Raw genomic sequence first — 230,686 nt, 5'->3', positions numbered from 1 at the left:
TCAAACTGGTCCGAAGGATAACACCATAATTGACGGCTTTAAAACGGTGGACAAAAAAGTAGAGAGCTACAAAGAACTGGATTGGGGACCCTCTGTCGCAAGCATCTATGATAAGCGTTCAGTGAAAAAGTTGAGTCTCCCGGCAGTGGATGCAGGACAAATTAAGCGGAATGCCGCTGAATTTACAGGAAAACCAGAAAGTCAGATTCGTGTGAACGAAAACGGTAAAGGAACAGAATGGGCGTCTTATACGGCTACGCTGTTTAATAAGCAGAAGCCTGTGGCCACGATGGATTTTACCAAAAAGGGTGGCAAGCTCATCTCTTATCATGACATGAGAGAAATAGGTCCTAAAAAAGCAACTCGTAATGAAGCGATTCGTTATGCAAGTCAGTATCTTGAACAAAAGGGCTACAAAGGCATGAAGCCCGTCTCATATGATGAAAGAGGGAATTTAGCCAACATTACATTCGCGACCCAACAAGGGGATGTGATTATCTATCCAGAAAAAATCTCAGTCAGATCAGGCCTGGATAACGGACACGTGATTGGTTTTCAAGCCAGTGATTATGTCTATGAGCACAGTCACCTTCGGCGTATTCCCCAGGCAAAACTGGATTTGAAAGCAGCACGTGCGAAGTTGAATCCTGAGTTCCGCGAAACTTACCACCGCAAAGCGCTAATTGAAAATGAACTGTCGCATGAAGTTCTGTGCTATGAATTTGGCGGTAAAATCAACGGTTCCATTTATCGAATTTACATTAACGCAAACACGGGCATGGAAGAAACGATTGAACAGGTAAAAGATTCCGATGAACCACAAGCTACGGCAAGTAATGCCTAGTTAATTACACTTAAATGAATCTTTAGTCACTCTTAACCTCCTTAAATAAGGAGGTTTTTTGTGCTTTAGTCATGGTTCTAGCAAATATAATGCTTAATATAGGCACAAAGTCGTGGTATTATATACCTTGATTATAGGTTCTAATGGACAAGGATGGTGAATCATTTGTTTCCGAAAATTAATGATGTGTTATACATACAAGTTGCTGGTAACGACCAGAAGGAGGAATCCTTTGAATTTAAGTCACGTATTGCGGAAGAAGATTCACAGAATTTTCTAATTGAAATTCCCATATCACAAACAAACGGGCACTTGAAAAAATTGTTTCTGGGGGAAGAACTGTCTATATTTTTTATGAGCGAAGGTGGGATTAAAAATTACTTTAATACCCATGTTACAGGTTTTAAAGAAGACACTATCCGGATGGTTCGCATTCACAAGCCTGCTCCGGACAGCATCAGCAAAATTCAGCGTCGAAACTTTCTCAGGGTAAAGGCCAACTTGGAAATTGCGGTTAAGCATGGTGCAGACGAATCCAGATTTGTAGCACAGACACATGATGTGGGAGGTGGAGGCGTGTCTTTTCAGACTCAGGGTTCACATCCTCTTGAAGAAGGAGAATCATTGTCTTGCTGGATTTTGGTTCCATATAAAAATGGAACTCAGGAGCATGTTCCCTTCCAGTCTGAAATTGTGCGCATTCAGCAGATGGAAAACGGCCGCAAACTCATTATGCTGAAATATGAGAAAATCGCTGATCAAGAGCGCCAGAAACTGATTAAATATTGTTTTGAAAGACAGTTGGAATTCCGGGAAAAATCGTAGTCATCCGAAGATTTTCTTTTTAAGTAAACATGTCGCTTATTTTGCATCGCCTATAAATGTGTGGTATAATTTTCACGTCGCAGGCAATGCCTGCTTTTTTCTTGAGGTTAGGTTAGGAGGAATTCCCTGTTGGCAAGGCAACATGCATCTTTAATTAACAAAATAAATGTAGCCATTGATGGACCTGCTGGCGCAGGGAAAAGTACAGTGGCCCGCCTGGTAGCGAAAGCACTTTCCTATGTATATGTAGATACCGGAGCCATGTACCGAGCAGCAACTTGGTACATGATGTGCAAAGAAATTCCTGCAGAAAATGTACAAAAAGTGCTTCAACATGTACCTGAGCTGGTGATTGAATTAGTACCGGACCCCACAGGTCAAAAGGTTTATTGTAACGGGGAAGATGTTACTACTGTAATTCGTTCGATGGAAGTGACTAGCAATGTGTCACAGTATTCGAGTATTGCTGGTTTACGTACACGTTTGACCGAAAATCAGCGTGAAATGGCTGCGCGTAAGGGTGTCGTTATGGACGGGCGCGATATTGGAACAACCGTGCTTCCCGATGCGGAAGTCAAGGTGTTCATGACCGCAAGTGTTCAGGAACGTGCCTCTCGTCGTTTTAAAGAACTGAGCGGAACTGATGATATCACTCTGGAACAGCTTGAACGTGACATTGCGGCACGTGACAAGTTTGATGAGGAGAGGGAGGTATCCCCGCTTCGTTGCAGTGAGGACGCCATCGTGCTTGATACGACCCATATGGGCATTCAGGATGTCGTGGATACGATCGTATCTTATTGCTTAACGGAGAAGGATGGAGAGATCAGCCAATGATATATACTGTATGCGCCAGTATTTTGCGTCTCATTTACCGTGTTCTGTTTAGGCTTGAGGCGGTAGGCAGGGAAAATGTTCCTGCTGAGGGCGGAGTGCTGTTGTGTTCTAATCATATTAGTAATCTTGACCCTCCTACAGTTGGCATTTTGCTGAAGCGAAAGGTTCACTTTATGGCTAAAGCAGAACTGTTTAATGTTCCTGTACTGGGTCCGCTGATTGACAAACTGGGAGCTTTTCCAGTCAAACGTGGTGGCGTGAGTAAGGAATCTATTAAACTGGCATTGAACATTTTGCGTGACGGTAAGGTTATGGGGATTTTCCCCGAAGGCTCCAGAGGAGCTGGGGGAATTGGGAAAAAGGGTGCTGCCAGTTTTGCACTGCGTAGTGGAGCGGCTGCCGTTCCGGTCGCCATTGTTGGTGATTACAAGCTTTTCCGTAAAACGAAAGTGATATACGGTAAACCTGTTAATTTGGACGCTTACCAAAAGGGTGCCGATGTCGAAGGAGATCCTCTCGAACTGGCAACAGAAGCAATTATGTCACGCATTCGCACGATGAAGGAAACGGGTAAGCCTACGAATGATTGAAAGGCTTGCATGAATTGTGTCTAAGCTAGGAAAACTAGAACAAAAATGTATTTTGTTTTGAACTCTGCCAAGCGCAGGTTTAAATAAATGGTTTTTTTGAATTGAGGAGGGTATTGACATGTCGGAAGAAATTAAAAATCAAGAAGCTGCTGAAGCGGCAAATCAAGACGAGCTCGATCAAATCGTCTCCCTGAAAAAAGGTGACACCGTTAAGGGTACAATTGTGAAATTGGAAGATAACCAAGCGGTAGTAAGCATTGGATATAAATACGATGGAGTTATTCCAATTCGCGAATTGTCTTCTGGTCTGGACAATGCAGAAGAAGCAGTACAAGTAGGCCAAGAGGTTGAAGCTAGAATTATCAGCATCGACGATGGCAAAGAAAAACTCGTTCTGTCCAAACGTGCAATCGACAGTGAAAACGCTTGGGAAAAGTTGGAGAAGCTGTTCGAAAGCAAAGAAGTATTTGAAGTGGTTGTGAACGATGTTGTTAAAGGCGGTATCGTAGTAGACGTGGGTGTGCGCGGATTCATCCCTGCATCCATGGTGGAACGCCATTTTGTTGAAGATTTCAGTGATTACAAAGGCCGCACATTGCGTGTTGTTGTAAAAGAGCTGGATCGTGAAAACAACAAAGTGATCCTTTCTCAAAAAGACGTTCTGGAAGCTGAATTCGAAGCTAACAAACTTAAAGTAATGGCTGAGCTGAAAGAAGGACAAGAAATCGTTGGTACAGTTCAACGTCTCACTCAGTTTGGTGCTTTCGTAGATGTTGGCGGAGTTGACGGTCTGGTTCACGTATCTGAAATTGCTTGGACTCATGTTGATAAGCCTTCCGATGCTGTTTCCGAAGGAGATCAAGTGAAAGTGAAAGTCTTGAAGGTAGATCCTGAAAAAGGAAAAATCAGCCTGAGTATGAAAGCTGCACAGCCTGGTCCTTGGGAATCTGCTGCTGGACAATTCAACAACAATGATATCGTAACTGGTGTTGTTAAACGTCTGGTTAACTTCGGTGCATTCGTTGAAATCGCTCCAGGGGTGGAAGGTTTGGTTCATATTTCCCAAATCTCCCACAAACACATTGGAACTCCACAAGAAGTTCTGGAAGAAGGACAAGAAGTTAAAGTTAAAATTCTTGAAATGAATCCTTCTGAAAAACGTGTTAGCCTGAGCATTAAAGAAACTGAGGAAGCTCCTGAAGCTGCTCCAAAAGCAGAAAGAGCACCACGTGCATCTCGCGCGCCTCGTGAGGAACTGAATAATCCTAACGTTTCCCTCAACAATTCCGGACTGAGCATTACGCTTGGCGAACGTTTTGGCGATAAGCTGAACAAGTTTAAATGAGTTTAAACCAATATATTTTATAATAAGCACATAACGTACACCATCGGCGGACCCAGAGGGTTCGCCGATTGTTGTTACGTGACCATATCGCCAATAAGTATGTTTTTTGCTATGATGATAGCGGAAGAATTGACAGGAGGAGTGAATTTATGGCAAGACCCGTTGTGGCTATCGTTGGTCGTCCGAATGTGGGTAAGTCCACCATTTTTAATCGGATAATCGGGGATCGTTTGTCCATCGTGGAAGATAAACCGGGAATCACTCGTGACCGTATTTACGGTATATCGGAGTGGAATGGTAAATCCTTCAGTATTATTGACACCGGCGGCATTGAGATTGATGGTGAGGATGTTATTTTAAAGTCTATCCGTATGCAGGCCGAACTCGCAATAGAAGAAGCAGATGTTATTGTATTCATGAGCGACGCAAAAGCAGGAATAACGCAAGCGGATGAAGAGGTAGCTCAGATGCTATATCGTTCGGGTAAACCGATCATCGTAGCAGTAAACAAAGTGGACAACCTCAGTCGCGCTGACCTGATCTATGAGTTTTATTCTTATGGATTTGGTGATCCAATTGCTGTTTCTGGTAGTCACGGCACAGGGATTGGTGATCTGTTAGACGCAATTACGTCCAATTTACCTGAGCTAGAAGAAGATCATTATGATGAGGATGTTATACGTGTCGCTTTGATCGGACGTCCGAATGTAGGTAAATCTTCCCTCGTTAATGCCATTTTAGGAGAAGAACGGGTTATCGTCAGTGACATTGCAGGCACAACGCGTGATGCCATTGATACACCTTTTGAAAAAGACGGTCAAAAATATGTACTGATTGATACGGCCGGTATGCGAAAACGTGGTAAAGTATACGAAACGACTGAAAAATATAGTGTAATGCGTGCGATGCGTGCCATTGAGCGTGCGGATGTTGTATTGGTCGTTATTAATGGCGAGGAAGGCATCATTGAGCAGGATAAACACATTGCTGGCTATGCTTATGAAGCGGGTAAAGCATCGCTGTTTGTCGTTAATAAATGGGATGTCGTAGATAAAGACGACAAAACGATGCACCAGTTTGAGACGAAAATCCGTGACCACTTTCTGTTCATGACCTATGCTCCGATTGTGTTCTTATCTGCAAAAACAAAGCAGCGTCTGCAAAAGCTGCTTCCAGTTGTACAGCATGTGGCACAGCAGCATGTTATGCGTATTCAGACACATCTGCTGAACGATGTAATTTCCGATGCGGTTGCCATCAATCCACCACCAACAGACAAGGGTCGTCGTCTGCGTATTAACTATGTGACTCAGGTTGCTGTTAAACCGCCTACGATGGTTGTTTTCGTAAATGATCCAGAAATAATGCACTTCTCTTATGAGCGTTATCTGGAGAACAAAATACGCGCCGCCTTTAACTTTGAAGGAACTCCAATTCGTATATTTACACGGCGCAAGTCTGACGAAAGTTAGGAGCGAATAGGTTGATTTTACAGATCGTTGCCATCGTACTCAGTTACTTGCTTGGCTCTGTCAGCTTTAGTTTGCTGTATGGAAAATTAAAAGGAATCGACATTCGCCAGCATGGAAGCGGCAATGCCGGCGCGACGAATACGCTGCGTGTGCTTGGGAAAGGCCCGGCTATTCTGGTACTGCTGCTTGACGTATTTAAAGGAGTTATTGCAGTGCTGCTAGGGCACTGGTTGGGTGGAGAGTCATCCTGGTTACCGGGTTTGTGTGGTATTGCGGCGATTGCAGGCCATAACTGGCCGGTGTATTTTCACTTTCGCGGGGGCAAAGGGATTGCGACTGCCATTGGCGTATTGGCATCGCTTGCCTTTCTGCCGGCATTATACGCCGGAATTATTGCAATACTTGCCATCGTAATGACGCGTTATGTATCTCTGGGATCATTAATTTTTGTCATATTGACCCCTTGGATATTACTCGTACTTGGTTATGCTTGGCCGTTATTTTGGACGGCTCTAATCATTTGCCTGTTCGCTGTATGGAGACACCGTACTAACATAGTCAAGTTGGCACGGGGAAATGAGAATAAGCTTGGCTCCAAAGGAGGAGATCGTCTTGTCTGAGAAAATAGCTGTGCTGGTCGCAGGGAGTTGGGGAACAGCCCTTGCTTCCGTACTTGCGTCCAATAACAACGATGTCTCCGTCTGGACGAGAAGCGAACAGCAAGCTGCTGAGATCAATGAGAAGCATACGAATGAGCATTATTTACCGGGCTCGACTTTGTCTGATCGCATTTCAGCTACAACAGATATGCAGGCAGCGGTATCTGGAGCTAAAGCGGTCATCATCGTGTCTCCTTCGTCTGCCGCTCGGCAGGTTGCACGTAGTCTGAAGGCTCATTTCACTAAAGATATGTTGGTAGTACATGCCATTAAAGGCTTTGAAACAGAGACACTCAAGCGTATGTCCACGGTGATCTCGGAAGAACTGGAAATCGCGGAGGATGATATTGCCGTACTGTCAGGACCGAGCCATGCGGAGGAAGTGGTGAAGAAATGTCCTACAACGGTTGTTGTAGCTTCCTCCAATGAGAAGGCTGCACAGGCTGCTCAGGGGCTGTTCATGAACTCCTATTTCCGCGTCTATACAAACCGTGATTTGCTTGGTGTAGAACTGTCCGGTGCTTTAAAAAACATTATCGCACTAGGTGCGGGAATGTCGGATGGACTTGGCTTTGGCGATAATGCCAAAGCGGCTTTGTTGACCCGTGGATTAGCTGAGATTACCCGTGCCGGTGTTGAGATGGGTGCAAATCCATTAACCTTTGCCGGACTCGCTGGCATAGGCGATTTAGTGGTCACTGCAACGAGTCGTCACAGCCGCAACTGGCGTGCAGGGTCATTATTGGGACAGGGCCAACAGCTTGATGCCGTACTTGAATCTATGGGTATGGTCGTAGAGGGGATTCGTACGACAAAAGCAGCATACGCTATCTCGCAAAAACTGGGTGTTCAAATGCCTATTACAGAGGTGCTGCATGGAGTGCTATTTGAAGGACGCGACGTTCGCAAGGCCGTTGAGGCATTAATGGGTCGCGATCCCAAAACCGAGATGGAAGTCATGTCGCTTGAAACGTGGGAGCAATGGCATTCATAAGGGCACAAAGGATCTTATAAAGTATAAAGGTTATCTCATGAGTAGATTTTTCTACGATGAGATAGCCTTTTTTGGTTAGGCGTTTGGCATGTCTTTCGTATGCTTAATCACCTTTTGTCTTCACCACTCATAGACTAAGTTGAGCAATGGCGAGGAGGGGAGATTGTGAGTAAAAACTTTCCGAAAGAAGCATTGAAGGCCATTAACAAAAAAGGCGGCAAAAACATATCTGAAAATGCTGTGAAAAAGCTGGCAGGTACGGTAAAGCCGGACACGCTTCAAAGTGAGACGCAGTTGCGTCAGCTGATCAAACAGGTGTCTGCGATGGCTAACATTCCGGTGTCGGAGGATACAGTTAGGGATATTGTCGGAGCTGTCAAAAAAAGCGGAATGAATCCTTCCAACATGGAAGCGTTAATGAAAATGATGATGAAAAAGTAAAACACTAGCCGCACGATGCTTGGTTCTATCCACCGTGAACCGGGAAGGTTTGCGGTTTTTTTATATTTTGAGGTAGGGAAATGCTGTTTTAGCACACAAAATGTCGAACTGCCATGTCGAACATGTTATAATGATGCCCATCAGGAAACGGGAGAAAAAACAGCAAAGGAGGAAACCATATTGAAGGAGGTAATATCATCTGTGTTAGTGGACAGGCTTCCTCACGATCTGGCTGTGGCGCTGGGTAGCTTGACAGAGAGCTGGTCAGCGGTGCCGGTGCCGTGGATGCTGGGGGGGAGCTGTGCACTACTTGTGCAAGAAGTTGAACTGGATCGCTTGCCTCGGGACATTGATATTTATGCAGATATTCATGCAGCGAAGCAGTTACATGCGCACTCGCCAGGTGTGGGTATAGACCAGCAGCAAGTTGACCGTAGCGGATCTTACGTTTCATTGCTAAGCCACTATGAGCTAGAGGGATTTCCAGTTGAATTGGTAGGAGGATTCGAGGTTTTATGTAATGGAGCTTTATACCGTTTGGAGGTCGAGCGTCTACTCTGGTCGGCTGGGATACAGCTTGATCTGGAAAATACGTCATTACGTTTGATGCCTCTTAGTCACGAGTTGCTGTTCAATCTGTTGCGAAATCGACCTGACCGTTATCAAGCGATTGCAGATGTCATGAAGCGAGACCCGCAACGGCACATCGGGATATTAACGCAGCTATTGGTCAGTAATATTTGGAATAAGGAGCAGCTGGATAAGCTCGGAGAGCTTCTCCCTTGGCCAGAGCTACATTCCTTAATCCGAATGAGCAACGAAATATAAGTTGCGGGCGCATGATGAGGAAAGGGGAATGGAGGATCGTTCATGAATGTGCAGATTACGTTCAAGCCGTCAGGCAAACGTGTACAAGTCGGTCAGGGCACGTCATTGCTCCAGGCTGCCCGTAAAGCAGGTGTGTATATTCCCACTCGTTGTGATGGTAAAGCAGCCTGTCTGATGTGTAAGGTGCGGATAGCACCCGAACGGGCTGAACTGGCAGGTTGCCCTAATGGGGCTGAACAGCGTAAGCTGGGACCTTTACTGGATGAAGGAATACGCTTATCCTGTCAGGCCCGTGCTCAAGGAGATATGGAAGTAACCATACCGGAGGATAGACTCAAGGCAGCTATCAGGCGGCAATTGGAGCGTCAGGCGCTGGATGATGAGCTGTGGTAATGCCTGTTATATCAGTAGAGCAAAAAACAAAGGATATTTCTCGACGGTTAGAAACGGTCAGAGAAGTATCCTTTTTTATTTAAGTCTAGCAACAAAGTCATGGAGGATTCTTGCTGTGCATATATTAGATGAGTGGACCCAAACGTAGAAATATTGTTCCTGCAATGATCGCTGTGACGTAATCTATTTTTTAAAAACTAAACATATTTTACGGAGGGGATACATATGATGGTATCAGTCCAAATGCATGTACGAGTTTACGCCGTTTCGCCGATTCCATCAGTCTCCTGAATCTCGGCGGCGGACGACTTCCGGGCATTTTAAAGGCTGTTCTGCCGCATCTGGGATCAAGCAGTTGGTTGAACACGAAGCGGATGCTCTTTAAGCATTTTTCCTTCGGAGACTTTTGAGGAGGGGATTTCATTGGAGAAAGTGGACATTTTTAAAGACATTGCCGAACGCACCGGAGGAGACATCTATCTTGGGGTCGTCGGCGCAGTCCGAACAGGAAAATCAACGTTTATCAAGCGGTTTATGGAAACGATTGTCCTGCCCAACATTACGAGTGAGGCGGACCGTGCCCGTGCCGTAGATGAGTTGCCGCAAAGTGCGGCAGGGAAGACGATCATGACGACGGAACCTAAATTCGTACCGAATAATGCCGTCCAGATCAAAGTAACGGAAGGGCTGGACGTGAATGTGCGTCTGGTTGACTGTGTGGGATACGCCGTAGAAGGCGCAAAAGGCTACGAGGATGAAAATGGCCCAAGGATGATCTCTACACCATGGTTTGAAGAGCCCATTCCTTTTCAGGAAGCAGCAGAAATTGGTACACGTAAAGTTATTCAAGAGCACTCGACACTCGGTGTGGTAGTCACCACAGACGGGACCATTGCTGAAATCCCGCGTAGCTCTTATGTAGAGTCGGAGGAACGCGTCATTGAAGAGTTGAAGGAAGTTGGCAAGCCATTTGTGCTGGTTATCAACTCCACGCATCCACGCAGTGATGAAACACTCCAGCTCCGCAGTGAACTGGCTGCCAAGTACGATATTCCAGTCATGACACTCAGCGCGGCGACCATGACGGAAGATGATGTTACGGGTGTACTTCGTGAAGTATTGTATGAATTCCCAGTGCATGAGGTGAATGTGAATCTGCCGAGCTGGGTTATGGTATTAAACGAAAATCACTGGCTGCGTAGCAACTATGAAAATTCCGTTCGTGATACGGTTAAAGATATTCGGCGTCTGCGTGATGTAGATCGAGTGGTCGGCCAGTTTATGGAATATGAGTTCATCGACAGAGCCGGCTTAAGTGGAATGAATATGGGGCAGGGCGTAGCTGAAATTGATTTGTATGCGCCTGATGAGCTGTATGACCAGATTTTGGTTGAAGTCGTCGGGGTAGAGATTCGCGGCAAGGATCATCTGCTGCAAATGATGCAGGATTTTGCCCACGCTAAACGGGAATATGACCGCTTTGCCGAGGCACTGGAAATGGTCAAGACAACGGGATATGGTATTGCTGCACCGTCACTGGCTGAGATGGCGCTGGACGAACCACAGTTGATTCGACAGGGTACAAGATTTGGTGTGAGACTTAAAGCAACAGCTCCTTCCATTCACATGATCCGTGTCGATGTAGAATCGGAATTTGCCCCGATTATCGGAACAGAGAAGCAAAGTGAGGAGCTTGTACGTTACCTGATGCAGGATTTTGAGAATGATCCAATCAAAATTTGGGAGTCAGACATATTCGGACGTTCGTTGCATTCGATTGTACGTGAAGGTATTCAGGGCAAGATCGCCATGATGCCGGACAATGCACGCTACAAGCTTCAGGAAACGCTGGGTCGCATTATTAACGAAGGCTCTGGTGGTCTTATTGCTATCATTCTTTAAGGCTAAGCTATACCAAATATGTGTAAAAGTAATACCGTAGAGGGCTGGCTGCTCTTTACGGTATTTTTTTGTGAATTTGTTGTTTTTTGATATGTGAGGACGTGAATTTTTTTATATTTAATAAAACCTATTTACATACTTGGTTTAACGCGATATATTAAGTATCAAATTTGAATCATTTTGTGGATTGAACAAGGGGGAAACAAATCATGTATATCCAAAAAGGGCTCCAAAAAAACAAGAAGCTAGGGCTAGGAGCCATTATGCTGCTGGTGCTGATTATACTGGTCACAGCATGTGGGGCGCCGAAAACAGAGAGCGGTGCTCAGGGGACAAGCCCTGCAGGAGCGAATACAGGAAATGGAAAAGCGGATAGTTTAAATCTAAAGGGTAAACGGGTTGCTTTGATCATGGAGTTTAACACGGGTACGTTTTCGCAGCAGTATGTTCAAGGCGTGGAAGATGAAGTTAAGAAATTTGGCGGTACGCTGACCAAGTTTGTTGCTAATAACGATAAGGCTAAAATGGCTTCTTTGCTAGATAGTGCCATTAACCAGCAGTTTGATGTCATTTTGACTGATCATGGTGACGCGTTGCTGGAGCCAGGTCTTAAAAAAGCAATCTCCCGCAATATTCCAGTTATCGTGTTCGATGCGGCGGTCAATGTTCCGGGCGCGGTAGTGCTCTCGCAGGATGACCAAAGCATGGCGGAGTTGACGTTGGAGCAAATGAAGAAGGACATCGGTGGCAAAGGAAACATTGTGAAAGTATGGGTTGCAGGGTTTGCGCCAATGGAACGTCGTCAAGTCGCTTATGATGCATTTTTGAAATCCAATCCAGATATTAAAGAAATTGCGACTTTTGGTTCGGCTCAGAATCCTGCTTTGGATACGCAAGCCAAAATGGAAGCTGTGTTAAAGCAATATCCTAAGGGCCAAATTACAGCAGTATGGGCGGCTTGGGATGAATTTGCCAAAGGTGCAGCTCGTGCAATACAACAAGCTGGGCGTACGGAAATCAAAGTTTACGGGATTGATATGAGCGATGAAGATTTGCAAATGATTCAAGACCCGAAAAACCCATGGGTGGCTTCAGCAGCCGTAGATCCAACAGATATTGGACGGGTACAAGTGCGCTATGCCTACCAGAAGCTGCATGGGGATAACCCGGAGGAGAAGGTTGTACTGAAGGCAGTATATGTGCAGCGCGAAGAGTTGCCAGATAAGCAAATTTCCACATCCGAATTGTCTCAATATGTGAAAGGATGGGGCAAAAGCGAGCAGGGCTACAAGGATTGGATGAAGGAATATGAAACGTCAAAATAAAATTGCTGCATAACGCAAATACAAAGGCGCGCTTCGGCGCGCTTTTATCATAAGCGGGAGTGAGGGGGCACCATGAGTTCACAAGTATATACATTGGAGATGAAAAAAATCAGCAAACAGTTTGCTGGTGTAGCTGCGCTGCGAGCTGTGGATTTTACGGTGCAGGGTGGCGAAATTCACGCTCTGTTAGGTGCCAACGGGGCAGGGAAAAGCACATTAATGAAAATCTTGTCTGGTGCGTATCGTTTCGATCAGGGAGCAATCGTAGTGAATGGTAAGGAACTGATTATTCGTTCACCGTGGGAAGCCAAAAGAGCCGGAATTCATTGTGTGTATCAAGAAGTTGATTCGGCGCTTGTACCTCAGTTAACCGTCGCTGAAAACATTGTAATGGACGATTTGTCTGCACCTGAGGGTCAATGGTGGGCTGCACCCGCATCCATGCGCAGGCGAGCACGTGAAGCGTTAGCACGTCTGGAAGTTAATATAAATGTCCGGCGATACGTGTCTGAATTGACGTTGGCAGAAAAGCAGCTTGTACTCATTGCACGGATTTTGACGCAGCAAGCGAATACTATCATTTTTGATGAGCCAACGGCTCCGCTGAGCGAGGAAGAAACACGGCGTTTGTTCCGCACCATTCATACCCTCAAGGATGAGGGAGTAGCATGCATCCTCATCACGCACCGGTTGCCAGAGGTCATTGAGCACAGTGACCGCATTACGGTGATGCGTGACGGTGAAAAAGTGTTTACGGGGTCTGTCTCTGATTTAAGTGCAGGTGACATTGTTACGCATATGCTTGGGAAAACATTTGATGAGGAATTTCCCAAAACAGAGGTACCCATTGGTGAAACGGTATTGGAAGCAAGAGGGCTCTGTAAGGGATTGCGGGTTCACGGTGTTGATTTACAGGTCAGACGTGGTGAAATTCTGTCGATTGTGGGTTTGGTCGGTGCGGGCAAGACGGAGCTGTCACGGCTGCTTACAGGAGCAGACAAGCCGGACGAAGGGGAGTTGACCTTCAAGGGGAACTTCATTCGTTTGCGAGAGCCTGCGGACGCGGTAGCACAAGGAATTGTGTCCATTCCCGAGGAGCGGCGCAAGCAGGGGGTGCTGATTGAGGAGAGTGTGGAACGAAACCTCAGTCTTCCACTCTTGGGCAAGCTCAGTGTCCTTGGTTTCATCAGTCGGCTGAAAGAACGTAATAACGGTAATGAGGTTGTCGCCTCTCTTGGTATTAAGACGCCTTCGCTACGCCAGCATGTTAAGTATTTGAGCGGTGGGAATCAACAAAAGGTTGCGATAGGGAAGTGGCTTCATTCGGGGGCGGATATATTTGTTTTTGATGAGCCAACGAAGGGTGTAGATATAGGGGCCAAAAGCGATATTTTCCGTATTATCGGAGAACTGGCTGCACAAGGAAAAGCGATCATTTATCTTACCTGTGAATTTGCGGAAGGTATTGGCATTGGTAATCGGATCGCAGTGATGTATGACGGCAAAATAATAAGGGAATTTGCGCGAGGCGAAGTTGAACAGGAACAGCTTCTGTTGTACGCCAGCGGCGGTGAAGAGGTGCATTCATGAAGGAAAAATGGTTAAATGTCTCATTTCGTTACGGTGCTGTAGTTGTCATTATAGGTGTGTTGGCGTTTTTCTCAGCGACCTTACCTTATTTTTGGACGTATGATAATTTAATGGATATCCTTGGCTCAATTGCAATTGTTACTTTCGTGGCCATTGGTGTGACGTTGTCACTTATCGTAGATGGTTTTGATCTGTCGGTTGGTGCAACAGTATCTTTGACGACAGTTGTCTCAGCTTCGTTGATGGTCTGGTATGAACAGCCCGTTGCAGTGGTCATTATTGTGTCATTGATCGTAGGAGCTTTCGTGGGGCTGCTGAATTCACTATTGATTATTAAACTGCGTATCCCTGATTTGCTCGCAACTCTAGCCATTATGTACATTGTAAGCGGGATTCATCAGACGTACGCACAGGGCTATACCATCTACAATCATATGCAGTTTCCTGATGGCAGTAAGGCTCCAGGGGAGATATCTGCAGGATTTCTTGTACTAGGACAAGGTAAATGGTTGGGTATTCCGATATCGGTTATTCTACTGTTGCTAGCTGTGGCGGCGGTGCATGTTTTTTTGACCTACACGAAGCACGGGCGACAGATGTATGTAACTGGTGGAAATGAGGAGGCTGCTCGTCTGTCGGGCATACGGGTAAAAAAAGTTCGCACGCTGGCCTATGTGGCTTCAGGCGTATTTGCAGCCATTGCCGGTATTTTGTATGCCTCGCGTGTAGGTTCGGGCCAAATTGACGCTGGCTCTCCTTTGCTCATGGAGGCGGTAGCTGCAGTATTCGTTGGCTTTTCTGTGTTTGGTGCGGGTAAACCGAACGTCATTGGTACATTTATTGGTGCGGTGTTAATCGGCGTATTGGTTAATGGACTGACGATGATGAATGTGCAATATTTTGCCCATGACATTGTCAAAGGAGTAGTGCTGGTGCTTGCGCTGGCTGTTACTTTTTACGTGCTGAACCGTCGCCGTACTTGAAATTGTCTGTGGACTGTATTACTATAAACCTTGTTCCACGCAAGAAGGGTGCCATAAAACGCCAGTTTCGGCCTATATGGCGGTGGTTAGGTATATTATATGTATATTTAACGACGAAACGGAAACAGATGATAACATTATGGAAGGCAGTATGCCGCCCGGGTTATTTTATACAGGCGACTTCATTATTGGTGGTCACACCGATAACCTTAATGCTGGACTACACTTGAATTGGGAGGTGAATATATTGAATAAAACGGATTTGATCAATCAGGTTTCTGAGAGCACTGAATTGTCCAAAAAGGACGTAACGAAAGCAATCGATGCAGTATTTGAAGCGATCGCTGGAGCATTGCAAAACGGAGACAAGGTACAACTGGTAGGTTTCGGGAACTTTGAGGTTCGTGAACGTTCCGCACGTAAAGGACGTAACCCGCAAACAGGAGAAGAAATCGAAATCCCTGCGAGCAAAATTCCGGCATTCAAACCGGGTAAAGCGCTCAAAGACGGAATTAAATAAGATTTCTTACATATTCCCAATGCGCTGAAAAGACCGTGAATTTGATTCACGGCCTTTTCTTTTTGTCCTATTTACTTTGTAGTAGAGGTGCCATGGACTGAAGAAGAGGAAGTTGTCCTCCCGTTTCGCGAGGCATAAGCGATCAGCACTAGGGGTTCACCTGTCAGCTCTGCAAATTCATGTTCCAATCGTTGAAGCTGTTCGATCTGAGCAGGACTGAGATTAGCGGGACGATAGTTTTCCATCAGATCTGTTCCTTTCGTTGATAGATGAGACTGCACACATAGTATGGCACAGGACGCACTAATTGTTGCAGGCAGCGGGGGAAGCATGTAGTTGACAAAACAAGCTTAAATCTCCATCATAAAAAGTATAGCTTCGGCTCTCAGGGAGGAAAAGGACATGGAAGATAACGTGACGGGCAGCAGTGAGTACGTCGTAATTAAAGCAAAAAGCAATGGATGTCAGGTTTATGGTCTGACCAGAGGTCAGGATACACGCCTGCATCACTCGGAAAAATTGGACAAGGGTGAGGTACTGATCGTCCAATTTACGGATCATACTTCTGCCATCAAAATTCGCGGCAAGGCCGTTGTGATGACTAAGCACGGGGTTGTAGATACAGAGGAGTAAAATGCAGGCATAGCCTGCTTTTTTTTGTTGTACAATGAGAGTGAGGACCTTTACCGTAGCAAACCCACATTATCGGGTAGGGGTCAGGGGAGGCTCTGATGAAACCTTGGATTGTACTCGGTGGTTCCATTCTCATAACCACGGCAGCAGCAATATTGCTGCCGTCCTTACAGATGCTGGACTCGGGAACCGCAGCAGTTCGTGAAACACAGGCGACAATCTCGCCCCAGCAACGAGTGCTGCTGACGGATGACAATCTGGTAGATACACTGAATGAGCTTCCATTGACTACACCGATTGCAAGTGTAAGCTGGGAACATTCAGTTCTGACCTTGGATGTTAAGCTGTCCAAGGAAGAAACGACGCCACTGGAGATTTATCAAAACATGGCAGAGCTTGCCGCTTTTAGTTTTTACGGAACGACGAATGTACGGCAATTGCTGTTGCGGGTGGTGGCGCAGGACGAATGGTCAGGGCAACGCCATTTGCTGCTGGCATCCGATATACGCCGCAACGAGTGGACGAACGAGGCGCTAGAGCAGCTAAGAAATCGGGAAGGTGCTGAGCTGCCAGAAGATTTGAAATCTCGTTTCCGCATTACAGTAACACCCATGTGGCAAAACAGGTTTAGCGGTGTATATACAAACTAGATGTTTCTACCGCCGGACCTACAGTACTTTAGTCGCGAATCATTTTAAATTGTGATATAATATAAGGCATTGCAATTATTTGAGTATACCAGAAAGTCATGGCTCGGAGGCTTAGGATGAAACCGTATCGCGTACCCCAATTAGCAAAAAAATATGTGGAATACGACATGATTCAACAACATACGGAAATGCCGGCTTTTCCTGACAGCCGCACCCGTTTGCTGTTTGAGTTTTTGAACCGGAATGCGCAAGGGCTGCATGCCAGTGAGGATGAACTGTACGCTTTGGTTACATCACTTGTGCAGATGGGGCTGGATACGCATGATATGATTGATACTTTGTCCGGTATACGAAGCCCGGAAGAGATGCGTTCCAGACAGCTGAAGGTGTTAGCCGGTGACTACTTCAGCAGCCGTTTTTATCAGCTACTTGCACTGGCAGGTCGAATTGAGGCCATTTCAAAGCTGAGTGATGCTGTATGTGAAGTGAACGCAGGGAAAATGAGTTTGTACTGGGAGATGAAGAATTTTCGATTGGATAGCGCTCAGTATTTATCTCAAATGGTACGCTTCAAACAGGAGCTTTTTTTATCATTTACTTCACTCATTGCAGAACAGGATCAGGAAGTTTGGAAGCAGCTTCTTAACAAATTCTCTCTCTGTGATACGCTAATAGAGGAATGGGAGAAGCGGGCAGAACCGGACAAGTCCCGTTTCGGATATATGTTCTGGCATATTTACGGCAACGGAGACGAGCATGAGCAGGTGCAACTTTCAGAGGGCGGTGCTGAAACAGATGTTTGGCGTAAGCTTGTTCTGAAATATAAAGCCGAGGATGCGATACTGGACAAGCTTCGCACGGCTGTTACACACATCCAGCAGGTTCTGTCAGATGAACAAAATACGGGGATTGAGGAATTTGAATGCATGCTTGAGCCTTTCCTGAAGCTGCTACATAGTTCGCACCCGGTTGTGAGGGAAGGTTAGGTGAACGTCATGGGATCAAGCGACACCAAGCCGAAAGAGCAATTCGTTCATAGCGTGTTTGAAAGTATAGCCGGGAAATACGATTTGATGAACGATATACTGAGCTTTCGCAGACATAAGGCTTGGCGGAAATTTACAATGAAAAAAATGAACATGCATCGCGGTGATACAGCAATCGATCTTTGTTGTGGGACGTGTGACTGGACGCTTGCGATGGCGCGTGCAAGTGAAAGTGGTCACATCGTAGGACTGGATTTCAGCCAGAACATGCTAAATGTTGGCGAGCGTAAGATAACATCAGAATCCCGTGAAAAGCAAATCAGGCTTGTTCAAGGCAACGCGATGGATCTACCTTTTGAAGACAATACATTTGATTATGCGACGATTGGCTTCGGTCTACGCAACGTGCCGGATCTGCGCCGTGTGTTGCAGGAAATGCAACGAGTCGTCAAGCCTGGTGGGCAGGTCGTATGTCTGGAGTTGTCCAAGCCTACTTGGCAGCCGTTCAAGGGAATTTACTATGCATATTTTCAACACATCTTGCCCATGCTCGGCAAATTGTTCGCCAAACGTTATGAGCAGTACAAATGGCTCCCTGATTCGTTGGCGCTTTTTCCAGGAAGGGATGAACTGGCTAACATCTTTCGTGAAGTCGGATTGAAGGATGTTCAGGCTCATTCTCTCACCGGAGGCATCGCGGCATTGCATATTGGAATCAAGGAGAGTCAGCATGTTTAAGAAAATTGCTATTTTTTTGGAAATGATTAAAATTGAACATACCTTATTTGCGCTCCCATTTGCATTTATGGGGGCTGTCTTGGGGTCAGTTGTCGTGACAGGCAACCTTCCCTCATGGCCGCAGATCGGTTGGATCTTGCTGGCTATGGTTGGCGCGCGTAGCGCAGCCTTCGGCTTCAATCGTATGATTGACCGTGTGATCGACGGGAAAAATCCGCGTACAGCAGGACGCGCTATCCCGGCAGGGCTGCTCAAATCAAGCGAAGTGGTGATTTTCATTATCGTTAGCTTGTTGCTGTTATTCTGGGCATCTTTCAAGTTAAGTCCGCTGGCGTTCAAGCTGTTCCCGCTGGCCTTTTTTATGCTTGTTTTTTACTCCTACACCAAGCGTTTCACTTGGCTGTGCCATATTGTACTCGGTTTGACCATTGGTTTGGCGCCGCTAGGCGCATGGGTTGCAGTAACGGGACAAATAGATTTGACTGCTATCGTACTTTACCTCACGATTGCATTTTGGACCGCTGGATTTGATGTTATTTATGCTTGTCAAGATATTGATTTTGATCAGAGCGAAGGGGTTTATTCTATTCCTGCCCGTTTTGGTATAGCAGGTGCTCTGAACCTCGCTCGGGCGTTCCATGTCATTACGGCGATTGGATTTATTGTACTGTTCTTTATTGCAGATTTGAGCTGGTGGTATCTGGCGGGCATGATTATTTCATACATTATTTTATTTTATGAGCACTATATTGTATCTCCAAAAGATCTAAGTCGTTTACAGACGGCATTTTTTACGATGAACGGTGTACTTAGCATTGTCGTATTTGCTTTTACACTGATTGATTTGGTGGTGCGTTTATACTAATGGATAATCAGGTGAGCAACCATCAAGGCAAACGAATCGTTATTGGTATTACAGGTGCGAGCGGAAGCATTTATGGTGTACGACTGGTAGAGACACTGCTGGACTTGCAATATACAGTTCACCTGATTGTTTCCAATGCTGGCTGGCGGGTATTGAAAGAGGAGCTGGGCTGGAATGTGACTGACCGGGAAGGAGCTTTGAATGAACAATTCGGAGGCCGTCCCGGTTCTCTTGTATACCATCCGTTTACAGATATTGGAGCTTCGATTGCGAGTGGTTCTTATCTGGTCGATGCCATGATTATCATGCCATGCTCGATGGGGACGTTGTCAGCGGTAGCGCATGGTTCGTCTGATAATCTCATGGCACGTGCAGCAGATGTGATGATGAAGGAAGGGCGCCCGTTGATCCTTGTGCCTCGTGAGACGCCGCTGCATGCCATTCATTTGGAAAATATGCTTAAGCTTGTGAGACTCGGCGTCAAAATGATTCCGGCCATGCCAGCTTTTTATTTTCATCCGAAAACACTGGATGATATTGTACTGTTCCTCGTAGGCAAAGTATTAGACAGCTTGCGTATAGAACATCAACTGTTTACGAGATGGGGGGATTCCGATGCCAACACCGGACACCAAGACAATCACAATCGGAAAAATTAAATACACAAACGCTTGGCCTATTTTTCATTACTTTAATCCTTCAGAGCTTCTCCATTCAGCGGAGATGGTTTCCAAAGTACCGGCTGAATTGAATCGAGGCATGCTGAATGGAAGTTTGGATATGAGTGCGATGTCCTCCTTTGCGTATGCATCAGGTGCTGAGGAGATGCTGTTATTGCCGGATTTATCCGTCAGTGCAGACGGTCCGGTCCAATCCATTTTATTATTTTCACGCAAACCGCTAAATGAAATCATTAACGGTACCATTGCATTGACGAATACCTCAGCCACCTCGGTGAACTTATTGAAAATTTTGATGAAAAAGGCATGGGAGGGCCAGCCTACTTACTTTGACTGTGAACCAGATCTTGATTTGATGCTGGAACAGGCGGATGCAGGGCTGCTGATTGGAGATCATGCAATCAAGGCGTCCTGGCGAAGTGAGGGCCTGTATGTAACCGACCTCGGAGAAGAGTGGAAACGCTGGACGGGCTACAGTATGACTTTTGCTGTATGGGCAGTACGGCGTGCTGTTGCTGCTCAGAATCCGGCTGTGGTGGCTGAAATTGCGAGTGCGTTCCGTGTAAGCAAGCAACGTAGTCTATCTGATCTGACACCTGTTATTGCTGAAGCTTGCAAGGAAATTGGAGGTTCAGAAGATTATTGGGAGCGCTACTTTACGAATCTGTGTTATGATTTTGGAGAGAAGCAACAACAAGGTTTAGAGCTTTATTTTAAGTATGCATATGAACTGGGGCTGCTTGACCGACTAGTGAAGCCGCTTCTCTGGAGTGACAATACGCTGACACGGGTGAAAGAATGAAACGATTGGATTTGTTCGGTTTATTAAAAAAGGATATGAACTTCATAGAAGAAGAGCTGTACCGCAGCATTGACAGTAGGGAGCCGTTGATTAATGATACGTCGCTTCATCTGCTTAAAGCAGGGGGCAAGCGTTTGCGTCCCGTATTTGTATTGCTGGGAGGCAAGTTTGGAGAATACGATCTGGATAAGCTCAAGCGCATAGCGGTACCTCTGGAACTGATTCATTCAGCCTCTCTCGTTCACGACGATGTGATTGACGATGCGGAATTAAGACGCGGTCAACCCACTGTGAAGTCCAAATGGGACAATCGGGTGGCTATGTACACCGGAGACTACATATATGCACGCGCACTATCTATTGCCGCCGGACTGCCGAATCCCGATATCCACCGGGTGCTGTCTAAGGCGTTGGTACAGATGTCGATTGGTGAAATGGAACAAATACGTGATTTTTTTAATGTCGATCAGAGTGTGCGCAATTATTTGCTGCGCATACGGCGAAAAACGGCATTGTTGATCGCGGTTAGCTGCCAGTTGGGAGCTATGGCTGCAGGTGCACAGGAGAATGTCAATTCTCTGCTGTACAGCTATGGCTATAACGTAGGAATGGCTTTTCAGATTCAAGATGACTTGCTCGATCTATGTGGAACAGAAAAAAAGATTGGCAAACCGCCAGGCAGCGATATGAGACAGGGCAATATTACGCTTCCGGTTATTTATGCGCTTGAACAACCCGAGTTGCGGGACGATCTGCTGGCTGAAATCCGCCGAATTCAGGATGGAGACGGGCAAGGAGACGCACGCAAAGCGGTGGATATGATCAAAAAAAGTGAAGGAATCACTAAAGCTGAAATTCTCGCCGACCGATATATTAATAAAGCGCTAAATGCGCTGGACTTACTACCAGATGTCAAAACAAAAAAGACGCTGCGCGATATTGCTCATTTTGTAACACGCCGCTCCTACTAAAGTTTTATTTTAGGTTTGCTGTGACAAAATTCTTTAACCGTTTCCAATCTTTCTGTTACAATACAGATTAGTACTGTATAAATACATTAGATTGGATTGGGAGTGAGCCGATGGATCGTACGTTTTTGATGGTTAAACCAGATGGTGTACAACGCGGACTGATTGGACGTATTGTCAGTCGTTTGGAAGACAAAGGCTTCAAAATGGCGGCTGGCAAGCTTGTGCAGGTGTCTAGAGAACAGGCAGAACGGCATTATGCGGAGCATGTGGGCAAGCCTTTTTTTGAGGAGCTTGTAGGATTTATCACATCAGGTCCTGTTTTTGCCATGGTCTGGGAAGGGGATAACATTGTTACACTTTCCCGCTTGTTGATTGGTAAAACACAAGTAACCGAAGCTCTTCCGGGCACCATTCGTGGAGACTTTGCTGCACATACACCGTTTAACCTCATTCATGGTTCAGATTCACCGGAAAGTGCAGAGCGCGAGATTGCAAATTTTTTCACACCGGAAGAATTGGTTCGGTATGAAAAAACTGTAGCGACCTGGGTATAAGTTTAATTACGTATGAAGAAGGATGGTAGCATGACGGATATGGAACTGGGTCAGACGGACCCCGATTACACAGCGTTTATCCGCAAAATCAAGGACAGCACAGGTATTGATCTTGCACAATACAAAGAAGCACAGATGAAAAGGCGGTTAACGACGCTTCGCAACAAAAACGGGTTTCCCAGTTTTGTTTCTTTTTATGATGCCATGATGAAGGAAAAATCTTTATTCTATGAATTTCTGGATCGGATGACGATCAATGTTTCCGAGTTTTGGCGAAATCCTAATCGCTGGGAAGTGCTGCGGGATATCATCTTGCCACAGCTGCTTGCAGGGAAGCAGAAGCTTAAGCTGTGGAGTGCAGCCTGTTCGACTGGGGAAGAGCCTTATAGTTTGGCTATGATTCTCGACGGTAAAGGAATTTTAGGAAATTGCTCCATTACAGCTTCCGACATTGATGATGGTGCATTGGCTAAAGCCAAGGAGGGTAAATATTTGGAGCGCTCGCTCAAGGATGTGCCAGAGCAGGTAGCTAGCAAATATTTTAAACCGGATGGTGCGATGTACCGGATTGATGACCGTTTAAAACAGGCTGTGAAATTTCAAAAGCAAAACTTGCTTCTGGATCGATTTGAGGATGGGTATGATCTCATCATCTGTCGAAATGTTATGATTTATTTTACAGAAGAGGCCAAACATGTATTGTATCAAAAGTTTGCTGCCAGTCTTCGTCCCGGCGGTGTTTTATTTGTCGGCAGTACCGAGCAGATCTTTTCTCCAAACCAATATGGGCTGGAATCGACTGAAACCTTTTTTTATCGTAAAAAAGCATAAGCCTGCACATAGCATCCATAGTTTCGTAAAAACTTATTTCTATCCATAAGTAATGGCTGGCTTATCAACAGCGCACGTCCTTTTAGCCCTTCTGGCTGAGGGACGTGTTTTTGTTTATCTGATCACATGTGGCTTTTCTTGTCAAAGAAAGGTGCGTATACTATAATGAAGCACAGTTAAAGGTTTTAGCGATGCACAGTTTAACAGTTTAAAGGGGGAACGCGTCATGAGTTTACGTTATTTAACCGCGGGGGAAACGCATGGTCCCCAGCTAACTGCCATTGTAGAGGGCATGCCGAGTAATTTAAAGTTGGATTTTGAAGAATTGAATTTTCAGTTGCACCGTCGTCAGAAAGGATATGGACGGGGGCGGCGCATGCAAATTGAAAAAGATACGGCGAAGATTGCCGGCGGCGTACGTCACGGTTATACCACAGGAGCACCGATTGCGCTAGTTGTCGAAAATAACGATTGGAAGCACTGGCAGAATATTATGAATATTGAGCCTATCGAAGGCAGTGATGAAGAAAAACGTCGGGTTCATCGGCCACGTCCGGGTCATGCGGATTTGAATGGCGGTATGAAATACAACCTGAAGGATCTTCGTAACGTGTTGGAACGCTCCAGTGCACGTGAAACAGCAATTCGTGTGGCGTGCGGCGGTTTGGCTCGTCAATTGCTGGCTGAATTCGGAATCAAGGTGGCAGGTCAGGTCATCCGCATTGGTGAAATCGAAGCTCCTTATCGCGATTTGCCGATTGATGAACTGATTGCCGTCACCGAAGCTTCTTCGGTGAGAGTAACCGATCCGGAAACCGAAAAGAAAATGGAAGCATATATTGACCTGATCAAGCAAGAAGGCGACTCCGTCGGTGGGGTAGTGGAATGTATCGTGGAAGGTGTTCCGATTGGACTGGGAAGTCATGTACAGTATGATCGGAAGCTGGATGCACGTATCGCACAGGGAGTCATGTCGATCAATGCATTTAAAGGTGTGGAAATCGGCATCGGGTTTGAAGCAGGAGAACTGCGCGGTTCACAGGTGCATGATGAGATTCTGTATGATGAGGAACGTGGGTATCACCGTCGTACGAATCGTTTGGGTGGTTTTGAGGGTGGCATGACCAACGGAATGCCCGTGGTGGTTCGTGGCGTAATGAAGCCGATCCCTACACTCTACAAGCCGCTGCAAAGCGTCGATATTGATACGAAAGAAGCGTTCACTGCCCAAGTTGAGCGTTCGGATGCATGTGCGGTACCAGCGGCAAGCGTAGTCATGGAGCATGTGGTAGCTTGGGAGATAGCAAAAGCTTTGTTAGAGAAATTCGGTGGGGATTCGATCGAAGAAATCCGCGCAAATATTGCATCCTATGAACAGCAGTTGGAGCGGTACTAAGATGAGTACGCTGACGGTACAACTTGGCGAACGTTCGTATCCTATTCATATCGGACGTGGGTTGTTGCATCAAGCAGGAGAGTCGTTAAAGGAACGAGGAATTGCCCAAAAAAGCCCATTGTTGATTGTTTCAGACGAAAATGCAGCGGGATTCTACCTGGCAACATTGGAGAACAATCTTCAAGAGTCGGGATACAAAACGGTATCATTTGTCGTTAAGCCAGGAGAAACATCCAAGTCGCTTGCTGTTTTTGAGCAGGGGATAACAGCAGCCATTGAGGGCGGCCTGGATCGCAATTCAGCCGTTATCGCTCTTGGTGGTGGTGTGGTGGGCGATTTGGCTGGATTTGTGGCTGCTTCTTTTATGAGAGGCATCAAATTCGTACAGGTTCCAACAACAATCCTTGCTCATGACAGCAGTGTGGGTGGTAAGGTCGGTATTAATCATCCTTTGGCGAAAAATATGATAGGGGCCTTCCATCAACCAGAACTTGTACTTTATGACGTAGATACGTTGTCGACATTACCTTCGCGCGAGGTATCTGCAGGACTAGCTGAAATGATCAAACACGGCCTGATCTGGGATGCTGATTTTGCTCAGTGGTGCCATGAACATGCGACGGATTTGCTCGCACTGGATGCGGCGGCACTGGAGTACGGGCTGGAGAAGGGATGTTCCATTAAAGCCGAAGTCGTGTCGCGCGATGAACGAGAAAATGATTTACGCGCTATTCTAAATTTAGGTCATACGATTGGTCATGCGATTGAAGCCATTGCGGGATATGGTGAGTTTTTACACGGAGAAGCCATTTCTATTGGTATGGTCGGCTCCGCGCTTCTGGGTGTGAAGCTAGGGGCAGATTCATCTTTGGTAGACGAAACGAAGGAAATGCTGTCTTCGCTGCGCTTGCCAACTTCTCTTCCCTCACATCTCGATACAGATCGACTGCTTGAAGCGATGATGCATGACAAAAAGTTCAAAGAAGGCAGTATTACTTTCGTTGTCCCACGTAGTATTGGGCGTGTGGAGGTTGTGAAGGATATTTCCGTCTCTTACATCCGGGAAGTCATTGAACAGTTAAAAAAGGAGGCGTGAAGATGTACAATCGTGGAATTCGTGGCGCGACGACCGTCGCGAATAATGAAGCAAATGAAATTTTGGAAGCAACAAGCCAACTATTGGATGAAATTGTATCCTACAATGAAATTCAGCCAGAGGATATTAGTAATGTATGGATAACAGTGACCCATGACCTGGATGCTGCCTTTCCAGCCATGGCCATTCGTAAGCTTGACGGCTGGGATATGGTTCCGCTGATGTGTGCATTGGAAATTCCCGTGCCGGGCAGTTTACCCAAGTGCATCCGTTTAATGGTACAGGTGAACACCGACAAATCCCAGCGGGAAATCAAGCATGTATATTTAAACGGAGCGCAGGCATTAAGACCAGATCTGGCTTCCCAGGGGAAATAAGCGCCTGTTTTTGAAGTTGATGGTTGCCAAAGTAACATCCCATGAGATATAGTGTGTGTAGCAGAGTTGAGTAGAGTAGAGTTAGCCAGAGCAGAGTTGAGATGAGAAGAGTGTAGCCTTAGCCAATTCCATATGAGATTACAGAGACCGGCGGTAGCGGTAAGCTTTTGTCCATGAAGAGACCTTCTTCTAAGAGAAGTTTATTTGAGGTAACCTGCGCGGTTGTGCAAAAGGGATAAGTGTATGCTTTTGTCTATTTGCTGTAATCATTTTACATATGGAGCATTCTTATAATTTCAATAACTGACAGCCTCTACCTTACAGGTAGAGGCTTTTTTATTCTCTCCATGGGTTCTGCGCCAATTTGGAAAGGAAGTGATCTCATGTTAACGCCGCATGTGGAGCAAGTGATAGCAATGGCGAATGAATTTAACCTGATTCCTGTCTACAAAAAAGTGCTGGCTGATATGGAGACGCCGATTCGGATTTTCCGACGGTATGCTGAGCGGGACCGTGCCTTTCTGCTGGAGAGCGTGGAGGGAGGCGAACAGTGGGCGCGCCATTCCTTCATCGGAACAGACCCGTTTCTAATGGTCTCGGGAAAAAAGGGTCGATTGATTTTGGAGCAACATGGAAAACGTCAAATATTAAGCGATAAGCCACTTGAAGCGCTCAAAGCATTGCTTCGTAAATATCGTAGTCCGAAACTGAAAGACATGCCTCCATTTACAGGCGGCGCTATCGGATTTTTTGGATATGACCTGCTTCAGTACTATGAAAAGCTGCCAGAGCACGCGGTAGATGATTTGAATATGGACGATATTCGTTTCATGTTCTGTGATCAAGTTATTGTCTTTGATCATGTAAAACAACAAATTCTGCTGGTTGGCAATGTTCATGTTGGTGAAGGGTTCCGCGAGGAGGACATTCGTGCTGCTTATGCAGATGTGGAACGCAAGTTGGAGATTACGGCGCAGTATTTGCGCAAGCAATCCCCGCCGGAACGATTAGGAGCAACTTCCATTCCTGATGATGTGGAACTGGGTGAAATTCAATCCAATGTGACCAAGGAACAGTTTATATCAAACGTAGAGCAGGCCAAGGAGTATATCCGTTCTGGCGATATTTTTCAGGTTGTACTATCCCAGCGTTTTCACATCGATACAGAGGCCTCGCCATTACAAGTATACCGCGTACTGCGCACGATGAACCCGTCGCCATATATGTATTATTTGAAAATGGATGACGAGATCATCGTAGGCACTTCGCCGGAGGCACTCGTCAAGGTGGAAAACGGCCGCGTAGAGACCCGACCGATTGCAGGAACAAGACCACGTGGCGTAACGGAAACCGAAGATGCGGCACTTGCTGAGGAACTGTTAAAGGATGAAAAAGAACGTGCAGAGCATCTGATGCTGGTCGATTTAGGGAGAAATGACTTGGGGCGTGTATCCCAGTTTGGCTCTGTTAAATGTGATACGTTCATGGAGATTGAGCGCTATTCCCACGTCATGCACATTGTATCCAATGTGTCGGGTGAGCTGCGTGAGGACAAGGATTTCTTCGATGCTTTCCTGTCTTGTCTGCCGGCCGGCACTGTATCAGGGGCTCCAAAGCTGCGGGCCATGGAGATTATTGCTGAGCTGGAGCGGGAAGCACGTGGAACCTATGCGGGAGCGATTGGATATTTGGGCTTCTCAGGCAATATGGATGCTTGCATTACGATTCGCACGATTGTGTTTAAAAAGAACCGGGCCTATGTCCAGGCAGGCGCTGGGATTGTGTGGGACTCCGTACCGGAAAGCGAGTATCAGGAGACGGTGAACAAAGCAAAGGCACTGCTGAAAGCAATCCGCACGGCGGAAGCGATGTTCCCAGCAACGACACAGCCCTACAACAGCGTCATCAACCAAGACTATTTGTACACTCCGTAACACACAAAAATCTGATTCTGAGGAGGAGACGACAATGGAACGACATGACATGATGCAAGTAGGGTTAAGCCGGATCATTGAAGGACAGCATCTTTCGCGTACGGAGGCTCGTAGCGTGATGGAACAGATTATGAGTGGGAGTGCTACACAGGCGCAAATCGGCGGGCTGCTAACGGCTCTTCGCCTCAAAGGAGAGACGGTGGATGAAATCACCGGTTTTGCCGAAGCAATGCGCAGCTACGCCAGTCCAGTGCAAGCTGGAGAAGGCAACAGTCGTTTGCTGGATACATGCGGCACCGGAGGTTCGGGTATTCACAAGTTTAATATTTCTACCATTTCCGCTATTATCGCGGCTTCGGTTTCTGTACGGGTAGCCAAGCACGGCAACCGCTCTGCAAGTGGGCGTGCCGGGAGTGCTGATGTTCTGGAGGCACTCGGAGTCAACATTCATTTGACGAGTGATCAGGCGCGGTCATGTCTGGACCGCATTGGCATCTGCTTTTTATTCGCACAGCTGTATCATCCGTCTATGAAGCATGCCGCCGCGCCGCGCCGCGAGCTAGGTGTGCGGACGGTATTCAATATGCTTGGTCCATTGACAAATCCGGCTGGTGCGGATCGGCAACTGTTGGGCATTTATGACGCCGGCAAAACGGAAGTGATTGCCGAGGTATTGAACCAGCTCGGCTCCAAACGAGCCATGGTTGTCAGCAGTTTAGATGGACTAGATGAAATTAGTATTTCAGCTGTGACACGAGTATCCGAGCTCAAGGATGGCAAGGTTCACACATTTGAGCTTCACCCGTCGGATCTGGGCTTGCAGACGCATTCTCTCGATCAGGTGTTGGGCGGCGATGCACAGCTTAACGCAGATATCATACGGCGAATTTTGAACGGAGAGCATGGTGCTTACCGTGATGTTGTGTTAGCGAATGCAGGAGCGTGTATTTATGTCTCAGGTGCAGCAGCTACCCTGACAGACGGGGTAAAGCGAGCAGCAGAAGCCATTGACTCTGGACTGGCACTTTCCAAGCTGGATCAATTAATACAGGCAACGGGGGAATATCAATATGTATCTTGATAAAATTGTAGTGACAAAGCGACAAGAAGTGGAGCAGCTAAAGCAGCATTTTCAAATCAATAAAGCCGAACGCTTAATTGCGGATTTACCTGTGACGAGAGGATTCGAGCATGCGCTCGCCCGCGGACGCAACCGTCCGCTCGGACTGATTGCTGAAGTGAAAAAGGCCTCCCCGTCAAAAGGGTTGATTCGACCCAATTTCCAGCCAGTTGATATTGCACGTGCATATGAGGGAGCTGGAGCCGATTGCATTTCTGTACTGACGGATGTGACGTATTTTCAGGGGAGCCCTGAATATTTACAGCAAATTCGCGATCAGGTGAAAATTCCGCTGCTGCGGAAGGATTTTATTATTGATGAACGGCAAATCTATGAAGCTCGTCTATTGGGAGCGGATGCGGTACTGTTGATTGCGGCTATCCTGGAACCCCGCGTATTAGGGTCATTCTTACAAATCGCCAAGGAGCTCGGACTGGACGCACTGGTAGAGGTGCACGATAGTGAGGAACTTAAAGCAGTGCTGGATCTAGGAACAGCTACGTTAGTTGGTGTGAACAATCGTAATCTCCGGACATTTGAGACCCGTCTCCAGACGACAGAGGAGCTGATCTCACTGATCCCTAAAGGGGTTACATTCATCAGTGAAAGTGGCATTGCAGGACCGGACGATGTGAAGTATCTGCATTCGGTAGGTGCGCACGGCATTCTGGTAGGAGAGCATCTGATGCGTAAGGAAGATGTAGGACAGGCTGTAGCTGAATTGATGGACGGGGTTAAAGCATGAACAAAACGGGCGTAAAAATTTGTGGACTTCAAAGCGTTGAAGTGCTAAAATCTATGATAAACTTACCGGTCGATTATATAGGTTTTGTGTTTGCTGACAGCAAGCGCCGGATTGACGGCGAACATGCCAGGGAATTGCTTTGCGTATTGGATGAATGGGTCCCAGGCAGCAGACCGCGCAGTGTGGGCGTTTTTGTGAACCCTGATGATGCACTGTTAAATGATGTGATGGAGAAAGCACCATTGGATGTCATTCAGCTGCATGGACAGGAGAGTCCGCAACGTTGTCGGGAGCTTAAGGAACGTTTTGGCACACAGGTATTCAAGGCCTGGTCTGTGGATAGCCAAGGGCAGACCGTGAAGGGGAAGATCGAACACCGAGCGGACGAATTGGAAGCTTATGTCGGAGCGATTGATGCTTTACTGCTGGATACATACGATCCCCTGTATGGTGGCGGTTCTGGTAAAACGTTTGCATGGGATCGAATTCCTACTTATCAGGCTTGGGCTCATCAACATGGAATCCCTCTGTTTGTAGCCGGAGGGCTGACTGCCGATAACGCAGATAAGCTGATCAACGAGTATCATCCCGACGGACTGGATGTTTCCAGCGGTGTAGAGACGAACGGAGTCAAGGACATTGCAAAAATCACAGCATTCATAGAAAGGGTGAAGCAGGCATGACACAATTACCTGATAACAACGGACGTTTTGGAACATTTGGCGGACGTTTTGTACCGGAAACGTTGATGAACGCACTGATTGAATTAGAGGAATCCTACCGGAAATATGCGGATGATCCTGAATTTAAAGCAGAGTTGAACGGACTTCTAAAAGACTATTCGGGCCGGGAAACACCGCTTTATCATGCGGAGCGTCTGAGTCAACATCTAGGCGGAGCTAAAATTTACTTGAAGCGCGAAGATTTAAACCATACCGGTGCCCACAAAATCAATAATGCATTGGCCCAGGGGTTGCTGGCGAAGCGCATGGGTAAACAGAAAGTCATTGCCGAAACAGGTGCAGGACAGCATGGTGTAGCGACAGCTACTGTGGCTGCATTGCTTGGTTTGGAATGCAAGGTGTTTATGGGTGAAGAGGATACGGTGCGCCAGCAGTTGAACGTATTTCGGATGCAGCTTTTGGGGGCGGAAGTGATTCCGGTGACATCCGGTACGCGTACACTTAAGGATGCCGGGAATGAAGCTTTGCGTTATTGGGTGAGCCATGTCCATGATACGTTTTATATTTTGGGTTCGGCTGTCGGCCCGCATCCGTATCCGATGATGGTACGAGACTTCCAGCGTGTGATAGGCGATGAAACACGTCGTCAGATCCTGGAGAAGGAAGGCAGACTTCCGGATGTTATTGTGGCTGCGATCGGTGGCGGAAGCAATGCTATCGGCATGTTTTACCCTTTTATAGAGGATCAGGGTGTTGCTTTGGTTGGCGTGGAGGCTGCTGGAAAAGGCGTCGACACGGAATTCCATGCAGCTACCATGAGCAAGGGAACACAAGGGGTCTTCCAAGGCTCTATGAGTTATCTGCTGCAGGATGAGTATGGACAGGTCAAGCCTGCGCATTCCATCTCGGCTGGACTGGATTATCCAGGTGTTGGACCAGAGCATTCATACTTAAAAGATATTGAGCGGGCTAAATATGTTCCAATTACAGATCAGGAAGCACTGGATGCACTTCAGCTCCTTTGCCGTACCGAAGGAATCCTTCCTGCATTAGAGTCGGCACATGCTGTTGCACAGGTCGCCAAGCTGGCACCTACGTTGACCGCAGATGATATTATCGTTATTTGTTTGTCTGGGCGTGGGGATAAAGATGTGGACTCCATTATCAAGTATTTGGGAGGAAATCCGTCATGAATTTAATTGATCAGGCGTTTGAACGCCTTAAAAATGAAGGCAAAACGGCATTAATTCCTTTTCTGACGGTAGGCGACCCGGATGTGGATACTACGATAGAGATCATTCGCCAGTTAGAGTCGGCCGGAGCCGATATATTGGAACTAGGCGTACCTTATTCGGACCCGTTGGCAGACGGCCCTGTGATTCAGCGTGCGTCTGAACGTGCACTGAAACGGCAAATTACGATCCGCACCTGTATGGAGACCGCGTCTCTGGCTAGAGCAGCAGGTTCAAGCCTGCCTTTTATTCTGTTCACGTATTATAATCCTGTATTGCAGATGGGGATGGATGCTTTCTTTGCAGGCTTGCAGGAGCATGGGATCAGTGGTCTGATTATTCCGGATCTTCCGCTTGAAGAAGCAGAAGAGTTGGGAGGACGGGCAGCAAAGGTGGGTGTGCATCTGATCCCGCTGGTAGCCCCAACGTCTGAACAGCGGATTGAGCGCATTGTCCGGCAGGCCCGTGGGTTTGTATACTGTGTATCTTCGCTGGGTGTAACCGGAGAAAGAGCTTCTTTTTTTGAAGGGATAGAGGGCTTTATCGCGCAGGTCAAACGGCATACGAATGTTCCGGTGGCGATAGGCTTTGGTATTTCGAATCGTGAGCAAGTCGTCCGGTTTTCAGACATTTGCGATGGTGTTGTGGTTGGCAGTGCCATCGTGCGCCAGGTGGAGGAAGCCATTCCATTATTGGAGGATTCTGCACGCAGAGAAGAAGGGCTTTTGCAAATTCGTGATTTTGTGGCACAATTAAAGCAGTAACAGGTGTCAAAATAGAAATTTAAAATTAGTTCTGAAGGGATAGAGGAGGTAAGGGCATGCAACCTAAACCGCATATTGTACATTTGCCAGTATATCAGCCCGGTAAACCGATTGAGGATGTGAAGCGTGAGCTGGGACTCGATGAAGTCATCAAGCTTGCCTCAAACGAGAATCCGTATGGCAGCTCTCCTAAAGTGTTGCAGGCCATTCAGCAGGAGTTTGCTAACATCAGTGTATATCCTGACGGAAGTGCAGTTGCTCTGACACAGGCGCTAGCTAAACAAACGGGTTTAAAAGAAGAACAGTTTATCTATGGCTGTGGCTCTGACGAAATTATTGCGTTGATTACGCGTGCATTCCTTCTTCCAGGGGAAGAAAGCATCATGGCTGATCAGACATTTTCCGTATACAAAAGCAATGTGGAAATTGAGGGAGCAGTTGCAGTTGAGGTGCCGTTGCGTGAGGGTGTACATGATTTGGATGCCATGCTGTCGCATATCAATGACCGTACAAAAATTATTTGGATCTGTAATCCAAATAATCCAACGGGAACGATTGTACCCGAAGCCGAATTGATAGCATTTCTGAACCAAGTACCCAAGCATATCATGGTGGTGCTGGATGAAGCCTATGCTGAGTTTGTAATAGATCGTTCATATTCGGACGGCATTCGTTTGTTGTCAACTTACGAAAATTTGGTTGTACTGCGTACCTTCTCCAAAATCTATGGTCTGGCTTCGTTACGTATCGGATATGGTATGGGGGCCGAGTCAACCATTCGCTTGATCAATCAGGTTCGCGAGCCGTTTAATACTTCACGGGTAGCACAGGTTGCGGCCATTGCTGCCTTGGAAGATCAGGAATTTGTTCAGGAATGTCGGGATCGTAATGCAGAGGGTAGAGCTTATTTGCAAAATGAGTTGAAACGTCTGGGGCTGGAGTCTTTCCCGGCACATGGTAATTTTATTATGCTGGATGTACGCCGTCCATCCGGTGAGGTATTTCAGGAGTTGCTTCGTAAAGGTGTGATTATTCGCGCAGGTCATCATAAATATCCGACATATATTAGGGTATCCGTTGGATCACAGCCGCAAAATGAATTTTTTATTCGTGCGCTGGAACAGGTCCTGGGGGCGGAAGCGGCGAAAGTACGCCTATAATTTCCGCAGATGGGATTTGATATGAAATGAAGATTGCTATTTTCGGCGTGGGACTGATTGGCGGGTCCCTCGCACTTTGTTTTAAAGGGAAGCCAGATATTACTGTAGTAGGCCACGCTCATCTCCCTGAACTAGTGGAACCGATGTTAAGCCGTGGTGTCGTGGACACCGCGACTCTTTCGGTTGAAGAGGCGGCAGAGGATGCCGATTTTATTTTTTTATGCGTACCGGTTGGCTTACTGGAGCATTATCTTGAGCTGTTAAGCAAGCTACCGCTTAAAGCGGGCTGTATTATTACCGATGTAGGCAGCACGAAAGCGGCAATTGCCAAAAAGGCATCCGAAATTTCTTTGCGCAACGCTTACTTTATCGGGGGGCATCCGATGGCCGGTTCGGAGCGTTCCGGAGTCAAGGCGGCTTCCGCGTTGCTGTTTGAAAATGCATACTATGTGCTTTCACCGGCAGAGGGCGTGCCTGAGGAAGCATACAGCTCGCTGGAACGTTTATTGAAACATACCGGCGCTCATGTTGTGCGTGTCCAACCTGATATGCATGACGATATTGTCGGTGCGATTAGCCATCTTCCGCACATTATTGCAGCAGCGCTGGTGAATCAGGTACGAAAGCACAATGATGAGAATCCGTTGTACCGTACACTGGCTGCTGGTGGTTTTCGTGATATTACAAGGATAGCCTCTAGTGATCCGGTGGTATGGCGGGACATTTTGCTGAGCAATCGTGATGTCTTATTGGGCCTGCTGGAAGAATGGAACGGGCAGATTGAGCGATTTACCCACTTGCTGAGAACACAAGACGGAGAGGGAATTGCTGACGAATTTTTGGCAGCTGGGCATTTCCGTAGTGAACTGCCGGAGCGTCGCAAAGGAGTCATCGTCTCTACGTTTGATCTGTATATTGATGTACCGGATACCCCAGGGATTATCGGAAGAATTGCGATGGAGCTAGGAAATCACAGCATTAACTTGAGTAATATGCGAATCATTGAAAGCCGGGAGGATGTTCCTGGCATCATGCGGCTTTCCTTCCGTCAAGAGCAGGATTGGGAACGGGCCAAAGCCTTGCTGGATTCGATGGGCTATAAAGTGGTGGTATAAAGGGGAAAGAAAGTATGAGTATTTGTTAAGGAGGTACTCCGCTCCGCGATTCATTTGATCTTACGATCGCTGTTGCCTGCGGATTTTCTGAATATTTGAACAAAGGGGGAAATCCACAGGCAAAGGCGAACGCTGCGCTTCTCCAGATTCAAATGAACCTCTACGCTATGGACCGCCTTAAAAGCACCATACTTTCTGGTAGTTAAGTAGTAAGAAAAGATCTAAAGCGATCGAAGGTTTTCTTCGCTCGCTTTTTATGTTACTTGAAGAAGTAGTGGAGCTACGCGTTATTTTGTAATCACTATCTTTCTATACATACCGTTGAACATTATAGGTGCATCTTCTTTGATTCGCAGTTTTATTTTTTGGGTTTCGAGCAGTTCTTCGAAATTCAACCCTATATCGGTTCCTAACACTTTAATGAGGGGCCTTATTGTTTTTTTGAATAATGAGGGCTTTTTTCCTTTAGGAGAAAACTTATCGAAAATAATAATTTCCCCGTCTTTTTTCAAAACTCGCACCATCTCATCGAAGCATTTATTTGCGTCAGGTACTACCGAGAGAATTAGACTTCCTACTACTATATCAAATTGATCATCCATAAAATTCATTTGTTGAGCATCCATCTCCAAGAATTGTATGGGGGTATTGCTAAATTTCTTTCTTGCTTTGTTAAGCATCTCAGGAGAATAATCTATGGCAGTAATATTCAGCTCATAGTGATTTATTAATTCTAAATCTGCTCCAGTTCCTACACCTACAAAAAGTATTTTTTGCTCGCTATTAAATGACTTTTCTTGAAATATCATCTTTCTAGAATTAAGGAAGCTGCCTGAATTAAAAAACTTATCATAAATTGGAGACCAAATCTTATATATTGCCTTATTCCACTTATTATTCATTTCTTGCCCCCTGCCTATTGAAAAATTTATTATATAATAATGTGTTTTAATAGGATAAGCAACTAATTGGTAAATTATTGATATATTTTATCAACCGACATAAGGGAGATGGGTAAGGAAAAGAGGAGTATTGGAAAACAAAAAAAACCACCCGGGTAAGTCCCGAGTGGTAGCTACTTTCAATAAGTAGCTGAGTAGGATAGGAGTGGAGAGAAACCATACTGTACTTTTATTATATGTATACGTTTTCATTTTGTCAATGTTTTTTTAAAGCGTTTTCTTATTTGTGTAATTTCCTTATGAGTGCCTAAATCTAACCCTTTCATTGGGTTTGTCATTATATCTTAAATAAACTTAAAATCCATTGAAAAGCGGTTTAAATGAATTAGCTGCCAGCGTTTGGGAGCCTTTGATGGAAATCGTGGGGATTTTGGACTTTTTTACTGGCGGCCATTTTGTGGTACAATGGGTAAGTCCATTTTGGATATTGAATATGTTGGGGATAGCACCGTTAATGTTGGCACTACATAGGGTAAGAAAATACAAATGTTCCATGATGCTGTTTTATCCATTTGCGCAGAGGGCGCAACTTTTTTTGACCTGTTCGGTATATATAGACAGAATCGGACGGGAAAACAGCACATGTATGGGCGAGGAGGGTCTCACTCGGATGATGACAGATTCCCAGATGATTCAGGAAATCAAACAAGGTAATGTTGAGGTTTATTCAGAATTAATGAGGCGGCACCAACGTAAAATTTTAGCTTTTGTTTATCATATGCTGAAAAGTTCGAACCTGGAAATGATTGCTGAGGACTTATGCTCGGAGACGTTTTATAAAGCGTATCGGAGCCTGCATTCTTTTCGCGAGGTAGATGCATCGTTCTCTACTTGGCTATATACAATTGCACGCAATACGGTGCTTAGTGAGCTTCGCAAGCACCGTAGTGGTCAGGTTCCATTGGAAGAGAGCGGTTATGTACCAGTAGCTCCATCAGATGTGATTCCGGAGCAGGCTGTTCTTCGCGGTGAGAAGGTAGAGATGGTTCGTGAAGCGATCAACAGATTGCCTGAAAAGCAGCGATCTGCGCTGATTTTGCGTGAATATGAGCAATTAGATTATCAGGAGATTGCGACTATTTTAGGACAGACGGTCAGTGCGGTGAAGTCATTGCTTTTCCGGGCAAGAACCAGTGTGAAGACGCAGTTGGAGCCTTATTTTTTTGAGCCTCTCTATGAGGAAAACGAAGGGATGAGCAGCCAATGAAATCCAGGGACGCTGAGGATTTGTTCGCTACAGGCAAAAATGTATCGAAACAAGACTCGGAGCGCAGACGGGCCAAGAGCTCGTCTGCCGGGTGGGAGCATGGTTCGGAAGAGAATGATTGGAATTTGTCAAAAGAAAGTCGATCCGCTATTGGTGATATTTCCTTTGAAATAACAGATGATAAGCTAGAGGCAATGAATCGTAGAGTTATGGATCGTATTTATGAAGAATCACCGTGGCTTGTTCCGGGCGAGCATCGACGTGCGCGTGTAAACCCAGCAGCCCGTAAGTATATGTCTGTATGGATTGCCGGCTTCTTGGCCGTATTCTTGTGCAGCTTTTTGTTTTTAAACTGGAATGGAAGCTCCTCTCAGGAAAGTCCCCCCCAAGCGGCTCCTGTCATGGACACGGGTATTTTACCGACAGGTCTGCTGGAAACTACAAGTACATCTCCACAGTATCAATACCACATTAAAGATGTGAATAGTGGCATTATGGACCCGCTGGTTGCAAGCATTGTTCCTACTTACCCACAATACTGGATGTTGTTGTCTGTATTGGCACTTGCGCTTGCTTTATTTTCTTTGGGGTGGATCCATCGGACGAGAAGAGTTAGAAATTAGCTGCCAGATGGGCTCTAGATCAAATTCATTTTAATGCCTGAATAACACAACAGCGGAGGATCGGACACAAATGCTTATTGGCTTAATCAGACATGGATTGACGGATTGGAATGCGGTAGGTAGAATCCAGGGCCACAGTGATATTCCGTTGAATGAGGAAGGGCGTCGGCAGGCACGCTTGCTGGCAGAACGATTGAAGGAAGAGCCTTATCATTGGGACGGGCTTATTACAAGTAGTCTCTCCAGAGCGAAAGAGACGGGGGATATCATTGCCTCTGCTCTGCACTTGCCGTTGCTGGAACCTGATGATCGACTAAGAGAACGCGCTTATGGTCAGGTCGAGGGGATGACACAGGCCGAACGCGAAGAGAAGTGGGGAGTTGACTGGCATCTGCTGGATTTGGGACAGGAAAGCGATGCAGATCTTCAGCTTCGCGCGCTAGCTTTTATGGAGGCGATTTGGACAGAAAATCGGGACAAGAATCTGCTGGTCGTTTCCCACGGCGGTTTTTTGGCTAATTTGTATAAGGCTCTGTATCAGGAAAAATTCACGGAACGAATTGGCAATTTGTCATTAAGCGTACTCCAGCGTGAAGATGCGGACTGGAAACCGCTTTTGTATAATTGCACAAAGCATTTGCAAGAGAAAAAGTGACTACAGCTCAAATCGCTGGTGAAAGACCATGGCTTCTACTCATCGTAGAGTTGTGGTCTTTTTGTTTTTTAATTATACCTTTGCAAAAAAAGAGGTTTAGAGTCTGAAGATTCCGTCAAAGCTGTGGGTACAACAGGTAAGAATCATTTCCGGATGACAGTCCAGTGACGAGGCGATGGAACAATGAATCTGGCGGATATGCTGACATTTGCGGATATTGTACATTTGAACAGAATCGCAGTGTATTACGATTGTGACTGTAAACCTAATTCCAAGCATGAGTTGATCCAAGGGATTTTGACAAAGCTCGGCAGCAGTCGTTTTTTTGAGATGCAGGTCAAGGAGCTGAGGTTGTCAGAGGTAAGGTTTTTGAACGCGCTGTTGTTCGATGACCGACCTTACTTCAGTATGGAGGAATTGCTTGCGATTGCTAAACAATCTGTCGAGCAGGACGGGGATACTGGTGAGCGACCACGAGATATTGTGACCCGTCTGCGTTCTAGTGGCTGGTTGTTCAATGGTTCAACGCACAATACGAGATATTTGTATCAAATTCCGTCGGATTTGAAGGAGCGCTTTCGGCGTGTAATGGTACATGACTTTCAAAACAGAATGATTCGGGTAAGCGAGCCGTCGTCGTACCGGGATGAAGGACATCTACTGGCGGAGGATTTACGGCTTTTCCTTCAATACATGAGGCAGCATGAGGTTCCGCTTAATCCTGAGGGAGCTTGGTACCGTCGCAATCAGCAGCAGCTAATGGAGCATTTGCACATTGCGGAGCCGTTATTGGGTAAAGGGGGATGGCGTTTTGGCTATGGTTCCTCTTTTAAGTTTTACCCGGATCGAATGGCATTACTGTATGATTATGCCCGTCACTCCAAGTATATTGAAGAGAAGGGGGATCGGGTTGAGCTGACCGCGAAGGGGGAGGCACAACAGGAGCTTGCAATTGAGGATGAAATGATACAGCTATTCAGGTTTTGGTTAAGATTGTATAAAGGAGCCGTACCCAATCTGCTTTCACTAGTCTACTGGATTGGAGAATGTGCCAGGCCATGGACATCCTCAGAGTCGCTTTTTGAGCATATCGGTCCCCTGATCCGACCGTTTTACTATGACACCCCCCGTTCGGTCTTTGATCAGAGGATTATACGAATGATGCTTCACTTGGGGATGCTTCGACAAGGTGAGCATTCGACGGGATCCTCTATACAAATGACGGTTTGGGGGCGGAAGTTGGCGGGAGAGTGCCGCCTTGGGCGAAACGACTCGGGTATACGGCTCCATTGACAAGCAGTACACATGTTGATAGAATTTCACCCAAAATAGGAGAGGGTGAAGTTGATGCTCATTCACTACAACGGAAATATGCCACAGCTCCATTCATCTGTCTATGTGGCAGAAGGAGCAAAAATTGTTGGAAAAGTAACGATCGGCCAAGATTCCTCTGTATGGTTTAATGCCGTACTGCGCGGGGATATGGCGCCTATCATCATTGGTGAACGCTGCAATATTCAGGACGGTGTCGTGGGACATGTGAACACGGATCAACCTTTGTTGCTGGCGGATGATGTTTCGGTAGGACATGCTGCCATTATCCACGGTTGTACGATAGGCAAAGGCACATTAATTGGTATGGGGGCCATTGTACTCAACGGAGCGGAGCTTGGTGAATATGCTTTAATAGGAGCAGGGTCGGTCGTTACGGAAAATACCAAAATACCACCCTATACTCTTTCTATCGGTACACCTGCCAAAGTGGTGCGCGAATTGACAGATGCAGATTTGCAGCGGATGTCACGAACGACACTCAGCTATGTGGCGAAAGGAAAAGAATATAGGATCTCTTAAACTCATGTTGGAGGTGCATCCTATGGATAAAATGAAGGTTACTTATGAGGTAATGTTGGGCCTGTCTGCTGAAATGGTTTTGGACGAGGTATTACGTAAACACCGGAGTGAAAAACTTTACAAGGATATTGATGAGGCGTTAGCCTCCGGAGATGAAGTAGCTTTTCGTCATCTTACGGATGAGCTGAAAGCAATGAGTTAGAACGCTTCTGGAAAGCTTGAGTGGGTCATTTTAGACCAAGCGCCAGTTCAAGATTATATCATCGAACCTGATCGTAACGGCGGTCAGGTTTTTTTGATACGCCTGGATATGATATAGTCTTTGTAAGATCGTGCCTGTACAAGGTAACTGTCGTATGAACGGAGGATGAAGGACGTGTCGTTATCTTATTTGTGGAGCCGGTCGTTCTTGACGAGCCGGCCCTTTTTGTGGCTGCTATTCTGGTGTAATTTGGTTGGAACGGTATATGGGTACATATGGTATGGGGGACAGCTGGAATATACATTGAATTATCACCCGATATGGCAGATTGTATTTGTGCCTGATAGTCCGACTGCCAGCTTGTTTTTTACGATTTCTATATTGTTTTTGCTTTATCCTCCGCATTTCAAGAGCTTAAAGGTCGTTCGTCAGACTATAGAAGCGTTAGCTATCGTTACGAGTATAAAGTATGGCGTTTGGGCTTCGGTTATTATTTTGTGGGGAGTTGCGCAGGGGGGACACATGGTGTGGCAGGATTGGATGCTGATAGCATCTCACACAGCAATGGCGGTCGAAGCGTTACTGTTTGTACGTTTTTTTAGCTGTAAATGGATTGCTTTAGGTCTGGCTACACTGTGGACATTATTAAATGATACGATGGATTATACCTTTGGCATCTACCCTTATCTTCCCAGAACACTAACGGATGATGTACCGCAAGTACGTGCTTTTACCTACATGCTGACCCTTGTTAGTATTGTAACGGCATGGCTTGCCATGCTGGCGCGCAATCGAAAGGTATCGTCTTATCGTGATGTAGCTTGAGTGCGCGCGACATTTCTTTAGATGATATTTTAGCGTGATAGTGCTGAAACAGGAAGATACTGTTCAAGCGATCGCCCTAAAGCAAGTTCTAGTCCTGTTAACCTTGCCATACAGTAAGGTGAGGAGGGATGTCCCATGAATAGAGGTCAGGCGTTTCCAAAGGTGATACGTATTGTTTTGAGTGTAGTTTTATCGATGGTCCTGCTGCTGTCTGTCTGCGTCCCTCCAGGTATGGCAGAGACACAGGATCAGTCCAAACCTGTAGGTAAAACCAAGGAAATTGAAGAGCTGGATCATGCAGCTGCGACACTGTACCGTGACGTAATGGACGGGAATATTGAAAAAGCGCGCGCGGATGTAGCCGAGGTAAGCAGATGGTTCAGCACTGGGCAGGTGCAGGCGGCGCTATCTGTAGAGGCTATCCATGCTTTGTCTGGCAGCATCTTGGAGGTGCAGCAAGCTACACAGTCCGTTCAAGCATCACCGGATGAGTGGGTGAAGGCAGCGGCCAATTTACGGCTTGCGACAGATGCGCTTGCACACCCGCGCCAGCCTTTATGGCAGCAGTATTATAAAATTTTAAGAGAAGATGTTAGCAGTTTGAATAACCAGTTTGCTAAAGGGAACATGAAGGGATTCAAAGCAAGTACCGCAGTCCTCGAAGACCACTATGAAACAATCCGTACAGCAGCATTGATCCATGGCAGAACAACTGAGGTGGTGCGGACTGATTCCTGGATATCCTACATCAAAGGATTGGGCAATCAGCAAAATGCAGATGCTTCAACGATTAGAGGGGCATTGGACCAGGGTAATCCGACGTTTAATGCTTTGTTTGGACGTGAAAAAGACGCCACCGCATTGGCGCCATTTATCCCGCATGAGAGTGAGCGCCGGGCTGAAGTGGCCATCGGTATGATGGTTCTGCTGGCGCTGGCCTATGCAGGTTATCGTAAATATAGGGCTGGTTTTACTGGGTAACGATGAAAGTTTGAACATTCGCAATTTTGTTGTGAGCCATCCATTATTTGTTAGCCCATTGCCCGGATTACCGGGCTATTCCTCTTTAAACCCTTCCCCATGTACATCATGCACATCCTGAATGATGATAAACGCCCGTGGATCAACCGCTTTAACTATTTGGTGCAGTCGCCGTATTTCCTGACGGGACACGACACAATAGGCAACATGCTTGGCCTGTTTGGAAAATGCACCTACAGCCGGAATAATCGTAACTCCGCGATCCATGTCCCTGGTAATAATATCAGCAATATCCATCGTGTGATCGCTGATAATCATAAAAGCTCTGGCGGAATAAGCCCCCTCTTGTATAAAATCAATAATCTTGGATGCGATGAACACAGCGACTAATGTATATAGAATTTTCTCTTTGGGTATGTAAAGTAGTGAAGCGCCGATAATGACAATATCAATTACCAGCATAATCCTCCCCATGCTCCACCCAAACTTCCGATTTAAAATACGAGCGATAATATCCGAGCCACCGGTAGTGCCGCCAAAGCGGAACACAATGCCTAGCCCGGCCCCAAGCGTAACCCCCGCATATAATGAAGAAAGTATAAAATCGTGTTCAGTCTGAAACGTCCCCATCCATCCGAGATGAATCATTTTTTCAAATAACCACAAAAAGAATGTGAGTGACCCAATACCGACCCCCGTATATATAATCGACTTGCCCCCAAGCATTTTCCATCCAATTAAAAATAATGGAATGTTCAGAAACAAGGTGGAGAGAGAAGGTGAAATCGAAAAAGCATAATTAAGCAGCAGGGTAATCCCTGTAATACCGCCTTCCATCAATTTACTGGGTATAATAAAATAAAGAAGACCGAATGCATAGATGGCTGTGCCAAATACGATCGGCAAAATCAATTTAAGCTGTTCCATGGACTTGGATATTTTCATATAATCCCTCACAGTAGCAGTTTAAGGATGAGCGACGCCATGCAATTTTTCGTAAATCGCAGATCCCTATGTTTAGTATACCTTTTTGCGGCAGCTTTAAAAGACAGATGACTGCAAGTTGATATCGTTAGTCCACAATTAAAAAAAATTTGTTTTAAAATGTGCTTTACGATAACATATGAATAAACCTGCACATGGGGGGATTGCGTGTTTCATGGAAAAATCGTTAGATGAAATTCAACGTGAGGTAGACCAGTATATCTCTCAATTTAAGGAAGGGTATTTCAGTCCTTTGGCTATGTTGGCCCGGATGTCCGAGGAAGTCGGTGAACTGGCGAGGGAGGTTAATCACTCCTTTGGTGAGAAACCGAAAAAAACGGATGAAGCCGACAATTCCATTGAGCTGGAGTTGGGGGACATTTTGTTCATCACAGTTTGCTTTGCGAACTCACTCGGTATAAATTTGACCGAGGCACATGATAAGGTTATGCATAAATTTAACACGCGTGACGCGAATCGCTGGACCAAAAAGGACACCGATTAGGCGTTTTGTACATATGCTGTACCAAACCGGTTACCCGGAGGTGCAGTGTCATGAAGGCGGAGGAATACGTTCAGAAAGCTTATCAGTGCATTTTGCAGAACGATTTTGAGCAGGCGGTGGAATGGTTTGAAAAAGCGATTTCAGCCCAGCCTGATCATGCGGAACATTATTTCCGATGCTCGGTTACCTATGCTCGTAGTGGACGCTTGGAGCAGGCTTTGGCATATGCAGAGCATGCGGTTCGCCTCGCTCCACAGCAGGAAGAATATGTTCTCCATCTGCATGCGCAGGAAGCCAGGCAGTATACAGAAAAGGCCAGAAAAATGCTGGAGGTCGACAGACCTACGCCACAGATGCATCGGGATGCGATATTGCTGCTGGAACGGGCAATTTCCCTTGATCCGTTATGTGGTGACGCATTTTTGCTGCTCGCATTGATTTACGACGAATTGAATGAACATAAGCTGGCTGTGCAGGCTGCTCGTGAGGCTGCAGCGCTGTTTCCTCACAATGTGCAGCTTGCCAACCTCATGAAGAAGTTATGCCAGCAGATGAATCAACAAATCTAGCACAAATGGATGCAGAAGGAGTTGTAGGGATATGTCAGAACCAATAAAAGTGGCTGTCGTTGGAGCAGCAGGGCGCATGGGCCGTGAGGTTGTCAAATTGGTTCTTCAGGATGAGGAACTACAGCTTGTAGCCGCAGTGAACAGAACACACGCCGGCAGTGATGCCGGCCTTCTCGTCGGACTACCAGAAGCTGGTATCGCAATTACGGAGGATGTAGAGCAGGCTTTACTGGAGAGCCGAGCCGATGTCATGGTTGACTTTACGGGGCCGCGTTTTGCGTACGCACATACAGCGCTTGCTATTAAGTATGGAGTTCGTCCGGTTATCGGTACGACAGGGTTTACCCCCGAACAAATTGATGAACTGGACAAGCAGTGTCGTGAGCAACAAATTGGGGGTCTGATTGCGCCTAACTTTTCGATCGGAGTTATTTTGATGATGCGGTTTGCGGCTCAGGCAGCAAAATATTTCCCACATCTGGAAATTATCGAATATCATGGCGACCAAAAATTGGACGCGCCCTCAGGCACAGCCATTAAGACTGCTGAACTGATCGCCGAGCAGCGTCAGGAGCTACGTCAAGGCAATCCGGAAGAGGAAGAAATGCTAGAAGGTTCACGTGGTGGTTACTATCAAGGATTCCGTATTCACAGTGTCCGTCTTCCTGGTGTGTTCGCACAGCAAGAAGTTATATTTGGAGGGTTTGGACAATCTCTGAAAATTCGTCAGGACTCCTATGAACGAGCTGGATATATGCCGGGTGTTAAAATCGGTATTCAGAAGGTGATGGAGCAACCGGGGCTTGTATATGGTTTTGAGCATTATATCGATTAAGAATATACGAATGAATTGATGAATGGCATTATAGAATGAGGCAGGAGGAATTTCGAATGTTAAAGATTGCATTTATAGCGCATGACCGCAAAAAGGATGAAATGGTTAATTTTATAACGGCGTATGAGCATGTTTTTACAGATCACCAATTGTATTCAACAGGCACAACAGGTCAGCGCATAATGGAGCAAACCAAGCTTCAAATTCACCGCTTCATGTCCGGTCCGCTCGGTGGAGATCAGCAAATCGGGGCTATGGTTGCGCAAAATGATATGGACTTGATTATATTTTTGCGGGATCCTCTCATGGCACAGCCGCACGAGCCGGATATTAGCGCCTTGCTACGACTGTGTGATGTGCAGGGGATTCCTTTGGCAACCAACGTTGCAACTGCTGAAATACTGGTGAAAGCGCTGGATCGTGGCGACTTTGCTTGGCGCGAACTGGTACATAAATATAAACCGGGCCTTGACCAGCAGGGTGATGTGAAATGACGCTGGACATCCTGGTTTTCGGAGCCCATGCCGACGATGCGGAAATCGGAATGGGTGGCACCATTGCCAAGCATACAGCCGCAGGTCTAAAGGTAGGGGTGTGCGATTTAACGCGGGCTGAAATGTCATCCAATGGTGATGTGGATACTCGTATGGCTGAAGCTGAACAGGCCTCGAAAGTGCTCGGGCTTGCTGTGCGGACGAATTTGGGTCTGCCTGATCGTGGGTTATATGTAACACCTGAACATGTAGCAGCAGTTACAGCAGAAATCAGGCGCCATGCTCCAAAAGTGGTATTTGCTCCTTATTGGGAGGATCGGCATCCGGATCATGTCATGTGCAGCAAGTTAGTAGAAGAAGCTGTGTTTAACGCCAAGTTGAGACGTTTTATGCCAGAGAGTCCCGCGGTACAGGTCGAGCAATTATATTTTTATTTTATCAATGATATCGGCAGAACAGACCTGATCGTGGACATTACCGAGCATTATGATGCCAAGGAACAGTCGTTATTGAGTTATGCTTCGCAATTTCAGGCAGCACCTGGGAAGGACACGGTATCCACACCACTGAATCAGGGCTATGTGGAACGGGTAAAGGCTAGGGATTCGTTGCTGGGGCAACGCAAACTGATTTCATATGCAGAAGGGTTTGCGTCCAAAACGCCATATCTGGTTAAGCTATTCACATAAGGATTTATACCTACGCATGTTGTAGAATGCTGAAATATATGGGATACAAGTGATTATGGATGAACGGAAGGAGGCAGCTTAGCTTGAATGACAAACTGAAAATTGGGATTACCTGTTATCCGTCACTGGGTGGCTCGGGCGTTGTGGCTACTGAGCTGGGCAAGTTGCTGGCAGAAAAAGGGCATGAGGTCCATTTTATTGCTAATAGCATTCCGTTCAGATTAGGCGGGACGTTCCAGAAAAATATTTTTTATCATGAAGTCGAAGTTAACGATTATTATGTGTTCAGATATCCGCCATATGATTTGTCACTAGCGACAAAAATGGCCCAGGTGGCTCAAATGAAGAATTTGGATGTACTCCATGTTCATTATGCTGTTCCGCATGCGGTGTGCGCTTATTTGGCGAAGGAAATGGTGGGCGATCATTTGAAAGTGGTCACCACCCTGCACGGCACAGACATTACAGTGTTGGCACAGGATGAATCGTTAAAGGATCTGATTCGACTGGCTATTAACAAAAGCGATGCTGTGACAGCAGTTTCCAAGGATTTGATTCGGGAGACAATCGATGCGTTAGAAATAACACGACCTATAGATTTGACCTACAACTTTGTAGATAAACGAGTATATTATCCAAGAGATGCCGCTGCGCTTAGGAGAGATTTTGCTCAACCGCACGAAAAAATTATGATGCATATTTCCAATTTCCGTCCGGTTAAAAGGGTGGGAGATGTGCTGGATATCTTCGACAGAGTGCAGCAAAAGGTACCTGCGAAGCTGCTGTTTGTAGGAGAAGGACCGGATCTTCCAAAGATTCGTTGTAAAATCGAAAGTTTGGGCCTGCAGGACAAAGTCTTCTTTTTGGGTAAACAGGATCAAATCGCAGAAGTGATTTCTATGGCGGATGTGCTGCTGCTTCCTTCGGAGAAGGAAAGTTTTGGTCTAGTTGCACTGGAAGCAATGGCCTGTGGAGTGCCAACAATTGGTTCTCAGGCAGGAGGAGTACCTGAACTTGTCGTGCATGGAAGTACGGGGTATCTTGCTGAAATCGGTAATACCGAGGCGATGGCGGATTATGCAGTAGAACTACTGTCCGATGAAGCGATGGCGGAACGTTTCCGTGAAGCGTGCCTGACACGAGCACGTACCGTATTCTGCGATGAGCTGATTACCCGTCAATATGAAGAAATCTATTACCGTGTGTTGGGACGCGAGGTGCCGGATCTTAAACCGATCAGCGTTTAAGGAGGCGGACTCGCGTCCGTTTTTTATTGAATACTTGCAAAGGGGGAAACCCTGTGAATACAAATACTTGGCAATATGCTGATCCAGAAATGGCTCTTCGCGGCAGAGAGGTTATACATACACTAACCACAGCAGGCCACGAAGCTTATTGGGTCGGTGGCTGTGTGCGCGATGAGCTATTAGGACGAGCTATTCATGACATGGATCTGACTACTTCGGCTGAGCCTGAGGAGGTCTTAACGCTGTTCCCTCATGTGATTCCGACAGGAATCCAGCATGGGACGGTAACGGTCATGCAGGACGGTTATGCATTCGAGGTGACCACTTTTCGTACGGAAAGTGGATACACCGATCACCGCCGTCCAACAGAAGTATCCTTTGTGAAGGACATCCGTGAGGATCTGATGCGGCGGGACTTCACGATGAACGCGATAGCGATGGCTGAACACGGGGAGCGAGTAGATCCGTTTGGTGGAGAAGCTGATTTGCGAGCCGCTCTCGTTCGTTGTGTGGGACGAGCCGAGGAACGCTTTGAGGAGGACGGGCTGCGAATGCTGCGTTGCATCCGTTTTGCCTCTGTATTCCGGTTCCGAGTGGCTTACAATACCTGGAAAGGTATGATCCGCCGCAGAGAGGGACTTCGATACATAGCCATGGAACGGGTACGAGTCGAATTAGAAAAGATGCTGGCGGGGCCTGACCCGTTACGTGGGTTGGAGATGCTGGGTCGTAGCGGATTGCTCGACTGTACGAAGGTGCCAGTTTCCTGGAAACAATGTGATGCAGAGGCGCTCCAGGAGATCGTGCAGCTGCCAGCAGAGCTGCGATGGGGGTTGCTCCTTATGTCTTGTAGACTTAGCTCCGAGGCAGCAGACGAGCTATTAAGAGCTTGGACTTTCTCTAACGCTGTACGTCTGCGTTTGGTTCATTTGTTGGAATGGGAAACCGAGATTATCAGCCATGCTGCTGCCATAGCTGGGAACTCTGTTTCAAGTGATTCTGACCGTATCAACGATGAGGCGCTTCGTCGCAGCTGGATTCAATTGTTAATTAGGCTGGGAAAGGACACAGCATCAGACTGGTTAGAGCTTTACAAGACATTGCCTTCTTCGTTCCGCAGATTATCGCCATCGGTAGAAATGCATGTGCAGAAAATAGCTGAACTGGCAAACTCTTGGACACAGCAGGCAGTAGTCGTTCGGATCAAGGATTTAAATATTACTGGAAATGAGCTGGTTCAGGCAATGAATCGACCAGGTGGACCGTGGCTGGGACAGCTGATGGAACAGCTTTTACAAGCGGTCGCTTGCGGAGATATCCCGAATGAAACAGAAACATTGCTTCAGGAAGTGAAACGGGTGATGAGTAGTGAATAATCATGAGAGACTGTTAGGCATACTGGAGGAAGGTTCATCTGATTACGTATCTGGTGAGGAGATTAGCCGCCGCCTCTCCGTTAGTCGCACAGCAATATGGAAGCAAATCAACAAACTGCGTGAGCTGGGTTATAATATCGATGCCTCTTCGCGCCGGGGCTATCGGTTGATATCTCGGCCTGACCGACTGGAAGTCTCCAAATTGGCAGACCTATTAACTACCCAATCATTTGGCCAGCGTATCATAGTGCTGGATTCAACGGTATCCACTCAGCAGGATGCTATGCGTTTGGCAGAAGAGGGCGCACCAGAGGGAACGGTAGTGCTGGCAGAGGAACAGACAGCAGGCCGGGGACGTCAGGGACGGAAATGGTATTCCCCTCGCGGTAAAGGGATATGGATGAGCATTGTATTACGCCCCACACAGCCCTTGGCCTTTACCCCCCAGCTAACACTGCTTACAGGTGTGGCGGTATGTCGGGCTATTCGCCGACTGACGGGTGTGGAGGCAGGCATTAAATGGCCAAACGATCTGCTGATCCATGGTCGTAAGGTATCTGGTATTCTGCTGGAATCTGCAACAGAGGATCAACGGGTTCGCTATTGCATTGCAGGAATTGGTATCGACGTAAATTTGAATGTAGAAGATTACCCGGAAGAGCTATCCCATGTAGGGACATCTTTGAAAATAGAAGCAGGGCTTGAAATTGACCGTACTACACTGATTGCTGCAGTTCTGGAAGAAATGGAGCAGCTAAGCAAGCTATATGCCGAGCAGGGGTTCCAGCCTATAACTATGCTGTGGGAGGCGTTATCCGTGACGATGAATCGCAGCGTTCGGGCACATACGGGTCAAGGGATAGCGGTAGAAGGTACAGCGGTCGGCTTGGACCCTTCAGGGGCACTCATGATTGAAACGGATCTTGGAGAGCGAATTCAGGTCATTTCAGGGGATATACAATTGTAGAAGCGACCTTAGCTGTGAAAAACGATCATAATCATTCTGTTCCCTGTGTAAAACTTCACGTGAAAAAGTGGATGTTTTTTGTTATACTGTGCAGGAGGCGGCATCGGACGGTCCGAGCTGCACTCCAAGGGCACATGCTCTACTTTAGCTAGTTTGTAAGACCATCATAACTTCATTTGAAGGTTACGTTGGATTCTGCTCTGAGCCGAACAGGACCGAGACAGAAGGGACGATCTCAAAATGAGTGTCTTTTTTGGCTGTTCGGACCTTTTGATGACGCAGATGTACAAGCGTTCATAAAAGGTTATTTTTTGTGCCAAAAAAAGATGGAAGGGAGCCATTCGAAATGGCAGGAAAACAAGCGCTGAATATTGTGAAAATGAAAAAAATGAAGCGGGAGGGCATTCCGCTCAGTATGCTGACCGCCTATGATTATCCATCGGCTAAGATAGCCGAGGAAGCGGGAATTGACATCATTCTCGTCGGGGACTCACTGGGTAACGTAGTGCTTGGTTATGATTCGACCATCCCTGTGACCTTGGATGATATGGTGTACCATTCCCGGACAGTGGCAAGAGGCGCTGAGCATACATTTATCGTAGCGGACATGCCTTTTATGACATATCACAGCAGTATATCCGAAAGTCTTCAAGGCATCCGTCGTCTGATGCAGGAAGGACATGCGCATGCTGTTAAATTGGAGGGTGGAGCAGAAATCGCCGATGTTGTAAAAGCGACTGTTCAGGCAGGTGTACCTGTGCTGGGACATATCGGGCTTACTCCGCAATCCGTTAATCAGATTGGCGGCTATCGCATTCAAGGTAAGGACGAAGCGGATGCACGCCGATTGATGGCAGATGCCAAGGCGTTAGAACAGGCAGGTGCCTTTGGTATTGTCTTGGAATTGGTGACTGAGGAAGTGGCAACAGCGATTTCTAAAGAACTCTCCATTCCGACGATTGGAATCGGTGCAGGACGTGGATGTGACGGTCAGGTACTCGTTTATCACGATCTGATTCAATATGCTTCGCCTTATTTCAGCAAACGTTTTGTTAAAACCTATGCCGATGTAGGCGGTTTGATCCGCAGCAGCATTGAGCAGTATGTGAGCGATGTAAAAGGGCGGGCATTCCCGGCTCAAGAGCATGTGTTTAGCGCGGATGATCGCGTTGTGGAGTCCCTGGAGTCCTTGTACGGACAAGCAAAAGGACAAGCGCGGGAACAAGCTAAGGAAAAGGTGGAATCTCAGTCATGATCATCGTAAGAGAAGTAGCTCAGCTCCGCAAGGTTATTGCCGAACGTCGGCAGCTTGGAGCCAATGGAGAAAAAAAAGCACACGATTCTGCCTCATTACTGCAACATAAAGTTGGCTTTGTACCAACAATGGGATACCTGCATGAAGGGCACGCGAGCTTGATGCAAAAGGCGCGCAAAATGGCAGATACGGTGGTGCTTAGCATTTTCGTAAATCCAATTCAATTTGGACCTACCGAAGACCTGGACAGCTACCCTCGCGATGAAGCTCGTGATCTGGAGGTAGCTCGGCGCGAAGGCGTGGATATTGTATTTTTGCCAACTGTAGCAGAAATGTATCCGCAGCCAACCCAAACCAAAATTCACGTATCCGCTTTGACAGACCGCTTGTGTGGTGCCTCCCGTCCAGGCCATTTTGACGGTGTGACTACAGTGGTAGCCAAGCTGTTTAATATGGTAGGTCCTGATTTGGCCTTTTTTGGAATGAAGGATGCGCAGCAGGTTGCTGTGCTTCAACAAATGGTGACTGATCTCAATATGAATGTGACCCTCATACCTTGTCCTATCGTCAGAGAAGCCGATGGTTTGGCTCTTAGCTCCCGTAATGTATATCTAAGTGCGGAACAGCGTGAGCAGGCATTAGTGCTGTCTCAGTCCCTGCGCAAGGTGCAAGAAGTGAGTGAAGATATTGTACAGAACACCATTACGATGAAGCAGATACGTCAAATGGTGGAGTCCACCATTGCCACTTCTCCTTTGGCAGATATTGACTATATTGAAATATTAACTTTTCCTGGTCTGGAGCCCCTTCGCCCTGAGCAGCGTCTATGTGATGTGCAGGACGACATCATTGTTGCGCTGGCTGTAAAATTTGGGAATACCCGACTGATTGACAATATAAGAATACAGAAAGTGGAGGTACTTTCCCATGTTTAGAACCATGATGAAATCTAAAATTCACCGCGCGACGGTTACCGAAGCCAACCTGAACTATGTGGGGAGTATTACCATAGATGAAGATTTGATGGAGACATCGGATCTACTGGAGAATGAAAAGGTTCAAATTGTAAACAATAACAATGGAGCTCGATTGGAAACCTATGTGATTCCAGGACCGCGCGGAAGCGGCGTGATTTGTCTCAACGGTGCGGCAGCCCGTCTGGTGCAGCCTGGGGATACAGTCATCATTATTTCCTATGCTTCCATGTCAAATGAAGAGGCCAAAGCATACAAGCCAACAGTGGTATTTGTGGATGAACATAATAAACCAGCTCAAACGATGAACAAGGAAGTACACGCGACGATCATGTAATGAATGGGAGTGCGGATGAAACCCCTCATTTAAGCGAAAAATGTGATTGTAATAATCCATCTTTCGTAAGGGCGGGATGCACATGTTCCAGCATGTATTCGCAGAAATGAACAGCATGTTAGATGATATCGTGAAGCATTACCCATCAGCCCAGGGTCCCCGCAGAGAGGAGCTGCTGCAGAATTGGAGTCTGCTGCGGAGAATGAGTGATGGAATTATGGATGAGTGGCTGGCTTTTGAGGAAAAAATGGTTTGCTTGCGTGCGGCTGGCTTTTCCGCAGAGACCGACATGTCTGACGCTGAATTGCCCGAAAAGGAGCTGCCGGCTTTTAACCGGGGGCAGGGGTATTATCGATTACTTATGTACCCTGAGGCCATCCAGCAATTTAAGCAGGTGCTACAGCATTTTCCAAGCAGTTGGCAGAGTTGCATGTATATGGGGATGGCTTATTTTCAACTGGATGATTCAGCAGAGGCTGTAGGTCATTTTCAGAAGGTGCTGCACCTAACTGAACAGCCGGGGCTAAAAGCCGTCATTTTTAATGCGTTAGGCTGTTTGATGGCAAAGCAGGCTGACGTAAAAGAGGCGCAAAAATATTTTGCTCTCGCACATCAGTTCGATCCAACGCTGCCCGAGCCACTGCACAATATGCAAGCCTGTTTGTCTGGTGCCGAAAAGCTTCGATGCAACAGCTCCATGTTAACCTGGATGTAGCTGTCAGACACCGAATAAGACGATGCATGCCCACCTCCTTGGGTGCCGTGTGCATCGTCTTTTTTGGCTGTCTTAATTTCCAAACAGGCAATCTTCTGCTATGCTATTATACGGAGTTATTATTTTTGTATGTGTCAAAAGAAAGGATTAAGCTCGAATGAAATTTGCGGTATTGGATTTTGAAACGACAGGCACCCAGTCCGCGGATGATATCATTCAAGTCGGACTTGCAATTATAGATCATGATAACAGCATTTCCCGTGTTTACGGCTCTTATGTAAACCCTGGCAGATCTATTCCACCTTTTATCACCGGCTTGACCGGGATTACAGACGATGACGTCAAAGACGCGCCTTCACTCGAAGAAATGATGATGGAACTCGTGCCTATGCTGGACGATGTCGTGCTGGTCGGTCATAATGTGGCGTTTGATTTCAATTTTTTGCAAAGCGCTTTGGATCGGTGCGGATACTTACCCTTCAGCGGTAGAATTTTGGATACGATGGATTTTCTAAAAATCTTGTTCCCGTCGCTATCTTCTTACCAGCTGGGTTTTGTTTCCTCTGAGTTTGGGCTGGCACATGACCGCCCACATCAGGCAGACAGTGACGCGTTGGCTACAGCTGAGGTGTTTTTAAAGTGTCTGGGTGAGCTTCAGGCATTACCTTTGATAACGATACAGCGGCTTAGCGATTTGTTTGCAGAGGAAGACAGTGATCTTGGTTGGTTTCTTGATGGTATTCGGGAAGAGAAAGAGCTAGATCCTATTCAGGATTTGGAGAAACATCAATTTTTCCGTCAGCTTGCGCTTAAAGTGGAAGATTGGACCGAGCTGGCTACTCCGCGTAGAGAAGATGATCCGAATCCGCTGTCAGGTGTTTCCTTTGAAGAGTATATGGATGATGTGCGGGACAATTTGCGTTCATCCTTAAGCCAATATGAGGAGCGAGAGGCCCAGATCCAAATGATTGAGGGTGTAAACCAAGCCCTGAGTCAAGATAAGCATTTGTTGATTGAGGCGGGGACAGGAACGGGGAAGTCCCTAGGTTATTTGCTTCCGTCACTATATCATAGTGTAAAATATGGGCAGAGGGTAACAGTAAGCACGCATACCATTAATCTGCAGGAGCAATTGCGAGAGCGTGATATTCCGATGCTGACAAAAGTGATTCCGTTCCCGTTCCGGGCTGCCATTTTTAAGGGTCGGGGACATTATTTGTGTCTGCGCAAGTTTGAACATAAAATAAACAGAAGAGACTTCGCGACACCAAAGGAAGACTTAATTACAGCAGCTCAAATGATCGTCTGGCTGACGCTGACAGAAACCGGTGATGATGAGGAACTAAACCTGAGCAACCGTGGAGGGGATTTTTGGGAAACGGTGGCCAGTGATTCCGAGTCCTGTCTTGGTCGTTCTTGCCCATGGTTCCGTAAATGCTACTATCATCGTGCACGTCATGAAGCAGGAACAGCGGATGTAGTTATTACGAATCACTCCAAGTTGTTCACCGACGTCAAAGCTAGTCACCAACTGCTGCCAAGCTACGAACATCTGGTCATTGATGAAGCTCATCATTTAGAGGAAGTAGCTGGCAAGCACCTGGGCATGCATATGAAATATTTCACACTCGTGCACACGCTGACTCGATTGTTCAAGGACAGTAAAAATGGACAATTGCCTTCGCTACGTCAGCAGTTGGCAAAATCGGGGCATGAGAAGTCAACAGAGTGGGCCTCAACCATTGACCAGCTGTATCCACTCGTTTTAGAGGTTAAGGAAACTTGGGACCTGTTAAGCGATAAGCTGTTTGGCATGTTGCCGGAACGTACTGATGCAACGCCGGGAGAAACAGGGCAGTTTTCTTCACGTCTCAAACCATCGGCCAAGCCCGCAAAGTGGGATCAGGCGGCAGCATTGGAAAATCAGCTTTATGTAACGATGAGCGAAATTTTGCGCAAGGGCGACAAGCTGATGCTGGATGTCAAGGAAGAACATGACGATTATGCGGCAGATAGTCTCATTACAGATATCACGGGTCTGTTTAAGGATTTGGCGGGAATTAAGGAAAATTTACGTTTCTTTATACGACTCGATGATGAAACAACCGTATACTGGCTTGAAGCGAGTGGGCAATTCCGTAGTAAGTCATTGCAATTTTATGCGGTGCCCGTCGATGTGAGCCGTCAGTTGAAAGAAATGTTTTTTGACAAAAAAAGAAGTATTATTCTGACATCTGCTACTTTATCGGTAGATAAGTCGTTTCAGTACATGACCGAGCAACTCGGCTTGCAGGAGGCTGCGGATCAAGGACGATTAATGACTTCTCAGCTCCCATCCCCTTTTAATTACAGGGATCAGGTGTTGCTGGTCATTCCGCGGGATTTTCCGAGTGTGAAGGGCAGTGTAGGGGATGCACACTTTGTAGAGATGCTCGTTAGCTCTCTAGGGGCGACTGCTCAGGCAACGCGGGGGAGAATGCTTGTTCTGTTTACTTCCTATCGGATGCTCCGGCAAGTGTATGAGCCGCTCAAAGAAGCGCTGGCATCCAGTGATATCACCGTGTTAGGACAAGGTGTGGACAGTGGAAGCCGCAGCAAGCTAACCCGCCGGTTTCAGGAAGCCAAAGCTTCCGTACTGCTGGGTACCAGCAGCTTCTGGGAAGGCGTCGATATTCCAGGGAAGGCACTCACTTGCCTGGCCATCGTTCGCTTGCCGTTTCAACCGCCCAATCACCCGTTACTGGAGGCAAAAAGCGAGTTGCTCCAGCAGCAGAAGAAGAATCCATTCATGAAGCTGTCTGTACCACAGGCAGTGATCCGTTTCAAACAGGGATTTGGTCGGTTGGTACGTACAGCGAGCGACCACGGAGTCGTCATTGTCTACGATACACGTGTGATCGAATCCTATTACGGAAAGCACTTTTTGTACTCGTTGCCGGGACCAAAAATGGAGCATATGCCATCTGAGCAAATGGTGCCACGCATTGCGGAATGGCTCCAATCCGCCCCGGAGACAGAGGCACAACGGACGGACACCTAAAGTCCGTTACAATTAGGGGGAGCAAGTATGAAATCAGATAAAATTTCAGAGGCTGTCGTACGGAGATTACCCGTATATTTACGTTATCTGAATGCACTGCACAAACGGGAAGTGGCTACGGTCTCTTCTCAAGAGCTGGGGCAGAGGCTGGATTTGAATCCGGCCCAAATCCGTAAAGATCTGGCCTATTTTGGCGATTTTGGCCGGAAGGGTATCGGTTATGATGTTTCTTATCTAATTGAGAAAATACGCCATATCCTGAAAATCGACCAGCAAATTAATGTAGTGTTGGTCGGAGCGGGTAATCTGGGTCAAGCCCTTTCGAACTATAACGCTTATTTAAAAGACAATATGAAGATTGTGGCGGTGTTTGATTCGTTTCCAGATAAGGTTGGGACCAAAATCAATACCTTAGTCGTTCAGTCGATGGATGAACTGGAAGCAACTGTGAAGGAAAAAAATATTCGAATCGGGATTATTACTGTGCCTGATTTTGAGGCACAGCAGGTAGCTGACAGGCTCATTGAGAGTGGAATTGGAGCGATTTTGAACTTTGCCCCTATCATTCTCAAGGCACCAGCTAACATTCGGATACATGCCACAGACTTTACAACTGATTTGCTTAGCCTCGCGTATTATTTGGAGGATGGAAAGGAAGAAGCACAATATGACAGTGAATAAATGGGTAATTAAAAACGGGTCTTTTGCCGTAAATGGAGCCGAAGCGGGGGTAATCCATGGTTTTATGATTGTGGAGGATAGCCGCATTACTTACATTGGCGAGACTTTGCCTGCTGGTGAGGAAGAGACGGAAACAATCGACGGTAAGGGGCTATTGTTCTTACCTGGACTGGTGAATACTCATGGTCATGCGGCGATGTCTCTGCTGCGAGGGTATGGAGATGACCTGGCCCTTCAAGTGTGGCTGCAGGAAAAAATGTGGCCTATGGAGGCCAAGTTTACATCTACAGATGTGTACTGGGGAACATCTTTGTCAGTGTTAGAAATGCTGAAAGGTGGAACCACGACTTTCCTGGATATGTACGACCATATGGATGAGGTGGCTCGTGTAGCTGAAGAGTCTGGCATTCGTGCAAGTCTGATGCGTGGAGCAATTGGGCTATGCTCAGAAGAAGAACAGCGGATCAAGCTGGCTGAGGCCGTAACTTTTGCGCGCAACTGGCATGGTAAAGCAGACGGTCGTATCACAACCATGATGTCGCCGCATGCCCCGTACACATGTCCGCCTGCGTTTATCGAGAAATTCGTTCAAGCTGCACATGATCTCGATTTACCATTGCATACGCACATGTCCGAGACGATCGCCGAAGTTGAGCAAAACGTTCGTGATTACGGTTTGCGTCCAGTTGCACATTTAGATAAGCTTGGCTTTTTCTCTCGTCCTGCCTTGGTTGCCCACGGCGTTCACTTGAACGACGAAGAAATTGCCTTATTAGCAGAACGAGGTGTGGCGGTCTCCCATAATCCAGGCAGCAACTTGAAGCTGGCAAGCGGCGTAGCAAGAGTGCCTGAACTGCTGCGTGCAGGAGTGACCGTTTCTCTTGGAACAGATGGTCCTGCCAGCAATAATAACCTGGATATGTTCGAGGAAATGCGTCTGGCAGCACTGATTCACAAGGGAGTATCTGGCGACCCTACGGCAGTTCCTGCCAATGAAGCACTGCTTCTGGCAACAGAATATGGCGCAAAGTCGATTGGTTTAAAAGAGGTAGGAGCGCTGGCAGCAGGCAACAAGGCTGACTTTATCGCGTTAGATCTGAATCAGGCTCATTTCTTGCCGCGTACAGATCTTATTTCCCATGCCGTATACTCTGCAAGTGCCAAAGACGTGGCTCATGTATGGGTAGACGGCCGTCAGGTTGTGAAAAATGGCGAATGCCTGACGATGGACGAGGAACGTATCAAACATGAGGCACAAGCCGCCTTTGAAGGGCTGCTGTCGCGCTAATTCAGGTGTCACATCCCCTTAGAGAGGAAGCACAGGTTTGAAAAATAAGAAAAAATGGATAGCGGTCGCCATTTTGGCCGTAATACTGATCCTGGTCAGCATTTTCTGGTATTATTCCTACGTTACTCAAGACCAGGTGGCTGAGAAAAATGCCGCTATCATTAAGGCCAAGCAAGTGGGTGGTCTGGTTAGCACGACTCAGACATGGAAGTCTGTATGGGATCAGATATATTGGGTAGTTGAAGGAAAAAACGCACAGAATGAAGATATAATGGTGTGGGTTCCCTTTCAAAAAATGGAGGGGCAACCTAACATCCCTGCTACAGATCCAAAAGGTGTTCATACTGAGCTGTTGAAAAACGGAGTCGACGAACAAAAAATGACGGCGATTATCCAGCAGCAACTTCCTAATGTGAAAATTGTGAGGCTCCAACCGAGTGTGTTCAATGGCGAATATGTATGGCAACTGTTTTATGATGATGGAAGCCATCATAACTATACCTTCTATCGCTTCTCTGATGGGGGATCGACAGGGATAAAGTATACTTTGCCGAATTACTAGCGTGATGTTAAGAATGGAGAATGGTGGTTTGGAAGTGTTGAGGTAGGAGGGAACAGACACCGCGCTGCGCGAAGGTAACTTTTATACTCAGACTATATAGCTTGGAATGATTGAAATGAAGAAAAAGACGTAAATACGATGTGATTCGTATTTACGTCTTTTTCTTGCTGCGTTACAAAGCTGGGCTTTAAGCCAGCGAAGCATCCATACCTAGCTAACTTTTCTGCTAAGACATCGGCTTCCACCCATAACCAATGATTTTGCCTTCTCACAACTCCTCCACACATTGCCTTCGATATTAGATTCACGTTATGATATACTATATTTTATAAGTGATAGACAAATATGATAGATAAATAAGTTGCTGATCGCTTTAAGATCATGCAATTTGGTTGTTTGTTGACATTCGTCCCGTTTCTTCGTGGGTTTTACATTTTGAGAGGAGGATGTTGTTTGAAGTTACGTGCAGTTCCTATTGTTGTGGCGGCCGTTTTGGCAGCCTTGTTGTTATTTGGGGGATGGTTCATTTATCGTCAGGTTACAATGCAAAGTCCTCTGGAAAAACTGGTAACTCAATATCCAGGCGTGAAAAGCGCTCAAATAGATATTAAACAGGATCAGGTCGTCTTGAAACTTGATCTCAAACCGCAGGCGGATGTGGCCGGGTTGGTCGATGTGGTTAAGCAAAAAGGGCAGTCCATCATTGGCAGCCGCTCGATTAACCTGGATATCGCAGATCATTCCAATTCATCACTGAATCAATGGTGGTCTGAAGCTATGTTTCCTGTAGCCGAAGCGATGGAAAATAAAAAGTATACTCAAATTTCATCTACAGTTGAGCAGATGAAAAAGAAAAAGGCAGGGATCAAGGCTGATACCGATATGGATTCGAACAATGTCTATATCCGACTCAGTGAAGGCAATGCGACAAAGTTTATCGTTTTGCCACGTCAATCTCAGCAAATGGGGGTATGGCCTAATGCCTAGATGGATCAAGGAAATATTAATCGGTATTATACCGGTGACCATTATATTTCTCGTTTTTATAGGGGTAAATATTATCCCTCTGCTGGTTGCGGGCGTGATGCTCAGCGGCTTGTTAATGCTCATGCATGCGCGTGGCGGCTTGGCCGTAGGTGCCGGGCAAGAGCGTAAACGTAAAAAAAATGGTCCGGACAAGCTGACTTTTGAGGAAATTGGTGGTCAAGAAAGCGCAAAACAGGAATTGCGTGAAGCTTTGGACTTTTTGAATCGACATGATGAAATTTCCAAGTTTGGCATTCGTCCATTAAAAGGTGTTTTGCTCACAGGCCCTCCGGGAACAGGAAAAACGCTTATGGCGAAAGCAGCTGCACATTATACCAACTCTGTGTTTGTTGCAGCTTCAGGCAGTGAATTTGTTGAAATGTACGTGGGTGTCGGCGCAGGTCGTGTCCGTGAATTGTTTCGGGAGGCTCGCACTCGTGCAGCCAAGGAAAAGAAGGAAAATGCAATTATTTTTATTGACGAGATTGATGTTATTGGCGGTAAGCGTGAGGGTGGACAGCAACGAGAATATGATCAGACTCTGAATCAGTTGCTGACAGAAATGGATGGCATTTATTCGGCAGATACACCGCGGATATTGCTCATTGCGGCAACGAACCGTAAAGAAATGCTGGACAGCGCCTTAACGCGCCCAGGACGTTTTGACCGTCATATTCAAGTAGATTTGCCTGATAAGAAAGGCCGTCTTCATATCCTTAAAATTCATGCCAAAAACAAACCGATCCAGGAAGATGCTAATTTGGATAAAATCGCCGAGGAGTCCTACGGTTTTTCCGGTGCGCAGCTTGAGAGCGTCATGAATGAAGCAGCAATTTATGCCATGAGACAGGATCAGCAAATGATTGCGCAGCGTCATCTGTCTATGGCGATTGACAAGGTGATGATGGGTGAAAAAACAGACCGTGAATCGACACTGGAAGAGAAAAAGCGTGTAGCGATTCACGAATTGGGACATGCTATTATGGCTGAAATTGTACGCCCTGGTAGCGTGAGTCAAGTAGCACTGAGCCCGCGTGGGAAAGCGCTTGGTTATGTGCGTCACAATCCACAGCAGGAGCATTATTTATATACGAAGCAGTACCTTGAGGAGCAGATTATGATCTCGCTCGCAGGGGCTACGGCTGAAGAAATGTACTACGGGGGCCGGAGTACTGGTTCAAGTAATGATTTTGAGCAGGCACTGAACATCGTTCATACGATGATGACTTCCGGTTTGACTTCTCTTGGAATTATTAACATGGAAATGGTTACAAAAGAAGAACTTATGCGGGAAAATGGCGAGATTATGAATGACCTGCATAACCGGACTTTGGAGTTGTTGGAAAAGCACCGTCCTGTGTTCGACAATTCTCTTGATATCCTGATGAAGGAAGAAACTCTGTCTGGAGATCAATTTAGATGTCAATTTAGTGAAAATGCTTTATTACCAGCATAATTTTTTATGCTGGTTATTTTTTTTTACTTTTAGTCCGTGCTAAGATATTATTATCTATTGGGACATAAACATGTATTTTTCGACAAAGAAGGATACAATATATGAGAGTGACCAGGAAAGGGTGGAGTTAAGAACCATGCAATTTAAAAAAATCGGCGTCATTGGCGGCGGCACCATGGGACAGGGTATTTCTGAAATGCTCGCGTCCAAAGGAATCGATGTTCTGCTAGTAGAGCAGACACCAGAGAAACTAGACTACGCTTATAATATGATTGAAACAAGTCTAGATAAGCAACTCGAAAAATGGGCAATTACCCAAGCAGAGAAAAAATTAATTCTATCTCGTATTGAAAAAGTATCCCATCTAGCGGAGCTTGCTAGCTGTGACATGGTGATTGAAACCATTACAGAGAATCTGGACGAGAAGAAAGCTGTTTTCCAAGAGCTGGATCATGTGTGTCCAAGCAATATTATTCTTGCAAGTAATACATCCACGCTGAGCCTGACCGAGCTTGCTAGCTCGACCAAGTATCCAGAGCGTGTTATTGGTATGCACTTTATTTATCCAGTATCCCGTATTGATCTTGTGGAAATTATTCGTGGTTTGAAAACTTCAGACGAAACATTTGAAAACACTAAAATGTTCGTGGAAGAAATCGTGGAGAAAAAAGGAGTCATGATTTATGAATCTCCTGGCTTTGTAACTAGCCGGATTATCTGCCTCCTGATTAACGAAGCGGCTCATGTACTTCAAGAGGGTGTAGCTTCTGCGGAAGATATCGACGATGCTATGCGCATCGGCTACAACTTCCAAAACGGTCCTTTGGAAATGGCTGACCGCTTTGGTTTGGATTCCGTTCTGGCCGCTTTGGAGCGGATGTTCCGTGAATTTGGCGAACTGAAATACCGTCCGTCCATCGTCCTGAAGAAAATGGTGCGTGCAGGTAATCTGGGCGTGAAATCGGGCGAAGGTTTCTTCAAGTATGACAAGGATGGTGACCGGATATGAAAATTCTCGTAATCAACGCAGGGAGTTCTTCCCTGAAATACCAATTATATGATATGACGGACGAGTCCGTTTTGGCAAAAGGATTGGTAGAGCGTATTGGTATGGATTCCTCTATTCTGACGCATAAACCAACCAATAAGGAAGAATACACTGAAGTTAGCGAAATTTTGGAGCACACTACAGCCATCCGCAAAGTGCTGAATGCACTCACAGATGCAGAGCATGGTGTCATCTCCAGTACTAGCGAAATTCAGGCTGTGGGTCATCGTGTGGTTCATGGTGGCGAAATCTTCAAACAGTCAGCACTCGTAACACCTGAAGCGAAGAGTGAAATCCGCCGCTTGTTCGACCTGGCTCCGCTGCATAACCCGGCATCCATGATGGGGATTAAAGCGGCTGAGACGAATATGCCAGAAGTACCGCAGGTTGTGGTATTTGATACTTCATTCCATCAAACCATGCCTGAAAAAGCTTATATGTACGCCATCCCAAGAGTGTTGTACAATAAGTACAAGGTTCGTCGTTACGGTGCACACGGCACCTCCCATGACTTTGTAAGTAAGGAAGCTGCCAAATTTGTCGGCCGTCCTTTGGAAGACCTGAAGATTATCACTTGTCATATCGGTAATGGTGGTAGTGTAACAGCAGTTCAAGGCGGTTTATCCGTAGACACTTCGATGGGTATGACTCCACTAGAAGGACTTATGATGGGTACTCGTAGTGGTGATTTGGACCCAGCGATCGTGCCTTATGTCATGAACAAAGAAGAATTGACTGTCAATGAGGTCAATTCCATGCTGAATAAGCATAGTGGACTTCTAGCTATTTCTGGTATCAGCAGTGATATGCGTGAAATCACAGAAGGTATGGAAAAAGGCGAAGCTAATTCTACATTGGCATTTGAAATGTATGAATACCGTCTGCGTAAGTATATCGGTTCGTATGCTGCCGCAATGAACGGGGTAGACGTAATTGTATTTACGGCAGGCGTAGGCGAAAACTCCGTTGTTCTGCGTAAGAGAGTGTTGGAGCAACTGACATTCCTCGGCATCGAACTGGATGAATCGTTGAATGCTGTTCGTTCTGGCGAGATTCGCCGGATTACAACTGCAAACTCGAAGGTAGAAGTACTGATCATTCCAACGAACGAAGAACTGGTAATTGCCCGTGATACGTTCCGTCTGGTTCAGTAGTTCGGTCCCTAAATGTAAATTTTATACATGTGGAGCTATAGTTTAAGTTCTGCATGCACCAAACAGCGAGAGCAAACAGCCTGACCCAAGGGGAAGGGCTGTTTGATTTTCGGTTTAAAGGAGAGAAGACGGTCATGACAAATAAAAGTACGATTGCCCAAGTGGGTCGCCATGTAGGGGAAACGGTTACAATCGGCGCTTGGGTAAACAATAAGCGGTCTAGCGGTAAAATTCAGTTCCTGCAACTGCGTGATGGCAGCGGGTATATTCAAGGGGTTATCGTGAAAAGTGAAGTGTCGGAGGATATTTGGAATGACGCCAAATCCCTGACTCAAGAAAGCTCCCTCTATGTGACTGGAATCGTGCGTGAGGAGCCGCGCAGCCAATCAGGCTTTGAACTAACGGTTACAGGTATTGAAATCATTCATTTGACCGAAAACTACCCGATTACTCCCAAAGAGCACGGTGTAGACTTCCTGATGGACCATCGCCACTTGTGGCTGCGTTCCGCCAAGCAACGTGCAGTTCTGATTATCCGGGCCGAAATTATCCGGGCTGTACAGGAATTTTTCAACGGCAATGGTTTTACGAAAGTAGACCCGCCTATTTTGACTCCATCTTCTGCAGAAGGCACAACAGAGTTGTTCCATATCAAATATTTTGACGAAGATGCCTATTTGACACAAAGCGGACAGTTGTACATGGAAGCTGCGGCAATGGCGCTGGGTAAAGTGTATTCCTTTGGTCCAACCTTCCGTGCGGAAAAGTCCAAAACACGCCGTCACCTGATTGAGTTCTGGATGATCGAGCCTGAGATGGCTTTTGTGGGTCATGAAGAATCCTTGCACATTCAGGAACAATTTGTAAGCCATATCGTGCAGTCTGTTCTGAAAAATTGTGCGAAGGAGCTTGAAACCATCGGACGTGATGTTTCGAAGCTAGAGCAAATTCAAGGAGAATTCCCACGGATTACGTACGATGAGGCAATTGCCTTCCTTCAAGGTGAAGGATTCGATATCCCGTGGGGAGAAGACTTTGGTGCTCCTCATGAAACGGCTATTGCCGAAAGATATAACAAGCCTGTGTTCATTACGCACTGGCCGACTCACATTAAAGCATTCTATATGAAGCCTGATCCAGCTCGCCCAGAGGTTGTTCTGTGCGCTGATATGATCGCTCCTGAAGGGTATGGCGAAATTATCGGGGGTTCCCAACGGATTGATGATCCAGCATTGATGGAAGAACGTTTTAACGAGCATAACTTGCCACGTGAAGCTTACCAATGGTATATGGATCTGCGCACCTATGGTACCGTTCCGCATTCTGGCTTTGGATTGGGACTGGAGCGTACAGTGGCCTGGATTTGTGGACTCGATCATGTACGTGAAACAATTCCGTTCCCACGTATGCTGTATCGTTTGTATCCATAATCAATGACAGGATCATTCGACAAGACATCAGCGGCAGAATGGGCGGAGGGAGTAGCCTATGCTATGGAAACCGGAATGGTTCAAATTCCCTACGCCCTGCTCAAGCATTATCGGACGCTTCGGCTGACGGATGGTGAAATGCTGCTGCTGATGCAGTTACTTGCATTTAAACAAGCGGAACGTAATGAATTTCCGACATGGGAGCAATTGCAGGCTCGTATGGGGTGCACTGCAAATGAAATCGCACTTTATTTCAGTAAGCTCATGAAAGAAGGATTTTTGCGGATAGATTCCGTAGAAGACCACAGCTCGTCTGTGCAATTTGAACGTTATAACTTGACGGGGCTGTATCGCAAGCTGGCTGAATGTATGATCGCCGAGCGTTCAGAGCAGCACGATGAAGATGACATTTTGTTTGCCGGGAAGCCGGATTTACTGAATGGAATATCGGAATCCCCGCTTACAGAAGAACGAAATTTGTTCATGATTTTTGAGAAAGAATTCGGCCGACCATTATCACCGATGGAATACGAGACGATCAGCAGCTGGGTGGATCAAGATCGGTATCCCGAGGAGCTGATTTTGCTGGCTCTGAAGGAAGCGGTGTTTGCCGGGAAAGTACATTTCCGGTATATAGATCGCATTTTGTTAGAGTGGAGCCGAAACCGGGTCCGTAATGCTCAGGATGCGAAAGAATATGCCCAGCGATTCCGTAGTGGTGGTCGTAGTTAAAGTCATAGAACGAGCCTTTCTGGTAACCGATTTATGCATTATGACTTTCACAATGAAGTGTAAATAAGCTTTAATGATAGAGGACGCACCTTTCGAGTTGGAGGGTGTGTCCTTTTTAAATATTTTTTTTCGAAATATGCAGGGGGAGAAAATTCTCTGGCGTCTATAGTATTGGGAAGGGGAGAGCGTCATTGATATAGAGAGAATCATTGAACGAATCCGGTCTGGTGACCGGCAGGCGTTCCGTGAGATCGTAGAGCTGTACAGCAAGCATGTATTTCATGTGGCCTATTCGGTATTACATGACAGTAAGGAAGCGGAAGATGCCGCGCAGGAGGCGTTCGTTCAGGTGTACAAGTCTCTCCCCCAGTACCGGAACGAAGGTTTTAAAACGTGGCTGAGCCGAATTGCGCTCCATAAAGCGCTGGATATCAAACGCAAACAAGACAGGCGGCCCGCAGAGCTTATAGACGTGGCACAATCCCTTGTGCAGCTTCCTTCCCCGGATGAGGATGTACTGACCCGTCTCATCCGCGAAGAACAAACAGTAGAACTATCACAAAAAATCGCCCAGTTACCCGAGCAACATCGGGATATTATTCAAGCGTACTATATGCAGGGCAAAACCTACGATCAAATAGCACAAGAAACGCAGGTAGCTTTAAAAACGGTAGAGTCCAGACTCTATCGGGCACGACTATGGATTCGAAATCACTGGAAGGAGGAGGAATGGCGATGACTGAGCAACAGGATAGACCGTGGATGGAAGGGCAAACGAATGACTGGCATTCATACATTACAGGAACTTGTACGATAGAGGAATCTACTCGGCTGGAAAAGCTCTTATTAGAAGATGAACAAGCGCTAATGTTATATCTTGTTGCACTGGAGCAATTAGAGCCGGCACTGGAAGAATACTCTGCCTGGATGGATACGGAACGCTTCACAGATCAGGTAATGGCCGTTCTTCCCGATATAGAAGTGCCGGGTCAAGTTGGGTTCAAAAAACGCCGCTGGTTTGAAAAACCTGTGTTTCATTATGTTGTTGCGGCAAGCCTGACGTTGATCTTGCTATCTAGTGGAGCCTTTGACAAAATGATGCCGCATTCAGGCGGAAAGCAGATGCCTCCCAATGAACGCGTGTCTTACAGCGAAGAAGTCATGCAAGCTACGACAACCTGGCTCGATAAATTAAAACCCTGAATAAATGAAAGGGTAAGATGAACAAGTTTAAACCAGCCTTCAGCTGGACATTTATCAAGTTCTCATAAATAGAAAGGAAGTGTAGCAATGCCTTATACGGAACGAAGCAAGCTCTTGGCATTTCTATTGAACATCATTCCAGGTGTAGGACACTATTACTGGACCAGAAAAGCCAATGCGTTTGTATATACTATTTTGTTTTTCGGATTTCTGGCTGGAGGATTATTTTTTTCAGTAGTGTCAAGGGATGGAACGCCTTTTCTGGGAAGTATACTTGTTGCTGCTCTTTTGTGGGGACTTAGTATGCTGCATATTGTGATTAGCTTGTTACGTTATGATCCTCGTGCAGTTGCTGCTCCATATCCCCCTCATATAGGACCCAATCCATATGGCTTTTACTCGCAAAGAGGACCTTATGGAGAGACTGGTTTAACAGGAGAGGTACCAGAGGGGGCAACGGACACAGGCACAAATGTCCCGGGAGCGGGTATGGGATCTGGCCCAGACCATAACCATTATCAACAAGGATACTATGGTATGGCAGGATCACCTGCTTTTCAAAAAGGATCAGACAATGAACGATTTTTCACGATTTTGCTGTCATTTATTCCTGGATTGGGACACCTTCATTTGGGGCTGATGCAGCGTGGTTTGTCTTTTTTACTATCCTTCTTTGGCTTTGGAGCGATTCTCGTTTTTATTACCAGCATTACGAATGAATCCGGATTTTTGGCGTTTGCGGGCGTGTTGCCGATTATTTGGCTGTATTGTATGTTTGATGCGGTGCAGCATGTACACCGCAAACAAGCCGGAGACATTCTTCAGGATCGGACTTTGTTTGAGGAACTGGAGCATGGAAGAGTTGAGGGACGGCGTAGTAAAATGCTGGCCACCATTTTATCGGTATTTCCCGGTGCCGGGCATATGTATATTGGTTTGCAAAAACGTGGGCTCCAGCTCATGCTACTATTTTTAGGATTTATCTATATACTGGACGTGCTACACCTTTCACTCTTTTTGTTCCTCATTCCAGTGGTCTGGTTTTACAGCTTTTTTGATGCGTTGCAGCAGGTAAGCCGTTATGGACGGGAGCAGCTGGTCGACAAGCCTGTGATCGGTATGTTTGCTCAATATCACCGCTGGGTAGGCTTAGGACTGCTTCTGCTGGGTGCATACTATATCCTAATTAACGTACTTGTTCCAACACTGGATCGCCTGTTCCCGGATGAACGAATTTACAACATAGTTGACATGTATTTAAGAACCATTATTGTCTCGCTCCTATTAATTGGCGGCGGTGTTTGGATGATGATTGGCAATTCCAAATCTAAGCGAGCAAAGGAGAAACGATAAAATGGATACTGAATTTTCAAAGAGTGAGGCTTCCTTTAAGGGAGCCCATCACTCTCAAAACGACATGACTGGTGCAACAGGCATATTGGGCACTTTATCTCATAAGAATGGTACCTCTAAGAACTCCAACGCGCCAACAGGCGTATGGAAAGTCGGAAGACTGTCCATGGGACTGTTCTTGGTGCTGCTGGGCGGCGTAATGTTTGCCTCCAAGTTTTGGGGAGCAGGCATACTGGATCAGGCGCTAACCTGGTGGCCTGTCGTATTTGTTTTGCTGGGACTGGAAATTTTAATGTATACTGCCTGGAAAGGGACACGTGAGCGCATTCGATATGATGTGTTCAGCATGTTTATTACGGCGGTATTGGTTTTTTGTTGTATTGGATTTGCGCTGGTTAGTTCATTAGGGATCACTCCGCAAGTTAGAGAAATAATGAGTTCGGTACAGGAAACAAGGATTCTTCCAGATTGGCATGAAAAGCTGCCTGCCGGAGTGACCAAGGTGATTGTGCAGGGTGAAGACCCTTATGCAGTTAAAATTGACGCAACCACCTCACCGGAGGTGCATGTGTTCGGGAGTTATGTATATACAGGCAATGAGGAGGATTTCAAAGGAACGGAACTGTATCAGACAAAGCAAATTGGAGATACACTATATGTACTTCTCAGCCAGGTTCCCACACGTTTTATGCAAACACATCATCAGCTGGACGTTACCATTGCTGTGCCTGAGGGAATAGTGGTTACTGTGCGTGACAGTCAGGGAAATGTGATTGAAAAATAGAGAGTGCTTCCAGCTTCAGCTTTACATTTTGTATTATACGCGCGATACTTGTTAGGGAGCCTGGGTTTTCAGCTATGTCACTAGTTCAAAGATATAGTTGCTTATCAGGCGTAATTTGATGATATGCATTCGAAGAGCGGATGTAACCGGAAAAGAGGGAAAAAATGATTTCACTGAATCCTGACACACTTACAGAGCGTGAAAATTATAAGCTGTTGACCGGAAGTATTATCCCAAGGCCGGTAGCGTTTGTTACGACTTTGAGCAGCGAAGGGGTGCTGAATGGTGCTCCGTTCAGTTATTTTTCCATCGTTGCCGCCGAGCCGCCACTGCTGTCTGTATCCGTACAGCGTGTTGATGGAGTTTCCAAAGATACAGCACGTAATGCGATAGAGCATAAGGCTTTTGTCGTACATATTACAGATGAAGACAACGTCGGGGCGGTGAATGTGACGGCTTCCCGTCTGTCGCCGGAGGAGAGTGAGGTTGCACTGGCAGGTCTCACCCCGATCCAGAGTACAAAAATCGCCGTTCCGGGTGTAACTGAGGCGAAGATTCGCATGGAATGTATTTTGGAGAAAGTGATCCCGCTGGGAGGCAAGGAGAACACACCTGCCTGTGATCTATTAATTGGTCGCGTAGTGCAGTATCATTTGTCGGAGGAAGCGTACCAAAATACATATGTGATTGCCAAGGAGTTGCGTCCGGTGAGTCGATTGGCCGGGAATAACTATGCGAAGCTAGGAGAGCAATTCACGCTGGAGCGTCCCCAATAGGGGACGTTTTTTTACGATATTGAATTTAAGGATTTATTAGGGAAAAGGAAATATTCGATATGGTGTAGAATTATCTTTCAAAACCCTCTCTCCGAGCATGCATCAGTTGCTTTTCTAAATGTAATATCATATCTTCTAAAACTTTACTCACCTGATCACCTCAACTCATTTTTATCTTGCCAGTGGGCTAGAACCCTTTTGAAATAAAAAAGAGAACGTACCGTGCTTTCGCTAGGCTCCGTTCCCGAAATTTGATGACCACTTTTTATAGTTCACCGATATGCATCTTTAATATTTACATGTTATTCATTTCAAAGCTTTTAGCAGCAGGGAGCGATAGGTCGTTTCAAACAGAAACTCAAACGCCTCCAGATGCTTTTTAGCTTCAAACACATCACGCCCCCACGCATAAATACCGTGATTACGTAATAAAATCCCTGGAACCTGATCATTCAGCACGCCCGGCACCAGCTTGGCAATCGAGGCGATATCAGCATAATTGGGCAGCACGGGAATCTGAATGGCGGCATTTTCCTCCCAAATGTTAAAAGCTTTAATGAGCTCGATGCCTTGTACAGGTACAAAGCCCTGCTCGCCGTAATATTCAGAAATCAGGTTGTTAAACACGGTATGCACATGAAAAACCGCTCCACAGCCTGTCAATCGGTAAATTTCGCAATGGATGAGCGTTTCTGCACTTGGCTTGAGGTTTGTGGCTTCTGCTGCTTTTCCGTATTGATTTACAAACAGAAAATCCTCAGGAGTGCGCTTGGTTTTATCCTTGCCGCTAGCGGTGACTGCAAAATAAAATTGTTCAGGATGAAAATCACCAATTCGGATCGACAAATTGCCGCTTGTGCCTAGGAACCAGTTGCGCGAGGCGAATAGCTCCTTGACATCAGCAAGTTCTTCCAGAGCACGGCGTTTTTCCTCGAATGAAATGTCTGCCAGGTTAAAACTCATTACAGTACCCCCTGCTCCTGTTTTTGCTTTAAATCCTTGATAATATCGTCAAATGTCTCAAAGGGTACATGTGGTACACCAAGCTCTTGACACTTTAAAGTCAGATGCGAGCGGGAGTACACGAAGTCGGCAATTTTGGCTCCTTCAAAATCGGTCAGGCTGTCGCCAATCAAAATCCGTTCGTATTGCTCGGGAGGGTATTGACGAATGACGGTTGTTTTGCACATGCCGCAGTCATTTTTACACGGTTCCTCACATTGATGCGGCCACGTTATCTGGATGTGATCCCCCGAAAAATCCGCTCCATTGCAATAAATGTGTTTGTGTGGAATATTAAACGGTTTTAGCAATGGATCAATAAAAAAGTCAATGCCGCCGCTAGTAACGAAAAATTCAATCTGCTGCTCTCGGACAAAGTCCAAAAAGCGTGCAAAGCCCTCACGTATACCCGCTTGTCCAAGTACATAGGAGATAATTTCGTCCTTTTGCTCTGAAGGCATGAGGGCAAACATCGCCCCTACACCTTCACGAATGGACATATGTCCGTTCACAATTTGATGCATGATAGGTTCATAGCCCGCAGGCTGAAAATGCTTCATTATAGCGACAATATTGTCGCTGTTTGTAATGGTCCCGTCAAAATCGCAAAAAATGACGGGCTTCTTTGTAGTGCTCATCGTTCGCCTCCCCACGTGTCGAGCGCAGATTGCAGCTCAGGATGAGTACGGGCGTATTGTGCCAGCGGGACATTTTGCTGGACCGCTTCAATCGCTTGTACAAAGGCGCGGCCACCAGCTTCTGTCCCCAGTGGATGTCCGTGAATACCGCCCCCAGCGTTAACCACCACATCGGTACCAAAGTCGCGTACAATGAGCGGTACCAGCCCTGGGTGAATCCCTGCGGAAGGGACAGGCATGCTGGCCTTCAGCGGTGAATCAAGGGTGATCAGTTCGTCGCGGATCGCCATGTTCTCCTCACGTGGCATCGTCACGGAGCCGTAGGGAGAAGGGAAGAGAACAAGGTCAGCGCCAGCCAGACGCATAAGCTGACCGAGCAGGACGGACGCCGATATGCCGTAATGAGGCGATGGGTAAGCAGCACCCGCTAATGAAGGATGGGCTGCAATTGGCACTGAGATGGCGGGATCGCTGCTAAGTTCATGCAGCACATCATAACCGTAGGCCAGCACGTTAAACAGTAACGCGTTCGCGCCTGCGTCGATAGCCTTGAGGGCTTGCGCCTTGAGCTGCGAGGTTGGACCGGTTAAATTAGCGGCATACAGCAGCTTTTTACCAGTTTCACGCTCAGCCGCTTCAGCGGCCCGGATACAGGCTTCAACACGTTTTTCAATCGGCGTCAGCGCATTTTCAAATAAGATCTCGTCGTCCTTGATCAGATCGACGCCGCCGAGAGCCTGACGGGTAAACTGTTCACGCAGTTCGTCCAAGTTGAGCCCAATCACGGATTTGAAAATGCTCATAAGCAGAGGTCGATCATACACGCCAAGCTGATCGCGCAAGCCGCTGATACCAAATTTCGGTCCCGAAAAAGCAGAGAGGAAGGCTTCCGAGAAACCCAGCTTCGTCAGCTTAATTCGGCCGTCCATTGAAATTTTGCCGAAGACCGTAACCAGCAAAGCGGGGATATCTCGGCTGAAATTGACATCCGGGTAAGCGATGGTCAGGTCGGCGTACCGCTCACCAGGGCCTCCATCGTGAATATCTACAGATTGAACAGAACCAAGGTGTTTTTGCATCGCAGCCCGCTTGGCCTGAGGGAGCTCAGTCCAGCTGCCCACCGTCATGCCGATGGCAATTGATTGGGCCTTTTGGTTAAAATCAGCTCTGTCATCGTATACTCGGTAGGTCGCCAGGCAATAGCTCATTCAATTCCCTCCTTAAGTACAGCTCCCATCTCACGGGATCGTTCAGCACACCGCTGCACCGCCGCAATCACCGTTTCGTAGAAGTCACCTTTGTCCAGTGTTTCCAATGCAGCTACCGTGGAGCCGTTAGGAGACATGATTTTGTGGCGAAGAGCAGAAGGCTCCTCTCCAGTTTGCTGTACCATGCGTGCTGCTCCAAGCGCAGTTTGCACCGTTAATTCGTGTGCTTGTTCAGGAGTCAAGCCACCGCGGATTCCCCCGGCGATCATGGCTTCCATTAAGTAGTAGACATAGGCAGGGCCGCTTCCGGAAATGCCAGTCAATATATCCATTTTCTCTTCTTCTATAACCGTTACCGTACCTACAGATTCGAATATCGTAAGCACGTTTTTACGCTGACTTTCGCTGATCTCCTTAGAAAAGCTGATGCCTGTGGCACCGAGTCCAATCGAGCTGGACGTATTAGGCATCGTCCGCGCGATGGGCTGCTTGCGACCCAGCAATGTTTGCATAGTGCGAATAGACAATCCGGCGATGACTGAAATGATCAGCTGTTCATCTGACAGGAGGGGGCCGAGCTGTCCAAGGGCCTTGGCAGCGTCTTTAGGTTTCATGGCAAGCACGATCACTGGAGAATGACGCAGCAGTTCCGTTTTGGCGGCTTCTTCAGTTTGGAATAATACTCCGTATTGCTGCTGAAGTTCTTCAAGACGAGCCTGATTACTGCGGTTGATGACGGTAATCCCGTCACGTTTGACGACAGAACGATTCGTCATCCCACGAATAATAGCCTCTGCCATTGAGCCTGCTCCGAAAAACGTAATTTGTTCGTTAATTAACACCTTTGTTTGTGATTCACACATGGATTCATAACCTCCAAAATTACGGATTGATTTATGATATTATTCCCTGATTTGTCCAGTACCGTACACGCGGTATTTGGTTGAAGTCAAGGCAGGCAACCCCATTGGGCCACGGGCATGTAATTTTTGTGTGCTGATTCCGATCTCGGCACCAAATCCAAACTCAAAGCCATCCGTGAAGCGGGTGGATGCATTGTGGTACACAGCTGCCGCGTCCACTTCTTGCAGAAAACGCTCAGCATGAGCTGTATCCTCGGTGACGATACACTCTGAATGCATCGTACCATAACGGGCAATATGCTCCAGTACTTCGTCCAAATGGTTTACGACTTTGACATTCAAAATGTAATCATTGTACTCGGTGCCATAATCCTCTTCCGTAGCAGGAACAGCCCAAGGAACCAGTTCTTGTGTCCGCGCACAACCGCGCAGCTCAACCCCGGCATTACGGAAACGTTCTGCTAATTCTGTTAAATGTGCTTGTGCATAATCCGAGTGCACAAGCAATGTTTCCATCGAGTTGCATACAGACGGTCTTTGCACCTTGGCGTTGAGTGTAATGGCTTCGGCCATTTCTGCATTCGCTGTTGCGTCCAGGAATGTATGGCATACGCCAGCCCCTGTTTCGATGACAGGCACGGTAGCGTTCTGAACAACATTTTGAATGAGTGAACGCCCGCCGCGTGGAATAATCACATCCAGCAAGCCATTCAACGTAAGCATTTCGTTGACAGAGGCACGGTCTGAATCCTCAATAAGTTGAAGTGCTTCGCGCGGCACGGCTGTGGCGTCTAGCGCTTGCTGGAGCACTTCAATAATTTTGCGATTGGAGGAGAGAGCAGCCGAACCGCCGCGCAGCACAACCGGATTGCCTGTTTTCAAGCACAGACCCGCAGCATCCACAGTCACATTTGGACGTGCTTCATATATAATGCCAATGACACCTAGTGGAACACGTATTTTTTCAATTCGCAGACCGTTGGGACGTTCAATTTGCTCAAGCGTATCACCGACCGGATCAGGTAGCACAGCAATCTGGCGTAATCCTTCGGCGATAGCTCCGATTCGCTCCTCGGTCAGCTTGAGGCGGTCGAGCAGCGATTCCGACGTTCCCAGTTCCTTTCCACGTTTCAGGTCCATTTGATTCGCTGCAATCAGCTCCTCCGTATGGTTCACTAGAGCTTCAGCCATAGCAAGCAATGCTTCATTTTTTTGGGCTGTAGTCAGTCGGTTCATAATGATGGCACTTTTTTTCGCGAGACTTGCTTTGGTTCGTACTTCACTGAACTGGTTTTTTTCTGTTTTTGCTGTGTTTGTCGTTAAATCACTCATAATATGGCCTCCCTACATACATAATGTAATCCATTCGTCCCTGTGGATCACCTCAAGCCGGTGAATAGGGCCAATTTTGCCCACAACCTCGCCGCTGGGTAAACCTTGTACGATTCGAAGCTGTTCATCATCATAATTTACGATGCCGCGTCCTAATATCTTATTTTCCGGTCCCAGCACCTCAACGACATCTCCGGCATGAAAGCTGCCCTCGACACGGCGTACGCCGACCGGAAGCAGGCTATGCCCTCCGTGTACCAACGCCTCCTCGGCTCCTTGGTCTACATGCACCGAGCCAAGAGGGGTGGACATAAATCCAAGCCATTGTTTTTTCATCGGCAGTGAAGACAGGTGAGTATCAAAATAAGTGCCCGGTCCATGCCCTGCGACGGCTGCGTCCAAATCGCCATTCTCACTTACGCGACCCACATATACAGGCACACCTCCGCGTGTAGCTACTTTAGCAGCCTCGATTTTGGATCGCATGCCGCCAGTTCCTACTGCTGATCCGGAACCTCCGGCTAATGCATAAATCTCCTCTGTAATTTCCTCGATACGTTCAAAACGTACGGCATTCGGATGCTTGCGCGGGTCTGCCGTATATACGCCATCGGTATCCGTAATGATAATCAAATGCTGGGCCTTGACCAGATTAGCAACTAGCGCAGACAGCATATCGTTATCACCGAATTTCAATTCGTCAATCGATACGGTGTCATTTTCGTTAAAAATCGGGATAACCTGCTGGCGCAGCAATTCTTCTACGGTCATTCCGGCATTGTTCATCCGTTTGCGGCTCAAGAAGTCACTACGGGTCAGCAGAACCTGCGCGATCACGAGGTCAAAATTTTTAAAAGCCTGCTCATAGGCTTGCATGAGAAGAGCTTGGCCTACGGCAGCGGCCGCTTGCTTTTCATGCAGCAGTTTGGGCCGGAAAGGATACCCAATTTCCCGGAACCCGGCGGCTACAGCGCCTGAAGTAACCAGTAGCACTTCATGGCCTTTTGCACGAAGCAAGCTGATTTCCCTAGCAAAATAAGCGATGGCTTCCCGATTCAGACCACCTTCCACTCCAGTCAGGGAGCTGCTGCCGATTTTAATGACGATACGTGTTGACAAGATGTCCACTTCCTTAATTTTACTCTTTTTAATGCAAAAAAACTTCCATCCTTTGTATACAAAGGACGAAAGTTTGTGCTTCCGCGGTACCACCTTCATTGATGATTCATGATCATCCCACTTGAACCCTGTTAACGGCAGGAACCGCCTGATTGCGCAGGGCGCTCGGGGGTAGGAGTTGGGAGAGAGTCCAGGTAAATTCTTGCAGCCTATCGGAATTTACTCTCTGAACAGGACTGAGCCTCTCTTAATAGTCCCTTCAACGCGCTAAATGATATTGGATACAGAATACCACGAAAAGACCAGGTTTGGCAAAGAAGTTGTAGCTGGAAAATACGGCTTAACCAAACAGGTTTAGCTTGCCGATTCGATCAGCCGCCTCGGCGAGACGAGCTTCTGAGCTCAGAAGCCCTGCTCGTACATATCCTTCGCCGCCGCTACCGAACCCAACCCCTGGAGCGACAGCTACCTTGGCTTCACGCAGCAGCAGATCCGCAAAGGAAGCCGAAGTATAGCCCTGCGGCACAGGCAACCAGCTGAAGAAGGAGCCGCTTGGACGCGTCGCCTTCCAGCCTATTTGCCCAAGGGCATCATAAAAAGCGTTACGGCGTGATTCATAGCGAGCCACCAGCTCGGTTACGCATTCCTGTGAGGACGTCAGGGCTGTCGCCGCTGCTGCCTGAATGCCGCCAAACAGGCTGACATAAATATGGTCCTGTAGCAAATTAATCAGCGAAATGATTTTGGCATTACCGAGCGCGAAACCAACACGCCAGCCTGCCATATTGTATGTTTTGGACAAGGTATAGAACTCAATCCCCACATCCTTAGCCCCCTCGGCCTGAAGGAAGCTTACAGGCCGCTTGCCATCGAATCCAATAGCGCCATAGGCAAAATCACTGGCAACCACAATACCGTTACGTAGCGCAAATTCAACCGTTTCCTCGTATAAGGAAAGTGGAGCAGTCGCCGAAGTCGGATTATTCGGATAGTTAAGGAACATTAATTTGGCGCGGCGGCGATCTTCTTCGGCAATGGCTTCGTAATCGGGCAGGAAACGGTTCTCTTCCTTTAAGGGGAGGAAGGACATTTCCGCTTTAGCCAAGGCTACGCCAGACCAGTAATCGGGGTAACCGGGATCAGGGACGAGACACACATCGCCGGGATTGAGCAGAACTTGCGGTAGCTGAACCAAGCCTGTTTTTCCGCCAAACAGGATGGCGACCTCGCTTTCCGGGTCAAGCGTTACACCGTAATCCTCCTGATAGCGCTGGACAATGGCTTCTTTGAGAAAGCTGTAACCGCGAAAAGGTGAATACTTATGATATAGCGGGTTATCCGCCGATTCCTGCAAAGCTTTAACAATATGAGAAGGAGTGGGAGTATCCGGGTTTCCCTGGCCAAGATTAATGACATCATGCCCTGCTGCAATTTCACGGTTTACATTTTGTACAAGTGTGGCAAAAAATTGAGTGGGTAACTGTTTCATGATGTCAGCGGAGGGAATAGAAAAATGAGTCATCCATGCACACGACCTTTTGGAATAGTTTAAGAAACAATCTATCACGATTTTACCGAGTTGTATAGGGGGAATTAAGCTTGCATGGGTTGCGTAATCCAGACTAATCGGGCTATGATGGGAGAAAATACCGGACAATGGGGCACGGAAAGTTCCGACTTACAGAGAGGATGAAGGATTTTGACGTATCAGAAAGCTCAGCCATTCGGTGTGGCACTTATACAAGCTCATATAGAAATAGGAAATCCCACGGAAAACAACAGTCATATTCGATTTTTAATGGAACAAGCGGTAAAGGCCGAACAGAAGCCGGATCTGATTGTTCTGCCGGAAATGTGGAATACAGGTTATGCCTTGGATCGCATTCAAGAGCTGGCGGACGAGGAAGGAACGGAGACTCGGGCATGGATAGCGGCGTTTGCTGCCACACATCAAGTAAATGTAGTAGCAGGGTCGATTGCAGAGAAAAAAAGCGACGGTCATGTGTATAATACGATGCTCGTTTTTGACCGTACAGGCACAGAGGTGGCTTCGTACTCCAAAATCCATCTGTTCCGACTTATGGATGAAGAGAAATATTTACAGCCTGGCGAGGAAAAGGTGGTATTCACACTGGATGGTGGGATACAGGCCGGAGCATCAATCTGTTACGATATTCGTTTTCCTGAATTGGCTCGCAGTCTGGCTCTATCCGGAGCAAATTTGCTGATTGTACCCGCAGAATGGCCCCATCCACGGCTTCATCACTGGCGCACCCTGCTGACCGCACGAGCTATTGAAAACCAAATGTACGTCATTGCTTGTAACCGTGTAGGTCGTAGTGGAGATACCGATTTCTTCGGGCATTCGCTCATCATCGATCCATGGGGAGAAATCATGGCCGAGGGTGGAGAGCAGGAGGAAATTGTCACAGGATTCATTGAGTCTGCCTTGGTTCAGGACGTGCGTGGGCGTATTCCGGTGTTTGAAGATCGGCGCCCCCTACTGTATGACCGATAATCAGTGTAGAAAGGATTAATCCATGCTTAAGGAACGTATTGAATTTTTGTGTAAAAAGAAAAACCTGTCCCGTAAAGAATTGGTAGACGGATTAGTTACACCTGCACATTTTGCGAATATACTAGCTGACCGTTACCCGATGGCTGAGGATCTGGCTGAGCAAATTGCTGAGCGGCTAGGTGTACAACCTTCCTACCTATTGCGTGCATCGGCAGAAGATGAGGAGACGCTGGTTACAGCGGATAAGATTTTCACAGAGCTGTCCAAGCTGGCTAACACCACGACGGAAAGCTATGTGAATCAGCTGGAGGATCGCAATGATTCGCTTGTCGTGGAAATGACGACTTATTTGATGAAGGCTGTTTATTTTCAGCAGATCAATGACCCAACGGCCTATGAATATTTACATCAAACCTATTTGAATTTTTACTTGGAGAAGTTTGGTCGCTCGGATGAGGTGGAGCTGCCTGCACCGCTAAAAAAAGCAATTTTATTTTATAAGATTCAGTATTTCCGGTCTAAAAACCATTATTATGATGTACTAAATAGCGTTACGCAGCTCATCCGCCTAGTGGAAGAGGGAACGGAAAACTGGCTCAATGCGCAAAACATTATGATGGAGGCCTGCATTCAGGTCAAGCAATTTGATCAGGCAAAGCAGGTGTTCGAGCAGACGATGCGCAGGATATATGACGATCGGCTTTTTCACCGTTTGACAGGCCTGTATGTGGCTTACAGCGGTTATTGTTTTGCTATGGGGTCTGTGCAGGAAGCACTGTTAACGTTGTCTATGGCAGAAGCCAATTTGGTCTATTTGGAAAATGCAGCAGATATGCTCACGACGATCCTGAACAATCGGATTATTATGCTAACGTCGATTGGCGAGTTGGATAAGGCCTTGGAGGAAGTAGTGCGTTTTGAAGCACTGGTGAGTCGGGAGCGCGAGGAAATGCAGCAAATGATGCTGCCTGTTACGCTGATATATCGCTGCGAGATTGCGTTTGCCCGGAAAAACTGGGGGCTGCTCTCACAGCATCTGGATTTGCTGCGCAAAACTAATCTGACAACAGATCAGCAAATGGGGCTTGATTTTTATGAAAGCCAGCTTGCGCTTGCCCAGGGGAATCAAGATGCTTTTTGGATGCATGCTTTGCAATGTTTGCCTTATTTTGAAGCCCTCCAGCATCCTACGCGGCTTGAGCAGCTATATGAAACGCTGGCTGTAGTGTCCGAGGACAGTCGGCGTTATAAGGAATCATCAGCGTATTATCGCAAATTGGTCTATCTTTTGCGTAAAAAATAGTCTGAATGCACTCGTTTTTCACAAAACCATTGGACGATCATACGAAAGAATGCTCCGAATTGAGTAAAATTTTGTGCAAACCATGCCAAAATTCAAAAATAAACCGATAAAATGCAGATTAAAGCTGCTGTTTTTTCGGTTTATTTGTATGTGCCAAAACGTATTGTGATGCCGGATACCGTCTTCTATACTGAATTCATAAGGAACAACAATACAGTATACGAGGTGCAGCTACATGATGAACTTTTTCGGCAAGAAGAAAAAACAGCAGGATGCGATAGAACATGCAGATCAACTGATGAATAAGGGATTGTCTGGATTATATATGAAAGGTCTTATCCCCCAAGAGCAGCGGGAACAGATCAACCAGAGCTTAACCTCGGCAAGGCAAACTCAAACGGCGGCTAACAGTGGATTGACGATGGCAGGGACTGCGGTTGTTATTTCGGTAACAGATACCGGGAAGCTCGTGAATTTTGATCCGATTGTGGTGCTAGTACTAGATGTGACAGAAGTTAGCGGCAACCGATATCAAAAAACGCTGGAAACCCTCGTTTCCAAGCTGCAAATTCCGCGGCCTGGAGATACGGTGGGGCTGGGTAGCAACCCGGTAAATCCCTCAGAGCTGATTTATATGGGGCTCGTGACAGCGTAAATGAATAGAGTCGGTTCACCTTTCTTACGAGCATATTTTTTAAAATAGATGATTGAAAAAGGGGTTTTAGAAGATGAAAGGATTTCTGAGTCTGATCGGGTTACTTCTGGTGTTTGGCGTTGGGTTTTCACCTTTTCTGGCTGAATATTTATGGGATGATCCATTTTTAATTATGGAGGCGCCATGGTATCGGCCGTTAATTTACACAGGCTTTGCGCTTATATTTCTGCCTAGCATTTTAGGTCTATTTTTTGGAGGCGGTAAAATCAAGAAGGGTGTTTCTGGAGTGGGAATCATTACAAGTGTTCAACAAACAGGCACATATATAAACAACCAGCCGCAGGTAAAGCTCGGGTTGACCGTAACCAAGCAGGGAGAAGACAAATATGATACTGCTTTAACGACGATTATTCCATTGACCTCCATGGCTCAATTTCAGCCAGGCACAATCATTCCGTTGATCATATCAGAGAGAAACAAAATGAAGGTAGGTCTTGACCTGAAAGGTCAGGTGTCACAAATGGATTTGCAAGCGTTAATGAATGAGCAGATGGTCAAGCAGGGCGTATCGCCTGAGCTGATGGAAATTGCCAAAACCGGCGAGCAGGCCTATGCGAAGATACTGGATGTCAGACCCATGGGGGAAGCGAGGCCCAATAAAATCAAGCTTCAATTCACACTGACAGTAACGAAAAGCAATGGCGAGACATTTGATGTAACCACGCAAAAGGATGTTTTTTCTTCCCAACTATCCAAACTCCAGCAGGGAAGTATTGTAGAGGTTATATATTCGCCTCAAGATCCTTCGAAACTGGTTATTAAGACACAAGTGAGTGAAGATGACGTGCAGCAAGCATTTGGTTCTTCCCAATAAAAAATTGTCCCGCCTGTTTCAGATACAGCCTATAGGTGTATTATAATAGTATCCCGACACCAGGAGGTTGATAACGATGGATAACCAAAGTAGATCCGAACTGGCGAATAGGGATGGCCTGTCACGGCCGAGAGGCTTAAATAGACAGGTTGTCGGAAACAACTATGAAATGGGCTATGATCAGGATAAAAGTCCACCACATTTAGGGACACCTTGATCACAACAAAGCGAGGACAGGCACTTTGGGATCACACAGCACATTGGAACTGAGGTAGGACATTCTTGGGATACCAAGACTAGAGACCTTAAGGAAAGAAGTGATGCGGGATGGATAAAGTGGAGTTTCCGAGCAAGCGTAGAGTAATCAGGCGAAGCTGACATGGAATTCAAATGAAAACGAATTGTGGTTCGTTGAAGACAGATGGAAGCAACATCGCAACAGTGTAATCGAACCCGTGAACTAAATGAAGTGTTGAAAGTATAGGGGCGAAGCCCCAGGACCGTTTTCCTCTCTGGCTGGGCTGGGGAGGAAGACGGTCCTTTCCATATTTGCTCCTACTTTTGAGAAAGTTGCTTGACTGTTTCTCGGAAGGTATCAATAAAGGCTTCGGCAGCTTTAGACAAATAACGTCCGTTGCGGTAAGCAATCGCCAGAGTACGGCTGGGGGTAGGTTCGGCTAGTGGCAGCAGTGCTGGGACAAACTCGCTGCTGGCGGCACGGGCAATAAAACGGGGGACCAGTGTCACACCCATGCCTGTCGCGACGAGCGATTGGAGCGTCTCCATATTAGTGCTTTCAAACACCACATGGGGTTCAAAGCCTGCTTGATGACATAGATCCATCGTCAGCTTGCGAAAGCCTTGTCCTTTTTTCAGGACGACAAAAGGCTCGTCTTTAAGTTCTTCCATATGCACGGGTTGCGGCTGAGTACCGTTCTTACGCAGGGCTAGGGGGTGACCCGGAGGAACAGCGAGATCAATCCATTCTTCACCGATGGGTACATAAGAAAGTGTAGGCTCTACTAAGGGGAGAGAGAGCAGGCTGAGGTCTGTATCGCCACTGGCCGTTTTTTTCTCCAGATTCATGGATGAATCTTCGACTAACACGATTTCAATGTCTGGATGCGCCTTCTTAAATACAGGCAGAACATGTGGCAGCAGGTGGGAGCCCGTGATAGGCATACTGCCAACGACGACCTTCCCTTTTCTCAACTGAGAGATATCGTCCATTTCTTGTCGGAGCTGTTCCACCGCATCGACTATTTTTTTTGCCTTTTCCACAAAGCTTGCTCCAGCATGTGTTAATTCCACCGTGCTGGTGTTGCGTTGAAATAGCAGCACTCCGAGCTCTTTTTCCAGTTTGGACAATTGCTGGCTCAACGAGGGCTGAGCAATGTGCAGTTTTTCTGCTGCGCGTGAGAAGTTTTTTTCCGCTGCAATTTGCAAAGTGTACTGAAGCTGTCTGAATTCCATCGTACTTTACGCTCCTTGTCTTATAAGCATTTCCTATTACATCATAGACTGATTATACAATAATAAAATTAAATGGACAGTCCTAACAAATTTCATGTGTCACAAGTTTTATATACATGAAGCATTTTTTTTATAAATAGAGTCTGTTAATACAGATGACGAATTCATTTAACATTCTCCTGATAAAACGCAATTAATCTTAGTTTTGGTTATACAAAAAAGGTCTGGGAGGAAAATGAATGCTAAAATGCTGGGGGATACATACGAAAAAGTCAGTGGCTGCGCTTGTAGCGACTATGATGCTAACCGTAAGTGGCGGGACAGCAATGGCAGTTGAAAAGGATACGTCAATTAAAAATGTAATTATTCTGATTCCAGACGGTATGGCTAATGATGCCACTGCACTGGCTAGATGGTACAAGGGCTCATCCTTAACGTTAGACAGCATGGCAAGTGGGATGGTGCGTACGCATTCTGCGGATGCACCGATTGCCGATTCTGCTCCGGCGGGTACTGCTTTTGCCACAGGGCATAAATCACATACTGGTTATGTAGGTGTTCTTCCAGATGAAGCGACAATGCCTGGACAACAACCGATCGCAGCAGGTGAGGCCAAAAAGCCTGTAGCTTCCATTCTGGAGGCTTCCAAGCTGGCAGGAAAATCGACCGGAATTATTGCTACTTCAGAGATTATGCATGCGACACCAGCTGATTTTACCGCACATTATCCTGACCGCAAAAATTATGATGCACTCAGCATGCAGCAAGCCTACAACGGAGTTGACGTCGTATTAGGTGGAGGCGGCAAGTTTTTGGAACCAGTGGGACGTAAGGACGGCCAAGATGTAATTGCCCAAATTAAAGACCAGGGCTATGATTATGTCACAACACCAGAGGGTTTGAAAAATTCAACCTCCAGCAAGCTTTGGGGCAGTTTTTCACCTGAAGCTCTTGCGTATGACCTGGATCGAGATGCAGCGAAGGAGCCCAGTCTGGCAGAAATGACAACAAAAGCGATTGATGTGTTATCCAAAAATGACAAAGGCTTTTTCTTAATGGTAGAAGGCAGCAAAGTGGATTGGGCGGCACATGCTAATGACCCAACGGGGATTATTAGTGACGTGCTTTCATTTGACGAAGCAGTGAAAGTGGCTCTGGATTACGCCAAGCAAAACCAAAATACAGTCGTCGTAGCAGTGACAGACCACGGGAACGGTGGATTGACGATTGGTAGCAGTGATACAACGAGCAATTATGACAAAACGCCTTTGGCTTCATTTATAGATCCGCTGAAAAAAGCGAAGCTGACAGGTGAAGGCTTGGAAGCCAAACTGAATGCAGATCGCAGCAATATTAAAGAGGCGCTCTCCACGTATTTTGGCATCACCGATTTGACAGACGAAGAAGTAAAAACAATAAAAGACGCCAAAGAAGGCAGTATGAACTATGCCGTCGGACCAATCATTAGCAAACGTGCGAATATTGGCTGGACTACAGGTGGACACACAGGAGGCGATGTCGTGTTGTATACGTACGCGCCGAACGGAGACCGTCCATCTGGTGTAATCGACAATACTGATGTAAATAAGTATATGACACGTGTGCTTGGGCTGGATTTGGATACAGTCAGCAAGCAGCTGTTTGTTCCTGCAAAAGCTGCATTTGAAGCTAAAGGAGCCAAGTTTGCTGCGGACACGAAAGTCATCACGGTGACCAAAGGAAGTAACAAGCTGGAGCTACCAGTATACAAAAGTATTGCTACATTGAATGGTAAACATTACACGCTCAACGGTGTAATCGTATTTAACGGCGTTGATTATTTTGTACCCCAACAGGCGATTGATTTGATTCAGTAATAAAACAAAACCATCGATTAAAGCTGTTTCTTCTTTAAAGGAGGAGGCAGCTTTTTTGTGTGTAAAGATGAATACGTAGTTTTAAAGTTGAGAATGAAATTGATTTTCAGAAAATGGGATTTTCTGTGAAACTAGTCACGTTATCTTCTCTCTAATGTTGTTAGAATAATACGTGTACGACATAAGCCACTGATGATGTAAAGTCCGGATGGACGAGGGAAGAAGGGATGAGTCACGGACGAATTATTACTGCGTCTGGCTGATGGCAAGGAATGGACGCATACGGAAATGACGGAGCTGCTGACACGTCTGGATAGTGAGCCGACGCTACGAGCTCAACTGCGCCAACTGGCAGCTCGCACCAAATTGGAGCGTTATGGAAAAGGTGTTTTTTTACGAGGATTAATTGAATTCTCAAGTATATGTCGTCAGGATTGCATGTACTGTGGACTGCGCGCTTCGAATAAACAAGCAGACCGTTACCGGTTGAAGCCGGAAGAAATTCTGGCCTGTTGTGCGGAGGGGTACGAACTGGGCTATCGGACCTTTGTTTTGCAAAGTGGAGAAGACTACTGGTTTACGACTGCCCGGCTGACGAAACTAATTCGGGAAATTAAAAGCCGGTTTACGGATGTGGCGGTTACTTTGTCCATCGGTGAACGGGATGACGAAACTTATGAGCGACTATACGATGCGGGCGCGGACCGTTTTTTGCTTCGGCATGAGACAGCTTCTCCCAGTTTGTATGCCAAGCTCCATCCGACGATGACGATCGAAAGCAGGCGCAGCCGTCTGCGAGCGTTGCAGCGTATCGGATTTCAGATCGGGGCTGGATGTATGGTGGGATTGCCGGGACAAACGAACAGCGAATTGGCAGACGATTTGGTTTATTTGCACAGCCTGTCACCAGATATGATCGGGATTGGCCCTTTCTTACCGCACAGCAATACGCCACTCCGTGATGCCAGTCAGGGAAGCATGGAAAAGGCGCTTGATATCATTTCATTATCCCGATTGGTTGTTCCAGACGCGCTTATTCCGGCATCCACGGCCATGGGGACGATTCATCCCCAAGGAAGGGAAAAGGCGCTTCAGGCGGGAGCAAATGTGGTGATGCCTAATTTGTCCCCGCTGGCGGTGAGACCGAAGTATGCCATTTATGAGAATAAAATATGTTTGGGCGATGAGTCTGCCCAATGTCGGCATTGCTTGGAACTGCGGATCCGTGGAGCTGGATTTGAAGTCGATATGGGACGTGGAGATAGTTTGAGAGTACAACGTCAGCTTTTGAGACAAAAGACTTTATGAGGCCATAACGGAAACATTGCAGTAACCATAAATTAAGGAGATGGGTATACGTGAGTGGAGTACGAGAGAAAGTGTCGGCGGATTTTATTAATGAAGCGGAGATTATGGCAGCAGTGGAGCAGGGGAAACAAGATGCAACAAATCGACAGCGCATTTTGGAAATTTTAGAAAAGGGTAGAGCCTGCCGCGGACTGAATGCGAGTGAAGCGGCGGCTCTTTTGCATGTAGAAGATCCTGAATTATTGGAAGAGATGTTCAAAGCCTCGCGGGCAGTCAAAGAGCAAATTTACGGCAACCGGATTGTACTGTTTGCTCCTTTATATGTAAGCAACCACTGCGTTAATAACTGCGAATACTGTGGCTACAAGCATACCAATGACAGCTTTACACGTAGTCGTCTGACCCCGGAGGAATTGGTAGAGGAGGTTAGAGTGCTTCAAGAACTGGGACACAAGCGACTCGTACTGGAGGCGGGAGAAGACCCAGTCCATTGTCCTATCGACTATATTGTCGATTGTTTGCGCCAGATTTATGAGGTCAAGGTAGATAACGGCAGCATTCGGCGGATCAATGTAAATATTGCATCTACAACCGAGGAGGACTATCGGAAGCTGGCAGAGGTGGGTATTGGGACGTATATTTTATTTCAGGAAACATATCACCGGGAAAGCTACCGTAAATTCCACTTACAAGGACCAAAACGGGACTTTGATTGGCACACCACCGCAATGGACCGAGCCATGCGTGCGGGTATAGATGATGTGGGGATCGGTGTGTTATACGGCCTGTACGACTTCCGCTATGAAACTGTAGCGATGCTGAAACATGCCGAGCACTTGGAAGAAACCTTTGGCTGCGGACCTCATACAGTCTCGGTACCACGATTACGTCCGGCTGAAAATGTAGATCTGGAGCGATATCCGTACCTGGTCAACGATGAGGATTTTATGAAAATTGTATCCGTTCTTCGACTGGCTGTTCCTTATGCTGGTATGATCCTGTCCACACGCGAGGAGCCGGAATATAGAGACCGTGTCATTGGCCTAGGCGTGTCACAGATTAGTGCAGGTTCAGCTACAGGCGTAGGGGCCTATGCAAAACAGGACACGGAAGACAAGCCCCAATTTGAGGTGGGAGACCATCGCTCACCATCGGAAATTATTAAAAGTTTGTGCCGTGGTGGATATATGCCGAGTTACTGTACAGCTTGCTATCGTGAGGGACGAACCGGAGATCGCTTCATGGAACTTGCTAAATCCGGACAAATTCATAATGTGTGCCAGCCAAATTCGCTGCTGACCTTCCAAGAATATCTACTGGATTATGGGGACGAGGAGGCACGTGAACTGGGAGCTGCTGCGCTGCGAGAGAATCTGGAGCGTATACCACGTGAATCGACGCGCCGTTTGACACTTGACAGACTCGAACGATTGGAAGCTGGCGAGCGCGACTTGTATTTTTAGTAATATATATTATGGGTAGTATCAATCACGTCATGAAATTCCCATTTTTATATTAATAGGAATTGAAAATAAAAAGCAGTCGCGTTGGAATCAGCGCGGCTGCTTTTGTATGTCAAGAGAAAAAGTATTAATGACGAGATTTTAAGAATAACTTTCGGCTTCAGCCGCTTGCTTCCATGCCAGCATAGCGGATGGAAAGCATTCAATAGCACGGGGAAAGACACCCTGTACATAAGCGATGAAAACACCATAGTTCACAATCGGCACCCCGGCGGCTTTCGTTTCAGACATTCGGTGAAGCATTGTACGCCGATTGAGCATACAGGCACCGCAATGAATAACCAACGCATATTCACTCAAATCGTCAGGGAAACTGGAGCCAGATGCATGCTCAATAATGAGGCGTTTGCCTATCGTTTGACGGAGCCAACGCGGGATTTTTACTCGACCAATATCGTCAGATTGGCATTGGTGAGTGCAGGCTTCGGCAATGAGCACACGGTCTCCATCCTTGAGGCGATCAATGGCTCTTGCCCCTCGCACCAGTTCGTCCAGATCGCCTTTGTGACGGGCGAACAGAATGGAGAAAGAGGTAAGAGGCACATCCTTGGGCGTGTCGGCTGCGACTTTCATAAAGACCTGTGAATCGGTAATGACCAGGCGAGGCTTGCTCCCCAGTCGCTCCAGCGTCAAGCGTAGTTCATGCTCTTTGGTTACTACAGCGATAGCATCGCTCTCTAGCGTATCACGGATCGTTTGCTGCTGCGGCAGAATCAATCGACCCTTTGGCGCAGCTTTATCGATGGGAACCACCAGCACGACCAGATCGCCAGGTGACAACAGGTCACCTACGATGCGGAAGCGATCTTCGTTTTGGGGGAGTGTATTCGTGATGGCTTTTTTCAGTTCTGTGTCCCCCAGAAGCAAAGATGCACTGAAAGGAATCAGTGTGAGATTCAATTTGGTCTCCAGTGTTGCAGCCATCGGATCTGATTCAGCAAGGGTGTCTATTTTATTAAGTACCCCAATGACAGGAATCTTTTTGGTACGTAGCTTTTCAAGCAGTTCATGCTCGAATGGACCGACGCCAACAGTGGCGTCGATGACGAGCAGAGCCAAGTCTGTACTATTCACAATTTCTAGCGTCTTGTTGCGGCGCAGCTCCCCGATCTCACCCTCATCGTCCAGTCCGGCGGTATCCACCAGAACAATAGGACCCACAGGGAGTAGCTCCATCGGCTTGAAAACAGGGTCCGTAGTCGTTCCTCCTACAGGAGATACCACAGCGGCGGGCTGGCCGGTCAAGGTGTTCAGAATGCTGGATTTGCCTGCATTTCGGCGACCGAGCAGAACGATATGCGGGCGGTTACTTCTCGGGGTATCATTCATTCCCATGGTGAGTTCCTTCTTCCTGCCCTGGAATTCCAGGCTTTGTAACGGTATAGGGATGGCATAATTGGTCAATCCGCGCACGGGTCAGTTGACCACGATCCTCTGCAATATCCTCAGGTGAGCGACCTTGTGCAATGGCTGCTGATGCAATGGAAGCAGCTTCATCATAGCCAAGCTCTGCGACCAGCGCGGAAGCCATCACAGCTGAGTTGCGCAGATTATCAGAGCAGCGTTCCTCATGTACGATCAGACCGCGCACACACCGTTCCTCGAACAGTTGGACAGCATTGCTGAGAATATGCAGCGATTCCAGCAGCGACTCGGCAATCAACGGCAGGAACGCGTTCAGCTCCAGCTGTCCAGAGGCAGCAGCCATCGTTATAGCTGCATCATTGGCCATCACGCGCATTGCTGTCAATCCAGCCATTTCAGCCATTACCGGATTAACCTTGCCAGGCATAATAGAGGAACCAGCTTGAACCGGAGGTAATATATATTCGCCGATACCACCGAAAGGGCCAGAGGCCAGCAGACGAAAATCGCCAGATATTTTGAGCAAATTTACGGCAGCCGATTTGAGTAGACCCGATACCTCCACGAAGACATCCATATTTTGAATGGGGTCCATGGGGTGGTCGCTACGGCATAGCCCTAATCCAGTCTCATCCGCCAGCTTTTCGACCATTCGGTAGCTATAAGCCCGGGGCGCATTTATACCTGTGCCAATCGCTGTGCCTCCTATAGGGATTTCTCGCAGCCGCTCTTCGGCTTTATAGAGGCGCCAACGGTCACGCGCAATAGCTTTTGCGTTGGCACCAAAACCTTGCCCGGCCATCATGGGCAGGGCATCCATTAGCTGTGTGCGACCTAACTTGAGCAGGTCGGCATATTCTATTTCTTTTTGCTGGAAAGCAGCTTGTAACGAAGACATCGTGTCACATAAAGGACGCAGCAGGCGTATTGCTGCAATTCGTAGCGCCGTGGGGTAGACATCATTCGTAGATTGGCAGCAGTTGACATCATCCAGCGGATGCACAAGCTCATATTGTCCCGGCTGCCCCCCTAGATGTGCGATAGCCAAATTAGCAATGACCTCATTCACATTCATATGGGTACTGGTGCCTGCGCCGCCTTGCATGGCATCCACGGTAAACATATCTTGATGCCGTCCGGCGAGTAATTCGTCGCAAGCATTTACAATGGCAGATACCCGGCGGGCAGGTATCCGTTTCTGCTCACCATTGACTTGAGCGGCCGTTTTTTTCACCAATACAAGAGCCTGAATCAGGTTTCTGTTCACGGGTCTGCCGCTGACTGCAAAATTGTTCATCGCACGTGCGGTGTGAATTCCGTACAAGGCATCCACAGGAATGTCCATGTCTCCTAGTGCATCCTGTTCAGTACGCATAACTTTGACCAGCGGAGAAGACGGGTTCATGTCATAGACCTGTCGCAGGAATGCGTGTCATATGCAGCAGTTGACGTGCACTTGCAGCTCGTTTTTCCTCAACCCGGGCATGAACCAGATCTGGCTCGACCAGCTTGAGGGCTTGAGTTGGACATTTTCCAATACAGGCCGGTCCGCCGTCTACACCTTCGCACAAATCACATTTGCTGGCGATCATGCGCTCTTTGGGTTGCAAACGACCTGACACATTAGTGTACAGACCATCTTGTACGACAGGCTGACCGTCTCTATATTGAGGCACCATAGTAATCGCGCCATAAGGGCAGGCGATCATACAGGTTTTACAGCCAATGCAGCTTTCGCTGTTAATAAGAATGCAGCCGTCTGCATTCGTAATAGAGCCGTTCGGGCAAGCATTAGCACATGGAGCATCCTCACAGTGACGACACTGGACAGGTGCGGTGACTCCAAAGGATTTGATCACCTTGAGGCGAGGGTGAAAATGAAACTCGTCATCTGGTGAGATAAAAGGGTTCTCCGGTGAATGTGCGATAACACAGGCAATTTCACAGGTGCGACAGCCGATACATTGATCGGGATCAGCTAAAACAAAGCGATTCATACTAACTCGACTCCTCTCTAACTAACGACAAATTATAACTTCTAATGATTATATCTATGTGTTGAACGTACTAATGAACGGGATAATCGTTATGTCCTTTGACGGACATATTACTGCTGCTGTGGCTCTGCCTGCCGGGTCCACGCTTTTGAAAGGTCGTGTGCAGGAGATGGTGTGATACATGACCTAACGGCTCGCCTAGAAATTCATCGTACAGCTTGATAATAAAAGGATTCTCATGCGATTTGCGCACCTGAGATGCAGCATCATGTCCATAGATGGAAGATTTGCGTGCACGATAAGCCTCGACTTTTTGTTTTTCCAACATGAGCTTGGGTTGCCCTCCTCCGCTGATACATCCAGCTGGACAGCCCATCACCTCAATAAAATGATAATCACATTCGCCAGCCTGCACACGATCCAGGAGCTGATAGGCATGTTGGAGTCCAGCGACGACCGCTACCTTGAGCTGCAGCTCGCCCACCTGTACCTCGGCTACTCGAATGCCTTCCTCGCCACGGACAAAATCCAGCTGGAGCTTTGGCAGCTTTTCATTCGTCAGCAGCTCATAACCTGTACGGATGGCAGCTTCCATAACTCCTCCAGTTACACCAAAAATAGTGCCTGCTCCTGAATACTGTCCTAACGGGGCATCAAATTCTTCGTCAGGCAGGTTCATAAAATCAATGCCTTGCAGCTTGATCCAGTATGCAAGCTCACGTGTGGTCAGCACCTCATCTACGTCACGGTAACCATCGGATTCCATTTCGGGACGATCACACTCAAATTGTTTACAGGTACAGGGCATGATCGCGACGCTGTAAATGTTCGCTGGTTCGACCTCATCCAGTTGTGCACCATAGGTCTTGACCAGTGCGCCCAACATTTGCATTGGTGATTTGCAACTGGATAGATGGTCTAGCAGATCGGGATATTCGATCTCGGCAAAACGGACCCAAGCTGGACAGCAGGATGTAAACATCGGTAATGGCCCACCCTGGGTTACGCGGCGAATTAGCTCGGTGCCTTCCTCCATGATGGTTACGTCAGCTCCGAAATTCGTATCATATACTCGATCAAAGCCGAGGCGACGAAGGGCAGCGGCCATTTTGCCGGGCGTTAGTGTACCAAATGGCATACCAAATTCCTCCGCGAGAGATACGCGAATAGCTGGGGCGCACTGAACAATACGAAGCTGTCCTGGTTTCTTCATCATGTCAGCTACCTTGTTCAGGCTATAGCTATAATAGGCAGCAAATAGCGGCTCGCCGATGTCGGCAGGCATATCGCGTTCACGTATACGTTCCTGACGTTGGGCAGCAGCTGCCTGCGGAGATGAATTTGCCCAATCTGTGGCGTATACGCTGCAGATTTGCACACATTGACCGCAAATAACACAGCGGTCTGCGTTCACAGTTTGAGGTTCTCCAGGCAGTCCCTCTATGGCATCTACCGGACAAACACCCGCACAGCGTCGGCATCCAGTGCAGAGCGTGGGGTCAATATGAATGACAGGGTCTGTAGAATCAGACGTCCTCATACAAGGAGGCGAAGAGATCTTGTCTGTTGTTGACATGGTTTTCTACCTTTCTGCGGCTGATTTTGACCTTACAGGCGTGGGAAAAAGACTTCCCGCCGAGGCTCTGGAGGCGAGTCGGATATGCCTTTGGCCAGCCGTAGCACATGATTTGGACAGGCCTCCACACAAGCAGGCTGTCCGTTCTCTGTTTCCGCGCACAGATCGCATTTGCTTGCCGCAGTGCGGGGAAGCGCGGTTCGATTTGCACGGTTAGTCAGACCGGACTGCGTGACAACGTGTCCGGCTCGATAGACTGGAGACACCTCGATTGCCCCGAAGGGGCAGGCCAAGACACAGGAGGTGCAGCCGATGCATCGGTCCTCATCAATCATGACTACGCCATCCTCCTGGCGAATCGCCTGCACCGGGCAGGCATGTGCACAGGGGGCATTTTCACAATGCCGGCATTGCACTGGCACATACGTATCTCCGGCGCGCACCACATATACCTTGGGAACCACAGGCACACTGACGGTTCCGACCGAAGCGCCTATGCCGCCCGCCTGCCCATGCACGGCAAAGCACGCCAGTTCGCAGGCTTTGCAGCCAATACATTGCCCGCCGTCTGCAACGACGAATGAGGAGGCAACAGCACTGGTTCTATCGGCTGACCCCATTCTGTTTGTCGGACGGCTCAGCGTGTTGCGCGCGCCGCTCATCTCGTCACCTTGTCAGCTAAAACGGCTTCCTGAACATTCATTTGTCTACGAATCTGTTGGTATGATTCATGTACATCACGTTCAGCCTGCGCTTGGTCGGCAATCCGCTCCAACCGGATGGCACAGTATTTTAATTCCGGGGTTTTGGATACCGGGTCGAGAAAATCGGCGGTCAACTCGTTACATGCTCCGACCCACCAGTGATAGGTCATATAGGTCGCACCTTTCTGCACACGGTCACTGATTTGTGCCCGCGCCATAATGCGTCCCCGACGCGAGGAGATAGCCACAATTTCGCCATCCAGAATGTTCAGCTCTGCTCCGTCTTCCGGGCTAATCTGAATAAATCCAGGCTCATCAGACAACTGGCGCAATGCACGGCAGTTACCAGTCATAGTACGCACCGAGTAATGACCTACCTCACGGACTGTAGATAAGACAAGCGGGAATTGGGCATCCGGTTGTTCTTGTGGTGGTCGCCATTCGCAGGCGAATAATCGGCCTTTACCACTAGGTGTGGAAAATTGATTGCCTTTGTACAAATACGGTGTACCTGGATGATCCTCTGTAGGGCATGGCCATTGTACGCCGCCTTGTTCCTCCATTTTCCGGTAGCTGGCACCGGCGAATAAAGGACTGAGGCTTCGCATTTCATCCCAAATTTCCTCTGTGTTCGCATAGGACATAGGGTAGCCCATGGCGGTGGCAACCTCGCTAATAATAGCCCAGTCTGGCTTTACATCACCCTGAGGCTCGACGGCCTTGCGGATGCGCTGAAAGCCACGGTCTGCCGAAGAATACACCCCGTCATGCTCGCCCCAAGCGGTAGAAGGGAGGATGACATCCGCATGCAGCGCCGTCTTGTTCATGAAAATATCCTGCACCACGACAAACTCCAATTTTTCCAGCGCTTCACGCAGCTCGGCAGCGTTTGGATCACTTTGTACAGGATCTTCGCCGAAGATATAATAAGCTTTCAACTTGTTCTCTTTCAGAATGAGATGTGGTACTTCTGTAAGTGAATATCCTTTTTTGCGCGGTAGCTCAACACCCCATGCTTTTTCAAACTTTTTGCGAACTGCGGTGTCGATGACATCCTGGTAACCAGGATACACATTGGGTAATGCACCCATGTCGCAGGAGCCCTGAACATTGTTTTGTCCACGTACAGGGCCAATACCAACATTCGGTTTGCCCAGGTTACCAGTAAGCAGGGCAAGGGAAGCAAGACCTTTTACTACATCAACGGCCTGTGAAAATTGACATACGCCCATTCCGTATAGAATTGTAGCGGTAGGAGCCTTGGCATATTCCCTCATAGCCGCCCGAATGTCAGCAGCCTTGACACCCGTAATGCCTTCCGCATATTCAGGTGTATATTTTTTAATGTTTTCTACATATTCGGCAAAGCCTTCTGTGTTTGCTTCGACATATCGTTTGTCGTACAGTCCTTCATGTACTAGCACATGACCAAAGGCGTTCACCAAAGCCATATTCGAGCCGCCTTTTAGAGGTAGCCACATATCAGAGATGCGTCCAGTTTCAGTCATACGTGGATCACATACAATAATTTTGGCACCTCTTTGCTTGGCAGCTACAATACGTCTTGCGACGATTGGATGCGTTTCGGGTGCATTGTATCCAAATACGAAAAGGAGATCTGAATGTTCAATTTCAGGAATAGAGTTGGACATAGCTCCATCCCCAAGTGAGTAAGTCAAACCTGCTACGGAAGGGCCGTGGCATACACGGGCACAGTGATCAATATTATTGGTGCCAATGACTGCCCGCATGAACTTTTGCATGACATAATTGGCTTCATTCCCCGGACCGCGTGCGGAGCCCGTCCCCATGATAGAGTCAGGTCCATACTTTTCCTTAATTGCTGACAGCCGTTCGGCAGTATACTGAATGGCTTCATCCCATTCTACCTCCTCCATGACTCCATTTTTGCGAATCATGGGCTTGCGCAAGCGTGCAGTCAGAATCTGTGGATCATTCAAAAAATCCCACCCATAATGTCCCTTCAGACACAATGTTCCTTCATTTGTACGACCATTAGCCGGCTCTGCGCCAATTACCTGTCCTTTGTCCACTAGCAAATGAAGCTGACAACCGCTTCCGCAGTAAGGACATACTGTTAATACCTTGTCTGCCATGTGTGCAGCACCTCTTTTTATATGAAATAGATGAAACTCGTAACATGAAAAAAAGCCAATACAAAAATGCCGCTTAACGCTGCATTCTGTACTGGCTTATCTGCGAGCGAGGAGCTAATCTCCTTCCCGCTAATCCAACCGGGGTATGTGTTGTAATTCAAGAGTGATGATAATATGTCCGTCTCCATGGACGGAGGGGCAGACCTCCCAAGTGTAAGTGAAGGGACTGCCAAGTGTTTTTTCGGCTTCCCTCATAAACTCCTTTTCCAAATAAGGACGAAGGACGTTCCAGTAATCACTGACCTTTTCCACAGCACCTTCATGAACGAGAATTTCAGACAAATTAGACAAAGTACCCTGGATCTCTACTGTAACTCGGAGAGGTGAGTCAAGAGAGACCTTAACGTTGTCCGGTCCTTTTCCTCGGTAATGCTTGACAATACATACGGCCAGCTTCCTGATGCGCTCACGGTATTCCAATTCGGTATTCAACATCTGGACACTCCGCTTCGAATCAAAATAAAGGCGTACTTGCCGCGCATGCCAGACAGCCTCTGTAGCTAATTTTAGAACAGGAAGTAAATGTCCCGACCAAAATGGTCTGCCCAGCACGGCGTATCACACTTCTATGGTAGAACAGGTTGACTTCGAAAGATGTGAAATTCATTACACCAGACCAAAATTTTACATGAATTAGACTAGAGGGAGGCACCTACTTATAGGTCAAGACTATTACTTCTATAGATATCATATCTTAGACCAATCAGGCATGCCATGGTATATTGTTGACATCCAAGAGAGAGCCGTACAGCTTCTCTCCACTAGGTTCGAAAAACACAGGGGTGAATATTGATGAGTAAAAAGACCATGTTCGAGAAAATTTGGGATAACCATGTCATCTATCAGGAAGCCGGCAAGCCGAGTATTTTGTACATTGATCTTCATCTCGTGCATGAGGTAACTTCACCGCAGGCGTTTGAGGGCCTCCGTCTTAGTGGGCGCAAGGTGCGTCGTCCAGAGCTCACGTTTGCTACAATGGATCATAACGTACCGACCAAAGATCGTTACAATATTACGGACCCGATTTCCAAGCAGCAGATTGATACATTAACTCAAAATTGCCGCGATTTTGGTGTCACGCTATATGATCTGGATACGGTGGATCAAGGTGTCGTTCACGTTATGGGACCTGAACTGGGTCTGACTCATCCGGGGAAAACGATTGTTTGTGGCGATAGCCATACCTCCACTCACGGTGCGTTTGGAGCACTCGCTTTTGGTATCGGAACCAGCGAGGTAGAGCACGTATTGGCAACCCAATGTCTCCAGCAAGCAAAAGCAAAAACGATGGAGGTTCGTTTTGTAGGGCGTCGCAAACCTGGGGTGACAGCCAAGGACATGATTTTGGGTGTCATCGCCAAATACGGTACAGATTTCGCTACAGGCTATGTTATTGAGTACACGGGCGAGTCTATCCGTGAATTGAGCATGGAAGAACGCATGACAGTGTGTAACATGTCCATTGAAGGCGGAGCCAGAGCAGGTATGATTGCGCCGGACGAAACGACCTTCAACTACTTGCGTGGACGCGAGCATGTGCCACAAGGTGATGCTTTTGAGCAAGCAGTTGCTGAGTGGAAAGAGCTTGTCACCGATGAAGGCGCCGAGTTTGATGTCGTACTGGAGTTTGACGTGGATTCCTTAATTCCACAAGTAACGTGGGGCACCAGTCCGGGCATGGGTACAGATATTTCCTCAACCGTACCAATTCCAGCAGAATTGCCGACAGAAAACGAACGTAAAGCAGCTGAAAAAGCGCTTGAATATATGGATTTGAAGCCAGGCACACCAATCACGGATATTGCGATCGACTATGTGTTTATCGGATCTTGCACCAACGGACGGATTGAAGATTTGCGCGCTGCGGCCCAGGTAGCCAAGGGCTACAAGGTTTCTGACAAAGTCACAGCAATTGTCGTACCTGGTTCGGGTCGTGTGAAAATTCAGGCTGAACAAGAGGGACTGGACGTCATTTTTCAAGAAGCAGGATTTGAATGGCGCGAAGCGGGTTGCAGCATGTGTCTTGCGATGAATCCTGATGTACTTCAACCGGGGCAGCGTTGTGCTTCAACTTCTAATCGTAACTTTGAAGGTCGTCAGGGACGCGGAGGACGGACTCACCTTGTATCTCCGGCCATGGCAGCCGCTGCGGCGATTCATGGACACTTTGTCGATGTACGGGATTGGAAATTCAAGCAGGAAGAAGTTGTCCGCTAGGATACGGAGGAGGAATTTACGATGGAAGCTTTCACAACTTTAAAAGGTATTGTAGCACCTGTGGATCGGGTGAACGTGGATACGGATGCTATTATTCCTAAGCAATTTTTGAAACGAATCGAGCGTACAGGTTTTGGGCAGTTTTTGTTCTACGAGTGGCGGTTTGATGAGGTAGGCAACATTAATCCTGAATTTGAACCGAACAAGCCTCGTTATGCAGGGGCCTCTATACTGATTTCTCGCGCCAACTTTGGCTGCGGCTCCTCTCGTGAGCATGCGCCATGGGCCATCATGGACTATGGGTACCGTTGTGTAATCGCGCCTTCTTTTGCGGATATCTTCTATAATAACTGCTTTAAAAACAGTATTTTACCGATCAAGCTGTCTGAAGAACAAGTGGAGGAATTGTTCCAGCGCACGGCAAAGCATGATGGCTATCAATTGAACATAGACCTGAATGAAAAAACAATCACTGACGATTACGGTCTGCATATTGAATTCGATTTGGATGAGCATCGTCGTCAATTTCTGTTGCAAGGTTTGGATGATATTGGCTTGACACTCCAGCATGAGTCTGAAATTCTGGCTTATGAGCAGAAACGCGCGGCAAAACAAGGCGCATAATGCTAATTTCCAGCTCAATTTCAGTAGAAGGAATATAGTTGATTTATTTGATAAACAGACAGCCCGTACTGGCAACTCTTTTGCCTGCGGGCTTTTGTTATGTTTAGATAATAAATTGGTAAATAAGGGGTTGACGGTTCGACTCAACATGGTATTGTAAATGTAAAATGGTTGATGGATTGTATCTGTGAAGAAGCATAAAAAATACATAAATAAGTTAGGGGAATGAGGATGAAGAAATATGGTTGGGTGATACTAGCGGCTATTATGATTTGGTTATGGCCGTCCTCCCCTCATGTAAATGCGGCTGGAGCAGAATTGTTTTTAGATGGCAAAAGAGTGGAAGCGCCTGCAGATGCCAAGCCTGAAATGGTCAATGGTAAAATCATGGTACCGCTCAGGGTGGTTGGCGAGCAGCTTGGATATCAGTTTAAGTGGGAACCACAAGCCTATAAAATTTCAATTCAAAAAAATAATACCGATATGTCTATGTATGTAGGCCGTACATCGGCTGATGTGAATGGAAAAACAGTCAATTTGGATGCACCTCCAGTGTTGCGGGGCAGCTCGACCATGGTTCCATTGCGTTTTGTCGGGGAGCAAATGGGGTTAAAAGTAGATTGGAACAATCAAAATAAATCCGTAAACCTCAGTCAGAAGATGGCAACTCAACAAGCGGATAAGCAGTCTCAATCCCAACAATCGTCGCAAACGTCAACACAGAGCACAAAAAGTACAACTAAAACATCTGCAGCAACAGCGACGACAATAGCTCCAGTTGAAGCAGACAAGCATTCGGAAGCCGTTTCTTCACCATCCAAGGAGCAGAATGCAGAACAGACTACTGCAAATGCGTTGCTTGTACAAAACATTTCTTTTGATAATGAAACGTTAAAGATTTCTCTCAACAAAGACCTAACTCCTAAAGTATCGAAAATGACGGGACCTGACCGTATAGTAGTTGATTTACCGGAGGCTTCACTATCAACAGATCTTCTTCAGTCGTTCCCGGTTCGCAAGGATGGCACGCGGGCGTTGACGAATAGTGACAGTGAGGATGTACAGGAAATCAGATTTGCTCCTGCGGATGGAACAAAAGGGGGCGTTCGTATCGTCATTGCATTAAATCAGGTACGTGACTACGATCTTTCAACAAACGGCATAGGAGATATCACCCTTAAGCTACGTGAACGTAGTGTGAATCCGGAGATAGTAGCACCAACGAATGTCGAAGGACGGCGAATTGTCGTAATTGATCCAGGACATGGCGGCAAGGACCCTGGAGCAGGCAGTGTGACTGGACGACATGAGAAGGAATTTACATTGGCGGTAGCATTAAAGGTTCAGCAGCTTCTTCAAAATGATCCTGCTATTCAAATTGTATTAACTCGCAATGGAGATACGTATCCTACACTGGATGAACGGCCACAGCTCGCTAATAATCAACAGGCTAGCGTGTTTGTTTCCATTCATGGCAACAGCATGCCAGCTTCTAATAACGGAAAAGCCAATGGCTCTGAAACCTATTATGCACGTCAGGAAAGTCTGAGCCTGGCGACGATCATGCACAAGCACCTTGTAGCTGCAACCGGGTTCAAGGATAATGGCATTAAGGTGGCAAACCATGTGGTGACGAGAAAATCACAAATGCCCGCTGTATTGCTGGAATGTGGCTACCTTAGTAATCTGTCCAATGAAGCGGCCATGTTTACTGAAGAAACACAGCAGAAGATTGCCGAAGGTATTGTCGATAGCCTAAGGGAGTATCTTGGAACGGGTACAGGAATAACTGAAACACTCAACTAAGAGTACTTGGAATAAAAGCTACTTTTTCACCTTTTGATGAAAATTCATGGGGGTGAAAGTAGCTTTTTTTATTTTTTTGACTGTGACTTTTGACGGAAAGCGAATGGTCTATATTTTTAGTCAAAATTCGACAAAAATAGTTCTTTGGCACGTATATTTCTGTTATGATGGAATATATTCGCAACTTTTGGTGTGAGATAACGTCTATAAGGTTGTCTGATATTACATAAGCGCGTATATCAGGTCGCCGCACCGGAGCATGTGGCAAAAAAATTATGAATGGAAGGGTGACGAATGAAGAAATTTGGTTTTTTGTTGTTATTATTTGTCTTCATGTGGGCGGTTCCGGGTTATGGACATGCGGCTTCGAGTGGAACACAGATCTATCTCGACGATCAACAGTTAAGTGTCCCTAGTGGGGCTAAGGCACAAGTCATTGGCGGAAGTACGATGGTCCCGCTACGCGTAATTTCTGAAAATTTGGGATATGACGTGACGTGGAAGCAGCAGGCGCGAACCATAACGATTGAGAAGGACAGTACCTCGATCCGAATGATAATCGGAAGTAAGACGGCGACTGTCAATGGAAGCGATATTAGTCTGGATGCTTCGCCTCTGCTGCGTTCCGATTATGCCCTTGTACCGCTTCGCTTTATCGGCGAGCAAATGGGACTGGACGTAAAATGGGACAGCAGCTCCAAGTCCGTAAAATTATATACCCGCAGCAGCGGGTCTGGAAACGGGGAATTTACACCTCCCAAGTCCGGAAATAACAGTACAGGTACAGGTAGTGTAACTGCGCCAGCCAATAATGCGGATTCAGGTGTGACGTGGGTGCAGGGGGTTAGCTTCAGCCAAAACCGGTTAACCATCACAACAGCGAGTGCCGTCAAGCCGAAAGCGTTTACGATGACAGGTCCCGATCGGGTAGTGGTGGATTTGCCAGCGACAGCGTTTGCTGATAATTTTGGAGACCAGCAGAAGCTGGATAGCAATTTGAATGGTTCGCTGGACATTGAAAATGAAGCGGATGTGTCTGGGGTCCGTTATGCTTTATTTCAAAAGGAACCATCAACGGTGCGTGTGGTTATTGATTTGAAACATGCCATGAATTATACCGCATATAATGATGGATCGAATCATGTGATCGTCGATCTGGCTTCCAAGGATTCGGTGAATACGACGCCAGACGCAACGTTACCGGATGGGTCACAGCCAGATGATACGCAGACATCTCCAGTAAACAGCAATGGTAAAAAGATCGTTGTTATTGATGCTGGACATGGAGCAAAAGATTCCGGAGCAGTGGGTGCTTCGAGAAAAAATTATGAAAAGACCTTCAACTTAGCGATGGCTCTGAAAGTAGAAAGCATATTAAAGCAGAACCCGAATATTGAGGTTGTGTTGACACGTAGCGATGATACATTTTTAGAGCTTAAACAGCGTGTAAAAGTGGCTGAAAATCTCAAAGCTAACGTATTTGTATCCATTCATGCTAACAGCAGCGGTAGCTCAGCTTCCAATGGTACAGAGACATATTACCAGCGTAGTGCAAGCAAAGCGTTTGCTGACGTTATGCATAAGTACTTTGCTCCTGCGACAGGTCTGACAGACCGAGGCATTCGTTATGGAAATTTCCATGTGATTCGGGAAACGACTATGCCGGCTGTTTTGCTTGAAGTAGGATATCTGAGTAATCCAAAAGAGGAAGCAACACTGTTTGATGAAGATTTTCAAAACCGGGTAGCTCAAGGGATTGCAGATGGTATCACAGCGTATCTCGGCGTAAAATAAATCTTCAACAAACCGCTTGCCAACGTTAAGCAAGGAGGGGGACAGACGTATGAACAAGAAAATTGTAATTGCAGGTCTGCTGGCACTGTTTGCCATTGCAGGTGCAGGGTGTGCCTCTAAGCAAACATCGGCTCCTGCGACTCCATCTCAGGAAACACAAACTCCAGCTGCACAAAATAATACACCTGACCAGACGACCCCTGATCCATCAGCACAGTCTGCTGAAAATAATGGAGCGAGTCAAACACCTGCATCTCCATCGACGGAGCCTACCAAGACCAAAACGGACACGGAAAAGTCAGGAGATCAACAAACGCAGCAGATCACGGTGTACTACACAGATACACAAGAGAACGGCTTGAAAGAACAGAAAAAGGAAATTACTTACCCAAGCGAGCTGGAAAAATTCCAAAAAGCGTTTGAAGCTCTACAAAAAAGTGGTAATTCTGCTCTCATTCCGTTATGGTCCGAGAAAATTAGTGTGCATAAGATCAAATTAGATAACGGTGCGTTGACTTTTGATATTTCCCTGCCGGATGAGGCTCGATTAGGAGCTGGCGGCGAGGAGTTAGCTATTGATGCCTTGAAGCAAACGATGTTCCAATTCAAGGAAGTCAAAACGCTGGATTTGCTTGTAGATGGTCAATCTCTGGAGTCCTTGATGGGACATGTAGATTTAGAGCATCCAATGAGTCGCTAACCGATCAGACTGTATGAAAATTTCTTGGGAATTTACACACTTTTCACGTGCAATCTGTGACAGATAATGATAATATAGGAGTGTATTTCTCGCCTATGCAGGCAGTCATGCACAAATAGTATTCGTTTCTTTCCGGATGATTATTTAGAGTGACCGTCTTGATGCGGGCTATCCCGTATCAAGACGTTTTTTTTGCTAGGAGGTAGGATTTCCGTGAATGCAGCAACCGCACGTCATATATTGGACACCATCGGTACAATGTTTCCGGATGCCCATTGTGAGCTGAACCATAACAATGCTTTTGAATTAACGATTGCCGTGTTATTGTCTGCTCAATGCTCCGATCAGATGGTCAATAAAGTAACGGCAGACCTGTTCCAAAAGTACAAGTCACCTGAGGATTATCTGGCAGTTCCTCTTGAGGAACTGGAGCAGGATATTCGCAGAATCGGCTTGTACCGAAACAAGGCCAAGCATATTCATAACCTCTGCCGTATTTTAATAGACCAGTACGGGGGAGAGATCCCCTCGGAGCATGATCAACTGGTCAAGCTACCCGGTGTTGGCCGCAAGACGGCTAATGTCGTAGTATCTACTGCTTTTGATGTACCAGCTATTGCAGTAGATACGCATGTAGAGCGCGTTTCCAAACGGCTCGGCTTTGCAGGGTGGAATGATTCAGTGCTTGAGGTGGAAAAAAAGCTAATGAAAAGGGTGCCTAGGGATGAATGGTCTGTGACCCATCACCGGCTCATTTTTTTCGGACGCTACCATTGCAAAGCTCAAAACCCTCAATGTCAGGTATGTCCATTGCTTGATGTATGCAGGGAAGGCAAGAAACGTATGAAAACGTCTCTTATCAGAAAAGATAAGAAACGTAGAGCCTAAAGACCCGATAGACCTATTTAGGTAATAGGGTTTAACCATTTATGTGTAGAAAAGGATGAAGAGTAATGAAGTGCATTTCGGTATATACAGACAATTTTGAAGCGTTCTCTGATATTTTTGAGCAAATTGTAACAACAGAGTTTGCTGAAAATGAAGAACGCGAGCTAGAGGGAATCACAGTTAGTCATTCTGGTGATGTACCCGAGCATTACCTGGAGCGTATGTCACAAAAGCCAGAAGTGGTCGTAATGAAGGACAAATCTCGTGGAATTACGATTTTACAGCATGGTCAAGTATTTGAAATTTTGCTGCCAGTGCTTGAGACTGCGGCTAATTAAGTGCAATTAGCGGACGACATGTGTTTTGCATGTTCCGATATCGGCGGCTCGGCTGGTCTAACCAGCCCGAAGGCGCATATTTTGTACAGACCATCATCAAACGCTGGCTATGGACGATTTCTTTCAGCCAGTGCGGTTTTACATTTCAATATCAGGAAGCAGGCTCACCCGTTGTTTACATATCTTGCTTCATCGTTGCCCCTTTGAGGGCTTTGATGAAAATTCATGAGTGTCATCCTGAGTACTTACCAGGAGATTCGATCAAATGGAATCTCATCGGGAAAGTCATCAAACGATTTGAAACAACGAAAGATAGACCCTCTGAATGTTGTCATTTACAAGAACAGCGTTCCCAAAAGCCAGGTACAGGCAGGGAGCGCTTTTTTAGTTTTTTTTAATGTGATGATTCTCACAGTGGCTTAAGAATGCTACAATATAGCTATTTGGTGCAGATAAGAAACAAGGAGTGGAGCCGTAGCTTATGATGCAAACGATTACAGGAGATGCGGAAAAGTGGTTGAATACGATAGAACAGATACAGGATACCTTGTGTAAAGCAAGGGATGTAGCAGGAGCGAAGGCGGTAGGAGATTTGCTGGAAAAAGCGCATGCGCAAGAGCTGACCATTGCCTTTTGTGGACATTTTTCAGCAGGTAAATCGAGCTTGATTAACAGCCTGTGTGGTAAAACCGTGCTCCCATCTGGACCGGTGCCTACGAGCGCTAATGTAGTGTCTATCCGCAATGGACGTTCGAGAGCGCTTATTCATCCAGCCCAATCATTGGAAAACCCGGAGCCGGAAATCGTGGAAGCCTCCTTATCTGAGCTTGCTGAGTATTGTAAAAATGGTGGAGCCTATGAATCAATTGAAGTATGGGAGGATATTCCGATATTATCTGGCGGAGGAGTGCTGCTGGATACACCCGGTGTAGATTCCACAGACCACGGACACGCGATGGCGACACATTCAGCTTTACATTGGGCTGATATTGTTTTTTATGTGATGGACTACAATCATGTTCAATCTGAAAATAATTTGTCCTTTGCCAAAAGTTTGTCGGATTGGGGCAAGCCGTTATATTTGATCATCAATCAAATCGATAAACACCGAGAGCGGGAGCTATCATTTACACATTATCGTAATGAGGTAGAAAACAGCTTTCATGCCTGGCAGGTACATTACACAGACATCCTGTTTACTTCCTTGAAGGAGCAGAATCACCCGTGGAATCAGTGGGAGCAGCTGACGCGTTTGATTCCGAAATTGTTGGAGCGCAAAACAGAATTATTGGGATATAGTTTAGTGTCCTCCATGCGCCATTTGGTAGAGCAGCATGTAGAGACGGTGCAGACCGCTGAAGAAGAGGAACTGAACACACTGCTAAAAGAAGCGGGTGGAGAAGAAGCTATTTTGCGCCTGGACATAGAGCAGAAAACCTTGCAGCAAGAAGATGAACACTGGAGGATGCTGCCAGAGCAGGAGCATAAACGGCTGCGTCAAGAGCTGGATCATCTATTAGAACACGCACATCTCACGCCTGCGGAGCTACGTGAAGCAGCGGGCGAATATTTAGAGAGCCGCAAACCGGGCTTTAAAACAGGACTATGGTTTGCCGGAGGAAAGACTGAGCGAGAAAAGGAACGCCGTTTGGACCGGCTGGCAGGGATGCTGACTGATCAGGTAGAGGGACAGTTGTTGCCTCATGTGCGTGAGTTACTGAGGTCTTGGGGAGAGGCTCAAGGTCTGTGGACTGCTGCGATGGAGCAGGAGCTGGATGACATCCGCCCTGTGATGGATCGGCAACTGGTAGAGCAGACAGTAAAGGAAAATGCTTTGTCATCAGAGTATACGATGAACTATTGCAAGGACCTACGAGCTGCTGTGACCGCTGATTGCCGCCGTAAGGCCTTGGCGCTGGTAGACCGCCTGCTGGCCCAGCTTGCAGTGCGAGCCCAAGCCCGCCGCGAGGCTCTCGCAGATGCGCGCACTGCGTTGCTCGCGCAGGCGGACGCGGCGAGCCGCTATAGCACTCGCGTGCAAGCCTTGGCTTCGCACGCCGACCTGCTGCGAAGCCTGCTGCCGCAGGCTTCCGCGCCTGACGGGTTGCCCCGTGCGGACACGCCTGCTCCTGCGCCCGATACCGCCGCTGTTGCCCCGCCAGCTGCGGCAGCAACGGCTGCCGTGCGTTCAGATATCGCTGGCTCGCACGACGCGTCGGTACAGCCACGGGTAGATGCGGCCGCCGCAGCACAGCCTGCCGCGGGTGGCCGCCGTACGCGGCTGGATGCAGCGGCGACACGATTGAAGACCGCCGCTGCATTGGTAGGCCCGTACCCTGCCATGCAGGCGGCTGTTCGGGATTTGCATACACGCGCCGCTGCACTGGAGGGCGGGCGGTTCACACTGGCGCTATTCGGAGCGTTCAGCGCCGGCAAATCCAGCTTTGCCAATGCTTTGCTGGGCGAAGCGGTGTTGCCCGTATCCCCGCATCCGACGACAGCGGCGATTAACCGCATTATGGCGCCTACAAGTCATGAGCGTCATGCCACGGCTGACGTCCAGATGAAGTCAGCGGATGCGTTGCGAGAAGATCTTAAATACTCTTTTCGGTTATTAGGATTGGGCGAACCAGCATCTGTAGACTGGCAAGAAGCCGTAAATGCGTTATCACCGGAAGGCATTCATCCTGCGGGAAGGCCTCATTACAGCTTTTTAAAAGCCGCTGCAGCTGGATGGGAAGAAGCTGAAAGCTTGCTTGGGCAACAGCTTCAGGTAAATTTAGAGCAATATCGAGATTTTGTCGCATCCGAGCGCAAGTCATGCTTCGTGGAGCATATCGACCTTTATTATGATTGCGCTCTGACTCGTCAGGGCATCGTGCTGGTAGATACGCCAGGTGCCGATTCTGTAAATGCACGGCACACGGGCGTGACCTTCAACTATATGAAGCATGCAGACGCCCTTGTATTTGTGACTTACTATAACCATGCGTTTACACAAGGGGACCGGCAGTTCTTGAATCAATTGGGCCGAGTCAAAGAGACATTGGCGCTGGATCAGACATTTTTTATCGTCAATGCATCCGACCTGGCTTCTTCTGAAGAAGAACTATATTCTGTAACTCAGCATGTACAGGAACAGCTTCAAGCCAACGGAATCCGCAAACCGCGTATTTATCCGCTTTCCAGCATGCTGGCGTTGGAAGCAGCCGAGCAGGGAGAGGTTTCGCTGCGTTCAGCTTCACGATTTGATGCGTTTGAAAATGACTTTTCGGCATTTGCAGCCGAAGAGTTGGCAGGCTTGTCCATTGCATCTGCTATGCAGGAGCTGAGACGGCTGCGGAACCGGATAGAACAACATGCTGCCGATGCTCGCTATAGCGCTGAGGAGCGTGAGGTCCGATTAGAGCAATTAACCCGAATTCGTGGGGAGCTGGAGGATGTGCTCCTTGGTTCAACTGGCAGCCATGGTAAATCCGTGTTGTCGGACGAAACTGATGAACTGCTGTATCATGTACGTCAAAGGCTTGCCTACCGAACGGGTGAATTTATGGCTGAAGCGTTTCATCCATCTGTCCTGCGTGAAGGAGTAGGTGATCTTCGTTCGGCCTTTGCATCTTGTGGTCGTGAGCTGCTGCGATTGATCGAATTGGAGCTGTCTCAGGAATTGCTAGCAACCACACTCAGACTGGAAAAAACGGGGCAATCCTTGGTGCGCAAGGCTATACAAGAGTGCGTAGATCACATGAACCATCAGTTAACTGGGTTAGGCTGTACAGCTCCTGAATTCAGAGAATGGGCTGTTCCCGAGCTAATCGATATTTCCTTGCAGGATTCCATTCAGTGGAAGGATTACTGGAATAGCTTTAAAAATCCAAAGCTATTTTTTGAAGGAACGGGTCGCGCGAATTTACAAACCAGATTAGAGCCTATATTGCGCCAGCTAATCGGGGAAGCTGTGGATCATCAGCGAGAGCGAATGGCTTCTTTTTACATTGCAATGATGCAAGAAGAACAAACATGGCAGAAAGCACAGCTTCGTGAGCAAATGTTGGAGACGACTCGAGGCATGGAGCATGCACTTAAGGGTGGTGAGGAGCCACAAGTTTGGGAAGAGCTTGCTAGTCAGATTGCGGCTTTGGAATCCATATAAATATATTTATGATTGCCATAAGGTCAGGACACCGGGTTGTGGGACAATCCGGTGTTTTAAGCATACTTCAAAAAGACAGGAAAACTGAGGAAATAGCCATATTCAATGATAAGAAAGCGATTTAATTTGTCTAATCACCTGCCAATTGCGAACCTGCCTGAAAACGACCTGTTATCCTCTTTGCCGCCTGGGAATACGGATGGTAAACTTCACTAAGCCATATAACAACGTCGTGCAACTAATGGAGGGACTTGACATGGAAGTGCTCAGGCAACTGCAAGTTTTTTTTCGCGAGAGGAGACATTATCTATTTCTTTCCATTCTATGCCTTGCGATAGCGACGGCCCTCGGACTGGTGTATCCGAACCTGCTCCAACGGCTTATTGATAACGCTATCATCCCCGGTGACTTCGACAAAGTTCCGGTTCTGGCTCTGACTGTACTGGGAGTCGTGATTATCAAAGGATTTATGCAATTTTTACATGGCTTTTTTGGTGGACGGCTAGGCAACTATTTGGCGTATCGACTTCGCAATGCCTGCTACGAGAAGCTGCAATTTTTGTCCTTCAGATATTATGACACTGCCAAAACAGGGGATCTTATGTCCCGTCTGACTGGTGATTTGGAGGCGATTCGCAACTTTATCGGATTTGGTTTTGCCCAGCTCCTCAATGTGCTACTGATGGTTGTATTCGGCTCTATTATGATGCTGTATATTAATTGGCAGCTCACCCTCTTTACGATGATCAGCATGCCATTGTTACTCTTCGTCACTTTCAAGTTTGAATCTCGGATTCATCCCACCTTTCAGGAAATGCGAATTGCTCTCAGCGCCCTGACGACAGCGGTACAAGAAAATATAACAGGTGTGCGAACCGTTAAATCTTTTGCCCGCGAAGCCTATGAAGTTGAAAAATTTTCCGTACGCAATGAACAGTATAAAAGTAACCAAATTCAGGCTGCTTCCTTATGGAGTCGATTTTTTCCTGCCATGGAACTCATTGCCTCGGTCAGTGTGGTTCTTCTCTTGGGAATGGGTGGATATCTGGTTATACAGAAGTCAATGACCTTGGGGCAACTCGTCGCCTTCTTTAGCTTAATTTGGTATATTATTGGCCCCATCTGGAGCATTGGCTTTCATATCAATAACTATACGCAGTCCAAAGCTTCCGGTGAGAGGGTTTTGGAGCTGCTGAATCAGTCCATAGATGTAACTGATGAAGCTGATGCACTCACACTTACTACCGATCAGGTGACAGGACATGTGACGTTTGAACATGTTACCTTTGCTTATGGAAATAAGCTGCCTGCTGTTGTTGACATTAATCTGGATGCGCCACCAGGATCGGTCATTGGGATTTTAGGAGGAACGGGGTCCGGGAAGTCGACCATTATTCAACTACTTATGCGAGCCTATAATGTGAATGCGGGAAGCATCAAGTTAGATGGCAAAGATATACGCCATTTGAAAGTTCGTGATTTACGTGCTCAAATTTCGTCTGTATTTCAGGAGACATTTTTGTTCTCGTCCTCTATACGCAACAATATTGCATATGGATTAAGTCATGTCAGTATGGATGACATCATACGTGTTTCCAAGCTGGCTCAGGCGCATGAATTCATAACTGAATTACCGCTGGGATATGACACTGTCGTCGGTGAACGTGGTCTGGGACTGTCTGGAGGGCAGAAACAACGGATCGCCATCGCGCGCGCATTACTCAAAAATCCGAAAATACTCGTACTGGATGATGCCACCAGTGCGGTCGACATGGAAACAGAGCATGAAATTCAGTCCGGTTTTCAAGAGGTTATGCGTGGACGCACAACGTTTATTATCGCTCATCGAATCTCCTCGCTTCGTCATGCCGATGAAATCGTGGTGCTTGAGGAAGGACGAATCGTTCAACGGGGAACCCATGAACAGCTCATTTCTACCCCAGGACCATATCAAGATGTGTATCATATTCAATACGCCGATTACATAGCGGAGGCTCCAGACGGTGTATCCGAAGGGCAGGTGAGACCATGAATATTCCTGTAGAAAAAACTAAGCCGTTAAAAAAGCCGACCAATGAGCGCTTTGTCTATCAAGATGATGAGGTTATTGACAAACCGTTTAACTGGGTGGAATTCAAACGCTTGCTAGCATATATGAAGCCTTATGCCCGTCAGATTCTGCCGATTCTTCTGGTCATGATGATTCTTGGCACGATTACTAAGCTGACGGTTCCATATTTGATCAGTCTGGCCATTGACAAGGCCATTGCTCCCGCATGGCCTGCACTGCCGAGCGTAGAGTTACTATTGCTTATCACAGGTGCCGTGCTCTTGTTGTATTTAATTCAATGGGCAGCCAATACGTACCGCATTAAATTCACCAATATTATTGGTCAACGGGTTATTTACGATTTGCGTGAAGATTTGTTCAAGCATATTCAGAAGCTTTCGTTTAACTTTTTTGATAAAAGACCAGCGGGTTCTGTATTAGTACGCGTGACGAATGACATTAATTCGCTACAGGATCTTTTTACGAACGGTGCAGTGAATGTCCTCATTGATTGCGTACAGCTTCTCGGAATTATTGTTATTTTGCTGCTTATTAACTGGAAGCTCGGTTTGGCGGTGATTGTGACCGTTCCGATCATGTTTTTGATCTCCACCAAGCTGCGTGTACGCATCCGTCGCGCCTGGCAAGAAGTACGCATGAAGAACTCGCGCATCAACTCTCACTTGAATGAATCCATTCAGGGAATTCGTGTGACGCAAGCGTATACGCAGGAACAGGAAAACATGGCTTATTTCGACGACATGAACAGCTCCAGTAAAAAGTCGTGGGATAAGGCCTCTGCCATGAATCAGGTCTTTGGCCCACTTATTGATATTACCGGTGGATTTGGTACGCTTGTGCTGTTCTGGTTTGGAGCTCATCTAATCCAGACAGATCAGCTTACAGTGGGCTTGCTGGTTGCGTTTGCCAACTATGTAGGGAACTTTTGGGAGCCGATTAATCGGTTGGGTCAAATGTATAATCAACTGCTGGTTGCAATGGCCTCGTCAGAAAGAATTTTTGAATTCATGGATGAACAGCCGAATATTGCGAACAAATCGGGAGCAAAAGTCTTGCCGCCTATTCGGGGGGATATCCAATTTGAAAAAGTCGTTTTTGAATATGAAAAGGGACGTCAGGCGCTTAAAGGTATTAATCTTTCTGTCGAGGCGGGGCAATCCATAGCGCTTGTGGGTCATACCGGATCAGGTAAAAGTACCATTATTAATTTGCTCAGCCGTTTTTATGACATTACATCAGGGCGACTTACCATTGACGGCTATGATGTGCGAGATGTCACGGTGGAGAGCCTGCGCAGCCAGATTAGCATCGTGCTTCAGGATACATTTGTTTTTTCAGGGACGATACGCGATAATATCCGATTTGGCCGTTTGGATGCGACGGATGAGGAAATTGAAGCGGCTGCGAAGGCAGTCAATGCTCATGAATTCATTGTTCAGTTACCAGATGGCTACGAAACAGAAGTAGAGGAGCGTGGGGGGATGCTGTCCATGGGCCAACGTCAGCTCTTATCCTTTGCTCGTGCCTTATTGGCTAATCCGCGAATTCTTATTCTGGATGAGGCTACAGCCAGCATTGATACGGAAACGGAGTTGAAAATTCAAGAAGCTCTACAGGTACTATTGGAAGGTAGAACTTCTTTTATGGTCGCTCACCGTTTGTCCACCATCCGGAATGCTGATCATATCGTTGTGCTGGACCATGGGGCAATCCAGGAAAGTGGTAATCATGAACAATTGATGAAAAAACATGGAATATATCGGGGGCTGGTGGAAGCACAGTTCAGATTTTTGTAAAAAAAAGATCAAAAAATCGCGTTTTTTGTAAATTTTCATGCCGAGCACTATTGCATTCTTGGAGCTAAACCCTGAAAATAAAGATGAAAAGAGATCAGAGCAATATCATCAGAGGGGGAAGAGTTCAAGATGTGGGGTGCTCCTTTTTCTGCCAAGGCTAAGAAGATGTTACTGCTGGGTAGCGGCGAATTGGGAAAAGAAGTCATTGTTGAAGCTCAGCGGCTTGGCGTGGAATGTATTGCTGTTGATCGCTATGAGCTGGCTCCAGCAATGCAGGTGGCCCATCGCTCTCACTGTCTGGACATGCAGGATGCTGAGGCGTTGAAAGCACTAATTCGCAAGGAACAGCCCGACATAATTGTACCTGAAATCGAAGCTATTGCTACGGGTGCTTTGGAAGAATTAGAGCAAGAGGGATTTCACGTAGTACCAACGGCCCGGGCCGCCCGTCTTACGATGGATCGGGAGGGTATCCGCAGGCTGGCTGCCGAGAAGTTACAGCTTCCGACTGCTGCCTACCGTTTTGCAGATCATTTTGAGCAGTTACGGTCGGTGGTTCAAGAGCTGGGCACGCCATGCGTGGTCAAACCCTTGATGAGTTCGTCGGGTAAAGGGCAGTCTGTATGCCGGACACTCGAAGACGCAGAATCCTGCTGGAATACGGCGCTGGAAGGCGCACGTGCCAAAACGACACGTGTCATTGTTGAAGCTTTTGTCCCATTTGAGAGCGAAATCACCTTATTGACCGTCAGATCGGTATCAGGTACGACTTTTTGCCCACCGATTGGCCACATTCAGAAGGATGGAGATTATGTCGAATCCTGGCAGCCTCATGGCATGACGGACAAGCAGCTTTCGGAGGCACAGGAAATTGCCCGTACGATTACGGATGAACTGGGTGGTTACGGATTGTTTGGCGTGGAGTTGTTTTTAACGGCTGATAGCGTCATATTCAGTGAAGTATCCCCGCGTCCGCATGATACTGGTATGGTGACCATGATTACGCAGGATTTGTCTGAATTTGCGCTTCACGTTCGGGCGATTCTCGGATTCCCGGTGCCATCCGTCACGCTGCTTACACCAGGTGCTTCAGCTACCTTGAAGGCAGAAGTGGCTACACGCGATTATTCAATAAGCGGTCTGCATGATGCATTATTGCTACCCCGGACACAGGTGCGAGTGTTCGGGAAGCCTGAAACCAAGCCGGGACGCCGGATGGCTGTAGCGCTTAGCGCTGCAGAAGATGTGGAAACAGCACGAAAGATAGCCAAAGAAGCTGCCAATATGCTGAAAGTGGAGGTAAATCATGTCTAACAGTGTGATGATTCCAGTACTGACAATTCGTTCCGTAGAGCTTGGCGATTGCGAAGCTGTAACTGGACTACTCAGAGAAGTCGGATACCCCATGACTTGTGGTGTTATGAAAGAAGTTATGGGAACAACGCAAGAGGACAGCCAAGCAAATATGATGGTTGCAGAAATGGATGGTCGTGTTGTCGGTGTAATCGGCATGCATACGGCTCAAAGCCTGGCCTATCCTGATCCTGCCGTACAAATCACCATGCTGGTCGTGAGCGGGGAGTATCGCGGCGAAGGCATTGGCAAGCGTTTGGTTGCTTGTGGTGAGGAGTGGGGGCGTGCGCAAGGCTGCTACCATTTATTCATTACTGGAGCGAATAACCGCATCAAACAAGTGGAGGCCCGTGCTTTCTACAATCGAATCGGCTTTGAAAAGCAAGGCTATCGTTTCAGCAAAAAGCTTAGATAATCAGCCTGTAACAAACAATCTAGTACTTAAAGCCTCACTATTTTTAACTTTGTCCTGTTGGCCATTGCCGAGCAGGGCTATTTTTTTTCCAACTTTTATAACCTTGCTGATGCTATAAAACATGATATACTGCTAGAGTAATAATTACAAAGTTGTAACCTGAAAAGTTCACACCAAGGCACTTATACAACAAGGAGATGACGAAATGAAGAATATGTTGAAAAAAACACTGGTGATGGGAAGCCTAAGCGCCGTTTTATCCGCAGGATTCATCGTTCCGGCATCAGCTTCACCAGCTGACGATTTGTCTGCTCAATTACAACAATGGCTTCAAAATAACGGGTACACAGTCAATATGTCCAACGGGACAACGACAATAACGAAGACAGTCATTAAGGATTTTACTAATCCGGACAATGCGAATCCTTCTTCTGGCAAGCAAACGACGAATCAGGGTAGCCAAAATGCTTCAAATTCTGCTACCAAGCAACAGACACAAACACAAACACAAACACAAACACAAACACAAACACAAACACAAAACACCAACTCCGGCGCAGGTCAGTCTTCAGATTCTAATGCGCAACTCAGCAAGTCTCAATTTGCAGCCGAGGTTGTAAAGCTGGTAAACAACGAACGCAGCCAAAAAGGTCTGAAGCCTCTCACATCTAATGCAAAGCTCACAGAAGTAGCATTAGCGAAGGCGAAGGACATGAGCACGAATAATTACTTTTCCCATACCTCTCCGACGTATGGTTCACCATTTGATATGATGAAAAAATTTGGTGTAACTTATACGTATGCAGGTGAAAACATTGCAATGGGACAAAAAACACCACAAGAAGTAATGACTGCCTGGATGAATAGTCAGGGACATCGTGAAAATATTTTGAAGGCAGAATATACACAAATTGGTGTGGCTTACTACAATGGATATTGGGTACAAGAGTTCACACGTAACTAAGTTGATAGAAAAATGTTGCAAACGCCATTCGCTGTGTACCAACAGATTCTGATGTAACGCTAATGGTGAGACCCGCTGACAATGCTCAGCGGGTCTTTTGATATCGCTCATGTCTCTTCAGGCATAATCATTGTTTTATACCTGAAAAGACATAAGGGACATGGTTATAGTATGATAGGCAGTAAGCTGGATGGATAGCAGACTACTTTTGGAAAGCTAGGTGAACAAATGAGCTACGAAATCGTGCATGAAGGTGCCTTTGCTATGCTTAAGGTACGGCTAAACCCTGGAGAAACTATTAAAGCAGAAATGGGAGCGATGGTTTCCATGTCTTCCAGTGTAGATATAAAGGGGACGGTAGACGGTGGACTGTTACGTGGTTTAGGCAGAATGTTGAGCGGAGAAAAGTTCTTTTTTCAAGAGCTGAGGGCAGCCCGGGGACCTGCTGAAGTACTGCTAGCCCCCGCAAGCATAGGTGATGTACAAGCAGTGGAACTGGACGGGACATATAGGCTATTGGTCCAAAAGGACGGTTTTTTGGCCTGTACGGAAGGGATTGAGGTTAGTACCAAAATGCAAAACCTGATGAAAGGCTTATTTTCCGGTGAAGGTTTTTTTATTGTAGAAATCAGTGGTCGAGGTACTGTATTCCTGTCCTCTTATGGAGCCATTCACCCCATTTATATCGCGCCAGGAGAAGAGCGTATTATTGATAATGCTCATCTAGTGGCATGGCCGGATTATATGGATTATAGAATAGAAAAAGCATCCAAAGGCTGGTTGTCCAGCGTAACGAGTGGAGAAGCCCTTGTCTGTCGTTTTCGCGGTGAAGGAACAGTGCTGATCCAAAGCCGAAATCCGGGCAGTTTTGGACAATGGATCAGAAGTTTTATTCCTGATAGTAAATAGTTCCTTTCATTTCACTGCTGATAAGAGGGAAGGTTGTTGACACAAAAAAAGGATAAAAGGGTGGCAATTTGTCATCCTTTTTTAGTATGTTCGTGGAAAATGATGTGGGATTCCAAACGTTATGTTTCGCTTGAATCAGATCGGTTTATTTGCAAAATGACATAAGAAGCTTTATGTTTATTTCACTAAGCTATCAGGAGGGAACACGAGTGAATTCATCAAAATGGATTTGGCGGTCTGTCGGTTCCGTTTCCATTGCCGCCACACTGCTATTAATGTACGGATTTATTGCAGCAATACAAAGCATCACAGTTCCAGAGCCATTGGTAAGTAATCAGCCTGTACATTCCGGTTCATCGCAGACACAAACTGCACCATCGGCTACTGCTCAAGCGGGAGAGCTGCGCGTAGCTGCCATTGGAGATTCGCTAGCCAAAGGAACGGGGGATGACTCCGGAAGTGGTTTTGTGCGTCGGTCGGTGACTTTATTAAATGATCAGGAAGGACATAAGGCACAGCTCATCAATAATCTGGGGATTAATGGATTGACGACCCAAGGACTTTTAACCAAGCTGGATGAGCCAGGTGTGTCTTATGTACTGAAGAAAGCTAATGTGATTATAGTTTCCATTGGCGGAAATGATTTGTTCCAGGGCGCTCAGGCTGCCCAAACCGGAAAGGAGCCGCCTACACTCAGCGGTCTGCGCAAAGCCCTGCCTGATGCAGCCAAGCGTCTGCAAAAGGTACTGACAAAGCTAGGAAAAATCAATCCCCATGCTAAAATCATCTATGTTGGATTATATAATCCATTTAGTGACCTGAAGGAAATGAAAATTCCCGGTAATCTTGTGGTAACTGAATGGAATATGGCTGCCATGGCCATTACCAACCAAAATAGTAACATGACGCTGGTTCCGACATTCGATTTATTTCAGCAAAATTTGCCTGTCTATTTATCTTCTGATCATTTTCACCCAAACGGACAGGGCTACCAGGCCATCGCTGAGCGTATCGCACAAGGATTTGCTGTTACGGCCACGAAGGAATCTGATCATGTCGATCAAAAACAACAGTCTACAAGTAGCCAACCTGCAGAAGAGAAAAAGGGAGGGAATAAGTAATGAGCATCCAATCTGCTGACAAGACCGATGCTGTGGTAACCAAAGAATCGTCATCTATGGATGCAGCGTCCCGTCTTCATTCCTCCATTCAGGTTGGTAGCACAGACAGAGACAGCAGCAATAATGAAATCGTGCTCTCTGTTCAGCATGTTAAGAAACGCATTAAACGCAAAATGATCATTCATGATGTAACGTTCGATGTCCGCGCGGGTGAAATTTTCGGATTTCTCGGTCCCAATGGTGCTGGAAAAACGACGACTATTCGTATGCTAGTTGATTTAATTAAGCCTACGGAAGGGACAATTACCATATGCGGTCATAATGTAAATCGTGACCCTGAGCAGGCTTTACAGCATATTGGTTCTATTGTGGAAAATCCAGAGGTGTACAGCTACCTGACAGGATGGGAGAATTTAGAGCATTTTGCCCGGATGCAGCCTGGTGTAGATGAACAGCGTATTCGCGAAGTGGTTGAGTTGGTTCGGCTCGATCGTCGCATCCATGATAAGGTAAGTACATATTCACTAGGGATGCGTCAGCGCCTTGGTATAGCTCAAGCCTTGCTTGGCAGACCAAAGCTGCTCATTTTGGATGAACCGACGAACGGGCTAGACCCTAAGGGAATCAAAGAGATGAGAGCCTTTATTCGTTTGTTGGCGTCAGAAGGTATGGCTGTATTTGTTTCCAGCCATTTGCTCAGCGAGATCCAGTTGCTATGTGATCGTGTGGCAATTATAAGTCGAGGCAAGGTGCTAGCTGTTGGTGGGGTGCGGGAGCTGGTTGAAACCCACTCGCATATGGCCGTATGGCAGCTAGAACCTCGCGATCAGGGCCTTGCCCTATTGCAAAATTCTCCGTATGTGCAAATAATTACGAATGTCGATGAATTCATTGATGACAGTATTGTTGCAGCTAGCGGAGTCGATGCTATTTTTACAGAAATGGATGAAGAGCATATTGCGGAGCTGGTCGCACACATGACAGCTTCCGGTATTTCCGTTAAAGGTGTAACCAAAATCAATCCTACGCTGGAGCAACTATTCCTGAAAATGACGGAAGGTGAGATACTTGAATAATATTTTACCGCTCGTACAAAATGAAACCCTGAAAATTATCAAGAAGAAACGATTTTATGTCATTTTACTTGTTTTGCTGGTGCTTGTGCCGATTTTTACGTATGCTCAGATGAAAGTGGCACAAAACAATCGCGAAAAATTCGGCAATGATTGGCGGCTTGAACTACGTCAGGCCATTACCGATAACCAAAACTCGCTGGGCAGCGATAGGGTTCCAGAGGAATGGAAGACCTACCGCCGTGTCTTTGTGCAGCAGATGCAATATTATTTAGAAAATGACGTGAATCCTAACGAGCCGAATGGGGTCACTTTTACCAGAGAGTTTATGGATAATTCCATAAACCTGTTCGTTCCATTATTGATCATGGCCATTGCCTCGGACCTGGTTTCAGGAGAAAGGACGACAGGCACGATAAAGATGTTGCTGACTCGGCCAGTCAGGCGGTGGAAAATACTGCTGAGCAAGCTGCTGACACTGTATATGTTCGTATCGCTCATCATTTTGGCCTTATTTGTCATTAGTTATCTCATCTCAGGCCTTTTTTTTGGCTTTCGTGGTTTTAATGTCCCGGTATTTACCGGCTTTCAAATTGTGGGGTCGACGGTGAATATGTCTGCTGTCCATGCAATTCCACAATGGCATTATCTGATACTGCAAGCCGGATTGATCTGGTTTGTCAGTCTGGTCGTTGCTTCGTTAGCCTTTATGGTATCTGTTCTGGTGCGTAGTACAGCAGCAAGTATCGTGGTCATGATGGCTGCGCTTATTTCGGGCACTATCCTGACCAACATGGCTTCATCTTGGCAGAGCGCCAAATATTTATTTATGGTTAACCTGGGATTAACCGATTATTTATCTGGAAGCCCTGCCCCGATTGAGGGAATGACCCTTCCGTTTTCTTTAGCTGTACTAGGCATTTGGGGGGCTGCGGCATTGATTGTTTCATTCGCCGTCTTTACGAAACGGGATATATTGAATTAAAATGGACAAGGTAAAAGAAAACATCTGTTTGCATTTTTGGTGAAAACCATCAAGAATAAGGCAAAACACGGTTACGATTAGACAAAGGGGGAGCATGAATGGTCGACAAAATCGACTTGTCTGCGGGAGCTTCCGGTAAACAGAACGGAGCTTCAGAATATGGCGCGGACGACATTCAAGTGCTCGAAGGGCTTGTGGCAGTTCGCAAACGGCCGGGCATGTACATTGGGAGCACCAGTCCTTCGGGACTGCATCATTTGGTATGGGAAATTGTAGACAACGCGGTGGATGAACATCTTGCCAAGTTTTGCTCTCGCATTGATATCACAATGCATAAGGACGGCTCTATTACAGTATCAGACAACGGGCGCGGTATTCCTACGGGAATGCATAAAATGGGAATTCCTACGCCTCAAGTTGTATTCACCATTTTGCACGCCGGAGGTAAGTTTGGCGGTTCGGGATATAAAAAGTCCGGAGGTCTGCATGGGGTAGGTGCGTCTGTAACGAACGCTCTTTCGGAATGGCTTGAAGTGGAAATCTACCGGGACGGCAAGATTCACCGTCAGCGGTTCGAATATTGGCAGGACAAGAAGGGCGTGGAGCATGTCGGTGAACCGACCACAGGCCTTGAAGTGCTGGGCAATACTAACAAGACGGGCTCAAAAATTACATTTAAACCGGATATTCGCGTTTTTCAGGCAGGTATCCATTTTAACTACGACACACTGGCTGAGCGCCTTCAGGAAATTGCCTTTCTGAATTCCGGCCTTCGTATTCAGCTTAAAGACGAACGCAGTGGAAAGTCAGATGAATATTATTATGAGGGTGGAGCGAGTCAGTTTGTTGCTTTTTTGAATGAGGGCAAGGATGTACTGCATGATGTTATTCACTTTAATGCTGAGAAAGAGGACATTGAAGTGGAGATTGCTATCCAATACAATGCTGGCTACACAGAGACGATTGCTTCGTTCGTTAACTCCATTCCAACACGTGGCGGGGGAACGCATGAAACAGGCTTCAAAACCGCTTACACTCGTGTGATGAATGACTATGCACGCAAAACAGCGATGTTGAAGGAAAAGGATAAAAACCTGGAGGGTAACGATCTACGTGAGGGTATGATGGCTGTAATCAGTGTCAAGATGGCTGAGGTTGAATTTGTCGGTCAGACAAAAGATCAGCTGGGTAGTGCTTCGGCACGGAGTACAGTGGATGCCATCGTATCTGAACAGATGCAGCGTTTCTTGGAGGAAAATCCACAGATTGCGCAAACTTTGATTAAAAAGGCAGTTCAAGCGTCCAAAGCACGTGAAGCTGCGCGTAAGGCTCGGGACGAAATGCGTTCTGGCAAGAAGCGCAGTGAAAGCTCTAATTTGAATGGTAAGCTGTCCCCTGCGCAGTCTAAAGATTTTACACGTAATGAGTTATTTATCGTGGAAGGCGATTCGGCTGGAGGATCGGCCAAACAGGGTCGGGATTCCAAGATCCAGGCTATTTTACCGTTAAAGGGCAAGCCGATGAATCCGGAAAAGTCAAAGCTGGCGGATATTATGAAAAATGATGAGTACCGTGCTATTACGGCAGCGATTGGCGCGGGGGTAGGAACAGAGTTCTCACTGGAAGACAGCAATTATTCCAAAATCATCATTATGACCGATGCAGATACAGACGGCGCGCACATTCAAGTACTGTTGCTGACGTTCTTTTATCGGTACATGAAAGAACTCATTGATGCAGGACGCATATTTATTGCTCAGCCGCCATTGTATAAAATAACCCGCAAGTCGGGTAAGCTCGAAACGGTTCGTTATGCCTGGACTGACGAGCAGCTTGATAATTACCTAAAAGAATTTGGACGGAATTTTGAGCTTCAACGTTATAAAGGACTCGGGGAGATGAATCCTGATCAGTTATGGGAAACGACAATGAATCCCGAATCACGCACCCTGTTGCGCGTTCAGATTGAGGATGCTGCCAAAGCTGAACGCCGTGTGTCCACATTGATGGGTGACAAGGTAGATCCGCGTAAGCGCTGGATCGTGGAAAACGTGGATTTCACGGAATACGTAGAGTAGTGCTATTAAATGAGGTGTAGACATGAGCTTATCGGAGCAATTTTTGCCAGCTTATCTGGAGGAAATGGTCGGTGACCGCTTTGGCCGATATTCCAAATATATAATTCAGGATCGGGCAATACCTGATGTGCGGGACGGATTAAAGCCCGTGCAGCGCCGGATTCTGTACGCGATGTACGATTCGGGTAATACTCCGGAAAAAGCATATCGCAAATCCGCCAAAACCGTTGGGGACGTTATGGGTAATTACCATCCTCACGGTGATTCATCTATTTACGATGGTATGGTACGGATGGCACAGCCTTGGAAAATGAGCCACGTACTGGTGGATGGTCATGGCAACTGGGGTTCTCAGGATGATGATCCTGCAGCAGCTATGCGTTACACGGAGGCGCGCTTGTCTCCGATCGCAATGGAAATGCTGCGTGATATCGAAAAACGTACGGTTTTGTTCAAGGATAACTTTGATAATTCAGCCAAGGAACCTGTTGTGCTGCCATCACGTTATCCTAATCTGTTGGTAAACGGCTCAAGCGGGATTTCAGCAGGATTTGCAACTGAAATTCCAACGCACAGCTTGCGTGAGGTGATTGACGCCACCATTGCAGTGATGGAAAAGCCACAGATCGAGCTGGAAGAAATCATGACCTTTATTAAAGGCCCGGATTTTCCGACTGGTGGACTCATTATGGGTGGCGAAGGCATCAAGGATGCTTACAGAACAGGCAAAGGACGTATTTATATCCGTTCTAAAACGGAAATTCAGTCTTTGCGTGGGGGCAAGCAGCAACTGGTTATTACAGAGATTCCATACCAGGTTGTTAAATCCAGACTCGTAACCGCTATGGAAAATATCCGTCTGGAGAAAAAGGTAGAAGGGATTGCCGAGGTTCGTGACGAGAGTGGACGAAACGGCCTGCGTATTGTTGTCGAGCTGAAGAAGGAAGCCGATGCGGAAGGTATTTTGGCATATCTGCTGAAAAAAACCGATCTTCAGGTCGCTTATAATTTCAATATGGTAGCCATCGTAAACAAAGCGCCGCATCAGCTTGGGTTAAAATCCATTTTGGAAGCATATATTGCACACCAGCGCGAAGTTGTCACAAACCGTATCAAATTTGAACTGGAAAAGGCAGAGGACCGCGCGCATGTGCTGGAAGGCTTAGTCAAAGCGCTGAACATACTGGATGAGGTCATCGCGGCGATTAAAGCTTCCAAAAACCGTCAGGATGCACAAAATAATTTGCAATGGATGTTTGGCTTTAGTGAACGGCAGGCGGATTCCATTTTGACTCTGCAATTGTACCGTCTTACGAATCTTGAGATTACCACCCTCGAAAAAGAACTTGCGGACATTCAGAAAAAAATTACCCATTACCGTTCCATTCTGGAAAGTGACCGCAAGCTGATCAGTCTGATCCGCAAGGAGCTGCTGGAAATTCGTGAAAAGTACGGCATTGACCGTCGTTCGGAGATACAGGGCGAGGTAGAAGAGATTAAGGTAAATCTGGAGGTCATGGTTGCGGCAGAGGATGTGCTGCTGACCCTCTCAAAGGATGGCTATGTGAAACGTACGAGTATGCTTTCGTTCACTCGTTCTGGCGGGGAACGTTCCAACTCCGGTGTTAAAGAAGGGGACTACATAACCCAGTTCCTTGACGTGAATACACTTGACGTGCTGCTCGTCTTCACCCAGCGTGGACAATACTTTTTGCTACCTGTGCACCAGGTACCGGAGTATAAGTGGAAAGAGCCGGGCACTCCTATTGTCAATGTCATTTCGCTAGCGAAGGAAGATCGTATCGTAAGCGTTATTCCTATCAAAAACATGGAGGAAATCGGCAAAAGTCTGGTGTTTGTAACGAAGAAAGGGCAAGTCAAACGAACAGAACTTACGGAATATGCCACAAAGCGCTCCAGTGCTGTAGCAGCCTGCAAGGTGGCTGGCGACGATGAGATATTATCAGTAACGTTAAGCGACAATAGCAAGGATATTATGTTAATTACCCGTACGGGGATGAGCATACGCTTCAAGGAGCAAGAGGTTAATGCCATGGGCCGCGTTTCAGCGGGTGTCAAAGGTATACAACTGGCAGAAGGCGATGAGATTGTCGCAGCGCTATGGGTAGAAGAAGACGAAGGAGAGGTGCTGGTCTTGACCGAATCCGGTTACGGCAAGCGTACGCTTCTGCTGGATTATCCTTCTCAGGGAAGAGGCGGTAAAGGAATCAGCACCTTCGAATTCAAAGAAGGCAAGCGGGTGCGTTCGAACGGAACTCGAATCGTGGCTGCCTTCTATTGTCGTGAAGCTGTTCAATTATTTGTCATCACATCAGAAGGGCAGACGATGTCTTTCCTTTCGGAAAAAGCTCCTTTAACTGACCGCAAGGATACAGGCAAGCTGTTAGCTCCTGTGGAGAAGAAGGACGAAATTGTAAATGTGCTGCCGCGTAGTGAGCCCCAGAGTTCACAGGCAGTAGAATAATTATAAAGTCAAGCGTTTTTTAGCTCGAAAAAGAGAGGTCCTCACGTGCCATTCCGGCACGAATGAGGACCTTTTTGCCGTCATGCTGTCGAACCTTGACTTGCCTCCAAATCCGAAGTGAGACTTCCTTCCCCTTTTCATTTGATACTCCAAAAACGGCAGGAAACTAGGGGGAAATGGCGAAAATTTAATGTGATGAATTACAATTCGGACGGTGGCCGATACGTTAACTTTGATGCTTTTACTGACCCTGTTATTTAAAGGAGTGAGGCAAAATGCAAACGACCGAATTTGCAAAAATCTGGTCCAGAATGGCTAAGGATTACAAGGTTCATATGGAGCAGCAACTAGCCCCATCACTAACGGAGGCTCAACTCACGGTGCTGGAGGTTCTGAACGAATACGGCCGCATGAAGCCGTCTCAACTAATCCCATATCTCGCCACCACACCTGCGGCAGTTACGATGCTACTGGATCGGATGGAGCGGAATCGACTGGTCACCCGGTTCAGAGACGTAAAGGACCGTAGAATTGTATGGATTGTTATTTCAGATCAAGGCAGAGAAGAAGTGGAGCGCGGATTGCAAATCCGGGACGATTTTCTGGGTTCTGCACTAAACCGGATATCTCAGCACAATCAGAATTTGTTGGTTTATTTGTTGGGAAAAATTACAACGAAGACGAAAACGGTTGTATCAGCCAGTGAAGATGAGGGTATAAAGGAACAAATAGAGCGAGCGGAATAGTCAGACGAGTGGATACATGAAATGTAGCTGCTACACAGCAGATTAGCATCTAAGGTCAATAGAAGTGCGCGGATCAATACCGATCATGGTATCATGTCCGCGTTTTTTTGTGTTCTTTCATAGGTGGTGTTTATGGAAATGTTGACATTTATATAAGAGATGATAAAATAACAGTTATGAATAAATAACAATTCGTACACAAATAGTTAATAGTTTATGTATAAGGATAGCGAATTGGGTAATAGGAAGAAGGATGGTTCTAGTGAGTAACAGAGAGGAAGACAGACTTGAGGTGTATCGGATTATTCAATCAGTAAGGGAGGTTAACAAGACCATATTTTATGCTTTCTGGAATGAGGAGCAGCATCTGGATCTGACGGCGATTCAGCACATGGCTTTGGCGATTTTGAATAAACGCCCCAATATTGGGTTATCTGAGCTGGCAGAGATAGCTCATGTGGGAAGCAGTTCTATGAGCGGAGTAGTTGACCGCTTGACCAAAGCGGGATATATCGTCCGCGGACGGCATGAGCACGATCGCAGATCTCTAGTACTGACGCTAACGCCAGAAGGGAAAGACATTATGCAAAAGGTAGACGCCATGTGGATGGAGCGTGTCTTGCCTATTCTGGATATCCCGAAGGAGCAGTTGGAGATGGTCCTGGATATCCACAAACAAATGATCATGAAATTAACATCGAAGGGAATGAATCAACTTGAGCAGTCCTCAAATGACACTACCAGGTAATGTTCGCAGAGCCCCCATTGTGGCCGCTCTGTTGATTGGCGCCATTGTTGCGATACTAAACCAGACGTTAATAAGTGTAGCCTTACCGAAAATGATGAGTGATCTAAGTGTAGATGCCAATATAGCTCAATGGCTTAGCACAGGCTTTATGCTCGTGAACGGGGTATTGATCCCGGTGACCGCATTCTTGATTGCCCGTTTCTCCACTCGTACATTGTTTATGAGTGCAATGACTATTTTTTCAGTTGGGACATTGTTATGTGCTATAGCGCCAAGTTTTAGCATATTGCTGATCGGTCGGCTTATTCAGGCTGCGGGTGCAGGGATTATGATGCCTTTAATGATGGTCGTTATCTTGAACATCTACCCAATAGAGCAACGTGGCCGTGCAATGGGAACGCTGGGGCTTGCGATGGGGTTTGCTCCAGCCATTGGACCAACCTTATCCGGTTATATAGTCCAGCATTATGACTGGCGAGTATTATTCTGGATCATCCTGCCAATTTCAATAATTTCGATTGTGATTGGATTTATTTTTCTGAAAAATGTAACCGAGCAATCGAGGCCTAAGCTGGACATTCTCGGCGTCATTTTATCTACACTTGGTTTCGGTGGGCTGTTATACGGCTTTAGTGATGCTGGAACATCGGGCTGGGGAAGTGTTCCGGTCCTGTCTACGCTCATCGTTGGGACGATAGCACTTATTTTATTTATTGTCCGCCAACTGAAGGTAGATGAGCCTATGCTGGAGTTCCGTATCTTTAAATATGATGTTTACAGCTTGACGACAATCATTAATGTGATTGTGACGATGGCTTTGTATGCCGGCATGATATTGCTTCCGATTTACTTGCAAAATATTCGCGGTTTTACACCACTCCAGTCTGGTATGCTAATGTTACCGGGAGCAATTCTAATGGGGATTATGTCTCCTGTGACGGGGGCTATTTTTGACCGAATTGGGGCACGCTGGTTGTCTGTAATTGGGTTGTTGATTATGACTGTAACGACATGGGAATTTACACGTTTAACCGAATCAACCACTTATATGACACTGTTAATCAATTATACGGTACGGATGTTCGGCATGTCTTTGCTGATGATGCCGATCCAAACGGCCGGACTGAATCAGCTTCCGCAACGCTTGAATGCACATGGTACGGCGATGAGCAATACGCTGCGGATGATTTCCGGCTCAATTGGGACTGCTATTCTGGTGACGGTGATGTCTTCTCAGACCAGCAACCGTTTGACCACGATTGTCGCATCTGAGGGACTGAATGTTACGGACAAAGCAGCAATGCTGGCTGCAGGTAATCAAGCTACGATTTACGGTATTAACTCGGCTTTTATCATAGCAACACTATTGAGTGTGACAGCTTTAATTTTAGCGTTTTTTATCAAAAATACGAATGCTCAAAACGCTCGTTCTCGTCAACGACTGGCCAACAGCAAAAAGGGGAAGACGGTGGCTTCCTCATCATGAGCATGGATATCATTTAATTTGCTTTTGGGCAAAAAATAACCCGCACTGCATGTTTGTCTACATGCATGCGGGTTATTTGTGGTGAGTCTGCTCAATTTTCTGACGTAATCATATTTTCATAAAGCGACAAGGGCCACTCATTCCAAGGAAACTGGACGGGAGGTAGTGAGTGGAAGCTCATGGCCTCCTTGGTGACCGGATGCGGTGCTCCAGCGAGTAAGGACCAGAGGGCTAGCTGTTGACCGGGGCGGCTCAGATTGCCGCCATATTTTTGATCCCCATAGAGGGGACAGCCGATGGCCTGCATCTGTACGCGAATTTGGTGCGAGCGTCCGGTGTGCAGCTTAATTTCTACAAGACTAAGTCCAGCAGCTTGTCCGATCACGCGGTATTCCAAAATGGCTTCCTTAGCACCATCCGTGCCGGGTCTAACCGTTTTGACCGTGTTGGTACGGTTGTCCTTTAGCAGGTAATGGGTTAGACGTCCTTGGAGAGCCGTAGGAACGCCATTTAGAACAGCTGTATACAGCTTGTGAAAATGACGGCTCCGAACCGACTCCGACAGGCGAGAAGCAGCTTTGGACGTCTTAGCAAAAATCATGGCTCCGCCTACGGGGCGATCCAGCCTGTGGACTAAACCCAAAAAGACGTTACCAGGCTTATTGTGTCTGATTTTCAGATCTTCCTTAAGTAGAGACAGCAGATCAGGATCACCACTGGCATCCTCCTGTGTCGGAACATTGACAGGCTTTACAACCGCCAGGACATGATTGTCCTCATACAGAACAGGAATATTTGGTCGTACATGCCCGTGCCGGGTAAGTTCATCTTGATTCATAAGAGGAATTAAGCCTCCCAGCGTCCGAGAATACCACAAGGCAAATTCAAACCTGAGCGTGTGATCGGCAATCCGATTTCACCAGCGCTAATTTGGCCGCCATACTTTTGCTGCATTGTCATGCTCAGCATGTTGCGCAATACAGTAGGTGAAATGCCTGTCGTGTAGGAGTTGATCAGCATGAACAATGGTTGGTCTGAAATAATGCTCATGCAGGATTCGAGAAACGGATATAAGCTTTCTTCAAGCTTCCAGGTTTCTCCGTTAGGTCCGCGTCCGTAAGAAGGAGGGTCCATAATAATTGCATCATATCGGTTGCCCCGACGTTGTTCCCGTTGCACGAACTTGAATACATCGTCTGTAATAAAGCGTACCGGACGGTCAGCCAGGCCGGACAATTGGACGTTTTCCTTTGCCCACTGCACCATACCTTTGGCGGCATCCACGTGAACTACACTCGCTCCGGCATACGCTGCGGCAGTAGTGGCTCCTCCTGTGTAAGCAAACAGGTTTAATACGGAAATGGGTCTGCCTGCGCCTTTAATTTTATCCATCATCCAGCTCCAGTTGGCTGCCTGCTCTGGAAAAAGACCAGTATGCTTGAAGCTGGTCGGTTTAATGTGGAATTTAAGCGGTCCATAGCTAATCGTCCAGCGCTCAGGGATAGGCTTTTTCATATCCCATTGGCCGCCCCCGGAAGAGCTGCGATGATAATGCCCATGAACATTGCGCCATTCGGCTGTTTCCTGGGTCAACGGCCATATGATTTGCGGATCGGGTCGACGCAGGACAATATTGCCCCAACGTTCCAGCTTTTCACCGCCGCCTGTATCCATTACTTCGTAGTCTTTCCACTCTTGTGCTACATACATGTACAATCCATCCTTCAGCAGTCAATTCAGGATTTAGGCAGTAAGCTGCGTAAAATCCCCACATGGAGTCTATTGTACAACAAACCTTAGCAACAATCGAATGATTCCATGAATAAGTAAGGAGTCAGACGGAGCGAAAATATTTTTTTCCGATGCACTTGTAATTATAGCGCTTTCATATTAAAATGAAATCAATCCCACTTGTACGTACAACTGTTTAATTTTCGTTTTATTTATGAAAAACGGATTAGGTTGTACGTACATAATATTTTTACATTGAAGTTTTGCAGGAGCGTAGAGCTTCCCTATTGGAAGGCTACCTTACCATCTTATAGACTTTAACAGCGAACAGCCGCATTGTAATGCGGCTGTTTTGCGTATATATTTTCAAAATGCACGTCATGCTTGAAATTTTTATTTGACAATGAGAATCATTATCAAATATTATTTGAGTAATAGGGAGTGAAAGCATCCCATATTTCAAATAAAGGTGAGGGATGAACTTGGGTAAAATCATGATTGCTTATGCTAGCATGACCGGTAATACAGAGGAAATCGCGGAATTGATCGCCGAGGGCGTTCGTCAGGCTGGGCATGAGGCGGAGTTGAAGGCTTCGTATGATTGCAGCGCGCAAGAACTGCTAGCATATGACGGATTCCTGTTGGGTGTATATACATGGGGAGACGGTGAGCTTCCTGATGAATTTTTAGATTTTTACGAGGAACTAGATGAGCTTAATCTGACTGGTAAAAAGACTGCTGTATTTGGCAGTGGAGATACATCTTACACACAATTCTGTGGCGCAGTGGACCTGGTAGAGGAAAAAGTCAAAGAACGCGGCGCATCTGTCATTCAGGAGAGTCTCAAGATTGAATTCAATCCATTGGATGACGAGAAGGAGAATTGCCGAGCTTACGGAAGACAATTCGCACAGGCCGGTATTGGAGTGTCCTAAGAAGAGAGTGAGGGATAGGTATGCGCAATGGCGATAGCTTAAGCGGCTTTCCTCTTCTGCACGACTATCAGCTTGAGGAGATGTGGAGAACCCCGCAGCCAATCCGTCCATCACAGAGAAAACGAGGGCGTGAGGGCTGGAATTGGCGGCAACGGGTTCAATATGCGATAGGGCATGCGTTGAACGAATACTTTGGAATGGAAGTAGAGGTACGGCGAGAAGTCCCTGTCCAGTATGTGCTGGAGAAATGGTGGCCTAAGCAGTCGAACAGTTTTGATTCATTGTTCCATTACTGGGATGTGAAAAGTAAAGTGTCAGGCGAGTTGTCAAAAGTATGTGCCTTAAATAATGACTTATGGATGCCTGTGATGTTGTATGAACAATTTTGCACAGTGGTACCTGAGCTGGAGGTCGATATTTCGCTGATTATTCAGGCAGCTTGGCAACTCTCAGAACAAGCGGACTCATTGCTGATTCAAAAATATATGGTGGACTACAACCCCAACGTTATTAGTACATTTCAACATCTAACAAATGTGTTTTGTTATTATGCATTTGGAGCTCTTCCTCAGCTTATTGAGGTATACTGTCTGCTAGAGGGCAAGAAGGTTCGTTTTCTTCCTGGTTCGACTTCTCTACAGCAATCCCTAGATTATGTCCAATTATTAAAAGACTCCGTAGAGGATATGCAGAGGACGGCAGAACACTGTCGTTGCAGAGGATGTATGGGTCAGCAAAGTTCTCAGCAGAACAGAGCGAATAAGGACAGAAAGGAAGAGCGGGAGGCGAATAACAGCAAGGATCGGTCAATTGGATCTATGCTTTTTTCTTAGGTTTGTTGTGCAACCCTTTAATTGTAAACTATCCCTTTTCGTGAAAGAGCCTTGGAAACAAGGTTCTTTTTTATGAAAAAAAATTCTGAAAAAACTGAAAATTTATATTGCCTGAATAGATAAATATATCTATAATATTTCAATGTACAATAGTTATATGAAAATATTTAAATATAAAGAAGACGGTTTGTGGACTATGGAATAGATTGTCCTATGTACATAAAGTTTGTCCTGTCTTTTGCATGGCATGTAGTCATGTGTTTATTTACGTTCTCCATTTGGTTTAATGGCCTAATATTTCAATATTAAAATATTAGCGTTGAATAATAAAAATTTTTTGAACAACAGGGGTGGAACAAGTGAGTAAGAAAACTGTATTGCCGATTCTCATCGTACTGCTCATTCTGAGCGGTGGAGCTATTGGCTACTATTATTGGTATCAGGCAACACACTATGTCAAAAGTGATGATGCGCGTATTCAAGCCGATCAGTATAAGGTGATGCCGCAAATTTCCGGAGAGATTAGCCACATTGATGTGGAAGAAGGCGATGTATTGCAGCGCAATGAACCGATTGCCGAGCAGGATGTATCGGGCCTGGATGCGAGCATGATTAGCAAGTCTGTCCTGCGTGCGCCGATTAACGGAACTGTCATTAAGATTTATTCGAAGGAGCATGAAATCGGAACACCGGGTAGTGCTGTAGCGACTATGGTTGATATGAACAACCTGTATGTATCTACGAATATTGAAGAAACCGATATTAACCGTATTAAACCAGGACAGCTTGTTGATATTACGCTTGATGCAGCAGGTGACCAGGTGATTCAAGGTAAGGTTCGTAAAGTGGGCGAGGCTTCGAATGCAGTATTTTCGCTCGTTCCTGCTGTGAACACAAGTGGTAACTTTAATAAGGTGACTCAACGTGTGCCTGTAGAAATTGCCGTGAACAAGCCTAAAGATTTGAAGCTTATTCCTGGAACGAACGTGGAAGTAAAAATTCATACATCTTAAAAAGGAGGGGTCCATGTGGCTGCCAATGAAACTGCTGCTGCTCCTTCGACAGATTCTTCCAAAGAACGCTGGCTAGCCTTTTTTGCTATCGTTTTAGGCGCCTTTGTCGCCATTCTGAACAACAGTCTGATCAATGTCGCCATTCCCCGATTGACGACGGATTTAGGATCAACAACGACACGTATTCAGTGGGTTATTACAGGTTACACGCTTGCATCCGGCGTTATCGTCCCGATTACCGGATATATGGAGCAGCGTATCGGATACAAAAAGTTTTTGATTCTTGCGCTCAGCGTGTTCTCGCTGGGAACAGGAATATGTATTTTTGCATGGAGCGATTCTTCCCTAATCGCAGCGCGTGTACTGGCTGGTCTGGGCGGTGGTGTCATTATGCCGCTGAGTATGACGATTATTTACAAAATCATGCCGCGTGAACAAATTGGGATGTCCCTTGGTATATGGGGAATCGCCGCTATGGCGGCACCAGCGGTAGGACCTACGCTGAGCGGTTACTTAATTGAATGGTTTAACTGGCGTTTCTTGTTTATTGTCAGCCTGCCTGTTGCTTTATTTGCCATTTTAATGGTCATCCTTCTCATCAAGGAGCCGCCTAAGGTTACGCCCAAGCCGTTTGATCTGCCAGGATTTTTACTGGCGGCAACCTGTGCAGGAACACTCTTGTACGCACTGACAAACGGCCAGCGTGATGGCTGGACTTCTTTTGGGATTGTATCTCTGCTGTTTATTTCTTTCTGGGCACTTGTCTTTCTCATCTATGTAGAAAGCGGCAAGGATAATGCTGTAATTGAAATTTCATTATTCAAGAATTCAAAATATACGATTAGTGTTATCGCCTCCAGTCTGGTCATGATGGGGATGTACGGAGGAACGTTCCTAACACCGTTGTTTTTGCAAAATATTCAGCGCGTGTCACCGATTGATACTGGTATTATCCTCATTCCACAGGCCATTGCTATGGCGGCCATGATGCCTATTGCCGGGAAGCTATTCGATAAGTTCGGCATTGTGCCTTTGGGACTTGTGGGCCTGACGCTAACCAGCTTTATGACGTATCATCTTCATCAGCTTACGCCGGATACTTCGCATGCCTGGTTGGAAACCGTAATGGCATTACGGGGACTAGGAATTGGGATCTGTATGATGCCATTATCCACAGTCGGCATGAACGCCGTTCATCCGAGCAAGGTAGCTAATGCGTCTACAGCGTCTAATCTGGTACGTACTGTGGCTGCATCTATGGCGATTGCGGTACTGACCGCTATTATGCAAAGCCGTTCGGCTGCTCATGCCCAGCAAATTTCAGAGTCCATTACCCCAGATTCTGCTCATGTACTTCAAGCGACAATGGGCAGCTCATGGATGTCATCCATAAGTAGTTTGATCACACTGGATGCTACATCAAGAGGAATTGGGGATACGTTCCTCATTTCATCCATACCGCTGTTTTGCACGATTCCACTCATCTTTTTGTTTATTCAGAGGAAGAAAGCAAAGACACAGCCGGAAGCTTAATAAAGAGAAATACAAAAATATCGACTGGATGGCTTACATTATTTCCACGGACAGAAAGAAAGGGAATTATCATGAAAATATTGAGAGTAGAAAGTACATTAGCGGCTTTAGTCCTCGGCGGCGCAGTGCTGGCAGGCTGCTCCAGTAATAGCGGAGCGGCACAGGACATGGTCGTTCCGGTTAAAATTAGTCAAGCACAGCAGGGGATTATCGGACAGGGAAATATTTATACAGGTACGGTAACACCTTCGGAAACAGTCAACATCGTGCCTAAAGTGGGCGGTAAAGTGGTTGAGCTGCCTGTAGATATTGGCTCCGAGGTTAAAAAGGGGCAAGTCTTGTTCAAGCTGGATGATAAGGATATGCGAAATAACGTTGCAAAAGCACGCGCCGCTGCCGCTGCGGCAGCAGCCGGCGTAAGCACCGCTCAAGCCTCCCATGAATCAACGATGGTTCAAGCTACTTCGGGCCTAGTACAGTCCAAGAGCGGTGTGATTCAATCCCAAAGCGCAATCAATCAGGCACAGGGTGCTATTAATCAAGCAACCACAGCCGTAGAACAAGCAACACATGGTGTTTCCTCGGCAGCCAACACGGTGAAACAAACACAGCAAGCTTTGGCAGATGCGCAAAAGAATGTAACACGTACACAAAGTCTGTTTGATGCTGGTGCAAGCACCCAAGCACAATTAGAACAAGCAAAAACAGCAGTTGTGAATGCGGAAGCGGCTTATAATAACGCACAAAATGCGCAGGCTAATGCAAAAGATCAATTGGTAGCTGCTCAAAAGGCCCTAACTACAGCTCGCAACAGCTATGAGTCAGCAAAAAATAGCTACAGTAATGCCAATAGCGGCTACAGCAATGCGCAAAATCAGCTTAAGGTATCTCAAAATACAGCGGGCATCGAGTCTAGCCAACAATCTCTTAAGCAGGCACAACTGAATGTAGCTATTGCTCAGGATGCATTGAATGACACGGTTGTTACCTCACCAATCAACGGTATTGTGGGTACGAAAAATGCAGAAGTGGGCGAAATGGTGTCCGCTCAGTCTCCTGCGCTGGTCATCGCTAACCTGAGTACAGTCAATACATTGATCTATGTCCCAGCAGAACAGATCAACAATGTAAAAGCAGGTGACAAAGTACAGGTTCGTGTTGCAGCATCCAACATTGTAACAACAGGTACAGTGAAAAATGTAAGCCCGCTGGATGCAAGTGGTAAAGGATATCCTGTAAAAATTTCAGTAGCTAATCCAGACATGAAACTGAAATCCGGCATGTTGGCTGATATCAGCTTTGTCGCTTCCAATGCGCAAGAAGGTATTGTTGTTCCAACTGCGGCAATTCAAAAGGATCAAGGTAAAGAATATGTATATGTGGTAAACGGCGGCCATGCGAAGCGCAAGGAAGTGAAGACTGTTCAGACGACAGGTTCACAAACACTCGTTACCAGTGGCTTGAGCAAGGAAGAGAATGTGATTGTAAATAATCTGGCATTGTTGTCCGATAACTCACCGATTACAATTACCCAATAACTTGGTTTTAAACTTGCATACTTTATAATAGTAGAAATTTATTAAGGATGTGCCAAGGCAGCCCGCTTGCGGGCTGCCTTGTTTTTATTTCAATGTGCATATGTTACATAAGATTAATGTCGAACTGGGACTTTTTTTGACGAACATTGGTAGAATAGGATAGACTAAATTGGAAATAGTTAGTTTACGAGATTTCAGATAAGCGATTGGAGGAATGGGAAGATGGAAGTGAAATTGGTAGTGGATTATGATGCTTATGAGAATGGTCAAACCATGGCCAAGTCTATTGAGGAACTGGCAGCCAAGCCGGAGAGCGCACAAATTACAGATCTAATCATTGGAGATTGGGGCGGCGCCTATGAAAATTCACCAGATGATTTTATACCGGTGTTAGTGAAGCTTAAAGATCAATTTCCGACAGTACGCAAGCTGTTTATTGGTGATATGGAATATGACGAGTGTGAGGTGTCATGGATTAACCAAACGAATCTCTCCCCGTTGTTAGAAGCGTTTCCAAAGCTTGATTCCTTATATATTAAAGGAAGCCAGGACCTGAGCCTGGAACCCCTGCGCCATAATCATCTTCAGGAATTGGTTATTATCTGTGGTGGTCTGCCTGTGAGCGTTCTTCAGCAAATACGTAATGCCGAACTGCCTGAACTGCGCAAGCTGGAGCTGTATTTGGGTGTCGAGGACTATGGTTTTGACGGTAAACTGGAAGATATTTTACCGTTTTTGAACAGCAATCCTTTCCCAAAACTTACATACTTGGGACTCAAGGATAGTGAAATACAGGATGAAATTGCAATTGCTGCTGCTAACGCCCCAGTGATTGGACAACTGGAAGTGCTGGATCTCTCACAAGGTACATTGTCTGATCAAGGTGCAGAAGCATTGCTGGCTAGTGAAAGTATTAAAGGGCTGAAGCATCTGGATTTGAGCTATCATTACATGTCTAGTGAGATGATGGAACGCTGGAAAAAGTCAGGTTTATCTGTAAACGTAGAGGATCAACAAGAAGCAGATGAAGAAGACGATTGGCGCTATCCATCGCTGACTGAATAAACTGTTCCAATGAATTTCTATTATAGATAGATTTTAAAATTAAAAAGAGTTAAAGTGAGGCGGCTCTATGGTGATGATGTGGGACAGAAATATCAAGGAGCCGTTTATCTTGTTCGGTAATCCGGGGAATCGCCGAACTACGGGACTGCAGGAGGCACGAAGCAGATTAAAGCTTCCGCCCGCTTTGGAGATTTCTTATATGGATGTGCTTGGAGCCATCCGAGAAAAGCACAGTCTCGGCGAACTGATGGTCAGGATAGCCGCACAAGCTGCTCAAGATAGCGTGAATGGCAGTGTCCATGTACAAGAGAGCATAAGACAATTGCTGGCAGGGCGGGTGGACAGCGGTCCGCTGCTACGCCTGGATGCACCGGGCGAAAATTTTCAGGTGGAGCGGGAGTTGATTGCTCTGGGCGCCCCGGATGCCGAGGGAGACGATTCTCTGTTGCCATGGCCGGAATGGGCACATGGCACAGGTATACTGGCGGCAGAAGCGCGCCGATTGCAGGAGCAGCATGGTCGCATTTGGCACCCGGCACAATGGTTCCGGGGCTATTGCCGTCTGCTGGCTTGGCTGCGGCTTGAAGTTGAGCGGCTCTGGCCCTCGTCGCGCTGGATGAACGATCCTGCGGAAATAGCCGTCATGTTTGACAAACGGCGTTGTAGTGCTGTATTAAGTCAGGCAGACATCAAGGTTCCGCCTGTGCTTACAGCTTCAGGTGGTGCCTTTCGTGATGCGGTCGATCTGCATACCGCTATGAAAGAGAGTGGATTTCACCGCGTATTTGTAAAAATATTTTGCGGATCAGGTGCTTCTGGTGTCATGGCTTATCAGGTACATCCCAAGACGCATGCAGAGCTGGCGGTAACTACGATTGGAACAGAGACCATCCATGGACAGCGCGTGTATTATAATGCCGGGCGATTGCGTCGTTATACAGACAAGCAGGATATTCATGCCATCCTTAATTGGCTGTGTCTGGAGGGGATGCATGTGGAGCGCTGGATTCCCAAAGCCACCCTGAACGGACGTGTTTATGATGTGCGTCAACTTGTGTGTGGCTCAGAAGCTTGTCATGCGGTCTTACGTTTGAGCAACAGCCCCATTACAAATCTGCATTTGCGTAATGAACGACTCTCGCTGATGGATGCCGGACTACCACAGAGTACGATGGAATCAGTCCAGCATACTGCAAAAGCAGCTATGAGGGCTTTTCCTGCGTCCATGGTTGCTGGATTGGACGTGCTCGTTCCGGCTCACGGGGGTCGTCCCTATGTATTGGATGTTAATCCGTTTGGCGATTTACTGTACCGGGTGGAACATCAGGGTTGGAATCCATATGAATGGGAAATGCAGCACCTTGCTAATAGGAGCGTAGTTTTGGAAAGGAAAGACAGATAATGACGGATATGAATCAAATTGTCGGCTCTCATGATATTGTTATGATTACGCTGGATACCCTGCGATATGATGTAGCCAAGCTGGAGGAACAAAACTGTCCGAATTTGTGCGGTTCTGGGTCGTGGGAAAAGCGCCATACACCGGGGAGCTTTACGTATGCTGCACACCATGCTTTTTTTGGCGGATTTCTGCCGACTCCGGCGAATACAGATAAGGCTTCACATATCAGGCTGTTTCACACCAAGGATACGGGACTGCGCACGCATCCACATACCTGGCTGTTCGATGCTCCGGATATGGTGTCCGGGCTGGAGAACGAGGGCTATCGGACCATCTGTATCGGCGGCGTTATCTTTTTCACGAAGAAGAACAAGCTGGCAAAGGTGCTGCCCGGGTATTTTCAGGAGAGCTACTGGCGCATGAACTTTGGCGTCACCAACCCCCGTTCAACGGAGCATCAGGTGAATCATGCTCTGAAGTTACTGGAGAAGACAGACCCTGCACAGCGCTTGTTTTTATTTCTGAACGTATCAGCGATCCACGGGCCTAACCATTATTTTGTAAAGGGCACTTCAAAGGATTCAGTAGAGTCTCAACGAGCGGCTTTGCGATATGTGGATGGTGAGCTTGGACGCTTGTTTGATGCTTTGCGGAAGCGGGGCAAGACGTTTTGCATGGCTTTTTCCGACCATGGTACAGCTTATGGGGAAGACGGCTACGAGGGGCATCGCCTAGCGCATGAGGTAGTGTGGAATGTGCCTTACCGCGAATTTATATTGTAGGACAAAAAGAAACTTAGTCTGCACTGGTAAATTATAAAGAAACCAAACCAGCGCGAGAAAGGAGCAGAAATGAAAGCTATGAATCTGAATCACCTGCACCCAACGAGCGCAGCCAACCGGACTTCTCTGGAAATAGACACAAATTTAGTGAATTCAAGCTTTGAGTGGCCGGATACTCCTGTAGAATGGGCACGTACGATCCGAGAAGCTCCTTATCGCTCTTATCTATACTCTTACCCGCATAAAACGGCCTACCGTTCGTTTGATACACCGCTCTCATTGCAGGAATTGTGGGAGAAAGAAGAGTTAGAAAGCTATTTTTTGTATATGCATATACCGTTTTGCGCAGCTCGCTGCGGATTTTGTAACCTGTTCACTTTGCCAGACAAGCGTCAGGATGTGCACAAGGAGTATGTAGATGCGCTAGAAAGACAAGCACAACAATGGGCACCCATTATGGGCGGTCGGCCTTTTTCGCGTTTTGCGGTTGGCGGAGGTACACCGACCTTGTTGGAGGCTCCTTTGGTGGAGCGTTTATTTGACATTGCGGAAAATATTATGGGATTGGACCCCAAGCGAGCCTCTATTTCAGTTGAAACCTCTCCTGACACTGTAACCGAGGATAGACTGGAAGTGCTCAAGCGCCGTGGTACGGATCGTGTCAGCATGGGAATCCAGAGCTTTGTGGAATCAGAAAGTGCGGCCATATACCGACCTCAGAAGCCCAAGCTTGTTAGAGAAGCGCTTGAGCGGCTGGTAGAATACAATTTTCCTTTGCTTAACGTGGATCTGATCTATGGCCTGCCTGGCCAAACGGTGGAAACCTGGCTGTATTCTCTTGAGGAAGCTCTGTCTTATTCGCCAGGAGAGATCTTTCTTTACCCGTTATATATTCGGGAAAATACGATTTTAAAGCCGGGTTATACCGGGCTGGATCATGATATTCGCCTTAGCTTGTATGAAGTAGCTCGCGAACGCCTCAAGCAGGCAGGATATGTACAATATTCCATGCGTCGTTTTGCTAAAGATGAGGGTATATCCAGCAAGCAGCTTCTACCCTACAGTTGCCAGGAGGAGGGCATGGCTGGACTGGGGTGTGGTGCGCGCTCTTATACACGCAATGTACACTATGCCAGCCGGTATGGCGTCAGTGCAGCAGCAACACGCAGTATTATCGCAGATTATGTTGCAGCAGAGCGTCATGATCTGGCTGATTACGGCTTTATTTTAGATGAGGATGAGCGTAAGCGGCGCTTTATCCTGAAGGCGCTTCTTCATCGGGAAGGGCTGGAGCTATGTGCCTATGCAGAGCGCTTCGGTGTATCCTTGGTGGACGATTTTACAGGAATGTCGTTGCTGCTGGAATCGGGTATGGCTGTGGTCGAGGAGGAAACGCTTCGACTTACGGAGGAAGGAATGGCCTATTCTGACGCGATTGGAGACTGGATGATCTCGACGTCAGTACGTGAACGTATGGAAGGATATGTAGGCGCATGAGAGCGACCTTATATTATCGTGGTTCGTTGACCTCATGCAACTATGCTTGCCCTTACTGCCCATTCAGTAAAAACGTCGATAGTCGGGAAACGTTGAACAAGGATCGGGCGCAGTTGGAGCATTTTGCTGATTGGGTACGAGAGCAGGGCGCCTTGGGACATCAGCTCTCCATTTTTTTTAATCCGTATGGAGAAGCCTTGATCCATTCCTGGTATCGTAAGACCATGATTGAGTTCTCCCATATGGTGCATGTGGAAAAAGTGGCTGTACAGACGAACCTATCGACTAAGCTGGATTGGACAAAAGAGCTTAATCCAGAGACGGCTGCACTGTGGGCAACATATCATCCAGGAGAAACCAAAGAGCAAGCTTTTATATCGCAGGCGATGAAGCTATATGAACTTGGCATTTCCTATAGTGTCGGTACAGTTGGATTGAAACAGGCATTTCCGGCTATTCGTTCCTTGCGGACGCAACTTCCAAAGGAGGTATATATGTGGGTCAACGCCTACAAGGATCGACCACAATATTATACGGATGCCGAGGTTGCCGAATTAACGGCGATAGATCCCTATTTCGAGTGGAATCTAAAGGATTATAACAGCCAGGGGCGAGCATGTCGCGCGGGAGAAGATGTGTTTTACGTCCAGGGTGACGGACGAGTAAAACACTGTTATCAGGACCGACGCGTGCTTGGCCACCTGTACAGAGACGGTCTGGAAGGGCTGAGCGCCCAGCGTCCGTGTCGGATGAAAGAATGCGGCTGTTACATCGGTTATATCCATATGGAAGAGCAGCCATTTCGGGAAATGTACGGTAGCGGTTTGCTCGAAAGGGTGCCGCATACAGCCTTGACGATCTATTAGGGAGAAAAGAGCAAAAAAAGAACCGCCCTTGCCACCAGGCAAAGAGCGGTTCTTCTGTTTTGAAATGAGTTTGTACGATTGTCCTATCCATTTAATTAAGTTTGGACAATAGCAGTAATCTCTTCATCCAAATCTAATCTAACCTGCTCGCGATAGGCACGAATATTGTATTCCGAATGAAGATATCTCAGAATAGCTTCAATCATATTGGCTTCCACCAGATATTGACTGCGTCCCTGGACATGAACCTCGGCTGTATAGCCTGTATCTTCATCCCAGCTTAGCTCCACAACCACATCGGTGGGCTGTACGCCCTTGCGTTCAGCCATATGCAGGCAAATGGCATTGACAATCTCATCCATACTCAAAATCATAGCTTAGTAACGTCCTCCACGAGAATCATCGGGTCTACGGCGATTTTTGATAGCTCGGTAGATACCTACACCCACCATAATCAGGACATAAATTGCTAGAACGTTAACGACCAGACCAAGCAAGCTACCCAATGCACCCATGTTGCCGAACAATCCGCCGAAGAGCATACCTGCCAAGCCGCCCAGCATCATACCTTTGAGGAATCCGCCGCCACCGCCGAGGAATCCACCAGTTCTGCTTGTGTTGCCCGTAGCCGCACTAGATTTAGTTCCACTATCAGACTTATTGATGCCGCTACTATCACTCGCCTTGCTTGGTGTAGATTGGTATGTTTTTGGTCCGGATTTAAATCCGCCACCACGCCTTGCATCAGCTGTAGACGGTGCGATCATAGCAATGAGTAGGGTGAAAGCCATCATCAGCATCATCATATTTTTCAAAGTAAAAGTCTTTTTCATGTAAAAAAATCCCCCTTAGTAATTTGTGCTATAGGTTAGGTCAAACAACCGTTTACCTGTAATACGATATAACATGGAAAAGGGTTTCAAAGAATTTTAAATTCTAAAAAATTAAACGATAACGTACATAAGTCCTATACACGGATTGATAAAATCATTCAGCTTTTATGGCAAACGGATTAGTGTCCGCTCTAACATCACCGGCAAGCAGCATGCGCAAAACCAATTGGCACCATTCCAGGCCTGCTTTGGCATTCATAAGTCCTTTTTGCACTAAAATATAGTCACCAAAGTTTTTGCTGCCAAAGTGCAAATTTTCTGCGGGGATGTCGTTTAAAATACCCTCCAGATGCTGAATTTTCTGAATAAAATAACGTTTCCGTTCTTCCAGCATACGATTGGCGCTCGTTTTGTCCGTCAACCAGAGGCAGAATAAGCGAAGGCTTAATTCATCCCGTGTAACCGGAGCAGCTAACGCTTCCTGAGACCATTGCTGCAGCATATGGATGCCCTTGTCGGTAATGGTATACATTTTTTTATCAGGCTTGTCGGACTGCTGAATCCATCGGGAGGCTAACAGTTCCTTGCTCTCCATACGGGCCAAAAGCGGATAGATCTGACTGTGCTTGGCTTGCCAAAAAGGCTGAATACGCAGCATCAGATCATAGCCGGAGGATTCCTCTCTGGCGAGAAGCCCCAAGAGACCATACGATAGTAAATTCATATATCTTATCTCCTTCATCCATCAAAGTAACGGTTGTAACAGCTCTGCGGCAAGTAATCTGCAGTTTCATAAAAAGTGTACACTGAAACTGTATGGTTTGACAACTTTCACACCAGTCGTTCACAGGTTAGCCAAAATTGGCTGGGGCCATTCGGGATGTATATGTGCTTTTTTTCATAGAAACAGGGTAGTTTAAGCACGTATATACGCGCCTGAACTACCCTGATAACTTTTGTGGAAAAAGATTCTGTTTACTGATTATTCCCGTCAACAACAAGGGTTAATGCGCCTGTATCCGGATGAATTACCATACCATGAACGGGCGTATTGGGAGGGAGAAGGGGGTGGTTTTTAATAAGCTTCACTGTAGTCTGTACCCCTTCTTCAATGTTGTCAAAACCCTTTAACCATTTATTCAGCTTAATACCTGAATTCTCCAATGTACTCAGCACTTCCTGCGAAATTCCGCGTTCCAGCATTTCATTAACCATGTGATCAGCATTTAATGCAGCCATGCCGCATTCATAATGACCTACAACGAGTACTTCGTCTGCTCCCAGCTCATATAAAGCGACTAGCACACTGCGCATTACACTTCCAAAAGGCTGTGAAATAATTGCACCTGCATTTTTGATAATTTTGACATCCCCGTTACGCAGGTTCATAGCTTTGGGGAGCAATTCCGTTAGCCGCGTATCCATACAGGTTATGATGACCATTTTTTTGTTAGGGAACTTGCCCGTTCTATAGGCCTCGTATTCTTTGTTTTCTACGAAAACACGATTGTACTCTAAAATTTCTTGGATGTGATCCACGATAGTTCCCTCCAGATTCTAAAATAATTTAATATGTACTGCCCAACGTGATCCAGGTATTAGGAGCTGGTAGTACATGTTGTGTGTTGATTATACTTTTTAATATAAGTATCATCAAGTATAGGTAGTTGTAAAGTTTTAACCATTTTAAGTTAAAGAGGTGACCCTAATTATGGAGCAACAGACGTTGGATCAATGGACGGCTTTAAAGGAAATCTCACACAAAATCAGCGGTTATGGCGAAGCAGTCGGCTTGCTGCACTGGGATTTACGGACAGGAGCTCCACGCAAGGGCGTTGACATTCGGTCCGAGACGTTGGGCATGCTGTCCACGGAAATGTTCAAACTGATGATCTCAGATGAAATGGGGCAGTTGCTGCAATTTTTTGCCGCAGAAGACAAGCTGGAACAACTGGAGGACAATGACCGCAGATTGGTAGAGGAATGTCGCAAAAATTATGACTTGAATCGTTCGGTTCCAGCAGACCGTTACCGGGAGTATAGCATTTTAGCGGCTCAGGCAGAAAGCAAGTGGGAGGAAGCAAAGGAACATAGCGACTTTGCCGGATTCGAGCCGTACTTGTCTAAAATCGTAGACATGAAGCGTGAGTTTATCGGCTATTGGGGTGTTAAGGATACAGAGTACGACACGCTCTTGGATCAATATGAACCAGGGATGACGGTTGAAAAGCTGGATGCTGTCTTTGATCGCCTTAAAAAGCGCCTTGTGCCCCTATTGTCTAAAATTCAGGCTTCACCCAATCAACCGGATAAGAGCTTTTTAGACGGTGTATTTGAAGTGAAGCAGCAGGAAAAGTTCAGTCTGTTTATTTTAGGGCAGATGGGTTATGACTTTGACGCAGGTCGTTTGGATGAGAGTGTGCATCCTTTTGCAACAGGATTAAATCCGGGTGATGTGCGTATAACAACACACTATTTGCAAGATGATGTAACCAGTGCTATTTTCAGCTCATTGCATGAAGGAGGGCATGCGCTGTACGAACAAAATATTGCTCCTGAGCTGGCAGGATCACTACTGTCCGGAGGAACCTCAATGGGGATTCATGAATCCCAGTCCCGCTTGTGGGAAAATAAAATCGGACGCAGTCGTGCTTTCTGGGATCGGTACTACAATGATCTACAAAAGCATTTTCCCGATCGTTTGGCGAAGGTCACGGCAGAGCAATTTTACCTGGCAGTCAACCGCGTGGAAAATTCATTGATTCGTATTGAGGCGGATGAGCTGACATATAACTTACATATCATCGTCCGCTATGAGATTGAAAAAATGCTGTTTAATGAAAAGCTGGACGTTAAACGCCTCCCTGAGGTGTGGAATGCTAAATATAAAGAATATCTAGGGCTTCTTCCACCGAATGACGGACTGGGAGTACTCCAAGATGTTCACTGGTCCGGTGGCGATTTTGGTTATTTTGCTTCTTATTCGCTTGGCAACATGTATGCAGCGCAAATTTTTGCGACTTTGCGCAAGGAGCTGCCAAACCTGGATGAGTTCATTGCTGCTGGGGAGCTGGAGCCGATCAAGCAATGGCTGACCGAACGGATTTATCGTTACGGCAAGAGCCGGACGCCATCTGAGTTGATTGTAGCGATTACCGGTGAGGATCTGAACCCTGATTATCTTGCTGATTATCTGGAAGAAAAATATACATCCATATACAAGCTGTGATTTGTAAATTCTCATATTATTGCATACAAAAACCTCGCATTCTTAGGCAAATGCGGGGTTTTTGTATGCGATTAACCATTATATTGACAGCCGCATAACAATATATGAAGCCAACGATGCAAAGGTGGGGAGGGAACAAGGATGAAATACGGCGCTCGTTGCAAAGCGGTGGTAGCTGCGGCACTACTCGGATTACTGTTACTCAGTGGCTGTGCCCCCAAAGGGGAGCAGACGATTGAGATCAGGCTTGGCGAGGTAGCCCGTACGGTCTTTTATGCGCCGCAGTATGTAGCCTTGAGCCAGGGGATGTTTGCTCAGGAGGGACTGGATGTCCAACTGGCTACAATCCCTGGGGGAGACAAGGCGATGACGGCGTTATTGTCCAATCAGGCGGATATCGCGCTGATTGGCGCGGAAACATCTATTTATGTGTATCAGCAAGGAGCAGAGGACCCTGTCATTAATTTCGCTCAGCTGACACAGACGGACGGGACCTTTTTGTTTGCTCGGCAAGCCCAGGATCGTTTTGACTGGGAAAAGCTGAAACAACAAAGCTTTTTGGGACAACGCAAGGGCGGAATGCCACAGATGTCACTCGAATTTACGCTTCGCAAGCACGGCATTGATCCTCATAAGGATCTGAAGCTAATTCAAAATATTGATTTTGCCAATGTTGCCTCTGCTTTTGGCTCAGGTACAGGGGAATACGTGCAGCTGTTTGAGCCACAGGCCTCTATTTTTGAAAAGGAAGGTCGGGGACGGGTAGTTGCCTCCATTGGTGTAGAGAGTGGCGAGTTGCCGTATACGGTTTATATGGCGAAGCAAAGCTATTTAAACCAAAATAGCGAGGCCGCTCAGAAATTTACAAATGCCATATATCGGGCACAGCAGTGGATTGCGTCGCATTCCCCTGAACAGATTGCTGAAGCGATTACACCTTATTTTAAAGATACAGAACTAGCTGTTTTGACAAGTAGTATCAAGCGCTATAAGGAACAGAGTACCTATGCAACGAACCCGATAATTGAGGAAAAGGAATGGAAGAATTTGCAGGATGTCATGACTTCGGCAGGCGAGCTAAAAAGCCCTGTTGCCCTAGATAAGCTGGTAAACCCAAGCTTTGCAAAACAGGCGATCTCCTCCAACTCTATTGGGAATACTAAGACAGATGTGAAAAAGAGCACAACTGAAGCGACGGATACAGCTGTCGATGCTGGAGGTTCGCCATGATGGAGGAACGGAGTGGTCTCACTGTGGATGTGACGATCCCGATGGTGAGAATGGAGCAAGTGACACATGTATACGTAACGGATCAGGAAGCTTCACTGGCGGTTGAGAAGATCGATTTTTCCGTAAATACGGGGGAGTTTGTCAGTTTGGTTGGTCCAAGCGGCTGCGGCAAAACGACGATCCTGTCTATGATCGCTGGGCTGCTGCGTCCAGCGGCAGGTCAAGTTATGCTGCAAGGTCAGCCAGTCAATGGCCCGAGCCCTGAGGTCGGTTACATGTTGCAGCAGGATTATCTTTTCCCATGGCGGACGATCATGGATAACGCATTGTTAGGTCTCGAACTGAGCAACAGAGTAGATGAAGCTGCGCGTGAACGGACGCGATTATTGCTGGAAGGCATGGGCCTGGGAGGAAAGGAGCATTTGTATCCTTCCCAGTTGTCTGGAGGAATGCGTCAGCGTGTGGCACTGGTACGGACGCTGGCGACGAACCCGGGACTGCTGCTGCTGGATGAGCCGTTCTCCGCGCTGGATTATCAAACCAAGTTACAGCTGGAGGACCTCGTTGTGCAAACCTTGCGCGAACGAGAGAAAACGGCGATTTTAGTCACGCACGATTTGGCTGAGGCCATTGCAGTCAGTGATCGGGTTATAGTGATGGGGCGAAATCCTGGTCATATCCGGCGCACCTTCGAAATTCCGGATTCCATTCGGGAAGCGCAGCCTTTTTATGCACGCGAACAGCCGGGCTTTAATGAGCTATTTCATGAAATATGGGGGGAACTGGAGGCTTCGGGAGCAAAGGAGTGATTTAACGTATGAAGAACGAAGCTGATCAGCCTGAACAACGTTGGATTCAAGGACTGCATCAGACATATTTGCGTAATAGGCGTATGCAACAGTGGTTAGTAACAGGTGTGCAGATAGCTATTTTGCTGCTTTTATTTGTATTGTGGGAAATTGCAGGTCGTTTGAAGTGGATTGATGTATTGTTGTTTAGCTATCCTAGCAAAATTTTCACTCAGATTGGCAAGGATGCGGTCAGCGGGGAATTATGGGGACATGTAGGTGTCACTGTTGGAGAAACGATGGCAGGTTTTTTGCTCGGTACTCTGCTCGGCACATTGCTGGCGGTACTTATTTGGTGGTCGCCGTTTTTATCGAGGGTACTTGACCCATATATGGTTGTGTTTAACAGTATGCCCAAGGTAGCGCTGGGGCCCATTTTTATCGTCATGTTTGGGGCTGGTTTTACCGCGATTCTGATGACGACCCTCTCCATTACGGTTATCATTACGACGCTTGTAGTATACAACAGCTTTCAGGAAGTCGATCCCAATTTGGTCAAAGTGGTTCGCACGTTTGGAGGAACACGCCGGGATACGTTTCAAAAGGTGATTTTGCCCGCCTCTTTTCCCGCAATTGTCTCTACGCTGAAAGTCAATGTCGGCATGGCATGGGTTGGCGTGATTGTTGGTGAGTTTTTGGTTGCTAAAAACGGTTTAGGTTATTTGATCATTTATGGTTTTCAGGTGTTTAATTTCACACTGGTCATGTCCAGTCTGTTGATCATTGCTGTCGTAGCTACATTGATGTATCAAGCAGTTGTGTATGTGGAGCGCCGCTTGCTTTCAGGTCGCCCTCATCGGTAATTATTAAATTTCAGAATATTTGTGCAAAACGTGAAAATAAAGTACCATGAAAATGAAATACTTAATATTTATGAAAATGAGAAAACAGATTTCATCTAGAGGGGACAGAATTTTTTCATGGGCTTTCGTACGATTAAAACGGCTATTGCCGCATTAATGGCCGTACTTATTGCGGAGGGGGTAGGCATTCATGGAGCCACCTCGGCAGGACTTTTAGCAATTTTGGGGGTGGATGTCACACGCAAGAGAAGTCTCCGTACCATTTCGGCGAGATTTTTTGCATCCGTCGTGGGACTTCTTTTTGCTTGTGTTTTGTTTGTAGTCTTCGGATTCCATGATTGGGTACTTGCATTATATATTTTAACGGCGTTTCCGGTCATTGTACGGGTGGGCTTTAAGGAAGGCATCGTCACAGGTTCAGTCGTGGTTTTCCGAGTTTTCAGCGGCGGTGTGATTGATATGGAAGTACTGCTGACCCAACTGGCTCTACTGGTGATTGGATTGGGTTCTGCGATGGTTGTCAATTTAGCTTATATGCCGCGTTCTGATAATACGATGCAACAAATCCGGCAGGAAGTGGACCGAACATTTTCAGTTATATTCAGAAATATGGCCAATACATTGCGTAATCCGGCATACATATGGGATGGCAAGGAAGTGATTGAAGCGGACAGCGTGATCAGCCAAGGGGTCACCGAGGCGGGGCGCTCATTGGAAAATCAGATGCTTCGTCCCCAAGAGGGCTGGAATGTGTATTTTTATATGCGCAAAGAACAGCTGGATTCGATTCAAAACATGATGCAGTTGATCTCACAAATGTATCAGCACATGCCGCAGGCCAAGCTTCTGGCCGAGCTGTTCGATCAGCTTAGCAACGACGTTCTGGCTGGACATTATACGGGGCAGACTGAGAAGCTGCTGGAACAGGTCCGTGAAGAATTTAAAGCAATGGAGCTTCCTGCCACACGGGAGGAATTCGAGATCCGTTCGGCATTGTTACAGCTTACACATGAGCTTCATCAGTATTTGAAAATCGCTAAAAAGGACAAGGCCCCTACTCCAGTGAAAAATTAGAGTAAAGACCTTGAGTGGCTACTATCCGTGACGGACAGTAGCCTTTTCTTGTTCGCTGATGGCAGAAGCCGAATTAGTAGAAGTTCTTTTATGCCGGATTCGATCTGTAATCCATAAAACAGCAGTGATCAGGCAAGGGTAAAGCATAGCCCACCCGACAAAAGGAAAAACAACTGCCGTGGAGATGAAGGAAATCCAGCTAATGATAACTCCCCAACGACTCCCGCGTAAGAGCTTAATCCCTGCTGCACAACCGCCTAAATAGGTCAGAATGAAGGTGGCGTTCGGGAACTGGATCAGGTTGGTGAGTGAAACAGCGCCGCTACCGTACAACACCATAATGATCACGAAGCAGACGCTAAGAAAAGCAATGCCCCCGATGGGGGTATGGAATCGTTTTGATAACATCCCCATCCAGCGAAAAGCCTGTCCTTGTCGAGATAAAGCATAAGCGACACGTGAAGCGGCACCCACGTAGGCAATAATCGTAGCGGTACAAATAAAGATACCCGTCAACCCAGCAATGATCGCACCCCATGGCCCGATAGCCTGACTAATCACCCATATAAGCGAAGCATCCGAACCTCCTGCAAGGTAACTTTGTGTGCCTACTGTAGCAAGCGCAGTAAGGAAATAAAGCAAACCTACAATGACGGCTGCAATGGTCACACCTCTAACGGCAGACCGCTGGGGATTGGTAAATTCCTCTGACATATGGGACACGGCCTCCCAGCCGATAAAGCACCAGAACAGAATCGCAGCCGCTTGGCCAACAGCGAGCCAGCCATGTGGAACAAACGGCGTGAAGTGAACAGTTTTCATTTGGGGGAGTGCTGCGGCAATAGCGAATACCAGGACGGCAACGATGGCTATAACGACAGCAATCTGAATACGTCCGGCAACCTTCATGCCAATCCAGTTAATGACCAGGCCCACTGCCAGCATAGCAGCGGCCAGCATGATGCGGCTTTCCTCTCCCCAGCCCATGGCTGCGGACATATAGCCGGCTCCGGTAAGTGCGGCAACGGGGGCCCCAATCGGAACCGACATGAGAAAAAACCATCCGATATAAGCACCGGCACGTGGGGAAAAGGCCAATGTCACAAAATGCGATACCCCGCCCGCATTCGGGAATTTGGCGGATAGAAGCCCCATGGAAAGTGCCATTGGCAGAATGAGCAGGGTCATGAAGCCCCATGCCAGCAATGATGCTGGTCCCGCCATTTGGGCAGCAAGGCCAGGCACAATCAGTATCCCCGAACCCAGTACAGCTCCGATATAGAGCGCAATGGCCTGTGGAAGACCGATAGTGGACTGAAGTTTATTTTCATTCGTCATGCAGAAAAAGCCTTCTTTCTCTTGTTATTTTCTCCAGCTTATCAGATAATCAATCTATCGGAAAAACGGAATATAACGATTACTTGCATCGAAAAAAACGATCGAAGGAGCGAATTATGGAATCGCGGCATTTGTTTACCTTTTTAAATGTGGTTGAGGCAGGCAGTTTCACGCGAGCAGCGCGTATACTGGATTATGCACAGTCGAGTATCACTGCTCAAATTCAAACCCTGGAGACGGAATTGGGTACGCCGCTGTTTGATCGCATTGGCAAGAAAATTATGCTGACCGATGCCGGGCGACGTCTGCTGCCCTATGCGCAGGAAATTTCCAAGATGCATGCTATGGCTAAGGATGCGCTTCGTTCAGAAACCGAATTAGCAGGGACGCTAAAAATAGGAGCACCAGAGTCACTGGCTGCTTTTCGGCTGCCGGGTCTGATCCGTGAGTACAGGGAGCGGTATCCCAAGGTCAAAATCGTCCTTAAACCCGGTGAATGCTGGGAGTTACGTGATTTGATTCGTACCGGTGAACTGGATTTGGCTTTTTTGCTTCAGCCTGAGACGGAGGACAGGGAACTGAATATCACCACGCTTATTCACGAACCAATGGCGCTCGTTGCCCCACTGAAGCATTCGCTGGTTGCCTATACACAGGTAGAGCCTGCCGACTTGAAGGACGAAACCATTTTGCATACGGAGGCTGGCTGTACGTACCGTATCCTTTTTGAGCAGTATTTGAACAAACATGGTATTTTCGCAGATCCTAGTCTGGAATTTTGGAGCATTGAAGCTATCAAGCAATGTGTCATGGCTGGACTGGGAATTGCGCTGCTTCCGCTAGTTACGGTACAAAATGAACTGCGAGAAGGGAAAATGGCGCGCCTAGCCTGGGATGACAGTGAACAGCAGGTGGCTACTCAGGTCGCTTATCACACGAAAAAGTGGAAATCGCCAGCTCTCAGCGAATTTTTACAGATCGTTGAGCAGCATGTAACACATTGGTGTGCATGAGTTCAAGCCATTGCGGCATATGCTTATACAAAATATTTTTTCCTTTTCGCCTATTCACTCAACATTCGCCCACAACCTGCATACATATGTATGGAATGATTGATTGTATGGAGGAGGTTCAAGAATGGCATTAAGTCATAAAAATCGTAGAGAGATTATTACCAAAGCGATCTGTGGTAAAGGTCGCAGATTCTCTACCGTAACCCATACCGTAACTCCGCCGAATAATCCGACCAGTATTTTGGGGGCATGGATTATTAATCACCAGTATGAAGCAGTGGCGGCTGGGGACGGCATTGAGGTCATCGGGACGTATGATATCAATATTTGGTACTCATACGATAAAAACTCGCAGACCGATGTGGCTAAGGAAACGGTGTCGTACGTAGAAAATGTGCCGCTCTCGTATCTTGATCCGAAGCACCGGGCGTCTACAGTGGAAGTATCCGCCGAAGCTACACAGGAGCCAAGCTGCGTCGAGGCCAGTGTGTCTTCTGGAGGTGGCAGCGTAATGATCCGGGTCGAGCGGGAATTTGCGGTGGAGCTGGTGGCGGAAACGAAGATTGTTGTAGAAGTATTTCCGAATGGCAGCAGTGAAGATTTTGACAAGGACTTTGATTTTGGAGCGGAAGAGGGGGACTATGAGGAGCTCGACCCCGACCTCATTGACGACGAGCTCTGACAGGAGTGACCAAAAAGAGGGCCACTTTACTCTTTGCGCCGGCTGATATTGCGCAGGGGGCAAAGGCCCTCCTTTTTTGTTGTGTTGGATCGTTTAATCCGTACATAGATCGGTAAGGGGGAGTATGATGCGGCAGCCGGGACAGGCGCTCAGACGCTTCAGACAGATGACGGATGATGAAAAAATGTGCAGACTGGAACGCTCGGGTATATCGGTTCGTTGGCTGGATGGTCGTACTGCAGATTTTGCGATCGGCTACGCGGTGCAAATCCATCAACTGCGGGTGCTGGAAATCCGTAGACGTGCCCTCGAAGGTTCTGCCCAAGTTAGTGCATATGATCTGTCTGTACTAGATCATCAATCACTGCTCTATGTTCGGATGGAGCGGCTGGCTGTACGAGCGCTATATACACTTGGTTTGGATAGTGGTGAAGTAGTGCTCACGCCGCTGGGAGAGCGTAATTGTCAGGTTCGTCAAGTCATGGCCCAGCCATGGCTAAATGATAGACGTTTGGCCACGCTATACGAAATTGCCGCTCGTGAAGAGGAAGTAGAGGGGGAAGTTTTTTCAGCGGAGCGAGGGAAAAATCGAATATTAATCGGAATGGACCCTGAATTTGTGCTGGTTCGTATGCCGGAGGGTAGGGTTGTTCCGGCTTCTAAATATTTGGGCCGATTAGGCGTAGCTGGCTGCGATGCTGTTACCCGCCGAGGACGAACGCTGTATCCAGTCGCTGAGCTTCGTCCTGCACCAAGTGAAGATCCGGCCCGTCTGCTAAGGCACCTGCGCCAAGCTTTTGCAATAGCAGCTCGGCGGATAGATGACCATACGCTCATCTGGCAGGCGGGCGGAATGCCACAACCAGGTTTTCCTCTGGGCGGACATCTGCATTTCAGCGGGGTTCCGCTAAACGGTGCCTTACTCAGGGCATTAGATAACTATTTAGCGCTGCCTCTGGCGCTACTGGAAGACAAACGCGGCGCTCGACGCAGACCGCATTATGGCAATTTGGGCGATTTTCGCCGTCAGTCGTACGGAGGCTTTGAATATCGTACCCTGCCCAGCTTTCTAATTTCACCACAGTTGGCAAAAGGTGTGATAGGGATGGCGTTTTTGATCGCTTCCCAATACTCACGTTTGCAGTGTAGGCCACTGGAGGAGGAAGCGGCTCACAGAGCCTTTTATGAAGGAAACCAGATGGTGCTTAGAGAGTATATAGAACCACTTATTTTAGATATGGTTGCACTAGAGATCTACTCTCAATATGAAGCTTATATATCGCCGTTGCTAGACAGTCTACGCAAAGGAAAACAATGGGATGAAACAAGGGATTTACGCCCGTATTGGAAGCTTTCGTAAAATCAAGTGTCAACACCCGAGATGGTTTCATGTTATCGATTGTCATTTTTGATATAATGAAATGTAATTATAAGTTTAAACGGAACAAAGTGTGGGGGTTAGGAAACGGTATGTCTAAATATACACCGATGATTGAGCAATATTTATCCATAAAAGAGCAGGCTAAAGATGCATTTTTGTTTTTCCGCCTAGGAGATTTTTACGAGATGTTTTTTGATGATGCGATTCTTGCATCCAAGGAGCTGGAAATTACACTAACTGGTCGCGAGGGAGGCGTCGCGGAGAAAATTCCGATGTGCGGCGTGCCTTATCATTCAGCAGAAAGTTACATACAACGCCTCATTGAGAAGGGTTATAAGGTGGCCATCTGTGAGCAAATGGAGGAAGCCTCAGCTACCAAGGGCATGGTGCGGCGGGATATTGTCCGTGTTGTAACCCCTGGTACGGTAATGGAGGGCAAAGTGCTGGGTGACAAATCCAACAACTACATGGTATGTGTCACAGAGACGGACGGGATGCTGGCACTGGCGGCGTGTGACTTGTCGACAGGTGAACTCTATGTGACTTCCGTACCTGATTCGAAAGAATGGCTATTAGATGAAATTAACATTTATGAGCCGTCCGAAATGTTGGGGGATGGCCATTTGCTCGATTTTGTGACCTCCCGTATGTCTCCCGTTGGACGGCGCGTTGTATATACGGCCTGGGACAAATCGAAGGATGATCTGGTACGGGATCAATTCGGTGAAGCCACGTGGGCAAGGCTTACGGAGGAACGTAGACGGTGCGTATCGCGCTTGATTTCCTATTTAAATGAAACGCAAAAAAGGTCGCTAGGCCAACTGACCCAAATTTCAGTCTATGAGCCCAATCATTTTATGATTCTGGATCCATTCACCCGCCGGAATCTGGAACTGGTGGAGACGGTACGTGAACGCTCCAAGAAAGGCTCGCTGCTGTGGTTGCTGGATCGGACAGAGACATCCATGGGCGCACGTTTGTTACGTCGTTGGATCGACAAGCCGCTGTTGAACAGCAATTTAATTGAGGAACGGTTAGAAGCAGTAGACAAGCTATACCACCAGTTTATTTTCCGCGAGGATGTACGTGCTCAGCTTAAAGAGATTTACGACCTGGAGCGTTTGGTAGGACGGATCGCTTTTGGTAGTGCGAATGCACGCGATTTGATCGCCCTCAAGCTGTCTCTGGCCCAAATTCCTTCTTTACGCGAGCTGTGCGCTGATTCTCCTTCGAAAACGCTGAGACGGATTGCCCAAACATTGGACAGCTGTACAGACCTGTGTACATTGATTGAAGAAGCAGTCGCCGATGAACCTCCGATTTCCGTAAGAGATGGAGGACTTATTAAGGAAGGCTATCATCAGCGTCTGGACGAACTGCGTGAGGCGAGTGTGAACGGTAAACGTTGGATCGCTGAGCTGGAGGCCAAGGAGCGTGTGGCAACTGGTATTCGGTCGCTCAAAATCGGATACAACAAAGTATTTGGTTACTACATTGAGGTGACCAAATCCAATTTGGCTTCATTACCGGAAGGTCGATATGAACGCAAACAGACGTTGGCGAATGCTGAACGGTATATCACACCGGAATTGAAGGAAAAGGAATCGCTGATTCTGGAAGCTGAGGATAAAATGGTTGATCTGGAGTACACGCTTTTCTCCGAGCTTCGCAGTAAACTGAACGCTGAAATTCCCCGCCTGCAAAAGCTGGCAGAGCAAGTTGCTGAAATTGACGTGTATCAGTCGCTGGCGACGGTTAGCGCGGAACGAGGGTTTGTAAAACCTGAGCTGACAACAGGATATGACTTTGTGGTGGAACAAGGGCGGCACCCTGTTGTGGAAGCTGTTATGAAAGATGGCGGCTTTATCGCCAACAACACAGTGTTGGAGGAAGCCGATGCGCATATTCTGCTCATCACTGGCCCGAATATGGCTGGGAAAAGTACGTATATGCGTCAGGTTGCACTCATTGCAATTATGGCTCAAATTGGCTGTTTTGTCCCGGCTGCACGTGCTAAAGTGCCGATGCTGGACCGCATTTTCACACGGATTGGCGCTGCGGATGATCTCATCGGCGGGCAGAGTACATTTATGGTCGAAATGGCAGATATTCAAGTCATGACAGACAAGGCAACTCCGCGCAGCTTGATTATTATTGATGAGCTGGGACGAGGTACGTCTACCAGTGAAGGAATGGCCATTGCACAAGCGGTTATCGAATTTGTGCATGATACAATTGGCTGTAAGGCGCTCGTATCTACCCATTTCCATGAGCTGGCCCATTTGGAGCAAGGTTTGTCTTCACTGCGAAATTACTCTATGGCTGTGCAGGAAAGCGGCGATAAGGTGAATTTCCTGCGCAAGCTCATACCGGGTGCAGCTAGTAGCAGCTATGGCATCTATTGTGCCCGGCTTGCAGGTTTGCCTAATAACATTATTGAGCGGGCGAATGGTCTGTTGTATGGGTTTGAGCAGGCGGCGGCTCAAGTAACGGCAGGCACTGAGACAGCAGGAGGAGCGAAGGAAGGGACTGATGTCCGTTCCGTTTCAGGGACAGAAGAGAGTTCTCCAATGACAGCCAAACATGCAGACCAGGCATTGCCAGCAAATATAGAAACTGCATCACAGGCCCAGTCTGGGTCACAACAAGCCACCTTGGTAAAGGAAAATACGCTACAGGGTGTGGTAGATTCAAGTAAGTTGGAGCAAGCAGCATCTGAAGTGGTACAGCTGTCCATTTTCGGAGAGCAGGACCTCGCTCCCTCCAAGCCACACCCAGAGATGGCGGAAGCTAATCCGATCGTGCGCCAAATTTTACGGAAGGTGAAAAATGCGGATGTCATGAACATGACGCCCTTACAGGCAATGCAGCTGTTAAATGAATTAAAAAACAAGGCCAATGGTCTGTAATTAAAATAAACTAAATTATTATTTTGCTTATTTTTCATCACACTTTAAAGTCAGGAGGAGGTCAACAGGATGTCTAAAATTCGAGTGTTGGATGAGCATATTGCCAACCAAATTGCTGCCGGTGAGGTCGTGGAACGTCCAGCCTCTGTCGTGAAGGAACTGGTGGAAAATGCGATTGATGCTGGCAGTACACGGGTGGACGTATGGGTAGAAGAAGGCGGCCTGCAAAGTATTCGGGTGACGGATAATGGCAGTGGGATTGAGCCTGAAGACGTAGAAACGGCATTTTATCGGCATGCAACAAGCAAAATCGGACATGGGCGCGACCTGTTTCAAATCACAAGTCTCGGCTTCCGGGGAGAGGCATTGCCAAGTATAGCGGCTGTATCAAAAGTAGAGCTGCTCACAGCGGCTGGAGATGACGGCCGTGCCCGTAAATTGGTGATTGAGGGCGGTAAACTGGTGCTTCACGAGGATGCTGCTGGTAGGCAGGGGACGGATTTTACCGTACGTGATCTGTTTTATAATACACCTGCACGGCTAAAATATATGAAAACGATCCAGACGGAGTTGGGACACATTTCGGATGTTTTGTACCGAATGGCGCTTTCGCACCCGGAAGTGGCCTTCACATTGCGGCATAATGGCAATACATTGCTGCAAACGCTGGGAAATGGTGATTTGCTCCAGGTGATAGCTGCTATTTATGGAACTTCTGCGGCAAAATCGATGTTGATGCTGGAAGGAGAGAGCCTTGATTACCGGATTAGTGGTTATGTGAGCCGTCCAGAGTGGACCAGGTCGAATCGAAATGCAATCTCGACGGTAGTGAATGGACGATTTGTTCGAAGCTTTGGGCTCAATCAGGCACTGCTCAAGGCGTATCACACTTTGTTGCCAATTAATCGTTATCCGCTGGCTGTGATCCAACTGGACATGCATCCTTCTTTGGTAGATGTTAACGTTCATCCAGCCAAGCTGGAGGTGAGGTTCAGCAAAGAAGCCAAACTGTTTCAGCTGGTTGAAGATTCGGTAAAAGCTGTGCTAGGGCAGCAAGTGCTGATTCCGAAGGCAGTTAAGCGCGAAATTGGCGGCAAGGATAGCGGCTCCTTTGTGCAGGAGCAGTTTCACTTCTCAAAAGGAAACCGTGCGGAAATAGATGCTTCTTCAGATGATAGTCATAATAGAACACAGCCTCTTTCTATGGCTTCGCAGCAGGTTCAAAAATCGCCTCAACCTAATCACTTGAGCAATAAGGAAGAAAGTAAGAGGATTAACGAGGAGCGTAAGCAACATCCGAATAAAGAGAGCCATTCAGTCATTGGACAAGCAAACAAATTCGCTAATCCAAGTATCAGTGATGATGAACTTGATGCAGATTTTGTGGAAGACAACAATGGAAGTGATGTTAGAGAAGGCGTGTCACTTCCTGATGGAACAAGTAAACAGACGTCTATAGCAGATCATGCAGAGACAGGTACCTCTTCCTTCTACAATCAGGGGATACAGGAAACGGCTGCTACTGCTGCTTACCGTTCTTCTGCTTCACCAATTGCAGACAACACTACTAATTTCACGAATCAGGAGCCGGGCCAGGAGCATCTAAATACAGAGCAATTGACAGCATTATCGGGAGCAGCCCCCGAGTTGCCCACGTTTCCTGAGCTGAGTTTAATCGGTCAGCACCATGGGACCTATCTGATTGCGCAGAACGACCAGGGCTTGTATTTAATTGATCAGCATGCCGCGCATGAGCGGGTCAATTACGAATTTTATTACGAAAAATTTGGTAATCCTGAATCAGTATCACAGGAGTTATTACTGCCAATTACATTGGAATTTACGCCTTCCGAGACGGAAAAATTGAAAGCAAGGCTGCACTGGTTTGAACAGGCTGGGGTGTACCTGGAGCATTTTGGTGGGCAAACCTTCCGTGTCAGTTCATATCCGTACTGGCTGCCCAAAGGGGAAGAAGCAGATGTCATTGAAGAAATGGCCGGATGGGTACTGGAGGAAAAAGCTATTGATTTGGCTAAACTGAGGGAAGCAGCTTCAATTATGTGCTCCTGCCGGGCTTCGATTAAAGCTAATCAGAAGCTGACTGACCGACAGGCTGCTGTGCTGCTAGAGCGTTTGGCAGCCTGTAAACAGCCCTATACCTGCCCCCACGGGCGGCCCATCGTTGTTTCCTTTTCCACATATGATTTGGAGAAGCTGTTTAAAAGAGTAATGTAAGGGAGTATAAATATGTTGCAGGATTGGGAAAACCGTGAAGAAGACAAGCAGATGGTGCTTCATGAGAAGCAAGCTGAATTACTGGTCACGACAGGAGACTCTCCCTCGGCCGAGGTGGTGGAGCGTGCGAAGCTGCTTGCAGCCGAGCTTGGGGTGCTGTACGCCCCACGTCGTGGCATATCCGTAGCTAAGCTAATCGCGGCTCACCAAGTCCGTCAGGCTCTGGTGCTGGTGCAGAGCGGAGTGAGACTGATTGGTCTGGAACAAGCACCGATGGTTTTTCATCCAAGCATGGGCTTTATTCGAGCCAAAAGGGTGTTAAAGGGCGAGCCAGATCCAATGTTGACGGCTGCCCGACTTGTCCCAGGGGATACCGTGCTGGACTGCACCGCAGGACTCGGTACGGATTCTCTTTTATTTTCCATTGGAACGGGAAGTTCTGGGCAAGTTACCGCTGTGGAGAGTTCATTCCCCGTCTATGCACTAATCAAGGATGGAATGAGGCATTATCGTTCCGGTAACGCTGAAGTAGATAGAGCTTTTTCCGACATTGACGTTCATTTTGGTCATCATCTGGACTATTTGCGCAGCTTACCGAACCGCAGTGTGGATATTATTTATTTTGATCCGATGTTCCGTGATCCGTTGCTCGATTCCAGTGCAATCGGCCCCTTGAGAGGTTTGGCTAACCCAGATGCGTTGGAGGAAGAAAGTATTTTACAAGCGAAAAGGGTTGCACGAAAAACAATTGTATTAAAAGAAAAAAGGGGTAGCGGTGAATTTGACCGTCTCGGCTTCCGTGTGGAGCAACGAGGCACAACGAAAACAGTGTACGGAGTGATTGATATTGACAGTGGCATCTAAGCCTAAACTACTTGTTCTTGTGGGCCCGACTGCGGTCGGCAAGACAAAACTAAGCATCGAGATGGCTCGACATTTTGATGCGGAAATTATTTCCGGGGATTCCATGCAGGTATACCGCCATATGGACATTGGAACTGCCAAAATTTCCGAGCAGGAAATGAAAGGAATCAAGCACCATTTAATTGATATTCATGAGCCTGAATACCCATATTCAGTAGCCCAATTTCAGGAAGACTGTCGTCGTCTCATACCTGATATTCAGTCTAGAGGAAAGCTGCCTTTTATCGTAGGTGGAACGGGTCTATATGTAGAATCCGTGTGCTATGAATATAAGTTTTCCGAGGTAGGAGCTGATGAAGCTTTTCGTCAGGAACAGCTTGACTATGCCGATCAGTTTGGAGCTGACGCGCTTCATGCGCGACTACAGGCAGTTGATCCCGAAAGTGCACTTCGTTTGCATCCTAATGATCGCCGTCGAGTCGTGAGAGCGCTGGAGATTTACCATGTTAGCGGAACAACCCTTAGCTCTCAACTTGCCAATCAAAAAAAGGAATCACCCTACCAACTCTGCATCGTAGGTTTGACAATGGATAGGCAAATGCTATATAAACGTATTGAAGACCGAATTGACGGGATGCTCGATCAAGGGCTTGTTGCTGAGGTAACCTCCTTAATGGAACGGGGAGTGCGAAGCGATGCCATCTCCATGCAAGGTCTAGGCTATAAAGAGATATCCTCCTACCTGCGGGGAGAGGTGTCTTTGGAGGAGGCGGTGACTTGGCTAAAACGGGATACGCGTCATTTTGCGAAGCGGCAGCTCTCGTGGTTTCGCCATATGAAGGATATCCAGTGGGTAGATGTCACTGATTACGAAAATTTTTCTGCTCATGCTGCCCGAATACACGAAATTATAGCAGGAAAGTTCCGGACAGACCTTGAATATACTTCAAAACAATCCAAATGATTATTGGGGGTACGGCTAAAATGAACAAGTCTATTAATATCCAAGATACGTTTCTGAACCAATTGCGCAAGGATTCTATACCCGTAACGGTATACCTCATCAATGGATTCCAGGTGCGAGGAACGATTAAGGCGTTTGACAATTTTACAATTGTTATCGATTCGGATGGGAAGCAGCAGCTGATCTACAAGCATGCCATCTCCACCTTTACACCGCAACGCAATGTGTCGCTTGTACAACAAGATAACGCTAGCGATAACTGATTACGGCGCGACGGCCGCCCGGATGATGAAACTTTTCAGGCGTCCGTCTCGTCTAACTGTATAGGAATGTGACCGGGAGCAACCTGATCAGGGTTGTTCTTTTCATTCCGTTTACTTTCATGTACCGACAGCCAGCTTTAAGCCTATGCTCGGTGACATTATGATTATTCGCGAAAGGGAGTCAGGGGAATGCCAAACGATTCATTGTCCAGATCCGGCAATCGCAATAGAAACACATCTAAAGAGAAGCCGAAGGGCAAGAAAAAGAAAATAACAGGTAAGCGAGTGGGCTGGACGCTGTTTATTACAGCGGCATTAGCCATATTTTGCGCCCTTGGCGGCTATTTATTTGTCATGGTTAATGGCGAAAAAATCTACAAAGCCAACAAGGACAAAATTACAGTGAACGAGACATCAAAGGTTTATGACCGTAATGGTGTGCTCATGGGTGAGCTGTCTGTGCAAAAAAGTGATCCTGTGAAAAGTGAAGAAATACCAGATTTGCTAAAAAAAGCTTTTGTTGCAACAGAGGATAAACGTTTTTATGAGCATCAGGGTGTCGATATTTGGTCTATCGGCCGGGCGGCTGTAAAGGACGTCATAGCCCGTTCTGCTGTGGAAGGCGGCAGTACGCTGACGCAGCAGTTGGCCAAAAACTTGTTTTTGACACGTGACAAAACCTTTTTCCGTAAAGCGACAGAGGTATCCATCGCAATGGCGCTGGAGCGAAATTTGAATAAAGATCAAATTATTACGCTATATCTGAATCGAATTTGGTTTGGACGCTCGTATTCCGGTATTAAGGCAGCATCGGAAGGCTATTTTGGCGTGTCAGACTTGAAACAATTAAAATTGTGGCAAATTGCTACACTGGCAGCTATCCCGAAGGGGCCATCCAAGTATAATCCGATCAGTAACCCGGAAAATTCAAAGGCCCGGCGTGCTGTGGTTCTCCAGCTGATGTTTGAGCAGGGGATGATTGGAAAACAGGAGATGGAAGAGGCCAAGGCAGTAAATTATGATTACAAACAACCAGAAAAAGTACAAAAATATCAAAATTTCATTGAATATGTCATGGATGAGGCAGAGGATGCACTGCCAGGAGTCAGCGGCAATGACCTGATTATTGGCGGTTATAAAATTCATACGACAATGGATGCTCAGGCTCAAAATGCGCTGGATCAAGCGATGGCAGATGATGACATGTTCGAAAAAAGTCCAGACGATCAGCCTGTCCAAGCCTCGATGGTTATTATTAACAACCAAACAGGCGGGATTGCCGCGATGGCACCTGGACGGGATTACAAAAAGGGAACTTTTAACCGTGCGACACAGAGCCGCAGACAGCCAGGCTCGGCCTTTAAGCCGATTGTAGCCTATGCACCAGCTCTGGAATCCGGTAAATTTACGATAGATACTCCTTTGAGTAACGAACGTCAGAGCTTTAACGGATACAGTCCGAAAAACTTGCATGGTTACTCTTCGTCCATCAGCATGATCGATGCCATTACGAAGTCTGAAAATATACCACCTGTATGGTTGTTGAACCAAATTGGTGTTGAAAAAGGTGTTCAATTTGCGGAAAACCTGGGCATACCGATGGACAAAAATGATCACTCGCTTGCTATCGCCTTGGGGGGATTGAGCAGAGGAACTAATACCCTTGAAATGGCTCAGGCCTATAGCGCTTTTGCCAATAAAGGACAATTCCAAAAAGCTTACTCCATCAAGCAAATTAACAATAGTGATGATCAAGTGGTTTATACTCATAATGAGGAATCCAAATCAGTTATGAGTGAAAAAACGGCTTATGAAATGACACAGATGATGCAAAATGTAGTCAATAGCGGTACAGGTCGCAAAGCACGTATTGACTGGCCTGTAGCGGGTAAAACGGGTACGACCCAAAGCGGGATCAGCGGCAACAGTGGTAACCGTGACATTTGGTTTGTTGGATATACGCCAGAATATACCGGAGCGGTATGGATGGGGTATGACAAGCCGGACAGCAGGCATATGTTGAGAAACTACAGCGGACAGTCGGCAGCCTTTTTCGGAAGAGTCATGGGTGAAGCTCTCAAGGGGCACCCCGTAACGCAATTTAGCGAGCCGAAGGGATATGAACCACCGGTTGAGGAGAAGCCAGTTGAGACGGTTCAGGCCACTGCTCCAAGTGGACTGAGCGGGTCTTATAATCAGGATACCCAAATCGTATCGTTGTCCTGGAATGCAGCCGAGGGAGATAATGTACAATACCGCGTTTATCGTAAAGAGTCTTCTGAAGGAAGCTTTAGGACGATTATGGAGGCAATGAGAGGCACGAGTGGGGAGGATACGTCTCCTGTAGCTGGAAAAACGTATCAATACTATGTCGTAGCTTATGGAGCAGATGGTAAAGAATCCGCAGCTTCCAATACAATTAGTGTAGAAATTCCGGCAGATACGACTCCGGTAGATCCACAGACAGGGAACGATCCTAATCAGGACGGAACACTACCGGATAATGGTGAGACTATAGACGGTCAGAACGGTACAGACCAGGGGAATACGTCTCCTGGAGGTACTGATGGTACTGGATCTGACCAAGTTCCAACGTCTCCTGGAGTGAACAATGGAAATGGTATTGGGGGCACAGGCAACAGTAACGACAATTTTGGTACCGGAAATAATACCAATCAGGGCAATGGTCAGACGACTACCCCGGATTCAGGCGTTACTGGTGAGGATACTATGACAAATTCAGTAAATACGGATTCATCTACCACGGGAGCTACTATGGATGGAAGTCAGGAAGGCAATTCCAACGGTCATTCGAACTCCAATCGTGGACGTCACAATCGGGATTAGCAAGTATGATTTTGTGTAAGTTTTTTCAGCTTCAACTCGCAGGTATTTTCGGACTGTTTAGGCAGTCTGAAAATACCTTTTTTGTTGTAATACAGGGGTTATTTTTGAGTGTACAGTTTAAATATGGTAAGCTGGTTTTACCAATGTTGGAGAGGAACATCATTTATGAAGCGCAAATTCGGAGACCGAGCCAACTGGCGCAGAATCACTAATCGCAAGTTTGCCTGCCGGTATGTAGAAAGTGATGCGTTTACAGGATATGTGACCCTGTATACTATTTTGAGTCTCAAGGAGCCCTTATGGAAAAGTTATGGTGGTCATACGTTTTGCATAGCCGATAAAGGTTATTCCTGGTTGCAGTATTATCCAAAAGGTAAGCATTATGTGGTGACTGCAATGTTTGACAATCGAGAGCAAATCGTTGAATGGTACATTGATACCTGCCGAAATCAAGGAGTAACCGATCAAGGAGTTCCTTGGTTTGATGATTTGTATTTGGATGTTGTCGTACTTAAAAACGGCGAAATTTTTCTGGTCGATGAGGATGAACTGGAGGAGGCGCTACAACGAGGGCATATTTCAACGCAAGAAGCGGAATTGGCTAACCGAACGGCGGCTGACCTGTTACATCAGATCGATGCTCATATGTTCCCCTATTTTAAAATGTCGCTAAAGCACCGGGCAGAATGGTTTCATAACGGCGATTTCAAGAGAGAACGGTGAGAGTTGTGCAGTGGATTAAAAACACTGGCTTCCAACGCCATGAACCACAAAGCAGGCAGAGTCGCTCCAGGAAAATATTCAAGGTATCGAAGCGTCTTATAATTGGTTTGATGATTTTTATTTTGGCTGGATTGGTATGGGCAGGTGTTCGAGTATGGAGTATGAATACAGCTGCCTCTACCACTCCGCTCCAGCGTGCCCAAATTGGCATCGTATTAGGTGCGTCTATGTGGGGAGCAGAGCCCAGCCCAGGTTTAAGGGAAAGGTTAGAAGAAGCGTTGCGATTATATCGCAATGGGACGGTGCAGCGTCTAATTGTAAGTGGAGGACTGGATCAACCTGATTTTCCATATACGGAGGCCGAGGGCATGCAACGCTACTTGGTAGATAAGGGAGTCCCTATACAGCATATTTTGTTAGAAAACCAGGCGACCAGTACTTACGAAAATCTGCTTTTCAGCCAGCGTATCATGAAGGAGTATGGCTGGACCTCCACCGTCATCATCACACATAGCTATCATGGACCTCGGGCAATGGAGATTGCTCAATTTTTAGATTATGATCATCCCCAAATGTCTCTGACCGAATCCAAAGTGCTGAATATGCCCATTCATCAATCAAGAGAAGTGCTGGCTTATGCTAAATGGACGCTGCAACGGTGGTGGATCAGTGCCCGAGCTTGGATTGCCTGAATTGAGGGAAAGCTTTGTACACGTTCTCGTATCTTTTATGCTAATAAGGACATGCCGGACCGAATACATTAATAGGGTAAGCTGTGCCTGAAGAAATGTTGAGGTGATGGATGCATGAACGGACGGGGAATCGCCGCGGGCAAGCGGTCGGAGGAGAGACCTTCCAGACAAATCAATGTCGTGCTGCGTAGCCCGGAGCCGATCGCTTCGGTGACTGTGGACGAGACGGAAGCAGTGGCTTCGACCAAGTCGCAGACGCTACCGCAGTATCTCAGTCTTTATCAGGAAATTCAGAAAGAACTCGATCATCTCGTTGGCTTGGATAACATCAAAGAGCTGGTTTTTGAGGTATATGCTTTTTTGCAAATCGCTCATATGCGCACTGATGCGGGTCTACTGAGCAATGCACACGTATATCACATGATTTTCAAAGGAAATCCTGGTACCGGGAAAACGACAGTAGCCCGCATTATCGCTAAAATGCTGCAGAAAATGGGGGTGCTGAGCAAGGGCCATCTGATTGAAGTGGAGAGGGCTGATCTGGTAGGGGAGTATATTGGTCACACGGCACAAAAAACGCGGGACCTGGTAAAGAAATCTCTTGGCGGCGTGCTGTTCATTGATGAGGCTTACAGTTTAGCGCGCGGAGGGGAAAAGGATTTTGGGAAAGAAGCGATTGATACCCTGGTAAAAGCCATGGAGGACCAAAAAAATCAGTTTATTTTGATCCTCGCTGGGTATTCGGGAGAAATGGACTTTTTTTTACGGACAAATCCTGGCCTTCCTTCCCGCTTTCCAATCCAGTTGGATTTTCCCGATTACACCGTGGATCAGCTTATCCAAATTTCAGAGATGATGGCTAAGGAACGGGATTATATTCTCATGCCGCAGTCTATACTCAAAATGAAGGAGCATTTGCTGAATGAGCGAAATGACAGTCTCCATGCATTTAGTAATGCACGTTATGTTCGTAATGTGATTGAAAAAGCGATTCGGCACCAAGCTGTCAGGCTGCTTAATCAGTACAGAAGCGGGCAACCTGGCAAGCAGGAATTGATGACGTTGCGACCAGAGGATTTGAAAATGGACAAAAGATAGGCGATAATAGGAATCTGAATCATATCGAATTGTATGACATCGAACGGGGGCCGGCCTGACATCAGGTCGGTTTCTGTTCGAGAGTTGACATGAAAATAAAGGAGCTAACAATATGGCGAACTCCACTCATGATACACAGACCGAAATACAGGATAAGGCGGTATTAGTCAGTCTAATTACAGATGAAGTCAAACGATCCGGCATCAATACGGAATACTCGTTGGAGGAACTGGTGAAGCTGGCTGAGACAGCGGGAGTTGAAGTGCTGAGCGTGCTCACACAGAATAGGGAATCCAAGGATTCAAAATGGTTTATTGGCAAGGGAAAAGTAGATGAATTGCGTGCCGTTGCCGAAGAACTGGGAGCAAATACAGCTATTTTTGATCAAGAGCTCTCGGGAGCCCAGGTACGAAATCTGGAAGAAAGCCTGGATCTCAAAATTATTGACCGAACACAGTTGATTCTGGACATTTTTGCTCAGCGTGCAAAAACACGCGAAGGCATTATCCAGGTTGAACTAGCGCAGTTGTCATACTTACTCCCTCGACTGTCTGGACATGGTAAAAACCTTTCACGGCTCGGTGGCGGAATCGGAACACGTGGCCCCGGCGAAAGCAAGCTGGAAACGGACCGTCGTCACATCCGTGACCGAATCAGTGATCTGAAACGCCAACTTGACGAAGTGATGCGTCATCGGTATTTACATAGGGAGCGCAGACAAAAGACCGGCATTGTCCAGGTGGCACTCGTTGGCTATACGAATGCTGGCAAATCAACGCTGTTGAAGCAACTGACAGCTGCCGATGTATATATTGAGAATCAATTGTTTGCGACACTGGATCCTACCTCCAGAACAATGGAACTGCCAAGTGGCAAAGAAGTTATTCTTACAGACACAGTAGGGTTTATTCAAAATCTGCCTCATGATTTGGTAGCTTCTTTCCGGGCCACCTTGGAGGAGGCCAATGAGGCTCATCTCATTTTACATGTCGTGGATGCCTCTTCGGATATGCGTGACGAACAAATGAAAGTTGTAGAGTCAATCCTAGAACAGCTTGGGGCTGCGGACAAGCCTCAGATTGTATTGTTTAACAAAAAAGATGCCTGCACCCCTGAACAATTGGAAATGCTACCTTCCGGGGAGGGTTATTTGAAAATCAGCGCTTTCGATGAAACGGATTTGCTACGCATTCGAGAACTGGTTCAGGAGCATCTAAGCGGTGATACGCTGAGATTCCGTATTCCTGCGGAACGTGGGGATTTAACATCGGTGCTTTATCGAATTGGAGATGTGCTACTGACAGAGTATGACGGTAATGATGTCATTTATGAGGTAGAAATTCAAAGAGGCGAATACGAAAAGTATGGTCATGCGCTCAGCGAGTTCACAGAAAGTTAACATCTAATGATGTTTTTAGGTTAATAAAATGATAACGTTCATCGTTCAAATTGAACAACAAATATAACATGATTAGCTTAAGGCTGCGGAAGAGAGAGGGTCAAGAAGGTAAATGATAGTTTTTAGTCCAGAAATTCAGCAAATTCAGGAAACAGTCGAACATAAAATACAAGAACGCATACAGCACATAGATCATATAGTAGATGCAAATCAGTGGAAGGTCATTCAGGCTTTCCAGCGCAAGCAAGTGAGCGATTTTCATTTCGCGGGTTCAACGGGCTATGCTTACAATGACCGGGGGCGTGAAGTGCTGGAAGAGGTCTATGCAGATGTGTTCGGTGCGGAGGCAGCGTTGGTGCGTCCGCACTTTGCTTCGGGAACACATACCATCGCCACGGCTTTATTTGGTGTGCTGCGTCCGGGGGATGAGTTGTTATACATTACAGGTCGTCCTTATGATACCTTACACAAAGTGATTGGTAAGCCCGGCGACGGAACAGGATCATTGCAGGACTTTGGTGTTACTTATAGGGAAACCGCGCTGACAGCAGACGGTAAAGTAGACTGGAAAGCCGTGGAGTCCGCAATTCATGCGAATACCAAGGTGATCGGTATCCAGCGTTCACGCGGCTATGATTGGAGAGCTTCCTTTAGTGTAGCTGATATTGAAGAAATGACGGCACGTGTGAAGAAGATAAAGCCTGACATTATTGTCTTTGTGGACAATTGCTATGGTGAATTTACTGAGAAGCTGGAACCTACTCAGGTTGGTGTCGACTTGATGGCAGGTTCGTTAATTAAAAATCCCGGAGGCGGCATTGCAGAAACGGGCGGATATATCTGCGGCAAACATCAATATGTGGAGCTGGCATCCTATCGCTTAACAGCACCAGGAATCGGTGGAGAGGTAGGTGCGATGCTAGGTACTACACGAGGCATATACCAAGGGCTGTTCCTTGCTCCCACATTGGTGGGGCAAGCTGTTAAAGGAAGCATTTTCGCAGCTGCTGTCTTTGAGGAAATGGGTTTTGAGACCAAACCTGCTTGGCATGAGGAGCGTACGGATTTGATTCAGGCCATTTCGTTTAGTGGGCCAGAACATTTAATTGCTTTTGTGCAGGGCATTCAGCGCGCCGCGGCCGTGGATAGCCATGTGGTGCCAGAACCGTGGGATATGCCAGGTTATGAGCATCCGGTTATAATGGCCGCAGGTACGTTCATCCAAGGTGGAAGTTTGGAATTATCCGCCGATGCTCCGATTCGTGAGCCTTATATTGGTTACATGCAAGGGGGCTTAACCTACTCTCATGTCAAATATGGAGTACTTATGGCTCTGCAAACGATGAAAGAACGCAAATTATTGTGAGTTTTTCTAACATATCATTGACACTTTGCATCAGCTAAATGTACAATAAGGTGAATAATAGATCACTGGAAGGTTGATGACAAATGGGCGACGAAATTCGCAGAAATATGGCCTTATTTCCAATAGGTATTGTCATGAAGCTAACGGACTTGTCAGCGCGTCAGATTCGTTATTATGAGCAGCATAATTTGATAGTTCCTGCCCGCACATCGGGTAACCAGCGTCTTTTTTCATTTAATGACGTAGAGCGTCTGCTTGAAATTAAGGCTTTGATTGAGAAAGGTGTTAACATTGCAGGAATAAAACAAGTCATGAATCCGGTTACCAAGGAATCGGAGGAAGCTACAGTTATTACTGCAGATACGGAAGTCAAACGCCGTGAAATGTCCGATACTCAGCTTCATCGTTTGTTGAAACAACAACTTGTTGCAGGCAAAAGACCAGGACAGGTATCTTTGATCCAAGGCGAATTATCACGATTTTTTAATAAAAGATAATGCTGTGACTTACCTTTTGACATAAGGTTATTTTACTTAAAAAACGATCTCATCATTGAAGTCATTTATGATACAGTCGATTTGCATACCGTCGTTACAGAAAGGGAGAGGTTACTGTGAGTTATACGAGAGAAGATATCCTTAGAATTGCGAAGGAAGAAAATGTTCGTTTTATTCGTTTGCAGTTCACAGACTTGTTGGGCACCATTAAGAACGTTGAAATTCCTGTAAGCCAGTTGGAAAAAGCATTGGATAATAAAATGATGTTTGACGGTTCTTCCATAGAGGGCTATGTACGTATCGAAGAATCTGACATGTACTTATATCCAGATTTGGACACTTGGGTTGTATTCCCTTGGGTAACCTCAGACCGTGTAGCTCGTTTGATTTGTGATATTTACAAGCCAGACGGCTCTCCATTTGCAGGTGACCCGCGTGGGATATTGAAACGTGTACTTAAGGAAGCCGAAGAAATGGGATACACATCGATGAATGTGGGACCAGAGCCTGAATTCTTCTTGTTCAAAACGGATGAAAAAGGCGATCCGACCACAGAACTGAATGACCAAGGCGGATATTTTGACCTAGCTCCAATGGATCTAGGGGAGAACTGCCGTCGTGAAATTGTTCTTAAGCTTGAAGAGATGGGCTTCGAAATAGAAGCATCCCATCATGAGGTAGCACCTGGTCAGCATGAGATTGACTTTAAATATGCAGATGCAGTTAAAGCTGCCGATCAGATTCAAACGTTCAAGCTCGTGGTTAAAACGATCGCTCGTCAGCATGGTCTGCATGCCACCTTTATGCCAAAACCTTTGTTCGGCGTGAATGGCTCGGGTATGCACTGCAACCAATCGTTGTTCAAGGACAATGAGAACGTATTTTATGATGAGACGGATGAACTCGGATTAAGCCAGACAGCTCGCCACTATATGGCTGGCATTCTTAAACATGCACGTGCAATGGCAGCAATCACGAATCCAACAGTTAATTCCTACAAGCGCCTTGTACCAGGTTATGAAGCGCCTTGTTATGTTGCTTGGTCTGCAAGCAATCGCAGTCCGATGATTCGGATTCCTGCATCTCGTGGCCTGAGCACGCGCGTCGAGGTTCGGAACCCTGACCCGGCAGCGAATCCTTATTTAGCCTTGGCTGTAATGCTGAGAGCAGGTTTGGATGGTATTAAACGTCAGATGGCTTTGCCAGCCCCAATTGATCGCAATATTTATGTGATGTCCGAGGAAGAGCGGATTGAAGAAGGTATTCCAAGTCTGCCTGCAGACCTGAAAGAAGCTTTGTCTGAGCTTATTCGGAGCGAGGTGATCTCTGACGCACTGGGTGATCATGCTCTGGCTTACTTCTATGAGCTTAAGGAAATTGAATGGGATATGTACAGAACCCAAGTACATCAGTGGGAACGTGATCAATATCTGACGCTTTACTAAAATGTGAACTCCCTTGGCGCTCTATGCGTTGAGGGATTTTTTTTGTTTGGGGGTGATGACTAAAAACAGATCGCGGAGCTACAGAAAGATAACCAAAAGTCCACACACTAGGGCCTGTACGCAAACTGTACAACTCGTAGAAATCTAGTAAAATAAGGCACATGAGACGAAGATACGAGTTAACGGATGAAGAATGGAATATAGTTGACCCCCTGTTGCCCCCAGCCCGAAAAAAACAGGGAGGACGTCTGCCCAAGGATCGGCGCCAGATGCTCAATGCCGTGCTTTGGGTTGCTCGAACGGGCGCGCCATGGCGGGATTTACCGAGTTACTATGGCCCTTGGTCTTTTTCCTCCTTCTCCCATGCAGGAAAAGGATGTATCGGGTATTAGCTACCGTTTCCGGTAGTTATCCCTGTCTTGTGGGCAGGTTGCCTACGTGTTACTCACCCGTCCGCCGCTAGGTTACTTAGAAGCAAGCTTCTAAATGACCCCGCTCGACTTGCATGTATTAGGCACGCCGCCAGCGTTCGTCCTGAGCCAGGATCAAACTCTCCATTAAAGACCAACCGAAGCTGGTTTATTGAAAGAGCGATTAGCTCATGTTGAAACTGACGAGATAAAATATCTCATGTTTGATTTTGCGAACAAAATCAGTTTACTCACTCGTTGTTCAGTTTTCAAAGATCAAACCTTGATTGTATCTCACTTTATCTCACCACCGCATCTCAGCGGCGACTTAATTAATATAACATACATCCGAGATTTAAGTCAACACTTTTTTGAAATTATTTTTTAACTTCATTTGAGCATTGCTCTCACAAAAAAATTCCCGGGCTTCAAAGGCCGAGAATTAATGTATCATATTTTTGAATTCCTCGTCAACTATAATTTAAAAAATAAAACTCCACCGCATCCTACTCAACAAAACTCGCCTGTTTTGCACACTTCCTTCTCCCATTATAACTACTACAATAATGCTTTTCATACGGCCTGTCCGAACAATATGATTTTCAATCCCAGTAAAAGTGCAATCCCTGGCAAGCCTAATATCGTTACCGCTCCCATCGTCACCGGATTTATTGGAATGTACACCTGTGTAATCCACCCTGAATAATTGATAACATACAGTGCGATGGCTGCCAAAGCCATATGCGCTCCAAAGACTACAAACCAACCGATCCCCAGACGTTTTTTCACGATTAGATACACCAGTAGTCCAGCACAGGCAATCAAGACAAGCCAGACTGCCCCCCTCATTCCGCTCTCCTTTTATGAACCCGGTCTGTATCCGTTGCATACCCCGGTTCATCTGCTGGCAGATGAAAACGATGTAAACCCTGCTGTTTTGCAATTTTTAAATGTATTTGATATTTACGCTCGGCGGCTTCCAGAACAAAAATGGCATAGTCGATCTCATCCTTACCCGTAGCTTCATGAAATAAACGATGCGCTCTCAACCATTCCGCATGCGAAGCCCGAATCTGTGCAAACAATTCCTGCCGATATTCCGCCTCTGATTTTCCACTCTCCTGACGACGGAAATTTCGTTTCACCCGTTCCCACATTCATTCATCCTCCCCACAAGCTGAATTATGTGTACAGTCTGCAAGACTACCTTATTCATACTTATTGAATAAAGGACAAACTTAGAACCAGGAACGACTATTAAGTTTTCTATTACTCTAAAATAAAAAAGGAGCCGTAATGGCTCCCTAAGTGAGTCAAGGATGTCCCGAGGACATTGCAGACTCATAACTTATAACATGTAACTACATCTACTAATTGAGCTCCCTACGGCCTTCCAGCGCTTTGGACAGGGTGACCTCGTCAGCATACTCCAAATCCCCGCCCACAGGCAACCCGTGAGCAATACGAGTAACCTTAATTTCAAAAGGGCGCACTAGTCGGGAAATGTACATAGCCGTGGCCTCTCCTTCAATGTTCGGATTCGTAGCCAGGATCAACTCCTTGACGCGTTCGTCACTGAGCCTGTTCAGCAACTCCTTGAGTTTGATATCCTCAGGGCCAATTCCCTCCATCGGTGAGATTGCACCGTGAAGGACATGGTATAAACCATCAAACTCCTTGGTACGCTCCATAGCCACCAAATCCTTAGCATCCTGAACAACACAGATGACGGAAGCATCCCTCGTCTTATCCTGACAGATCCGACAAGGGTCCGTGTCCGTAATATTACCGCAGACTGAACAAAAGTGAAGATTGCGTTTTACATTGACCAGCGCTTTTGCAAAATCAATCACATCGTCTTCCTTCATTTTCAGTACGTGAAAAGCCAACCGGGCAGCTGTTTTTGGCCCTACTCCCGGTAGGCGCGTAAAAGCATCAATCAGCTTTGCAATCGGCTCGGGATAATGCAATCGCGTGTTTCTCCTTTATGCGGCAGACTAGAACAAGCCCGGAATTTTCATACCACCTGTGAATTTACCCATATCATCATTAGCCAGTTCATCTGCTTTGGACAAAGCATCATTGACAGCAGTAAGCACGAGATCTTGCAGCATTTCTACATCGTCAGGATCTACAGCTTCCGGTTTGATCGTGATGGACAACACCTTTTTATGTCCACTTACCTCTACAGTTACCACACCGCCACCAGAAGAACCTTCGATTACCTTCTCACCAAGCTCCTCTTGGGCTTTCAGCATTTGTTCCTGCATTTTTTTCACTTGCTTCATCATTTGGTTCATATTGTTCATTTCAATCATCTCCTTTAATGAAGTATACATCTACATTAATTATTCTTTAATGACTACCAGGTCTTCCCCGAAAAGCTGAATGGCTTCATCAATCCAGGGTTCCTTGGACTTTCCCGGCGCATCATGCTCCGGCTCCAGTTGCAGTTCTTCGGCAGGCTGGTCGGAAACTCCTTCAATTGCAGCATTCCAATCCTTTTGCATCATTGTTACCAAACGATAAGGATGGCCCAACTGCTCCTGTAAAACCTTCTCGATGACCTGCTTATTAGCAGGCTTTTCGGTAGTTTCACGATGAATGTTGTTCTTAAATGCGACCAGCACACTGTCCTCTAACACAGAAACTGGCTCACCATCCATAAACCAGGCATGAACCGTAACTTTCGTCTCTTTTACTCCTTGCAAAATCTGACTCCACTTACGCCCCACTGCTGCGAATGCTTCGCTCGACTTTTCAGCGATATAACGATCCAACTGAGGAGGAAGTTTGGCTGGCGCTGAAAGACGCGGAGCAGGGGCACGACTACCTGCCTGACGGCCACCAGACGGTGCCTCCTGGCCTGCTCCAGCAGCCAAGCCACCTTGCATCGCACGCTCCAGCTTCTTCTCCAGCTCAGCAAGCTGGCGCTTTAGCATGGCCACATCTTCCTGACCAGCCGCAGCCCCAGAGCGCTGTGCAGTCGGCTGAACAGCAGTTCCTGCTTCCCCCGGGATGCTGCATAACTTTAATAGAGCTACTTCAAATAGAGTCTGGGGCTGAACAGCATATTTCATCTCGCTCTGATAACGGTTCAGGGTGTCAATCATGGCAAAGAGCTGCTCCTTGGTAAAAGCATCTGCTACTTCCTTAAACTGCTCTGGATTCAGCACCCGCTCGGTCATTTTGGTCGCCTGCGGCACCATCTTGATCATTAGCAGGTCTCGGAAATAGTACAGAAGATTCTCCATACACTTATCCGCACTTTTACCTTCCTGCATAAAGCTCTCGATCAATTGGAGCACTGTGCCCACATCTTCTTTCAGTAATGCCAAGGCTAACTTGCCGAATTGCTCGGATGCGATTCCGCCCGTCATATTCAGCACCTGCTGATACGTAACCCGACCATCAGTAAACGAAGAAATCTGATCCAAAACGCTAACCGCATCTCGCATCCCGCCATCTGAGAGACGTGCAATATATTGCAGCGCATCTAAATCAGCCTGAATGTTCTCCTGTTGGCATATAAGGTTAAGTCGCTCTGTCTGCTCTTCCAGCGATACACGCCGGAAATCAAAACGCTGGCAACGCGAAATAATTGTCGCGGGAATCCGATGTGGCTCTGTCGTAGCCAATATGAACATTACGTGTGGCGGCGGCTCCTCCAGCGTTTTGAGTAGGGCATTGAACGCTTCCGTCGTCAGCATGTGCACTTCATCAATGATATAAACCTTGTGCCGCACTTCTGTGGGCGCATATTTGACTTTATCGCGCAAATCACGAATCTCTTCAACGCCCCGGTTAGAGGCTGCATCAATCTCCTGTACATCCATGACCGCTCCAGCCGTGATCCGTTTACAGGCTTCGCATTCGTTGCAAGGTTCCGGCGCAGGTCCATGCTCACAGTTGATTGCCTTGGCCAAAATTTTGGCCGCGCTGGTCTTACCCGTTCCTCGCGGACCACTGAACAGATAAGCATGGGACGTGCGATTTTCGCGGATGGCATTCTGCAATGTCTGGATAATATGCTGTTGTCCTACCATGTCCTTGAAAGCCTGCGGCCGCCAAGCACGGTACAACGCTATATGTTCCAATGCGCGTTCCCTCTTTCCCATTCACTTTCATGACCATTTAGGGTCACTTCATTATACTATACTCCCGTCCGAATCTAAACCAGACACATTTCAATTTATAAGCACAAAAAAACATCTTCGCACAATCGCCAAGATGTTCTAATTCTTAATATAATACCGTGCACCTGTTATTGATCGTTGTGATCCGAGCGGCAACCCTGAACAACAACTCGGGCTAGGCGACCCTCCGGCACAAGAGTGGGCTTGCTTATGGCTGCTTCCTTCCGGACCTGACCAGGTTCACAAGTACTCATTGCGGAGGACCCAACCGTCAACATTGTGCGCAGGGACCAGCCTCACATCAACAACACCTCTAACAGGAATTCAACCTCGCTATAGCGGATTGCGAGTTACAGGGCACCGCTACCTCCCCATCTAGCACGGTGAAAATAAGTATATCTCATGGTTGCATAAAATGCAAATAGCAAATAACGACAAAAAGAGCCTCCTGCAATTGCAGAAGGCTCTAATAACTTTATAACTTGACGGCAATTTATTAGATACCGTATTTCTTTTTGAAACGATCCACACGTCCACCAGCATCAATAAACTTCTGCTTACCTGTGAAGAACGGGTGGCAAGCGGAACAAATCTCCACACGCAGAGATTCTTTTACAGAACCAGTTTCAAACGTATTCCCGCAAGCGCAGGTAACGTTAGTTACGTTAAACTTCGGTTGAATAGCCTGTTGCATTAACTTTCACCTCTTTCCGCCCTGAACGTCCTATCAGTCCAGAGTTGTATGAACACATGTTCAAATTATAGCACTTGAATATAAGTGTTTCAACATCTTTTTAGCATACCAAAACAGTGTAAAATCGGTGTGTCTCAAGTAGCTGTCGACCTTAATTAGGCCTTGGCAAGTTTGGGACGTGCCAGCCCTTGCGGCGGCACATGAGTGTAAGAACCGATCACCACATCCGGCAGTTCCTCACGATAAATCTCAAGCATTTGCTTCATGCCAAGAATCTCCCCTTGAGCTGGCGGAATCAACTCCAGATAGCTTTCAGGATCAATATTCAAATTGCGCATTTGGATCAGCTTGAGCTTAGTGCGTTTGGCAAATTCAATCATTGCCTCAATTTCTTCCTCCCGGTCAGTTACACCCGGAAAAATCAAATAGTTAATTGACGTATACACTCCCTGCTCGGATGCATAACGGAGTGACTTTTCTACATTAGCCAGCGTGTAACCGCGTGGCTTGTAATACGCATTGTAATGGTCGTCCAATGCACTAATTGTACTGACTCGCATGAGATCAAGACCCGCATCCACAATTCCCCGGATATGGTCACTCAGTCCCGCATTGGTGTTGATATTAATATACCCCATATCTGTAACGGAACGAACTTCTTTGATCGCATCAATAATCAGTTTGGCCTGAGTGGAAGGCTCACCTTCACAACCTTGCCCAAAACTGATGATAGACTCAGGTGTCTTCAAATGTTCCAACATGACTTCTACAATCTCTTCCACGCGGGGACGGAAGTTCATTCTTGTCTGCGGAGATACAAAACCACTATCGTCCGGCTGTTCAGATATACAGCCAAAGCAGCCCGCATTACAAGAATAAGATACCGGAACTCCCCCTTCCCAACGATTCAGGAACGTATTCGAAGAAGTAAGACATTCATAGCCCAGCGCACAGTTAGACAAATGCTGATACAGCCTATTTTCGGGATACTGCTCCGTCATCCGCTGAACTCCCAATTTAACTTGAGTGCGGTCACAGTTTTCGGGATTCCATTTGGATGGACTGTCACTCTGCTCTGCCGTTACATAAAATGCCCCATCTTTCCAGACAACGGCCGAATAACCGAACAAGGGGAGTTTATACTCCTTATCCGTCTTCACATATCCCGGGAGGCAAAGTCGTGTAAAACCTTGCGGCAACAAAGCTCCTACTGCCTGCATATCTCCCGGAAGAGAGACCATTTCCCCAGTTTCAGGGTTCATACCGACCGGGCGGGTGTTGGGCAGGCTTACTAGTGTGGCTCCTTCCGGCAACGGAATAAGCTCATCCTCCATGATTTCAACAATCATGTCTGCACTACGGGCAAGCCCATACAAAGAAGCATGGTCATATACATTGCCTTTTTCGTCGGCATACACCAAATACATTATGGAGCTCCTTTCGTTCCATCAAGCACACCGTTAGCCAAATAAATGGTAACGGCTGTGTACTTACAAAACAGATAAAATACAATAGATGGGTTTTAGTTGGTTGTGGCTGGAACTGACGCTGTGGTAGAACGCGTAGTTCTTCGTTGTTGGCCACCAGAATTACCTTGAGAGCCGCTGGAAGAAGGGGCCGTCAAATCAAACGAAGCTAAAAACTCAGCGTTATTTTTGCTGTTACGGAGCTTTTTGAGGAAGCCTTCCACAAAGTCATGGCTTTCCGTCATATTTTTACGAATAGCCCAGATCGTATCTAATTCTTCCTTGTTCAACAGCACTTCCTCACGACGTGTACCGGAACGACGGATATCAATTGCAGGGAAGATACGACGTTCTGCCAGTTTGCGGTCCAAATGCAGCTCCATATTACCTGTGCCTTTGAACTCTTCATAGATGATATCGTCCATACGAGAACCTGTATCAATCAGGGCTGTAGCAAGAATCGTCAAGCTACCGCCTTCCTCCACATTTCGAGCCGCACCAAAAAAGCGTTTTGGACGGTGAAATGCTGCTGGATCAATACCCCCACTCAAAGTACGACCAGAAGGAGGAATAACGAGATTGTACGCACGAGCCAAACGTGTGATGCTATCCAGCAGGATAACGACATCCTTTTTATGCTCTACGAGACGCAGGGCACGCTCCAACACCAATTCTGCCACTTTGATGTGATTTTCAGGAAGTTCATCAAATGTAGAGGCCACAACTTCACCTTTAACAGAACGCTGCATATCAGTCACTTCTTCTGGGCGTTCATCAATCAACAAGACAAATAGCTCAATCTCGGGATTGTTGGTTGAAATGCTATTGGCAATTTCTTTGAGGAGAAGTGTCTTCCCAGCTTTGGGAGGTGCCACAATAAGTCCGCGCTGTCCAAGTCCGACAGGGGCCAGTACATCCATAATTCTCGTAGACAAATGGTTGGGGGAAGTTTCAAGGACTAATTTGGTTTGCGGATACAGTGGAGTCAGTGCAGGAAAATGTAGCCGCTCAGCAGCTTGCTCAGGACTTCTTCCATTGACGGCGTTAACTTGGAGCAATCCAAAATATCGTTCATTTTCTTTTGGCGTTCGGCATTTACCGGAAACGAGATCGCCTGTTCTCAAGTCAAACTTGCGGATTTGTGAAGCAGAGATGTAAATATCTTCGGTACTCGGGAGATAATTGATCGGCCTCAGAAAGCCGTAACCTTCAGGAAGTATTTCCAGAACCCCCTGCATAAACATTAATCCGCTCTTCTCAGCTTGTGCGCGCAGAATGGCGAAAATTAATTCTTTCTTCTTGAGCGTTCCGTAGTACGGGATCTGGTATTGCTTGGCCAGCTTGTACAGGTCGGTCAGCTTCATTTCTTCCAGATCGGAAATTTGCAGATCCATATAATAACCACCTATTCAATTATTAAGTCCATTCATACTTCTAAATGATAGACAATGATATCATAAACATCATCAACATAATTTTAACCAAAACAAATAAAGTTATGCAGCCATCCGCATGGATTATACCGAAATATTCCGGTTTTCCGATTAAAGATTGCTAAGTATGAACCAAATCTTAAATCAAGCAGCGGCTGCATAGGTATACTTTGTTCTATTACTCAGTCTGCCTCCATACATCTGCGCCCAAATGACGCAGGTTGGAGACGAGATGATCATAACCACGGTCAATGTACTCGACACCCGTAACCTCGGTCACCCCTTCGCTTACGGTAAGTCCAGCAATGACGAGGGCCGCTCCGGCGCGCAAATCTGCCGCTTTTACTTTAGCCGCATTCAGTTGACCACCTTCAATAATGGCAGACCGACCTTCTACGCGAATTTTAGCTCCCATTCGCACCAGTTCAGGGACGTGCTTAAAACGATTGCTGTACACAAAATCGCTCAACACACTGACACCCTGAGCCTGGGTCAGCAAGCTGGTCATAGGAGATTGTAAATCCGTGGCGAAGCCGGGGTATACCAAGGCTTTAACGTCGACATGCCCATAGGAAGGTGCACCCAGTACGCGAATACTTTCATCATATTCCTCGATACCAATGCCCATTTCCTGCATTTTGGCAGTGAGCGCCTCCATATGTTTGGGGATTACATTGTCAATCAATACATTTCCACGGGTTGCCGCAGCAGCAATCATATATGTGCCTGCTTGTATACGGTCAGGTATGATGGAATGACGACAGCCATGCAGCTCCGACACACCTTCAATACGAATTGTCTCCGTACCAGCGCCTTTAATAATCGCCCCCATGGAGTTTAATAAAGTTGCTACATCTATAATCTCAGGCTCTTTAGCCGCATTTTCGATAGTTGTGGCGCCTTTGGCACGTGCGGCCGCCAGCATAATGTTAATGGTTGCTCCTACGCTACTGACATCCAAATAGATCTTGGTGCCGCGCAGTTCTTTGGCATACAAATGAATAGCACCGTGCTCGTTCGTAACCGTGGCACCTAGTGCTTCAAAACCTTTGATATGCTGATCAATGGGCCGGGGTTCAAAATTACATCCTCCTGGCAAACCGATGATCGCTTCCTTGAATCTGCCCAGCATGGCCCCCATCATATAATAAGAGGCTCGTAACTTCTTAACAGGTCCATTCGGCATAGGAATGGATTTAATGGAGGCAGGGTCTATCTTCATCTGGCTACCTTCCCAAGTAACCTTTGCGCCAAGCTCCTCCAATATTTCGGAATACACCGCCACATCACTGAGCAGCGGCAAATTATCCAGAATGACTTCCGACTCTGCCAGAATGGCTGCGGGAATCAAGGCGATGGCACTGTTTTTGGCACCGCTGATGGAAACTGTACCCTGAAGCGGCCGTCCACCGGTGATCATCAATTTTTCCATAAGCTTGAGGGTCCCCCTACGTGTTTTGCAGTCGGTCAAACAATAAACTAAAACCATACACTTTCAACTTTTTTAGTGGTGAAAATGGAAAGACACCGGCTAAGCGGTGTGCTTTCCATATCAAACTATTCAACTGTAAAGATTTAAGTAGTTTTGTGCAGCATAAAGACAGCTATAACAAAAATACAATCAGTCTATGCAAACGCACGACCAGTTATAACATTATTACGCTTTGTTGTTGGAACCGAACTCACGGATTTTACCGATAACTGTTTGTTTGATTGCTTCACGACCTGGTTGGATGAATGTACGTGGATCGTAAGCATCTGGTTTAGCAGCAAGCACTTCACGAACTACTTTCGCAAATGCGATTTGGTTTTCAGTGTTTACATTGATTTTGGATGTACCCAAGGAAATAGATTTTTTGATGTCATGTGTAGGGATACCTGTTCCGCCATGAAGAACGAGTGGCAGTTTCACAGCATCGCGGATTTCTTCCATTTCTTTAAAGCCCAGGTTTGGCTCACCTTTGTATGGTCCATGAACAGAACCCAGTGCAGGTGCCAGTGTATCAATACCTGTTTCTTTAACGATACGTACACAATCATCCAGCTTAGCGTACATTACATCACCAACAACATCATCTTCTTGACCGCCAACCATTCCAACTTCAGCTTCAACGGAAACGCCTTTGGAATGAGCATATTCAACAACTTTCTTTGTTGTTTCGATGTTTTTCTCGATTGGGCTGTGGGAATCGTCAATCATAACGGATGTGAAACCAGCGTCGATCGCTTCTTTACATTTTTCAAAGCTGGAACCGTGGTCCAGGTGAATCGCAACTGGAACCGTAATTTTCATGTCATGAATAAGACCTTCTACCATTTTAACAACAGTGTAGAATCCGCCCATGTGACGTGCTGCGCCTTCGGAAACACCCAGAATTACTGGGGATTTTTCTTCTTCAGCAGCGCCCAAGATAGCTTGAGTCCACTCCAGGTTATTGATGTTGTATTGACCTACTGCATATTTTCCTTCGAGTGCTTTGTTCAACATGTCTTTCATAGATACCAATGGCATGGTTACAGTCCTCCTAAAGGTGTTTGGGTTTGTCTATATTTTTTAGCCGACATCACATACGGGCTTATTATACCACAACCCATGTTAAATACTAAACAAGCTTTTGCATATCAACACATACAAAAATCACGTTCAGGACACTGTTTTTCTATAGAATTGTATAAGGAGAGGATTTACTTTCAGTATTTCCCATAATCACAAACAAAAAACCCTGTTTCAATAACAGAGTTCTCGACCCAAATGACTTACCTAGTCACCTCTGAGTTGTTTGTTCACAGCAATCCGCATTTCATCAATATCAAAGGGCTTGGTAAAGTGCATAAGTGCACCTAGCTCCGTCGCCTCTTTAATCATGTCCAGTTCTCCATATGCTGTCATCATAATGACCTTGATGTCGGGATTCATGCTTTTTAGATGCTTCAGAATTTCGAGTCCGTCCATACCTGGAATTTTCATATCGAGTAGAACCAGATCAGGTGGTTCCTTCTCAACAATTTCAAGAGCAATTTTTCCGTTCGCTGCCTGAAAGGTCTCATAACCCTCACTTCCGAACACTTCCATCAGTAAAATCCGTATTCCATTCTGGTCATCGACGATTAATACTTTTTTCTTTTCCAATGTTTTAACCTCCTAAGATCTTAAAACGAGGATCATGCAGCTATTGCCATAACAGCGTCCGATGACGTACAATATCCGTCCCATACCTAAAATTATATTCGCCCCTGCAAAAAGAAAATCCTTCTCTTATACATAATTGTGGAATATTCTTTCATAATCAGGAAGCATGGGATAAAAAAAGACCTCCCAGAGGAGGTCTTTGAGGCTATAGCATTAACCTTGAAGCTGCAATGCAGCCTTTACAAATTCACGGAACAAAGGCTGTGGACGATTCGGACGTGAGGTAAATTCTGGATGGAATTGTACAGCCAGGAACCATGGATGCTCGGGAAGTTCCACAATTTCTACCAAACGTCCATCTGGTGAAGTACCGGAAATGCGAAGACCTGCTTTTTCAATAGCTTCACGATATTCGTTATTGAATTCGTACCGATGACGATGTCTCTCATACACCAGTTCGTCGTTGTAGCAAGCCGCTGCCAGGGAACCTTCCACCAGCTTACATGGATACAGGCCAAGACGCATAGTACCGCCCAAATCTTCGATGTCTTTTTGATCAGGAAGCAAGTCAATGACAGGATAATCGGTAGCCGGGTTGATTTCCGAGCTGTTGGCTCCTTCGAGACCAGCCAGGGAACGGGCAACCTCAATAACAGATACCTGCATGCCGAGGCAAATACCGAAAAACGGAATTTTTTGCTCCCGCGCATAACGAATGGTGCTGATTTTACCTTCAATTCCGCGATCGCCGAAGCCACCTGGTACGAGAATACCGCCAATGCCGCTCAGCATGTCAGCTACGTTCTCGTCCGTTACTTCTTCAGCGTTCACCCAACGGATTTTTACGTCCGCATTTGCATCAAATCCTGCGTGGGAAAGTGACTCAACAACACTTAAGTACGCATCGTGCAACGCAACATATTTACCAACAATAGCAATTTCAACTGTCTTGTCCAACTTGCTGATTCGATCAACGAGACCTTCCCATTCAGTCATATCTGGTGCAGGTGTTGTCAGCTTCAGGTGGTTAACTACGATTTCATCCAAACCTTCTTCACGCAGGTTCAATGGAACTTCGTAGAGAGTAGAAGCATCGCGGCATTCTACCACTGCATTCGCATCAATATCGCAGAACAATGCAATTTTAGCCTTCATGTCGGAGGACAACTCATGCTCTGTACGGCAAACAATAACATTCGGTTGAATGCCGATGCTGCGCAATTCTTTTACACTGTGCTGAGTTGGTTTGGTTTTAACCTCACCAGCAGCTTTAATATAAGGAATGAGCGTTACGTGAATGTACATTACATTCTCGCGCCCAACTTCACTTTTAAGCTGGCGAATGGCTTCCAAAAATGGCAAGCTTTCAATATCGCCTACTGTACCGCCAATTTCCGTAATAATGACATCCGAGCCTGCTTCACGGCCTGCACGGTACACGCGCTCCTTGATTTCGTTCGTAATATGAGGGATAACCTGTACTGTACCACCCAGATATTCTCCGCGGCGCTCTTTGCTGATCACACTGGAATATACCTTGCCTGTTGTGACATTGCTGTTCTTGGACAGATTAATATCAATAAAGCGCTCATAGTGTCCCAAGTCAAGATCCGTTTCCGCACCATCATCCGTTACAAACACTTCACCGTGCTGGTAAGGACTCATGGTACCCGGATCGACATTCAGGTAAGGATCAAATTTTTGAATCGTTACCTTCAGTCCCCGGTTCTTCAAAAGCCTCCCCAGTGAAGCTGCCGTAATCCCTTTGCCCAAGGAAGACACAACCCCGCCTGTCACAAAAATATACTTCGTCACTGTTCAAAACCCTCCTAGATAAGATGCAAAATTCAGGCGACATTATGATGTTATCGTAACCCGTTTGCACGGATTATCATCCATGAAGAAGGCAGCGGTTATATTTTCCTAATCCGCCGCCCTTAGCCCTCTTTCATGAGTGAAAACACCCCTATAAAAAACAAAAAAGCACTCCCGTAGTACGGGGCACTTTTATACAAAAAAACAAACATATAAGTGAATCAATCATAAGCCCAAGCAATAGTTTACCCCGTGTCCAATCCGCTGTCAAGGAAGTTATCTGTGTTAATTTGCCCATTGAACCAGATTGGAATAAATCTATCTGAAAGCAGTAATTCAGCAGGGGTTTCAAGAAAACGGTCATGAAAAAGGGGAGAGCGTATCTCCCCTTGCAGCCTGTTCTTAACGAAGTGAATCGTCGTCGTCTTCTATTGATTCATCGTCATTTTCATCATCTGTATCTTCCTCATCACTGAGGTCTTCATCGTCAATCACAACATCGTCGTCACTATCATCATCTTCTCCGTCGAACAGCTCATCCTCGCCATCCTCGTCTTCGTTATCTGCATCGAAGTCGTCATCGGAGTTGTATGTTTCTTCTTCCTCATGATAGTCATCTTCGTCGTCATCGTCATCATCGTTAATAATACGAGGACGCTTGGCGCCCGTCAGGGCATCTTCGGATTTATCTACCGGATACCAACGTTTCAAGCCCCACAGATTCGTACCGACACAGGCAAAACGCCCGTCAATGTTGATTTCAGTATATAGCTGAGCAATAACGTCATTAATTTCTTCATCGGACAAGCCGCGCAATTTAGCGACTTCATTCATCAGGTCACGGTAATAATATGGAGTATTGGCTGCTTTCAATACCAAAAATGCCAAATCCACCATTGGAGTCTCGTGGACTTTCTCCGGGTCAATCTTCAAGTTGAGTGGTGTACTCACCTAGGGACACTTCCTCTCACACGTAATTCACAAGAACATGTTTCAGAGCATACACGATACATGCAATACTAACATATCCATTATCAAAACTAAGTAAAACCTATTTGGAAGCAAATTGCAAGTTAAACATGGGTATCGTCATAATTTCCAAGAATACCCCCTGTACAAGACGGCACACGAAAAAAAGACGGGGTTCCCCCCGCCTTCGACTGTACCCGCTCCGGGAGAGGCCTCCCAAAGTTGTTGCACAAGAGCTTATGCTCTCCATGTATCGTATGTGTCTACAGCTACTTTGACACGACAAGCAGGCCTATTTCCATAAAAAAGGGGCAAGTTTCCCATGCCGCAGCTGACGCTTGCTCATACAATACTTCAGCATGGCTCATCGGAGGGGGACCGTCTCAAATGGACTATCCGGATTTTTTGCAGCGTTTGCATGAGGGTATTTCGGAGCCGTCCGGCAGTGGACGGAACAAACAGATTATCACGTTTGATAAGCCTCACCAATACCGAGAATGCCTGTCCTATCTCAAAAAGCTGAAGCCTGAGCTAGCTGGGTTACGGCAAGTGCAACCGGCCCGGCTAATCCGTGCTCTCATCGCTCCGTTTTCAGGAGGAGACAGGCTGGGCAAATATCACCACGGTGTTACCGTTGAAGAAGATACCCGCATTAAGGTTCACGCAGAAACGGCTTATTTACCAAAAGCAGAGAAGAATCTTTCCATGCCATGGGGAGTCAAACAGGTACGTGCATACAAGGCTTGGCCTTCCTCAACAGGGAATCGGGTCAGAATCGGTGTAATCGACACAGGGGCCGATTTTCATCATCCTGATCTTCGCTATTCCCTCGCCAGAGGTATCAATTTATTGAACCGGACCATGTTACCTTATGACGATAACGGCCACGGTACTCATATTGCTGGAACCATCGCGGCATCCAATTATGACGAAGGTATGGTTGGCGTAGCACCACGGGCTTTAATTCATCCAGTAAAGGCATTCGATCATAATGGAGCCGCCTATGTCTCTGACATTATTCTCGGTATCGACTGGTGTGTATTAAATCGTGTCGATATCATTAATATGAGCTTTGGTATGAAGTCGCGCAGCAAGGCACTGCTTGATATGGTGAATAAAGCATACCATAACGGCATTGTAATCGTAGCTTCCTCGGGAAATGAGGGCAAGCGTCGAAGCATTGACTATCCGGCCCGCTACTCCCAGACGATATCAGTAGGAGCTACCGACAAATACAGACGTATCGCCCCTTTCAGCAATCGGGGGCAATTCGTAGACGTATATGCACCTGGTGAGAAGATCAGATCGTCGTGGATTCATGGAAAGCATCATGAAATGAGCGGCACCTCTATGGCTACTTCCCATGTGACCGGGAGTATCGCACTCCTCCTTTCACTGAGACCGGGACTGGAGCCTGGGGAAATTAAAGCGCTGCTTAAGCGCACCGCCACACCGCTGCGCCTTCGCAAAAGCGCCGGACGCAGTTCCATCTCCACCAAGCTTGGAGAAGTGGATGCCTTCCGATTGATGCAGGAGGGCACAAAGTGAATCACCATCTGATGATACTAAACCTCTATCGTTGCGCCTGACTCCAAAGAATGGACTTCTCTGGCAGGACCTCCATGTCCATGATTTCCTTCTCTTATTAACTCATCTCGTACAAGGTCGGTTTGCAGTTTTGGTGCATGAACGAGTACAACCTGTTTGCTGGGCACATTCTTCAACATCTGCCTCACATCCGATAATCCCTGATGCACCTTGTAGATTAAATGCCGAGCTATACAGATGTCATTGGAGTCCGTACATTCCAATAGATGCTTTCCAAAAGAGCCATTCGAGGCATGCCCGGTCAATATCACACTGTTCCTAATGTTTTTTTCGTTATCCATATCGTTCAACATGTTGCGGCTATCCGACAGATATTGATAATACCAACGCGCCTGTGGGGAATCCATCATGCCATCTCTTGTTACGATAATAGTAGCCTTGTTTCGTTCCAGCAGACTTACTCGTTCAGCTGTATCACGAGGCACAAACACCCTGCTACTATTTAACACATGTAATATTCGTGCGGGAGCTTCCGGTCGCAGCCACTCTTTCCAGCAAATTAACTGTTTTAATCCTTGCCATAGGTCAGGCTCTATAATTATTGTGTGTTCAGGAAATTGCTCACAGGCCCATACGATCAACTCCTGTCCTCTGCCAAAGGCAGGCACTGGCAACAACACATGACCACCAGACCATAATATCTGGTCCATCTCGACCCTCAGCCGCTTCAGTTTAACAGGCTGCGGGTCTATATCCATGCCATAGGCATTGTCCATAATGGATAGGTCCATTAGAGTGGACTTTGGCTTGCATTCAGGAAGGTTATCTATCCCCTCTCCCGTATACAAGTCTGGTGCATCGGCAGCAAGAAGCTCAGATTCACGGCTATAGTCTCCAGAAAAGAACAACCGCTTCCCTTCCATTTCTACGATATACCACACTGCACCAGCCAGATGCCCACTGCGTCCCCACAGGATTCTCACACCCGGGCAAGCTTCATGCCACACTCCTGACGGCGCTTCGTCTTCCAGATAGCGATAGGTAATGGATTGTATATCCTGTTCGCTGTACGGCAATTCGCCGCCTCTTGATTCAACGTAAGTACGCCAAGAGCGAAAATAGGAGCCCAGCTGCTCAGCGGTAGCCTTGGTCGTCCAGACCTCTCCACGATATCCGTACTTGTACAGTAAGGGGAGCGCCATGGAATGATCCTCATGTGCATGAGATAGCAATACAGTAGTTAGCCCCTTCGCCTTCTGCAGGGGAAAAACCGGATACTGCCCGGTTCCTTCCTTTTTCACGCCACAGTCCAGCATGATACGATGCTGCTTTCCTTCAAAAACATAACAGGAGCGGCCATGTTCGCCCGCTCCGCCCCAAATTCTAAGCTTGGTCATCATCATTTCCACTTTCTTCGCGAGTTTAAGCTTTCCATTAAGATTAGTAGCAGTGTGGTCAACCCAACCGATATAACAGCCATTGCCATACCGAGTGATACCTGTCCCTGCTCGAACTGGGCAAATATATAGGTCGCAGATGTCTGGACGGATGGTGGTAAAATCAACAATGATCCTACTAGCTCCCGTGAAGCGATGGTAAAGGTCATCATCCAACCAGCGAGCATCCCCGGTACAATCAGCGGTAGTATAATCCGGCGGAATATGTAAGACGGACGCCCGCCAAATACCTGCCCCGCCTGAAAAAGAGTATGATCTACCTGTGTAAAGGCGCTTTTGACATATTGAACCGTGTAAGGAATAAACAAAATAACATACGTCAAAATGACCATGCCGTATGTGTTATACAACGGAATCGGCATCCACGGAGAGTTCCACCACAAGATCAGGCCAACCACCATAACAATTCCCGGCACAGTATTCGGAAGCAAGCTGAATGCATCAACAGTCCGTTGGATTGTCGTGCGTGAGCTACCGATGACTAGCGCAAACCATGTGCCCATCACCACAGCCAGCGTCGATGCACCCAAAGAGAGGAATACGCTGTTCAGCAGTGCCTCCATACTCTCTGAACCCCACGACAGCAGTTCCTTATAATAGTCGAGTGTAAGGTTATTCCATGCCAATCCAACTCCCCGCAGCTTCATGGTGGAGGCCGCGATAATTGAAAAGTAAGGGATACCAATAGCTGCAAGGAGCAGCAATAGGATGAATGTGACACTCAGTCCTGTAGTCCAACTGGATACACGCAGACGGGATGGCCGCGAACCTTTACCCCCTACCAGTCTGTATGTGAACTTTCGGTTGATCATCGATTGCACGTACCACATAAGCAGACAGGCCGTTAACAACACTGAGGCCATTGATGTCGCTTTGCCAAAATCAATAGGCCAGCTGGAAATATATTTGTGAATTTCAGAAGTCATGACCTCATACCCGATACGTCGCCCAAAGGTAGCAGGTGTACCAAACTCGGCAATCGTTTTAACGAAAATAAGCAACGCGCCCATTCCGTATGCCGATAGCAGCAAGGGTAAAATGATTCGACGGAACCTGTACAGAAAGCCTCCGCCCATGACGGCCCCTGCCTCTTCCAGACTGCCGCCAATCCTCACCAGCGCTCCGCGCAGCAGCAGATATAGGAATGGAAACAGATGCAGACTCATGATCATCACCATGCCACCCAGGCTGAAAAAGGAAGATGTTAAGAAGTGCAGGTCCGGGAACAACTGCTCCAGATACCCGTTTTTTTGCATAAACAGAATCCATCCCATGGACCCGATATAGGGCGGAGTCATAAACGGAATCAGCAGCACGACATCCAACCAGCGCCAATGTGCGAGTCGGGTGTTGGACATGATCCAGGCTAGTGGAAGTGCAAGGACGGTCGTTCCTGCGATCACACAGATGCCTAGCCAAATCGAGCTGAATAGCACTCCTGCAAATTGGGAAGCAGCTAACGTTCGAAAAGGCACCGCCCATTGAATTTCCCCCTCAACATACACACTTTGGATGAAGATTTGCAGCAATGGCAGCAAAATGAGGAAAAGAAGCGCGATCAGAGCAAGTGTCAGAGACCAGCCCCTGATGTGTTTAACAGACAAACTTCCCATCGGCTTATTTGAACATTTGCGTGAACTTTTCCGTCACGTCTGATCCATGCTCGCCCATCCATTCCCAATTGGTTTTCAGCAATGGGATTTCGTCCAGGTTGGCACGATTGTCAGCTTTGATATCCGTACGTCCAGGGAGTAGGGAAGCATCTGCTACTAGTTTTTGTGCCTCGTCTGACAACAGATAGTCAATGAATGCTTTGGCATTTTGCTCATGTTGTGTGGACTTGAGAATGGCAGCAGGCCGCGGGCTAATGACCGTTCCCTCTGTCGGATAGACGATGTCAATCGGCTCGCCTTTGGCTTTAGCCTTGTAAGTCATGTAATCGACCGCAGCGACGACTACTCCTTTAGCTCCGGTAATCACGGGGTCTAGCGCTTCCTGATTCGCACCAGCCATGGCTACACCATTAGCCTTGTACTGCTCGAACAACGTCCAGCCTCCATCGCCCTTAGCACTTAGATAGCCTGTCATAAAGTCCAAGGCCGAGCCGGACAGCGATGGGTCGGGGATGTTAACCTGATCCTTGTACTCAGGTTTCGCCAAGTCGGCCCATGAAGTAGGCGGGGATTTCACCAGTTTCGTGTTATAAGCAATACCTAGAGCAGAAGCACTGGTACTGAAATAGTTACCCTCCTTATCAGACCAGTCCGGGTTTAGCTTGTCCGCATTTTTGGCATCCGGATAGGGGAGCGTAAGTCCTTCCTTTTTCAAGCCCTGTACAGACGGAAGCGATGCCAGCACAACCACGTCTGCTACCGGATTCGTCTTCTCCGCTTCCATGCGGGCTAAAATCTTACCTGTCGTTCCCTGGAATAACTCTACCTTAACTCCACTCTGCGCCTCATACCCCGCTACCAGCTTTTTTGCCAGTCCATCCGGACCTGCGCTGTAAACAACCAGCTTCTGGTCGGTGGACGCCGCTGCTCCCGCTGGTTTTGCTGTTCCATCTGCTTGCGTGCCACCCTTCGATGTCGGAGCGGTTCCGCAACCTGCCAGAGCCAGCCCAAAAGTCAATGTTAAAGCAAGCATAGCCCCTTTTTTCCATCCTGCACGAAAACCATTTCTATTCATCATCTTCTGTATACCCCTTTTCACTATGTTTCAAGTTGATGGATGTATTGCGGTGATACCCAAATATGCATTTTTTCGCCTATCTGCAAACGGGTGGAATGATATGCAGTCCATTGCTCGCCATTTTCAGCTAGTAGACGGATTTCATAACGATCGCCAAGATAGCTGACATGCAGGATCTCTACTGCAAAAGTGTGCTGATCCGCTTGCTCCTGTTCCCAACGGACATGCTCAGGCCGAAATAATGTCCGTTCCAACTCAAGCCAGTTGGATTTACCGATAAACCTTGCCACCTCTGGATGAGTTGGGCGACTATAGATCACTTCTGGTGTTCCGGTCTGCAAAATATGTCCACTTTTCATAACCACTACTTCATCAGACATGGACATGGCCTCGATCTGATCATGGGTGACGTATAGGGCGGTCAGCCCCAGATCACGCACAAGCGATATCATCTCAATGCGCATCTCTTCCCGTAGCACAGCGTCCAATGCACTGAGCGGCTCGTCGAACAAAACTAGTCGAGGCCGGGTAGCAACTGCTCTTGCAAAAGATACCCGTTGCTGCTGTCCACCAGACAACTGATGGGGATAGCGATCCTCCATCCCTGACAACCTCACCTTATCGAGCGCCTCCAGCACCACGTCCCGCAGTTCCTTCCCTTGTGCGCTAACAGACCCTTTACCCCGCTTGCTCGCTCGCAGGCCGAAGGCCACATTTTCAAACACTGTCATATGCGGCCATAGCGCAAAATCCTGAAAGACCATACCAAATTGACGGAGGTGTACGGGAATATCCTTTTTGCGTTCAGCCGAAAAGAGAATTTCCTCTCCCATCGTGATTGTGCCGGTATCTGGTGTTTCCAGACCAGCAATCAAGCGCAAGAGCGTCGTCTTCCCACAGCCGGACGGTCCGAGCAGTGTGGTGAACTCGCCTCGGCGTACGACCAGGTTCGTCTCTTGCAGCGCGGTGGTTTGGCCGAAGGTTTTACTTAATCCACGAATATATAGATCCTGATTCATCGCATTACCTGCCTGTTATTGTGACTGACCCCAGTGTAAAACTTGAATTCGCGACCTGTGTTATTGGAAAGTTAAAACAAAATTAATTATTTCAATGAATTGTGTTAACACTCATAGATTTAATCTATATAGAGGCGATTGATTCTGCTGCCCGAAGAACATGCATGATTGTTCGATCAACCTGAAAGCGAGGCATTCCCGGTGAAATTAAGTCTTTTAAAGTTACATATTGTAGAGCTGCTGAACAAGCACCACAAAATCACCACCGTAGCCGAGCTTCTCGGTCTAAAGCAACCCACCGTTACTTTCCATATGAAAAATCTCGAGCGTGAATTCGGAGTCAAACTGTTCGATACACGTATGGGCAAAATCATCCTGACGGATGCCGGAAATGCACTGCTGCACTATGCCACCAAGATTAATGCACTTGCGGCAGAGGCTGAGCGAGTCGTCCGTGAGTTTGATACGCTCCAACGAGGAAGTTTACGTATTGGCGCAAGCTATGTCCCTGCTACCTACCTGCTGCCTGCCGTGCTGCACCAGTTTGCCCGCGAGCATCCGGGTATTCACATCGCCTTGTCCGTGAAAACAGCGCCCGTGATCAAGGACATGCTCGATCGCCACGAAATTGACCTCGGCGTTATATCGGCAGAGCCGTTCCAATCCCCAACGCTACTCTCAGAATCCCTGGGAGAGGATGAACTGGTACTTATCTGTTCACCCACTCATCCGCTCGCTAGCGAAACCGATTTGACATCCGAGCGTATCGCTTCAGCCTCTTTTGTGTTGCATGGAAAAGATTCAAGTACACGCCACGTGACGGACAAATGGCTGGAACGCGGGCGACGCCGGCTTCCGTCCTATCTGGAATTGGATTCACTGGAAGCCATCAAACAGGCGGTTATGCTAGGAGAACACGTCTCCTTTGTCTCACGTCTTGCTGTTCAATCAGAGGTTGAGCGGGGTTTACTGGTTGTAAGGCCTATTCCGGGGCAGCCTGTTGAGCGGCACATTTATATGGTCAGCAACAGAGATCGTCATCGCTCCGCGCTGATCCACAGATTCACTGAATATTTATAATGAGAACCAAGATTAAATCTTACCTGTTATATAGAAATTATGGTATTTTTTAACCAGAGTCTCCTCTTGCCTTGACATACGACTGACAAACCCCCCGTAAAGTGTAGCGTGTAACCCATTTGGACGAACAGGAGAGGATGAAATGAAAACAGGCCATCGTATCATCAAATTCATGTCGGTAGTAACTCTGAGTGCAGTGCTGCTCGCAACAGGATGGAAAGGTGCAGAACCCGTTCAAGCCGCTGACAATGCCACACCAAGCTATGAGGTAAAACTGCTGCTGGATACAGCTCAGGTTCTCAACGCGGATGGCTCTTTAAAAAGCGGCATCGTCAATGAGTTCCAAATCAGCGAGGATGCGCAACGCTTGAAGGTCGAGTATTTTGACACAGACTCATTGCAACTAAATGACGAGGGCTGGAACGTTAGATTTCGCAAAAAAGAGGACAAAAAGAATTATGAATTAACCTACAAAAAACGCTATACGGTTACAGACGGGAATATCGACGCAGCACTTACCCAAGCGAATAAGGAAGGGTTCAGTGCATCTGATGATAATTATGAGGCTGAGGTAGATTGGGGATACAACAAGCAGACACTAAGCTTTTCCAATGATAAGAAAACGAGTGCCTCCAAGGGGTTAGCTTTACCTTCCCCGGATCAGGCCTTAAAACAATTGCAGGACAATCTTCCGGGCAAACTACAAAACTGGAAAAGTAGCGATTGGGGTAAACAAACCTTGTCAAACTCCAGAGTACGCGGTCCTGTAGAGGTCAGCAAATATGAGGGCAGCTTTCGGGGCTTGGATACTGACGTTGAAATATGGCCTATTCGCAGCGCAAACGGATCGGGTACTGACAATATCATCGAAATCTCCTTCAAAACTTCGGATTACAATGTTGCCGCAGGCAACCGTACCAAACTGATTAATCTGCTGCAATCCAAAGGATGGCTAATTCCCGCCGATTCTCTGAAAACGAATCTGGTACTGGAACGCTATTAAGCTACTCATACCTAATAAGTACTCGAACGTAAAAAGGAACCGAACGAGCCTCCCTGTAGAGGGCAGCACGAACGGTTCCTTTTACTATTATACATATGACTACAAGGTCAATCCGTTGCAGTTGTTTAATTACATACGTTCTGGTGCAGACACACCCACCAGCTTCAGTACATTGGCAATGGTCGTGCGAACCGCGCCAAACAACGCCAAGCGAGCCTGCGTTTGAGCTGCATCCTCCGTGATGACACGCTCTGCCTTATAGTAGCTGTGGAACAATGATGCCAGCTCGTAGACATAGCGAATCATACGATGCGGCGCAAAGTTTGCAGCTGCCACCGATACTTCCTCTGGCAACTCGCCAATTTTGCGTAACAGGTCGTATTCATGCTCAGCCGTCAGCTTCGACAAGTCAACTTCTGCCAATGGCAGCACAGCAATACCCTGTTCTTCAGCTTGGCGATATACGCTGCATGCACGTGCGTGTGCATATTGCACGTAGAATACCGGATTCTCATTGGAGGTGGAAATCGCCAAATCCATATCAAAATCCAAATGCGAATCCATACTACGCATGGTGAAGAAGTAACGGATCGCGTCCACGCCCACTTCTTCCATCAGATCCTCCATCGTTACGGCCTTGCCAGTACGCTTGGACATTTTTACTTTTTCCCCGTTTTGGAACAAGCTGACCATTTGGGCAATCAGCACTTTAAGCTTATCCGGGTCATTGCCCAGTGCTTCCATTGCCGCCTTCATCCGCGGAATATAACCGTGGTGATCCGCTCCCCAGATGTTGATGATCGTGTCATAGCCACGAGCGTATTTGTCGCGGTGATAAGCAATATCTGGAGTCAGGTACGTATAAGTGCCGTCATTTTTGATCAATACGCGGTCTTTATCGTCGCCATATTTGGTCGTATTCAGCCAAGTAGCTCCGTCCTTTTCATAAATTTCCTCACGGTCACGCAGCTCATTCAGCGCTTTAAGCACTTCACCGTTATCATACAGTGATGTTTCGCTGAACCAGGAATCAAAAGGTACACGGAACCGTTCCAGATCACGCTTGATCTTATTCAGTTCCTTTTCCAAACCGTATTCACGGAAAAAAGCAGCACGATCTCCCGGTTCCATAGACAAGAGAGAATCGCCCTTCTCAGCCACCAGTTCCTTCGCAAACCCGATGATATCCTCACCATGGTATCCGTCCTCCGGCATCTCCGCAGGCTGTCCCAGTTCCTGCAAATAACGCGCCTCAATGGAACGGCTCATATTGTAAATCTGATTCCCCGCATCATTAATGTAATATTCACGAGTAACTTGATATCCTGCAAAATCAAGCACGTTACAGAGCGCATCCCCTACAGCGGCGCCACGTGCATGACCCAAGTGAAGACTACCGGTCGGATTGGCGCTGACAAATTCGATCTGTACTTTTTTGCCTGCACCTACGTGTACACGACCGTAATCTGCTCCTTGCTCCTGTACTTGTCCAATCACTGCATAGAGGTAACTCTTGTTCAGGCGAAAGTTAATAAAGCCTGGTCCGGCGATTTCCGCACTTTCAATAGAAGCGGAAGCCAAGTCCATATTTGCGATCAAATCTTCAGCGATCTGACGCGGGTTCTTCTTCGCAATGCGAGTGAGCTGCATTGCTACGTTGGTAGCTAAGTCACCGTGTGACTTGTCCTTAGGTACTTCCAATGTAATAGTCGGCAGCTCTTCGCGGCTCACGATTCCGGCAGCCAGCACTGCAGCCTCGATTGCTGAGGTTACCTTTTGATTAATAAGTTCCAGTGGATTGCTTGTCATGATTATTGCTCCTCCTGTATATGCAAACTGATGGCAAAATGCCCCGAGAAATCCTCAAATACGTACAGATCATAGGTCCAGCTCACATGTCCGGTGAAACCATCCATCCGAATATCGAGCTTCTGCGTATGCGCAGACATGTTCAAGTTTAAATAAGGCGAGCGGTAAAATCCAGGCAACCTGCGTCCCAGCGCGAACGACTGCTCTGATTGTACCTCACCGTGGCGAATTAGCTTTAGCTCATCCGTTCCAATTTTGACTGTGTTCCGTGTCGTACCGCCTTCTGGACTCTCTTGCGGCTCTTCGTACCTTATATATAGATGCTTCCCGCGAACGATTGCTTCTCCAGGAAGCTCCTGTACCACATCTTCTCCGTCATGATGACTATGAAGACGGATTCGAACCTTTGCATTGTGTGGCATGTGTTCAAACTCCATTCTATCGCTATCCTACTGTACTACTATATCCAGTTCCCGATTGCAATTCAAATGAGTTTTTACAAAAAGATGCTTTCATACTTAAAAAATTCAACTACTGTAGGTCAGCTGCACTGGATGCCTGGCTAAAACTTTCAATGAACCGGGAAGCCAATGAAGACATGTATTTATCCTTCAACCAGACAGCCGCCACTCGTGTGTGCAACTCTTCACAGCTAATTTCCTTAACGATTAAATGATTATTGCTGCCCAAAGACAAGGCCGAGCGCGAAATCATGCCGATACCCAGCCCTTCGTTGGCCCAATGAAGCGTGGTGCGGGCATCGTCGTTTTTGCAAAAGATGTTCGGCTCAAAGCCGTGCTTCATACAGGTATCGTGGATCAATTGCTCAAAACGGCGGTATATAATGAGTGGTCTGTTCTTCAACTCAGCCAATGAAATAGTCTTCTGTTCAGGACTCCAATCATGTTCTTTCGTCATTACCGCTACCATGGGCTCGGATTCGGCATATCTGCATCCTAAATCCGTGGTATTAAAGGGGGTTCTGACAATACCGACCTCGATAATCCCTTTGTTCAAAAGATCCAGAATCCTAAAGGTATTTCCCTCATGAATTTCAAATTTTACACCCGCATAGGTTTTATGAAATTCGGAAAGCCTGTCTTTCATCAGGGTTGCTCCAGAGGAAGAGACTGTTCCAATGGTGAGCGTCCCCTTCATCCCCATGGCAAAATCATTCATTTCCCTGGTCGTAGCATCCGTCAGCTCCAAAATCTGCTTGGCTCTGTTCTGTAAAATGATTCCGGCCTCTGTCAATCGAATGCTCCGTGAGCCTCGATGCACAAGCTTTACACCAAGCTCTTCCTCCAGCTGCATAAGCTGTTGACTTAAGGGAGGCTGTGCAATTTGCAGTTTTTTGGCTGCCGCTGTAATCTGTCCGGCGTCGGCAATCGCTAAAAAGTACTTGAGATGCCTTAATTCCATCATGAACCTCCGGTTCTGACATATGTGAAACCTATATCTCTAATATATATTAAATATTTTTCATATGGTTAGGGATATGCCATAATTATACTCAGATATGCAATTGCACAAGGAAAACTTTATACAATATTCAGGTTAGGTGATGGTTTATTTGCTGAAATTCGCTGTTTTTTTGAAACCCTATAAAAAGGAAACGATTCTTGGGCCTCTGTTTAAACTGATTGAGGCTATTCTGGAATTGCTGCTGCCTACTATGGTCGCTTTAATGATTAATCATGGCGTTGGTAGGGGAGATACCCATTATGTATGGCAATTGGGCCTGTTGATGTTGCTCATGACTATTCTGGGCTTTGGCAGTTCTCTCGTGTGCCAGTTTTACGCAGCCCGTGCTTCCCAAGGATTCGGAACCACACTGCGCAACACCATGTTTAAGCATATTTCATCATTTTCTTATGCGGATCTCGATAAATTTGGTACGCCCTCTCTCATCAACCGAATTACGAATGATGTTAATCAGCTTCAAACGGCTGTGGCGATGCTGATTCGTCTGGTCATTCGTGCTCCTTTTATTTGTATCGGGGCGATCATTATGTCGATGATATTGGACTTCCGCCTTGCTTTGGTGCTATTGGCGGCTACGCCCATTCTGGCTGTGATCCTGTATGTGGTCATTACGAAGGCTTCTCCACTGTACCAGCTATACCAGAAGAAGCTCGATAAAATTGCTCTGGTGCTAAGTGAAAATCTCACAGGTGTACGGGTTATACGTGCATTTGCCAAAAGAGGAGCTGAACGAGTAAAGTTTAATACCGCCTCGGATGATCTAACCCAGACCGCTATTCGTGTCGGGCGTATTTCTGCTCTGCTGAGCCCAGCCACCTTACTGGTGGTCAACGGAGCTATTATTGCCATTCTGTGGATCGGCGGTATCCATATCCAATATGGCTCTCTTACTCAAGGAGAGATTATTGCGTTTATTAATTACATTACGCAGATTTTACTGGCCCTGATCGTGGTGACGAATCTTATTATCCTGTTCACCAAGGCAGCCACTTCAGCAACGAGAATTCAGGAGGTTCTGAACACGGAAGCATCGATTTCCGATTCGGACCTTTCCACATCTACAGACAGGGAAGAGACAGGGAAGAACGGCCCTGTACCAGCCATCTCTTTTGATCACGTCTCCTTTGGCTACAATAAGACAGGACAATTGGCACTTAGTGACATAGTGGTGGACATCTATCCCGGTGAAACAGTTGGAATCATAGGAGGAACAGGCTCAGGGAAATCCACCTTTGTGAATCTCATTCCCCGCTTCTATGATGCGGTGGAGGGTTGCGTACAGGTCGATGGCATGGACGTACGGCACTATAAGCTGGAGCAATTGCGGCAAAAAATCGGGATTGTTCCCCAAAAGGCCCTGCTGTTCACGGGGACTATAGCGGATAATATCCGATGGGGGCGTGAACACGCCACCGATGAGGAAGTCGCACGAGCCGCAGCCATCGCGCAAGCGGATGAGTTTATTTCCAACTTGCCGGAAAAATTCGATGCCCCGATCACCCGAGGAGGGCTTAATCTGTCAGGCGGGCAAAAGCAGCGTCTTACCATTGCCAGAGCTATTGTAGGCAATCCGGAAATTCTGATTTTGGATGATTCCTCAAGCGCACTTGATTTCGCAACTGACGCCGCCCTTCGGAAATCGCTACGGGAAAATAGCTCTCGCATGACTGTTCTGCTGGTCTCCCAACGAGTAAGCAGTGTACAGCATGCCGATAAAATCATTGTATTTGATGAAGGCCGAATTGTCGGGATCGGCACACATGATCAGTTGATGAGCAGCTCGGAAGTATACCAGGAAATTAATCGCTCCCAGCTCTCAACGCAGGAGGTGGACCAATGAGTGGCAAGGAAACCTGGAAAAGATTATTAACCTATGTCGGTCAATATAAATCAACAACGTTTTGGGTCATCGTCAGTGCGATTCTCAGCGTGCTTGCCAGTCTGATCGGGCCCTATATGATTGGCCGGGCTATCGACCATATGGTGAATAAAGGAGCGGTAGACTTTAGAGGCATTGCGTTGATTCTTTTTGGACTAGGCATTGTATATGTTGTAGGCAGTCTATTTAGCTGGCTGCTCACATATTTAACGAACCGCATTGCTTTTCAGACTGTAAATGATATGCGACGGGAGTTATTCGATCATTTTAATATCCTTCCGTTAAGCTTTCATGACAATCATCCACAAGGAGATAGCATAAGCCGTTTTGTGAACGATATGGATGCCGTGTCGGATGGACTGTTGCAGGGGTTTTCCACTTTAATCACCGGATTGATTACCATTATTGGTTCGATTGTACTCATGCTGTATATCAGTCCGGTGATGACGCTGGTGGTCTTGGTGTCTGCCCCCATCACATACGGCGTTGCGCGGTTCATTACTACAAAATCGCAACGCATGTTCCGCGAGCAGGCCAAAATTTTAGGAAGCCTGAACGGTTATGTAGAGGAAATGATCGGCGGACAGCGGGTAGTGACTGCCTTTCATTATGAAAAGCGCTCGCTTGGGGAATTTTCAGCCAGAAACGAACAGTTGTACCAAGCCGGGGTAAAATCACAGTTTTACGGATCTTTGTCTAACCCCTCCACCCGATTGGTCAACAACATGACTTTTTCAGTCACTGCTATGATTGGCTGTATTTCGATCATTTTGGGCGGAATTTCGGTAGGCGGTTTGTCGAGCTTTCTCATTTACACCAATTTGTTCGCCAAGCCTTTTAATGAAATTACAGGGGTATTAACTCAGTTTCAGGCTGCTACAGCTTCTGCCCAGCGTATATTTGCTATTTTGGATTCGCCGCCGGAGCAACCAGAAAAACCGAACGCCGTGCAGCTGGAACGCAGTAAAGGCACGATTCTGTTTGATCATGTGAAATTCTCCTATAATCCGGAACGAACGCTCATTACGAACTTTAGTTTGGAGGTCAAGCCGGGCACTCGCGTAGCCATCGTCGGACAGACCGGAGCAGGCAAAACAACACTCGTTAACCTGCTCATGCGCTTTTACGATGTGGACAGCGGTTCGATCTCCATCGACGGAGTGAATATCAACGATATGAGCCGGGACAGCCTGCGAACTAACTTTGGCATGGTGCTTCAGGATACATGGCTATTCAGCGGAACGATTCGGGATAATATCGCTTACGGGAAGCCAGAGGCCACGGACGAAGAAGTCATTGCGGCTGCGACAGCTGCTAATGCGCATGGCTTTATCAAGCGCCTGCCTCATGGTTACGATACGGTCATCAGCGGGTCGGGCGATAGCCTGTCACAAGGGCAAAAGCAGCTGCTTACCATCGCGAGAGTAATTCTCGTTGATCCACCTATGCTCATTCTGGATGAAGCAACCAGCAGCATAGACACCCTTACAGAGGCCCGCATCCAAAAGGCCTTCATGAAAATGATCGACGGACGCACCAGCTTCGTCATCGCCCACAGGCTATCAACCATCCGTGAAGCGGATCTGATTTTATACATGAAAAACGGCGATGTTGTCGAAAGCGGCACCCATGAAGCACTGCTTGCCAGCGGCGGCCATTACGCCTCCCTCTATAACAGCCAGTTCACTACGGCCTAGCATTGCAGTTAGGGAAATTGTTCGTTTCATCGCACAATGTTCTCCTTAAAAAGTCGGTTGCTCTTATGCAACCGACTTTTTTGGGGTTCTGGCACACGGAGGAGCTATTGCTTATGTAATCGAGCCAAAAAAACATAATCGGCTTATCGGAGATAGTCCAATTCATATCCCTGCTCCCGTGGCGGTCGGATGATCAATAGGTTCGTCTTCCTGAAAGTCACGTCGATACCACCAGCCGATCAGAACAGCAATGGTAGTCATAGCCGCAGCCAGCAAATACACCTGCACCATACCAAATCGGTCAGCATACCAGCCCATGAATAATAAAGCCAGACCGAAAGCGAGATTGGTAAGCACATCAATTCCTGCCATCACTTTGGGCAGCTGGGCTGCTGGTGCACTGGTTTGCAGCAAGGTGCGGCGAATAATGCCTGCCATTTGAACAGGTAAACCTGACACAGCAAAAAGAATAAGCGCAGCCACGGGAATGGTATTCAGAGCAAATACAATGGTTATCAGAACATATACCAGCAATGCCCCAAGCATGTACAAAAAGCTGTTCTTTTGCAATCGTTTGACCAAGCCAACCACAATCAATCCACCCAAAATGGTACCGGAGAAAAAGGATGCATTCATAAAGCCCCACCAGCTCGCATCCCGATGCAGTACTTGACTGACATACGCCAAAATAAATACGCCAAGCCAGGAGACTCCCCCAATACTATCCACGCTATCGACAATCATCAGAGAACGAATACGACGGTTATGCCAGATAATTTCCCATCCTTCCCCAAGCTCTTTCCACTGGGAGCCTTTTTCCTTTGCGGGTTCTATTGCATTTGTTGAAGATTCTGAAGATGCGGAGTTTAATTCCTTTGAATCCAGCGGATCACGAATGAAGGACGTGACAGTTACAGCCACGAGATAACAACAGGATGCGATCACAAGCGTGTTCAAGGAACCCAGCCAAGCGACAATCATTCCACTCAACGCCCAGCCTGCACACTTAACCACCTGATCACTGACCGCTACCATACCGTTAGCCCGCATGAGTCCCTCTCCAGTAGCCAAACGGGGTACAAGCGCATTACGCGCAGGATTGGTCCATCCATCCAAAAAAGACATGCCAAATACCATTACAAAAATAAATAGAAACGACCTTTGCTCAGGTACAATCCATAAATAAAGCAGCAGCAGTGTAAAAATGACAAACTGCCCAAACTGGGAAAATAGCAGAACCTGCGTCAGCCGAAATCGACCGAGCACGATCGGTGCTACAAGCCCACTAACCACTTGAGCTGACAATCGGAACAACGGAATTAAAATGGTCGTCATTAAGGAATTACTTGCACTGAATACCAACACCACCACACTCAACATATAGATAATATCTGCTGCGTTAGAGATCGTCTGAGATCCCCATAGGTAATAAAAAGAGCGTCTGATCAAAAAAGTCTCCTCCTCTTTGGTACATCGCCAAATTATGAATTTCCATAACCAAACCTCCCCTGTCAATAGTACAAATCTGTTCAATGTCTGGTTTTTTGTATGTTCTACATACACCCTTAAATTTCCTTCTTTTATCTTAAAAGGAAATTCAGTGTCCGCTATATGTTCATGCCAAATACACTCTGATCTCATACAAAAAAGCGTCTATAGCGCTCTTTTCGCTCTATACTGGCGATAAAGATCACTAAGACGCTTCTTAAAATGTTTATTTCGTTAAATCTTCCACAAATTTAGGCAGTACAAACGCCGCTTTGTGCAGGCGCGGACTGTAATATCGGGTGTCCATCTCCGGAATTTGGGTCTCGTCCACTTCAAGCGGGTCATATTTCTTACTACCCAGTGTGAATGTCCAAAGACCACTCGGATAGGTTGGAATGTTTGCACCGTACACACGCACAATCGGGAAAATCTCTTTTACATCTTTGTTGACCTTCTGAATCAGGTCAGCCTTGAACCAAGGATTATCCGTCTGCGCCACGAAAATGCCGTCTTCCTTCAGCGCCTCAAAAATGCCTTGGTAGAATCCACGTTCGAATAGCGGCGCTGCTGGTCCAACCGGCTCTGTTGAATCGACCATAATCACATCGTATTCATTTTTGTGTTCGATAATATGCATGTAACCGTCATTGACCAGCACTTCCACATTCGGCTCGTCCAACTTCCCCGCAATTTCAGGCAAGTACTTTTTAGAATATTCAATGACCTTACCGTCAATCTCAACCAATACGGCTTTTTCAACTTCAGGATGCTTGATGACCTCACGGATAACGCCGCCATCGCCGCCGCCCACAACCAAAACCTTTTTCGGATTCGGATGTGTATTCAGCGCCGGATGCGCTACCATTTCGTGATATACAAATTCGTCTTTAACCGTTGTCATCACCATGCCATCCAGAACAAGCATATTGCCGAATTCCTCTGTCTCGATCATTGCCAGATCCTGAAAATCTGTTTTCTCAGAGACATAGGTTTGTTTGATTTTTGCTGTAATACCGAAAGAGGGAGTCTGCTTCTCCGTAAACCACAAGTCCATCCTTCCAACCTTCTTTCTGATCAAAGTATGTGTCCGGCAATTCGGTAGCATAAACATGGACTTTCCTTATAACTGCAACACACAAACGCCGAGTTTGCTATTTTTATTGTACCAAACACACTTGAATTTCACACTTTTTGCATTATAAATAATACCCGAATGGACTGCAAAAGCATTTTAAAGGCTTAATCTTGTTTAAAATGGATACGTATGCGAATCTAATGAATATACGCTTTCGGATTGACTATACTGAGAACATCAACTATGGAAGGAGGTGGCATGATGACCGATACTACCGGGCGATCCTCCAAGCGTAAACCGCTTTGGCTTCGATGCTTGCAAGGGCTGATGTCTCTCACGATTCTGACGGTCATCGCCGCCTGCATTCTGCTCGCCTATTTGTACACAACCAGCCTTCCGCTCGCCGATACGGATCGAAATTCACGTCTGCTCGATAGTCAGGGTCAAGTCATTGCCACCTTCTCTGCCGGAGGCAAGGAGTCTATTCCTGTCCAGTTGGATCACATTTCGCCCGATTTAATAGCAGCTACACTGGCCGTGGAGGACCGGAAGTTTTACGATCATTTTGGCTTTGATTTCAAAGGATTGGGCCGGGCGATAATTGTTAATCTGACCCGCTGGGATATGTCACAAGGGGCGAGCACGCTGACTCAGCAGCTTGCACGCAATCTGTACTTGTCTCACGAGAAAACATGGACGCGCAAGGCCAAAGAGGCCATCTATACCGCACAGCTTGAAATGAAGTATTCCAAGAATGAGCTGCTGCAAATGTATTTGAATGAAATTTATTATGGTCATGGCGCCTACGGTATTGAAGCGGCTTCGCAAATGTATTTTGGTAAATCCGCAAAGGATCTGGATTTGGCCGAAAGCGCCCTATTGGCAGGTATTCCGAAAGGACCAACCTACTATTCACCATATAATCATATGAAGAACGCAAAGGATCGGCAGAAAATTGTACTGGACTCGATGGCGCTCATCGGCAAAATTACACCCGCTGAAGCCACCAAGGCCTATGATGAGATACTGGCCCTGCGGCCCGAGAGCCAACGTCGGACAGTGGAGGCTGCTCCCTGGTTCCGCGATTACGTTCGCCAGCTAGTAACTCATCAATTTGGAATTAGCGAAGCGATGCTTGAGCATGGCGGGCTGAGCATTTATACGACGCTGGACATGCACATGCAGCAGGCCGCCGAAGCGGCTGTCACTGAGGGCATGAAGAACAGCAACGGACTGGAAACTGCACTAATCTCCATGGACCCACGGAACGGGCATGTCAAAGCCATGGTCGGCGGAACAAACTATGTCGGGAATCAGTACAACCATGCACTGGCCACAACCAGGCAGCCTGGCTCCTCTTTCAAGCCGATTATGTATCTCAGCGCGCTGGATTCCGGCCAATTGACGAGTACGTCCAAATTCGAAAGCCGGCCGACGTTGTTCCACTATGACAACAACCGCAAAACTTATAAGCCCAAAAATTTTGGAGACAAATATTTGGGCGAAATAGATCTGCGACGCGCCATTGCAGCGTCTGATAATATTTATGCCGTTAGCACCATTCTGCAGGTGGGAGCGGATAAGGTCATGGACCTCGCCAGCAAAATGGGCATTACGAGCGAGCTCAAGCCCGTGCCTTCACTAGCGCTAGGCGTATCGCCCGTCAGCCCGTTCGAGATGGCCTCGGCCTTCTCGGTCATCAGCAGTGGCGGGCAAAAGGTGGCTCCGGTGGCGGTGCTGCGTATCACCGATGCAGCCGGGCGATCGCTGTACGAAGCGCCGCAGGCCGCGCCCGTGCAGGTGGTGAAGCCCGCCTCCGCCTATGTCCTCACACGCCTCATGGAAGGCGTGTTCGAGGAAGGCGGCACTGGCAACCGGGTCGCGAAGCTGATCAAGCGCCCGGTTGCCGGCAAAAGCGGCACGACCAATACGGACGCGTGGATGGTCGGCTTTACCCCCGAGCTATCCACCGCTGTTTGGGTCGGATATGACAAGGGCAAGGACATCAGCACGCAGGATGCCCGGCGGGCGGCACCAATTTTCGCACAATATACGGAAAAAGCACTGGAGAATGTGCCGCCCAAAATCTTTCCAATCCCTGACGGCGTAGTCAGCGCCTATATTGATCCGGACAGCGGCAAGCTAGCTGCCCCGGACAGCCCCAATAAGCGGCTGGAGGTTTTCGTCAGCGGCACCGAGCCGAAGGAGACCCTATCGGGGCAGAATAATCCACCCGCAGCGACACCTACCGACCAAGCGGAGCGACAGGCCGAAAAAAAATCGTGGTGGGGCAATTTTAAGCGATGGTGGCTGGAGTAATAGCAAAAAAAGGCTGGGACACCGCCAAGGGCGCTCTCCCAGCCTTTTTGATCTTTATTTCATTTATCTCATTCGCCCATTCCAGCTCTCTTGTCAGTGCTATCAGCCATCACCCAGTTAAACCCCGTTCTTCCCTAAAGCTGCGCTATTACCAAAAACAACTAAACGATTCAATACGGTTAGTGTCTACACCAAAATAAAACCAAAAACGTCCACTCCACCGAAAACCCGCTACGGATGTTCTGCCTATAAAAACAGGGTACATCCAGAAGCGCTCTCCATTCGTCAGCCATACAAACGTATTGCGGTACAGGCAACCAAACATGGCTCCAGGGTCAACTGCAAATGTAGAAACTAGCGGCTTCGGTGGCGTAAATGATGGTGGTGGGGAAGTGGGTGCTTGAGCTTGCTGCCCTCCTTGCGGACCGAACGGCCCCTGTGGCGGTGGTGAGAATGGCTGTGGCGCAAATGATCCTGGGCCTGGTGGCGGACCTACTGGAGACGAGAACGGATCCTGCATACCGGGGAATTGTGGGAACGAAGGACCTGACGGCGTGAATGGACCCGGAGTACCCGGTTGCGTTCCGAAAGGAACTTGTGGCTGTAAAGACATGTGTTTCACTCCTTGTGTTCTAGGCTGATGTATCCTATGCGGGACATCAGCCCGTGGACTGGGCGAATCCCTAGATCATCGTCAAACTCCGCTATTCCGTCCTTTTATGTCAAAATCCCTTTATATCCTAGCCCGATTAATTTCCCGTTCGGACATGCTCCAACTCAATTTCATGCACCATTTTAATTTCGATCCGTTTCCTGAGCTCATCATACTGTTCCAGCAGCCGGTGCTTATATCCCAAACGTTCGTTCATCCAGCCTATCATAGAGTCATCCTTATGCTCCGTAGACCAGCTAAACAAATCGCCATAGAGCTGATCAAATGATTCCTCGTTACAACGAGCAAATCGGATCGGTCGAGCTCTATAGCTAAGCTTTAGTTCCAACATTTCATACAACACTTCCAACCGATACTCCAAGACCTGTACACCTGCTTTGGATACATCGTAGCTTTTTATATCCTGAATAAGCTCGCTAAAGGTCAGCCCTACATGCTGCATCGCAAAATAAGACCACACACAACTTCCCGTAGCCGTTCCATGAGCCTCCCAGAGCGGATTCCACAAAATAGATCGAATCGTGTCCCTCTGCTTTTCTCCATACAGTGCAATTCCAGCAATAATTCCCGCATTACAATCTACGGAAGCATGTCGTTCTCCCCAATGCACCAATCGCGGGACCATATCCTCAGTAGTGCATTTAAAGCTTAGTAGAGGCAAGTACTCATTAAATAAATGCTGATCTACTGCTTGTTCCAATTCAGCCGCCAGACGTTCACGGAACGATTCGCATGGAAGATGTACGAGTCCCAAACAAGCATCTACAGATGCTGCTCCATATGGTCCGTTCACCCATGCGGCGAGGTCAGCCGCAGCTTCCACATAACCCAAATAACCTAACACATGCAGCACACCATCAGGTATATGTTCCGGTGATGCCTGATTTCGAACGTAACGCTCGTACATATCCTGCGCCAGAGCAACATCTCCACATCTCATGATCGGCCCAAGTAACAAACCTCTGACATAGTGATCAGGATCTTCTACAAAAAGCCAATATAACTCCCAGGCATCCTCCACGGTTCCGTATTGGGCAACTACATCCGTATAGGCTGAAATAATGCTGGCGTCCAGTTTCCTGCCTGAACCCATCATCTCAACAAGCTTTGCTGTCGCGTTCATCATCCAGTCTCCCCTTTTCTGAGTATACCTATATTCTTTATGAAGCACGTCTCTAGTCCTGAATATTTCTATTAAAAAAGAGAAAAGATGTTATCATCCATTATCCGCTTGAGGGAGTTGATCTGATGCAGGATTCTAGCCCAAAAATCACAACGTTTTTCATGTTCCCCGGTCAAGCAGAGGAGGCCATGCAATATTATACCTCTGTATTTAAGCCATCTGGTATCATCAGCATTTTTCATCAGGAAGATGGGACCGTGTTACATGCCGTGTTCAACCTCAAAGGGCAGACCTTTATGGCTATAGACTATAACCATAAGGACAAACACCCTTTTACCCCAGCTCTATCACTATTCGTCACTTGTGATTCGGAAGAAGAGATTCATCGTGTGTTTGACCACCTATCTCAAGAAGGCCGAGTTCTAATGCCCCTTGAAGCCTCACCCGTAAGCCAGCAGTTTGGTTGGGTCGAAGACAAATACGGTGTTTCATGGCAATTAAATCTGGCAAAAGGGTAACTGATCTATTTTACTTAGCAATAAACCATAACTCATCTTTTTTTGGTACTATTACATTTAGTAGGTGCTAATAAAAGGATGTGTGTTTATTGTATACCGCCGATTGTGAAAAATGTTTTGGTTTATGCTGTGTCGCCTTGCCTTATGCCAAATCTGCCGATTTTGCCTTTAACAAGGATGGAGGAACTCCCTGCCAACACCTAAATGCGGATTATCGCTGTGGCATTCATACAAACCTAAGAAATAACGGCTTGCGAGGCTGTACCGTATATGATTGCTTTGGGGCAGGTCAAAAAATTTCCCAAGTTACATACAACGGAAAAAGCTGGAGAGACGATCCGGCAATAGCTGAAGAAATGTTCAATCTACTTCCCATCATGCAGCAGCTTCATGAAATGCTCTATTACCTAAATGAAGCCCTGAGCTTAAAAGAAACTCACTCCATCTATACCGAGTTACAAGAAGCAATGGCGAAAACCGAACAGCTTACGGATCAAGACCCCAAATCCCTCATAAATATTCATGTACCCACCCATAGGGCGCTAGTCAATGATTTACTTGTACAAACAAGTGAGTTAGTTCGAGGAAAATTTGGGAAGAACATGGAAAACTCTAAACTTAGTAAAAAAATCAAGAGTAGAGACCTAATCGGAGCCAATTTAAGAGGTGCTAATCTGAGTGGCGCCAACCTGAGAGGCGTTCTACTGATTGCTGCTGACCTGCGTGAGGCTGATTTGAGGGTGACTGACCTTATCGGTGCAGATTTTAGAGATGCTGATTTAAGTGGAGCTAATCTGGAAGGAAGTATCTTTCTTACACAAGCGCAATTAAATTCAGCTAAAGGCAATGGTAAAACCAAACTGCCCTCGTCTCTAAGCGTTCCCAGCCACTGGCTGGATTAGTTTTATTTTATAACCCTCCTTAAAAAACGTAATTAAGTAATTAATGTCTCATAGTACAACTAACGGCTAAAGGGCGGTCGGCTAGTCTCCCCAAAGGGAGGTGATGCCCATGGAGGTTAAAGACGCGATTTCCTTGATGATCATGTTCGGCATGTTCATTCTGGCATTGCTTACCTACATGAAAAAGAAATAGACCGCCCCCCCACAAAGGTAACGGTCTATTGTTGGACCCTACTGCCAACTGCTCTTAAAGCAGTGGTTGTATATTGGAGTCGTGTTAGCGCACGACTCCTTGACTATTCTTACCTCAGCATAGCTCATTTTATAACTTAAATACAGCCTTTATCTTCAAAAGTTTAACTGTTCAGACCGTCATTTTACTCCCCCGTTGCATGTTGCTCTGTAGTGCTTTCACGGTAAAAACAGACTTGATTCTTACATCCGTAACGAATAGTAGATCCTGTATCCTCATAATAGCCCTCATCTTCAAAATTGGCAGGCTTTGTGGCTTCAATAAGATTCAGCAAATCCATATCCGGCTTTTCCCAGTTGAATTTGTTGCTTTAATTATGTACCCATAAGCTTCTTCCAAATCTTTCGATGTCCTTTGAGGCTGTCCGAACCTATACCTTTTCGTTAAGAGTTTCCCCTAATCTCCGGCTCAAGGCTGCATACTGCTCTGCGTTGGTGTCTGAAAATGCTTCTTCCCGGTTGGATTGTACATGCTGATACTGTGGAAGGCTTGAAAATTGCGACTCCGTGAAATCTATAATGTCCTCACCGATCCGGTTGTAATAATGCCAGCTACTATCCAACCATGTCTTCAAAATATCACCGCCAAGCCTGTCTTGAACGACGAGCGCTGTGACTCCACAATGTCCGGCTGCAGGATTATTGGCTGTCCATTTAGAGCTAGACTCCAAAGACCAGGCCTGAAACAATGCCTTCTCTAGTTCTACAAAACGATTTGTATTCAATGTGCGTCTCCCCTTTTGAAACCATTCTGTACTTATAGTGAACCTATCCTACTTATTCCAATCTATATTCCACACTCTATGAATCTTAGCTTCCGCTTCATTCAGTTCTAGCAACTACACTAACCGCCACGCAAATATTTTATAAATCCACAAATAATTATTGTATTGGTAGTTTAGCAAATATAAACGGACTTCTGCATCTCCAGTTCAAATATCAGCTCGTTTTATCGAAGGCCTTCCTTTGACCAGTCAGTGAATCATCTAAAGAAAAGACTAACCAGAGATTCCTGGTTAGTCTTTTCTGAATGAGAGCTATGCTTTTAAATGAACCCTTAATACAGGTACATCTGGAGAAGCAGATGAATGATCCAGTATTTCCACATGGCTGATCATATCTTGCCCGTCTGGAACGATGACTGGAGTAATTACAGGCAGTCCACCCTGTTGGATCGCATCCAGATCAAACTCCATCAATAATTGTCCAGCTTTAATGCTATCTCCTGCTTGAACATGAGGATTAAATCCCTGTCCTTTGAGGGAGACGGTATTAATTCCGACATGTATCAACACTTGTACGCCGGATTCATGTTCAATGATCAGAGCGTGCTTGCTTTTTTCCATGACATGAGCAACTTTTCCTGCGAAAGGAGCAGTGACCCTGCCTTCAGACGGCTGGATAGCGATGCCGTCCCCCATAGCTTTCGTAGAGAACGCAGGATCCGGAACCTCTTCCAGGGAGACCACTTTTCCTTTAATCGGCGCTACCATGTCGAATTCTTCAATACGGGGAGCCGCCTTCTTTTTCAACCATTTAAACATAACGATGCCACCTTATTTAGAGATTACATTCATAAACAGCCATAGGAAATAACTATACCCTCTTAGGAACCGGTTCCACAAAATATTTTAATAAAACCGGGGTGAAACCGATTTCTATTTGAATTATAGTGAATGCCTTTCCATGATGTCAAGGAACTATCAAATAACTACATATTTATAACAATTATTTTTATGTAACTTGGAGGCTCTAACAAATCACCAAACTAGTAATACAACAGAGTGCAGTCTATCTCGGTCGGGTCATTCGTTACTAAAATTACGCATTTAAGTGCTTTATACCTTCAAAAACGTCTTTTTATGGTATACTGTTCTAGTACAGCATACGGCTAAAAGGGCGGTCGGCTAGTCTCCCGAAGGGAGGTGATGCCCATGGAGGTTAAAGATGCGATTTCTTTGATGATCATGTTTGGCATGTTCATTCTGGCATTGCTTACCTACATGAAAAAGAAGTAGACCGCCCCCAACCAAGGTATCGGTCTACTCCTGAACCTTACTGCCGACTGCTCTTTAAGCAGTTGTGTACACTGGAGTCGTGTTGACGCACGGCTCCTTTACTATTCTTACCTGAGTATAACTCATTTTATAACGTAAATACAGGTCTTCACTTCAAAAACTTTACTGATTCCTCTGCTCATTTACTTGTCTAGTACATATTCTATGAGGTAAGAAAGCTACCAATTGAAGGCTTCGCAAAGCTTAAACAGAGATTCTAATTGGGTTGGGTTGCTTCTCATAGGATTTACTGTGTTAAAACCGGCTTACCCCTCCAGCGCCTGCTTCAATTCCTCAGGCGAAGCGTCCCACCATTCCTGATTATGCGAAATCAGCAGGCTTTTGAGCGCTGCTTTATCTTCGCTGCCGAGATCATCCAGCATGAAACGGCGCTTAAGTGCATAATCCATGCGGTTAACATGATCAGCGAGGATTTTCCATCCCCGTTTGGCTTCGTCATCAATCAGCATCTCGCAGGCGGTCGCGCCTCCGTACATACGTCCTTCGGGCGTACGATCCACAGCTACCCATACCAGCCATACCTGGCGTCCGTTCGGAACATCCTCTTTATTCGTAGAGAACTTGATTCCACGTTCTACTTTACTTTTGGCATGCATGGCACCGATATCAATTTTCGCCTCTCCTCGGTCAATGATGACCGGGGACATGCTGTTCAGGTCGATTGAACCTGCGCCGAAGCCCTTATGTTTACTCTTGCCACTGACAATATTCAGTGCAATCTGCTTTTTGCCGTCCGGCTGATTTTCACTCATGTGTCACTAGGCCTCCAATTTCCGTTTTCACACTCATTCTACACTATAAATATTTTAACTAATAATCTCCTGAAAGCAAACATATACATGCTGTAGATGCTTGTCAACGGGAGGTATCCATTGTATGACCCCAGCACGCGCCAAAATCGTTTTATTGTCCACACTAGCCCTCGGACTTCTCGCAGGGACGTTATGGTTTGCATGGCAACCCCAATCGCAATCCACCCCTTTGTCCGCAGGCAAACCACTATATGACTCCGAATCTGAGTCTGCGCTTACGCCAAATATGGGCAAGTCTCTAGGGGCCAACATCCTGCCCGACCTGCCCAAAAACCCTCCACAGCCCGCTACGGAAGTTCTCAGCAAGCGGGTGGTAGAGTATCACATTGATGTATCTCTGGAAAAAGGACGAGTTTTGCGAGGCACTGAGACACTGACCTGGAGGCATCCGGGCAAGAAAACTGTGAATGATCTGTATCTTCATCTATACCCAAATGCCTTCTCTTCCATGGAAACTACCTTTATGAAAGAATCCGGCGGAAAGCTGCGCGGAGACACCATGCCCAAGGACGGCTTTGGCTCCATGACGCTGACTGAACTAAAAACAGAAGACGGTTTATCTCTCATGCACCGTACTCAATATGTACAACCAGACGATGGTAACGCAAGCGACCGTTCACTCATGAAGGTGCGCCTGCCCAAGCCGGTGCGAGGTGGCGAAGAAATCACACTATATATGAAGTTTGAAGTCAAACTGCCTGGTATTTTCGCTCGTATGGGTGCGACAGATGATTTTGTAATGGCTGGACAGTGGTTTCCAAAGCTCAGCGTCTATGAGACTGCAGGGCAACGTGGGCGCGCCGAGGAGGGCTGGAACCTCCATCAGTATCATGGCAACTCCGAGTTCTATGCCGACTTTGGAATTTACAGCATACGAATTCGGGTGCCTGAAACATACATCGTAGCAGCGACTGGATTTCCCACCCGTGGTGCCGTACGACAGAACGGCCAGAAAATATATCAATTTTATGCCGATGATGTACACGATTTTGCCTGGTCTGCTTCACCCAACTTTGTAGCTGTAGAAGAACCCTTTTCTTCCACTGAGATTCCTGGTGTCAAAATCAAGCTCTATCTGGACCCATCCCATAAGGAGCTCAAAGGACGTTACATGAGCGCAGCTAAGGCCGCCCTTTCGTACTATAGCAAATGGTACGGGCCTTACCCATATTCCACTCTATCCATCGTCGTTCCACCCAAAACAGGCAGTGGAGCCGGCGGTATGGAATATCCGACACTGATCACGGCCGCAGCTGCGGACCAACTGAACCCCGGCTATAATCTGGAACGGACGCTGGTTCATGAGATTGGGCATCAATATTTTTACGGAATGGTAGCCAACAATGAATTTGAGGAGCCTTGGCTGGATGAAGGCTTCACCTCCTATGCAGAAGAACGGCTCATGGAGCAAGAATATGGGCTTATCCCCAACTTGCCATTACAATCGGGACAGGTAGCTTCTCCGCAGCCGCTAAACCGCGAGTCCTGGAAGTACGGATCGGCGGCTGAGTATGCACAAAATGCCTACTCACGAGGCAAGTTGGTACTACGAGGCATTGAACGGCAGGTGGGTATGAAGAAAATGGACCGAATTATGCGAACCTACGTCCAGACGTACCGATTCAAGCATCCGACCTCACAGGATTTTCAGCGTGTTGTGGAGAGGGTGACTGGACGCTCATGGAGCCACTATTTTGAACAGTATGTATATGACGGCCAGATGGCGGACTTCTCCGTCGATCGCATTATGAACCGCAAGTTGGAGAGTGGATATGAAGCAGTCGTGACGCTCAGCAAAAAAGGAGCAGATTATCCTAAGATCCCTGTTCAATTCACCTTCAAGGATGGCACAACGATATTTAAGGCTTGGGACGGTACAGGCAAAAGTACAACCTTTCGACTCAAAAGCAGCTCCCCCGTGTCCTCTGTAGCCGTCGATCCTCTATACACTATTGCCTTGGAGAATAAGCATATTAATAATAACCTGAAGGCTGAATTGAACGAAAAACAACAAACCCGTTGGAGTATAGGTGTAACCAAGCTGTTGGAGACACTGCTTGGAAGTCTGTCATGGTGAGGTGTTTATAGATGCGGACTGTTATAAAAGAAGGCTGGGCGCTGGTGCGCATACGCTTTTATATCGTTATCATTTTATTTCTATATCGTCTGCTGTGGGGGGTATTTCTCTATCGGCTGGTGCAGTCCGCTGTCATCCCGCTGCTGCTTCGTTATCCGGATCAGAGCCAAAACGAGTTGGGAAGGACCTTGTTTTGGATGGAGGGCCAGATCGCTTTGATGGACAGCCGGGAAGTGCACGTGTATTTATGGATACTACTAGGAGCAACCGTATTGCGTATATTGATCACGCCCTTTATTAGAGCCGGCATCTATCAAAGCCTGCATACCGATGCGACTGAACCGCAAAGCCTGTCCTTTTTCAAAGGGATGAAACGGCATGGTATGTCATCGCTGCTGTATTACATCATCGAGTTGGGTCTGCTGCTGCTCCCCGCCTTTTGGGTGGTACCAAGACTCTACCCTATTGTAGCAGGAACGCTGCAATCTTCCTCTTACCTGCTGCATTTGTTGCCCTATGCCATTGGGTGGATGGCTTACGGGTGGTTCATTCGGCAGTGCATCCTGTATATGCAATTGGGCACAGTCAGTGGTCACGCCATACTATCGTCCCTGCTCGCCTTCTTTCGCCAGCTTCTTCCCGCTGTCGGCGTATCCTTGCTGCTCAGTGCTTGTGTGCTGCTGGTCTTCGGTCTATTTGGCACCGTGGCGATGATTTGGACTGGTATGTTGGCGCTGATTCTCCAGCAATCGTATCATTTTGTTACCAGTCTGGTCAGGCTGTGGCATATCAGTTCACAGTACCGACTATGGCATATCGATATCTCCAGCAGAGGTTAACCCCTCCCTTTATGCTATCTTCTGCATTTTCAGCTGTCGAAAAAAACTTTTTCTTCCCCGTCCTCACGACACATAACTGAATACTGTTAACAGAATCTGTTCCTACAGTGTTAGGAACAGATTTTTTTTGTAACTTTTTGCGATGAAACATTTGCCAAAGCCTGCTGTCTTTGTTACAATAATCGCAGTGAACTGATAGTAACAACTTTGTAATCTTTATTGTAACCTTTATCTTAAAAACATCGTTGTCGTGAATACTGCTCTCCAAGGTGCACATCTCAAGTTAAGCCTAATTCCTGGCACCTAGGAAGCGGGGGAACCAGTTTGGGTGAATTGATCTCGCAACAGAGTGGTCATAGGGGAACCTTCTACCGAATCCTTAAGCTAACCTCGCAGGCATTGGAAGGGGTATATTTTTTTTGAAGAAGAAGCTAACGATCGCAGCCATGGGTCTCGCCATTGCCTTTACATCCTTTACTTTCGGTGGCGGCAGTGCATTCGCAGACTCCAAGATGGACCAGGTCATCCAAGATGCCAAAGGAACGAGCTACAGAAGCGGAGGCACTACACTCGAGGGATTCGATTGCTCCGGCTTCACAATGTATGTATTCAACAAACTGGGAATTAAACTGCCGCATCAATCTGGATCACAATTCAAAATGGGATCTTCTGTATCCCGCGATGAAATGAGACCAGGAGACCTGGTGTTCTTCAACACCACAGGAAGAGGCGTATCCCATGTAGGTATCTTCGTAGGTGAAGGGAAATTCGCCCACTCCTCGACTTCGCGTGGTGTAGTAGTTAGCTCACTGAACGAAAATTATTACGCTAACCGTTTTGTCGGTGCAAAAAGAATTATGAGCACAGACGCTTACCATTCTGTAGCTTCAGAAATTCCTGATGACGACAACGTAGAATAACCACCGCACAGCAAGCTAACCCTAGCCGCAATTTGATTCTGGCCGGAATCGATTTGCGGTTTTTTTATGTCCACTACATCAGCTATGATTATCAATACTGACGAACCTACGCCTCAAAAGGTTTCAGTGTTAGCGAACATCGTCGGTTTTACCGTCACCGCTGGGGGAGCATTGAACGGTAAATTCCTTCTTATTGAATGTATACCCGACTTAGGTACGAAATAAACACGCTTGCCATTCCTCTACAACTTGTCTACAATCTGTTGTTAATGATTGAAGTACGCAAAAGGAGGAATGGAAAAGTGCCTGCCTCAATATCCAACTACCGGATCGTACCGATGGACGAGCACCAAGCGGCTGAAATTTGTGAGTGGCGCTATGATCCCCCCTACAACATATACGGCTGGCTTCCATGGGAACAAATGAAGGCACTTGAAGTCGAATTTGGGAGTCCTACGCTTCGCCAGGAGCAATATGTTGCCGTACTGGACGCAAAGAATGAGCTTGCGGGATTTGCTCAATATTTTCCTATGGTTGGTGTGACCCGGCTGGGTCTTGGAATGCGTCCTGAAAGATGCGGACACGGCACAGGCTCCGACTTTGTCCGGGCCATTGCCGAGGAAGCCAGACGACGCCACCCGCAGAATGAGATTGACCTAGAGGTGCTCACCTGGAATCAACGGGCTATTCGAGCCTATAAGGCAGCTGGATTCGGGCTGACAGATACCTATGAGCGCCAGACTCCAGATGGCAGAAAGCCGTTCCATTGTATGGTATATCGTCCTGAACATTAGAACTGGGCTTTATAAATAAAAGCGCCTTCGCTATACAACCGCGATGTTGTATAGCGAAGGCGCTCTTAGCATATACGACAGATCATTACAAACTTAATGACCGCTGCGCATTTTTTCAAAAGCTTCATTATATTGTTGAGCTTCTTTAATATCTACAGCCATAATACCGCCATCGTCCCAAGAGGTCAAACGCAGAGTCACGGTCTTGTAATCAATCGTAATAAATGGATGGTGATTAAATGCCTCAGATATAGCGGCAACTTCATCCACGAATGCAATACCTTTCATAAAACTGGAAAAATTGTATTTCCGAACGATCCATCGTCCTTCCTCCAGTTCCCAGCCCTCCAGTTTCTCCAGATGTGCTTCAATCTCTTCTTGTGTAAAAGGCATGTTACGAACTCCTCCCCGTTTATACGGAAGCCTTTCAGCCGCTTCATGCGGCCAAAACTACGATATATTGGTGTACATATTACCACGGCCCCGTTGATAAATCCATAAGACAGCCTTTAGATCAAAGGGACCGACGTCAGCTCCTCATCCCCGATGAGTACATAAATCCGGTGCTGCTCCGGCTCATAAATCACAACGCCGCTACCTACAGTGATTATGGGCTCTGTACCCAGTGCATAAAATAAGTCTTCTGCCAAAGCTTCACTGACCTCCTGACGCCCCGCTGGGTCCAGCCTGTCCCAATCTTCTGCTTCCATTTCAAAAAATTCATAGCTATCTGGGATGCGTCCCACAGCCTCTGTCAAATCGTTCAAAATTTGTTCATACTCGCGCCCATGCTTTACTCCCATGCTATTTCCTCCAGTGGTTCAGCCATTCAATACCCAATCACCTTATTATACCGGAAATTCGCCCTTAACAAAAAAGAGAGTTTTGTCGATAAATACTATAATCCGTCTCATAATGACGCGCTTGGGGCAAGGATGACCCATGCGGCATGAAAGGATTCAAAATCTATTCTCATGGATGAGGTGTATCATGCAAATTTCAACCATTATCGGACTTGTGCTCGGGATTGTGTCACTGGTTGTAGGGATGATCTTAAAAGGCGCTCCGGTCGTCAATCTGGTCAACAACCCCGCTGCTTACATGATTATTTTCGTCGGAACGGCAGCGAGTATATTTATGGCCTTCCCGATGGCAGAAATCAAACGGATTCCGAAGCTGTTCAAGGTTATTTTCACCGAACAAAAACTGTTAGACCGCAAAGAGCTCATCGGTACGTTTACCGAGTGGGCATCCATTACCCGCCGTGAAGGTCTGCTCGCTTTGGAATCCAAGGTAGAGGAAATCGACGATCCCTTTATGCGTGGCGGCATGCGAATGATTATTGACGGCAATGATCAGGAATTCGTACGGGACGTTCTGATGGAGGATATTAATGCCACCGAGGACCGACATCGCTCTGGTGCACTGATCTTCTCCCAAGCCGGTATGTATGCTCCAACGCTCGGGGTACTTGGTGCGGTTGTAGGTCTGATCGCCGCTCTGGCCGACCTTAGTGACATGGAAAAGCTGTCTCATGCCATTGCAGCAGCCTTCATTGCCACGTTGCTCGGTATTTTTACCGGTTATGTTCTGTGGCATCCAATGTCCAACAAGCTGAAACGGCTATCCAAAAAAGAAGTGGAACTTAAGTTAATGATGGTCGAAGGTCTGCTTTCCATTCAATCGGGGATATCTACGATTGCCATCAGTCAGAAACTGACGATCTTCCTGACTCCGACCGAACGGGCTACAATGACCCAGAAGGATGGCGATTCCAGTGAGTAAAAAGAGACATGAACCGCACGAAGAGCATGCTGACGAAAGCTGGCTGTTGCCATATTCCGACTTAATGACCCTTCTGTTGGCTCTTTTTATTGTCTTATTCGGTATGAGCTCGCTCGATGCCAAAAAATTCGAAACTATGGCTCAATCCCTGAGTTCAGCTTTTAGTGGCGGTACGGGCGTGCTGGATCACTCAGCCGCGAATCCGTCATCACAATCGATGGATATGGGCAAAAATAAAGAACAAGTATCACAACCATTAAAATCGAAAGCCACTTCTACCTCTGATCTGCAGAAGCAACTCGCTCAGCGGGAAGAAGAAGATTTAAAGAAGCTTAAAAAACAAATGGATCAATACATTCAAAATAACGGTCTGTCCACTCTGCTGAACACCAAGCTGAACCAATCCCAGCTGATGATCACCATTAGTGATAATGCTCTGTTTTCATCCGGGCAGGCTGAAGTAAAGCCGGAAGCAAGGAAGCTGGCCAAGTCCATTTCCAGCATGCTCCAACAGTTCCCTGGCTATGATGTTATCGTATCCGGTCATACAGACAATGTACCTATTTCCAATAGTCAGTTCCCGTCCAACTTTGATTTGAGTGCCAAACGCTCGCTTAATTTTTTGCGTATTTTGTTGCTGAATCCGCAGCTCAATCCAACCAAGTTTGTATCCATCGGATATGGCGAGTATCGACCTTTGGCAAGCAACCAAACTGGAGAAGGACGCTCCAAAAACCGTCGTGTCGAAATTTCCGTTCTTCGCAAATATCAGAACGGTACACAAGTTATTAGTCCTACCTCAAGCTCGAATGAAGGTTGATCATGAATATGTTATATGAACAAAGGCACCGCCGCATTTTTTTGCAGCTGGTGCCTTTTGCTTTAGTGATTCCTGTATTCTAACCTGTCATATACGAGAGCCAAGCGCTATAGGCTATCAGAAGGCCTCTCGCATTAGCTAAGCGTATAATCAAGCATCTGGCCCAGTTCCCGCTTTTCAGCCTCTGTTAAATCACGCCAGGCGCCTTTCTGAAGGGATCCCAGCCGAATATTCATAATTCGCAGGCGTTGCAGTTTTTTAACTTCATAGCCGAAGGCAGCGCACATACGTCGGATCTGGCGATTTTTCCCTTCTGTCAGGATAATACGGAATACATGCTCAGATACACGCGTCACCTCACAGGGCAATGTCCGCTGACCGAGTATCTTCACACCGCTGGACATCCCCTGTACAAAAGATGGTGTGACCGGACGATCCACCGTTACGATATATTCTTTCTCATGCTTGCCTTCTGCCCGTAAAATCTTATTCACAATGTCTCCATCATTGGTCAGTAAAATGAGACCTTCCGAATCCTTATCCAGGCGCCCAATCGGAAATATCCGCTGCGGATGCCCCACAAAATCGACAATATTGCCTCTAATGTGGCTCTCTGTCGTGCTTGTAATGCCCACTGGCTTGTTCAATGCAATATAGACGTGATCGGACTTATCGCGCAGTGGCTTGCCGTTCACACGAACATCATCGCCTTCCTCCGCTTGACTGCCCAGCACGGCCACTTCGCCGTTAATCGTCACGCGGCCGCTCTCTACCAGCTTGTCCGCCTCCCGGCGCGAGCAATAGCCAGTTTCGCTGATAAACTTGTTAATGCGCAACCTGTGTACCCTCCATTTCTACAAACACACTTCCTCCTGCCCTGGCTCGTTATTCAGGCTTGGCAATCGGAAGCTGCACGAGGGCAGTTGTCCCCTCTCCCTCTGTGCTTTCAATATCCAGTGTGCCTTTGTGGCTCTGTATAATACGCTGGCTGACCATAAGCCCCAGCCCTGTACCTGTTTCTTTGCTTGTGACAAAAGGTTCTCCCAGCTTGGACAGCATTTCTGCAGGAATGCCCTTTCCTTGGTCCCGTATGACGATTTTAACGCTTTCTCCCTCTAAGAACAAATGAATTGTGATGATGCCGCCTTTACTCATAGCCTCCATGCTATTTTTAAGTAAATTAATGAATACCTGTTTTAACTGATTTTCTTCAGCATATACCAAGGCAGGTTCGTCTGTGACCTGAAGATCGAATACAATACCCAACAGATGCGCCTGGCTATCTAGCAAAGAAATAACATCACTCACAATATAACGAACATCTTTTTTCTGAAAATGCACGGCTTGTGGCTTCGCCAGGATTAAAAACTCGCTAACAATCAAATTAATGCGATCCAGCTCAGACATCATAATATCGTTGTGTTTCATATTTAACACTTGATTTTGCTGCTGTAGTTGTAGGAAGCCGCGTAGTGTGGTTAATGGATTACGAATCTCATGCGCTACGCCTGCCGCCAGCTGCCCTACAGTTGTCAGTTTCTCTGATCTACGCAGCAGTTCCTCCATCCGGTTGCGCCCCGTGATATCACGAGAAACACAGATAAAGCCTAGGATTTCGCCTTGTTCATCCAGAATAGGCGACGTACTCATACTAATCTCTACTGTACTTCCATCCTTACGCATTCGTAGGGTCTCACTTGATACGATGCTTTCTCCCTGAAGCAGGCTCTCCTTCTGAAATTCATACTCCTCCTGTAGCTGTGGAGGTACAAACTCCAGCTTACGGCCAACCAACTCTTTCTTGGTCCATCCGTACAAAGCTTCGAATGCATGGTTGACCCGAATAACACAATCCTCCTGATCGGTTACATGGATGGCATCTGCCGTCTGATTAATAACTGATTCTAGATGCTCTTTTACAGAACGGTTTTCTTCATACATCTGTTCAAGTCTTCTCGTATACATCCCTAAATTGTAGGCCATCGCATTAATGCGCTCACCGAGCTGTGCAAGCTCATGGCCACCTTTAATTTGTAGCCGTGTATCAAAATGACCGTCAGCCATCTCGTTCACTTTCCCCAGAATTGACTGAATGGGCCGGACAAATAAGCTGGCGAGCACATAGCTTCCAATGATCACAACCTCCAATAGAACAATGGAAATGGCTACCAAGCTAATCAATTGCTTGGATATAACAGAAGCGATGGTATCATAACTCATGACAATACGGATGACATAGGCATCACGGTTTGACGGATAAAAAGGTATGTAACTGACAAGCACCCGTTCGCCTTTGATATAGCAATCTTGTACGATACTCTCTCCCGAAAGAATCGCCCTGGACACGGCCAAACGATCCTCTGGCACTCTCGCTAGTTGATACGTGCCGAATTGGATCGGTTTGTTGTACATGTAATAGTACTTTCGGTCGTTACCGTTTTTGTCCATCGTAGCGCCACCAAAGGTTGCAGGGTTGATTCCTGTTATCTCCAAAATGCGATAATCCACTTGCTGAGTCTGCTTCACAATCTCAGCTGGGCTCAGGATAGGTATAAAATCCTGGACTGAAGTATCCTGGAAGGATATTCGAATTAAGTAGTTACGTTTTTGGTCATAATAGAATCCCCATTTATTGATATGTGCAAAGCCTGAATCTGTGTAATCAAATGAGCTGGTCCAAAAATGATCTAGATTCTGACCATGTGCCATGGCCACCTGTCCATGCTCATATAATTGGTCAACTGCATTTTTCCAATGCCCCGTCAATGGATCGGATGACGTTAGCTCTTTAGGATTCGAAGATTTGACAACCTTATACCCCTGTCCTTCTCGGATTATCAAAGAAATATTAATATCCCTGTGGAGTGTAGCTATTTGTTGTAGCTGTTCCTGCTGGATATTTCGGATATCGGAATCGAGCTGATTAGCAGCCAACGTAGCAGAAAGCCACAAATTATATCCGAGCTGCTTGTCAACGGCCTCCCAGCTATGCCGGTTTTGTTCGATAGCTCCTCCGATAATTTTAGCCGTCAGAACCATTTTGGTTTCACTGTCACTTCTTAGATTTTCATGGGTCGTGTAGTAATTGAGTGCGATGTTTAACAACAGGATAAATAGGACCGACCCTGACAAAATGATCGTTATTCTGATTTTTATCGACACACTGATTTCTCACCTCTTGCCGTATGCTGGCGATTACTGGCAATTGCTAACTCAATGATACCGTAATAGCGTCTGGGATACCAGCATTTACATTTACCGGATATACATAAATACACATCTTGTGAACAATGTTGTCAATAGGCGAGCATTTACCTACAATGTAATAAGATAATCATCCACATTTAGTCCACAAATACACAGATGTTGTTATAAGTTGTGGATAAATCTGTGGACAAGTATGGTGTTATCCACAATTTTATTCACATCATGTTAACAACGGAATACTTGTTCGTTGGATAATTCCGCCGTTTGAAAGGAGCAATTCCCCAGTGACCACTATGGATCACGCCTATTGGATGAAAGAAGCCATTCAGGAAGCGTACAAGGCAGAAGCGTTGGGTGAAGTCCCCATCGGAGCTGTCATTGTAAAAGATAATGAAATTATCGGTCGTGGCTACAATTTGCGCGAGACCGATACCGACCCAACCGCACATGCAGAGATGGTTGCCATCCGGCAGGCCAGTGACCATCTGGGAGCCTGGCGCCTGCTGGATTGCAGGCTGTATGTCACTTTGGAGCCGTGCCCGATGTGCGCTGGAGCCATTGTGCAATCGCGTGTCCCTCATTTAATATACGGCACTACAGATCCCAAGGCAGGCTGCGCAGGCACGCTAATGAATTTATTGCAGGAGCCTCGCTTTAACCATTGTACAGAAGTAACCAGTGGTGTACTTCAAGAGGAATGTGCCTCCTTGCTAACAAACTTTTTCCGACAGCTCCGTCAGAAAAGAGCGGCTGCCAAATCATCTCCTCCCCCCTCTCCATCCTGAGGAGAACAAGGCAAAAGTTCTCATTTCACTGCTAATTCCCCATGAAAGGAGACCAACCCATGCCTATGAGCTTGTATAACACGCCTCAGGGGATCTTTTTACGTCCTCTAAGCTTGGAGGATGGCGAAGCCCTTCTCGCCCTTAGGCTTCGAAATAGGGACTCTCATGCGCCCTATGAACCGCTTTATGAGGATTCATTTTTTACTTTAGAGAAACAACAGGATTATATCCGTCAGAGATTGCGTCAAGCGGAAGAAGATCGAGGGTACTTGTTTGGTATCTTTCTCTTAAAACAAGAACGTTTGATAGGTTATATTTCTATTTCCAATCTGGTGCGTGGAGTTGGTCAATTCGCCGATGTCGGCTATATGATGGATCAACAAGAGCAGGGCAAAGGGCATATGACGGCTGCTTTAAAGCTAATCATACAGTATGCCTTCCGTGCCTTATCTCTACATCGTCTCCAGGCGGGTACCCTTCTGCATAATAATCGCTCACAACGTGTATTACAGAAGTGTGGCTTTCAGCCGGAAGGTATTGCTCGCAAGCTGGTACAGATTCAGGGCGAATGGCAGGATCATCAGATGTTCGCGATTCTAGCTGAGGATAACGTGTGACGAACTCATACTGCACGAAGAACAACTTAATCATAGACAAAAAAACCGCTCGGCTTATGCCGAGCGGTTTTCTTACATCCCCTCCGAAGGACTGATGTTTATAATGATGTCATCCCCTTTTTAAGGAGATACAGTTTGCATTTTTTGTTGCAGTTGTTCGATCGTCAGGACTTGATCAGCTGTTGGGATACCCACTTTAAATGCTGCTTTTTCATTGATCTTGCTGTATTGCGAGTATCCTGTTACAGACAACTTCACATTATCTTTCGTAGAAGGATCATTCACTTCCACGTTCGCATTCAGATCTTGATACACAGGAACGTTATCCTTGTTCAAAGCAGTGTTAACGTCAAACTGTTTCACTGTCAGATAGTTCTTCAACTCATCCAGTTTTTTGCTAACTTCGCTAGTGTTGGATTGCAGTTCTTTCTTCGCTTCAGCCAGTTCTTCTTTCTTCACTTGAAGCATGCCAGCATATTCGTCTTTAGACATTATATCAAGGACCTTAGGCAGCGCCTTAGTGATAAATGTATTGGTCGCTTGCTTCACATTGTCGTTTGTGATTTTAAATTGAACCACTTGTTTTGCTTCAACGCCTTGTGGCAATTTAGCGTCTTTAGGATCAATATCAAAGAAATACGTAGCTTGATCATACTCGTTCATAATAGCAGCAATCACTTCATTCGCAAATTTTTGCGATTTTTCCTGATCCATGGTTGCTGGGTTAAATTCTTGTCCCGATTGTTTAGCCAGTTCTTGTGGATCAATCAGCAGGAATTTACCTACAACATCCTGTGGAAGCGGGTAGAATGGAATATTAGGAATTTTAACGTACAATTTATCTTTAGTCATGACCATTGGAATCGTAAAGTTGGTAGAAAGATCACCTTTCAAATGAATGCCAAGCGTCATTTCAGATTGGAAAGGCTCCTTTTGATATACACCATCCAGCGTAATGTCTGCATTTTTCAGCATGCTAGTTACCATTGCACTTTGTTCAGCCGGAACAGAAGCGGAGGTAATTGCCAGTTCCTTAACGGTAAATTGACTTTTGGATTCGTAGGAATTCAACTTCATAGCATTTGCTGTACCCGTCGTAACAGCTTCCTTCGGTTCTAACTTCTTGCTACAACCTACCAGCGCTACCGTCATAAGCAACACCATAGTGAGGACCAAGACGGATAACTTTTTACTCATTGTGTAGATTCTCTCCTCTCATAATAACCCCTTTTTTTATACTAACAAAAAAATACACACCCTCTATTCTAACTCATATTCACAAACGGCGAAACACTTATTGGAAAATTTTCTTACAATAAGCACAAAGACACCCTGGCTCTTTAACCAGGGTGTCTTTGTGCTTTGTAATATTTTTAGGAAAAAAGTCTGACTGCTTATGAACCTTCTCTGTTATGGTGATCCACGTGATTCCGCTGTTTCACCTTCTTGGAACCGGATAATGGCTCCTGTTGATGACTACGCTCACGCTTTTTGTGACTTCCACCAGACTCCTGTGCCTCGGGAACAGGAACAGCTCTAGGCTTGCCCATTTGCGTATCCTCCATTCACAGTTTATTTACTGGCACATCAGCGAATCCGTTTATTACCATTTAAAATAGGACTATAGATGGTTCATATCTTCCGTTTTATCGTGGTTTAGTGAATCCTGATGACGACGATCATTACGATCCTGCTGCACTTGCTGTGCCTGATGACTATTTACTGGACGTTGCTCCAAATCATCGACAATGTTGGACAGGTTTTTATCCAGTCCATTTTTGGCCTTTGTCATGTAGCCTTCCTCCTCATTCCTTCATGACTACGAGTGCGTCAATGACTGTAATGTTTGGGCACATTGGTGAATGTGCCGAGTATAATCGGACACCAGCTGTTGAATGATATCTGTTCGTTCATCCACAGTTCGTCCGTCACGCTCTACATCGACTAAGTTAACCTGTACTTCCCGGGAATCTACATATTTACACGCAAAATCAAAGGAGTACATTTGTCGGCCTTCCACCTCGATATGGATTCGAATAGCCTGGTTATCAGCTTCATCTGCCTGTACCTGTGTTTTATCTCCTGAATTCAAAAGAATCGGCAGTTGTTCCTGCCAGGCCTCTACCAGCTTTTGCTGATCTACTGTCATTTCTCGATTCATGCCAGCACCTCCACATCTGATAACGTGTGAAAAAAACAGGTTTTTTATACAACAAAAAAGCCATTCCTCACGACTTCTGATCATTAGTGCATAAAGCCTAATGTACCAGCTATCGTATTTGAATGGCTTGGTTTATTTTAGAATATGGCGGAGAGGATGGGATTCGAACCCATGTGGGCTTGCACCCTAACGGTTTTCAAGACCGCCCCGTTATGACCGCTTCGGTACCTCTCCAGGTGGTAAATGGATAAAGCTGCTTCCCTTATCAACATCTCAGGCGCAACAAAATTATTTTACCACAGAATTTTTAATAATGCAAGGCTTACTGTTTAGGAGTTATAACCTCAACGCCTCGCATGTATGGACGCAGCACTTCGGGAATTACAATGCTTCCGTCCTCTTGCTGATAATTCTCCAAAATAGCAGCAACAGTCCGCCCTACAGCCAATCCTGAACCGTTCAGCGTATGTACAAATTCAGGCTTTGCCTTCGCATCTGGACGAAACCGGATGTTTGCCCGACGCGCTTGAAAGTCTTCTGTGTTTGAACAGGAAGAAATCTCACGATACATGCCGCTCTCAGGCAGCCAAACTTCCAAATCGTACGTTTTGGCAGACGTAAAACCCATATCCCCTGTGCAAAGTGCCAGTACGCGATATGGAAGTCCAAGCAGCTGTAAAACACGCTCAGCGTTATTCGTCATTTTCTCTAATTCTTCATAAGAAGTATCCGGGTGAACCAGCTTGAGCATTTCTACTTTATTGAACTGATGCTGACGAATCAGACCTCGTGTATCACGCCCTGCTGACCCTGCCTCTGAGCGAAAACAAGAGCTGTATGCCACATAATATTTCGGAAGCTGATCTGCATTCATTATCTCTTCTCGGTGATAGTTCGTTACCGGAACTTCGGCCGTAGGAATAAGATAATACTCAGTATCACGCAGTTTAAACAAATCCTCTTCAAACTTCGGTAGCTGACCCGTTCCGTACAGGCTGTCTCGGTTTACAATGTATGGAGGTAGCATTTCTTCATAACCATGCTCACTGCTGTGCAGATCCATCATAAAGTTAATTAGCGCACGTTCCAATCGCGCTCCTAATCCCTTGTAAAACGTAAAACGGGAACCTGTTACCTTAGCGGCAGCCTCAAAATCGAGAATATCTAGATTCTGAGCCAATTCCCAATGTGCTTTAGGTGTAAAAGAAAACTCGCGCGGCTCCGACCAGCGGCGGATTTCCACATTATCCTCTTCCGAAGCGCCTACAGGCACAGTCTCGTTAGGAATATTAGGAATCGACATCACCAGTTCGTCAATCTGAACTTCCAGTTCCCGCACTTGCTCATCCAATTCTTTAATACGATCGGAGACCTGACGCATTTCAGCAATAAGATCATCCGCATTTTCCTTGTTCTTCTTCAACTTAGCTACTTCACCAGATACGACATTCCGGCGATTTTTGAGTCCTTCACTTTCCTGAAGCAACTCACGACGGCTGACATCCAGATCCGTAAAGCCCTTAATCAGATCCAGAGATTTACCTCTGTTCTGTAAAGCTTTTTCAACCCGACCAAGCTCGTTACGCAAAATCTTTATATCTAACACAGGTGATCCCTCCTACACTACAAACCTGACTTTCCGCTACCCGCGGACCATATCCACAAAATACTGATGCAACCGGTAATCGTCTGTTAATTCCGGATGGAAGGATGAAGCTAGCAAATGACCCTGACGGGCTGCCACAATCTCGCCGTTATACTCAGACAGCACATCTACTCCCACTCCAACAGATTGTATTAAAGGCGCACGGATAAATACCGCACGAACCGGTTCCTCAATCCCTTTAATGTTTAAGTCTGTTTCAAAGCTTTCTCGTTGGCGACCAAAAGCATTACGTGCTACTGTAATATCCATGAGTCCCAAATGTGCTTCTTCCTGTTCTTGAATCGTTTTGGCCAGTACAATCAATCCTGCACAAGTGCCAAATACAGGCTTTCCTTGATTGGAAAATTGACGTATCGCCTCTATAAAATCATACTTGCGCATTAGCTTACCGATCGTGGTGCTCTCACCACCGGGAATGATAAGACCGGACAGCTCATCGAGCTGTTCGATCTTCTTCACTGCTATGCCTTCAGCACCCGCACGTTCAATGCTTCGTATATGCTCAGCTACAGCGCCTTGCAGCGACAATACTCCTATTTTCATGCCGGTCCCTTCTTTCTTACCAACCACGATCCTGCATGCGCTCATGCGATGCCAGCTTGGAAATTTCAATGCCTTTCATAGGGGTCCCCAAATTCTTGGAAACTTCTGCAATCAGCTTGTAATCGGTGTAATGAGTGGTCGCTTCCACAATTGCCCGTGCAAATTTCTCAGGGCTATCTGACTTGAAGATACCAGATCCTACAAAGACACCATCAGCGCCCAAATGCATCATCAACGCAGCATCCGCTGGTGTTGCTACACCGCCTGCTGCAAAGTTGACCACTGGCAGCTTACCAAGCTCATGCACTTCTAACAGCAACTCATAAGCAACTCCGAGGTTTTTCGCCTCTGCATACAGCTCGTCCTTCGACAGGTTTTGCACCTTGCGAATTTGGCCGTTGATAAAACGCATATGACGAACAGCCTCAACAATATTTCCAGTTCCCGGTTCACCCTTTGTACGGATCATAGATGCGCCTTCACTGATACGACGCAGTGCTTCCCCTAGATCCTTGGCTCCACAAACAAATGGAACGGTGAACTCCCGCTTATCAATATGGAAGACTTCATCCGCAGGTGTCAGCACTTCGCTCTCATCGAGGTAATCGACACCGAGAGATTCCAGTACCTTTGCCTCAACAAAGTGGCCAATACGAGCCTTAGCCATAACAGGAATAGAAACAACCTTCATAACCTCTTCCACAATCGTTGGGTCAGCCATACGAGCAACGCCACCCGCTGCACGGATATCCGAAGGCACCCGTTCAAGAGCCATTACGGCTGTAGCGCCTGCTGCCTCTGCAATTTTAGCCTGTTCAGCGTTCATGACATCCATGATTACGCCGCCTTTTTGCATCTCTGCCATACCTCTTTTTACACGCGAAGTTCCCGTTTCCATGTCATTGCCTCCTGTAAGGGTTACGTTTAGATTCTAACTTAAGATTTTACCGCACGAACGCCAAATACACAATCATTTCGAGTTGCAAAATAAGTTATGCAGAACACGTTAGGTCACTAGCGTCACTTCTTTAGAAGAGATTCTTAATTCCCTGGAACAAATCACCGAAGAAACCACCAATGGCCCGGAAAAGCATTCGGAACCAGCCGCCCTCTTCTACTGCCGTCGTAGTAACCAAATCAACCGTTTTCGTCTGGCCTTTGTCCACGCCATCCGTTTTGTATGTGTACGTAATCGTTCCGACTTTTGCCCCTTGCTTCAAAGGTGCCACGAGAGAGAGTGCTGGTGTAATGTTTGTTGTAAAGGTTACCTTAGGATTGCTCGCACCCTTAGGTACGATGAAACTCACCGCATCTTTTGTGACGATCGGCACTTCTGTTTCCTTACCTTTGGTTACGGGTACACTCTCAATGCCCTTGACCACCGTCTTTGGAGCAACAACCTGTTTCACTTCAAAATTATCAAAGCCATAGTTCAGCACTTTAGCTGTCTCTGTAAAACGGTGAGGCTCAGAATCAGCTCCCATAACGACACTAATGAGACGCATTCCATTACGTTCAGCCGTACCTGTAAAACAGTTTCCAGCGTTAGTTGTATGGCCCGTTTTCATTCCGTCCAAGCCAGGATAAGCGAATTTTCTAAAGTTAGTGATATTTTTGTTCGCTTCTAGCATCCAGTTATAGTTAATAATTGGTGCTTTGTCAGTGGGGCGGAATTTGTACGATTGAATTGTAGTAAACCGTGTATAATCCGGGTGATCCTTAATGATATAACTGGCCAAAGTAGCTGCGTCTCTCGCTGTCATTACAGTTTCCCGGTCTGTATCCGGTTGAAACCCTGCAGGCATATCCTTACGGTCCAAACCAGTCGAGTTGATAAAATACGTATTTTTCATACCCATTTTCTGAGCTGTTTCATTCATTAGTTTTACAAAGTCCTGCTCGGTTCCAGCTACACGTTCTGCAAGAGCTACTGTTGCATCATTAGCAGAACCTACGGCCATGGCAATATAAAGCTCCTCTACCGTATGTTGATCCCCTTGAGCCAAAAAAATACGTGATCCGATACTCTTGGCAGCATTCTCGCCAACCGTAACCTTATCCGTCCACTTGAGCTTGCCTTGCTTAACCTGCTCTGCTACGATGTACTCTGTCATCATTTTAGTCATACTGGCTGGCGGAAGCGGCTCATCTGGATTCATAGAAAGTAAGATCTGTCCTGTGGAAGGCTCGACCAAAATGGCAGAACGGAGTGCCAAACTAGGAGGGTTAATAGAACCTGTCCCGATAATATCCTTCGCCTCGGTTGTTGCTGCAGCAGCAAAAGTAGCCACACTTGGATCAAAATTACCTACAACCGGCAGGGCCGACATATACATCATATTAAGCACCATGACTGCAGTTACACTCTTTTTAATCATGCTGCGTTTATTATTTTGCCTCAAATTGTTCGCTTTCAAATCAATACAATCTCCTCTCGTACCTCAACCCGATTCGCTATGTATAACGAGACGGTGGTTACAGCCTTTACTTGGCCAAAGAATTAATGTTTTAATGTTATTTCATTCAGTGTCATTTCATTTCGTAAGATATAGCCTGTCATGAGCATTCTGTGCTCGAATCTTCCTAACTGGTAGGAATCCTCCAAAATACCTATGTGCCCCTAGCTCATCGGTTACCTTGTGTGAAGGCGGACACTTGTCTATTCTATCACAGGGGTATCTCTAAAAAAAGACAGGCAGAGCGAAATGCGCTCTGCCTGTCGTCAAGTCAAATACAGCTGAATTTTATAGAGAGTAGTTTGGTGCTTCTTTCGTAATTTGCACATCATGTGGATGGCTTTCACGCAGGCCTGCACCTGTAATACGGATAAAGCTTGTATCGTTACGAAGCTCCTCAATATTAGCAGTACCGCAATATCCCATACCGGAACGAAGACCGCCCAACAGCTGGTGAACAGTGTCGGAAAGTGGCCCTTTATAAGCAACGCGTCCCTCAATGCCTTCTGGCACCAATTTCTTGTCGTCATCTTGGAAATAACGATCCTTACTACCTTGCTTCATCGCAGCCATAGAGCCCATACCACGATATACCTTGAAGCGACGTCCTTGATAAATTTCCGATTCGCCCGGGCTTTCTTCCGTACCTGCAAAAAGGCTTCCCAGCATTACCGCAGAAGCGCCTGCCGCAATGGCTTTTGTGATTTCACCGGAGTATTTAATACCGCCATCTGCAATAATCGGAATATTATATTCACGTGCTACAGTTGCACAGTCATAAATAGCTGTAATTTGCGGAACACCAATCCCTGCAATTACGCGTGTGGTACAGATAGAGCCTGGACCAATACCGACCTTCACGACCGATGCTCCTGCTTCAATCAATTCACGCGTTCCGTCACCCGTAGCTACGTTACCTGCTACAATCGTCAGATCCGGATAAGTTTTACGCAACTCACGAACGGCTTCAATAATGTTAATATGATGACCATGAGCTGAATCCACAACAATCAAGTCCACGCCAGCCTTTACAAGGGCTTCCGTCCGTTCAAACGTATCCTTGGAAATACCGACAGCCGCACCGACCAGAAGACGCCCTTGTGCATCCTTCGCTGCGTTCGGAAACTGAATAGCTTTCTCAATATCTTTAATGGTGATCAGACCTTTGAGATAGTTGCCTTCATCAACCAGAGGAAGCTTTTCAATTTTATGCTGTTGCAAAATAACTTCTGCTTCCTGTAAGGTCGTGCCTACTGGTGCAGTTACCAGTTCTTCCTTCGTCATCACTTCACTAATTTTAAGATTAAAATCGTGAATAAAGCGAAGATCACGGTTAGTAATAATACCCACCAATTTATTCTCTTCGTTTACAATAGGTACACCGGAAATACGGTATTTACCCATAACAGCCTCAGCATCGGACACCAAATGATCGGGAGTCAATGAGAATGGGTTGGTGATAACACCGCTCTCTGAACGTTTAACCCGATCTACCTCTACTGCTTGCTGTTCAATCGACATATTTTTATGAATAACACCGATACCGCCTTCACGAGCCATCGCAATCGCCAACACTGCCTCAGTAACAGTATCCATACCAGCACTCATCAAAGGAATATTCAGCTTCACGTTATCACTCAAACGAGTCGCTACGCTTACTTCTTTGGGCAGCACCACCGACTTGCGAGGTACCAGCAAAACGTCGTCAAAGGTAAGGCCTTCCTTACCGAATTTATCTTCCCACACCAAGATGATCCTCCTTCAAAATGTTTAGTCTGTATTGGTCTTGTTGTCTGTCCGACATGGACAAATCAAGGCTCTCTGAAAATATATTATTGCAATCTTAGCAAAGCGGTATAGGGGTGTCAAGCCTTCATCAACTGCCCTAACCTGTAGTATTTCCCTGTACAAACAACTGTACTCCTACGAAGGACAATCATTTATTTATAACGGTTTTAAAGGTGCCTTTCTATTACAAACGCATGTCTCAATTTGAGCAAGTAGCCGAGAAGCAAGAATGTAAGTAATTTCCCCTATATGCAAAAAAGAGGACCATAATCTCAATAAGATCATGGTCCTCTTTACTTGTTGTTGCTTGGCAACGTCCTACTCTCCCAGGACCCTGCGGTCCAAGTACCATCGGCGCTGGAGGGCTTAACGGTCGTGTTCGGGATGGGTACGTGTGGAACCCCTCCGCTATCGCCACCAAACATGAAT

At 46.8% G+C, this 230,686-nt stretch carries 218 protein-coding genes, 1 tRNA gene, 1 rRNA gene, 1 other RNA gene, 1 riboswitch and 1 other annotated feature (1 of these 223 cut by a window edge); of the genes, 152 read left to right on the top strand and 69 right to left on the bottom strand.

Going from position 1 to position 230,686, the window contains the following annotated elements; translation table 11 throughout:
- From ypeB to ACQQ6X_RS04835, 17 genes are all read left to right on the top strand, one after another.
- Positions 1-844: the 3' portion of a germination protein YpeB gene (gene ypeB, locus ACQQ6X_RS04915; RefSeq protein ID WP_305164449.1), read on the top strand. It extends 542 nt beyond the left edge of the window; only the last 844 of its 1,386 coding nucleotides appear in the window; its start codon lies beyond the left edge, outside the window; it ends in the stop codon at positions 842-844.
- Between the two features lie 165 nt (positions 845-1,009).
- Positions 1,010-1,669, top strand: a complete 660-nt coding sequence (locus ACQQ6X_RS04910; RefSeq protein ID WP_305164448.1) for a flagellar brake protein — start codon at positions 1,010-1,012, stop codon at positions 1,667-1,669.
- 129 nt (positions 1,670-1,798) lie between these two features.
- Entirely contained in the window at positions 1,799-2,506 is a 708-nt protein-coding gene (cmk, locus tag ACQQ6X_RS04905; protein ID WP_305164447.1) for a (d)CMP kinase, read from the top strand.
- Positions 2,503-3,096, top strand: coding sequence for a lysophospholipid acyltransferase family protein (locus tag ACQQ6X_RS04900; RefSeq protein WP_063213504.1), 594 nt, complete (start codon positions 2,503-2,505; stop codon positions 3,094-3,096). Before cmk ends, ACQQ6X_RS04900 begins: the two co-directional genes overlap by 4 nt.
- A gap of 118 nt (positions 3,097-3,214) precedes the next feature.
- Complete coding sequence (rpsA, locus tag ACQQ6X_RS04895; protein ID WP_063213503.1) at positions 3,215-4,441, top strand: 30S ribosomal protein S1; 1,227 nt, start codon at positions 3,215-3,217, stop codon at positions 4,439-4,441.
- 149 nt (positions 4,442-4,590) lie between these two features.
- Positions 4,591-5,913, top strand: coding sequence for a ribosome biogenesis GTPase Der (der, locus tag ACQQ6X_RS04890; protein ID WP_013371698.1), 1,323 nt, complete (start codon positions 4,591-4,593; stop codon positions 5,911-5,913).
- Positions 5,914-5,924: 11 nt separating this feature from the next.
- Positions 5,925-6,533, top strand: a complete 609-nt coding sequence (plsY, locus tag ACQQ6X_RS04885) for a glycerol-3-phosphate 1-O-acyltransferase PlsY (RefSeq protein ID WP_063213502.1) — start codon at positions 5,925-5,927, stop codon at positions 6,531-6,533.
- The gene (locus tag ACQQ6X_RS04880; protein WP_305164446.1) at positions 6,526-7,566 is read left to right on the top strand and encodes an NAD(P)H-dependent glycerol-3-phosphate dehydrogenase; all 1,041 of its coding nucleotides are present in this window, start codon (positions 6,526-6,528) and stop codon (positions 7,564-7,566) included. The genes plsY and ACQQ6X_RS04880 overlap by 8 nt, the downstream gene beginning before the upstream one ends.
- A gap of 165 nt (positions 7,567-7,731) precedes the next feature.
- A complete protein-coding gene (locus ACQQ6X_RS04875) occupies positions 7,732-8,007 on the top strand; it encodes a stage VI sporulation protein F (protein ID WP_305164445.1) in 276 nt (91 codons plus the stop codon).
- A 177-nt stretch (positions 8,008-8,184) separates the two neighbouring features.
- Positions 8,185-8,835: a hypothetical protein gene (locus tag ACQQ6X_RS04870; RefSeq protein WP_326400990.1), complete on the top strand. Its 651-nt coding sequence runs from the start codon at positions 8,185-8,187 to the stop codon at positions 8,833-8,835.
- 42 nt (positions 8,836-8,877) lie between these two features.
- On the top strand, positions 8,878-9,228 hold the full coding sequence (locus ACQQ6X_RS04865; RefSeq protein ID WP_305164443.1) for a 2Fe-2S iron-sulfur cluster-binding protein: 351 nt from the start codon (positions 8,878-8,880) through the stop codon (positions 9,226-9,228).
- A 247-nt stretch (positions 9,229-9,475) separates the two neighbouring features.
- Positions 9,476-9,613, top strand: a complete 138-nt coding sequence (locus ACQQ6X_RS04860) for a hypothetical protein (protein ID WP_013371690.1) — start codon at positions 9,476-9,478, stop codon at positions 9,611-9,613.
- Positions 9,614-9,651: 38 nt separating this feature from the next.
- On the top strand, positions 9,652-11,130 hold the full coding sequence (spoIVA, locus tag ACQQ6X_RS04855; RefSeq protein WP_013371689.1) for a stage IV sporulation protein A: 1,479 nt from the start codon (positions 9,652-9,654) through the stop codon (positions 11,128-11,130).
- Between the two features lie 209 nt (positions 11,131-11,339).
- Positions 11,340-12,455, top strand: a complete 1,116-nt coding sequence (locus ACQQ6X_RS04850; protein ID WP_305164442.1) for a sugar ABC transporter substrate-binding protein — start codon at positions 11,340-11,342, stop codon at positions 12,453-12,455.
- Positions 12,456-12,527: 72 nt separating this feature from the next.
- Positions 12,528-14,045 carry a sugar ABC transporter ATP-binding protein gene (locus ACQQ6X_RS04845; protein WP_305164441.1) on the top strand — a complete coding sequence of 506 codons (1,518 nt, stop codon included), beginning with the start codon at positions 12,528-12,530 and terminating at the stop codon, positions 14,043-14,045.
- Positions 14,042-15,028 carry an ABC transporter permease gene (locus ACQQ6X_RS04840; protein ID WP_305164440.1) on the top strand — a complete coding sequence of 329 codons (987 nt, stop codon included), beginning with the start codon at positions 14,042-14,044 and terminating at the stop codon, positions 15,026-15,028. The genes ACQQ6X_RS04845 and ACQQ6X_RS04840 overlap by 4 nt, the downstream gene beginning before the upstream one ends.
- 247 nt (positions 15,029-15,275) lie before the next feature.
- Positions 15,276-15,548, top strand: a complete 273-nt coding sequence (locus ACQQ6X_RS04835) for an HU family DNA-binding protein (protein WP_014599981.1) — start codon at positions 15,276-15,278, stop codon at positions 15,546-15,548.
- Between the two features lie 71 nt (positions 15,549-15,619).
- Here the strand turns inward: ACQQ6X_RS04835 and ACQQ6X_RS04830 are convergent, their stop codons facing one another.
- A complete protein-coding gene (locus tag ACQQ6X_RS04830; protein ID WP_187360646.1) occupies positions 15,620-15,793 on the bottom strand; it encodes a hypothetical protein in 174 nt (57 codons plus the stop codon).
- A 157-nt stretch (positions 15,794-15,950) separates the two neighbouring features.
- Between ACQQ6X_RS04830 and mtrB the strand changes: the two genes are divergently transcribed.
- The 21 genes from mtrB to ACQQ6X_RS04725 all read left to right on the top strand — a co-directional run bounded on the left by mtrB (position 15,951) and on the right by ACQQ6X_RS04725 (position 34,880).
- On the top strand, positions 15,951-16,181 hold the full coding sequence (mtrB, locus tag ACQQ6X_RS04825) for a trp RNA-binding attenuation protein MtrB (RefSeq protein WP_305164439.1): 231 nt from the start codon (positions 15,951-15,953) through the stop codon (positions 16,179-16,181).
- 98 nt (positions 16,182-16,279) lie between these two features.
- Entirely contained in the window at positions 16,280-16,831 is a 552-nt protein-coding gene (locus ACQQ6X_RS04820) for a hypothetical protein (RefSeq protein WP_063213494.1), read from the top strand.
- A gap of 116 nt (positions 16,832-16,947) precedes the next feature.
- Positions 16,948-17,817 (top strand): heptaprenyl diphosphate synthase component 1, encoded by an 870-nt coding sequence (locus ACQQ6X_RS04815; RefSeq protein WP_305164438.1) that lies wholly within the window; start codon positions 16,948-16,950, stop codon positions 17,815-17,817.
- 9 nt (positions 17,818-17,826) lie between these two features.
- Positions 17,827-18,555, top strand: a complete 729-nt coding sequence (locus ACQQ6X_RS04810; protein WP_063213492.1) for a demethylmenaquinone methyltransferase — start codon at positions 17,827-17,829, stop codon at positions 18,553-18,555.
- Positions 18,548-19,420, top strand: a complete 873-nt coding sequence (locus ACQQ6X_RS04805) for a UbiA-like polyprenyltransferase (protein WP_064796395.1) — start codon at positions 18,548-18,550, stop codon at positions 19,418-19,420. Before ACQQ6X_RS04810 ends, ACQQ6X_RS04805 begins: the two co-directional genes overlap by 8 nt.
- Complete coding sequence (locus ACQQ6X_RS04800) at positions 19,420-20,079, top strand: UbiX family flavin prenyltransferase (RefSeq protein ID WP_305164437.1); 660 nt, start codon at positions 19,420-19,422, stop codon at positions 20,077-20,079. The genes ACQQ6X_RS04805 and ACQQ6X_RS04800 overlap by 1 nt, the downstream gene beginning before the upstream one ends.
- Positions 20,036-20,902, top strand: a complete 867-nt coding sequence (locus ACQQ6X_RS04795) for a menaquinone biosynthetic enzyme MqnA/MqnD family protein (protein ID WP_305164436.1) — start codon at positions 20,036-20,038, stop codon at positions 20,900-20,902. Before ACQQ6X_RS04800 ends, ACQQ6X_RS04795 begins: the two co-directional genes overlap by 44 nt.
- The gene (locus tag ACQQ6X_RS04790; protein ID WP_305164435.1) at positions 20,899-21,873 is read left to right on the top strand and encodes a polyprenyl synthetase family protein; all 975 of its coding nucleotides are present in this window, start codon (positions 20,899-20,901) and stop codon (positions 21,871-21,873) included. The genes ACQQ6X_RS04795 and ACQQ6X_RS04790 overlap by 4 nt, the downstream gene beginning before the upstream one ends.
- A 110-nt stretch (positions 21,874-21,983) precedes the next feature.
- Complete coding sequence (gene ndk, locus ACQQ6X_RS04785) at positions 21,984-22,427, top strand: nucleoside-diphosphate kinase (RefSeq protein WP_013371674.1); 444 nt, start codon at positions 21,984-21,986, stop codon at positions 22,425-22,427.
- Between the two features lie 30 nt (positions 22,428-22,457).
- The gene (locus ACQQ6X_RS04780) at positions 22,458-23,258 is read left to right on the top strand and encodes a CheR family methyltransferase (RefSeq protein ID WP_305164434.1); all 801 of its coding nucleotides are present in this window, start codon (positions 22,458-22,460) and stop codon (positions 23,256-23,258) included.
- A 226-nt stretch (positions 23,259-23,484) separates the two neighbouring features.
- Positions 23,485-24,654, top strand: coding sequence for a chorismate synthase (gene aroC / locus ACQQ6X_RS04775; RefSeq protein ID WP_017427548.1), 1,170 nt, complete (start codon positions 23,485-23,487; stop codon positions 24,652-24,654).
- Position 24,655: 1 nt separating this feature from the next.
- Complete coding sequence (gene aroB, locus ACQQ6X_RS04770; protein WP_305164433.1) at positions 24,656-25,750, top strand: 3-dehydroquinate synthase; 1,095 nt, start codon at positions 24,656-24,658, stop codon at positions 25,748-25,750.
- A 2-nt stretch (positions 25,751-25,752) separates the two neighbouring features.
- Complete coding sequence (gene aroH, locus ACQQ6X_RS04765) at positions 25,753-26,127, top strand: chorismate mutase (RefSeq protein WP_149033444.1); 375 nt, start codon at positions 25,753-25,755, stop codon at positions 26,125-26,127.
- A 383-nt stretch (positions 26,128-26,510) separates the two neighbouring features.
- Positions 26,511-28,061 carry an anthranilate synthase component I gene (gene trpE / locus ACQQ6X_RS04760; protein WP_305164432.1) on the top strand — a complete coding sequence of 517 codons (1,551 nt, stop codon included), beginning with the start codon at positions 26,511-26,513 and terminating at the stop codon, positions 28,059-28,061.
- 34 nt (positions 28,062-28,095) lie between these two features.
- Entirely contained in the window at positions 28,096-29,142 is a 1,047-nt protein-coding gene (gene trpD, locus ACQQ6X_RS04755) for an anthranilate phosphoribosyltransferase (protein ID WP_305164431.1), read from the top strand.
- Positions 29,132-29,926: an indole-3-glycerol phosphate synthase TrpC gene (gene trpC / locus ACQQ6X_RS04750; RefSeq protein WP_305164430.1), complete on the top strand. Its 795-nt coding sequence runs from the start codon at positions 29,132-29,134 to the stop codon at positions 29,924-29,926. Before trpD ends, trpC begins: the two co-directional genes overlap by 11 nt.
- The gene (locus ACQQ6X_RS04745) at positions 29,923-30,609 is read left to right on the top strand and encodes a phosphoribosylanthranilate isomerase (protein WP_305164429.1); all 687 of its coding nucleotides are present in this window, start codon (positions 29,923-29,925) and stop codon (positions 30,607-30,609) included. The genes trpC and ACQQ6X_RS04745 overlap by 4 nt, the downstream gene beginning before the upstream one ends.
- A complete protein-coding gene (gene trpB / locus ACQQ6X_RS04740; protein WP_305164428.1) occupies positions 30,606-31,802 on the top strand; it encodes a tryptophan synthase subunit beta in 1,197 nt (398 codons plus the stop codon). The genes ACQQ6X_RS04745 and trpB overlap by 4 nt, the downstream gene beginning before the upstream one ends.
- Positions 31,799-32,605, top strand: a complete 807-nt coding sequence (gene trpA, locus ACQQ6X_RS04735; protein ID WP_305164427.1) for a tryptophan synthase subunit alpha — start codon at positions 31,799-31,801, stop codon at positions 32,603-32,605. The genes trpB and trpA overlap by 4 nt, the downstream gene beginning before the upstream one ends.
- 56 nt (positions 32,606-32,661) lie before the next feature.
- The gene (gene hisC, locus ACQQ6X_RS04730; RefSeq protein ID WP_305164426.1) at positions 32,662-33,765 is read left to right on the top strand and encodes a histidinol-phosphate transaminase; all 1,104 of its coding nucleotides are present in this window, start codon (positions 32,662-32,664) and stop codon (positions 33,763-33,765) included.
- Between the two features lie 26 nt (positions 33,766-33,791).
- Positions 33,792-34,880, top strand: coding sequence for a prephenate dehydrogenase (locus ACQQ6X_RS04725; protein ID WP_305164425.1), 1,089 nt, complete (start codon positions 33,792-33,794; stop codon positions 34,878-34,880).
- Between the two features lie 287 nt (positions 34,881-35,167).
- Here the strand turns inward: ACQQ6X_RS04725 and ACQQ6X_RS04720 are convergent, their stop codons facing one another.
- On the bottom strand, positions 35,168-35,782 hold the full coding sequence (locus ACQQ6X_RS04720) for a class I SAM-dependent methyltransferase (protein WP_305164424.1): 615 nt from the start codon (positions 35,780-35,782) through the stop codon (positions 35,168-35,170).
- Between the two features lie 670 nt (positions 35,783-36,452).
- Here ACQQ6X_RS04720 and ACQQ6X_RS04715 point away from each other — a divergent pair.
- The 8 genes from ACQQ6X_RS04715 (at position 36,453) to ACQQ6X_RS04680 (ending at position 42,189) form a co-directional block, all read left to right on the top strand.
- The gene (locus ACQQ6X_RS04715) at positions 36,453-37,049 is read left to right on the top strand and encodes an RNA polymerase sigma factor (protein WP_013310707.1); all 597 of its coding nucleotides are present in this window, start codon (positions 36,453-36,455) and stop codon (positions 37,047-37,049) included.
- On the top strand, positions 37,046-37,672 hold the full coding sequence (locus tag ACQQ6X_RS04710; RefSeq protein ID WP_064796405.1) for a hypothetical protein: 627 nt from the start codon (positions 37,046-37,048) through the stop codon (positions 37,670-37,672). Before ACQQ6X_RS04715 ends, ACQQ6X_RS04710 begins: the two co-directional genes overlap by 4 nt.
- Before the next feature lie 70 nt (positions 37,673-37,742).
- Positions 37,743-38,327 carry a histidine phosphatase family protein gene (locus ACQQ6X_RS04705; RefSeq protein ID WP_149033435.1) on the top strand — a complete coding sequence of 195 codons (585 nt, stop codon included), beginning with the start codon at positions 37,743-37,745 and terminating at the stop codon, positions 38,325-38,327.
- A 183-nt stretch (positions 38,328-38,510) separates the two neighbouring features.
- Complete coding sequence (locus tag ACQQ6X_RS04700) at positions 38,511-39,620, top strand: hypothetical protein (RefSeq protein ID WP_305164423.1); 1,110 nt, start codon at positions 38,511-38,513, stop codon at positions 39,618-39,620.
- 54 nt (positions 39,621-39,674) lie between these two features.
- Positions 39,675-40,181 (top strand): gamma carbonic anhydrase family protein, encoded by a 507-nt coding sequence (locus ACQQ6X_RS04695; RefSeq protein ID WP_063213470.1) that lies wholly within the window; start codon positions 39,675-39,677, stop codon positions 40,179-40,181.
- A gap of 22 nt (positions 40,182-40,203) precedes the next feature.
- On the top strand, positions 40,204-40,383 hold the full coding sequence (locus ACQQ6X_RS04690; protein ID WP_305164422.1) for an IDEAL domain-containing protein: 180 nt from the start codon (positions 40,204-40,206) through the stop codon (positions 40,381-40,383).
- Between the two features lie 174 nt (positions 40,384-40,557).
- Positions 40,558-41,208 carry a DUF1405 domain-containing protein gene (locus tag ACQQ6X_RS04685; protein ID WP_305164421.1) on the top strand — a complete coding sequence of 217 codons (651 nt, stop codon included), beginning with the start codon at positions 40,558-40,560 and terminating at the stop codon, positions 41,206-41,208.
- A gap of 135 nt (positions 41,209-41,343) precedes the next feature.
- Positions 41,344-42,189: a sporulation protein YpjB gene (locus ACQQ6X_RS04680; protein ID WP_305164420.1), complete on the top strand. Its 846-nt coding sequence runs from the start codon at positions 41,344-41,346 to the stop codon at positions 42,187-42,189.
- Positions 42,190-42,264: 75 nt separating this feature from the next.
- Here the strand turns inward: ACQQ6X_RS04680 and ACQQ6X_RS04675 are convergent, their stop codons facing one another.
- Positions 42,265-43,134, bottom strand: a complete 870-nt coding sequence (locus ACQQ6X_RS04675) for a YitT family protein (RefSeq protein WP_064796410.1) — start codon at positions 43,132-43,134, stop codon at positions 42,265-42,267.
- Between the two features lie 214 nt (positions 43,135-43,348).
- Here ACQQ6X_RS04675 and ACQQ6X_RS04670 point away from each other — a divergent pair, with 214 nt between their 5' ends.
- The 27 genes from ACQQ6X_RS04670 (at position 43,349) to ACQQ6X_RS04540 (ending at position 69,669) form a co-directional block, all read left to right on the top strand.
- Complete coding sequence (locus tag ACQQ6X_RS04670) at positions 43,349-43,678, top strand: nucleotide pyrophosphohydrolase (RefSeq protein ID WP_007430805.1); 330 nt, start codon at positions 43,349-43,351, stop codon at positions 43,676-43,678.
- A gap of 50 nt (positions 43,679-43,728) precedes the next feature.
- Positions 43,729-44,247, top strand: coding sequence for a tetratricopeptide repeat protein (locus ACQQ6X_RS04665; RefSeq protein ID WP_305164419.1), 519 nt, complete (start codon positions 43,729-43,731; stop codon positions 44,245-44,247).
- Positions 44,248-44,278: 31 nt separating this feature from the next.
- On the top strand, positions 44,279-45,082 hold the full coding sequence (gene dapB, locus ACQQ6X_RS04660) for a 4-hydroxy-tetrahydrodipicolinate reductase (RefSeq protein WP_305164418.1): 804 nt from the start codon (positions 44,279-44,281) through the stop codon (positions 45,080-45,082).
- 56 nt (positions 45,083-45,138) lie between these two features.
- Entirely contained in the window at positions 45,139-45,576 is a 438-nt protein-coding gene (gene mgsA, locus ACQQ6X_RS04655; RefSeq protein WP_063213464.1) for a methylglyoxal synthase, read from the top strand.
- Positions 45,573-46,265, top strand: a complete 693-nt coding sequence (gene bshB1, locus ACQQ6X_RS04650; protein ID WP_063213463.1) for a bacillithiol biosynthesis deacetylase BshB1 — start codon at positions 45,573-45,575, stop codon at positions 46,263-46,265. The genes mgsA and bshB1 overlap by 4 nt, the downstream gene beginning before the upstream one ends.
- 83 nt (positions 46,266-46,348) lie before the next feature.
- Positions 46,349-47,512 (top strand): N-acetyl-alpha-D-glucosaminyl L-malate synthase BshA, encoded by a 1,164-nt coding sequence (gene bshA, locus ACQQ6X_RS04645; protein WP_064796416.1) that lies wholly within the window; start codon positions 46,349-46,351, stop codon positions 47,510-47,512.
- Positions 47,513-47,565: 53 nt separating this feature from the next.
- Entirely contained in the window at positions 47,566-48,888 is a 1,323-nt protein-coding gene (locus tag ACQQ6X_RS04640) for a CCA tRNA nucleotidyltransferase (RefSeq protein WP_305164417.1), read from the top strand.
- The gene (locus ACQQ6X_RS04635) at positions 48,881-49,855 is read left to right on the top strand and encodes a biotin--[acetyl-CoA-carboxylase] ligase (protein WP_305164416.1); all 975 of its coding nucleotides are present in this window, start codon (positions 48,881-48,883) and stop codon (positions 49,853-49,855) included. Before ACQQ6X_RS04640 ends, ACQQ6X_RS04635 begins: the two co-directional genes overlap by 8 nt.
- Before the next feature lie 346 nt (positions 49,856-50,201).
- Positions 50,202-51,110, top strand: a complete 909-nt coding sequence (gene panB / locus ACQQ6X_RS04630) for a 3-methyl-2-oxobutanoate hydroxymethyltransferase (RefSeq protein ID WP_305164415.1) — start codon at positions 50,202-50,204, stop codon at positions 51,108-51,110.
- A complete protein-coding gene (gene panC / locus ACQQ6X_RS04625) occupies positions 51,107-52,045 on the top strand; it encodes a pantoate--beta-alanine ligase (protein ID WP_305164414.1) in 939 nt (312 codons plus the stop codon). Before panB ends, panC begins: the two co-directional genes overlap by 4 nt.
- On the top strand, positions 52,038-52,421 hold the full coding sequence (gene panD, locus ACQQ6X_RS04620; RefSeq protein WP_305164413.1) for an aspartate 1-decarboxylase: 384 nt from the start codon (positions 52,038-52,040) through the stop codon (positions 52,419-52,421). The genes panC and panD overlap by 8 nt, the downstream gene beginning before the upstream one ends.
- Positions 52,422-52,503: 82 nt before the next feature.
- Positions 52,504-53,136 carry a tetratricopeptide repeat protein gene (locus ACQQ6X_RS04615; RefSeq protein WP_305164412.1) on the top strand — a complete coding sequence of 211 codons (633 nt, stop codon included), beginning with the start codon at positions 52,504-52,506 and terminating at the stop codon, positions 53,134-53,136.
- A 157-nt stretch (positions 53,137-53,293) separates the two neighbouring features.
- Positions 53,294-56,176 (top strand): ATP-dependent DNA helicase DinG, encoded by a 2,883-nt coding sequence (gene dinG, locus ACQQ6X_RS04610; RefSeq protein ID WP_305164411.1) that lies wholly within the window; start codon positions 53,294-53,296, stop codon positions 56,174-56,176.
- Between the two features lie 27 nt (positions 56,177-56,203).
- Positions 56,204-56,857, top strand: a complete 654-nt coding sequence (locus ACQQ6X_RS04605) for a redox-sensing transcriptional repressor Rex (RefSeq protein WP_305164410.1) — start codon at positions 56,204-56,206, stop codon at positions 56,855-56,857.
- The gene (locus tag ACQQ6X_RS04600) at positions 56,844-58,145 is read left to right on the top strand and encodes an amidohydrolase (RefSeq protein ID WP_305164409.1); all 1,302 of its coding nucleotides are present in this window, start codon (positions 56,844-56,846) and stop codon (positions 58,143-58,145) included. Before ACQQ6X_RS04605 ends, ACQQ6X_RS04600 begins: the two co-directional genes overlap by 14 nt.
- Before the next feature lie 37 nt (positions 58,146-58,182).
- The gene (locus ACQQ6X_RS04595; RefSeq protein WP_305164408.1) at positions 58,183-58,707 is read left to right on the top strand and encodes a DUF5590 domain-containing protein; all 525 of its coding nucleotides are present in this window, start codon (positions 58,183-58,185) and stop codon (positions 58,705-58,707) included.
- A 453-nt stretch (positions 58,708-59,160) separates the two neighbouring features.
- Positions 59,161-59,694 carry a hypothetical protein gene (locus tag ACQQ6X_RS04590; RefSeq protein WP_149033419.1) on the top strand — a complete coding sequence of 178 codons (534 nt, stop codon included), beginning with the start codon at positions 59,161-59,163 and terminating at the stop codon, positions 59,692-59,694.
- Positions 59,687-61,189: an AAA family ATPase gene (locus ACQQ6X_RS04585; protein ID WP_149033418.1), complete on the top strand. Its 1,503-nt coding sequence runs from the start codon at positions 59,687-59,689 to the stop codon at positions 61,187-61,189. The genes ACQQ6X_RS04590 and ACQQ6X_RS04585 overlap by 8 nt, the downstream gene beginning before the upstream one ends.
- Positions 61,190-61,325: 136 nt before the next feature.
- A complete protein-coding gene (locus tag ACQQ6X_RS04580; protein WP_149033417.1) occupies positions 61,326-62,198 on the top strand; it encodes a 3-hydroxyacyl-CoA dehydrogenase family protein in 873 nt (290 codons plus the stop codon).
- Complete coding sequence (locus ACQQ6X_RS04575; protein ID WP_305164407.1) at positions 62,195-63,391, top strand: acetate/propionate family kinase; 1,197 nt, start codon at positions 62,195-62,197, stop codon at positions 63,389-63,391. The genes ACQQ6X_RS04580 and ACQQ6X_RS04575 overlap by 4 nt, the downstream gene beginning before the upstream one ends.
- Before the next feature lie 134 nt (positions 63,392-63,525).
- Positions 63,526-64,821, top strand: coding sequence for an asparagine--tRNA ligase (asnS, locus tag ACQQ6X_RS04570; RefSeq protein ID WP_305164406.1), 1,296 nt, complete (start codon positions 63,526-63,528; stop codon positions 64,819-64,821).
- A gap of 3 nt (positions 64,822-64,824) precedes the next feature.
- Positions 64,825-65,553: a DnaD domain-containing protein gene (locus ACQQ6X_RS04565; RefSeq protein WP_305164405.1), complete on the top strand. Its 729-nt coding sequence runs from the start codon at positions 64,825-64,827 to the stop codon at positions 65,551-65,553.
- Between the two features lie 190 nt (positions 65,554-65,743).
- Positions 65,744-66,292, top strand: coding sequence for an RNA polymerase sigma factor (locus ACQQ6X_RS04560; RefSeq protein ID WP_305165055.1), 549 nt, complete (start codon positions 65,744-65,746; stop codon positions 66,290-66,292).
- The gene (locus ACQQ6X_RS04555; protein WP_305164404.1) at positions 66,289-66,756 is read left to right on the top strand and encodes a hypothetical protein; all 468 of its coding nucleotides are present in this window, start codon (positions 66,289-66,291) and stop codon (positions 66,754-66,756) included. The genes ACQQ6X_RS04560 and ACQQ6X_RS04555 overlap by 4 nt, the downstream gene beginning before the upstream one ends.
- An 87-nt stretch (positions 66,757-66,843) precedes the next feature.
- Entirely contained in the window at positions 66,844-68,109 is a 1,266-nt protein-coding gene (locus tag ACQQ6X_RS04550; RefSeq protein WP_305164403.1) for a multi-tm2 domain protein, read from the top strand.
- Position 68,110: 1 nt separating this feature from the next.
- Entirely contained in the window at positions 68,111-68,893 is a 783-nt protein-coding gene (locus tag ACQQ6X_RS04545) for a hypothetical protein (protein ID WP_305164402.1), read from the top strand.
- Between the two features lie 164 nt (positions 68,894-69,057).
- Positions 69,058-69,669, top strand: a complete 612-nt coding sequence (locus tag ACQQ6X_RS04540; RefSeq protein ID WP_305164401.1) for a flavin reductase family protein — start codon at positions 69,058-69,060, stop codon at positions 69,667-69,669.
- A gap of 306 nt (positions 69,670-69,975) precedes the next feature.
- On the opposite strand, the gene mtnB is transcribed toward ACQQ6X_RS04540, so the two are convergent.
- The 7 genes from mtnB to ACQQ6X_RS04505 all read right to left on the bottom strand — a co-directional run bounded on the left by mtnB (position 69,976) and on the right by ACQQ6X_RS04505 (position 77,353).
- Entirely contained in the window at positions 69,976-70,632 is a 657-nt protein-coding gene (gene mtnB / locus ACQQ6X_RS04535) for a methylthioribulose 1-phosphate dehydratase (protein WP_305164400.1), read from the bottom strand.
- Positions 70,632-71,309: a 2-hydroxy-3-keto-5-methylthiopentenyl-1-phosphate phosphatase gene (locus ACQQ6X_RS04530; RefSeq protein WP_305164399.1), complete on the bottom strand. Its 678-nt coding sequence runs from the start codon at positions 71,307-71,309 to the stop codon at positions 70,632-70,634. Before ACQQ6X_RS04530 ends, mtnB begins: the two co-directional genes overlap by 1 nt.
- The gene (locus ACQQ6X_RS04525) at positions 71,306-72,517 is read right to left on the bottom strand and encodes a 2,3-diketo-5-methylthiopentyl-1-phosphate enolase (RefSeq protein ID WP_305164398.1); all 1,212 of its coding nucleotides are present in this window, start codon (positions 72,515-72,517) and stop codon (positions 71,306-71,308) included. Before ACQQ6X_RS04525 ends, ACQQ6X_RS04530 begins: the two co-directional genes overlap by 4 nt.
- A complete protein-coding gene (proC, locus tag ACQQ6X_RS04520) occupies positions 72,514-73,380 on the bottom strand; it encodes a pyrroline-5-carboxylate reductase (protein ID WP_305164397.1) in 867 nt (288 codons plus the stop codon). The genes ACQQ6X_RS04525 and proC overlap by 4 nt, the downstream gene beginning before the upstream one ends.
- A 39-nt stretch (positions 73,381-73,419) precedes the next feature.
- Complete coding sequence (locus ACQQ6X_RS04515; protein WP_305164396.1) at positions 73,420-74,712, bottom strand: glutamate-5-semialdehyde dehydrogenase; 1,293 nt, start codon at positions 74,710-74,712, stop codon at positions 73,420-73,422.
- Positions 74,713-74,724: 12 nt separating this feature from the next.
- Positions 74,725-75,930 (bottom strand): glutamate 5-kinase, encoded by a 1,206-nt coding sequence (gene proB / locus ACQQ6X_RS04510; RefSeq protein WP_305164395.1) that lies wholly within the window; start codon positions 75,928-75,930, stop codon positions 74,725-74,727.
- 241 nt (positions 75,931-76,171) lie between these two features.
- On the bottom strand, positions 76,172-77,353 hold the full coding sequence (locus ACQQ6X_RS04505) for a pyridoxal phosphate-dependent aminotransferase (RefSeq protein WP_305164394.1): 1,182 nt from the start codon (positions 77,351-77,353) through the stop codon (positions 76,172-76,174).
- 177 nt (positions 77,354-77,530) lie between these two features.
- Between ACQQ6X_RS04505 and ACQQ6X_RS04500 the strand changes: the two genes are divergently transcribed.
- The 5 genes from ACQQ6X_RS04500 to ACQQ6X_RS04480 all read left to right on the top strand — a co-directional run bounded on the left by ACQQ6X_RS04500 (position 77,531) and on the right by ACQQ6X_RS04480 (position 81,398).
- Positions 77,531-78,349 carry a carbon-nitrogen family hydrolase gene (locus ACQQ6X_RS04500; RefSeq protein WP_305164393.1) on the top strand — a complete coding sequence of 273 codons (819 nt, stop codon included), beginning with the start codon at positions 77,531-77,533 and terminating at the stop codon, positions 78,347-78,349.
- 22 nt (positions 78,350-78,371) lie between these two features.
- Complete coding sequence (locus ACQQ6X_RS04495) at positions 78,372-79,652, top strand: helix-turn-helix domain-containing protein (RefSeq protein WP_305164392.1); 1,281 nt, start codon at positions 78,372-78,374, stop codon at positions 79,650-79,652.
- Between the two features lie 235 nt (positions 79,653-79,887).
- On the top strand, positions 79,888-80,307 hold the full coding sequence (locus tag ACQQ6X_RS04490; protein WP_305164391.1) for a hypothetical protein: 420 nt from the start codon (positions 79,888-79,890) through the stop codon (positions 80,305-80,307).
- 73 nt (positions 80,308-80,380) lie between these two features.
- On the top strand, positions 80,381-81,181 hold the full coding sequence (locus tag ACQQ6X_RS04485; RefSeq protein ID WP_305164390.1) for a DUF3592 domain-containing protein: 801 nt from the start codon (positions 80,381-80,383) through the stop codon (positions 81,179-81,181).
- 76 nt (positions 81,182-81,257) lie between these two features.
- Entirely contained in the window at positions 81,258-81,398 is a 141-nt protein-coding gene (locus ACQQ6X_RS04480; RefSeq protein WP_305164389.1) for a hypothetical protein, read from the top strand.
- Between the two features lie 338 nt (positions 81,399-81,736).
- Here ACQQ6X_RS04480 and ACQQ6X_RS04475 read toward each other — a convergent pair whose 3' ends face one another.
- Positions 81,737-82,654, bottom strand: a complete 918-nt coding sequence (locus ACQQ6X_RS04475) for a LysR family transcriptional regulator (RefSeq protein ID WP_063213430.1) — start codon at positions 82,652-82,654, stop codon at positions 81,737-81,739.
- A gap of 239 nt (positions 82,655-82,893) precedes the next feature.
- Between ACQQ6X_RS04475 and ACQQ6X_RS04470 the strand changes: the two genes are divergently transcribed.
- The 3 genes from ACQQ6X_RS04470 (at position 82,894) to hydG (ending at position 87,281) form a co-directional block, all read left to right on the top strand.
- Positions 82,894-84,510, top strand: a complete 1,617-nt coding sequence (locus ACQQ6X_RS04470) for an alkaline phosphatase (protein WP_305164388.1) — start codon at positions 82,894-82,896, stop codon at positions 84,508-84,510.
- Positions 84,511-84,765: 255 nt separating this feature from the next.
- Positions 84,766-85,818: a [FeFe] hydrogenase H-cluster radical SAM maturase HydE gene (gene hydE, locus ACQQ6X_RS04465; RefSeq protein ID WP_305165054.1), complete on the top strand. Its 1,053-nt coding sequence runs from the start codon at positions 84,766-84,768 to the stop codon at positions 85,816-85,818.
- Between the two features lie 50 nt (positions 85,819-85,868).
- On the top strand, positions 85,869-87,281 hold the full coding sequence (hydG, locus tag ACQQ6X_RS04460) for a [FeFe] hydrogenase H-cluster radical SAM maturase HydG (protein ID WP_305164387.1): 1,413 nt from the start codon (positions 85,869-85,871) through the stop codon (positions 87,279-87,281).
- Between the two features lie 141 nt (positions 87,282-87,422).
- On the opposite strand, the gene hydF is transcribed toward hydG, so the two are convergent.
- The 7 genes from hydF to ACQQ6X_RS04425 form a co-directional block, all read right to left on the bottom strand.
- A complete protein-coding gene (gene hydF, locus ACQQ6X_RS04455; protein ID WP_305164386.1) occupies positions 87,423-88,676 on the bottom strand; it encodes a [FeFe] hydrogenase H-cluster maturation GTPase HydF in 1,254 nt (417 codons plus the stop codon).
- On the bottom strand, positions 88,663-90,111 hold the full coding sequence (locus ACQQ6X_RS04450) for an aspartate ammonia-lyase (RefSeq protein WP_305164385.1): 1,449 nt from the start codon (positions 90,109-90,111) through the stop codon (positions 88,663-88,665). The genes hydF and ACQQ6X_RS04450 overlap by 14 nt, the downstream gene beginning before the upstream one ends.
- A 1-nt stretch (position 90,112) precedes the next feature.
- Complete coding sequence (locus ACQQ6X_RS04445; RefSeq protein WP_063213425.1) at positions 90,113-90,703, bottom strand: 4Fe-4S dicluster domain-containing protein; 591 nt, start codon at positions 90,701-90,703, stop codon at positions 90,113-90,115.
- A gap of 70 nt (positions 90,704-90,773) precedes the next feature.
- The gene (locus ACQQ6X_RS04440; RefSeq protein ID WP_326400441.1) at positions 90,774-92,243 is read right to left on the bottom strand and encodes a [FeFe] hydrogenase, group A; all 1,470 of its coding nucleotides are present in this window, start codon (positions 92,241-92,243) and stop codon (positions 90,774-90,776) included.
- A gap of 68 nt (positions 92,244-92,311) precedes the next feature.
- On the bottom strand, positions 92,312-92,899 hold the full coding sequence (locus ACQQ6X_RS04435) for a 4Fe-4S dicluster domain-containing protein (protein ID WP_262348675.1): 588 nt from the start codon (positions 92,897-92,899) through the stop codon (positions 92,312-92,314).
- 38 nt (positions 92,900-92,937) lie between these two features.
- The gene (fdhF, locus tag ACQQ6X_RS04430; RefSeq protein ID WP_305164383.1) at positions 92,938-95,100 is read right to left on the bottom strand and encodes a formate dehydrogenase subunit alpha; all 2,163 of its coding nucleotides are present in this window, start codon (positions 95,098-95,100) and stop codon (positions 92,938-92,940) included.
- A 129-nt stretch (positions 95,101-95,229) separates the two neighbouring features.
- Positions 95,230-95,595, bottom strand: coding sequence for a DUF2294 domain-containing protein (locus ACQQ6X_RS04425; RefSeq protein ID WP_149033392.1), 366 nt, complete (start codon positions 95,593-95,595; stop codon positions 95,230-95,232).
- A gap of 357 nt (positions 95,596-95,952) precedes the next feature.
- On the opposite strand from ACQQ6X_RS04425, the gene leuC reads away from it, so the two are divergent.
- The 22 genes from leuC to ACQQ6X_RS04315 all read left to right on the top strand — a co-directional run bounded on the left by leuC (position 95,953) and on the right by ACQQ6X_RS04315 (position 125,910).
- Entirely contained in the window at positions 95,953-97,377 is a 1,425-nt protein-coding gene (leuC, locus tag ACQQ6X_RS04420) for a 3-isopropylmalate dehydratase large subunit (RefSeq protein ID WP_305164382.1), read from the top strand.
- 21 nt (positions 97,378-97,398) lie between these two features.
- Positions 97,399-98,001, top strand: coding sequence for a 3-isopropylmalate dehydratase small subunit (leuD, locus tag ACQQ6X_RS04415; RefSeq protein WP_305164381.1), 603 nt, complete (start codon positions 97,399-97,401; stop codon positions 97,999-98,001).
- A gap of 231 nt (positions 98,002-98,232) precedes the next feature.
- Positions 98,233-99,807 carry an N-acetylmuramoyl-L-alanine amidase family protein gene (locus tag ACQQ6X_RS04410; protein ID WP_305164380.1) on the top strand — a complete coding sequence of 525 codons (1,575 nt, stop codon included), beginning with the start codon at positions 98,233-98,235 and terminating at the stop codon, positions 99,805-99,807.
- Between the two features lie 294 nt (positions 99,808-100,101).
- Entirely contained in the window at positions 100,102-101,601 is a 1,500-nt protein-coding gene (locus ACQQ6X_RS04405; RefSeq protein ID WP_305164379.1) for an N-acetylmuramoyl-L-alanine amidase family protein, read from the top strand.
- A 49-nt stretch (positions 101,602-101,650) separates the two neighbouring features.
- Positions 101,651-102,301: a GerMN domain-containing protein gene (locus ACQQ6X_RS04400; protein WP_305164378.1), complete on the top strand. Its 651-nt coding sequence runs from the start codon at positions 101,651-101,653 to the stop codon at positions 102,299-102,301.
- A 213-nt stretch (positions 102,302-102,514) separates the two neighbouring features.
- Positions 102,515-103,189: an endonuclease III gene (gene nth / locus ACQQ6X_RS04395; protein ID WP_305164377.1), complete on the top strand. Its 675-nt coding sequence runs from the start codon at positions 102,515-102,517 to the stop codon at positions 103,187-103,189.
- Positions 103,190-103,254: 65 nt separating this feature from the next.
- Complete coding sequence (locus ACQQ6X_RS04390; protein WP_013310628.1) at positions 103,255-103,527, top strand: hypothetical protein; 273 nt, start codon at positions 103,255-103,257, stop codon at positions 103,525-103,527.
- A gap of 481 nt (positions 103,528-104,008) precedes the next feature.
- Positions 104,009-107,680 (top strand): dynamin family protein, encoded by a 3,672-nt coding sequence (locus ACQQ6X_RS04385; RefSeq protein ID WP_305164376.1) that lies wholly within the window; start codon positions 104,009-104,011, stop codon positions 107,678-107,680.
- A 256-nt stretch (positions 107,681-107,936) separates the two neighbouring features.
- A complete protein-coding gene (locus ACQQ6X_RS04380; protein ID WP_305164375.1) occupies positions 107,937-109,712 on the top strand; it encodes an ABC transporter ATP-binding protein in 1,776 nt (591 codons plus the stop codon).
- A complete protein-coding gene (locus ACQQ6X_RS04375; protein WP_305164374.1) occupies positions 109,709-111,547 on the top strand; it encodes an ABC transporter ATP-binding protein in 1,839 nt (612 codons plus the stop codon). Before ACQQ6X_RS04380 ends, ACQQ6X_RS04375 begins: the two co-directional genes overlap by 4 nt.
- A gap of 129 nt (positions 111,548-111,676) precedes the next feature.
- Positions 111,677-112,861: a formate-dependent phosphoribosylglycinamide formyltransferase gene (gene purT, locus ACQQ6X_RS04370; RefSeq protein WP_305164373.1), complete on the top strand. Its 1,185-nt coding sequence runs from the start codon at positions 111,677-111,679 to the stop codon at positions 112,859-112,861.
- Positions 112,854-113,315, top strand: coding sequence for a GNAT family N-acetyltransferase (locus tag ACQQ6X_RS04365; RefSeq protein ID WP_063213410.1), 462 nt, complete (start codon positions 112,854-112,856; stop codon positions 113,313-113,315). The genes purT and ACQQ6X_RS04365 overlap by 8 nt, the downstream gene beginning before the upstream one ends.
- 205 nt (positions 113,316-113,520) lie before the next feature.
- Positions 113,521-114,279 (top strand): CAP domain-containing protein, encoded by a 759-nt coding sequence (locus ACQQ6X_RS04360; protein ID WP_430493533.1) that lies wholly within the window; start codon positions 113,521-113,523, stop codon positions 114,277-114,279.
- 228 nt (positions 114,280-114,507) lie between these two features.
- Positions 114,508-115,188, top strand: a complete 681-nt coding sequence (locus ACQQ6X_RS04355; RefSeq protein WP_064796459.1) for a TIGR00266 family protein — start codon at positions 114,508-114,510, stop codon at positions 115,186-115,188.
- A gap of 173 nt (positions 115,189-115,361) precedes the next feature.
- Complete coding sequence (locus ACQQ6X_RS04350; RefSeq protein ID WP_305164371.1) at positions 115,362-116,309, top strand: GDSL-type esterase/lipase family protein; 948 nt, start codon at positions 115,362-115,364, stop codon at positions 116,307-116,309.
- Entirely contained in the window at positions 116,309-117,385 is a 1,077-nt protein-coding gene (locus tag ACQQ6X_RS04345; RefSeq protein WP_305164370.1) for an ABC transporter ATP-binding protein, read from the top strand. The genes ACQQ6X_RS04350 and ACQQ6X_RS04345 overlap by 1 nt, the downstream gene beginning before the upstream one ends.
- A complete protein-coding gene (locus ACQQ6X_RS04340) occupies positions 117,378-118,367 on the top strand; it encodes an ABC transporter permease (protein WP_305164369.1) in 990 nt (329 codons plus the stop codon). Before ACQQ6X_RS04345 ends, ACQQ6X_RS04340 begins: the two co-directional genes overlap by 8 nt.
- Before the next feature lie 98 nt (positions 118,368-118,465).
- Positions 118,466-120,445, top strand: coding sequence for a DNA topoisomerase IV subunit B (gene parE, locus ACQQ6X_RS04335; RefSeq protein ID WP_305164368.1), 1,980 nt, complete (start codon positions 118,466-118,468; stop codon positions 120,443-120,445).
- 22 nt (positions 120,446-120,467) lie between these two features.
- Positions 120,468-122,930 carry a DNA gyrase subunit A gene (gene gyrA / locus ACQQ6X_RS04330; RefSeq protein ID WP_305164367.1) on the top strand — a complete coding sequence of 821 codons (2,463 nt, stop codon included), beginning with the start codon at positions 120,468-120,470 and terminating at the stop codon, positions 122,928-122,930.
- A gap of 275 nt (positions 122,931-123,205) precedes the next feature.
- Positions 123,206-123,676 carry a MarR family winged helix-turn-helix transcriptional regulator gene (locus ACQQ6X_RS04325; RefSeq protein WP_063213403.1) on the top strand — a complete coding sequence of 157 codons (471 nt, stop codon included), beginning with the start codon at positions 123,206-123,208 and terminating at the stop codon, positions 123,674-123,676.
- Between the two features lie 262 nt (positions 123,677-123,938).
- Positions 123,939-124,424, top strand: coding sequence for a MarR family winged helix-turn-helix transcriptional regulator (locus ACQQ6X_RS04320; RefSeq protein WP_305164366.1), 486 nt, complete (start codon positions 123,939-123,941; stop codon positions 124,422-124,424).
- Entirely contained in the window at positions 124,408-125,910 is a 1,503-nt protein-coding gene (locus ACQQ6X_RS04315; RefSeq protein WP_305165053.1) for a DHA2 family efflux MFS transporter permease subunit, read from the top strand. Before ACQQ6X_RS04320 ends, ACQQ6X_RS04315 begins: the two co-directional genes overlap by 17 nt.
- 91 nt (positions 125,911-126,001) lie before the next feature.
- Here ACQQ6X_RS04315 and ACQQ6X_RS04310 read toward each other — a convergent pair whose 3' ends face one another.
- Together ACQQ6X_RS04310 and ACQQ6X_RS04305 are read right to left on the bottom strand one after the other, a co-directional pair.
- Complete coding sequence (locus ACQQ6X_RS04310) at positions 126,002-126,748, bottom strand: RluA family pseudouridine synthase (protein ID WP_305164365.1); 747 nt, start codon at positions 126,746-126,748, stop codon at positions 126,002-126,004.
- Between the two features lie 8 nt (positions 126,749-126,756).
- Positions 126,757-127,620: a class I SAM-dependent methyltransferase gene (locus ACQQ6X_RS04305; RefSeq protein ID WP_013371574.1), complete on the bottom strand. Its 864-nt coding sequence runs from the start codon at positions 127,618-127,620 to the stop codon at positions 126,757-126,759.
- Between the two features lie 497 nt (positions 127,621-128,117).
- Between ACQQ6X_RS04305 and ACQQ6X_RS04300 the strand changes: the two genes are divergently transcribed.
- From ACQQ6X_RS04300 to ACQQ6X_RS04255, 10 genes are all read left to right on the top strand, one after another.
- Positions 128,118-128,576, top strand: coding sequence for a flavodoxin (locus ACQQ6X_RS04300; protein ID WP_305164364.1), 459 nt, complete (start codon positions 128,118-128,120; stop codon positions 128,574-128,576).
- Positions 128,577-128,596: 20 nt separating this feature from the next.
- Positions 128,597-129,409 carry a hypothetical protein gene (locus tag ACQQ6X_RS04295; protein WP_305164363.1) on the top strand — a complete coding sequence of 271 codons (813 nt, stop codon included), beginning with the start codon at positions 128,597-128,599 and terminating at the stop codon, positions 129,407-129,409.
- A 359-nt stretch (positions 129,410-129,768) separates the two neighbouring features.
- A complete protein-coding gene (locus ACQQ6X_RS04290) occupies positions 129,769-130,422 on the top strand; it encodes an HlyD family secretion protein (RefSeq protein ID WP_305164362.1) in 654 nt (217 codons plus the stop codon).
- A gap of 15 nt (positions 130,423-130,437) precedes the next feature.
- Positions 130,438-131,955 (top strand): DHA2 family efflux MFS transporter permease subunit, encoded by a 1,518-nt coding sequence (locus tag ACQQ6X_RS04285; RefSeq protein WP_305164361.1) that lies wholly within the window; start codon positions 130,438-130,440, stop codon positions 131,953-131,955.
- Positions 131,956-132,026: 71 nt separating this feature from the next.
- Positions 132,027-133,493 (top strand): efflux RND transporter periplasmic adaptor subunit, encoded by a 1,467-nt coding sequence (locus ACQQ6X_RS04280; protein WP_305164360.1) that lies wholly within the window; start codon positions 132,027-132,029, stop codon positions 133,491-133,493.
- A 222-nt stretch (positions 133,494-133,715) separates the two neighbouring features.
- Positions 133,716-134,558, top strand: a complete 843-nt coding sequence (locus tag ACQQ6X_RS04275; protein WP_305164359.1) for an STM4015 family protein — start codon at positions 133,716-133,718, stop codon at positions 134,556-134,558.
- Positions 134,559-134,625: 67 nt separating this feature from the next.
- Positions 134,626-135,960, top strand: a complete 1,335-nt coding sequence (locus tag ACQQ6X_RS04270) for an STM4014 family protein (RefSeq protein WP_305164358.1) — start codon at positions 134,626-134,628, stop codon at positions 135,958-135,960.
- A complete protein-coding gene (locus tag ACQQ6X_RS04265) occupies positions 135,960-136,742 on the top strand; it encodes an STM4013/SEN3800 family hydrolase (protein ID WP_305164357.1) in 783 nt (260 codons plus the stop codon). The genes ACQQ6X_RS04270 and ACQQ6X_RS04265 overlap by 1 nt, the downstream gene beginning before the upstream one ends.
- A 69-nt stretch (positions 136,743-136,811) precedes the next feature.
- Complete coding sequence (locus tag ACQQ6X_RS04260) at positions 136,812-138,239, top strand: STM4012 family radical SAM protein (protein ID WP_305164356.1); 1,428 nt, start codon at positions 136,812-136,814, stop codon at positions 138,237-138,239.
- Positions 138,236-139,105, top strand: coding sequence for an STM4011 family radical SAM protein (locus ACQQ6X_RS04255; RefSeq protein ID WP_305164355.1), 870 nt, complete (start codon positions 138,236-138,238; stop codon positions 139,103-139,105). The genes ACQQ6X_RS04260 and ACQQ6X_RS04255 overlap by 4 nt, the downstream gene beginning before the upstream one ends.
- 95 nt (positions 139,106-139,200) lie before the next feature.
- On the opposite strand, the gene ACQQ6X_RS04250 is transcribed toward ACQQ6X_RS04255, so the two are convergent.
- The 4 genes from ACQQ6X_RS04250 to ACQQ6X_RS04235 all read right to left on the bottom strand — a co-directional run bounded on the left by ACQQ6X_RS04250 (position 139,201) and on the right by ACQQ6X_RS04235 (position 141,477).
- On the bottom strand, positions 139,201-139,479 hold the full coding sequence (locus ACQQ6X_RS04250) for a YxcD family protein (RefSeq protein ID WP_017427605.1): 279 nt from the start codon (positions 139,477-139,479) through the stop codon (positions 139,201-139,203).
- A 3-nt stretch (positions 139,480-139,482) separates the two neighbouring features.
- A complete protein-coding gene (locus tag ACQQ6X_RS04245) occupies positions 139,483-139,938 on the bottom strand; it encodes a hypothetical protein (protein ID WP_305164354.1) in 456 nt (151 codons plus the stop codon).
- Positions 139,939-140,092: 154 nt separating this feature from the next.
- Entirely contained in the window at positions 140,093-140,662 is a 570-nt protein-coding gene (locus ACQQ6X_RS04240) for a PadR family transcriptional regulator (protein ID WP_305164353.1), read from the bottom strand.
- A 251-nt stretch (positions 140,663-140,913) separates the two neighbouring features.
- Entirely contained in the window at positions 140,914-141,477 is a 564-nt protein-coding gene (locus ACQQ6X_RS04235) for a beta-class carbonic anhydrase (protein WP_013371560.1), read from the bottom strand.
- 172 nt (positions 141,478-141,649) lie between these two features.
- Here ACQQ6X_RS04235 and ACQQ6X_RS04230 point away from each other — a divergent pair, with 172 nt between their 5' ends.
- The 5 genes from ACQQ6X_RS04230 to ACQQ6X_RS04210 all read left to right on the top strand — a co-directional run bounded on the left by ACQQ6X_RS04230 (position 141,650) and on the right by ACQQ6X_RS04210 (position 147,122).
- Positions 141,650-143,167 carry a carboxypeptidase M32 gene (locus ACQQ6X_RS04230; RefSeq protein ID WP_305164352.1) on the top strand — a complete coding sequence of 506 codons (1,518 nt, stop codon included), beginning with the start codon at positions 141,650-141,652 and terminating at the stop codon, positions 143,165-143,167.
- Between the two features lie 141 nt (positions 143,168-143,308).
- Positions 143,309-144,397, top strand: a complete 1,089-nt coding sequence (locus ACQQ6X_RS04225; RefSeq protein ID WP_305164351.1) for an ABC transporter substrate-binding protein — start codon at positions 143,309-143,311, stop codon at positions 144,395-144,397.
- A complete protein-coding gene (locus ACQQ6X_RS04220; protein WP_305164350.1) occupies positions 144,394-145,206 on the top strand; it encodes an ABC transporter ATP-binding protein in 813 nt (270 codons plus the stop codon). Before ACQQ6X_RS04225 ends, ACQQ6X_RS04220 begins: the two co-directional genes overlap by 4 nt.
- Before the next feature lie 8 nt (positions 145,207-145,214).
- Complete coding sequence (locus ACQQ6X_RS04215; RefSeq protein ID WP_305164349.1) at positions 145,215-146,048, top strand: ABC transporter permease; 834 nt, start codon at positions 145,215-145,217, stop codon at positions 146,046-146,048.
- 117 nt (positions 146,049-146,165) lie between these two features.
- Positions 146,166-147,122, top strand: a complete 957-nt coding sequence (locus ACQQ6X_RS04210) for an aromatic acid exporter family protein (protein ID WP_305164348.1) — start codon at positions 146,166-146,168, stop codon at positions 147,120-147,122.
- 21 nt (positions 147,123-147,143) lie between these two features.
- Here ACQQ6X_RS04210 and ACQQ6X_RS04205 read toward each other — a convergent pair whose 3' ends face one another.
- A complete protein-coding gene (locus ACQQ6X_RS04205; RefSeq protein WP_305164347.1) occupies positions 147,144-148,460 on the bottom strand; it encodes an amino acid permease in 1,317 nt (438 codons plus the stop codon).
- Positions 148,461-148,576: 116 nt separating this feature from the next.
- Between ACQQ6X_RS04205 and ACQQ6X_RS04200 the strand changes: the two genes are divergently transcribed.
- From ACQQ6X_RS04200 to glnA, 16 genes are all read left to right on the top strand, one after another.
- Positions 148,577-149,473 carry a LysR family transcriptional regulator gene (locus ACQQ6X_RS04200; protein WP_149033360.1) on the top strand — a complete coding sequence of 299 codons (897 nt, stop codon included), beginning with the start codon at positions 148,577-148,579 and terminating at the stop codon, positions 149,471-149,473.
- Between the two features lie 124 nt (positions 149,474-149,597).
- Positions 149,598-150,155, top strand: a complete 558-nt coding sequence (locus tag ACQQ6X_RS04195) for an outer spore coat protein CotE (protein ID WP_063213380.1) — start codon at positions 149,598-149,600, stop codon at positions 150,153-150,155.
- A gap of 124 nt (positions 150,156-150,279) precedes the next feature.
- The gene (locus ACQQ6X_RS04190) at positions 150,280-151,515 is read left to right on the top strand and encodes a putative amidoligase domain-containing protein (protein WP_305164346.1); all 1,236 of its coding nucleotides are present in this window, start codon (positions 150,280-150,282) and stop codon (positions 151,513-151,515) included.
- Positions 151,516-151,625: 110 nt separating this feature from the next.
- Positions 151,626-154,445, top strand: coding sequence for a DNA mismatch repair protein MutS (gene mutS / locus ACQQ6X_RS04185; RefSeq protein WP_305164345.1), 2,820 nt, complete (start codon positions 151,626-151,628; stop codon positions 154,443-154,445).
- A gap of 69 nt (positions 154,446-154,514) precedes the next feature.
- Positions 154,515-156,680: a DNA mismatch repair endonuclease MutL gene (gene mutL, locus ACQQ6X_RS04180; RefSeq protein ID WP_305164344.1), complete on the top strand. Its 2,166-nt coding sequence runs from the start codon at positions 154,515-154,517 to the stop codon at positions 156,678-156,680.
- A gap of 12 nt (positions 156,681-156,692) precedes the next feature.
- Positions 156,693-157,544 carry a class I SAM-dependent methyltransferase gene (locus ACQQ6X_RS04175; RefSeq protein WP_305164343.1) on the top strand — a complete coding sequence of 284 codons (852 nt, stop codon included), beginning with the start codon at positions 156,693-156,695 and terminating at the stop codon, positions 157,542-157,544.
- On the top strand, positions 157,528-158,508 hold the full coding sequence (gene miaA, locus ACQQ6X_RS04170; RefSeq protein WP_305164342.1) for a tRNA (adenosine(37)-N6)-dimethylallyltransferase MiaA: 981 nt from the start codon (positions 157,528-157,530) through the stop codon (positions 158,506-158,508). The genes ACQQ6X_RS04175 and miaA overlap by 17 nt, the downstream gene beginning before the upstream one ends.
- 20 nt (positions 158,509-158,528) lie before the next feature.
- The gene (gene hfq / locus ACQQ6X_RS04165) at positions 158,529-158,771 is read left to right on the top strand and encodes an RNA chaperone Hfq (RefSeq protein WP_013371546.1); all 243 of its coding nucleotides are present in this window, start codon (positions 158,529-158,531) and stop codon (positions 158,769-158,771) included.
- Positions 158,772-158,960: 189 nt separating this feature from the next.
- Complete coding sequence (locus ACQQ6X_RS04160) at positions 158,961-161,618, top strand: PBP1A family penicillin-binding protein (protein WP_305164341.1); 2,658 nt, start codon at positions 158,961-158,963, stop codon at positions 161,616-161,618.
- A 165-nt stretch (positions 161,619-161,783) separates the two neighbouring features.
- On the top strand, positions 161,784-162,341 hold the full coding sequence (locus ACQQ6X_RS04155; protein WP_013371544.1) for a DUF402 domain-containing protein: 558 nt from the start codon (positions 161,784-161,786) through the stop codon (positions 162,339-162,341).
- The gene (locus tag ACQQ6X_RS04150; RefSeq protein ID WP_305164340.1) at positions 162,338-163,033 is read left to right on the top strand and encodes a YdcF family protein; all 696 of its coding nucleotides are present in this window, start codon (positions 162,338-162,340) and stop codon (positions 163,031-163,033) included. Before ACQQ6X_RS04155 ends, ACQQ6X_RS04150 begins: the two co-directional genes overlap by 4 nt.
- 114 nt (positions 163,034-163,147) lie before the next feature.
- On the top strand, positions 163,148-164,131 hold the full coding sequence (locus ACQQ6X_RS04145) for an AAA family ATPase (RefSeq protein WP_064796489.1): 984 nt from the start codon (positions 163,148-163,150) through the stop codon (positions 164,129-164,131).
- A 112-nt stretch (positions 164,132-164,243) separates the two neighbouring features.
- Complete coding sequence (gene hflX, locus ACQQ6X_RS04140) at positions 164,244-165,530, top strand: GTPase HflX (protein ID WP_063212592.1); 1,287 nt, start codon at positions 164,244-164,246, stop codon at positions 165,528-165,530.
- Positions 165,531-165,642: 112 nt separating this feature from the next.
- Positions 165,643-166,896, top strand: coding sequence for an aminotransferase class I/II-fold pyridoxal phosphate-dependent enzyme (locus ACQQ6X_RS04135; RefSeq protein ID WP_305164339.1), 1,254 nt, complete (start codon positions 165,643-165,645; stop codon positions 166,894-166,896).
- A gap of 83 nt (positions 166,897-166,979) precedes the next feature.
- Positions 166,980-167,393, top strand: a complete 414-nt coding sequence (locus tag ACQQ6X_RS04130; protein ID WP_007430683.1) for a MerR family transcriptional regulator — start codon at positions 166,980-166,982, stop codon at positions 167,391-167,393.
- 116 nt (positions 167,394-167,509) lie between these two features.
- The gene (gene glnA / locus ACQQ6X_RS04125; protein WP_149033350.1) at positions 167,510-168,838 is read left to right on the top strand and encodes a type I glutamate--ammonia ligase; all 1,329 of its coding nucleotides are present in this window, start codon (positions 167,510-167,512) and stop codon (positions 168,836-168,838) included.
- 208 nt (positions 168,839-169,046) lie between these two features.
- Positions 169,047-169,353, bottom strand: a sequence feature (16S ribosomal RNA rRNA prediction is too short).
- A 468-nt stretch (positions 169,354-169,821) separates the two neighbouring features.
- Here the strand turns inward: glnA and ACQQ6X_RS04120 are convergent.
- The 14 genes from ACQQ6X_RS04120 to rpoE all read right to left on the bottom strand — a co-directional run bounded on the left by ACQQ6X_RS04120 (position 169,822) and on the right by rpoE (position 182,873).
- The gene (locus ACQQ6X_RS04120; protein WP_305168179.1) at positions 169,822-170,097 is read right to left on the bottom strand and encodes a pro-sigmaK processing inhibitor BofA family protein; all 276 of its coding nucleotides are present in this window, start codon (positions 170,095-170,097) and stop codon (positions 169,822-169,824) included.
- The gene (locus tag ACQQ6X_RS04115; protein ID WP_305168178.1) at positions 170,094-170,405 is read right to left on the bottom strand and encodes a DUF2508 family protein; all 312 of its coding nucleotides are present in this window, start codon (positions 170,403-170,405) and stop codon (positions 170,094-170,096) included. Before ACQQ6X_RS04115 ends, ACQQ6X_RS04120 begins: the two co-directional genes overlap by 4 nt.
- 213 nt (positions 170,406-170,618) lie before the next feature.
- Positions 170,619-171,218, bottom strand: a complete 600-nt coding sequence (gene recR / locus ACQQ6X_RS04110) for a recombination mediator RecR (protein ID WP_063212128.1) — start codon at positions 171,216-171,218, stop codon at positions 170,619-170,621.
- Positions 171,219-171,245: 27 nt separating this feature from the next.
- Positions 171,246-171,557: a YbaB/EbfC family nucleoid-associated protein gene (locus ACQQ6X_RS04105; protein ID WP_305168177.1), complete on the bottom strand. Its 312-nt coding sequence runs from the start codon at positions 171,555-171,557 to the stop codon at positions 171,246-171,248.
- A 39-nt stretch (positions 171,558-171,596) separates the two neighbouring features.
- A complete protein-coding gene (dnaX, locus tag ACQQ6X_RS04100) occupies positions 171,597-173,345 on the bottom strand; it encodes a DNA polymerase III subunit gamma/tau (protein ID WP_305168176.1) in 1,749 nt (582 codons plus the stop codon).
- A gap of 156 nt (positions 173,346-173,501) precedes the next feature.
- Positions 173,502-173,768, bottom strand: an RNA gene (ffs, locus tag ACQQ6X_RS04095) — signal recognition particle sRNA large type.
- A gap of 112 nt (positions 173,769-173,880) precedes the next feature.
- On the bottom strand, positions 173,881-174,078 hold the full coding sequence (gene rpmE, locus ACQQ6X_RS04090) for a 50S ribosomal protein L31 (RefSeq protein WP_126666905.1): 198 nt from the start codon (positions 174,076-174,078) through the stop codon (positions 173,881-173,883).
- 155 nt (positions 174,079-174,233) lie between these two features.
- On the bottom strand, positions 174,234-175,505 hold the full coding sequence (locus ACQQ6X_RS04085) for a radical SAM protein (protein WP_305168175.1): 1,272 nt from the start codon (positions 175,503-175,505) through the stop codon (positions 174,234-174,236).
- 95 nt (positions 175,506-175,600) lie between these two features.
- Positions 175,601-176,938 carry a transcription termination factor Rho gene (gene rho / locus ACQQ6X_RS04080; RefSeq protein ID WP_149034984.1) on the bottom strand — a complete coding sequence of 446 codons (1,338 nt, stop codon included), beginning with the start codon at positions 176,936-176,938 and terminating at the stop codon, positions 175,601-175,603.
- Positions 176,939-177,155: 217 nt separating this feature from the next.
- Positions 177,156-178,409, bottom strand: coding sequence for a UDP-N-acetylglucosamine 1-carboxyvinyltransferase (locus ACQQ6X_RS04075; RefSeq protein WP_305168174.1), 1,254 nt, complete (start codon positions 178,407-178,409; stop codon positions 177,156-177,158).
- A gap of 225 nt (positions 178,410-178,634) precedes the next feature.
- Positions 178,635-179,489 (bottom strand): class II fructose-1,6-bisphosphate aldolase, encoded by an 855-nt coding sequence (fba, locus tag ACQQ6X_RS04070; RefSeq protein ID WP_063212133.1) that lies wholly within the window; start codon positions 179,487-179,489, stop codon positions 178,635-178,637.
- A 249-nt stretch (positions 179,490-179,738) separates the two neighbouring features.
- Positions 179,739-180,107: a response regulator gene (locus ACQQ6X_RS04065; protein WP_014599366.1), complete on the bottom strand. Its 369-nt coding sequence runs from the start codon at positions 180,105-180,107 to the stop codon at positions 179,739-179,741.
- A gap of 213 nt (positions 180,108-180,320) precedes the next feature.
- Positions 180,321-181,922: a CTP synthase gene (locus ACQQ6X_RS04060; RefSeq protein WP_063212134.1), complete on the bottom strand. Its 1,602-nt coding sequence runs from the start codon at positions 181,920-181,922 to the stop codon at positions 180,321-180,323.
- A 402-nt stretch (positions 181,923-182,324) separates the two neighbouring features.
- Complete coding sequence (gene rpoE / locus ACQQ6X_RS04055; protein WP_305168173.1) at positions 182,325-182,873, bottom strand: DNA-directed RNA polymerase subunit delta; 549 nt, start codon at positions 182,871-182,873, stop codon at positions 182,325-182,327.
- Between the two features lie 405 nt (positions 182,874-183,278).
- Between rpoE and ACQQ6X_RS04050 the strand changes: the two genes are divergently transcribed.
- Entirely contained in the window at positions 183,279-184,439 is a 1,161-nt protein-coding gene (locus tag ACQQ6X_RS04050; protein ID WP_305168172.1) for a S8 family peptidase, read from the top strand.
- Positions 184,440-184,456: 17 nt separating this feature from the next.
- Here the strand turns inward: ACQQ6X_RS04050 and ACQQ6X_RS04045 are convergent, their stop codons facing one another.
- The 4 genes from ACQQ6X_RS04045 to ACQQ6X_RS04030 are packed head-to-tail and all read right to left on the bottom strand — an operon-like array spanning position 184,457 to position 189,606.
- Positions 184,457-185,842: an MBL fold metallo-hydrolase gene (locus tag ACQQ6X_RS04045; protein WP_305168171.1), complete on the bottom strand. Its 1,386-nt coding sequence runs from the start codon at positions 185,840-185,842 to the stop codon at positions 184,457-184,459.
- The gene (locus ACQQ6X_RS04040; RefSeq protein WP_305168170.1) at positions 185,839-187,509 is read right to left on the bottom strand and encodes an ABC transporter permease; all 1,671 of its coding nucleotides are present in this window, start codon (positions 187,507-187,509) and stop codon (positions 185,839-185,841) included. The genes ACQQ6X_RS04045 and ACQQ6X_RS04040 overlap by 4 nt, the downstream gene beginning before the upstream one ends.
- Positions 187,510-187,513: 4 nt before the next feature.
- Positions 187,514-188,587, bottom strand: a complete 1,074-nt coding sequence (locus ACQQ6X_RS04035) for an ABC transporter substrate-binding protein (RefSeq protein ID WP_305168169.1) — start codon at positions 188,585-188,587, stop codon at positions 187,514-187,516.
- A 20-nt stretch (positions 188,588-188,607) separates the two neighbouring features.
- Positions 188,608-189,606: an ABC transporter ATP-binding protein gene (locus tag ACQQ6X_RS04030; RefSeq protein ID WP_305168168.1), complete on the bottom strand. Its 999-nt coding sequence runs from the start codon at positions 189,604-189,606 to the stop codon at positions 188,608-188,610.
- Positions 189,607-189,807: 201 nt separating this feature from the next.
- Here ACQQ6X_RS04030 and ACQQ6X_RS04025 point away from each other — a divergent pair, with 201 nt between their 5' ends.
- Positions 189,808-190,686: a LysR family transcriptional regulator gene (locus ACQQ6X_RS04025; protein WP_305168167.1), complete on the top strand. Its 879-nt coding sequence runs from the start codon at positions 189,808-189,810 to the stop codon at positions 190,684-190,686.
- Between the two features lie 142 nt (positions 190,687-190,828).
- A complete protein-coding gene (locus ACQQ6X_RS04020; RefSeq protein WP_305168166.1) occupies positions 190,829-191,689 on the top strand; it encodes a hypothetical protein in 861 nt (286 codons plus the stop codon).
- Between the two features lie 129 nt (positions 191,690-191,818).
- Here the strand turns inward: ACQQ6X_RS04020 and argS are convergent, their stop codons facing one another.
- From argS to ACQQ6X_RS04005, 3 genes are all read right to left on the bottom strand, one after another.
- Positions 191,819-193,498 (bottom strand): arginine--tRNA ligase, encoded by a 1,680-nt coding sequence (argS, locus tag ACQQ6X_RS04015; protein WP_305168165.1) that lies wholly within the window; start codon positions 193,496-193,498, stop codon positions 191,819-191,821.
- A 2-nt stretch (positions 193,499-193,500) separates the two neighbouring features.
- Positions 193,501-193,935, bottom strand: coding sequence for a DUF1934 domain-containing protein (locus ACQQ6X_RS04010; RefSeq protein WP_305168164.1), 435 nt, complete (start codon positions 193,933-193,935; stop codon positions 193,501-193,503).
- A 94-nt stretch (positions 193,936-194,029) separates the two neighbouring features.
- On the bottom strand, positions 194,030-194,920 hold the full coding sequence (locus ACQQ6X_RS04005) for a LysR family transcriptional regulator (protein ID WP_305168181.1): 891 nt from the start codon (positions 194,918-194,920) through the stop codon (positions 194,030-194,032).
- Between the two features lie 151 nt (positions 194,921-195,071).
- On the opposite strand from ACQQ6X_RS04005, the gene ACQQ6X_RS04000 reads away from it, so the two are divergent.
- On the top strand, positions 195,072-196,823 hold the full coding sequence (locus tag ACQQ6X_RS04000) for an ABC transporter ATP-binding protein (RefSeq protein WP_305168163.1): 1,752 nt from the start codon (positions 195,072-195,074) through the stop codon (positions 196,821-196,823).
- Positions 196,820-198,559: an ABC transporter ATP-binding protein gene (locus tag ACQQ6X_RS03995; RefSeq protein WP_305168162.1), complete on the top strand. Its 1,740-nt coding sequence runs from the start codon at positions 196,820-196,822 to the stop codon at positions 198,557-198,559. Before ACQQ6X_RS04000 ends, ACQQ6X_RS03995 begins: the two co-directional genes overlap by 4 nt.
- Positions 198,560-198,721: 162 nt before the next feature.
- Here the strand turns inward: ACQQ6X_RS03995 and ACQQ6X_RS03990 are convergent, their stop codons facing one another.
- Positions 198,722-200,008 carry an MFS transporter gene (locus ACQQ6X_RS03990; RefSeq protein ID WP_305168161.1) on the bottom strand — a complete coding sequence of 429 codons (1,287 nt, stop codon included), beginning with the start codon at positions 200,006-200,008 and terminating at the stop codon, positions 198,722-198,724.
- Between the two features lie 265 nt (positions 200,009-200,273).
- A complete protein-coding gene (gene speE, locus ACQQ6X_RS03985; RefSeq protein WP_063212148.1) occupies positions 200,274-201,101 on the bottom strand; it encodes a polyamine aminopropyltransferase in 828 nt (275 codons plus the stop codon).
- 282 nt (positions 201,102-201,383) lie between these two features.
- Here speE and ACQQ6X_RS03980 point away from each other — a divergent pair, with 282 nt between their 5' ends.
- Positions 201,384-203,441, top strand: coding sequence for a transglycosylase domain-containing protein (locus ACQQ6X_RS03980; protein WP_305168180.1), 2,058 nt, complete (start codon positions 201,384-201,386; stop codon positions 203,439-203,441).
- Positions 203,442-203,589: 148 nt separating this feature from the next.
- On the opposite strand, the gene ACQQ6X_RS03975 is transcribed toward ACQQ6X_RS03980, so the two are convergent.
- Together ACQQ6X_RS03975 and ACQQ6X_RS03970 are read right to left on the bottom strand one after the other, a co-directional pair.
- Positions 203,590-204,054, bottom strand: a complete 465-nt coding sequence (locus tag ACQQ6X_RS03975) for a transporter (protein ID WP_305168160.1) — start codon at positions 204,052-204,054, stop codon at positions 203,590-203,592.
- A 136-nt stretch (positions 204,055-204,190) separates the two neighbouring features.
- Positions 204,191-205,240 carry a hypothetical protein gene (locus ACQQ6X_RS03970; protein WP_305168159.1) on the bottom strand — a complete coding sequence of 350 codons (1,050 nt, stop codon included), beginning with the start codon at positions 205,238-205,240 and terminating at the stop codon, positions 204,191-204,193.
- 122 nt (positions 205,241-205,362) lie between these two features.
- Between ACQQ6X_RS03970 and ACQQ6X_RS03965 the strand changes: the two genes are divergently transcribed.
- The 3 genes from ACQQ6X_RS03965 to ACQQ6X_RS03955 all read left to right on the top strand — a co-directional run bounded on the left by ACQQ6X_RS03965 (position 205,363) and on the right by ACQQ6X_RS03955 (position 206,850).
- Complete coding sequence (locus tag ACQQ6X_RS03965; protein WP_305168158.1) at positions 205,363-205,755, top strand: VOC family protein; 393 nt, start codon at positions 205,363-205,365, stop codon at positions 205,753-205,755.
- Between the two features lie 89 nt (positions 205,756-205,844).
- A complete protein-coding gene (locus ACQQ6X_RS03960) occupies positions 205,845-206,657 on the top strand; it encodes a pentapeptide repeat-containing protein (RefSeq protein WP_305168157.1) in 813 nt (270 codons plus the stop codon).
- Between the two features lie 103 nt (positions 206,658-206,760).
- Positions 206,761-206,850, top strand: coding sequence for a putative holin-like toxin (locus ACQQ6X_RS03955; RefSeq protein WP_305954445.1), 90 nt, complete (start codon positions 206,761-206,763; stop codon positions 206,848-206,850).
- A gap of 184 nt (positions 206,851-207,034) precedes the next feature.
- On the opposite strand, the gene ACQQ6X_RS03950 is transcribed toward ACQQ6X_RS03955, so the two are convergent.
- From ACQQ6X_RS03950 to ACQQ6X_RS03940, 3 genes are all read right to left on the bottom strand, one after another.
- The gene (locus ACQQ6X_RS03950; protein WP_305168156.1) at positions 207,035-207,190 is read right to left on the bottom strand and encodes a hypothetical protein; all 156 of its coding nucleotides are present in this window, start codon (positions 207,188-207,190) and stop codon (positions 207,035-207,037) included.
- Positions 207,191-207,280: 90 nt separating this feature from the next.
- Positions 207,281-207,634: a YunG family protein gene (locus ACQQ6X_RS03945; RefSeq protein WP_063212154.1), complete on the bottom strand. Its 354-nt coding sequence runs from the start codon at positions 207,632-207,634 to the stop codon at positions 207,281-207,283.
- Positions 207,635-207,946: 312 nt separating this feature from the next.
- On the bottom strand, positions 207,947-208,453 hold the full coding sequence (locus tag ACQQ6X_RS03940; protein ID WP_305168155.1) for a PTS sugar transporter subunit IIA: 507 nt from the start codon (positions 208,451-208,453) through the stop codon (positions 207,947-207,949).
- 384 nt (positions 208,454-208,837) lie between these two features.
- On the opposite strand from ACQQ6X_RS03940, the gene ACQQ6X_RS03935 reads away from it, so the two are divergent.
- Positions 208,838-208,927: a putative holin-like toxin gene (locus ACQQ6X_RS03935; RefSeq protein WP_305954445.1), complete on the top strand. Its 90-nt coding sequence runs from the start codon at positions 208,838-208,840 to the stop codon at positions 208,925-208,927.
- Positions 208,928-209,232: 305 nt separating this feature from the next.
- Here the strand turns inward: ACQQ6X_RS03935 and ACQQ6X_RS03930 are convergent, their stop codons facing one another.
- Positions 209,233-209,739 carry a YwhD family protein gene (locus tag ACQQ6X_RS03930; protein ID WP_040102431.1) on the bottom strand — a complete coding sequence of 169 codons (507 nt, stop codon included), beginning with the start codon at positions 209,737-209,739 and terminating at the stop codon, positions 209,233-209,235.
- Between the two features lie 124 nt (positions 209,740-209,863).
- Between ACQQ6X_RS03930 and ACQQ6X_RS03925 the strand changes: the two genes are divergently transcribed.
- The 4 genes from ACQQ6X_RS03925 to ACQQ6X_RS03910 all read left to right on the top strand — a co-directional run bounded on the left by ACQQ6X_RS03925 (position 209,864) and on the right by ACQQ6X_RS03910 (position 214,429).
- Positions 209,864-211,876: a M1 family metallopeptidase gene (locus ACQQ6X_RS03925; protein WP_305168154.1), complete on the top strand. Its 2,013-nt coding sequence runs from the start codon at positions 209,864-209,866 to the stop codon at positions 211,874-211,876.
- Positions 211,877-211,887: 11 nt separating this feature from the next.
- Positions 211,888-212,715 carry a hypothetical protein gene (locus ACQQ6X_RS03920; protein ID WP_305168153.1) on the top strand — a complete coding sequence of 276 codons (828 nt, stop codon included), beginning with the start codon at positions 211,888-211,890 and terminating at the stop codon, positions 212,713-212,715.
- 276 nt (positions 212,716-212,991) lie between these two features.
- A riboswitch (cyclic di-AMP (ydaO/yuaA leader) is annotated at positions 212,992-213,129 on the top strand.
- A 5-nt stretch (positions 213,130-213,134) separates the two neighbouring features.
- A complete protein-coding gene (locus tag ACQQ6X_RS03915) occupies positions 213,135-213,635 on the top strand; it encodes a C40 family peptidase (protein ID WP_149034963.1) in 501 nt (166 codons plus the stop codon).
- 302 nt (positions 213,636-213,937) lie between these two features.
- Complete coding sequence (locus ACQQ6X_RS03910; protein ID WP_305168152.1) at positions 213,938-214,429, top strand: GNAT family N-acetyltransferase; 492 nt, start codon at positions 213,938-213,940, stop codon at positions 214,427-214,429.
- 93 nt (positions 214,430-214,522) lie between these two features.
- Here the strand turns inward: ACQQ6X_RS03910 and ACQQ6X_RS03905 are convergent, their stop codons facing one another.
- Together ACQQ6X_RS03905 and ACQQ6X_RS03900 are read right to left on the bottom strand one after the other, a co-directional pair.
- On the bottom strand, positions 214,523-214,822 hold the full coding sequence (locus tag ACQQ6X_RS03905) for a 4a-hydroxytetrahydrobiopterin dehydratase (RefSeq protein ID WP_063212161.1): 300 nt from the start codon (positions 214,820-214,822) through the stop codon (positions 214,523-214,525).
- Between the two features lie 116 nt (positions 214,823-214,938).
- The gene (locus ACQQ6X_RS03900) at positions 214,939-215,232 is read right to left on the bottom strand and encodes a hypothetical protein (protein ID WP_142614836.1); all 294 of its coding nucleotides are present in this window, start codon (positions 215,230-215,232) and stop codon (positions 214,939-214,941) included.
- 187 nt (positions 215,233-215,419) lie between these two features.
- Between ACQQ6X_RS03900 and motA the strand changes: the two genes are divergently transcribed.
- Both motA and motB read left to right on the top strand, forming a co-directional pair.
- Complete coding sequence (gene motA / locus ACQQ6X_RS03895; RefSeq protein WP_025723780.1) at positions 215,420-216,214, top strand: flagellar motor stator protein MotA; 795 nt, start codon at positions 215,420-215,422, stop codon at positions 216,212-216,214.
- Positions 216,207-217,034 carry a flagellar motor protein MotB gene (gene motB, locus ACQQ6X_RS03890; protein ID WP_064795689.1) on the top strand — a complete coding sequence of 276 codons (828 nt, stop codon included), beginning with the start codon at positions 216,207-216,209 and terminating at the stop codon, positions 217,032-217,034. The genes motA and motB overlap by 8 nt, the downstream gene beginning before the upstream one ends.
- A gap of 134 nt (positions 217,035-217,168) precedes the next feature.
- Here motB and rluF read toward each other — a convergent pair whose 3' ends face one another.
- The gene (rluF, locus tag ACQQ6X_RS03885; RefSeq protein ID WP_305168151.1) at positions 217,169-217,870 is read right to left on the bottom strand and encodes a 23S rRNA pseudouridine(2604) synthase RluF; all 702 of its coding nucleotides are present in this window, start codon (positions 217,868-217,870) and stop codon (positions 217,169-217,171) included.
- A 49-nt stretch (positions 217,871-217,919) separates the two neighbouring features.
- Positions 217,920-220,196: a PAS domain S-box protein gene (locus ACQQ6X_RS03880; protein ID WP_305168150.1), complete on the bottom strand. Its 2,277-nt coding sequence runs from the start codon at positions 220,194-220,196 to the stop codon at positions 217,920-217,922.
- Between the two features lie 329 nt (positions 220,197-220,525).
- On the opposite strand from ACQQ6X_RS03880, the gene tadA reads away from it, so the two are divergent.
- Positions 220,526-221,026, top strand: a complete 501-nt coding sequence (gene tadA, locus ACQQ6X_RS03875; RefSeq protein WP_305168149.1) for a tRNA adenosine(34) deaminase TadA — start codon at positions 220,526-220,528, stop codon at positions 221,024-221,026.
- 59 nt (positions 221,027-221,085) lie between these two features.
- Entirely contained in the window at positions 221,086-221,643 is a 558-nt protein-coding gene (locus ACQQ6X_RS03870) for a GNAT family N-acetyltransferase (protein WP_305168148.1), read from the top strand.
- 120 nt (positions 221,644-221,763) lie between these two features.
- Here ACQQ6X_RS03870 and ACQQ6X_RS03865 read toward each other — a convergent pair whose 3' ends face one another.
- The 11 genes from ACQQ6X_RS03865 to rrf all read right to left on the bottom strand — a co-directional run bounded on the left by ACQQ6X_RS03865 (position 221,764) and on the right by rrf (position 230,679).
- Positions 221,764-222,840: a hypothetical protein gene (locus ACQQ6X_RS03865; RefSeq protein WP_063212169.1), complete on the bottom strand. Its 1,077-nt coding sequence runs from the start codon at positions 222,838-222,840 to the stop codon at positions 221,764-221,766.
- 197 nt (positions 222,841-223,037) lie between these two features.
- A complete protein-coding gene (locus ACQQ6X_RS03860) occupies positions 223,038-223,193 on the bottom strand; it encodes a small acid-soluble spore protein P (protein WP_305168147.1) in 156 nt (51 codons plus the stop codon).
- Positions 223,194-223,264: 71 nt separating this feature from the next.
- A complete protein-coding gene (locus ACQQ6X_RS03855; protein ID WP_167669752.1) occupies positions 223,265-223,435 on the bottom strand; it encodes a hypothetical protein in 171 nt (56 codons plus the stop codon).
- Positions 223,436-223,462: 27 nt separating this feature from the next.
- Positions 223,463-223,804, bottom strand: coding sequence for a hypothetical protein (locus ACQQ6X_RS03850; RefSeq protein ID WP_063212171.1), 342 nt, complete (start codon positions 223,802-223,804; stop codon positions 223,463-223,465).
- Positions 223,805-223,949: 145 nt separating this feature from the next.
- Positions 223,950-224,038: transfer RNA gene (locus ACQQ6X_RS03845), tRNA-Ser, on the bottom strand.
- Positions 224,039-224,126: 88 nt separating this feature from the next.
- Positions 224,127-225,410 carry a serine--tRNA ligase gene (serS, locus tag ACQQ6X_RS03840; RefSeq protein WP_063212172.1) on the bottom strand — a complete coding sequence of 428 codons (1,284 nt, stop codon included), beginning with the start codon at positions 225,408-225,410 and terminating at the stop codon, positions 224,127-224,129.
- Between the two features lie 36 nt (positions 225,411-225,446).
- Entirely contained in the window at positions 225,447-226,013 is a 567-nt protein-coding gene (gene pdxT / locus ACQQ6X_RS03835; RefSeq protein WP_305168146.1) for a pyridoxal 5'-phosphate synthase glutaminase subunit PdxT, read from the bottom strand.
- A gap of 16 nt (positions 226,014-226,029) precedes the next feature.
- Positions 226,030-226,911 carry a pyridoxal 5'-phosphate synthase lyase subunit PdxS gene (gene pdxS / locus ACQQ6X_RS03830; protein WP_063212174.1) on the bottom strand — a complete coding sequence of 294 codons (882 nt, stop codon included), beginning with the start codon at positions 226,909-226,911 and terminating at the stop codon, positions 226,030-226,032.
- A gap of 130 nt (positions 226,912-227,041) precedes the next feature.
- Complete coding sequence (locus ACQQ6X_RS03825) at positions 227,042-228,430, bottom strand: D-alanyl-D-alanine carboxypeptidase family protein (RefSeq protein WP_305168145.1); 1,389 nt, start codon at positions 228,428-228,430, stop codon at positions 227,042-227,044.
- 327 nt (positions 228,431-228,757) lie between these two features.
- Complete coding sequence (gene guaB, locus ACQQ6X_RS03820; protein WP_063212177.1) at positions 228,758-230,215, bottom strand: IMP dehydrogenase; 1,458 nt, start codon at positions 230,213-230,215, stop codon at positions 228,758-228,760.
- 347 nt (positions 230,216-230,562) lie between these two features.
- Positions 230,563-230,679: ribosomal RNA gene (rrf, locus tag ACQQ6X_RS03815) — 5S ribosomal RNA — on the bottom strand.
- Positions 230,680-230,686 lie beyond the last annotated feature (7 nt).

Source organism: Paenibacillus ottowii, from assembly GCF_050516475.1.
In the GTDB taxonomy this organism is placed as follows: Bacteria; Bacillota; Bacilli; order Paenibacillales; family Paenibacillaceae; genus Paenibacillus; species Paenibacillus ottowii.
This window is presented reverse-complemented; position numbering and strand designations above follow the sequence as displayed.

Coding starts and splice junctions, on each gene's coding strand:
- ACQQ6X_RS04900 (WP_063213504.1), top strand. CDS start 2,503: ATGATATATACTGTATGCGCCAGTATTTTGCGTCTCATTTACCGTGTT.
- rpsA (WP_063213503.1), top strand. CDS start 3,215: ATGTCGGAAGAAATTAAAAATCAAGAAGCTGCTGAAGCGGCAAATCAA.
- der (WP_013371698.1), top strand. CDS start 4,591: ATGGCAAGACCCGTTGTGGCTATCGTTGGTCGTCCGAATGTGGGTAAG.
- ACQQ6X_RS04865 (WP_305164443.1), top strand. CDS start 8,878: ATGAATGTGCAGATTACGTTCAAGCCGTCAGGCAAACGTGTACAAGTC.
- ACQQ6X_RS04860 (WP_013371690.1), top strand. CDS start 9,476: ATGTACGAGTTTACGCCGTTTCGCCGATTCCATCAGTCTCCTGAATCT.
- ACQQ6X_RS04850 (WP_305164442.1), top strand. CDS start 11,340: ATGTATATCCAAAAAGGGCTCCAAAAAAACAAGAAGCTAGGGCTAGGA.
- ACQQ6X_RS04845 (WP_305164441.1), top strand. CDS start 12,528: ATGAGTTCACAAGTATATACATTGGAGATGAAAAAAATCAGCAAACAG.
- ACQQ6X_RS04840 (WP_305164440.1), top strand. CDS start 14,042: ATGAAGGAAAAATGGTTAAATGTCTCATTTCGTTACGGTGCTGTAGTT.
- ACQQ6X_RS04830 (WP_187360646.1), bottom strand. CDS start 15,793: ATGGAAAACTATCGTCCCGCTAATCTCAGTCCTGCTCAGATCGAACAG.
- mtrB (WP_305164439.1), top strand. CDS start 15,951: ATGGAAGATAACGTGACGGGCAGCAGTGAGTACGTCGTAATTAAAGCA.
- ACQQ6X_RS04820 (WP_063213494.1), top strand. CDS start 16,280: ATGAAACCTTGGATTGTACTCGGTGGTTCCATTCTCATAACCACGGCA.
- ACQQ6X_RS04815 (WP_305164438.1), top strand. CDS start 16,948: ATGAAACCGTATCGCGTACCCCAATTAGCAAAAAAATATGTGGAATAC.
- ACQQ6X_RS04810 (WP_063213492.1), top strand. CDS start 17,827: ATGGGATCAAGCGACACCAAGCCGAAAGAGCAATTCGTTCATAGCGTG.
- ACQQ6X_RS04805 (WP_064796395.1), top strand. CDS start 18,548: ATGTTTAAGAAAATTGCTATTTTTTTGGAAATGATTAAAATTGAACAT.
- ACQQ6X_RS04800 (WP_305164437.1), top strand. CDS start 19,420: ATGGATAATCAGGTGAGCAACCATCAAGGCAAACGAATCGTTATTGGT.
- ACQQ6X_RS04795 (WP_305164436.1), top strand. CDS start 20,036: ATGCCAACACCGGACACCAAGACAATCACAATCGGAAAAATTAAATAC.
- ACQQ6X_RS04790 (WP_305164435.1), top strand. CDS start 20,899: ATGAAACGATTGGATTTGTTCGGTTTATTAAAAAAGGATATGAACTTC.
- ndk (WP_013371674.1), top strand. CDS start 21,984: ATGGATCGTACGTTTTTGATGGTTAAACCAGATGGTGTACAACGCGGA.
- ACQQ6X_RS04780 (WP_305164434.1), top strand. CDS start 22,458: ATGACGGATATGGAACTGGGTCAGACGGACCCCGATTACACAGCGTTT.
- aroC (WP_017427548.1), top strand. CDS start 23,485: ATGAGTTTACGTTATTTAACCGCGGGGGAAACGCATGGTCCCCAGCTA.
- aroB (WP_305164433.1), top strand. CDS start 24,656: ATGAGTACGCTGACGGTACAACTTGGCGAACGTTCGTATCCTATTCAT.
- aroH (WP_149033444.1), top strand. CDS start 25,753: ATGTACAATCGTGGAATTCGTGGCGCGACGACCGTCGCGAATAATGAA.
- trpE (WP_305164432.1), top strand. CDS start 26,511: ATGTTAACGCCGCATGTGGAGCAAGTGATAGCAATGGCGAATGAATTT.
- trpD (WP_305164431.1), top strand. CDS start 28,096: ATGGAACGACATGACATGATGCAAGTAGGGTTAAGCCGGATCATTGAA.
- trpC (WP_305164430.1), top strand. CDS start 29,132: ATGTATCTTGATAAAATTGTAGTGACAAAGCGACAAGAAGTGGAGCAG.
- ACQQ6X_RS04745 (WP_305164429.1), top strand. CDS start 29,923: ATGAACAAAACGGGCGTAAAAATTTGTGGACTTCAAAGCGTTGAAGTG.
- trpB (WP_305164428.1), top strand. CDS start 30,606: ATGACACAATTACCTGATAACAACGGACGTTTTGGAACATTTGGCGGA.
- trpA (WP_305164427.1), top strand. CDS start 31,799: ATGAATTTAATTGATCAGGCGTTTGAACGCCTTAAAAATGAAGGCAAA.
- hisC (WP_305164426.1), top strand. CDS start 32,662: ATGCAACCTAAACCGCATATTGTACATTTGCCAGTATATCAGCCCGGT.
- ACQQ6X_RS04725 (WP_305164425.1), top strand. CDS start 33,792: ATGAAGATTGCTATTTTCGGCGTGGGACTGATTGGCGGGTCCCTCGCA.
- ACQQ6X_RS04720 (WP_305164424.1), bottom strand. CDS start 35,782: ATGAATAATAAGTGGAATAAGGCAATATATAAGATTTGGTCTCCAATT.
- ACQQ6X_RS04715 (WP_013310707.1), top strand. CDS start 36,453: ATGATGACAGATTCCCAGATGATTCAGGAAATCAAACAAGGTAATGTT.
- ACQQ6X_RS04710 (WP_064796405.1), top strand. CDS start 37,046: ATGAAATCCAGGGACGCTGAGGATTTGTTCGCTACAGGCAAAAATGTA.
- ACQQ6X_RS04705 (WP_149033435.1), top strand. CDS start 37,743: ATGCTTATTGGCTTAATCAGACATGGATTGACGGATTGGAATGCGGTA.
- ACQQ6X_RS04700 (WP_305164423.1), top strand. CDS start 38,511: ATGAATCTGGCGGATATGCTGACATTTGCGGATATTGTACATTTGAAC.
- ACQQ6X_RS04695 (WP_063213470.1), top strand. CDS start 39,675: ATGCTCATTCACTACAACGGAAATATGCCACAGCTCCATTCATCTGTC.
- ACQQ6X_RS04690 (WP_305164422.1), top strand. CDS start 40,204: ATGGATAAAATGAAGGTTACTTATGAGGTAATGTTGGGCCTGTCTGCT.
- ACQQ6X_RS04680 (WP_305164420.1), top strand. CDS start 41,344: ATGAATAGAGGTCAGGCGTTTCCAAAGGTGATACGTATTGTTTTGAGT.
- ACQQ6X_RS04675 (WP_064796410.1), bottom strand. CDS start 43,134: ATGAAAATATCCAAGTCCATGGAACAGCTTAAATTGATTTTGCCGATC.
- ACQQ6X_RS04670 (WP_007430805.1), top strand. CDS start 43,349: ATGGAAAAATCGTTAGATGAAATTCAACGTGAGGTAGACCAGTATATC.
- ACQQ6X_RS04665 (WP_305164419.1), top strand. CDS start 43,729: ATGAAGGCGGAGGAATACGTTCAGAAAGCTTATCAGTGCATTTTGCAG.
- dapB (WP_305164418.1), top strand. CDS start 44,279: ATGTCAGAACCAATAAAAGTGGCTGTCGTTGGAGCAGCAGGGCGCATG.
- mgsA (WP_063213464.1), top strand. CDS start 45,139: ATGTTAAAGATTGCATTTATAGCGCATGACCGCAAAAAGGATGAAATG.
- bshB1 (WP_063213463.1), top strand. CDS start 45,573: ATGACGCTGGACATCCTGGTTTTCGGAGCCCATGCCGACGATGCGGAA.
- panB (WP_305164415.1), top strand. CDS start 50,202: ATGGCAGGAAAACAAGCGCTGAATATTGTGAAAATGAAAAAAATGAAG.
- panC (WP_305164414.1), top strand. CDS start 51,107: ATGATCATCGTAAGAGAAGTAGCTCAGCTCCGCAAGGTTATTGCCGAA.
- panD (WP_305164413.1), top strand. CDS start 52,038: ATGTTTAGAACCATGATGAAATCTAAAATTCACCGCGCGACGGTTACC.
- ACQQ6X_RS04615 (WP_305164412.1), top strand. CDS start 52,504: ATGTTCCAGCATGTATTCGCAGAAATGAACAGCATGTTAGATGATATC.
- dinG (WP_305164411.1), top strand. CDS start 53,294: ATGAAATTTGCGGTATTGGATTTTGAAACGACAGGCACCCAGTCCGCG.
- ACQQ6X_RS04605 (WP_305164410.1), top strand. CDS start 56,204: ATGAAATCAGATAAAATTTCAGAGGCTGTCGTACGGAGATTACCCGTA.
- ACQQ6X_RS04600 (WP_305164409.1), top strand. CDS start 56,844: ATGACAGTGAATAAATGGGTAATTAAAAACGGGTCTTTTGCCGTAAAT.
- ACQQ6X_RS04585 (WP_149033418.1), top strand. CDS start 59,687: ATGCCTAGATGGATCAAGGAAATATTAATCGGTATTATACCGGTGACC.
- ACQQ6X_RS04580 (WP_149033417.1), top strand. CDS start 61,326: ATGCAATTTAAAAAAATCGGCGTCATTGGCGGCGGCACCATGGGACAG.
- ACQQ6X_RS04575 (WP_305164407.1), top strand. CDS start 62,195: ATGAAAATTCTCGTAATCAACGCAGGGAGTTCTTCCCTGAAATACCAA.
- asnS (WP_305164406.1), top strand. CDS start 63,526: ATGACAAATAAAAGTACGATTGCCCAAGTGGGTCGCCATGTAGGGGAA.
- ACQQ6X_RS04565 (WP_305164405.1), top strand. CDS start 64,825: ATGACAGGATCATTCGACAAGACATCAGCGGCAGAATGGGCGGAGGGA.
- ACQQ6X_RS04555 (WP_305164404.1), top strand. CDS start 66,289: ATGACTGAGCAACAGGATAGACCGTGGATGGAAGGGCAAACGAATGAC.
- ACQQ6X_RS04550 (WP_305164403.1), top strand. CDS start 66,844: ATGCCTTATACGGAACGAAGCAAGCTCTTGGCATTTCTATTGAACATC.
- ACQQ6X_RS04545 (WP_305164402.1), top strand. CDS start 68,111: ATGGATACTGAATTTTCAAAGAGTGAGGCTTCCTTTAAGGGAGCCCAT.
- ACQQ6X_RS04540 (WP_305164401.1), top strand. CDS start 69,058: ATGATTTCACTGAATCCTGACACACTTACAGAGCGTGAAAATTATAAG.
- mtnB (WP_305164400.1), bottom strand. CDS start 70,632: ATGAGTTTTAACCTGGCAGACATTTCATTCGAGGAAAAACGCCGTGCT.
- ACQQ6X_RS04530 (WP_305164399.1), bottom strand. CDS start 71,309: ATGAGCACTACAAAGAAGCCCGTCATTTTTTGCGATTTTGACGGGACC.
- ACQQ6X_RS04525 (WP_305164398.1), bottom strand. CDS start 72,517: ATGAGCTATTGCCTGGCGACCTACCGAGTATACGATGACAGAGCTGAT.
- proC (WP_305164397.1), bottom strand. CDS start 73,380: ATGTGTGAATCACAAACAAAGGTGTTAATTAACGAACAAATTACGTTT.
- ACQQ6X_RS04515 (WP_305164396.1), bottom strand. CDS start 74,712: ATGAGTGATTTAACGACAAACACAGCAAAAACAGAAAAAAACCAGTTC.
- proB (WP_305164395.1), bottom strand. CDS start 75,930: ATGAAGGTGGTACCGCGGAAGCACAAACTTTCGTCCTTTGTATACAAA.
- ACQQ6X_RS04505 (WP_305164394.1), bottom strand. CDS start 77,353: ATGACTCATTTTTCTATTCCCTCCGCTGACATCATGAAACAGTTACCC.
- ACQQ6X_RS04495 (WP_305164392.1), top strand. CDS start 78,372: ATGCTTAAGGAACGTATTGAATTTTTGTGTAAAAAGAAAAACCTGTCC.
- ACQQ6X_RS04490 (WP_305164391.1), top strand. CDS start 79,888: ATGATGAACTTTTTCGGCAAGAAGAAAAAACAGCAGGATGCGATAGAA.
- ACQQ6X_RS04485 (WP_305164390.1), top strand. CDS start 80,381: ATGAAAGGATTTCTGAGTCTGATCGGGTTACTTCTGGTGTTTGGCGTT.
- ACQQ6X_RS04480 (WP_305164389.1), top strand. CDS start 81,258: ATGGATAACCAAAGTAGATCCGAACTGGCGAATAGGGATGGCCTGTCA.
- ACQQ6X_RS04475 (WP_063213430.1), bottom strand. CDS start 82,654: ATGGAATTCAGACAGCTTCAGTACACTTTGCAAATTGCAGCGGAAAAA.
- ACQQ6X_RS04470 (WP_305164388.1), top strand. CDS start 82,894: ATGCTAAAATGCTGGGGGATACATACGAAAAAGTCAGTGGCTGCGCTT.
- hydF (WP_305164386.1), bottom strand. CDS start 88,676: ATGGGAATGAATGATACCCCGAGAAGTAACCGCCCGCATATCGTTCTG.
- ACQQ6X_RS04450 (WP_305164385.1), bottom strand. CDS start 90,111: ATGAACCCGTCTTCTCCGCTGGTCAAAGTTATGCGTACTGAACAGGAT.
- ACQQ6X_RS04445 (WP_063213425.1), bottom strand. CDS start 90,703: ATGAATCGCTTTGTTTTAGCTGATCCCGATCAATGTATCGGCTGTCGC.
- ACQQ6X_RS04440 (WP_326400441.1), bottom strand. CDS start 92,243: ATGAGGACGTCTGATTCTACAGACCCTGTCATTCATATTGACCCCACG.
- ACQQ6X_RS04435 (WP_262348675.1), bottom strand. CDS start 92,899: ATGGGGTCAGCCGATAGAACCAGTGCTGTTGCCTCCTCATTCGTCGTT.
- fdhF (WP_305164383.1), bottom strand. CDS start 95,100: ATGGCAGACAAGGTATTAACAGTATGTCCTTACTGCGGAAGCGGTTGT.
- ACQQ6X_RS04425 (WP_149033392.1), bottom strand. CDS start 95,595: ATGTTGAATACCGAATTGGAATACCGTGAGCGCATCAGGAAGCTGGCC.
- leuC (WP_305164382.1), top strand. CDS start 95,953: ATGAGTAAAAAGACCATGTTCGAGAAAATTTGGGATAACCATGTCATC.
- leuD (WP_305164381.1), top strand. CDS start 97,399: ATGGAAGCTTTCACAACTTTAAAAGGTATTGTAGCACCTGTGGATCGG.
- ACQQ6X_RS04410 (WP_305164380.1), top strand. CDS start 98,233: ATGAAGAAATATGGTTGGGTGATACTAGCGGCTATTATGATTTGGTTA.
- ACQQ6X_RS04405 (WP_305164379.1), top strand. CDS start 100,102: ATGAAGAAATTTGGTTTTTTGTTGTTATTATTTGTCTTCATGTGGGCG.
- ACQQ6X_RS04400 (WP_305164378.1), top strand. CDS start 101,651: ATGAACAAGAAAATTGTAATTGCAGGTCTGCTGGCACTGTTTGCCATT.
- ACQQ6X_RS04390 (WP_013310628.1), top strand. CDS start 103,255: ATGAAGTGCATTTCGGTATATACAGACAATTTTGAAGCGTTCTCTGAT.
- ACQQ6X_RS04385 (WP_305164376.1), top strand. CDS start 104,009: ATGATGCAAACGATTACAGGAGATGCGGAAAAGTGGTTGAATACGATA.
- ACQQ6X_RS04380 (WP_305164375.1), top strand. CDS start 107,937: ATGGAAGTGCTCAGGCAACTGCAAGTTTTTTTTCGCGAGAGGAGACAT.
- ACQQ6X_RS04375 (WP_305164374.1), top strand. CDS start 109,709: ATGAATATTCCTGTAGAAAAAACTAAGCCGTTAAAAAAGCCGACCAAT.
- purT (WP_305164373.1), top strand. CDS start 111,677: ATGTGGGGTGCTCCTTTTTCTGCCAAGGCTAAGAAGATGTTACTGCTG.
- ACQQ6X_RS04365 (WP_063213410.1), top strand. CDS start 112,854: ATGTCTAACAGTGTGATGATTCCAGTACTGACAATTCGTTCCGTAGAG.
- ACQQ6X_RS04360 (WP_430493533.1), top strand. CDS start 113,521: ATGAAGAATATGTTGAAAAAAACACTGGTGATGGGAAGCCTAAGCGCC.
- ACQQ6X_RS04355 (WP_064796459.1), top strand. CDS start 114,508: ATGAGCTACGAAATCGTGCATGAAGGTGCCTTTGCTATGCTTAAGGTA.
- ACQQ6X_RS04350 (WP_305164371.1), top strand. CDS start 115,362: ATGTTTATTTCACTAAGCTATCAGGAGGGAACACGAGTGAATTCATCA.
- ACQQ6X_RS04345 (WP_305164370.1), top strand. CDS start 116,309: ATGAGCATCCAATCTGCTGACAAGACCGATGCTGTGGTAACCAAAGAA.
- parE (WP_305164368.1), top strand. CDS start 118,466: ATGGTCGACAAAATCGACTTGTCTGCGGGAGCTTCCGGTAAACAGAAC.
- gyrA (WP_305164367.1), top strand. CDS start 120,468: ATGAGCTTATCGGAGCAATTTTTGCCAGCTTATCTGGAGGAAATGGTC.
- ACQQ6X_RS04325 (WP_063213403.1), top strand. CDS start 123,206: ATGCAAACGACCGAATTTGCAAAAATCTGGTCCAGAATGGCTAAGGAT.
- ACQQ6X_RS04315 (WP_305165053.1), top strand. CDS start 124,408: ATGACACTACCAGGTAATGTTCGCAGAGCCCCCATTGTGGCCGCTCTG.
- ACQQ6X_RS04310 (WP_305164365.1), bottom strand. CDS start 126,748: ATGAATCAAGATGAACTTACCCGGCACGGGCATGTACGACCAAATATT.
- ACQQ6X_RS04305 (WP_013371574.1), bottom strand. CDS start 127,620: ATGTATGTAGCACAAGAGTGGAAAGACTACGAAGTAATGGATACAGGC.
- ACQQ6X_RS04300 (WP_305164364.1), top strand. CDS start 128,118: ATGAACTTGGGTAAAATCATGATTGCTTATGCTAGCATGACCGGTAAT.
- ACQQ6X_RS04295 (WP_305164363.1), top strand. CDS start 128,597: ATGCGCAATGGCGATAGCTTAAGCGGCTTTCCTCTTCTGCACGACTAT.
- ACQQ6X_RS04280 (WP_305164360.1), top strand. CDS start 132,027: ATGAAAATATTGAGAGTAGAAAGTACATTAGCGGCTTTAGTCCTCGGC.
- ACQQ6X_RS04275 (WP_305164359.1), top strand. CDS start 133,716: ATGGAAGTGAAATTGGTAGTGGATTATGATGCTTATGAGAATGGTCAA.
- ACQQ6X_RS04270 (WP_305164358.1), top strand. CDS start 134,626: ATGGTGATGATGTGGGACAGAAATATCAAGGAGCCGTTTATCTTGTTC.
- ACQQ6X_RS04265 (WP_305164357.1), top strand. CDS start 135,960: ATGACGGATATGAATCAAATTGTCGGCTCTCATGATATTGTTATGATT.
- ACQQ6X_RS04260 (WP_305164356.1), top strand. CDS start 136,812: ATGAAAGCTATGAATCTGAATCACCTGCACCCAACGAGCGCAGCCAAC.
- ACQQ6X_RS04255 (WP_305164355.1), top strand. CDS start 138,236: ATGAGAGCGACCTTATATTATCGTGGTTCGTTGACCTCATGCAACTAT.
- ACQQ6X_RS04250 (WP_017427605.1), bottom strand. CDS start 139,479: ATGATTTTGAGTATGGATGAGATTGTCAATGCCATTTGCCTGCATATG.
- ACQQ6X_RS04245 (WP_305164354.1), bottom strand. CDS start 139,938: ATGAAAAAGACTTTTACTTTGAAAAATATGATGATGCTGATGATGGCT.
- ACQQ6X_RS04240 (WP_305164353.1), bottom strand. CDS start 140,662: ATGAATTTACTATCGTATGGTCTCTTGGGGCTTCTCGCCAGAGAGGAA.
- ACQQ6X_RS04230 (WP_305164352.1), top strand. CDS start 141,650: ATGGAGCAACAGACGTTGGATCAATGGACGGCTTTAAAGGAAATCTCA.
- ACQQ6X_RS04225 (WP_305164351.1), top strand. CDS start 143,309: ATGAAATACGGCGCTCGTTGCAAAGCGGTGGTAGCTGCGGCACTACTC.
- ACQQ6X_RS04220 (WP_305164350.1), top strand. CDS start 144,394: ATGATGGAGGAACGGAGTGGTCTCACTGTGGATGTGACGATCCCGATG.
- ACQQ6X_RS04215 (WP_305164349.1), top strand. CDS start 145,215: ATGAAGAACGAAGCTGATCAGCCTGAACAACGTTGGATTCAAGGACTG.
- ACQQ6X_RS04210 (WP_305164348.1), top strand. CDS start 146,166: ATGGGCTTTCGTACGATTAAAACGGCTATTGCCGCATTAATGGCCGTA.
- ACQQ6X_RS04205 (WP_305164347.1), bottom strand. CDS start 148,460: ATGACGAATGAAAATAAACTTCAGTCCACTATCGGTCTTCCACAGGCC.
- ACQQ6X_RS04200 (WP_149033360.1), top strand. CDS start 148,577: ATGGAATCGCGGCATTTGTTTACCTTTTTAAATGTGGTTGAGGCAGGC.
- ACQQ6X_RS04195 (WP_063213380.1), top strand. CDS start 149,598: ATGGCATTAAGTCATAAAAATCGTAGAGAGATTATTACCAAAGCGATC.
- ACQQ6X_RS04190 (WP_305164346.1), top strand. CDS start 150,280: ATGATGCGGCAGCCGGGACAGGCGCTCAGACGCTTCAGACAGATGACG.
- mutS (WP_305164345.1), top strand. CDS start 151,626: ATGTCTAAATATACACCGATGATTGAGCAATATTTATCCATAAAAGAG.
- mutL (WP_305164344.1), top strand. CDS start 154,515: ATGTCTAAAATTCGAGTGTTGGATGAGCATATTGCCAACCAAATTGCT.
- ACQQ6X_RS04175 (WP_305164343.1), top strand. CDS start 156,693: ATGTTGCAGGATTGGGAAAACCGTGAAGAAGACAAGCAGATGGTGCTT.
- hfq (WP_013371546.1), top strand. CDS start 158,529: ATGAACAAGTCTATTAATATCCAAGATACGTTTCTGAACCAATTGCGC.
- ACQQ6X_RS04160 (WP_305164341.1), top strand. CDS start 158,961: ATGCCAAACGATTCATTGTCCAGATCCGGCAATCGCAATAGAAACACA.
- ACQQ6X_RS04155 (WP_013371544.1), top strand. CDS start 161,784: ATGAAGCGCAAATTCGGAGACCGAGCCAACTGGCGCAGAATCACTAAT.
- ACQQ6X_RS04145 (WP_064796489.1), top strand. CDS start 163,148: ATGAACGGACGGGGAATCGCCGCGGGCAAGCGGTCGGAGGAGAGACCT.
- hflX (WP_063212592.1), top strand. CDS start 164,244: ATGGCGAACTCCACTCATGATACACAGACCGAAATACAGGATAAGGCG.
- ACQQ6X_RS04135 (WP_305164339.1), top strand. CDS start 165,643: ATGATAGTTTTTAGTCCAGAAATTCAGCAAATTCAGGAAACAGTCGAA.
- ACQQ6X_RS04130 (WP_007430683.1), top strand. CDS start 166,980: ATGGGCGACGAAATTCGCAGAAATATGGCCTTATTTCCAATAGGTATT.
- ACQQ6X_RS04120 (WP_305168179.1), bottom strand. CDS start 170,097: ATGAGGGGGGCAGTCTGGCTTGTCTTGATTGCCTGTGCTGGACTACTG.
- ACQQ6X_RS04115 (WP_305168178.1), bottom strand. CDS start 170,405: ATGTGGGAACGGGTGAAACGAAATTTCCGTCGTCAGGAGAGTGGAAAA.
- ACQQ6X_RS04105 (WP_305168177.1), bottom strand. CDS start 171,557: ATGAACAATATGAACCAAATGATGAAGCAAGTGAAAAAAATGCAGGAA.
- rpmE (WP_126666905.1), bottom strand. CDS start 174,078: ATGCAACAGGCTATTCAACCGAAGTTTAACGTAACTAACGTTACCTGC.
- ACQQ6X_RS04085 (WP_305168175.1), bottom strand. CDS start 175,505: ATGTATTTGGTGTATGCCGACGAAAAAGGCAATGTATATGACCATGCT.
- rho (WP_149034984.1), bottom strand. CDS start 176,938: ATGGATCTGCAAATTTCCGATCTGGAAGAAATGAAGCTGACCGACCTG.
- ACQQ6X_RS04075 (WP_305168174.1), bottom strand. CDS start 178,409: ATGGAAAAATTGATGATCACCGGTGGACGGCCGCTTCAGGGTACAGTT.
- fba (WP_063212133.1), bottom strand. CDS start 179,489: ATGCCATTGGTATCTATGAAAGACATGTTGAACAAAGCACTCGAAGGA.
- ACQQ6X_RS04050 (WP_305168172.1), top strand. CDS start 183,279: ATGGACTATCCGGATTTTTTGCAGCGTTTGCATGAGGGTATTTCGGAG.
- ACQQ6X_RS04045 (WP_305168171.1), bottom strand. CDS start 185,842: ATGATGATGACCAAGCTTAGAATTTGGGGCGGAGCGGGCGAACATGGC.
- ACQQ6X_RS04040 (WP_305168170.1), bottom strand. CDS start 187,509: ATGGGAAGTTTGTCTGTTAAACACATCAGGGGCTGGTCTCTGACACTT.
- ACQQ6X_RS04035 (WP_305168169.1), bottom strand. CDS start 188,587: ATGATGAATAGAAATGGTTTTCGTGCAGGATGGAAAAAAGGGGCTATG.
- ACQQ6X_RS04030 (WP_305168168.1), bottom strand. CDS start 189,606: ATGAATCAGGATCTATATATTCGTGGATTAAGTAAAACCTTCGGCCAA.
- ACQQ6X_RS04020 (WP_305168166.1), top strand. CDS start 190,829: ATGAAAACAGGCCATCGTATCATCAAATTCATGTCGGTAGTAACTCTG.
- argS (WP_305168165.1), bottom strand. CDS start 193,498: ATGACAAGCAATCCACTGGAACTTATTAATCAAAAGGTAACCTCAGCA.
- ACQQ6X_RS04010 (WP_305168164.1), bottom strand. CDS start 193,935: ATGGAGTTTGAACACATGCCACACAATGCAAAGGTTCGAATCCGTCTT.
- ACQQ6X_RS04005 (WP_305168181.1), bottom strand. CDS start 194,920: ATGGAATTAAGGCATCTCAAGTACTTTTTAGCGATTGCCGACGCCGGA.
- ACQQ6X_RS03995 (WP_305168162.1), top strand. CDS start 196,820: ATGAGTGGCAAGGAAACCTGGAAAAGATTATTAACCTATGTCGGTCAA.
- speE (WP_063212148.1), bottom strand. CDS start 201,101: ATGGACTTGTGGTTTACGGAGAAGCAGACTCCCTCTTTCGGTATTACA.
- ACQQ6X_RS03980 (WP_305168180.1), top strand. CDS start 201,384: ATGACCGATACTACCGGGCGATCCTCCAAGCGTAAACCGCTTTGGCTT.
- ACQQ6X_RS03975 (WP_305168160.1), bottom strand. CDS start 204,054: ATGTCTTTACAGCCACAAGTTCCTTTCGGAACGCAACCGGGTACTCCG.
- ACQQ6X_RS03970 (WP_305168159.1), bottom strand. CDS start 205,240: ATGATGAACGCGACAGCAAAGCTTGTTGAGATGATGGGTTCAGGCAGG.
- ACQQ6X_RS03965 (WP_305168158.1), top strand. CDS start 205,363: ATGCAGGATTCTAGCCCAAAAATCACAACGTTTTTCATGTTCCCCGGT.
- ACQQ6X_RS03955 (WP_305954445.1), top strand. CDS start 206,761: ATGCCCATGGAGGTTAAAGACGCGATTTCCTTGATGATCATGTTCGGC.
- ACQQ6X_RS03950 (WP_305168156.1), bottom strand. CDS start 207,190: ATGGATTTGCTGAATCTTATTGAAGCCACAAAGCCTGCCAATTTTGAA.
- ACQQ6X_RS03940 (WP_305168155.1), bottom strand. CDS start 208,453: ATGTTTAAATGGTTGAAAAAGAAGGCGGCTCCCCGTATTGAAGAATTC.
- ACQQ6X_RS03935 (WP_305954445.1), top strand. CDS start 208,838: ATGCCCATGGAGGTTAAAGATGCGATTTCTTTGATGATCATGTTTGGC.
- ACQQ6X_RS03930 (WP_040102431.1), bottom strand. CDS start 209,739: ATGAGTGAAAATCAGCCGGACGGCAAAAAGCAGATTGCACTGAATATT.
- ACQQ6X_RS03925 (WP_305168154.1), top strand. CDS start 209,864: ATGACCCCAGCACGCGCCAAAATCGTTTTATTGTCCACACTAGCCCTC.
- ACQQ6X_RS03920 (WP_305168153.1), top strand. CDS start 211,888: ATGCGGACTGTTATAAAAGAAGGCTGGGCGCTGGTGCGCATACGCTTT.
- ACQQ6X_RS03905 (WP_063212161.1), bottom strand. CDS start 214,822: ATGCCTTTTACACAAGAAGAGATTGAAGCACATCTGGAGAAACTGGAG.
- ACQQ6X_RS03900 (WP_142614836.1), bottom strand. CDS start 215,232: ATGGGAGTAAAGCATGGGCGCGAGTATGAACAAATTTTGAACGATTTG.
- motA (WP_025723780.1), top strand. CDS start 215,420: ATGCAAATTTCAACCATTATCGGACTTGTGCTCGGGATTGTGTCACTG.
- ACQQ6X_RS03870 (WP_305168148.1), top strand. CDS start 221,086: ATGCCTATGAGCTTGTATAACACGCCTCAGGGGATCTTTTTACGTCCT.
- ACQQ6X_RS03865 (WP_063212169.1), bottom strand. CDS start 222,840: ATGAGTAAAAAGTTATCCGTCTTGGTCCTCACTATGGTGTTGCTTATG.
- ACQQ6X_RS03860 (WP_305168147.1), bottom strand. CDS start 223,193: ATGGGCAAGCCTAGAGCTGTTCCTGTTCCCGAGGCACAGGAGTCTGGT.
- ACQQ6X_RS03855 (WP_167669752.1), bottom strand. CDS start 223,435: ATGACAAAGGCCAAAAATGGACTGGATAAAAACCTGTCCAACATTGTC.
- ACQQ6X_RS03850 (WP_063212171.1), bottom strand. CDS start 223,804: ATGAATCGAGAAATGACAGTAGATCAGCAAAAGCTGGTAGAGGCCTGG.
- pdxT (WP_305168146.1), bottom strand. CDS start 226,013: ATGAAAATAGGAGTATTGTCGCTGCAAGGCGCTGTAGCTGAGCATATA.
- pdxS (WP_063212174.1), bottom strand. CDS start 226,911: ATGGAAACGGGAACTTCGCGTGTAAAAAGAGGTATGGCAGAGATGCAA.